Source organism: Mariprofundus aestuarium, assembly GCF_002795805.1.
Taxonomy (GTDB): Bacteria; Pseudomonadota; Zetaproteobacteria; order Mariprofundales; family Mariprofundaceae; genus Mariprofundus; species Mariprofundus aestuarium.
On sequence record NZ_CP018799.1, the window covers coordinates 2091838 to 2322523 of the forward strand.

General features: G+C 52.1%; 212 protein-coding genes, 2 tRNA genes, 1 other RNA gene and 1 pseudogene (2 of these 216 running past the window's edge). 82 read left to right on the forward strand and 134 right to left on the reverse strand.

Features of this window, described 5'->3' with window-relative positions; all coding sequences use genetic code 11:
* A protein-coding gene (gene mutS / locus Ga0123461_RS10110) for a DNA mismatch repair protein MutS (RefSeq protein WP_232710153.1) crosses the window boundary here: on the reverse strand, positions 1–2298 show its 5' portion. The gene continues 297 nt to the left of window position 1, outside the view; the window shows 2298 of its 2595 coding nt (coding positions 1–2298); its start codon is at positions 2296–2298; its stop codon lies beyond the left edge, outside the window.
* Between the two features lie 326 nt (positions 2299–2624).
* Between mutS and lspA the strand changes: the two genes are divergently transcribed.
* A complete protein-coding gene (gene lspA / locus Ga0123461_RS10115) occupies positions 2625–3101 on the forward strand; it encodes a signal peptidase II (RefSeq protein WP_100278223.1) in 477 nt (158 codons plus the stop codon).
* A 73-nt stretch (positions 3102–3174) separates the two neighbouring features.
* Here lspA and Ga0123461_RS10120 read toward each other — a convergent pair whose 3' ends face one another.
* From Ga0123461_RS10120 to lon, 4 genes are all read right to left on the reverse strand, one after another.
* A complete protein-coding gene (locus Ga0123461_RS10120; RefSeq protein WP_100278224.1) occupies positions 3175–3675 on the reverse strand; it encodes a hypothetical protein in 501 nt (166 codons plus the stop codon).
* 146 nt (positions 3676–3821) lie between these two features.
* Positions 3822–4463 (reverse strand): sensor histidine kinase, encoded by a 642-nt coding sequence (locus tag Ga0123461_RS10125; protein ID WP_100278225.1) that lies wholly within the window; start codon positions 4461–4463, stop codon positions 3822–3824.
* A gap of 69 nt (positions 4464–4532) precedes the next feature.
* Complete coding sequence (locus Ga0123461_RS10130; protein ID WP_100278226.1) at positions 4533–5195, reverse strand: response regulator; 663 nt, start codon at positions 5193–5195, stop codon at positions 4533–4535.
* Between the two features lie 279 nt (positions 5196–5474).
* Positions 5475–7970 (reverse strand): endopeptidase La, encoded by a 2496-nt coding sequence (gene lon, locus Ga0123461_RS10135; protein ID WP_100278227.1) that lies wholly within the window; start codon positions 7968–7970, stop codon positions 5475–5477.
* 95 nt (positions 7971–8065) lie between these two features.
* Between lon and htpX the strand changes: the two genes are divergently transcribed.
* The gene (gene htpX / locus Ga0123461_RS10140; RefSeq protein WP_100278228.1) at positions 8066–8968 is read left to right on the forward strand and encodes a protease HtpX; all 903 of its coding nucleotides are present in this window, start codon (positions 8066–8068) and stop codon (positions 8966–8968) included.
* A 90-nt stretch (positions 8969–9058) separates the two neighbouring features.
* Positions 9059–9781 carry a competence/damage-inducible protein A gene (locus tag Ga0123461_RS10145; RefSeq protein WP_100278229.1) on the forward strand — a complete coding sequence of 241 codons (723 nt, stop codon included), beginning with the start codon at positions 9059–9061 and terminating at the stop codon, positions 9779–9781.
* A gap of 8 nt (positions 9782–9789) precedes the next feature.
* Here the strand turns inward: Ga0123461_RS10145 and amrS are convergent, their stop codons facing one another.
* The 14 genes from amrS to murA form a co-directional block, all read right to left on the reverse strand.
* Positions 9790–10872: an AmmeMemoRadiSam system radical SAM enzyme gene (amrS, locus tag Ga0123461_RS10150; protein ID WP_100278230.1), complete on the reverse strand. Its 1083-nt coding sequence runs from the start codon at positions 10870–10872 to the stop codon at positions 9790–9792.
* Entirely contained in the window at positions 10869–11447 is a 579-nt protein-coding gene (gene amrA / locus Ga0123461_RS10155; RefSeq protein WP_100278231.1) for an AmmeMemoRadiSam system protein A, read from the reverse strand. The genes amrS and amrA overlap by 4 nt, the downstream gene beginning before the upstream one ends.
* Positions 11440–12246 carry an AmmeMemoRadiSam system protein B gene (gene amrB, locus Ga0123461_RS10160; RefSeq protein WP_100278232.1) on the reverse strand — a complete coding sequence of 269 codons (807 nt, stop codon included), beginning with the start codon at positions 12244–12246 and terminating at the stop codon, positions 11440–11442. The genes amrA and amrB overlap by 8 nt, the downstream gene beginning before the upstream one ends.
* Positions 12247–12343: 97 nt before the next feature.
* Positions 12344–14383, reverse strand: a complete 2040-nt coding sequence (locus tag Ga0123461_RS10165; protein WP_100278233.1) for a TonB-dependent receptor plug domain-containing protein — start codon at positions 14381–14383, stop codon at positions 12344–12346.
* 90 nt (positions 14384–14473) lie between these two features.
* Entirely contained in the window at positions 14474–17161 is a 2688-nt protein-coding gene (locus Ga0123461_RS10170) for a PAS domain S-box protein (RefSeq protein WP_100278234.1), read from the reverse strand.
* On the reverse strand, positions 17154–17684 hold the full coding sequence (locus Ga0123461_RS10175) for a YfiR family protein (RefSeq protein ID WP_100278789.1): 531 nt from the start codon (positions 17682–17684) through the stop codon (positions 17154–17156). The genes Ga0123461_RS10170 and Ga0123461_RS10175 overlap by 8 nt, the downstream gene beginning before the upstream one ends.
* Positions 17685–17950: 266 nt before the next feature.
* Positions 17951–18709: an imidazole glycerol phosphate synthase subunit HisF gene (gene hisF / locus Ga0123461_RS10180; RefSeq protein ID WP_100278235.1), complete on the reverse strand. Its 759-nt coding sequence runs from the start codon at positions 18707–18709 to the stop codon at positions 17951–17953.
* Entirely contained in the window at positions 18709–19449 is a 741-nt protein-coding gene (gene hisA, locus Ga0123461_RS10185) for a 1-(5-phosphoribosyl)-5-[(5-phosphoribosylamino)methylideneamino]imidazole-4-carboxamide isomerase (RefSeq protein ID WP_100278236.1), read from the reverse strand. The genes hisF and hisA overlap by 1 nt, the downstream gene beginning before the upstream one ends.
* Entirely contained in the window at positions 19437–20066 is a 630-nt protein-coding gene (gene hisH, locus Ga0123461_RS10190; protein WP_100278790.1) for an imidazole glycerol phosphate synthase subunit HisH, read from the reverse strand. The genes hisA and hisH overlap by 13 nt, the downstream gene beginning before the upstream one ends.
* 150 nt (positions 20067–20216) lie before the next feature.
* Positions 20217–20804: an imidazoleglycerol-phosphate dehydratase HisB gene (gene hisB / locus Ga0123461_RS10195; protein ID WP_100278237.1), complete on the reverse strand. Its 588-nt coding sequence runs from the start codon at positions 20802–20804 to the stop codon at positions 20217–20219.
* Positions 20801–21835 carry a histidinol-phosphate transaminase gene (hisC, locus tag Ga0123461_RS10200; RefSeq protein WP_100278238.1) on the reverse strand — a complete coding sequence of 345 codons (1035 nt, stop codon included), beginning with the start codon at positions 21833–21835 and terminating at the stop codon, positions 20801–20803. The genes hisB and hisC overlap by 4 nt, the downstream gene beginning before the upstream one ends.
* Positions 21832–23133 (reverse strand): histidinol dehydrogenase, encoded by a 1302-nt coding sequence (gene hisD / locus Ga0123461_RS10205; protein WP_100278239.1) that lies wholly within the window; start codon positions 23131–23133, stop codon positions 21832–21834. The genes hisC and hisD overlap by 4 nt, the downstream gene beginning before the upstream one ends.
* Before the next feature lie 10 nt (positions 23134–23143).
* Positions 23144–23812: an ATP phosphoribosyltransferase gene (gene hisG / locus Ga0123461_RS10210; RefSeq protein ID WP_100278240.1), complete on the reverse strand. Its 669-nt coding sequence runs from the start codon at positions 23810–23812 to the stop codon at positions 23144–23146.
* Entirely contained in the window at positions 23805–25100 is a 1296-nt protein-coding gene (murA, locus tag Ga0123461_RS10215; RefSeq protein WP_100278241.1) for a UDP-N-acetylglucosamine 1-carboxyvinyltransferase, read from the reverse strand. Before murA ends, hisG begins: the two co-directional genes overlap by 8 nt.
* A gap of 93 nt (positions 25101–25193) precedes the next feature.
* Between murA and Ga0123461_RS10220 the strand changes: the two genes are divergently transcribed.
* Positions 25194–26180, forward strand: a complete 987-nt coding sequence (locus tag Ga0123461_RS10220; RefSeq protein WP_232710157.1) for a homoserine kinase — start codon at positions 25194–25196, stop codon at positions 26178–26180.
* A 123-nt stretch (positions 26181–26303) separates the two neighbouring features.
* On the opposite strand, the gene ftsY is transcribed toward Ga0123461_RS10220, so the two are convergent.
* The 6 genes from ftsY to Ga0123461_RS10250 all read right to left on the reverse strand — a co-directional run bounded on the left by ftsY (position 26304) and on the right by Ga0123461_RS10250 (position 30728).
* Positions 26304–27200 carry a signal recognition particle-docking protein FtsY gene (gene ftsY / locus Ga0123461_RS10225; protein WP_100278242.1) on the reverse strand — a complete coding sequence of 299 codons (897 nt, stop codon included), beginning with the start codon at positions 27198–27200 and terminating at the stop codon, positions 26304–26306.
* Between the two features lie 117 nt (positions 27201–27317).
* Positions 27318–27959, reverse strand: a complete 642-nt coding sequence (locus Ga0123461_RS10230; RefSeq protein ID WP_100278243.1) for a hypothetical protein — start codon at positions 27957–27959, stop codon at positions 27318–27320.
* Positions 27960–28073: 114 nt separating this feature from the next.
* Entirely contained in the window at positions 28074–28556 is a 483-nt protein-coding gene (locus Ga0123461_RS10235; protein ID WP_157819311.1) for a copper chaperone PCu(A)C, read from the reverse strand.
* A 65-nt stretch (positions 28557–28621) separates the two neighbouring features.
* Positions 28622–29104, reverse strand: coding sequence for a Csp1 family four helix bundle copper storage protein (locus Ga0123461_RS10240; protein ID WP_100278245.1), 483 nt, complete (start codon positions 29102–29104; stop codon positions 28622–28624).
* A gap of 17 nt (positions 29105–29121) precedes the next feature.
* Positions 29122–30219 (reverse strand): hypothetical protein, encoded by a 1098-nt coding sequence (locus tag Ga0123461_RS10245; protein ID WP_100278246.1) that lies wholly within the window; start codon positions 30217–30219, stop codon positions 29122–29124.
* Between the two features lie 113 nt (positions 30220–30332).
* Complete coding sequence (locus tag Ga0123461_RS10250; protein WP_100278247.1) at positions 30333–30728, reverse strand: hypothetical protein; 396 nt, start codon at positions 30726–30728, stop codon at positions 30333–30335.
* A gap of 78 nt (positions 30729–30806) precedes the next feature.
* Here Ga0123461_RS10250 and Ga0123461_RS10255 point away from each other — a divergent pair, with 78 nt between their 5' ends.
* From Ga0123461_RS10255 to rdgB, 4 genes are read left to right on the forward strand one after another with little or no spacing between them, the layout of a single operon-like run.
* A complete protein-coding gene (locus tag Ga0123461_RS10255) occupies positions 30807–31298 on the forward strand; it encodes a TlpA family protein disulfide reductase (protein WP_100278248.1) in 492 nt (163 codons plus the stop codon).
* A gap of 39 nt (positions 31299–31337) precedes the next feature.
* Positions 31338–32054: a DsbC family protein gene (locus Ga0123461_RS10260; RefSeq protein ID WP_100278249.1), complete on the forward strand. Its 717-nt coding sequence runs from the start codon at positions 31338–31340 to the stop codon at positions 32052–32054.
* Between the two features lie 17 nt (positions 32055–32071).
* Positions 32072–32788: a ribonuclease PH gene (gene rph / locus Ga0123461_RS10265; protein ID WP_100278250.1), complete on the forward strand. Its 717-nt coding sequence runs from the start codon at positions 32072–32074 to the stop codon at positions 32786–32788.
* 15 nt (positions 32789–32803) lie between these two features.
* A complete protein-coding gene (rdgB, locus tag Ga0123461_RS10270) occupies positions 32804–33379 on the forward strand; it encodes an RdgB/HAM1 family non-canonical purine NTP pyrophosphatase (RefSeq protein WP_100278251.1) in 576 nt (191 codons plus the stop codon).
* Positions 33380–33398: 19 nt separating this feature from the next.
* Here the strand turns inward: rdgB and Ga0123461_RS10275 are convergent, their stop codons facing one another.
* The 14 genes and pseudogenes from Ga0123461_RS10275 to Ga0123461_RS10330 all read right to left on the reverse strand — a co-directional run bounded on the left by Ga0123461_RS10275 (position 33399) and on the right by Ga0123461_RS10330 (position 44940).
* Positions 33399–33986, reverse strand: a complete 588-nt coding sequence (locus tag Ga0123461_RS10275; protein WP_232710158.1) for a lytic transglycosylase domain-containing protein — start codon at positions 33984–33986, stop codon at positions 33399–33401.
* Between the two features lie 98 nt (positions 33987–34084).
* The gene (locus tag Ga0123461_RS10280) at positions 34085–35803 is read right to left on the reverse strand and encodes a proline--tRNA ligase (protein WP_100278253.1); all 1719 of its coding nucleotides are present in this window, start codon (positions 35801–35803) and stop codon (positions 34085–34087) included.
* Positions 35804–35945: 142 nt separating this feature from the next.
* On the reverse strand, positions 35946–36770 hold the full coding sequence (locus tag Ga0123461_RS10285) for an FTR1 family iron permease (protein WP_100278254.1): 825 nt from the start codon (positions 36768–36770) through the stop codon (positions 35946–35948).
* Complete coding sequence (locus tag Ga0123461_RS10290; RefSeq protein WP_100278792.1) at positions 36767–37156, reverse strand: Fur family transcriptional regulator; 390 nt, start codon at positions 37154–37156, stop codon at positions 36767–36769. The genes Ga0123461_RS10285 and Ga0123461_RS10290 overlap by 4 nt, the downstream gene beginning before the upstream one ends.
* Before the next feature lie 236 nt (positions 37157–37392).
* A complete protein-coding gene (gene csrA, locus Ga0123461_RS10295; RefSeq protein WP_100278255.1) occupies positions 37393–37575 on the reverse strand; it encodes a carbon storage regulator CsrA in 183 nt (60 codons plus the stop codon).
* Positions 37576–37637: 62 nt separating this feature from the next.
* Positions 37638–38864, reverse strand: coding sequence for an aspartate kinase (locus Ga0123461_RS10300; RefSeq protein ID WP_198507062.1), 1227 nt, complete (start codon positions 38862–38864; stop codon positions 37638–37640).
* Positions 38864–39283 carry an ExbD/TolR family protein gene (locus Ga0123461_RS10305; RefSeq protein WP_100278257.1) on the reverse strand — a complete coding sequence of 140 codons (420 nt, stop codon included), beginning with the start codon at positions 39281–39283 and terminating at the stop codon, positions 38864–38866. Before Ga0123461_RS10305 ends, Ga0123461_RS10300 begins: the two co-directional genes overlap by 1 nt.
* The gene (locus tag Ga0123461_RS10310) at positions 39280–39888 is read right to left on the reverse strand and encodes a MotA/TolQ/ExbB proton channel family protein (protein WP_100278258.1); all 609 of its coding nucleotides are present in this window, start codon (positions 39886–39888) and stop codon (positions 39280–39282) included. Before Ga0123461_RS10310 ends, Ga0123461_RS10305 begins: the two co-directional genes overlap by 4 nt.
* A gap of 233 nt (positions 39889–40121) precedes the next feature.
* Positions 40122–40679 carry a ComEC/Rec2 family competence protein gene (locus Ga0123461_RS10315; protein WP_100278259.1) on the reverse strand — a complete coding sequence of 186 codons (558 nt, stop codon included), beginning with the start codon at positions 40677–40679 and terminating at the stop codon, positions 40122–40124.
* 41 nt (positions 40680–40720) lie between these two features.
* On the reverse strand, positions 40721–40858 hold the full coding sequence (locus Ga0123461_RS12425) for a hypothetical protein (protein ID WP_157819312.1): 138 nt from the start codon (positions 40856–40858) through the stop codon (positions 40721–40723).
* Positions 40842–41061: pseudogene (locus Ga0123461_RS12640) on the reverse strand (IS30 family transposase); the annotation flags it as partial. The pseudogene Ga0123461_RS12640 and the gene Ga0123461_RS12425, both read right to left, overlap by 17 nt.
* 74 nt (positions 41062–41135) lie before the next feature.
* Positions 41136–41825 (reverse strand): DUF4126 domain-containing protein, encoded by a 690-nt coding sequence (locus Ga0123461_RS10320; RefSeq protein ID WP_100278260.1) that lies wholly within the window; start codon positions 41823–41825, stop codon positions 41136–41138.
* Positions 41826–41941: 116 nt separating this feature from the next.
* Complete coding sequence (gpmI, locus tag Ga0123461_RS10325) at positions 41942–43558, reverse strand: 2,3-bisphosphoglycerate-independent phosphoglycerate mutase (RefSeq protein ID WP_232710159.1); 1617 nt, start codon at positions 43556–43558, stop codon at positions 41942–41944.
* Positions 43559–43566: 8 nt separating this feature from the next.
* Positions 43567–44940, reverse strand: a complete 1374-nt coding sequence (locus tag Ga0123461_RS10330) for an MFS transporter (protein ID WP_100278262.1) — start codon at positions 44938–44940, stop codon at positions 43567–43569.
* 161 nt (positions 44941–45101) lie between these two features.
* Here Ga0123461_RS10330 and Ga0123461_RS10335 point away from each other — a divergent pair, with 161 nt between their 5' ends.
* From Ga0123461_RS10335 to Ga0123461_RS10350, 4 genes are all read left to right on the forward strand, one after another.
* Positions 45102–46955, forward strand: coding sequence for a cation:proton antiporter domain-containing protein (locus Ga0123461_RS10335; protein ID WP_100278263.1), 1854 nt, complete (start codon positions 45102–45104; stop codon positions 46953–46955).
* 6 nt (positions 46956–46961) lie between these two features.
* A complete protein-coding gene (gluQRS, locus tag Ga0123461_RS10340; RefSeq protein ID WP_100278264.1) occupies positions 46962–47876 on the forward strand; it encodes a tRNA glutamyl-Q(34) synthetase GluQRS in 915 nt (304 codons plus the stop codon).
* Positions 47877–47959: 83 nt separating this feature from the next.
* Positions 47960–48901, forward strand: a complete 942-nt coding sequence (locus tag Ga0123461_RS10345; protein ID WP_100278793.1) for a PLP-dependent cysteine synthase family protein — start codon at positions 47960–47962, stop codon at positions 48899–48901.
* A gap of 272 nt (positions 48902–49173) precedes the next feature.
* A complete protein-coding gene (locus Ga0123461_RS10350) occupies positions 49174–52017 on the forward strand; it encodes an EAL domain-containing protein (protein ID WP_100278265.1) in 2844 nt (947 codons plus the stop codon).
* A gap of 62 nt (positions 52018–52079) precedes the next feature.
* On the opposite strand, the gene Ga0123461_RS10355 is transcribed toward Ga0123461_RS10350, so the two are convergent.
* On the reverse strand, positions 52080–53999 hold the full coding sequence (locus Ga0123461_RS10355; RefSeq protein ID WP_198507063.1) for a hybrid sensor histidine kinase/response regulator: 1920 nt from the start codon (positions 53997–53999) through the stop codon (positions 52080–52082).
* Between the two features lie 455 nt (positions 54000–54454).
* Here Ga0123461_RS10355 and Ga0123461_RS10360 point away from each other — a divergent pair, with 455 nt between their 5' ends.
* Positions 54455–55096, forward strand: coding sequence for a LuxR C-terminal-related transcriptional regulator (locus Ga0123461_RS10360; RefSeq protein WP_100278267.1), 642 nt, complete (start codon positions 54455–54457; stop codon positions 55094–55096).
* A 114-nt stretch (positions 55097–55210) separates the two neighbouring features.
* On the opposite strand, the gene hisS is transcribed toward Ga0123461_RS10360, so the two are convergent.
* The 5 genes from hisS to Ga0123461_RS10385 all read right to left on the reverse strand — a co-directional run bounded on the left by hisS (position 55211) and on the right by Ga0123461_RS10385 (position 61160).
* Positions 55211–56452 carry a histidine--tRNA ligase gene (gene hisS, locus Ga0123461_RS10365; RefSeq protein ID WP_100278268.1) on the reverse strand — a complete coding sequence of 414 codons (1242 nt, stop codon included), beginning with the start codon at positions 56450–56452 and terminating at the stop codon, positions 55211–55213.
* 2 nt (positions 56453–56454) lie between these two features.
* Positions 56455–57555: a flavodoxin-dependent (E)-4-hydroxy-3-methylbut-2-enyl-diphosphate synthase gene (ispG, locus tag Ga0123461_RS10370; protein WP_100278269.1), complete on the reverse strand. Its 1101-nt coding sequence runs from the start codon at positions 57553–57555 to the stop codon at positions 56455–56457.
* Position 57556: 1 nt separating this feature from the next.
* Positions 57557–58540 carry a hypothetical protein gene (locus Ga0123461_RS10375; protein WP_157819313.1) on the reverse strand — a complete coding sequence of 328 codons (984 nt, stop codon included), beginning with the start codon at positions 58538–58540 and terminating at the stop codon, positions 57557–57559.
* A 148-nt stretch (positions 58541–58688) separates the two neighbouring features.
* Positions 58689–60188: an adenylate/guanylate cyclase domain-containing protein gene (locus tag Ga0123461_RS10380; RefSeq protein ID WP_232710160.1), complete on the reverse strand. Its 1500-nt coding sequence runs from the start codon at positions 60186–60188 to the stop codon at positions 58689–58691.
* Positions 60189–60251: 63 nt separating this feature from the next.
* Complete coding sequence (locus Ga0123461_RS10385; protein WP_232710161.1) at positions 60252–61160, reverse strand: GGDEF domain-containing protein; 909 nt, start codon at positions 61158–61160, stop codon at positions 60252–60254.
* Between the two features lie 208 nt (positions 61161–61368).
* Between Ga0123461_RS10385 and yhbY the strand changes: the two genes are divergently transcribed.
* Positions 61369–61647, forward strand: coding sequence for a ribosome assembly RNA-binding protein YhbY (yhbY, locus tag Ga0123461_RS10390; protein ID WP_100278271.1), 279 nt, complete (start codon positions 61369–61371; stop codon positions 61645–61647).
* Positions 61644–61922, forward strand: a complete 279-nt coding sequence (locus tag Ga0123461_RS10395; RefSeq protein WP_100278272.1) for a BolA family protein — start codon at positions 61644–61646, stop codon at positions 61920–61922. Before yhbY ends, Ga0123461_RS10395 begins: the two co-directional genes overlap by 4 nt.
* Positions 61923–61955: 33 nt before the next feature.
* Here the strand turns inward: Ga0123461_RS10395 and Ga0123461_RS10400 are convergent, their stop codons facing one another.
* Positions 61956–62858 (reverse strand): ketopantoate reductase family protein, encoded by a 903-nt coding sequence (locus Ga0123461_RS10400; protein WP_232710448.1) that lies wholly within the window; start codon positions 62856–62858, stop codon positions 61956–61958.
* An 84-nt stretch (positions 62859–62942) separates the two neighbouring features.
* On the opposite strand from Ga0123461_RS10400, the gene Ga0123461_RS10405 reads away from it, so the two are divergent.
* Positions 62943–65213, forward strand: a complete 2271-nt coding sequence (locus Ga0123461_RS10405; protein ID WP_100278796.1) for an NADP-dependent malic enzyme — start codon at positions 62943–62945, stop codon at positions 65211–65213.
* A gap of 230 nt (positions 65214–65443) precedes the next feature.
* Here the strand turns inward: Ga0123461_RS10405 and Ga0123461_RS10410 are convergent, their stop codons facing one another.
* The gene (locus Ga0123461_RS10410; protein WP_232710163.1) at positions 65444–66373 is read right to left on the reverse strand and encodes a M23 family metallopeptidase; all 930 of its coding nucleotides are present in this window, start codon (positions 66371–66373) and stop codon (positions 65444–65446) included.
* Between the two features lie 112 nt (positions 66374–66485).
* Here Ga0123461_RS10410 and Ga0123461_RS10415 point away from each other — a divergent pair, with 112 nt between their 5' ends.
* The 5 genes from Ga0123461_RS10415 (at position 66486) to Ga0123461_RS10435 (ending at position 72354) form a co-directional block, all read left to right on the forward strand.
* Positions 66486–66935 (forward strand): hypothetical protein, encoded by a 450-nt coding sequence (locus tag Ga0123461_RS10415; protein ID WP_100278274.1) that lies wholly within the window; start codon positions 66486–66488, stop codon positions 66933–66935.
* A gap of 11 nt (positions 66936–66946) precedes the next feature.
* Positions 66947–68263 carry a glutamyl-tRNA reductase gene (hemA, locus tag Ga0123461_RS10420; RefSeq protein ID WP_100278275.1) on the forward strand — a complete coding sequence of 439 codons (1317 nt, stop codon included), beginning with the start codon at positions 66947–66949 and terminating at the stop codon, positions 68261–68263.
* Positions 68244–69317 carry a peptide chain release factor 1 gene (gene prfA / locus Ga0123461_RS10425; protein WP_100278276.1) on the forward strand — a complete coding sequence of 358 codons (1074 nt, stop codon included), beginning with the start codon at positions 68244–68246 and terminating at the stop codon, positions 69315–69317. The genes hemA and prfA overlap by 20 nt, the downstream gene beginning before the upstream one ends.
* A gap of 4 nt (positions 69318–69321) precedes the next feature.
* Entirely contained in the window at positions 69322–70194 is an 873-nt protein-coding gene (prmC, locus tag Ga0123461_RS10430) for a peptide chain release factor N(5)-glutamine methyltransferase (protein ID WP_100278277.1), read from the forward strand.
* Between the two features lie 96 nt (positions 70195–70290).
* Entirely contained in the window at positions 70291–72354 is a 2064-nt protein-coding gene (locus Ga0123461_RS10435) for a transporter substrate-binding domain-containing protein (RefSeq protein WP_198507064.1), read from the forward strand.
* Between the two features lie 145 nt (positions 72355–72499).
* Here the strand turns inward: Ga0123461_RS10435 and Ga0123461_RS10440 are convergent, their stop codons facing one another.
* The 3 genes from Ga0123461_RS10440 to Ga0123461_RS12430 all read right to left on the reverse strand — a co-directional run bounded on the left by Ga0123461_RS10440 (position 72500) and on the right by Ga0123461_RS12430 (position 74309).
* The gene (locus Ga0123461_RS10440) at positions 72500–73786 is read right to left on the reverse strand and encodes a citrate synthase (RefSeq protein WP_100278279.1); all 1287 of its coding nucleotides are present in this window, start codon (positions 73784–73786) and stop codon (positions 72500–72502) included.
* Positions 73787–73897: 111 nt separating this feature from the next.
* On the reverse strand, positions 73898–74104 hold the full coding sequence (locus Ga0123461_RS10445) for a hypothetical protein (protein ID WP_157819314.1): 207 nt from the start codon (positions 74102–74104) through the stop codon (positions 73898–73900).
* Positions 74105–74135: 31 nt separating this feature from the next.
* The gene (locus Ga0123461_RS12430) at positions 74136–74309 is read right to left on the reverse strand and encodes a hypothetical protein (RefSeq protein ID WP_157819315.1); all 174 of its coding nucleotides are present in this window, start codon (positions 74307–74309) and stop codon (positions 74136–74138) included.
* A gap of 129 nt (positions 74310–74438) precedes the next feature.
* Between Ga0123461_RS12430 and Ga0123461_RS10450 the strand changes: the two genes are divergently transcribed.
* Positions 74439–75296 (forward strand): LysR family transcriptional regulator, encoded by an 858-nt coding sequence (locus Ga0123461_RS10450; protein WP_100278281.1) that lies wholly within the window; start codon positions 74439–74441, stop codon positions 75294–75296.
* A gap of 83 nt (positions 75297–75379) precedes the next feature.
* On the opposite strand, the gene Ga0123461_RS10455 is transcribed toward Ga0123461_RS10450, so the two are convergent.
* The 17 genes from Ga0123461_RS10455 to nagZ form a co-directional block, all read right to left on the reverse strand.
* Positions 75380–75745 carry a c-type cytochrome gene (locus Ga0123461_RS10455; protein ID WP_100278282.1) on the reverse strand — a complete coding sequence of 122 codons (366 nt, stop codon included), beginning with the start codon at positions 75743–75745 and terminating at the stop codon, positions 75380–75382.
* A 181-nt stretch (positions 75746–75926) separates the two neighbouring features.
* The gene (locus Ga0123461_RS10460; protein WP_100278283.1) at positions 75927–76409 is read right to left on the reverse strand and encodes an FKBP-type peptidyl-prolyl cis-trans isomerase; all 483 of its coding nucleotides are present in this window, start codon (positions 76407–76409) and stop codon (positions 75927–75929) included.
* Between the two features lie 88 nt (positions 76410–76497).
* The gene (locus tag Ga0123461_RS10465; protein WP_100278284.1) at positions 76498–77484 is read right to left on the reverse strand and encodes an aminoglycoside phosphotransferase family protein; all 987 of its coding nucleotides are present in this window, start codon (positions 77482–77484) and stop codon (positions 76498–76500) included.
* Complete coding sequence (locus Ga0123461_RS10470; protein ID WP_100278285.1) at positions 77477–78196, reverse strand: SPOR domain-containing protein; 720 nt, start codon at positions 78194–78196, stop codon at positions 77477–77479. Before Ga0123461_RS10470 ends, Ga0123461_RS10465 begins: the two co-directional genes overlap by 8 nt.
* A gap of 25 nt (positions 78197–78221) precedes the next feature.
* Entirely contained in the window at positions 78222–79928 is a 1707-nt protein-coding gene (gene argS / locus Ga0123461_RS10475) for an arginine--tRNA ligase (protein ID WP_100278798.1), read from the reverse strand.
* Between the two features lie 87 nt (positions 79929–80015).
* On the reverse strand, positions 80016–80831 hold the full coding sequence (mutM, locus tag Ga0123461_RS10480; protein WP_100278286.1) for a bifunctional DNA-formamidopyrimidine glycosylase/DNA-(apurinic or apyrimidinic site) lyase: 816 nt from the start codon (positions 80829–80831) through the stop codon (positions 80016–80018).
* Complete coding sequence (gene def / locus Ga0123461_RS10485; RefSeq protein WP_100278287.1) at positions 80831–81325, reverse strand: peptide deformylase; 495 nt, start codon at positions 81323–81325, stop codon at positions 80831–80833. Before def ends, mutM begins: the two co-directional genes overlap by 1 nt.
* Before the next feature lie 18 nt (positions 81326–81343).
* Positions 81344–81877 carry a glycine cleavage system transcriptional repressor gene (locus Ga0123461_RS10490; RefSeq protein ID WP_100278288.1) on the reverse strand — a complete coding sequence of 178 codons (534 nt, stop codon included), beginning with the start codon at positions 81875–81877 and terminating at the stop codon, positions 81344–81346.
* A 75-nt stretch (positions 81878–81952) separates the two neighbouring features.
* Entirely contained in the window at positions 81953–82276 is a 324-nt protein-coding gene (locus tag Ga0123461_RS10495) for a HesB/IscA family protein (protein WP_100278289.1), read from the reverse strand.
* 49 nt (positions 82277–82325) lie between these two features.
* A complete protein-coding gene (locus Ga0123461_RS10500) occupies positions 82326–83462 on the reverse strand; it encodes a cysteine desulfurase family protein (protein WP_100278290.1) in 1137 nt (378 codons plus the stop codon).
* Entirely contained in the window at positions 83446–83943 is a 498-nt protein-coding gene (locus tag Ga0123461_RS10505; protein WP_100278291.1) for an Rrf2 family transcriptional regulator, read from the reverse strand. The genes Ga0123461_RS10500 and Ga0123461_RS10505 overlap by 17 nt, the downstream gene beginning before the upstream one ends.
* A gap of 144 nt (positions 83944–84087) precedes the next feature.
* Positions 84088–84828, reverse strand: a complete 741-nt coding sequence (gene cysE, locus Ga0123461_RS10510; protein ID WP_100278292.1) for a serine O-acetyltransferase — start codon at positions 84826–84828, stop codon at positions 84088–84090.
* Positions 84822–86081, reverse strand: a complete 1260-nt coding sequence (locus Ga0123461_RS10515; protein WP_100278293.1) for a M16 family metallopeptidase — start codon at positions 86079–86081, stop codon at positions 84822–84824. The genes cysE and Ga0123461_RS10515 overlap by 7 nt, the downstream gene beginning before the upstream one ends.
* A gap of 64 nt (positions 86082–86145) precedes the next feature.
* Positions 86146–88251 carry a polyribonucleotide nucleotidyltransferase gene (gene pnp / locus Ga0123461_RS10520; protein WP_100278294.1) on the reverse strand — a complete coding sequence of 702 codons (2106 nt, stop codon included), beginning with the start codon at positions 88249–88251 and terminating at the stop codon, positions 86146–86148.
* 89 nt (positions 88252–88340) lie between these two features.
* Positions 88341–88613: a 30S ribosomal protein S15 gene (gene rpsO, locus Ga0123461_RS10525; protein WP_100278295.1), complete on the reverse strand. Its 273-nt coding sequence runs from the start codon at positions 88611–88613 to the stop codon at positions 88341–88343.
* A gap of 213 nt (positions 88614–88826) precedes the next feature.
* The gene (locus tag Ga0123461_RS10530) at positions 88827–90038 is read right to left on the reverse strand and encodes a dicarboxylate/amino acid:cation symporter (protein WP_100278296.1); all 1212 of its coding nucleotides are present in this window, start codon (positions 90036–90038) and stop codon (positions 88827–88829) included.
* Entirely contained in the window at positions 90035–90934 is a 900-nt protein-coding gene (gene nagZ, locus Ga0123461_RS10535; protein ID WP_100278297.1) for a beta-N-acetylhexosaminidase, read from the reverse strand. The genes Ga0123461_RS10530 and nagZ overlap by 4 nt, the downstream gene beginning before the upstream one ends.
* Before the next feature lie 498 nt (positions 90935–91432).
* Here nagZ and Ga0123461_RS10540 point away from each other — a divergent pair, with 498 nt between their 5' ends.
* Positions 91433–92236: an HDOD domain-containing protein gene (locus tag Ga0123461_RS10540; protein WP_100278298.1), complete on the forward strand. Its 804-nt coding sequence runs from the start codon at positions 91433–91435 to the stop codon at positions 92234–92236.
* Between the two features lie 231 nt (positions 92237–92467).
* Entirely contained in the window at positions 92468–95455 is a 2988-nt protein-coding gene (locus tag Ga0123461_RS10545) for a PAS domain S-box protein (protein WP_100278299.1), read from the forward strand.
* A 391-nt stretch (positions 95456–95846) separates the two neighbouring features.
* On the opposite strand, the gene Ga0123461_RS10555 is transcribed toward Ga0123461_RS10545, so the two are convergent.
* The gene (locus tag Ga0123461_RS10555; protein ID WP_232710164.1) at positions 95847–96653 is read right to left on the reverse strand and encodes an ABC transporter permease; all 807 of its coding nucleotides are present in this window, start codon (positions 96651–96653) and stop codon (positions 95847–95849) included.
* A 42-nt stretch (positions 96654–96695) separates the two neighbouring features.
* Positions 96696–97622 (reverse strand): ABC transporter permease, encoded by a 927-nt coding sequence (locus Ga0123461_RS10560; protein ID WP_100278302.1) that lies wholly within the window; start codon positions 97620–97622, stop codon positions 96696–96698.
* A gap of 105 nt (positions 97623–97727) precedes the next feature.
* Here Ga0123461_RS10560 and ubiG point away from each other — a divergent pair, with 105 nt between their 5' ends.
* The 5 genes from ubiG (at position 97728) to Ga0123461_RS10585 (ending at position 103746) form a co-directional block, all read left to right on the forward strand.
* Complete coding sequence (ubiG, locus tag Ga0123461_RS10565; protein ID WP_100278303.1) at positions 97728–98432, forward strand: bifunctional 2-polyprenyl-6-hydroxyphenol methylase/3-demethylubiquinol 3-O-methyltransferase UbiG; 705 nt, start codon at positions 97728–97730, stop codon at positions 98430–98432.
* Positions 98433–98512: 80 nt separating this feature from the next.
* Positions 98513–100609: an LPS-assembly protein LptD gene (locus Ga0123461_RS10570; RefSeq protein ID WP_100278304.1), complete on the forward strand. Its 2097-nt coding sequence runs from the start codon at positions 98513–98515 to the stop codon at positions 100607–100609.
* Between the two features lie 119 nt (positions 100610–100728).
* Positions 100729–102114 (forward strand): peptidylprolyl isomerase, encoded by a 1386-nt coding sequence (locus Ga0123461_RS10575; protein WP_100278305.1) that lies wholly within the window; start codon positions 100729–100731, stop codon positions 102112–102114.
* Positions 102115–102123: 9 nt separating this feature from the next.
* Complete coding sequence (gene pdxA / locus Ga0123461_RS10580; RefSeq protein ID WP_100278306.1) at positions 102124–103146, forward strand: 4-hydroxythreonine-4-phosphate dehydrogenase PdxA; 1023 nt, start codon at positions 102124–102126, stop codon at positions 103144–103146.
* 15 nt (positions 103147–103161) lie between these two features.
* Positions 103162–103746: a YqgE/AlgH family protein gene (locus tag Ga0123461_RS10585; RefSeq protein ID WP_100278307.1), complete on the forward strand. Its 585-nt coding sequence runs from the start codon at positions 103162–103164 to the stop codon at positions 103744–103746.
* 49 nt (positions 103747–103795) lie between these two features.
* On the opposite strand, the gene glmM is transcribed toward Ga0123461_RS10585, so the two are convergent.
* From glmM to Ga0123461_RS10620, 7 genes are all read right to left on the reverse strand, one after another.
* Positions 103796–105139, reverse strand: coding sequence for a phosphoglucosamine mutase (glmM, locus tag Ga0123461_RS10590; RefSeq protein WP_100278308.1), 1344 nt, complete (start codon positions 105137–105139; stop codon positions 103796–103798).
* A complete protein-coding gene (locus Ga0123461_RS10595; protein WP_232710165.1) occupies positions 105136–105780 on the reverse strand; it encodes a CdaR family protein in 645 nt (214 codons plus the stop codon). The genes glmM and Ga0123461_RS10595 overlap by 4 nt, the downstream gene beginning before the upstream one ends.
* 47 nt (positions 105781–105827) lie before the next feature.
* Complete coding sequence (locus Ga0123461_RS10600) at positions 105828–106628, reverse strand: diadenylate cyclase (protein ID WP_232710166.1); 801 nt, start codon at positions 106626–106628, stop codon at positions 105828–105830.
* Positions 106609–107496: a dihydropteroate synthase gene (gene folP, locus Ga0123461_RS10605; RefSeq protein ID WP_100278311.1), complete on the reverse strand. Its 888-nt coding sequence runs from the start codon at positions 107494–107496 to the stop codon at positions 106609–106611. Before folP ends, Ga0123461_RS10600 begins: the two co-directional genes overlap by 20 nt.
* Complete coding sequence (ftsH, locus tag Ga0123461_RS10610) at positions 107496–109430, reverse strand: ATP-dependent zinc metalloprotease FtsH (protein WP_100278312.1); 1935 nt, start codon at positions 109428–109430, stop codon at positions 107496–107498. Before ftsH ends, folP begins: the two co-directional genes overlap by 1 nt.
* 254 nt (positions 109431–109684) lie before the next feature.
* Positions 109685–110671: a tRNA lysidine(34) synthetase TilS gene (gene tilS, locus Ga0123461_RS10615; RefSeq protein WP_100278313.1), complete on the reverse strand. Its 987-nt coding sequence runs from the start codon at positions 110669–110671 to the stop codon at positions 109685–109687.
* A gap of 11 nt (positions 110672–110682) precedes the next feature.
* Positions 110683–112935, reverse strand: coding sequence for a hypothetical protein (locus Ga0123461_RS10620; RefSeq protein ID WP_232710167.1), 2253 nt, complete (start codon positions 112933–112935; stop codon positions 110683–110685).
* An 84-nt stretch (positions 112936–113019) separates the two neighbouring features.
* Between Ga0123461_RS10620 and Ga0123461_RS10625 the strand changes: the two genes are divergently transcribed.
* From Ga0123461_RS10625 to Ga0123461_RS10640, 4 genes are all read left to right on the forward strand, one after another.
* On the forward strand, positions 113020–113832 hold the full coding sequence (locus Ga0123461_RS10625; RefSeq protein WP_100278314.1) for a metal ABC transporter solute-binding protein, Zn/Mn family: 813 nt from the start codon (positions 113020–113022) through the stop codon (positions 113830–113832).
* Positions 113829–114626, forward strand: a complete 798-nt coding sequence (locus Ga0123461_RS10630) for a metal ABC transporter ATP-binding protein (RefSeq protein WP_100278315.1) — start codon at positions 113829–113831, stop codon at positions 114624–114626. The genes Ga0123461_RS10625 and Ga0123461_RS10630 overlap by 4 nt, the downstream gene beginning before the upstream one ends.
* The gene (locus Ga0123461_RS10635; protein ID WP_232710168.1) at positions 114568–115452 is read left to right on the forward strand and encodes a metal ABC transporter permease; all 885 of its coding nucleotides are present in this window, start codon (positions 114568–114570) and stop codon (positions 115450–115452) included. The genes Ga0123461_RS10630 and Ga0123461_RS10635 overlap by 59 nt, the downstream gene beginning before the upstream one ends.
* Positions 115453–115526: 74 nt before the next feature.
* A complete protein-coding gene (locus Ga0123461_RS10640) occupies positions 115527–116042 on the forward strand; it encodes an RDD family protein (RefSeq protein WP_157819316.1) in 516 nt (171 codons plus the stop codon).
* Between the two features lie 75 nt (positions 116043–116117).
* Here Ga0123461_RS10640 and Ga0123461_RS12645 read toward each other — a convergent pair whose 3' ends face one another.
* Positions 116118–116954, reverse strand: a complete 837-nt coding sequence (locus tag Ga0123461_RS12645) for a peptidylprolyl isomerase (RefSeq protein ID WP_100278316.1) — start codon at positions 116952–116954, stop codon at positions 116118–116120.
* A gap of 102 nt (positions 116955–117056) precedes the next feature.
* Here Ga0123461_RS12645 and Ga0123461_RS10650 point away from each other — a divergent pair, with 102 nt between their 5' ends.
* The 4 genes from Ga0123461_RS10650 to Ga0123461_RS10665 all read left to right on the forward strand — a co-directional run bounded on the left by Ga0123461_RS10650 (position 117057) and on the right by Ga0123461_RS10665 (position 124145).
* Positions 117057–118748 (forward strand): carbon starvation CstA family protein, encoded by a 1692-nt coding sequence (locus Ga0123461_RS10650; protein ID WP_100278317.1) that lies wholly within the window; start codon positions 117057–117059, stop codon positions 118746–118748.
* 70 nt (positions 118749–118818) lie between these two features.
* Positions 118819–122310, forward strand: a complete 3492-nt coding sequence (dnaE, locus tag Ga0123461_RS10655) for a DNA polymerase III subunit alpha (protein WP_100278318.1) — start codon at positions 118819–118821, stop codon at positions 122308–122310.
* Between the two features lie 11 nt (positions 122311–122321).
* Positions 122322–123278: an acetyl-CoA carboxylase carboxyltransferase subunit alpha gene (locus Ga0123461_RS10660; protein WP_100278319.1), complete on the forward strand. Its 957-nt coding sequence runs from the start codon at positions 122322–122324 to the stop codon at positions 123276–123278.
* Positions 123279–123455: 177 nt separating this feature from the next.
* On the forward strand, positions 123456–124145 hold the full coding sequence (locus Ga0123461_RS10665) for an HPP family protein (RefSeq protein WP_100278320.1): 690 nt from the start codon (positions 123456–123458) through the stop codon (positions 124143–124145).
* An 89-nt stretch (positions 124146–124234) separates the two neighbouring features.
* Here Ga0123461_RS10665 and cspE read toward each other — a convergent pair whose 3' ends face one another.
* From cspE to Ga0123461_RS10680, 3 genes are all read right to left on the reverse strand, one after another.
* Positions 124235–124438 (reverse strand): transcription antiterminator/RNA stability regulator CspE, encoded by a 204-nt coding sequence (gene cspE / locus Ga0123461_RS10670; protein ID WP_100278321.1) that lies wholly within the window; start codon positions 124436–124438, stop codon positions 124235–124237.
* 216 nt (positions 124439–124654) lie between these two features.
* Positions 124655–125611: an AsmA family protein gene (locus Ga0123461_RS10675; protein ID WP_100278322.1), complete on the reverse strand. Its 957-nt coding sequence runs from the start codon at positions 125609–125611 to the stop codon at positions 124655–124657.
* A gap of 65 nt (positions 125612–125676) precedes the next feature.
* Positions 125677–126357, reverse strand: coding sequence for a YiaD family glycine zipper/OmpA-like lipoprotein (locus tag Ga0123461_RS10680; protein WP_100278323.1), 681 nt, complete (start codon positions 126355–126357; stop codon positions 125677–125679).
* A gap of 302 nt (positions 126358–126659) precedes the next feature.
* On the opposite strand from Ga0123461_RS10680, the gene Ga0123461_RS10685 reads away from it, so the two are divergent.
* Genes Ga0123461_RS10685 through Ga0123461_RS10695 form a run of 3 tightly spaced genes read left to right on the forward strand, consistent with a single transcriptional unit; the run spans position 126660 to position 128724 of the window.
* Complete coding sequence (locus Ga0123461_RS10685; RefSeq protein WP_100278324.1) at positions 126660–127478, forward strand: sterol desaturase family protein; 819 nt, start codon at positions 126660–126662, stop codon at positions 127476–127478.
* Positions 127479–127482: 4 nt separating this feature from the next.
* Positions 127483–127686 (forward strand): hypothetical protein, encoded by a 204-nt coding sequence (locus tag Ga0123461_RS10690; RefSeq protein ID WP_100278325.1) that lies wholly within the window; start codon positions 127483–127485, stop codon positions 127684–127686.
* 3 nt (positions 127687–127689) lie between these two features.
* A complete protein-coding gene (locus tag Ga0123461_RS10695; RefSeq protein WP_100278326.1) occupies positions 127690–128724 on the forward strand; it encodes an AI-2E family transporter in 1035 nt (344 codons plus the stop codon).
* Between the two features lie 332 nt (positions 128725–129056).
* Here Ga0123461_RS10695 and Ga0123461_RS10700 read toward each other — a convergent pair whose 3' ends face one another.
* The 3 genes from Ga0123461_RS10700 to Ga0123461_RS10710 are packed head-to-tail and all read right to left on the reverse strand — an operon-like array spanning position 129057 to position 131616.
* Entirely contained in the window at positions 129057–129365 is a 309-nt protein-coding gene (locus Ga0123461_RS10700) for a YajD family HNH nuclease (RefSeq protein ID WP_100278327.1), read from the reverse strand.
* A 1-nt stretch (position 129366) separates the two neighbouring features.
* Positions 129367–129555, reverse strand: coding sequence for a hypothetical protein (locus tag Ga0123461_RS10705; protein WP_100278328.1), 189 nt, complete (start codon positions 129553–129555; stop codon positions 129367–129369).
* 3 nt (positions 129556–129558) lie between these two features.
* The gene (locus Ga0123461_RS10710) at positions 129559–131616 is read right to left on the reverse strand and encodes a M3 family metallopeptidase (RefSeq protein WP_100278329.1); all 2058 of its coding nucleotides are present in this window, start codon (positions 131614–131616) and stop codon (positions 129559–129561) included.
* Positions 131617–131716: 100 nt separating this feature from the next.
* Between Ga0123461_RS10710 and Ga0123461_RS10715 the strand changes: the two genes are divergently transcribed.
* The 6 genes from Ga0123461_RS10715 (at position 131717) to Ga0123461_RS10740 (ending at position 135680) form a co-directional block, all read left to right on the forward strand.
* Positions 131717–132376 (forward strand): hypothetical protein, encoded by a 660-nt coding sequence (locus Ga0123461_RS10715; protein WP_100278330.1) that lies wholly within the window; start codon positions 131717–131719, stop codon positions 132374–132376.
* A gap of 83 nt (positions 132377–132459) precedes the next feature.
* Positions 132460–132831, forward strand: an RNA gene (gene rnpB / locus Ga0123461_RS10720) — RNase P RNA component class A.
* A gap of 57 nt (positions 132832–132888) precedes the next feature.
* The gene (locus Ga0123461_RS10725; RefSeq protein WP_100278331.1) at positions 132889–133431 is read left to right on the forward strand and encodes a ClpXP protease specificity-enhancing factor SspB; all 543 of its coding nucleotides are present in this window, start codon (positions 132889–132891) and stop codon (positions 133429–133431) included.
* Positions 133428–134381, forward strand: coding sequence for a hypothetical protein (locus Ga0123461_RS10730; RefSeq protein WP_100278332.1), 954 nt, complete (start codon positions 133428–133430; stop codon positions 134379–134381). Before Ga0123461_RS10725 ends, Ga0123461_RS10730 begins: the two co-directional genes overlap by 4 nt.
* A 7-nt stretch (positions 134382–134388) precedes the next feature.
* On the forward strand, positions 134389–134955 hold the full coding sequence (locus Ga0123461_RS10735) for a CDP-alcohol phosphatidyltransferase family protein (RefSeq protein ID WP_100278333.1): 567 nt from the start codon (positions 134389–134391) through the stop codon (positions 134953–134955).
* Positions 134955–135680: a hypothetical protein gene (locus Ga0123461_RS10740; RefSeq protein ID WP_100278334.1), complete on the forward strand. Its 726-nt coding sequence runs from the start codon at positions 134955–134957 to the stop codon at positions 135678–135680. Before Ga0123461_RS10735 ends, Ga0123461_RS10740 begins: the two co-directional genes overlap by 1 nt.
* Positions 135681–135933: 253 nt before the next feature.
* Here the strand turns inward: Ga0123461_RS10740 and trmFO are convergent, their stop codons facing one another.
* The 5 genes from trmFO to Ga0123461_RS10765 form a co-directional block, all read right to left on the reverse strand.
* On the reverse strand, positions 135934–137277 hold the full coding sequence (gene trmFO / locus Ga0123461_RS10745) for a methylenetetrahydrofolate--tRNA-(uracil(54)-C(5))-methyltransferase (FADH(2)-oxidizing) TrmFO (RefSeq protein ID WP_100278335.1): 1344 nt from the start codon (positions 137275–137277) through the stop codon (positions 135934–135936).
* Positions 137278–137286: 9 nt separating this feature from the next.
* Entirely contained in the window at positions 137287–138132 is an 846-nt protein-coding gene (nfo, locus tag Ga0123461_RS10750; protein WP_100278336.1) for a deoxyribonuclease IV, read from the reverse strand.
* Between the two features lie 51 nt (positions 138133–138183).
* Entirely contained in the window at positions 138184–141516 is a 3333-nt protein-coding gene (locus tag Ga0123461_RS10755; RefSeq protein ID WP_198507065.1) for a bifunctional diguanylate cyclase/phosphodiesterase, read from the reverse strand.
* A gap of 134 nt (positions 141517–141650) precedes the next feature.
* Entirely contained in the window at positions 141651–142532 is an 882-nt protein-coding gene (locus tag Ga0123461_RS10760; RefSeq protein ID WP_198507066.1) for a pyridoxal-phosphate dependent enzyme, read from the reverse strand.
* A 16-nt stretch (positions 142533–142548) separates the two neighbouring features.
* Positions 142549–143046, reverse strand: coding sequence for a cupin domain-containing protein (locus Ga0123461_RS10765; protein ID WP_100278339.1), 498 nt, complete (start codon positions 143044–143046; stop codon positions 142549–142551).
* 75 nt (positions 143047–143121) lie between these two features.
* On the opposite strand from Ga0123461_RS10765, the gene Ga0123461_RS10770 reads away from it, so the two are divergent.
* Complete coding sequence (locus Ga0123461_RS10770; RefSeq protein WP_100278340.1) at positions 143122–143850, forward strand: SIMPL domain-containing protein; 729 nt, start codon at positions 143122–143124, stop codon at positions 143848–143850.
* Between the two features lie 87 nt (positions 143851–143937).
* On the forward strand, positions 143938–146082 hold the full coding sequence (locus tag Ga0123461_RS10775) for a two-component system response regulator (protein WP_100278341.1): 2145 nt from the start codon (positions 143938–143940) through the stop codon (positions 146080–146082).
* 79 nt (positions 146083–146161) lie between these two features.
* Here Ga0123461_RS10775 and Ga0123461_RS10780 read toward each other — a convergent pair whose 3' ends face one another.
* Positions 146162–146440, reverse strand: coding sequence for a peptidylprolyl isomerase (locus Ga0123461_RS10780; RefSeq protein ID WP_100278342.1), 279 nt, complete (start codon positions 146438–146440; stop codon positions 146162–146164).
* A gap of 38 nt (positions 146441–146478) precedes the next feature.
* Entirely contained in the window at positions 146479–146904 is a 426-nt protein-coding gene (locus Ga0123461_RS10785; protein WP_232710169.1) for a methylated-DNA--[protein]-cysteine S-methyltransferase, read from the reverse strand.
* 67 nt (positions 146905–146971) lie between these two features.
* On the opposite strand from Ga0123461_RS10785, the gene Ga0123461_RS10790 reads away from it, so the two are divergent.
* Positions 146972–147382 carry a YqaA family protein gene (locus Ga0123461_RS10790; RefSeq protein WP_100278344.1) on the forward strand — a complete coding sequence of 137 codons (411 nt, stop codon included), beginning with the start codon at positions 146972–146974 and terminating at the stop codon, positions 147380–147382.
* Positions 147383–147450: 68 nt separating this feature from the next.
* On the opposite strand, the gene Ga0123461_RS10795 is transcribed toward Ga0123461_RS10790, so the two are convergent.
* From Ga0123461_RS10795 to Ga0123461_RS10835, 9 genes are all read right to left on the reverse strand, one after another.
* The gene (locus tag Ga0123461_RS10795; protein ID WP_198507067.1) at positions 147451–148659 is read right to left on the reverse strand and encodes a hybrid sensor histidine kinase/response regulator; all 1209 of its coding nucleotides are present in this window, start codon (positions 148657–148659) and stop codon (positions 147451–147453) included.
* A 164-nt stretch (positions 148660–148823) separates the two neighbouring features.
* Positions 148824–151154, reverse strand: coding sequence for an ATP-binding response regulator (locus Ga0123461_RS10800; RefSeq protein WP_100278346.1), 2331 nt, complete (start codon positions 151152–151154; stop codon positions 148824–148826).
* On the reverse strand, positions 151142–152821 hold the full coding sequence (locus tag Ga0123461_RS10805; protein WP_100278347.1) for a CheR family methyltransferase: 1680 nt from the start codon (positions 152819–152821) through the stop codon (positions 151142–151144). Before Ga0123461_RS10805 ends, Ga0123461_RS10800 begins: the two co-directional genes overlap by 13 nt.
* The gene (locus Ga0123461_RS10810) at positions 152818–156876 is read right to left on the reverse strand and encodes a response regulator (protein ID WP_100278348.1); all 4059 of its coding nucleotides are present in this window, start codon (positions 156874–156876) and stop codon (positions 152818–152820) included. Before Ga0123461_RS10810 ends, Ga0123461_RS10805 begins: the two co-directional genes overlap by 4 nt.
* 9 nt (positions 156877–156885) lie before the next feature.
* Positions 156886–157821: a hypothetical protein gene (locus tag Ga0123461_RS10815; RefSeq protein WP_100278349.1), complete on the reverse strand. Its 936-nt coding sequence runs from the start codon at positions 157819–157821 to the stop codon at positions 156886–156888.
* The gene (locus Ga0123461_RS10820; protein ID WP_100278350.1) at positions 157818–158864 is read right to left on the reverse strand and encodes a CHASE3 domain-containing protein; all 1047 of its coding nucleotides are present in this window, start codon (positions 158862–158864) and stop codon (positions 157818–157820) included. The genes Ga0123461_RS10815 and Ga0123461_RS10820 overlap by 4 nt, the downstream gene beginning before the upstream one ends.
* A gap of 351 nt (positions 158865–159215) precedes the next feature.
* Positions 159216–160154 (reverse strand): AEC family transporter, encoded by a 939-nt coding sequence (locus Ga0123461_RS10825; RefSeq protein ID WP_100278351.1) that lies wholly within the window; start codon positions 160152–160154, stop codon positions 159216–159218.
* 83 nt (positions 160155–160237) lie between these two features.
* A complete protein-coding gene (smpB, locus tag Ga0123461_RS10830; RefSeq protein ID WP_100278352.1) occupies positions 160238–160678 on the reverse strand; it encodes an SsrA-binding protein SmpB in 441 nt (146 codons plus the stop codon).
* 49 nt (positions 160679–160727) lie between these two features.
* Positions 160728–161354 (reverse strand): TIGR04211 family SH3 domain-containing protein, encoded by a 627-nt coding sequence (locus tag Ga0123461_RS10835; RefSeq protein WP_100278353.1) that lies wholly within the window; start codon positions 161352–161354, stop codon positions 160728–160730.
* A gap of 209 nt (positions 161355–161563) precedes the next feature.
* Here Ga0123461_RS10835 and Ga0123461_RS10840 point away from each other — a divergent pair, with 209 nt between their 5' ends.
* The 3 genes from Ga0123461_RS10840 to Ga0123461_RS10850 all read left to right on the forward strand — a co-directional run bounded on the left by Ga0123461_RS10840 (position 161564) and on the right by Ga0123461_RS10850 (position 163754).
* Complete coding sequence (locus tag Ga0123461_RS10840; RefSeq protein ID WP_100278354.1) at positions 161564–161980, forward strand: CoA-binding protein; 417 nt, start codon at positions 161564–161566, stop codon at positions 161978–161980.
* 77 nt (positions 161981–162057) lie between these two features.
* Positions 162058–162609 (forward strand): BPSL1445 family SYLF domain-containing lipoprotein, encoded by a 552-nt coding sequence (locus Ga0123461_RS10845; protein ID WP_232710171.1) that lies wholly within the window; start codon positions 162058–162060, stop codon positions 162607–162609.
* A 59-nt stretch (positions 162610–162668) separates the two neighbouring features.
* A complete protein-coding gene (locus tag Ga0123461_RS10850; RefSeq protein WP_100278355.1) occupies positions 162669–163754 on the forward strand; it encodes a tRNA-queuosine alpha-mannosyltransferase domain-containing protein in 1086 nt (361 codons plus the stop codon).
* 3 nt (positions 163755–163757) lie between these two features.
* On the opposite strand, the gene Ga0123461_RS10855 is transcribed toward Ga0123461_RS10850, so the two are convergent.
* Complete coding sequence (locus tag Ga0123461_RS10855; RefSeq protein ID WP_100278356.1) at positions 163758–164315, reverse strand: NnrU family protein; 558 nt, start codon at positions 164313–164315, stop codon at positions 163758–163760.
* 92 nt (positions 164316–164407) lie between these two features.
* On the opposite strand from Ga0123461_RS10855, the gene Ga0123461_RS10860 reads away from it, so the two are divergent.
* The 6 genes from Ga0123461_RS10860 (at position 164408) to Ga0123461_RS10885 (ending at position 173083) form a co-directional block, all read left to right on the forward strand.
* Positions 164408–164821, forward strand: a complete 414-nt coding sequence (locus Ga0123461_RS10860; protein WP_100278357.1) for a rhodanese-like domain-containing protein — start codon at positions 164408–164410, stop codon at positions 164819–164821.
* Between the two features lie 78 nt (positions 164822–164899).
* Complete coding sequence (locus tag Ga0123461_RS10865) at positions 164900–166549, forward strand: NAD(P)-binding protein (RefSeq protein WP_100278358.1); 1650 nt, start codon at positions 164900–164902, stop codon at positions 166547–166549.
* A gap of 17 nt (positions 166550–166566) precedes the next feature.
* Positions 166567–170151, forward strand: coding sequence for a pyruvate:ferredoxin (flavodoxin) oxidoreductase (nifJ, locus tag Ga0123461_RS10870; protein WP_100278359.1), 3585 nt, complete (start codon positions 166567–166569; stop codon positions 170149–170151).
* A 77-nt stretch (positions 170152–170228) separates the two neighbouring features.
* Positions 170229–171617: a Si-specific NAD(P)(+) transhydrogenase gene (gene sthA / locus Ga0123461_RS10875; RefSeq protein WP_100278360.1), complete on the forward strand. Its 1389-nt coding sequence runs from the start codon at positions 170229–170231 to the stop codon at positions 171615–171617.
* Positions 171618–171659: 42 nt separating this feature from the next.
* Entirely contained in the window at positions 171660–172346 is a 687-nt protein-coding gene (locus tag Ga0123461_RS10880) for a rubrerythrin family protein (RefSeq protein ID WP_157819317.1), read from the forward strand.
* Positions 172347–172402: 56 nt separating this feature from the next.
* Complete coding sequence (locus Ga0123461_RS10885) at positions 172403–173083, forward strand: DUF1614 domain-containing protein (RefSeq protein WP_100278362.1); 681 nt, start codon at positions 172403–172405, stop codon at positions 173081–173083.
* 51 nt (positions 173084–173134) lie between these two features.
* Here the strand turns inward: Ga0123461_RS10885 and lpdA are convergent, their stop codons facing one another.
* Genes lpdA through pdhA form a run of 4 tightly spaced genes read right to left on the reverse strand, consistent with a single transcriptional unit; the run spans position 173135 to position 178350 of the window.
* Positions 173135–174976, reverse strand: coding sequence for a dihydrolipoyl dehydrogenase (gene lpdA, locus Ga0123461_RS10890; protein WP_100278363.1), 1842 nt, complete (start codon positions 174974–174976; stop codon positions 173135–173137).
* 45 nt (positions 174977–175021) lie between these two features.
* Entirely contained in the window at positions 175022–176308 is a 1287-nt protein-coding gene (locus Ga0123461_RS10895) for a pyruvate dehydrogenase complex dihydrolipoamide acetyltransferase (protein WP_100278364.1), read from the reverse strand.
* 9 nt (positions 176309–176317) lie between these two features.
* A complete protein-coding gene (locus Ga0123461_RS10900) occupies positions 176318–177298 on the reverse strand; it encodes a pyruvate dehydrogenase complex E1 component subunit beta (protein ID WP_100278365.1) in 981 nt (326 codons plus the stop codon).
* Between the two features lie 2 nt (positions 177299–177300).
* Complete coding sequence (pdhA, locus tag Ga0123461_RS10905) at positions 177301–178350, reverse strand: pyruvate dehydrogenase (acetyl-transferring) E1 component subunit alpha (RefSeq protein WP_100278366.1); 1050 nt, start codon at positions 178348–178350, stop codon at positions 177301–177303.
* A 176-nt stretch (positions 178351–178526) separates the two neighbouring features.
* Here pdhA and Ga0123461_RS10910 point away from each other — a divergent pair, with 176 nt between their 5' ends.
* Together Ga0123461_RS10910 and Ga0123461_RS10915 are read left to right on the forward strand one after the other, a co-directional pair.
* Entirely contained in the window at positions 178527–179285 is a 759-nt protein-coding gene (locus Ga0123461_RS10910; protein WP_100278367.1) for a cyclic nucleotide-binding domain-containing protein, read from the forward strand.
* A gap of 39 nt (positions 179286–179324) precedes the next feature.
* Positions 179325–179690: a translation initiation factor gene (locus tag Ga0123461_RS10915; RefSeq protein WP_100278368.1), complete on the forward strand. Its 366-nt coding sequence runs from the start codon at positions 179325–179327 to the stop codon at positions 179688–179690.
* 191 nt (positions 179691–179881) lie between these two features.
* On the opposite strand, the gene Ga0123461_RS10920 is transcribed toward Ga0123461_RS10915, so the two are convergent.
* Together Ga0123461_RS10920 and Ga0123461_RS10925 are read right to left on the reverse strand one after the other, a co-directional pair.
* Positions 179882–180100: a hypothetical protein gene (locus Ga0123461_RS10920; RefSeq protein ID WP_100278369.1), complete on the reverse strand. Its 219-nt coding sequence runs from the start codon at positions 180098–180100 to the stop codon at positions 179882–179884.
* 28 nt (positions 180101–180128) lie between these two features.
* Complete coding sequence (locus Ga0123461_RS10925; RefSeq protein WP_232710173.1) at positions 180129–180806, reverse strand: DUF481 domain-containing protein; 678 nt, start codon at positions 180804–180806, stop codon at positions 180129–180131.
* A gap of 215 nt (positions 180807–181021) precedes the next feature.
* Between Ga0123461_RS10925 and Ga0123461_RS10930 the strand changes: the two genes are divergently transcribed.
* Positions 181022–181435 carry a hypothetical protein gene (locus tag Ga0123461_RS10930; RefSeq protein ID WP_157819318.1) on the forward strand — a complete coding sequence of 138 codons (414 nt, stop codon included), beginning with the start codon at positions 181022–181024 and terminating at the stop codon, positions 181433–181435.
* A gap of 67 nt (positions 181436–181502) precedes the next feature.
* Positions 181503–182174 carry an LOG family protein gene (locus Ga0123461_RS10935; protein WP_100278372.1) on the forward strand — a complete coding sequence of 224 codons (672 nt, stop codon included), beginning with the start codon at positions 181503–181505 and terminating at the stop codon, positions 182172–182174.
* Positions 182175–182177: 3 nt separating this feature from the next.
* Here Ga0123461_RS10935 and Ga0123461_RS10940 read toward each other — a convergent pair whose 3' ends face one another.
* The 5 genes from Ga0123461_RS10940 to trxA form a co-directional block, all read right to left on the reverse strand.
* Positions 182178–182483 (reverse strand): peptidylprolyl isomerase, encoded by a 306-nt coding sequence (locus tag Ga0123461_RS10940; protein WP_100278373.1) that lies wholly within the window; start codon positions 182481–182483, stop codon positions 182178–182180.
* 9 nt (positions 182484–182492) lie between these two features.
* Positions 182493–183230: a tRNA threonylcarbamoyladenosine dehydratase gene (locus Ga0123461_RS10945; protein WP_100278374.1), complete on the reverse strand. Its 738-nt coding sequence runs from the start codon at positions 183228–183230 to the stop codon at positions 182493–182495.
* The gene (locus Ga0123461_RS10950) at positions 183227–183982 is read right to left on the reverse strand and encodes a TatD family hydrolase (RefSeq protein WP_100278375.1); all 756 of its coding nucleotides are present in this window, start codon (positions 183980–183982) and stop codon (positions 183227–183229) included. Before Ga0123461_RS10950 ends, Ga0123461_RS10945 begins: the two co-directional genes overlap by 4 nt.
* 18 nt (positions 183983–184000) lie before the next feature.
* The gene (locus Ga0123461_RS12650; RefSeq protein WP_157819319.1) at positions 184001–184720 is read right to left on the reverse strand and encodes a calcium-binding protein; all 720 of its coding nucleotides are present in this window, start codon (positions 184718–184720) and stop codon (positions 184001–184003) included.
* A gap of 125 nt (positions 184721–184845) precedes the next feature.
* Positions 184846–185217, reverse strand: a complete 372-nt coding sequence (gene trxA / locus Ga0123461_RS10960; protein ID WP_100278377.1) for a thioredoxin — start codon at positions 185215–185217, stop codon at positions 184846–184848.
* 325 nt (positions 185218–185542) lie between these two features.
* On the opposite strand from trxA, the gene Ga0123461_RS10965 reads away from it, so the two are divergent.
* Together Ga0123461_RS10965 and Ga0123461_RS10970 are read left to right on the forward strand one after the other, a co-directional pair.
* Positions 185543–185962 (forward strand): bacteriohemerythrin, encoded by a 420-nt coding sequence (locus tag Ga0123461_RS10965; RefSeq protein WP_100278378.1) that lies wholly within the window; start codon positions 185543–185545, stop codon positions 185960–185962.
* A 20-nt stretch (positions 185963–185982) separates the two neighbouring features.
* The gene (locus tag Ga0123461_RS10970; protein WP_100278803.1) at positions 185983–187578 is read left to right on the forward strand and encodes a protein adenylyltransferase SelO; all 1596 of its coding nucleotides are present in this window, start codon (positions 185983–185985) and stop codon (positions 187576–187578) included.
* Between the two features lie 5 nt (positions 187579–187583).
* Here the strand turns inward: Ga0123461_RS10970 and ung are convergent, their stop codons facing one another.
* The 4 genes from ung to Ga0123461_RS10990 are packed head-to-tail and all read right to left on the reverse strand — an operon-like array spanning position 187584 to position 194031.
* Positions 187584–188291 carry a uracil-DNA glycosylase gene (ung, locus tag Ga0123461_RS10975; RefSeq protein ID WP_100278379.1) on the reverse strand — a complete coding sequence of 236 codons (708 nt, stop codon included), beginning with the start codon at positions 188289–188291 and terminating at the stop codon, positions 187584–187586.
* Positions 188288–189754: an efflux transporter outer membrane subunit gene (locus Ga0123461_RS10980; RefSeq protein ID WP_100278380.1), complete on the reverse strand. Its 1467-nt coding sequence runs from the start codon at positions 189752–189754 to the stop codon at positions 188288–188290. The genes ung and Ga0123461_RS10980 overlap by 4 nt, the downstream gene beginning before the upstream one ends.
* Positions 189751–192861, reverse strand: a complete 3111-nt coding sequence (locus tag Ga0123461_RS10985) for an efflux RND transporter permease subunit (protein WP_100278381.1) — start codon at positions 192859–192861, stop codon at positions 189751–189753. Before Ga0123461_RS10985 ends, Ga0123461_RS10980 begins: the two co-directional genes overlap by 4 nt.
* Positions 192862–192912: 51 nt before the next feature.
* A complete protein-coding gene (locus Ga0123461_RS10990; RefSeq protein WP_100278382.1) occupies positions 192913–194031 on the reverse strand; it encodes an efflux RND transporter periplasmic adaptor subunit in 1119 nt (372 codons plus the stop codon).
* A gap of 146 nt (positions 194032–194177) precedes the next feature.
* Here Ga0123461_RS10990 and hpf point away from each other — a divergent pair, with 146 nt between their 5' ends.
* From hpf to Ga0123461_RS11010, 4 genes are all read left to right on the forward strand, one after another.
* Positions 194178–194516, forward strand: coding sequence for a ribosome hibernation-promoting factor, HPF/YfiA family (gene hpf, locus Ga0123461_RS10995; RefSeq protein ID WP_100278383.1), 339 nt, complete (start codon positions 194178–194180; stop codon positions 194514–194516).
* A 47-nt stretch (positions 194517–194563) separates the two neighbouring features.
* Complete coding sequence (locus Ga0123461_RS11000; RefSeq protein WP_100278384.1) at positions 194564–195202, forward strand: protein-L-isoaspartate(D-aspartate) O-methyltransferase; 639 nt, start codon at positions 194564–194566, stop codon at positions 195200–195202.
* A 90-nt stretch (positions 195203–195292) separates the two neighbouring features.
* Positions 195293–196081, forward strand: coding sequence for a restriction endonuclease (locus Ga0123461_RS11005; RefSeq protein WP_157819320.1), 789 nt, complete (start codon positions 195293–195295; stop codon positions 196079–196081).
* 62 nt (positions 196082–196143) lie between these two features.
* The gene (locus Ga0123461_RS11010; protein WP_100278386.1) at positions 196144–196617 is read left to right on the forward strand and encodes an anaphase-promoting complex subunit 10 family protein; all 474 of its coding nucleotides are present in this window, start codon (positions 196144–196146) and stop codon (positions 196615–196617) included.
* Positions 196618–196862: 245 nt separating this feature from the next.
* On the opposite strand, the gene Ga0123461_RS11015 is transcribed toward Ga0123461_RS11010, so the two are convergent.
* From Ga0123461_RS11015 to leuC, 3 genes are all read right to left on the reverse strand, one after another.
* Positions 196863–197246 (reverse strand): hypothetical protein, encoded by a 384-nt coding sequence (locus Ga0123461_RS11015; RefSeq protein ID WP_157819321.1) that lies wholly within the window; start codon positions 197244–197246, stop codon positions 196863–196865.
* A 140-nt stretch (positions 197247–197386) separates the two neighbouring features.
* Entirely contained in the window at positions 197387–198022 is a 636-nt protein-coding gene (gene leuD / locus Ga0123461_RS11020; RefSeq protein ID WP_100278388.1) for a 3-isopropylmalate dehydratase small subunit, read from the reverse strand.
* An 11-nt stretch (positions 198023–198033) separates the two neighbouring features.
* On the reverse strand, positions 198034–199437 hold the full coding sequence (gene leuC / locus Ga0123461_RS11025) for a 3-isopropylmalate dehydratase large subunit (RefSeq protein WP_100278389.1): 1404 nt from the start codon (positions 199435–199437) through the stop codon (positions 198034–198036).
* 112 nt (positions 199438–199549) lie between these two features.
* Between leuC and gcvA the strand changes: the two genes are divergently transcribed.
* Genes gcvA through Ga0123461_RS11045 form a run of 4 tightly spaced genes read left to right on the forward strand, consistent with a single transcriptional unit; the run spans position 199550 to position 202354 of the window.
* Entirely contained in the window at positions 199550–200425 is an 876-nt protein-coding gene (gene gcvA, locus Ga0123461_RS11030; RefSeq protein WP_100278390.1) for a transcriptional regulator GcvA, read from the forward strand.
* 59 nt (positions 200426–200484) lie between these two features.
* The gene (gene dcd / locus Ga0123461_RS11035) at positions 200485–201054 is read left to right on the forward strand and encodes a dCTP deaminase (protein WP_100278391.1); all 570 of its coding nucleotides are present in this window, start codon (positions 200485–200487) and stop codon (positions 201052–201054) included.
* Position 201055: 1 nt separating this feature from the next.
* A complete protein-coding gene (metF, locus tag Ga0123461_RS11040) occupies positions 201056–201931 on the forward strand; it encodes a methylenetetrahydrofolate reductase [NAD(P)H] (RefSeq protein WP_100278392.1) in 876 nt (291 codons plus the stop codon).
* Positions 201932–202354, forward strand: coding sequence for a hypothetical protein (locus tag Ga0123461_RS11045; protein WP_232710175.1), 423 nt, complete (start codon positions 201932–201934; stop codon positions 202352–202354).
* Here Ga0123461_RS11045 and Ga0123461_RS11050 read toward each other — a convergent pair.
* Positions 202304–203242, reverse strand: coding sequence for a bile acid:sodium symporter family protein (locus tag Ga0123461_RS11050; RefSeq protein WP_100278393.1), 939 nt, complete (start codon positions 203240–203242; stop codon positions 202304–202306). The genes Ga0123461_RS11045 and Ga0123461_RS11050 overlap by 51 nt on opposite strands.
* Before the next feature lie 346 nt (positions 203243–203588).
* Between Ga0123461_RS11050 and Ga0123461_RS11060 the strand changes: the two genes are divergently transcribed.
* Genes Ga0123461_RS11060 through Ga0123461_RS11070 form a run of 3 tightly spaced genes read left to right on the forward strand, consistent with a single transcriptional unit; the run spans position 203589 to position 204793 of the window.
* A complete protein-coding gene (locus tag Ga0123461_RS11060) occupies positions 203589–204014 on the forward strand; it encodes a type II toxin-antitoxin system RelE/ParE family toxin (protein WP_100278395.1) in 426 nt (141 codons plus the stop codon).
* The gene (locus Ga0123461_RS11065) at positions 204007–204396 is read left to right on the forward strand and encodes a helix-turn-helix domain-containing protein (protein ID WP_157819322.1); all 390 of its coding nucleotides are present in this window, start codon (positions 204007–204009) and stop codon (positions 204394–204396) included. Before Ga0123461_RS11060 ends, Ga0123461_RS11065 begins: the two co-directional genes overlap by 8 nt.
* Positions 204386–204793, forward strand: coding sequence for a hypothetical protein (locus Ga0123461_RS11070; protein ID WP_100278397.1), 408 nt, complete (start codon positions 204386–204388; stop codon positions 204791–204793). The genes Ga0123461_RS11065 and Ga0123461_RS11070 overlap by 11 nt, the downstream gene beginning before the upstream one ends.
* A 29-nt stretch (positions 204794–204822) precedes the next feature.
* Here the strand turns inward: Ga0123461_RS11070 and Ga0123461_RS11075 are convergent, their stop codons facing one another.
* The 8 genes from Ga0123461_RS11075 to Ga0123461_RS11110 form a co-directional block, all read right to left on the reverse strand.
* Positions 204823–207684, reverse strand: a complete 2862-nt coding sequence (locus Ga0123461_RS11075; RefSeq protein ID WP_100278398.1) for a type I restriction endonuclease subunit R — start codon at positions 207682–207684, stop codon at positions 204823–204825.
* A 9-nt stretch (positions 207685–207693) separates the two neighbouring features.
* Complete coding sequence (locus Ga0123461_RS11080; protein WP_100278399.1) at positions 207694–208899, reverse strand: restriction endonuclease subunit S; 1206 nt, start codon at positions 208897–208899, stop codon at positions 207694–207696.
* 2 nt (positions 208900–208901) lie between these two features.
* A complete protein-coding gene (locus Ga0123461_RS11085; RefSeq protein ID WP_100278400.1) occupies positions 208902–210482 on the reverse strand; it encodes a type I restriction-modification system subunit M in 1581 nt (526 codons plus the stop codon).
* A gap of 73 nt (positions 210483–210555) precedes the next feature.
* A complete protein-coding gene (locus Ga0123461_RS11090) occupies positions 210556–210897 on the reverse strand; it encodes a hypothetical protein (RefSeq protein WP_100278401.1) in 342 nt (113 codons plus the stop codon).
* A gap of 74 nt (positions 210898–210971) precedes the next feature.
* Positions 210972–211796, reverse strand: a complete 825-nt coding sequence (locus Ga0123461_RS11095) for a DUF4116 domain-containing protein (RefSeq protein ID WP_100278402.1) — start codon at positions 211794–211796, stop codon at positions 210972–210974.
* Positions 211797–211908: 112 nt separating this feature from the next.
* Positions 211909–214302: a MobF family relaxase gene (mobF, locus tag Ga0123461_RS11100; protein WP_198507069.1), complete on the reverse strand. Its 2394-nt coding sequence runs from the start codon at positions 214300–214302 to the stop codon at positions 211909–211911.
* A 26-nt stretch (positions 214303–214328) separates the two neighbouring features.
* The gene (locus tag Ga0123461_RS11105; RefSeq protein WP_232710177.1) at positions 214329–216191 is read right to left on the reverse strand and encodes a type IV secretion system DNA-binding domain-containing protein; all 1863 of its coding nucleotides are present in this window, start codon (positions 216189–216191) and stop codon (positions 214329–214331) included.
* Entirely contained in the window at positions 216184–216417 is a 234-nt protein-coding gene (locus Ga0123461_RS11110) for a hypothetical protein (protein ID WP_100278405.1), read from the reverse strand. Before Ga0123461_RS11110 ends, Ga0123461_RS11105 begins: the two co-directional genes overlap by 8 nt.
* Positions 216418–216848: 431 nt before the next feature.
* Between Ga0123461_RS11110 and Ga0123461_RS11115 the strand changes: the two genes are divergently transcribed.
* A complete protein-coding gene (locus Ga0123461_RS11115) occupies positions 216849–217550 on the forward strand; it encodes a hypothetical protein (RefSeq protein ID WP_100278406.1) in 702 nt (233 codons plus the stop codon).
* A gap of 201 nt (positions 217551–217751) precedes the next feature.
* On the opposite strand, the gene Ga0123461_RS11120 is transcribed toward Ga0123461_RS11115, so the two are convergent.
* Positions 217752–219455: a recombinase family protein gene (locus Ga0123461_RS11120; RefSeq protein ID WP_100278407.1), complete on the reverse strand. Its 1704-nt coding sequence runs from the start codon at positions 219453–219455 to the stop codon at positions 217752–217754.
* A 41-nt stretch (positions 219456–219496) separates the two neighbouring features.
* Here Ga0123461_RS11120 and Ga0123461_RS11125 point away from each other — a divergent pair, with 41 nt between their 5' ends.
* Entirely contained in the window at positions 219497–220108 is a 612-nt protein-coding gene (locus tag Ga0123461_RS11125) for a bile acid:sodium symporter family protein (RefSeq protein WP_232710178.1), read from the forward strand.
* An 18-nt stretch (positions 220109–220126) separates the two neighbouring features.
* Here the strand turns inward: Ga0123461_RS11125 and Ga0123461_RS11130 are convergent, their stop codons facing one another.
* The 4 genes from Ga0123461_RS11130 to Ga0123461_RS11145 form a co-directional block, all read right to left on the reverse strand.
* Positions 220127–221587 (reverse strand): HD domain-containing phosphohydrolase, encoded by a 1461-nt coding sequence (locus Ga0123461_RS11130; RefSeq protein ID WP_100278408.1) that lies wholly within the window; start codon positions 221585–221587, stop codon positions 220127–220129.
* Between the two features lie 37 nt (positions 221588–221624).
* Positions 221625–222797, reverse strand: coding sequence for a citrate synthase (locus Ga0123461_RS11135; protein WP_100278409.1), 1173 nt, complete (start codon positions 222795–222797; stop codon positions 221625–221627).
* A gap of 118 nt (positions 222798–222915) precedes the next feature.
* On the reverse strand, positions 222916–223815 hold the full coding sequence (locus Ga0123461_RS11140; protein WP_100278410.1) for a site-specific tyrosine recombinase XerD: 900 nt from the start codon (positions 223813–223815) through the stop codon (positions 222916–222918).
* 263 nt (positions 223816–224078) lie between these two features.
* Positions 224079–224165, reverse strand: a tRNA-Leu gene (locus Ga0123461_RS11145).
* Positions 224166–224224: 59 nt separating this feature from the next.
* Between Ga0123461_RS11145 and rnr the strand changes: the two genes are divergently transcribed.
* The 3 genes from rnr to Ga0123461_RS11160 all read left to right on the forward strand — a co-directional run bounded on the left by rnr (position 224225) and on the right by Ga0123461_RS11160 (position 226990).
* Positions 224225–226441: a ribonuclease R gene (gene rnr, locus Ga0123461_RS11150; RefSeq protein ID WP_232710180.1), complete on the forward strand. Its 2217-nt coding sequence runs from the start codon at positions 224225–224227 to the stop codon at positions 226439–226441.
* 101 nt (positions 226442–226542) lie between these two features.
* A tRNA-Leu gene (locus Ga0123461_RS11155) sits at positions 226543–226629 on the forward strand.
* A gap of 181 nt (positions 226630–226810) precedes the next feature.
* Positions 226811–226990, forward strand: coding sequence for an N-carbamoyl-L-amino acid amidohydrolase (locus Ga0123461_RS11160; RefSeq protein WP_100278411.1), 180 nt, complete (start codon positions 226811–226813; stop codon positions 226988–226990).
* Positions 226991–227005: 15 nt separating this feature from the next.
* Here Ga0123461_RS11160 and Ga0123461_RS11165 read toward each other — a convergent pair whose 3' ends face one another.
* Together Ga0123461_RS11165 and Ga0123461_RS11170 are read right to left on the reverse strand one after the other, a co-directional pair.
* Entirely contained in the window at positions 227006–228259 is a 1254-nt protein-coding gene (locus tag Ga0123461_RS11165; protein ID WP_232710182.1) for a diguanylate cyclase domain-containing protein, read from the reverse strand.
* Between the two features lie 74 nt (positions 228260–228333).
* Positions 228334–229824, reverse strand: coding sequence for a sensor domain-containing diguanylate cyclase (locus Ga0123461_RS11170; protein ID WP_100278413.1), 1491 nt, complete (start codon positions 229822–229824; stop codon positions 228334–228336).
* A gap of 258 nt (positions 229825–230082) precedes the next feature.
* Between Ga0123461_RS11170 and Ga0123461_RS11175 the strand changes: the two genes are divergently transcribed.
* Together Ga0123461_RS11175 and Ga0123461_RS11180 are read left to right on the forward strand one after the other, a co-directional pair.
* Positions 230083–230415 (forward strand): DUF190 domain-containing protein, encoded by a 333-nt coding sequence (locus tag Ga0123461_RS11175; RefSeq protein WP_100278414.1) that lies wholly within the window; start codon positions 230083–230085, stop codon positions 230413–230415.
* Positions 230402–230686, forward strand: partial view of a Crp/Fnr family transcriptional regulator gene (locus Ga0123461_RS11180; RefSeq protein WP_232710184.1) — the 5' portion only. 405 nt of this gene lie beyond the right edge of the window; 285 of the gene's 690 nt are visible here — the first part of the coding sequence; it begins with the start codon at positions 230402–230404; its stop codon lies beyond the right edge, outside the window. The genes Ga0123461_RS11175 and Ga0123461_RS11180 overlap by 14 nt, the downstream gene beginning before the upstream one ends.

Here is a 230686-nt window from a genome sequence, read left to right on the forward strand (position 1 = left end):
ATCCTCGATCACCTGATGCATGAATATCACCGATCCGTTCCATTCGCGCACAGTGACTGATGCATTAAATGCTGTATCAAAATCATCCGGCAGCTCAGTAAGCTCATGATAGTGCGTGGCAAACAGCGTCAGCACATCGGGTGAAGCAATCAGCCTTTCCGCCACCGACCATGCAATCGCCAATCCATCCCAGGTACTGGTGCCGCGACCAATCTCATCGACAATCACCAGCGAACGCGACTCCAGCTGATTGAGGATTGTCGCCGTCTCCATCATCTCGACCATGAATGTAGAACGGCCACTAGCCAGCTCATCACCAGCGCCCACGCGGGTGAAGATGCGCCGGGTCAACGGAATACGCGCCTCATCAGCGGGCACAAAACAGCCGGTATGCGCAAGCCATACAATCCACGCCACCTGACGCATATAGGTCGACTTGCCACCCATGTTAGGACCGGTCAGCAGCATAAACCGGCGATTCTTCAAATCCATATGCGTATCGTTGGCTACAAATGGATCGCTGCTACTGAGGAAACGCTCAACTACTGGGTGGCGACCGCCGACAAGCTTCATGCTGCGCCCACTGTGTACCTCGGGGCGCACATAACGGTAGCTCTTGGCCAGATATGCGAAACAGCTCAAGACATCGAGCCTTGCCACGGCATGAGCGGCCTTCTGAATCGCAGCTGCCGCACTACACAGCTTCCTGCGCAGCACCTCAACCAGCCCCTCTTCGCGATTTAGCGCAGCATCGCGAGCGCCGAGAATCTCCGACTCAAAGCTGTGCAGTTCATCGGTAATAAAACGCTCCGCATTCACCAGCGTCTGTTTGCGGACGAAATCAACCGGAGCATCTTTTGCCTGCGCCTTCGATATCTCAATAAAGTAGCCGAACACCTTGTTGTACTTCACTCGCAGGTTGGCAAGCCCTGTACGCTCTCGCTCCCGCGCCTCATATTCCCGCAGCCACGCATTGGCATCGCGAGCCAGCCCGCGCAGACGATCCAGCTCACTATCGAAGCCCTCGCGAATCACGCCACCATCACGGAATACCTGCGGTGGTGATTCGATGATGGCACCATCCAGCTCTTCCGCCAGTGACTCCAACCCCTGCATGGCAAACGCCATTTCAGCGAACAGGCCACTACGATCCCCGATCAGGGTATAGAGCTCGGGCAGTGCCGATATCGCCTCTGCAATACCACGGTAATCGCGCGGCGAGGCCCGATTCAACACGATGCGGGTCAACATCCGCTCCATATCGCGAACTCCGTTCAGTCTTTGGCGCAATGCAGTCTGCGTTTCCTGATCATCGAGCAGACTCTGCACGGCATTCTGGCGATCATTCAAAAGTGTAATATCCGTCAACGGCCTGTCGATCCATTCGCGCAAAAGTCTCGCCCCCATCGGGGTCTTCGTCTCATCGAGCACATGAATCAGACCACCCTTGGGGTCACCCGCCAGCGAGCAGTAGAGCTCCAGATTTCGTCTGGAACGCATATCGATACGCATCCCATTTCCCTGCTCAACAAACACAGGCAGTGAAAGGTGTTCAAGTGCACATTTCTGGGTCTGTCCGAGATAGACCAGCACAGCAGCAACTGCCGCCGCAGCCATGGCATGCTTTTCCAGATTCAGCGACTGCCAGTCACTGACGCCAAAATGCTGCTCCACCTGCTCACGCGCTACTGCTTCACTGAAACTCCAGTCCCCCGGGCGGTTAACCGGCGTGCTGTGCTGGGACTCATCATAAGTAGGCAGAAGCAGTTCCGCCGGTGCCATCACAGCCAGCTGCTCCTCCAGCAGAAGATCTCCGCTGCCTTCGAGCAGCCGCCAGTGACCACATGAAAGGTCGACTGCCGCCAGCCCCCACTTCTCGCCCTTTCGGTAGCAGGCAACAAGTGGTGCGGAGCGCGACTGATCCAGTAGCTCCGCTTCGGTAAGCGTGCCGGAGGTGACAACACGAACCACCTCGCGCCGAACCGGCCCTTTGCTGCCGTCCGGCAGCTCCATCTGTTCACACACCGCAACCCGTTTACCTGCAGCAACCAGTCGTGCCAGATAAACTTCGGCCTGATGCCACGGCACGCCCGCCATCGGGATGTCTTCGCCACCCGATTTTCCGCGTTTTGTCAGTGTGATATCGAGAATCTTTGACGCCTCTACAGCATCTTCGAAGAACATCTCGTAAAAATCGCCCATGCGATAAAAGAGAAGACAGTCCGAATGTTCGGATTTTATTTTCAGATACTGCTGCATCATGGGGGTGTGAGCCGTCTGACCCGTCGTCTTTGCCATGCCGCAATGTAGCACGCGATTTCACGATGCATAAGCTGTTTATAACTCTATTTGACAGATTTTATCAGGAAGTGCGTAAGCCCGGGAAATATGCGTTGAGAAGGGGAAGGGGGGGGATGCACATTTACCCGGGCCGTTTATCTTAAGCACTGCTGCTCTGGTATCTTTCAACGCCGCAACAGGGCAAAGCCTAGCCAGCCTCCGCATGTCAGAATGTGATCTGCATCATCATTTTCTGCGCCGCTTGCAAAGAAGCGCTTAAATGCTCCGGGCGTTGACTTCACAGTGCTTGCACCGGAGCGTTCTGGCATCTAAAAGGAAGGCCGATGAAGAGAACCCGAAACCAGATCCTGCTTTTTACCCTGCTAGTTGCCGCTGATCAGATCACCAAATGGTGGATCCAGCTGCCCGACTTTAAACCCTTTGTCGTTATCGACGGTTATTTCAACATCATTCGCGCCTACAATCCGGGCGTAGCCTTCTCAATGTTTTCTGATCTTCCTGACTCTCTGCGCATCTGGCTGCTGCTCGGTGTTACTATCGGCATTGCCGTGGCGGTTGTCTTCTGGTGGTGGCAGGAGCGCCGTCGCGCCGGCATCACCTCCTGGCTTCTGGTTCTGATTCTGGCAGGTGCAGTTGGTAACATCTGGGATCGCATGCAGCTGGGTTATGTTGTCGATTTTATTGACTGGTATGTGCGCAGCGGCGGCCAAGAGTATCACTGGCCTGCCTTCAACGTAGCAGATGCCTGCATCTTTATCTCTGTCGCCCTGCTTCTGATTACCAGTTTCAGGAAACACTGAACTTTTTTTTAACACCTCTGCTGAACAAAAGCTCTAGTCAGTCACTCCATGCCCCTTTATCAGGCAGCAGTAATTATAGCCTGATCAATAGTCGAGCGTGATTAATCACACCTCTTGTTTTTTCATCCGCATGTCCCTTCAAGTCTGACAAAACCATATCAAAGAATGTAATCGCTGCCTTCATCTCCTCTAACTCAAACTCATCGACACTATCGAATTTAGAGAGGTTCTTGACGATATAGAGCTTTTTAAACAGTGCAAAAGAGACAAACTGTTTCAGGAAGTGACTCTTATCCACACTCTCAGAAAAATGATGAATATCACTCTCATTAATACCCTCTTTTCCTTCCATCACCAGTTTCATCGCCACGGGGTACCTGCCACTTTTTACATAGCCATCCAGCAGTGCTTGAAACCCTCTGGCGTGCTTGATTCTTTCCAAATATTTATAAGCAAATGCGATGATTCCTGTAGAAAGGATCAATTTCATCTCTGTTTTTTCATCGATATGAAAAACCCTTAACGCATTGATCTCTTCCACTATCTCTCTGGCCAGATGTTCATTGTTTTCCATTGTAACAACCCCTGCATGTCCCATGTGATCACCTCAGCCGCCGTAACTTCTCAGCTATCCATATAGTAGATGAAGGTTTCACAGAGCCGATATAACACGATTGTGCTATGTGGTTAGAAATACTGGGCGGATTCACAGAGGTCTGGTCACTCTTTTTGGCATGGAAGCACAAGAGAGAGCAGTGTTCCACCACCCGGATTGTAGTCAAGTTTGAACGTCCCCAACAGCGTCTCACAACGCTGCCTCATGTTTTCAATACCTCTGCCCTGACGCACATCAGGGCTCATTCCCTGGCCATTATCTGCAACCTCAATGCGAACCATGCGGTTGCCATTGTCCCTGAAACCGGTGGTTCTTATCTCCACCCAGTCGGCGTCAGCATGGCGGATAATATTGGTAATCGCCTCCTGCAGGATGCGAACAAGATGAATGGAACAGCCTTTCTGCAATGACCAGCCGACAGGCAGTGTTTGCATATTCCACGATACAAATAGTGCGGAGGCTTTTAACTGATACTCCATGCGTGAACGAAGCATTCCCATGGTCAAACCGACATCATCACTCTCATCACCGACCGAATCGATCAGCAGGCGCATATCCAGTATCGCCTGATTCACCAGTTCGAGACAGAGTGAATTTTTGTCCGGATTGCCAGCAAGTATAGATTTAAGCGCAACCAGATGCCCCCCCATCCCATCATGCAGTTCGCGGGTGAATCGCTTTCGCTCATCAGCCAGAAGCTGAGCTCGTTCAAGTTGCCGCAGACGCTCCTTTTCCGCTTTCAACACGATGGGCTCCTCTGCCGCCTGCTCGTGCCATCATCAGCAGAGCAACGAAAAACAGTGGAGAACCATGGCCTACTCATTAAGTTTAATCAGCCCCAACTGGCAGGCTTCAAATACCGCCTCATTGCGGCTATGCACTTCCAGCTTCTGGTAGATATGGCGAATATGTGAAACAATGGTATGAGCGCTGAGATCCATGAGTGCTGCGATTTCCTCCCGCTTGAATCCGCGTGAAACCAGCTGCAACACCTCCAGTTCTCTGGGGCTTAACAGATCATTTTCGAGGCTTTCTGGAACCGTCGCCTGCAGGGGTTTTAGCGCGTTTAATATGAAACGCGCTATGGATGAACTGATCGGCGCATCACCGGCAAGCATCTCTATAATTAGGTCGCCAATATCATCCGGCATGGAGTCCTTGAGAAGGTATCCGGTTGCACCTGCCCTGATCGCTTCGATAACCCGGAATTCATCGGCAAACACAGTGATGACAATCGCCTCACTTTGCGGAAAACTATCCTTGAGGTGCCTGATCAGGTCAGCACCGTTCCCATCAGGAAGCCCGAGATCGACCAGCATAACATCAGGAGCTGCCTTAATATGCTCCAGCGCATCCCTGTAACATCCTACCGAACCACATAGAGACAGTTGATTATGCTTATGAATGGACCTCTCGAAATGAAGGCGCACATATTCATCGTCCTCAACAATCAGAACCCTTGGATGAATATTGTCCATCGAATTCACTGCTAGTTCACCCCTATGAAACCAAAGCACTGTTTATCAGTTATAGCAGAAAAAACGGTTTTTTCGAGGTTTCACAGTTTCTGAAGGGGTTTACATACGCGGTAGCTGGCGCTTTTTGATTATCTTGCGCTGCCGCACTGCTTCCAGTTACCCGCGTCAATCAGATTCAAAAGTTAGCCAGTCATGAATAGGAAATGGCATGGGCGAAAGAGTCCGGCAGGGGCATACCAAGTATATGATTAAACCACCCTGCTTCCTCACATGAAAGGCTTATTCTGTCTCCGTCTCAGGATCCACGTCAGCTTTAGATTTCGGCTTCCATCTCTTTTTACTAACCGGCCGCATGCGGATGCCGAACATCACCCGTGCCACATCCTTGAAGTGGCGGGCATAGTGAATAACCATCTCTTCGCGCACGCTCTCTGGAAGCTCATTCACATCCACCTCATTGGCAGCGGGTAAAATCACCTCTGAAATTCCCAGTCGCTTGGCAGCCAGCAGTTTTTCGCGCTCGCCACCAATCGGCAGCACATCTCCAGTCAGCGTCAACTCGCCGGTCATGGCAATCCGTTCCGGCGCTCTTCCAAGGGCCAACGACAACAGTGCGGTTGCTATCGCAACACCTGCTGATGGCCCGTCTTTAGGCACGGCACCCTCCGGCACATGCAGGTGGATAAAGGCACTGTCATAGAACTCTTCTGGTGCACCAAAACGTTTCAGGTTGGCCGTCACATAGGAGTAGGCAATCTCAACCGACTCCTGCATCACCTTGCCCAGCTGACCGGTTATCTTCATACCTCGGCGATCATGATGGGCGATGGTCACCTCCAGCGTCAGGGTAGTGCCACCCATCGCTGTCCAGGCAAGACCCGTAGCGAGGCCGACACCCTGTTTGATCGCCTGCTCACGGAAGCGCGGCTTGCCAACATAACCGGCAATATCGGCAACGCCGATTCGCACCGGAAACTCCATGTCGCCTTCGGTCACCTTTCGCGCCACCTTACGCAGAATCTTCTTCAGCAACCGCTCCAGAAGACGCACACCCGGCTCACGGGCATAATCCTCAACTAGATGTTTGAACACGCCTTTGGTCAGGGTCATCTCGCTGGACTTGATACCATGCTCACGCAACTGCTTGGGCCAGAGGTGTTTGCGTGCGATCTCGACTTTCTCGCTCGGCATATAACCGGCCAGATGAATGATCTCTGCACGATCAAGCAGCGGTCTGGGTACCGTATCGAGCTGGTTGGCAGTGAGTAGAAAGAGTATCTGCGACAGATCAAAGCGCACATCAAGGTAGTGATCCATGAAGTCGGAGTTTTGCTCCGGATCGAGCACCTCAAGCAGTGCTGAAGATGGATCACCGCGGAAATCGTTACCGATCTTGTCCACCTCGTCGATCATAATGACCGGATTGGCCACCTCGACACGTTTCAGCGCCTGCACAAGCTTGCCCGGCATGGCTCCGATGTAGGTGCGCCGATGCCCCTTGATCTCAGCCTCGTCACGCATACCACCCACCGAGAAACGGAAGAAGGGACGGCCGACTGCCTCGGCGATTGCCTTGCCGATCGAGGTCTTGCCTACGCCCGGAGGTCCAACAAAAAGGATGATCGAGCCGCCCACCTGTTTTTTACGCGCACCGACAGCGATAAACTCGAGGATACGGTCCTTCACATCGTCGAGACCGGAGTGATCCTTATTCAGTGCCCGGCTCGCCGCCTTCAGGTTATAGCGGTCACGGCAGGTGCGCCCCCACGGCAGGCAGGTCAACCACTCCAGATAGTTGCGGGTGACGGTGTACTCAGGCGATGCAGTCTCCAGCAGGGCCAACTTGTTCAGCTCCTCTTCAAAGGCATTGCCCGCCTCTTTGCTGAACTTCAGTTTTTTTGCCTTCTCCCTGAAATCATTGACCTCCTTCTCGCGCGGATCCTCATTCATTCCCAGTTCGCGCTGAATCTCATGCAGCTGCTCCTGCAGGAAAAAACGCCGTTGCTGGTCGGAAACGTGCTCATCGATTTTATCACGAATCTTACGTTGCACCTTGCTGACATTGAGCTCACGGTTGAGCAGCGTCACCACCTTCTTCAGCCGGTCGTAAATCTGATAGGTTTCAAGAATATCCTGCAGGTCTTCACGGCTGGCCGTGGTCAGGCTGGCAGCAAAATCGGCCAGCCGGTTGGGCTCATTGACATCAAAACGGGAGGCGAACAGGCGCAACTCCTCCTCATGCAGCGGGTTATGCTTAAGCAGCTCCTTGATCGTATTGATCACTGCAACGGTGTAAGCGCGCAGCTCGATATTATCCTCATAGGAAGTCTCTTCGCGGTAGACTGCCTTCACCCGGATTGGATGTTCATCGGAAACAAAGCTCTCGATACTGAATCGACTCAGGCACTCGACCACCAGGTGCAGACCATGCCCCTCAATCTCCACGGCCTTGGCAATACGAGCCACCACGCCGACCCCATAGAGGTTTTCCGGTTCATAAGGCTCATTCTCATCCCGAACCAGCACGAGTCCTACATACTGCTGGTGGCTTGATGCCAGCTCACGCACCACGTTGCCCATCTCCTCATTCTCGTAAACCAGCGGCACCACCAGGCCCGGGAAAAGCGGGCGGTTAGAGAGTGGTAATAGCGTCAACTGATCCGGAAACGCCTCATCGGTGCGGACCAGCGTTGTCTCGGTGGCTTCAACCTCATCAGTATCGAGGCTGTCGATTTCATCTAGAATTTCGGGGTCGTGGATATCGTCTGCTATCATAATAATTATTTAAGGTTATCCTCATCCTTTTTCAAGACTTGAATTCATACGCTAGCACCCCCACATTTAACCTGACAATAAAAAAAGGAGATTTCATGCGCGGCTTTAAAGGTATTTTCCTGCTCATCATCACCAATATTCTGATCTTTCTCACACTGGCGATCACCGGCACCATTCTCATTGACGTGGTTTTGCCGAACTTCGGCATCGACCTGCGCGGCAGTGTGACCACACTCGATTTCGCATGGGCGATGGTATTCGGCTTCGGCGGCGCCTTCATTTCGCTGTTCATGTCCAAGTTCCTGGCCAAGCGCGGCATGCGTATGCAGCAGATCACTGACCCTTCCACCCCCAAGGAAAAAGTCGTCTACAACACCGTCGCCGAACTGGCACAGCGTGAAGGCATCAAAATGCCGGAGGTCTGGGTTTACTGGGATGATGTTCCCAACGCCTTTGCCACCGGGCCGACCCGCAACAATGCCATGGTCGCCGTATCCTCAGGCCTTGCCATGAACCTCACTGATGAGGAGCTCAAGGCTGTGGTGGCGCATGAAGTCGGTCACATCAACAATGGTGATATGATGGCCACCACCCTGCTACAGGGGCTGATGAACACCTTTGTCTATTTCCTCGCCCGCATGATCTCCCGACCGTTGATGGAGCGTAATTACTGGCTCGGTTTCGCCGTATATATGGCACTGCAGTTCATGCTCTCGATTCTGGCCATGATCCCGATCTGTTGGTTCTCCCGCCGCCGCGAATTTCGCGCTGATGCCTATGCCGCAGATGCTGTCGGTGCCGCGTCCATGGCTTCCGCCCTGCAGAAAATCGAGGTTTTGGCTCAGCGAACGCTCAGCTCTGAACACCGGGAAGAGGGCATGAGTGAAGATGCACTGGCGACAATGAAAATTCACGGCCAGTCCAAAGGATTCTCACATCTGTTTGCCACGCATCCGCCAACAGAAGCACGCATTGCAGCACTGAGAAACCGGAAGTAATCAACCCTGCAACACGCCCAAAGGCGCGCCTGCCCGGCGCGCCTTTTTCTTGTACTGGCGATCTTTCAACTCTCTATCTATGATATGACCATGCAACATCAAACCGCAGCAATACTGGTCATTGGTAATGAGGTTCTCTCCGGGCGCACCCGTGAAGCCAATGCTTATTATGCTGCTGGTAGGTTTTTTGAATGCGGCTGCAAACTTGGTGAAGTGGCTATTATTCCTGATGAGCACGCAGCAATTATCTCGACACTCAACCGTCTGAGGGAGCAGTTCGATGCAGTCATCACCTCCGGTGGTATTGGTCCCACCCATGATGACATCACCATGGAGTCGATCGCAGCAGCGTTTAACGTCGAACTTATCGAACACAGCTTTATTGTTCAGGCCATGACTGAGCACTTTGGTGAAGAGGGCCTTAATGAGGGTCGGCGCCGCATGACCCGCGTTCCGCAAGGTTCCAAGCTAATCCGCTGTGAAAAGACGATCGCACCAGGTGCCCGCATCGGCAATGTCTACATTCTTGCCGGAGTTCCATATATCTTTGAATCACAGCTGGATTCAATTCTGGATCAGTTTGGTGATAGTCCCTTCCAGCGCATTGAGATTGAAGTGGAGCTTCCCGAAAGCCTCTTTGCCAAGCCACTCTCTTCCATTCAGGCACAGTTTGATGATGTCGAGATCGGCTCCTACCCAGGCCGCTGCGGCCCTAATCCCTGCGGAAAAATCTGTTTAAGCAGTCAGAATCCAGGCCGGCTGAAAGAGGCCGCCGATGCAGTTACATTGATGATAGAGGGCATTACGGATTAACAACCTGTTCACTCCTCCGAATGGATCTGAACTGGGATCCGGCGGGCACCGAAACAGTCGTGGAAAGCATCAAAGCACCCGGGGATTTTCATATCACACATAATGCAGTGTCCCTCATCTGTGAGCCTGTGCTCTGAAATTTCGTACCAGTCACGCACAATCAATCGGCTTCCACAACTTGGACAGAACGTCGTACCGCCCCTCTTATCGTGGGTATTACCGGTGTAAACATAGGTCAGACCTGCATCCATGCCGATCTTGCGGGCACGCGTCAGGGTAGCCTGAGGGGTCGGTTCAACATCATTCATTTTCCACGCGGGATAAAATGCGGAGAAATGGAGTGGCACATCCGGACCCAGGTTTTCTGCAACCCAGTCGGCAAGAGCGCGCAACTCCGCATCGCTGTCGTTATGCCCCTGAATCAACAGTGTTGTGATTTCAAACCAGACATCCGTCTCATGTTTAAGATATTTCAACGTATCTAGCACCGGTTTCAGATGGCCAACGCAGAGCTTGTGATAAAAGTCCTCTGTAAATGCTTTCAGATCAATATTGGCCGCATCGATATGGCTGAAGAACTCCCTTCTTGCTTCCGCGTGAATATATCCCGCCGTCACCGCTACGGTTTTGACATTGAGGTCATGGCAGGCTTTGGCTGCATCGACCGCATACTCAAGGAAGATCACCGGGTCGTTATAGGTAAAGGCGACACTCTTGCAGCCATACTCAACAGCAGTTCTGGCAATCGCTTCAGGACTGGCCTGATCACAAAGCCTGTCGAACTCGCGCGACTTGGAGATATCCCAGTTCTGGCAGAATTTACAGGCCAGATTACAACCTGCCGTGCCGAAGGAGAGAACGCTTGATCCGGGATAGAAATGGTTGAGCGGCTTCTTCTCGATCGGATCGATACAGAAGCCGGATGAACGCCCGTAGGTCGTCAAAACGATCTTCTCGTCTTCGCACTTACGTACGAAACAGAGTCCTCGCTGACCATCGTGAAGCTTGCAGTCGCGCGGACAGATATCGCACTGAATGCGGCCATCCTCAAGCTTGTGCCAGTAACGTCCGGGGAAGTGCGTGGTGATCATTGCCTTTCCGAAGATAGATCCTTTTCGCAGTATCGCTTCACCTGATATTTGAACAGCAGTACCTCAGGATGCCAGAATTCAGCTGAAAGCCCTGCCTTCGCCTTCAGGTGGCCCAGAAAATCAACCGGATCAGGCAACTGATCCCACACCTGCGGCAGGAAGGTCGCCTTGTACATACCGAACTTGAATACCACCCCGTCGATGCCGGGGCGCAGCTTGGAGATAGCAATATTCTCAGTGTAGGCATGCATCGCTTCCAACTCCGTAAGCACGGACACCTCAACCATCACATTGGAGAATTCTTCCATACTCAACGGCGGAAAGCGGGGATCCTCAAATGCAGCTGCACGGGCATTGGAGCGCACATCATCGATCATTGAACGGCGAGCCTCCAGCGAGCCGATACAGCCACGCAAAGCACCGTTTATCGTAAGCGTTACAAAGGCAGCAGCTGGCTCTTCCAGCCAGTCCTGACCAGAAGCAGCTGGCTCATCAAAGGGAACAGCCAGTTTTTTTGCAATCTCGGCGCGGGCAATGCCAATCAGGACTCTTCCCTTGTTTACCGATTCACTCATTCAATACCTCCTGCTCAAACCATACGATAGAAGCATAGCCGACCACGCGCATTTTATCTCCCGCCGTATCGCCCGAGTTTCGGCAATCGAGCAGACGGGGCAGCAGCCCATATTTTTCAGCCAGAATCAACAGAGCATTAATGCCGGTCGCGCCACAAGCCTGCTCATGATCAAGTGGCCCATTGAGCGCCAGAATCGCATCAACAGTAACACCGTCGATCGCATTGGCACTCTGGTAGTCGTGAAAATGGGAGAGGTCAGAGCTGATCACTATCAGCGTCTCCTCTTCATGCAGGAACGGCTCCATCACCTCGGAGACAGCCTGCGGCTCAACCATGCCGACACAGATCGGAAGCAGTTCGAAATCATCCAGCACCGTCTGCAGAAATGGCAGCTGCACCTCCAGCGAGTGCTCCTCTGCATGAGCCACATCGAAGGCTTGAACCTGGGTATGACCCAATGCGCGCCGAACAGCGTCCTGATCGACGGGAATATCCCCCAGAGGCGTCCGGTATCTATCGACCTCCGGAACTGCCATACCGTAAAAGCCAACCCGATGTGCAGGGCCGAGCAACACAACACGCTTGAACTGGGCTCCACGGATAGATTGGTAGGCAAAAGCTGCGGTCAGCCCCGAATAAACATATCCAGCATGGGGAACAATGATCGCTCGGGGAAGAGGCAGTCCGGTAGGCAACTCACGTTCGGCAATCGCCAACGATTGGAAAATCTGGGCAGTGAGTTCTTCCACTTCGAGCGGATAGAACAGACCTGCAACTGCGGCGGGACGAACGCTCATCTTCACCTCCGTAACCAACTCTAGTTTAGAAGCTAAAGCCGCAACTGTGAAGGCACCTTAGAGAGGTTTAAGTTTTACCGCCCCAAGTAGCATTCAGTTATTTGTACAGGTATGTAGTCTGAACGTACCAGCGTTGCTGAATCAAGGATGAGTACTGCATCGAGTTATCTTCGTTCTCCCGATGCTTCAGATTCATTAAGTCCTGCCCGACAAAACTGATTTCAAGTTCATCTGACGGCTTCCAGCCTGCACGCAGATCCAAACGGTGATGGCCGGTAACGTTGTTGTCTCGGAAAGGACCGTAAAAATAAAGGTTTGCATCAAGTTCCAGACTTCTCACAGGATTCCAACTTACCCCTGCATGGAATCTACTCTTAGGATCCTGCTCCCTATTTGAAATTACCGTCCACCGTGTTTCACCATCAGCAATCGGATAATCAACATAGTTCTGATGCAGATAGGTATAGGAGCCTTTGAAGGTCAAGTTAGGATTCGCTTCAATTCGAAAGCTTGCCTCGAACCCATCACCCTTGCCATTCAACACATTGGTCAGGTACTCCGGCACAATCGCCTGTGGTATAAGGGGGTTGGCCAGATTTCTGTCCTGCCAGGTATCTGGAACACCCTTATAGATCGTCTTGAAGGCTGCTACCTCAATCAGGCTTTTCTCGGTTGGACGTACGCGGGCACCAATTTCATATGTCTTCACATGCTCAGTCTGCGCCCTTCCATCGCCAATCTGCCTAACCAGGCAGGCCACTCTTGTCACTGGTGAAGTCCAGCAGCCGGAAGCTTTGCGATTCCACACCAAGCCATTCTCCATATCATTTGGCGTACGTGCTGATTTCGATGCAGAGGCCCAAACAGCCCAGTTATCATCAGAGGCAATGGCTCGAATACTCGGTTGAGGCTCCCACTTGGTGTAGGAGTTTTTCTCCATTTTTACGCCACCAATAATACGAAAATGACCATCGAAAAGAGAAAGTTCATCATTGATGAAAAAGGAGGTCAGGCCAGTGGTGCGTGATGGCATCTGAAACTGTGGCGTATTATCAAAATGGGAACGCAGCTTGCGCAGGTTCGTGCCTAAAGAGATATTTTGATTCAGCACATCGCTGAAATCGACCTGAAAATCGGCATCAAACGTCTCTTTTTTCTCGCGAATGATTCTCGTATGCACTTTATACTGGTCGTAAAACAGCTGCCCCTTGAGGCTGACATGTGGAACAAGTTCCTTCTCCATGCGGAGCACAAGGTTCTTACCACTGTATCCATTATCGCTGTTAGATAGATCAATAAAATTCAGAGGTGTCGGATTCGGCATCCAGTAACCAAGCTGCCCACTATGAATCTGATAGGCATCGCCATGCAGTGAAATATTGGTTGCTGCATCAGCCTGCCAGTCAAGGCGGAATCCATGCTGCTTCATGCGTCTAAAGTCATATGCATCAGTGGTCCCATTTAAAGACAAACCGCCATCGCGGGTCTCACGCATAGTATATAATCTGTAATCAAGGTTGCCGGTCTTGGCACCGTAGCTGATATTACCAAAGCCGGTTTCTTCAGTGCCTGTACCGGCAGTAACACGCAGCCCCTGAGCAGCTCCGGCGTGTTTAGTAATGATATTGATCACGCCATTCACGGCATTGGAACCCCAGATTGCGCCTCCAGGGCCACGCACCACTTCAATGCGTTCTATCTCTTCAAGAGGGTAGTTCTGAGCCACCCACCAGACACCTGAGAATGTAGTGTTATAGATAGGACGGCCATCGACCATTACCAATAGAAGGTCGGTCCAGAAATCGGTCTGGCCGCGAATTCCAATCTGAAACTGATTGGCGTTGGTCTGTGAAACCTGCAGACCCGGAGCCAGCCGTAGTGCATCTGGAATACTGCGCACACCAGACCGCCGTATATCATCGTTAGAGATAACAAACACGGCTCCGGCCGTCGACATATATCTCTCTTCACGCTTGGACAGTGTTGTTACTTTTACATTAACAAGCTCTTCAATGTTCATGGAGAGAAGGTCGTCGGTAGTATAGCGCTCTGCCGCCGCGGGCAGTGAGCAGGAAACTGCCACCAACAATAACAGCGATCCAAGCAGCCGCTTCCAGCAATACATATTGAGATCCATTTCCCCTCCCCACAAGGTGCCTTAAGCATTAGCCAAATCAATCAGTTTGACAAGTTCTTATTGCCCTACCATTCCGATAACAAAACAGCACTACCCCTTTTGAGTCCAGCTGCTCATCGCCTTATTTAAGGCCTTCATTGTAAACGGCTTCTGTAGAACACCGTTCGGCTGAACCGTCTCAAACTGTCCTGAAATACTCTCATTGCTATAACCGCTGCATATAAATACCGGCAGCGCTGCATCTACCCCTCGCAGCCGCTCCAGTGTTTCCTTGCCCCCCATTCTGGGCATGGTCATATCCAGAAGAACTAGGTCAATCTCTTCTCTGTGGCACATGTAGGTATTAAAGCCCTGTTCCCCATCAGGTGCCAGAAGCACCTTGCAGCCCAACTTATTCAACAATCGTTCGACAACGCTTCTAACCATAACTTCATCATCAACCACGAGAACCGTGATTCCGCTTTCCGGAAGATTTGCTCCCTCCGCATTTTCATTTAAATGCGTAGTTGCTGCATGATCACTTACTGGCAGCAACACCCTGAAACGTGACCCTTTTCCTTTTTCACTGTCCACCTGAATAACCCCATCATGCGAACGAACAATTCCCAGCACAGCACTCATTCCCAAACCCCGCCCGGTAAACTTAGTGGTAAAGAATGGATCAAACATTTTATCCATCGTCTCTTCATCCATACCACATCCGTTATCAACCACTTCAAACAGGATATAGGCGCCGGGCTCTCGCCTCTCTTCAATAAACCCACTTCGCAGATCTTCGCTACCAGCCTGAATCAGGTCAGCAACAATGGTTATACTGCCCTGTCTATCTTTACCTATGCTTTCAGCTGCATTGGTCACCAGGTTCATTACAACTTGCTGCATCTGTGTTTTGTCCGCATATACCTCGGGCAATGTGTTGGGCAACTCAAGTTTCAAAGAGATGTTTTTAGAAACCGACACATCAATCAGCTGAATGGTCTCCTCAACAAGCGCTGTCATATTCACATCGCTTCGCAGGCATGCCCCCTGGCCGGAATAGGCCAGCATCTGCGTGCACAGGTCAGCAGCCCGAAGGCTACTGGTTACAATGTTTTTCAACTCCTTATCTACCGGAAGATTCTCCAAAACATTCAACTCGGCCAACTCGGCATTACCCATTATCCCGGCCAGAATATTATTAAAATCGTGAGCGATACCACCAGCCAGTACACCGAGTGACTCAAGCCGTTGCACGTGAGCCATAGTCTCCTCCAAAGCCTGCTTCCGCTCCTCAGCCTGAACCAGCAAGGTGATATCACGAATCACACCCTCTATCCCAACCACCTTCTGCTGTTGATCCATGATCAGATGAGCAGATATAGAGGTCCACAGTTCAAAGCCATCCTTATGCTTCAGCTGAACCTTATGATTCATCAACACACCATCAGTTTCTGCCAAAGCAGCTGCGGCCAGAGAAAAGTCACAGCCATCAACCCAAAGCGCTTCCAATGGCATGCCGGTCACCTGTTCAGCTGAATAGCCGAGCAGAGAGTGGACAGAGTTCGAAGCCCAGACAACTACTCCATCTGAGGATAGGCGGTAGTAGGTATCAAGCATGTTATCCAGTGTTGATTGCAACTCATCCCGGGTCTGCCTGAGTTCCTGCGTCCTTTCAGAAACCTGCTCTTCCAATCTCTTCTCGATTCTCTTCTGATCTGTAATATCAACAAAAGCACTAAACAGCGCAGCTTCTCCTTCAAATGTTATCTGGCTCATAGAGAGCGAAATCCACAACGGTGCACCGTCCCTTCTTACAGCCGCCATCTCCAAGCCAACAAATGAACCTGTATCCATCAGTTTCTTAAGCAGTTTCGGCCGGTCTTCCGGATGTCGGTAAAAGTCCAGCGTATGAACGTCTTCTGTTGCATGAATATCAATACCTAGTAATTGGGCTGCCGCACCGTTATAGAACAGCACCTGACCGTCACTTTGCCGGCTGATCACGACAGGCATCGGAGCAAGCTCGACAATATTGCGAAAGCGCTGCTCGCTCTCTTTCAGCTGTTTGTGCTTCTCTTCAATGGTATTGAAACTATTCTGAACCTCTTCGGCCATCTGGTTAAAGCCAACCAGAAGATCTTCGGTCTCCCTGTTATATGACCTGCTATCAACCCTTAGCGAATAATCACGACCTTCCCCCATCTCTCGCATTAGCTGCGCCAGTGAACTGATAGGGGTAGCGATTTTTTTCTGTAGTCTGGATGCCAGCATAAGCCCCAGCATGAGACAGCCTGCCATCACCACAACCACTGTGATCAAGCCGGCATACTGGCTCTCTTTCAGGTGATTGAGCCGGGACTCCAGGTAGATCACACCTACGGGCTCGCCTTTATGCGCAATAACCCTGAACAGACGTAGTCTGCCATCAGAAAAAGAACTACTCTGGCTAGCCTGGAAAGCAACCTCTTCTCCTCTGACTGCAGTGTCGTCTTCTGCAGCGTAGGTGAACAGACTATTGCCATCATTAGTGAACAATTTCACCAGAGAGACGTCCGGGTCGAATCGCATGGTTCGCAACAGCTCACCTGCCATGCGCTGATCGTTGAACATCAAAGCGGGCCTGGCTGCAGCACCGATGATGTCACTCTCAACAATCAGCACCCGTTCAGCCTCCTTCTCGAGCAACACCTGGTTATAACCGATCCACACGCCACCCATAATCAGAACGGTGAATCCAAGCGTTAATACGAAAAAGAGCTGGAGCTGATGTTGGATAGAAGTAGAAGACTTTCTATTCATTATCCCTCCCAACAATCTCACCCAATTGCAGAAGTTGCGCGCTGATATAGAGCCCAGCGTGCTTTACGGCCTGCACGTTGACGACAAAGGTAAGTTTTTTGTTGTGATATTTAATTTCGATCATTCCGCCCTGCTTGGCAAAGCCGGGAATGTCTGAAATGGTGAGAACAGGGCGGCCAGCTGCTAACTTGAGTAGCCGTTGATAATCACCACTATCTGATTTTCCGATAAACAGTGCTGAAGCACCCTGAACACAGGAATCTTTTGAACACGATTCAACACTTAAGCCAATCTGTTTGGCTACCGCTTTGTTCGCGATTGACTGCATGATGGAATGAACCTCAGAGTCATTGAGAACATTAAGCCTGACAGCTGACCCTCGCGATCGCGATGCATTGGCTAACTCAGGCCACTCTGTAAAACGGATAAAGTTAAAGATATAGGCTGACTTCAGGTCACTTGCACCTGCCCTGACTCGCTCAGCGGAGAAAGATGAATGCGCAGCGCAAACAGAAAGCAGCACAAGTCCCAGAAGACCGTAGACAAGCCGGGGAAAAGTTATGTTGCGCAGATCAAACAATCAGCGAGCCTTTTAACGCGGCCTGAGTCAGGTCACTAAAAAGCATTGGAGTTGCGAAGTACAATGCTTAATCTGATTTTAGATATAGCCACCGTGAGCTCCTTCAACGTAACATCGCTGTGCATCACAGAGCACTAAATCTATCCGTATCCAGAGGCTCTCTGCCTCGTTACTATAGTTGAAAGAAAATAAAACCCAAACTCAGAAAACTATGCCTGCCGAACCGGTATGCCCTGACTGGCGAGATAGCCCTTGGCTTCGGCAATGGTATAGGTGCCGAAATGGAATATCGAAGCGGCAAGCACCGCATCGGCATGCCCCTCTTTCAACCCTTCAGCCAAATGCTCCAGCGAGCCTACGCCACCGGATGCCACGACATTGGCACTGATCGCATCGGAAACCGCACGCGTCAGCGGAATGTCGTAACCGTTTTTGGTGCCATCGGCATCCATGCTGGTCAGCAGGATTTCACCCGCACCATAATCGGACATGCGTTTGGCCCACTCTACGGCATTAATGCCCGTTGGTTTTCTGCCGCCATGGGTGAAACACTCCCAGTGGTCATCCACGCTCTTGGCATCAACCGCCACAACAATCGTTGAAGAACCGAAACGCTCTGCAGCCTCTTTCACCAGTTCGGGTGTAAATATCGCCGCAGTATTGATCGAGACCTTATCGGCACCGGCATGCAGCAGGTTTTCAATATCGGAGAGCGCCTTCACGCCACCGCCAACGGTAAGCGGCATAAACACGTGCTCCGCCACCTCGGTAACCATGTGGTAAAGCGTATCGCGGCTTTCGTGACTGGCACGGATATCGAGAAAGGTCAGCTCATCAGCACCCTGCTGATCGTATTTTATTGCAGCCTCAACCGGGTCTCCAGCATCAATGATATCAACAAACTGAACACCTTTGACCACACGCCCGTGCGCCACATCAAGGCAGGGAATAATGCGTTTACTTAGCATCAGCCAAGCACTCGCATCGCTTCAGCGAAATCAATGCTGTTTTCGTAGATGGCACGACCGGTGATTGCACCGCAGATACCATCGTTTACAAACTTAGCACAGGCAGTTACGTCATCCATTTTTGACACGCCTCCGGAGACAATCACCGGAATTGAGATCGCACGCGCCAGATTCACCGTCTCCTCAATATTGGGGCCCGTCATCATGCCATCGCGGGCAATATCGGTATAAATAATCGATGCCACACCGGCATCTTCAAACTTGCGAGCCAGATCTATGGCCGTAACATCAGTAACATCGTCCCAACCGTGCACAGCTACCATGCCACCCTTGGCATCGATTCCGACACAGATCTGGCCGGGAAATGCCTTGCACGCCGCCTCCACCAGTGACGGGTTGGCCACGGCAATAGAACCCAGAATCACCCGGTTCACGCCGAGATTCAGCGTTCCTTCAATCATAGCAAGGTCACGCAGGCCACCGCCGAGCTGCACAGGAATGTGCAGCTCGGAACAGATCGCACGGATCGCTTCACGGTTGGCTGGTTTGCCAGCAAAAGCACCGTCAAGATCAACCACGTGCAAGCGCTTGGCACCGAGAGACTGCCAGTGAGCGGCCATTGCGCCTGGATCATCACCGTAGACGGTTGCGTCATCCATACGCCCCTGCTTTAGGCGCACACAGTGCCCCCCTTTCAGGTCTATTGCGGGAATTAATTCAAAACTATTTACGGATTCCATTGCAGGAATGCCTCCATCAGTGCCAGGCCTGCGCTCTGGCTTTTTTCCGGGTGAAACTGCACGGCCACAATATTGTCGCGACCGACTGCTGCTGCAAACGGGTAATTACCATAGGAACAGGCAGCCAGCAGATGATCGGGATTTTCAGGCATGCAGCAGTAGGAGTGAACATAGTAGACCTGTTTACCTGCCAGCGGTGACAGTACCGGGTGCTGTGGTTTCTCAGATGAAAAGATCACATCGTTCCAGCCCATATGCGGAATCTTAAAACCGCGTGCCGCATGATCCTCAGGAAAATGGGTGACAATCCCGGGAATCAACCCGAGACCCTTGTGGCGGCCAAACTCAAGCGACTGGTCCATCAACACCTGCATACCAAGACAGATCCCAAGAAACGGTTTACCGGCTGCAATTTCAGCCTTGATTGCAGCATCCATACCGCTCTCTTTCAGTGCCCCGATGCAGTCGCGGAATGCACCCACGCCTGGCAGTACAATGCGATCATAGTTTTTCAGTGATTCAGCATCAGAAACCAGCTCGACGTCACCGCCGGCTTTCTCCAGCGCTTTGGCCACCGAATGCAGGTTACCCATGCCATAATTTACTAAACCGATCATGTTCTGTTCCATACCTACTTTAAGAAGCTATTTCAAACGCCACACGACGTGGGGCGGGAGAGCCTTGCGAGCCCGTAAGCGAAGCAAGACCACGCTCTTGCAGAGCGATTTAAGGCCGAAGCCATGGATGGCAAAGGCCGGGTAAACAAATCACAGGGCGCCCTTAGTGCTAGGGATGCCTGACTGGCGAGGATCCGACTCTACAGCCATACGCAGAGCGCGACCGAATGCCTTGAATACGGTCTCAATGATGTGGTGGTTATTATCACCACGAATGGCATCGATGTGCAGCGTAATACGGCCATGATTACTCACAGCCTGAAAAAACTCCTTGAACAGGTCGATATCAAAGCCACCGACCGTCTCTTTCGGGAAGTCGATATTATACTCAAGCCCTGGGCGGCCAGAAAAATCGAGCACAACACGGGAAAGCGCCTCATCCAGCGGCACATAAGCATGACCATAGCGCACAATACCGGCCTTACTGCCTATTGCATCACGCAATGCCTCACCCAAACAGATGCCGATATCTTCAACTGTGTGGTGATCATCAATCTCGCGATCACCTTTGGCATCCACGGTTAAGTCGATCAGGCCATGACGGGCGATCTGCTCCAACATGTGATCAAGAAATGGAATTGAAGAGTTAAGTTCCGCACTGCCTGTTCCATCCAGATCAAGACTCAACTTGATCGATGTCTCTTTAGTTGCGCGTTCAATCGATGCATTTCGACTCATAACTGAATCTCCCGAAGTGCGGCCAGTAGCGCACTGTTTTCATCTCTGCTGCCAATGGTAATACGCAGGCAATTGACAAGAAGCCTATCAGAAGCATGCATATTCTTAATTAAAATCCCTGCCTTCTTGAGCGATTCGAACACACGAGTCGCATCAGACACCCTAACCAGAAGGAAATTAGCCTGTGAAGGGAAGACCTGAATTCCATCAAACTCAGCCAACGCTTCAGCCATGCGTTCGCGCTCATCACGAAGCTCTGCAACCTGAGCTTCAAACACATCAAAGTGGTCAAGCAGGAACTCAGCTGAAGCCTGTGTCAGGGCATTGATATTATAGGGCATGCGCACCTTATTCAGCTGCGCAATCACCTCGGCATCACCGAGCAGATAACCCATGCGCAAACCGGCCCAACCCACCTTGGAGAAGGTTTTCAGAACCATCACATTCGGAGCGATAAGGTAGTTATGCGTGCGCTCAGAGAATGGGCCATAAGCCTCATCAATCACCAGCATGCCACTCATACCTCTGGCAATTTTCTCAACCCTCTCCTGCCGCCACAGATTGCCGGTCGGGTTGTTCGGACAGGCCAGAAAAGCAACTTCAGCCTTTTCACGCGCACACACCTGCAGAAAATGCTCCTCATTCATGGTGAAATCTTCAGCCAGAGGCACGGTGGCAACAGGGCGCTTCAACCACTGCGACACCAGATTATACATCACGAACGTCGGCCCCGGCACCACACAGGTTCCAGGCACAGTGGCAATCAGTATCATCTGAATGATTTCATCCGAGCCGTTACCGAGTAGCACCTGCTCAGGCTCTACACCCTCATGCTTGGCAATCTTTTTACGAAGATTGAGCATCTCGGCGTCCGGATAGCGGTTAATATTCACTTCAGCCAGGCGTTTAGCCCACTCTTTACGCAGGTTGTCCGCCATGGAAAACGGGTTTTCCATGGCATCGAGTTTGATCATGCCGCTGCTATCAGGCACGTGATATGCCGACAGGGCTTTGATGTCGCCTCTAATCATGATTTATCTTTCAAGCGCAATTCGAGTGTCAGGGCGTGCGCCTGCAGCCCTTCGCGGTGGGCTAGGTGTGCGGCGGCAGGGCCAATCGCTTCCACAGCTGCACGGGTAGCGCGAATAACACTACTGCGCTTCTGGAAATCATAGAGACCCAGCGGAGAAGAGAAGCGTGCCGTACGGTTAGTTGGCAGCACATGGTTCGGCCCGGCGATGTAATCACCCAAAGCTTCGGGCACAAAGTGGCCGATAAAAATTGCGCCTGCATGCCTGATCTTCGGTAGTATCTCGTCCGGGTTTTCCAGTGCCAGCTCAAGATGCTCAGGCGCAATCGTGTTGACCACGTCCGCAGCTTCATCCCAGTTCTGCACAAGGATCAGGGCTCCATGGGTCTCAACAGAAGCACGTGCAATCTTGGCACGCGGCAACACCTGCAGGTGCGCCTCAATCGCGCTGGCCACCTGAGTCAACAGGTGTGCATCAGTGGAGACCAGAATGCTTTGGGCTGCCTCGTCATGCTCTGCCTGAGAGAGGAAATCAGCCGCAATCCATGCCGGGTTACCACCATCGGCAACAACCACGATCTCGGATGGACCTGCAATCATATCGATACCACAAGTGCCAAACACCTGTCGCTTGGCTGCTGCCACAAACTTATTGCCCGGACCGACGATTTTATCGACGGCAGGAATAGTCTCTGTGCCGTAGGCCAATGCGGCCACAGCCTGTGCACCACCAACGGCAAACCCGCGCTGTACGCCGGAAACATATGCCGCCGCCAGAACCAGTTCATTGATCTCACCACCGGGTGTCGGAACCACCATGACAATCTCTTTCACACCTGCAACTACGGCAGGCACGGCATTCATCAGCACCGACGATGGGTAAGCAGCCTTGCCACCGGGCACATAGAGGCCAACACGATCCAGCGGGGTAATGCGCTGGCCAAGTGTCATGCCAACCTCATCGGTATACTCCCAGTCATCCTGGTGCTGACGTTCGTGGTAGGCGCGGATACGGTCGGTTGCCATCTGCAGTGATTCACGATCCATATCGGAGACACTGTTCCACGCCTCTTGCATGCGCTCGCGGCTGATCTCAATGGTTTCACCCGTACAGGCCCAGCCATCAAAGCGTTCGGTGTAGTCACACAGTGCAGCATTACCGCGCTTTTTAACGTCGGCGAGAATGCCCGCCACAAGGTCCTGTACGTCAGCGCCGGTATCGGCCTCGCGACAAAGCAGTGCATCCAGTTTTTCTGCAAAACCTTCCTGCTGCGAATCAAGTCGAAGAATGTTACTCATATCTGTTCCCTTATCCCTTATCTCTGACTTCCACTGCCGAACGCAGTTTCTCGATAATTGGTTGAATCTGTGCCTTGCGCGTAGCAAAACTTGCCGGATTGACGATCAGGCGGCTGGAGATATCACATAGCGTCAACTCTTCCACCAGACCATTGGCCCTGAGTGTACTTCCGGTCTCAACCAGATCGACAATGCGCTCAGCCATACCAACCAGCGGCGCCAGCTCCATCGAACCGTAAAGATGAATAATTTCAGCCTGCACACCCTGTGAAAGGAAATAGTCGGCGGCCAGATGATCGTATTTAGTTGCTACGCGGATACGGCTTCCACGCTCGGGAGGTCCGGCCTCCACCAGCTCTTTGGGTCCGCAAACACAGAGGCGGCAACGTCCAATCCCCAGGTCAAGCGGCTCAAATACATGTGGCTGATACTCCAGCAGAGAATCACGTCCGGCCACACCGATATCGGCAGCACCCTGCTCAACATAAGTGCAGACATCTGCAGCGCGGATAATCAGGAAACGGACAGCCCTGCCATCAACATCGCCGTCAACCATCAGCTTACGGGTTTTCTGCACATCCTCGTAAGGCGTCAGGCCTGCCGCCTCAAGTAACGGCAGCGTCTGTTCCAAAATCCGCCCCTTGGACAAGGCAATCGTTAATGGTCGTGTATCAGGCATCCAGTCGTGCTCCCTGCATCCAGTTCTCACTGGCGCTGTGTCGCTCGATTCGGGCTCCGAGCTTGCTCAATTTCTCTTCAATTCGTTCATATCCGCGGTCGATGTGGTAAACACGTGATATAGTGGTTTCGCCTTCGGCCGCCAATCCTGCCAGCACCAGCGAAGCCGAAGCGCGCAGATCGGTAGCCATCACCGGTGCGCCGGATATTTTTTCGCACCCGGTCACGATAGCCGTGTTGCCGTCGAGCCTGATCTTCGCTCCCATACGGGCCAGCTCCTGCACATGCATGAAGCGATTCTCAAAGATCGTTTCACGGATCACGCTGGTACCTTCAGCCAGTGTCATCAACGCCAGAAACTGCGCTTGCAGGTCGGTCGGGAAGCCCGGATGCGGTAACGTATGGATATCCACTGCCTTCATGCGTCCCTGCGCCTTGCAGCGAATCCAGTCCTCGCCAGTCTCGACAAGGGCTCCGGTTTCGCGAACTCTGGCAAGAAATGCCTCAAGCATTAAAGGGTCGACATCGCTAACCGTTACATCACCGCCGGTAATCAGGCCTGCGGCCAGATAGGTTGCAGCCTCGATACGGTCGGCAACAGTGATCATCTCACCACCTTCAAGCCGTTCCACGCCTTCAACCGTAATGCGGTTGCTGCCATCACCCTCTATTTTCGCACCAAGGCCACGCAGGGAGTCAGCCAGGTTAACGATCTCCGGCTCTCTGGCTGCGTTATCAAGAATGGTAACGCCCTTCGCCAGCACAGCGGCCATCATCAGATTCTCAGTACCTGTAACCGTCACCTGATCAAATACGATATGCGCGCCACTAAGGCCATTCGGTGCACGGGCTATAATGTCACCCTGCTCCACCTCGATCACAGCCCCCATCGCCTCCAGCCCTTTCAGGTGCATATCGATAGGGCGAGCACCGATGGCACAGCCACCGGGCAGACTCACCTTAGCCTCACCGAAACGGGCCAGCAGAGGGCCGAGCACCAGGGATGAAGCCCGCATGGTCTTCACCAGCTCATACGGCGCCTCGGATTTGGTCGCAGGCCGGGTGTCAACATGCAGACAGTACTGGTCGTCATACGTGACGTCCGCACCCTGCCATGCCAGCAGTGTCATCATCGTCGAGATATCCTTCAAATGAGGAATACGGTGATAGACAACCGGGCCGTCAACCAGAATCGAGGCGGCGAGAAGCGGCAGCGCCGCATTTTTTGCGCCACTGGCTTCGATAGTTCCAGACAGCACATTGCCGCCCTGAATGATGATTTTATCCATATAATACCTGCAACCTAAGAGGGCTGAACGCTAGCGGCTGGACGCTGGAGGAACAATGGTTGTCACATCCCTATAGAACGTTTGATGCATCCAATGGCTGACACTGTCTCGATAGCAGCTATGATTCCGCGCATGTCCGTCTATACCGAACTCTCCGAATCCGATATCTCCATCATTCTCGCCGATTACAATCTCGGTGTACTGACCTCATTCGAAGGCATTGCCGCCGGCATCGAAAACAGCAATTTCTTTATTAATACAGAGGGTCATGAAAACTCCGCGCGCTTTGTGCTGACCATCTTTGAGCGCATGGATGAGACTGAGCTCCCCTACTTCATGCGCCTGATGCGCCACCTGGCACATAACGGGCTGGCATGCCCTGATGTCATGCGGCGCAACGACGGCTCCCTGCTGTTCGAGGTCCACGGCAAACAGGGTTGCATTGTTTCATGCCTTTCAGGAAAAACACTGGACGAACTGAATGAGGCACAACTCTTCTCCTCAGGGCGCGCATTGGCACAGCTGCATCTGGCCGGGGCCGATTTCGATGAGCATCGCAACAACCCGACCGGCATGGCATGGCTGGAAGAGAATATCGCTGCAGTTATGGATAAGACGAGCGCACACTATGGCAGCGATGCAGTGCAACTTTTGAAGAGTGAGCTCGAATTCCAGCGTTCCTGCAACTGGGAGTCTCTACCGACTGGCGTGATTCACGGGGATCTATTTGTCGACAACATCCTCTTTGAAGGTGATGTGGCCTCCGGCATTATCGACTTCTATTATGCTCATAGCGCACCCTACGCGATGGACATCGCCATCACGCTCAATGCGCAGGCCGTCCTGCTCTCTGAAGATGACGACGCGCGGATTGAGGCATTCCTGAACGGCTACCAGTCACTGCGCTTGCTGGATGAAGAGGAGCAGAAAGCACTCCCCCTGCTGCTAAGGCTCGGCGCACTGCGCTTCTGGGTATCCCGCCTCTACGATGCGCTGTTCCCGCGCGGTGGTGCAATGACCCAGACCAAGGACCCTGAAGAGTACCGAAACAAGTTAATGCTCCATCGCCATATTGGCTAAGAGCTAAGACAAGGTATTAGACATAGCAAATGTCCGAGAGCGCGAAGTCAGCAAGCATCATTTCTTAATTTCAATTCAGAAATCTTGGGGAATAAGGTGCTTCCATGCTCAGGTGAACAATAACTAATCAGCAGACTGGTCGGGGAGCAGACTGCTGATGAACTCCTCGGCATTGAACTCCATCAGATCCTCAAGCGTTTCGCCAACACCAACATAGCGAACCGGAAGACCGAACTTGTGTGATAGCTGCAACACAATGCCTCCCTTACCCGAGCCATCGAGCTTGGTGACAATCAGGCCTGAAGTGCCAGCCACCTCGCGGAACTTCTCCACCTGCATCACGGCATTCTGACCAGTGCCGCCGTCCACCACCTGCCACACCTCGTGTGGTGCCTCGGGATAAGCCTTGGTGATGACACGGCGGACCTTGGCCAACTCATCCATCAGGCCACGATCGGTCTGCACTCGCCCGGCGGTATCCACGATTACTACATCGTAGTTGCGTGCCACACCGCGTTTGATCGTATCAAATGCAACAGCAGCAGGATCGGCTCCTTCATGCTGGCGCACCATATCGGCACCTGCACGCTCCACCCAGACTGCCAACTGCTCAACCGCTGCAGCGCGGAAGGTGTCAGCCGCTCCAACCAGTACTGATTTACCCTGCTGGCGAAACATTGTTGCTATCTTGCCTATTGTGGTCGTTTTACCTGTGCCGTTCACGCCGACCACAAGCAGCACAAACGGGCCGCCAGCAGGCTCGTTCACCGGAGCAACCTCGGGCAACATTGATATCATCGACTCCTTCAGTGCAGCAATCGAACCACCACGGCGCTTCCTTGCTTTGTGCACAAGCGCACCGGATAACTCAGCGCCGCAATCGGCCATAATTAAACCGTCCTCTATATCGATCCACTCCTCTTCCGAGAGCGCATCAACAGACCCACCCGGCACCATCTGGGCAAGTGCATCGCGGCTGCGTGAAAGACCGTTTTTCAGTCTGGAAAAGAACGAGGACATGGCTTACTCCCTGAACATATTAACTAGGGCCTGATAGCACTAATTTTTCGTAACAGCGCCACCGTACTGAGGCACCGCACCATTTTCGCTGTCGCCAGCAGAGCTATGGATGCTGCTCTAGCCTGCTTGCTCATTGCTATCGGCGGGCATGTCCGGAATACCGATCAACATATCAACCACGTCACTGACCAGAATCCGGTACTCCCCGCCTCCAGTTGTATCGTGCAATAGACCCGAGGCTTCACCCAGCATCATCTGCCCGTGATTCACCATTACCGCATCGATATCGCCCGCCATACCCTGCTGGCCCAGCATGATCAGACTACTGCCAGTTGCGGCCACTTCCACAGCATGATTAAGCATGCGAATCGCATCCTTCTTCTGGCTCTTGGCAGAGAGTTTTTTCATCGCCTCGATCAGCAGGGAGGCCTTATCAGCCAGATCATGGGTCATCTTCATTAGCGGTTTGTTGGCCGCGCCGATCTTATGCATGCGTGCCATCTCAGGCCCGGTCATCGCACGCTCAATCAGCCCTGAAGCTTTCACCAGCATCTCGGGACCATGCTCGACACCCTGAATGTTCATGTCAGCGCCCTGTGTCGCCATCTGCAGGGCGTGGTTAATCAGCATATGCAGGTGGTGCATCTTCAGGGTGGAAGAGATGTTCTGGCGTGCCTCATGCATCTCATGACGATCAAATTCGCAGGCGCTCAAAGTGAGCAGAGAGAGGCATACGATCAGCCGAAAAAACAGTCTCATATTGCCCCTCCATATTCAAAAAGATGTGTAAAAACAGATATGGCGCAGATTACATCAAATCGTAACCTGCGCCATCTATCCGTGCCTCATGCATACGGATTGAAACAGGGTAAATCAGTGGCCGTGGTGACCACCGTGCTCATCGCCATGGCCTTCATGCCCGCCATTCTCCTGCATGCGCACATCACGCACCTCGGCATGGACCATCACAGAGGCCCCATCTGCGGTTTTAATCGTAAGCATCACGTGATCGCCAGCATTCAGCACATTCGTAAGACCTGTAAGCATCAGGTGGTTGCCTCCGGACTCAAAACGAAGTTCGCCATGGGCGGGAACAACAACCTTCTCCATTTTCATCATATGCATCATGCCATCATGCATCGACATACTATGAAACTCAGGCTTGGTCGCAGCAGCAGATTCAACTGCGACAACCTCGACATCGGTGTCTCCACTGTTGTGAAGTGTGAGATAGCCTGCTGCCGTATCGGCAACCGGAGGTGGCATACGCACCCATGCATCTTCAACCGTAATTTCGGCAGCGGCCAATGAAGGCATCAGCATCAGCGCGGCAAACATCATTGTTTTAATTTTCATGGCTTTTTCCTCTTCAATAAAATTGAATTGCGGGGCAGCAGCAACGCTGCCCCGCCCATCCATACTCAGGCAGTGAAAGCTTTACACGCCTTGATGCACTCTGCACACGCATCCGCACACTCTTTACACTCAGCATGCTTCTCATGCTTCATGCACTGCTGACGACAATCCTCGCATACCCTGATGCCAAGTTCAGACATTGCCTTCAGATATTTAGAGTTGTACGACGCGAGCTTGGCATGTGCCGCACAAAAAGCCATCGTCTCCTGCACACTGATCGCACAGTCAGCAAGGGAGGTATCCCCTGCCTTGAACATATCGAGGCAGTGATCGATACAGGCCTCTGCTGTTGCCACACAGTGATGCAGTGATTTGGCCAGTGCACTATTTTTCGCAGATGTTGCTGCATGGTGATGGTGACCCTCCATGCCTGCCGCAATAGCAGTACCTCCAAGCGCAGTTGCCGCCAGCGCACCGGCACCAAGAAGTCCCGCGCCTTTCAGCATACGGCGACGCTCTTCGGAAATTTGATCCAGTTCAGCTTTCATATTCACCCTCCTAGAGTTTAAAATGCAGTGGTAACACGTGCAAAGAACCAGTTATCAGTCACCTGCTGAGTACCCCTTACGTCCTGATAAACCGGAATACGATACTCACCACTTACAGTCCAGCCATCGGCAACTATCCACTGAAACCCAGGCGAGATAAAGACGGAGGCCAGACCTGTATTATTTACATTGTCGAGCACATTTACTGTTCTCTGATAAGCAGCAGGCACCATCATGCTATTGAGGAAATTCGGATCTTTAGTACCATCGGTACTATCCTTCTGGGAGTAGACGCCATTCAGGTCCAGCTTGACGTTGAACTTAGAGGTAACGCGGTAACGGGCAGAAAGGTCAACGTTAAGTCGATCCCCAACCTTGTATCCCAGCGAGTTACGTGTGGTCATATGGTAAGTAGCAGATGGAGAAAGCATCCACTGGGCACCGCCATCTTCATGCTCGCCAAAAGCCATTGTACCATTAGCGATAAAGAGACCATCCCAAGAACCAGTACCCGCCTGCATCATCATATGCACCAGATGCCCACTTGCAGTGCGTGCCTTTGATGCACCTGTTGGTGCTTTTATACCTACGCCGACAGAGAAACGCTGACGGGTACGAATATCTGCATCCTTATAAATATCGCGCAGATAAAGCAAGGATACATCACCCAGACCCTGAATGGTTTCCATCTGGTTGGTCGAGTACATAACTGGAGACATCGGCATCATCTTCATGCCCATCATCATCTCCATATCGTTGATGACATAAGGCACGGTCAACACGAAAGCATTGTCCTCATCCATACGATAGGCGAAGTTGGCAGCAATCTTCTGCATCGTCATGCTGTTCGATACGGCATACATGCCTGCAGTGCCAGCCAATTGATTACTGATAATCTGCTGAGGAGTAATCTCACTCCTTCTCTGCTTGTTGGTTTTCATCAGCATCGTGTCGTACTGCAGTGAAACGGTAAGCCCTGTTGCGGAACCAACTCCGTCTACTCCCGCAGCGATACAGCATGAGAGGCCGCATTCACTGGCAGAAGCCTGTTGAACCATAGAAATGGTTGATAAGGCCAGTGCGCTCGTGACGGCCAAAGATTTAACGAATTTCATTTTTCTCTCCAAAAAAATATTAATGATTTTAAGGCGCATGCAAACGGGCATGTAATACCCGGGATCACACGCAAACGGACCATCCTTAAGGACAGCATCCGGAATTTAGAAAATCAGGAGATACTTTGTGGAGGTGGTAAAGAAACCCGGGCAACACTGAACACCAGCGCAGACTCGGATTGAAGAACTGCGACATCAGAGCCACCCTCTACATGGAAACTAGCTGTAGTGATGTTATGCGGTGCCAGCAGATGCGGCAGCGAGTCGATATTGCGATGACAGCCGCAACCGCACTCAATGCGCTCCTTCTGCCAGTCGCCTTGCAAACCGGCCACATGATCATGCCCTAGATGAGCATCTTCAATGCCATCATCGTGGTGTTCGGCATGCTCATTATCCATAGCAACCGCGGACTCAGGCCCAGCACAACTTGCTGCTTCCGCAAAGGCGGGAACAGAGCTGACACACAACAGTGTTGCAGCAAGGAAAACAGCAAGTACTTTTCGCATGACGCGGAATGATGGCGCAGCGTGCCATGATCTGCAAGATTCCTGCACTTTAGGCAGAATGCCGGAAAGGAGAGTAATATGATTCGCTGGATCGCAGCACTAATGCTGGCGCTGTTCACATGGGCTCCAGCTCATGCCGCTGATTTCAAATGGATGGATGAGAGCGGCACCACCTATTCTCTGGATACTTTGAAAGGGCAACCTCTGCTTATTCACTTCTGGGCCTCGTGGTGTCCGTCATGCAGGGCGGAAATGCCCGCCTTTGCAGCATGGGTGGAAAAACACCCAGAGGTAAAAACGCTTTCCATCTCCCTCGACCAGAGCGCTGCACATGCCACGGCCTTCCTGAAAGAGACCAATATCAACATCCCGCTTCTGCTCAGCGATGAAAACCAGGCGCGAAACCTTGGGGCGCAGGCCCTGCCGACCACACTCATCATAGCTGCCGATGGATCAATTAGCCAGCTGCACAGAGGGCCGAGAGACTGGAGCAGCGAAGCCTTTTCTGATCAACTGCTCAAGAGCCTCCTCCCAGAGGTGGAAAGCATGCACCTTCACACCCAGCGTTAATCAAATATCATCCCAAACAGTTCTATCTTCGGAGGCTTTATGCGTTTATTTCTCTTACTACTCTCATTCATGATTTCTACTGTGGCTTTAGCTGCCGGTGGCAAAGCCGATGTGCATGCCATCAGCAAAAAAGCGACCGAACTGCAGCTGCCGTTCGGAGAGATCGATGAGGTGCGCGAAACCCCGATTCCGGGTCTGTTTGAGGTGCGCAGCGGCAGGAACCTCTATTACTCTGACGCCAAAGGTGATTACTTCCTCTTTGGTGCCGATATCGTCGACACAAACGCCAAAAAGAGCCTGACCCGCGAGAGCAAGGAGGAGCTCAACCGAATCGACTGGAGATCCTTGCCACTGGACAAGGCGATCATCTCCGGAGACAAACATGCGAAACTTGAACTGGCTGTATTCACCGACCCGGACTGCCCCTACTGCCGGAAACTGGAGAATATCTTGAAGGAACTTAAGGGCGTGAAAGTCTACACATTCCTCTATCCGCTTGAGAAACTGCATCCCAATGCACGCGCTAAGTCTGCTGCCATCTGGTGCAGCAAGGATCAGCACAAGATGCTGCAGAAGGTGATGCTGGAAAGGTTCGTGCCTGAGAAAGCCACTTGCGAAACTCCGCTGGATGCAATCGGAGCGCTGGCACAGAAACTGAATATCAACGGCACACCGACCATGATTGCCGGTGATGGCCGCATTGCTGCAGGCGGAAAATCGGCTGCAGACCTGAAAGTATGGCTTGAAAACAAATAAACGAATCAGGACTCAATATGCGCGAAACCCGCAAAGCGGATGAACTCCGACCCATCTCCATAGACACATCATTCAACCGCTATGCCGAAGGATGCGCGCTGATCACATTCGGCCATACCCGCGTGCTATGTACGGCAAGCATGGAGGAGAAGCAGGCACCGTTTCTCAGGGGAACCGACAAAGGGTGGGTAACTGCCGAATACGGCATGCTGCCGCGCGCCACCCACACCCGTGGAGGGCGTGAAGCTGCACGCGGCAAACAGGGTGGACGCACGGTTGAGATCCAGCGCCTGATTGGCCGAAGCCTGCGCGCCGTAGTTGATCTGGACCTGCTCGGCCCCCGTTCGATCAGCATTGATTGTGATGTACTGCAGGCTGATGGCGGCACCCGCACTGCAGCCATTACCGGTTCATGGGTCGCCATGCGTATTGCCGTTAACAAACTACTCGCCGATGGCATCATCGAAAATGATCCGATTCACGATCAGCTTGCCGCTGTTAGTTGCGGTTTTGTTAATGACACTGCCCTGCTCGACCTTCAGTACAGCGAAGACTCCCAGGCTGCGATGGATGCCAACTTCATCATGACACCCAGCGGCGGTGTCATCGAGGTGCAGGCCACTGCTGAAGACAAACCCCTGCACTGGGATCAATTTATGGCCCTGAAGAAGCTTGCCGACAAAGGGGTTCAGGAGCTCGCCAATCTGCAGATGCAGGCCGTTGCAGACGCCTGAAGAGAACCGGTAAACATGGAGATCGTCGTTGCCAGCAGCAACAAAAAGAAACGCGCTGAAATTCAGTCCATTCTGGGAAATTTAGGCATCGAACTCGTTCCGGCTGAGGAGACAATCTCTGTCGATGTCATCGAAGATGCAGACTCCTTCTCCGGCAATGCAAAAAAGAAAGCTGAGGCCTTTGCCAAAGCCAATAACAAACCTGCACTGGCTGATGACTCAGGGCTCTGTGTTGATGCCTTAAGCAGTGCGCCGGGCGTCTTTTCGGCACGCTTTGCAGGCCCGGACGCCTCCGATAGCGACAACAACATTAAGCTCTTGCGAGAACTGAGTGGCCTTCAGAATAGAAGCGCCCACTTCATCTGCGCCCTTCATCTTGCCTTTCCCGATTCCACGCCTCCCTTAACAGCAAAAGGGAAGGTGGATGGCTCAATTCTTCCGGAAATAGTGGGTAACGGTGGCTTTGGTTATGACCCGCTCTTCTTCTGTCCGGAGCTTGGCAAAGCATTTGCCGAGGCAACGCCTGAGGAGAAGGCATCGGTTTCCCATCGAGGGCGCGCCCTCCGAGCGCTAGCGGAAGCACTGGAGTAACGCTTTCAGATAAAGGTGACTAAATTCCGAAATCGGTCGCCTTAAACCGCTTCATATGACTATAAATCTTGTTCGGGTACTTCATCCGCCCCAGTGAACCATTATAAGCTCCCAGTGCGCGATCAAGTTTCTTATAGCGGTCGATGTAGTGGCGCAGAATCGCGCAGCCGTAGCGGATATTGGTTTCAATCTCTAGCAGGTTATCTTCTGGCTGGCCCAACTCTTTTTTCCAGAATGGCATGACCTGCATCAGGCCAATGGCTCCGACATTACTGACGGCAAAATGGTCGAAGCGAGACTCCACAGAAATCACCCCGAGGATAAGTTCAGGCGAAAGATTGAAGTGTTTGCCGTAAACATAGACCCAGCGGGCAATCGCCTCCGCCTCGTTCTGATCAGGAACCCATGGCTGAATGGTCTGCACGATATCCTTCATCCAGACGGTCTGTTCAAAATCAACCTTCTGCCCTGCGAGCTCCGGCTTGAGCATCTTGCGCAGCTCTTCTTTCTCCTCCGGCTTTAAGTCGAGAAGGCCCACATTCTTCTCCACCATCTTTGTCGCGGCAGACTGCGCCAGATGCTGTTTATCCTCCGAAGTACTCGTCAACCAGATAGGAATCGACACCAGAAAGCCCGCAACCAGCACACCCGCAAGCAGGGCCTTAGGGGAAACCCCGCCCAGTAAGCGCCTCAGTTCGGTAGCGTTCAGCCAGCTGCTCCCATAGCTGCTTGTAGCATAGAGGCAGCTTCACTAACTGTATCGGCAAGAGGCACCGACTTACGCTCACCCTTACGCAGACCGATTTCAGCAACTCCGTCTGCCAGGCCACGATCTCCGATTACAATCTGTAGCGGCAAACCGATCAGCTCCGCATCCTTGAACTTCACACCCGGGCGCTCATTGCGGTCATCCCATAGTACATCGATACCGGAATCCTGAAGCTGTCGATAGATCATCTCAGACGCCTCATTCACCTCATCGGATTTACCCATGGTAACCAGACTGACCTGGAACGGCGCGAGATCTGCAGGCCATGCGATTCCCGCATCATCATTACACTGCTCAACAATCGCTGCCATCAACCTTGATACGCCGATTCCGTAGCAACCCATCGTCGCCACCGCACGTTTGCCATTGTGGTCCTGGAACATGACTTCCATCGGCTCGGCATAGCGCGTTCCCAGCTCGAACACATGCCCCACTTCAATACCACGCGAAAGCTCCATGGTTCCGTCACAACGTTTGCACTTATCCCCTGCCCTGGTTTCTCGTAGGTCGCAAAATTCAACAGCATCCAGGTCGCGCTCCACATCCATGCCGGTAAGGTGTGTATCTCGACGGTTGGCACCTGCTACCAGCCCCAAAGCCCCAGTCAGGCTCTGATCCATAAGCACCTTGCAGCCCAATCCCTTCGGACCTACAAATCCGGTCACACCACCAATGGCTTCAATCTCCGCATCGGTTGCCATCTCAACACTGTCGGCACCGATGGCGTGGGCAAGCTTGATCTCCTGTAGCTGATCATCACCGCGCACACAGGCGGCAACAACCTCGCCATCCCTCTCACCACCAACAGCACGATAGATCAGCGTTTTCACCAGCAGTGCTATATCGACGGAAAGGAATGCCGACACATCCTCAGCAGAGGACACGTTCGGCGTCTTAACCTCGGTAATATCTGCCACAACGCACTGCGGTAGGTTTCGACCGGACTCCGCCTTCTCAACATTGGCCGCATACTCACAGGCTGTGCAGTGGGCGATCAGGTCTTCACCCGATTCAGCCAGCACATGGAACTCGTGCGAATTATTGCCACCAATCGAACCGGTATCAGCCTCTACTGGGCGAAACTTAAGCCCCAGCCTCGTGAATATTCGGCAGTAGGTATCAAACATATTCTTATATTCTGCCGTCAGAGACGCCCCATCAGCATGGAAGGAGTATGCATCCTTCATGACAAACTCGCGCCCCCGCATCAGCCCAAAACGAGGTCTGATTTCATCGCGGAATTTCCCCTGGATCTGATAAAGATTCATTGGCAACTGCTTGTAGGAGCGCAACTCGCGACTAACCAGATCGCAGATCACCTCTTCGTGCGTTGGGCCCAGGCAGGATTCATGCCCGTGCCTGTCTTTAAACCTCAACAGCTCCGGGCCATATTTTTCCATGCGCCCTGATTTTTCCCACAGCTCACTCGGCTGCACCATGGGCATCAGAAGCTCCTGGGCTCCGGCGCGATCCATCTCTTCACGCACAACAGCCTCAATCTTACGCAACACACGCAGACCTGTCGGTAGATAGTCATAAACGCCCGATGTTACACGGCGGATGAAACCCGCCCGCAGCAGCAGTTTATGGGAGACGACCTCAGCATCGGCGGGATCATCTCTAAGGGTAGGAACAAACAATCTAGAATAACGCATGGGGTGAAGGATAGCGGCGCTTCCCCTGTTCAGATAGCCCCTGCTTCAGCTTATTTTGCAATCTGGCTTAAACCAGTCAGCCTACCCGCTGCGAGCTGGTATTCTCCCCTTTGATTCGATCATAAGGTGGTCGAATTGGAGATTAAGCCCTCACTGTTTCCATTTTTTGTGGCTGTAGACGTTGCTTCAGAGTCACCATAACCATAAGAGACACAGCAAACACAATCACCTGCAGGGCACTTGGCTGGTCATCATAACCAACCAGCACATGCAGCAACTCACCATACATGCTGCTTGATGACAGAATGGATGAACTGTTCCACAGTGGATCCACCAGCGCAGGCAACCACCCGATCACAACCAGATTCCAGGTCGCCTGCGATGCCATACCGGCAGCCAGAAGCATCAACAGCCAGCCGGCAACACTAAAGAGCTGTTTCACCGGGATTCGAACCAGCCCCAGATAGACCAGGCTGCCAATCACCAATGCGGAACCCGCTCCCATCAACCCGCCGATGAGCATGCTCCAACCATCTTCATGGATACTCTGGGCTGCTCCAAACAGAAAAAATACAGCTTCTGAGCCTTCTCGCATGACCGCTGATAGTGCCACGACCGCCAGTGCAGCATAGGGCAGCTCACCGCCTTTCACCGATACCCCCGCCAGCCTCATACGCTGGCTCATTTCACGCCCATGGCTGCTCATCCAGAACACCGTCCATGCAATCAGAAGTGAGGCCAGCAGTAGTATGACCGCATTAAAAATGAATTCCCCCTCACCCTCGAAGGATGCCTCCATCTGCTCCATAAACAGGCCGAAAAAACCAGCGCCCATCAAACCGCCGAACACACCGATCCCGATCCACTTCCTGGAACCCGGCACCCCCTGTGTTGCAGCCATCAGAACGCCAACAACAAGCACCATCTCCAGCATCTCCCTGAATACAATCACCAGTGATGCAATCATCTATCCAACTCCTTTGCACACCTGCTGCAAAAACCGAACATCACCAGCTGATGGCCTGTCAGTTTGAAGCCTCTTTCAGATGCGGCAACTTGCTGTAACTCTTCGATGGTTTCGTGAGAAAACTCTTCGATATGTCCACATCGCGTGCAGATCATATGATCATGATGGGCCTTATCTGCCCTTTCATATCTTTTTTTGTCGGCCAACTGGATGGAATCGATAAACCCCTGCGACTCCAGTGCTGCCAGGCCGCGGTATACGGTTGCGATACCCACAGAGCCCCCTGAATCTGCAAGGGCTCGCGCCACCTCATCCGCATCCCAATGGCGGTTGGAAGCATTAATCAAATCAAGAATGGCTTGCCTCTGTACTGTTAACTTCAACATGAAGGTAATGATAATCATTATCATTATCGTTGCAAGCAGTGGTATTTTCAGGAGAAAAAAAACTTGCTTTTATCTTTGAATAGCGACTATTGATCAGTGAAAACGGGCTGAGTAATAAGCGTGTAGAGGAACCTGTTACTTCACCTCTGGCCTGTCTCTACTTGAAAGCAGGCATATCACCTTCCGAAACTTAAGGTGTTTCGGAAGGGGATATGCCTGGCTGTTTGTATGATTGATTATAAAGGAGCCACGAGACTGTCGCTTCCAGAGACTTCAACGCGCTCCTCGCGATTAACTCTGACTTCACGCGGGGCCTCGATACCGATACGCACCTGCCCGCCTTTTACATTGAGCACCTGAATCTGAATGTTATCCCCGATAGCAATCGATTCACCTTTTTTCCGTGTTAATATAAGCATGGATTCTCCTCTGCCCATGTTAATAGACCACTATTCCGGAAAGCGCAAGGTAAAGAGGTGAATCAGATTGTGTTAGACTCCTTGTCTAGGCCAAAAGCAGCGTGCAGTGCGCGCACTGCCAGTTCGACATACTTCTCTTCGATAACAACGGTGATCTTGATTTCACTGGTGGTGATCATCTGGATATTCACACCCTCAGTCGCCAGCACCTGGAACATCTTCTGTGCTACACCTGCATGCGAGCGCATACCCACACCGATAACTGAAACCTTGGCAACCGTATCATCACCCTTGAAGTTGCTGGCACCAAGCTCTTCAGTGAGTCCGGCCATGATCTTCATCGTCGGCGCATAATCGCTACGGGGGACGGTAAAGGTAATATCGGTATGCCCCTCTTCACTGACGTTCTGAACAATCACATCTACATTGATGCCCGCCTCCGCTACCGGACCGAACACATTGCTGGCAATACCCGGATGATCAGGGATTTCCATTATAGTGATTTTTGCTTCGTCGCGGTTATAGGCAACACCTGAAATTGTAGCTCTTTCCATCTTCTCATCCTCTATTGTCACCATGGTTCCTGGCACCAGATCAAAACTGGAGCGCAAATGAATCGGCATATTATAACGCATCGCCAGCTCTACAGAGCGGGTCTGCAACACCTTGGCCCCAAGCGATGCAAACTCCAGCATCTCCTCAAAGGAGATCTGATCCATCTTCTGTGCCTTGGGAACGATCCGCGGGTCAGTCGTATAAATGCCATCCACATCGGTATAGATGTCACACACATCGGCCTTCACGGCAATTGCCAGTGCTACTGCAGAGGTATCTGAACCACCGCGCCCCAGCGTGGTGATGTTTCCCAGCTCATCGACACCCTGAAATCCAGTCACAACCGGCACCTCAAAGCGCTCCAGGTGTTCAATCAGGTGATCGCTCTTCACATCGGTAATACGCGCTCGCACAAAACGACCATCGGTCTTCATGCCAGCCTGTGCACCGTTAAACGAATAGGCCTTGATACCGAGATTCTGAAGCTCCATCGCCAGCAGTGCCGCACTCACCTGTTCGCCGGTCGCAACCAGTGCATCCAGCTCACGCGAGGTTGGGCTTTCAGATATCTCATTCGCCAGTGCCAGCAGGCGATTGGTTTCGCCACTCATTGCCGAAACGACAACAGCAACCTGATTGCCCCGCTCAAGCTCTCCCTGAATGATCTTAGCAGTCTTGCGGATGCGCTCCACTGATCCAACCGAGGTTCCGCCATATTTCTGTACAATACGCATCAACGCGTCTCCACATCATCGGCTGCAACCGTTGCAATACCGATCTTTGTCATTTCAAGCTGCCGAAGCATATCGAGCACGAAAACCACCCGTTTATGCCTTGCATCCGAATCGGCACGAAGTACCACTCGCATGCTCGGATCACCCTTGGATACATTCAAAATCCGTTTGCGCAGATCGGCATCTTCCACCGCCTCGTCCTGCACATAGAACTGGCCCTTCGCATTGATCGAGATAGTCACCTGCTTGGACTCCTGGTCTGCCGCCGTCGCCTTGCTGGTCGGAAGATCGAGCTTGATGCTCGAGGAGAGGTTAAAGCTGGTGGAGACCATGAAAAAGATCAGCATCAGAAACACGACGTCCACCAGTGGCGTGATATCCACCAGGTAGTCCGCGCGTTTTTTCTGGCGAAGTTTCATGCACGCTCGCCCTTAAGCAGCTCAACAAAGCGCAGGGCATGCTGCTCAATCTCAAGTACGAACCGGTCCACGCGGGATTCATAGTAACGGTAAGCCACCAGCGTCGGGATTGCCACGGAGAGACCGAATGCGGTCGTATTCAGCGCTTTGGAGATACCACCAGCCAGCACATCAGCTTTACCTACACCTACCAGTGAAATCTGCTGGAACACCTCAATCATACCAATCACTGTACCAAGCAAACCGAGCAGCGGTGCAATAGCAGCAATCACGCCCAGCACGCCGATAAAGCGGTCCATATGAGCCACCTCCTGACGTCCTGACTCTTCGAGAATCTCTTTCATCACCGAACGGCTTACGCCGCGGTTGGCCAGTGCCACCCAGAGGATGCGGCTCATCGCAGTGTTATGGTCCTGGCAGGTCTGCATCGCGGACTTTACATCACCGCTGCGAACCGCAGTTTCGATCTTACTCACCTCGCCAAGAGGAATGACCACGGAGCGACGAAGGCTCCAGCCACGCTCAAAAATAATGGTCAATGACAGAACGGATGCCGCAAGCAGGATATACATCACCATGCCGCCCTGTTGGATAAATTCAATCACTCAAGCCTCCACACACAGCGTTGCAGCTTAATTGCACAACCCTGTTCTCTGTTTATGTGCTGACTATTACCGGAAAGAAGCCACCGCCGCATCAATATCAAGCGGGCACACATTACCAGTCCATCTACAGAATGGCGGCAATTATGGTGAGGGCTGAGGCAGAAGTCACCAAGCGTGCGAGAAAAACTCCCATTCAGCCTGTAAATGCTCAAGAAAACGGAAAACAGAGCAACTCATCTGCTTTCCTGCCACCACTTCAAGGCCATATCCCGACGACTACGTTTGTCGGAGGGCCACGTCTCCGGGTGGAACTTATCCTTCAGGCGGACCACAACAGCCCCATCGGATGAATTAGCAAGTTCGGAACCGCTCGCCCGATAACGTGACGTCACCACGGCATGCGGAAAACCGAAGTGATTATCCTTCCCTGTCTGTGCAATAGCCAGGCCAGGCTGCATTCGCTTTACAAACGCAGGCAAACTTGAAGATCGACTGCCGTGAGGCGGCATCAGCATGGCGTCTACAGGATTTACCCCATCAGCCAGCAACGCTCTCTCCACCTTGGCCTCGATATCATCTGGAAACAGAAGCATTTTACCGTTCTTTAACCTGACACTTAACACCAGCGAACTATTATTGTGATTGGCTGGCGAATGCCCTCGCTGCGGCCATAGCACCTCCACCTCATAGCCCTTGCCGATAACTTTATCACCGCGTGCAAGCCACCTGACTGGTGGAGCATCTTGCTCGCTTATACTACGGGCCGTTCGATGCTCGTGTGCAGATGGCACATCGGGCAGCCATACCTCACCGATCCGATTCAGGCTCCTGATCAGTGAAAGCGCCCCCCTATATAATCAGACTGGGCATGACTTAATACCAGCACATCGGCATGTAGGAAGCCCAGTGCGCGCAGCCCTGCAGCCACCGTAGTGCCGCCATTAAAGCGGCTGCCTAGCTGCCTCTTCACGCTCGGAAGGGGTGAGAGGACAAGCTTGATCGTCGTCGCAGTGCAGGACGAATGCCTCCCGTCGGCGCAAGCTGGACAAAGGTTGAAGAGGAAGGCCGGTCAAAGACCCGACCTATCGCGCGAAGCGACTCACCTCGCTTCCAGCGATCCCATATCTCGGCTTTCTGTTCATCTGTGTATTTGATTCGAGTTCTGTATGCCATTTCCAACACTCCACCTAGTTATTCTAGATTAAGTGTTGCATCCCCCCCTTGAGACCACCGCCGGAAGCAGTCACTCAAGGCTCTCGTATTTGAGGATCTTCCTTGCCTAGATCTGGTTCTGAAACCTGCAAAGGCTTAGCTGGTTCAGGCTCCGGCCCTTTGCCGCCGAAAAATGTACGCAACTTCTTCACCACCAGTTTTATGCCGCGCCATAGCTTCGGCAGCAGCCAGATCATCAGCAGGATGAAGATCAGCATCAGCACAAGGAACAGTGTCGGGTGATTGAGTGCTGTCCAGAGCCCAGCAACCACAGCGACATCCTCCAGCACCGATGCAGTCCAGTTGCTAAAGGGTTCAGGGGATGTGTTGATAAGGGCGCGCGATCCTGACTTGGCTGCATGTGTCGTTGCTGCAAGCCCGCCACCGAGTATGCCTGCAGCCAGACCCACAACAGGGTCTACTTCACCAACTGCACCCACTGCCATCATCGCGCCTGCCGGAATACGCACGAAGGTGTGCATCATATCCCAGCCGGTATCGATACCGGGAATCTTGTCGGCAAAGAATTCAACAAGGTACATGGCACCAGCTGCAAATATCACCAGCGGATCGGAGAGTATCTCCAGCCCTGGCGGCAAATCGATATTGCCAGTGGAACCCATCAGGCCAAGCACAAGAATCGCGGCATATAGATTGATGCCGCTGGCCCAGGCCGCACCCATTGTCAGCGCGAGTATTGCTACAACCTGATCAAGCTGTTCCATGGCTCACTCCTATGAATATCCAGCGTTACAGAGCCATGATTCACGTAATCGCAGCGTGCCGCAACGGTTTATTATTCAAATCTGGCGAAATAATTCCCCCGCCAGACACAATCAGATCAGGAGCGCTGGATTAGAGAGGGGAGAAGATCATCGGGAACAGGTTGTCCCATGGCCTCAAACAGTGTCGCGGCCAGATGGGCAAGGCCGGGCTGAGTCTGCGTACTCTGCTCGTCATCGGGCTGGCGGAGCGTGTAGGAGCCATCATAAGCCGGATCAAACAAGATGCAGGGCACAGGGTTGATCGAATGTTTGGTAGAGGCCTCTTCAGCACCTCCCTTGGCATACACCATCATCTCTTCCGCATTGCCGTGATCAGCTGTAATCAGTGCGGCACCGCCCACCTTTGCCAGCGCCTCAACAATACGTCCAACAGCACCATCCACCGTTTCAATAGCCGCAATGGCAGGTTCCATGCGCCCGCAGTGTCCAACCATATCTGCATTGGCGAAATTGATCAGACCGAAGCCGTATTCGCCCGATTCGATCAACTCAACCGCCCTATCTGCAATCTCATTGGCCTTCATAGCTGGAGCCTCGGAAAAGGAGACCCCTTTATCCGACGGGATCAGGATATAATCCTCCATCGTGTCATCGAGTGGCTTGCGGTAACCGCCGTTAAAGAAGAAGGTCACGTGAGGATATTTCTGCGTCTCGGTCAAGCGGAACTGCTTGATACCAAGCTCTAGAATACGCCTTCCAAACGGGTTATCGACCTTGGTCGGCCCCATCAACTGCAGGGCAGGAAGGTTACGGTCTTCGTCGTAAACCATCATGCCGGCAAACACCACATCCGGGCGATTACCGCGATCAAAGCCGTCGAATTCATCAAGTTCGAAGGCCTCGGTAATCTCAATGGCACGATCACCACGGAAATTGACCATGACCACCGCATCACCATCACAGATCGGACCCACAGGCCGGTCTGCCTCATCAACAACAACAAAACCAGGCATGTCCTGGTCAATAAGGCCAGGCTTCTCTGCACGCATATGTTCAATAGCTGATATCATCGAAGGGAACCGATGGGCTCCGGTGCCATGCACCATCAGGTTCCACCCCTCTTCCACCTTCGACCAGTCGCGATCCCGGTCCATCACAATGCGCTCCCTGCCACCACCGCTGGCAAAGCGGTAGTCAAACCCATCGCGGCTATTGATAAAGACAAAGTCCTCTTCCAGTTCGCAGACATATTTCTGTGCGGTATGGATACCGACATCGCGACCATCGAGAAGCGCATGCACGCGCAGTGATTTGACGCCGGAGTCGAAGGCGAAGTTGATCAATTTCTTGAAGTGATCCAGATGGGAGTGGATATTACCATCGGAGAGCAGCCCCATCAGATGCAGAGTGCCTCCGGATTCCACAGCTGCCATGACCTTCGTCAGCGCCTTGGATTTCAGAAAGGAGCCATCAGCAAACGCCTTGTTGATGCGCGTAGGTCCCTGATCAAGAATCATTCCTGCACCCATGGTCAGGTGCCCCACCTCCGAGCCTCCCATATCATTCTTTGCAGGCAGCCCGACATAAGGGCCGTGGGTCATCAGCGTGGTATGCGCATAGTCGGACCAGAGGCGGTCGAATACAGGTGTGTTGGCGCGTGCAATCGCATCCTCAGGACCACCGGAGCCCATGCCCCAGCCATCCATCACAATCAGCAATACAGGTTTTGTCATTCTGTCACTCATCCCTCTACCGCCTGCCCAGTCATCTCCGGCTTTAACAGCGCGGCCAATGCATCGGCATTATACAGTTTTTTATCCACCCTCAAGAAGATTGCATTCTCTTCCGGAACCACCTTGGCCTCAAAGACGCCAGCCAGCTTCAGAATGTCCATCTCCAGTGCCAGAGCATCCACATCAGAATCGACATGGGCCATCACGCTAGAGCGCATTACCGGCATCTTCATGCCGTAAGCTACGATCAGCCAGAGAAGCGCCAGCGAGCCGGCACCGAAGAAAACCCCCTGCACATCAAACTGACCATAACACCAGCCGCCCACAGCACCTCCAATAAAGGCCCCGAAAAACTGGGAGGTGGAGTAGACCCCCATCGCAGTACCTTTGGCATCGATCGGGGCCATGCGGGAGATCAGCGACGGCAGTGTCGCCTCAAGCACATTGTAGGCGATAAAGAAAAGCAACAGAGCGGCCATCACGGGGACCATGGAGTCATGCCAGAGGCCAAGCAGCAGGCAGGAGAGTGCGATCATGCTGATAGAAAGCAGGAAAACCTGTTTCATCTTCTCCTTCTTCTCAGCCACGATGATCAGCGGCACCATAAAGGCAATGGCCACCAACAGCACAGGCAGATAGACCCAAGGATGATCGACTGCGGGTATATCAAGATGGTCACGCAGCACGAATGGCAGCGCGATAAACAGCGACATGATAATGCCATGAAGAATCATAATTCCGAAATCAAGCCGCAGAAGCTGGCCATCTTTCAATATTCGTCCGAATTCACCCGGCACCGCTTCAACATCCCGGTGCATACTCAGGTGATCTGGGTCAGGAACCAGAAGATAGAGCACCGCAATACTGAGCAGTGCAAACAGGGCCGTGAACCAGAAGATGCCGTCCACCCCTACCCATGTGCTGAGCATAGGGCCTGCTATAAGCGCCACAGTAAAAGACATGCCGATCGTCATACCGACAACGGCCATCGCCTTGGTGCGCACCTCTTCGCGTGTGAGATCGGCCAGCAATGCCATCATGGCTGCGGCAATGGCACCGGACCCCTGCAAAGCACGACCGATGATGACCATCCAGATCGAGTCGGCCATGGCGGCCACCACGCTGCCGACAGCGAAAATAAGCAGGCCTGCTGCAATCACTGGTTTCCTGCCGATGCGATCGGAGAGCCAACCAAACGGGATCTGCAGCATTGCCATCGTAAAGCCGTAAATGCCGAGGGCTAGGCCGATCAAGGTCGGCGTTACTCCCTCCAACCCTTCGGCGTAGAGCGCGAATACAGGCAGGATAAGAAACAGCCCCAGCATGCGCAGGCCGTAAATACCGGCAATGGAAAATACACTACTTCTCTCAGCTGAATTCATTTAAAGATGACACCTCACATAACTGCTGCAAAACAGCAGCGCGGCATGATAACACCAGAGCGGGCTGGAAGCATGCAGGATAAACAATTCATCGCCCTAGATAGCGTAAGGGTAAAAACTTAACTTGCCCGCCCGAGCACACAACGGCAGCATTTTTGGCGATGTTTCCTGAAACTGCTACGCCTACCACCACATTTGTTATTGCCGTACTGATCGCTACGGCAGCCCAGATGCTGGCCAACCGCTTCCGCTTCCCGCCGATCCTGCTCTGGCTGCTTGCCGGCATGGCGCTGGGCCCCTTTGGCCTGCATGCCATGCATGTGGAGTCCATGGAAGGTGCCTTGCACACGCTGATTGAACTGGGTCTTGCCATTATCCTCTTTGAGGGAGGGTTAAGCCTCAACCTGAAGGAGTTGCGCGCCAACGGCTGGGTAGTCGGGCGCATGGTTATCTTCGGCCCGCTACTGACCATTTCAATCGGATCTACAATCGCACATATGGTTACCGGTATCGACTGGCCGCTGGCGCTGCTGTTCGGCGCACTGGTTTCGGTGGGCGGACCAACTGTAATCCTGCCGATTATCCGCCAGATGCGACTGGGGCGAAATATAAGTCACGTTTTGACAGCAGAAGCGATGTTGATCGACGTGGTCGGCGCGATTCTGGCCATCGTATTCCTGCAGGTGGCGCTGACACCCGACATGTCCGGCGCACTCATTGCAGAGGATATCCTGCTTAAAATCGCTGTTGGCTTTTTCATCGGCCTGGCGGGCGGCCGCCTGCTGGCTATGTTGCTCTCCAGCAGCTGGTCCAAGGATGTCGAAGTACGAACCATCCTGACCCTCTCTTCGGCGTGGGGCGTTTTCCTGCTTTCCGACAGCATCAGTTCGCAGGCGGGCCTTCTGGCCGTACTGATGATGGGAGCCACCCTGCAACGCATGGAGGTCCATGACATCCAGCGGCTCAAACACTTCAAGGGCAGCCTGTCGATGCTTTTGATTTCGGTGCTGTTTGTACTGTTGGCCGCCAACATGAATCTGGGTGTAATGAGGGAATATCTCTATCCGGGACTGCTGATCTTCGCGATCCTCGCCTGTTATGCGCGCCCTCTGGCAGTACTGTTCTCAACCTTTGGCAGTCACCTCACCCTAAACGAAAGCCTTTATCTCTCTGGCATGGCACCGCGAGGCGTAGTGGCTGCAGGTATTACATCACTGTTTGCCCTGATCCTGAAGGAGAACGGCAATACACAGAGTGAAATGCTGGTGGCGCTGGTCTATATCATTATTATCATCTCAGTTATGGGGTATAGCCTGCTGGCCAGACCCTTAAAGACAATGCTCTCCATTGACGGGGGCGATGACCGCTCGGTGCTGATTATTGGTGGCGGTCAGATCGGTGCTGAACTCGGGCGTGCCCTGGGTGAGGATCGGGAAGTCCGCTTCCTCGACCTCAATGCAGAGGTGATCACCAGCCTGAAGCACTCCGGTTATAACGCCATATGCGGCAATGCACTGGATCCGCTTTACTGGGAGATCATTCATGCCGAAGAGATCGGTGTTGTCATCGTTTTGACCGGCTCATCCGATCACAACCTGCTGATTGCACGACTGGCCAGTGAAACCTTCCATACCCCGGAGATCTATGTCGCGTTGCAGGAGGATGGGGCAGAGAAACATGCCAATCTGATTCATCAACTGCAGGCTCGAAGGATCTTTGCCAAGCCCTACAACTTTACCTACTGGAATGATCAGGCCTACCGAAAACGGCTGCTTTACGAATCACGCTACATTGAACCGGACTCACTGCTAATCAATGAGAGGATGGCTGACGTGCGCATCCCACATGGCGTACAGCCAATAGCTATCGTACGCGATGGCAAAACCATGATCCCTTACGATGACCTAAAATTTACCGAAGGCGATGAGATCAAAATGCTGCTGCGCCCCGAACGCATGGAAGAGGGGCAGGCGCTGATCCTTCCACCTTCATCGATCAAGATCACAGAAAGCTGATTTCTAATGCTATGCCGCACAAGGTTTGCCCCCAGCCCGACCGGGCTGCTACATGTCGGCAACGCATATTCCGCCCTGTTGTGCGAACAGTGGGCAAAACAGCACGACGCTGAACTGCTGCTCAGAATCGAGGATATCGATCACACCCGCTGCAAGCCGCAATTTATCGACTCCATGATAGAGGACCTGCAGTGGCTGGGACTGAAGTGGCCGGAACCGGTGCGCGTGCAGAGCAGGCACCTTGACGACTATCGAGCCGCCATCCACCGGCTGAGAGGCCTAGGAGTGATCTACCCCTGTTTCTGCACCCGCAAAAGCATACAGCGGGAGATGGAGCACATAGCTTTAGCTCCGCATGCTGAGGATGGCTCCAGCCTGTATCCTGGCATCTGCCGCGATCTCTCCAGTGGAGAGCAGGCCCGACGCATGGAGAGGTACCCGTTTGCATGGCGCCTGGACATTCAAAAGGCCCTGTTAAAGACCAATTCACCTCTCCACTGGCGCGATGATGATGGGGGCATGCACTCTGCCGATATCGATCACGATGTAGTGATCGGGCGCAAGGACATCTCCTTCAGCTACCACCTCTCGGTTGTTGTTGATGATGCCATTCAGGGCATCAGCCACATCATTCGCGGCCAGGATCTTGAGCCCAGCACAGGCATTCATCGCCTGCTTCAAGTGCTGCTTGGCCTGCCCGAACCGACCTACATCCATCATAAGCTTCTTAAAACAACAGAGGGCGAACGGCTTGCCAAGCGCAATAGTGCAACCACACTTTCCAGCCTGCGTCAGATTGGTCTCTGCCCTGAAAAACTGGGCGCCTTTCTGCTTAATCTGCCAGAGCCGATCTGGCCATTTGAACAGGAGAGCGACTCGACTCAGGACAGTGAAATCCTGCGCCTGCTTGGCAACAGCTGATTCCATGCCATCATTGGCCGCTATTGAAGGCGACGGATCAACCCTTTCATAACCAGCTCATAACAGATGACCAAGGTGATATTTTGAACTCAATATTAGATTTGATTGGCAATACGCCCATGGCAACGATACAGCATATCACCAGCCATCTGCCCGGTAATATTCGCATCCATGCCAAGCTTGAGCGTTTCAACCCCGGCGGTTCGGTCAAGGATCGCCCCGCCTTGTGGATGATCCGGGAAGGGTTGAAAACCGGCCAACTGGACAAGACCAAGGTGATTCTCGACTCAACCAGCGGCAATACCGGCATCGCACTAGCGATGATCGGTGCGAGCATGGGCTTTAAAGTACGCCTGGTGATGCCGGGCAATGTATCGGATGAACGCAAACGCATCTGCCGCGCCTTTGGTGCCGAGTTGATCTTCTCTGACCCGCTTGAAGGTTCGGATGGCTCCATCCTCGATGCACGTAAAATTTATGAAGAGAATCCCGACCACTATTTCAAACCGGATCAGTACAACAATCCATCCAATCCTCGCGCCCACGAAGAGTCGACGGGCCCGGAGATCTGGCGCGACACCGAAGGCAAAGTCACCCACTTCGTCGCCTCGATGGGAACCTCGGGCACACTGGTCGGCACTGGCCGTCACCTGAAACGGATGAACAACAACATCCAGATTATCGCCGCCGAACCAGACTCCCCGTTCCACGGCATCGAGGGCTTGAAACATATCGAGTCGAGCATCGTACCAGGCGTTTACGATCCAACGGTTTATGATCAGAAGATCGGCATCGACACCGACGTGGCCTATAGCTTCACCCAGCGACTGGCCTCTGAAGAGGGCATACTCTGTGGCCAGTCGTGTGGCTGCGCGCTCGCTGCTGCCCTGAAGGTTGCGGAAAATCTTGCTGAGCAGAACCAGCCGGGCGAGATCGTCGCCATCTTCCCAGACGGTGGTGAGAAATACCTCTCCACGCCGGTCTTTGCCGGTAGCGACCGCGTCACCTACGCCGAGGGAATCTAATCCTCAAATAACAACAGGCTTTCGGCCCCTCATTTAGCTCTGCCATTTGTCCCCAAGGGCAATGCATCGCAATCCGCTTGCTTATATTTACTTGTTTGTTAAAACTCCCATATATCTAGAACTTGGACTACACTAAAGAACATCATCTGGTTTTATTCCATGTCGATATGAAACCGCCAAGACAGGATAAGGTGAAAAGCATGGCGCAGCCCCATTCAAAGTAATGGGCAAACTGTCTGGAAACCAAATTGCGAACGCTCAAGAGGGAAAGTGTGAGTCAGGGTAAACTTCTTATCGTCGATGATGAACAGACCATGCGGAGCACTTCCCGGATCATGCTGGAAGATGCGGGCTTTCAGATTATCGAGGCAGAGAGCTACGACCAAGCCATCAACCTTATGGATAGCTCCATTGATGTTGCCCTGCTGGATGTTGTGCTCAAGGAGAAATCCGGCCTCGATATTCTGAAATATATTCGCCATCACTTCCCTACCTGCCCGGCCATCATGATCTCAGCTCACGCCAATAAAGAGAATGCCATCGCCGCTCTGCATGAGGGTGCTGCAGATTATCTTGAAAAGCCGGTGAATCCGCCCCAGCTGATCCATACCATCAAGCACTGGGCCTCCTATCGCACCATGCAACAGGACAATGCGCGCCTGCAAGATTACATGGCAACGACTGAAGCTTTGCGGGAGAGAGAAGCACACTTTGCCGGCGTTCTGGACATCACGCGTGATGCGATCATCTCTGTAAGCCAGGATCAATCTATCCAGATATTCAATAAGGGGGCAGAGAGGGCTTTCGGATACAGGGCCGATGAGGTACTCGGCAAGCCTTTGGATATACTTCTTCCCGAAACAGCCACCAAGACTCACCAGAATCACATTCGCGAATTTATAGCAGGGGAGGACACGCGGCGCCCCATGCACGGTTGCCGTGAGGTTCAGGCCCGGCGTAAAGACGGCACACTTTTTTCTGCTGATGCCACCATATCAAAGCTAAGCACAGAACATGGAATAACATGCACCGCAATGTTGCGCGACATCACCGAGCGTAAACGCACGGAGTCCGAATTATTGGAAAGCGAAGCGCGTTTTAGCCAGTTATTCGAACGGCACAATGACATCATGCTACTGATTGATCATCAATCCGGCAGCATCGTTGATGCAAACCCTTCCGCAGCCGAGTTTTATGGCTACCCACTGAAAACTTTGCGTGGCATGAACGTAAGCCAGATCAATGCGCAACCTGAGTCATTAATCCATCCACTTAGACAGCTAGCCATTGCTGGAGAGAAGAGCGAGTTTGTCTTAGAGCATCGTCTGGCTGATGGTAGCGTGCGCACGGTAGAAGCGCGCATTTCAACGGTAAACCACAACGGAAAGAGTTTGTTTTTTTCGATCATTCATGACATCACCGAACGCAAAGAAACCGAGACTGAACTTCATATCGCCGCCACTGCTTTCGAGTCGCAGGAAAGCCTGATGATCACCGATGCCAATGGTATGGTCCTGAGGGTCAATAATGCATTTACCGAGTGCACCGGCTATACGGCCGAGGAGATAGTGGGGCAGACACCGAAAATACTTAAGTCTGGCCGCCACGATGCGGCCTTTTATGCCGCAATGTGGGACTCCATCAACCGCACGGGCTCATGGCAGGGTGAAATCTGGGACCGTCGAAAAAATGGTGATATATACCCCAAGTGGCTCAGCATCTCGGCCGTTACGGGTGAAAATGGCAACGTCACCCACTATGTCGGATCACACATCGACATCACTGAGCGCAAGGCGGCAGAGGAGGAGATTAAAAATCTGGCGCTCTATGACCCCCTCACCAACCTCCTCAACCGACGCTCCCTGCGTGAGAGGCTCAGGCAGGCATTGGCTTCAAGTAGGCGTAGCACCAAGGAAGGTGCACTGCTGTTCATCGACCTGGATAATTTTAAGAACCTCAACGACACCCTCGGCCATAATATCGGTGACCTGCTGCTGCAACAGGTTGCCCTGCGTCTACTCTCCTGCGTGCGTGAAAATGATACTGTAGCCCGCTTGGGCGGTGATGAGTTTGTAGTGTTGCTGGAGGATCTGAGCAGTCAACCCATGGAAGCCGCAGCGCAAACGGAAGCCGTTGGCGAGAAAATTCTCGCCACGCTCAGCCAGCCTTACCAGCTTGCATCGAAGGAGTGTCGCAGCACCCCCAGTATCGGTGCAGCCCTATTCGACTCCAGCACACTGGAAATGGATGAGCTCTTCAAACATGCCGATATTGCCATGTATCAGGCCAAGAAAGCCGGCCGCAATACCATGCGCTTCTTCGACCCTGAGATGCAGAGGGAGATCAACACCCGTGCAGCTATCGAAAGCGAATTGCACACCGCACTTGAGAAGCAGCAATTCCAGCTACATTACCAAATCCAGGTGGATAATTATAGCCGACCACTTGGAGCAGAGGTATTGATTCGCTGGATGCACCCGGAGCGTGGCTTAGTCTCCCCCCTGCAGTTCATTCCGCTGGCGGAAGAGACCGGACTGATTCTACCCATAGGGCAATGGGTACTGGATACTGCTTGTGCCCAGATCAAGAGATGGGAGCAAGATACCCGCAGAAGCAACCTTGTTCTGGCGGTGAATGTGAGCGCTAAGCAATTCCACCAGGCTGATTTCGTGGCTCAAGTGCAGGAAGCCATGCAACGCCATGCTATTAAACCGACGCGACTCAAGCTGGAGCTGACCGAAAGCATGTTGCATGAGAACATTGAAGAAACCATTGCCAAAATGAATGAGTTGAATGAGATCGGCATCCACTTCTCACTGGATGACTTCGGCACCGGTTATTCATCCCTGCAATATCTCAAGAAGTTGCCGCTTGATCAGCTCAAGATCGACCAGTCTTTTGTACGCGACCTCGCAACAGATCAGAGCGACAAAGCGATTGTAGGCACCATCATTGCCATGGCACATAGCATGGAGCTGGATGCCATTGCCGAAGGGGTGGAGACCGAAGAGCAACGACAACTCCTCATGAGCTGTGGTTGCACTCACTATCAGGGATATCTGTTCGGCAGGCCGGTACCGATTGAGCAGTTCGAGGCACAACTGCCACAAAGCTGATCACTGTTGAAATCGTCACATCACAAATAAAGGGCCTCGAATGCGGCCCGCTGTTTTTTGTGTTATGCGTTAAATCGAATGATCCGCTTCTTGACCTGCTCATGGATTAGCTGACTCATGATCGCAGGTTTGTATGGTTTATAAATGACAGGTGCATTGATCGTATTGGTATCACCATCCAGAGCCTCTTGCATATCATAACCAGTAGAGAGAATAATCTTTGCGTCGGATCTCTTTTTCAGAATCTGCCTTGCTGCCTTCATGCCTGTTAAGCCCGGCATCACCAAATCCAGAATCACGACGCTGATTTCATCGGCGTGCCTATCAAACATCTCCACAGCTTCCAGACCATCATTGGCAATAAGAACATTGTAGCCAAAAGAGCCGATAATCTCGCTATGCGGTAGCAGCAGATGCTTTTCATCATCTGCAATAAGTATGGTTTCTCCATTACCTGCACATATCTCTTCAGCTTCAATCACCATTTCAGTTTGTGTCTTAAAATCAATGGGGAGGCAAATCTTAAACTCTGATCCCTTCCCGACTTCGCTGCTTACAGACAGTAAGCCTCCGACTTGTTTAATGGCACCATAAGCCATGGAAAGGCCAAGTCCGGTTCCTTCATCGGCAATCTTTGTGGTAAAGAAAGGTTCAAAAATCTTGTCCATCACCTCTTTTGGCATGCCACTGCCATTATCTTTAATGGAAAGACAGATATATTTTTCATCTGTCATCTGGTGATTTAAACGCATGATAGACTCACTGTTATCAATTATCCTGACTTCCAGCGTAATTCTCGGGCTCTCAACACCTTTTAGTGCATGACGGGCATTGTTGATAAGATTGATCAAAATCTGCTCAACCTGTGTTTCATTCCAATACACATACAGCTCTTTCTCATAAGAGATGCATTCGAGTGTTATTGTGGCAGGAATCATTGAGCTGGCCATATTACATGCATTTTGAATACAGTGGTTCAGCTCTACAGAATTCATCAACACCGCATCATTACGAGCATAACTCAATATTTGCCGTATATGGGAAGCAGCCTTATCGCAAACCTCCTGAATTACCGATGTGCGCTTAAGCACCTTTTGCTGATCATCAGGTGACTGCTGCAACAGATATATGTTCCCAGAAATTGCCGTGAGAGCATTATTGAAATCATGGGCCATACCGCCGGCAAGTGTTCCAACTGCCTCCAACTTTTGTGCCTGAAAGAGGTGTTTTTCCAGCTCCTTGTATTCACTCATATCGCGCTGATTCGCTACAAAGTGCGTAATCACGCCTGCGGAATCAAAGATTGGCGCTATCGTCATGAGTGCCGGATACAGTGAACCATCTTTTTTTCGGTTAATTAGTTCACCACTCCAAACCTCTCCACGGGTAATCGTGCCCCACAGGTTTTCATAAAATGGTCTGTTCTGCTTACCGCTACTTATCATGGATGGTTTGTTGCCAAGCGTCTCCTGCGCTGAGTACCCCGTCATCCGGCAGAAGGCATCATTTACAAACTCTATAACACCACCCCTATTGGCGATAATTGCAGCCTCTCCGGAACGCTCCAGTGCCTGCGCAAGCTTCGTGGCCTGCTGCAGCGCCAAAGCCTGTGATTGATTGCTTCGTCTTAGCAGTAAAAGCAGAGCTCCAAATCCAAATCCGCTCATCCCAAACAACACAATAAAAATATCGCGCTGTTGCTCTATACTAATGGAAACACCTTCATGCACTTGTTCATCAATGCGGTTGGCAATAGCTTCTACACTCGAAAACAGATGATCATGCGCGAAGTCTTCATCGGCATCCCGATTTAAAATGGCATGGTTCTTATCAAGGTAACCGGACAGATCTGCAAGACTCAGCTTCAGCCTGTTAATGGAGTCATGTGACAGAGGGCTCTCAGAGACATATCCGGAAACTCGCCCCATATGTGCCTTCTCACCATACAAAAAAGAAGCACTCTCATTAATTTTACCTACCAATGAGGCTACAAAATCTCTATCTAAAGGTGACTGGGATACCTCTGTCTCTTCATGAATCAGGTAGTGGGATTGCGACAGCACCAACCTGAGCTGCATGATCTTATCAACCAGCAGTGTTTTACTCTCTAAGAGTTGCTGCCCCGAGTGATGGGTCCACGCCATCACCAGCAAAACGCCAGCCACGAGTAACCCCAACATCATAGCCGGCTTGTTATTGGCTAGCCCTTCTGCACTCATGTTTTCACGCAGAAATATTAGTTAAATCAAGTATATAGCACACATTTCCTCTCCAACGACTTCGTTATTAATAGACCATCCTGCCCTCTAATAATATAGGAGAAACTCCTCTTCTCCTTTGAATGACTTCATATAGTTATTTGAATTACGCATAATGTTCGTTTAATTCATATTATTTTTAGGTGGTTGCAATCAAATCGGGGGGGGGGGGGGGTCAAATGGAGAGGTATCATATTCAGCTTATCAGTGAATCAAGCCTGATTCGTCATGGTTTGCTTTGCCTGCTGAATAAAGAACAGGGCTTCAGCCTGATGCCTCAAGTAAAATGCTCACCGCCAAGCTGCTATAAGGCTTGTAGCACCCGCGAAACCGATTTGATTATCATGGACATCACTTCTGGTACACACAGCTGTATTGATTGCATCCGTCAGATTGCCAAACGTCATCCAAAGGTAAATATTCTGGTTCTTATTTGGCAGGAGCACTATTCGTTTGTTAATGAAGCGATTAATAATGGTGCCAAAGGGGTGCTTTCGATGGAAGCAGACCCGCCATTGTTCATAGAGGCCATACAAACAGTTGCAGCAGGCAGGCAGTTCATTGAACCCAGCCTGACACAGGCTATCGCAGAGGTGCCTTATCGTAATGTCTCCAATCCATTTGATCTGCTTTCGCCAAGGGAAAAAACGGTGCTGCTATTGATACTAAAAGGTCAAGACACCGTCAGCTGTGCTAGCAGGTTGCTCATCAGCAAAAAGACAGTTGCCAATCATTATACCCGAATCAAGAAAAAACTGGCTGTTAATGATTTGGGCCAACTTACACTCTTGGCGATCCGCCACAAATTCATACTCCCTTAGCAGGGCTCGCTTATCATTAGAGCTGATCCGGAGAGCATGCTGAGAAGCACATGAACAATCACTAAAAAAGGCCGCATTTGCGGCCTTTTTCCTATTTTCCCCTTCCCGGGAAACTCAGGCGGAAACTACCCGCACAACCTCATCGAGTGCCAGCAACTGCTGTTCGCCACTGGCCATATCCTTCAGTGCAATCTTACCTGCTTGCATCTCGTCACCACCAATCACAGCAACAAAACGGACCGATTCACGATCAGCCATCTTAAACTGGCGTTTAGCCGCTCCGCCTCCGCAATGCACAACAGAGAGCCCTGCAGCCCGTAGACCTGCAGCCTGCATAAGCGAGTAGTTCACCACCTCTGAACCGAGCGCAACGACAGCAACATCTGGACCACCCTCTTCACGATCATCCAGCAGCATCGCCAACCGCTCCAGTCCTGCCGCGAAACCGATGGCAGGGGTGGCCGGGCCACCAAGGCTCTCAACCAGACCGTCATAACGGCCTCCGGCCAGAACCGTGCCCTGCGCGCCCAACTTGTCGGTAACAAACTCAAAAGCGGTGCGATTATAGTAATCCAAACCGCGTACAATGCGGGCATTGATCTGATACGGCACACCCAATGCAGCCAACCCCTGCTTCAGGCCATCGAAGTGAGACTCGCACCCTTCGCAAAGGTGATGCACCATCTCCGGTGCATCGGTCAGCGCCGCCTGACAGGAGGCCACCTTACAATCAAGAACACGCATCGGGTTCTTGGCTATACGCTCATTACAGGTTACACAAAGCTGCTCTTTTTTTGCTTTCAGATACTCAACCAGTCTGTTGCGGTAACCCGGCCTGCACTCCTGACAACCCAGCGAATTGATCTCAAGCCTAAGGCCTGCAATCCCCAGCTCGGACAAGAATGAGTGGGCCATCGCCAGCACTTCAATATCCTCAAGCGGCCCCTGCACTCCAAACATCTCCATGCCGATCTGCTGAAACTGCCTTAAACGCCCCTTCTGCGGCCGCTCACGACGAAACATAGGGCCGATATAATACCAGCGCTGAGCACCCGCACGGGTCAAACCACCCTGTAGATAGGCACGCACCGCACCGGCAGTTCCTTCCGGACGCAGACAGATATTATCTCCGCCCTGATCTTCAAAGCTGTACATCTCTTTGGATACAATATCGGTCGCCTCACCAATAGAGCGTTTAAACAGCTCGGTCGGCTCCAATATTGGCATGCGCACCTCGGAACAGGCGTAGGTTGCAAACGTTTCATGTGCTGCAGCCTCTACTCGCTGCCAAAGCCGCACCTCAGCTGGCAGGCCATCGTGGATGCCGCGAATACTCTGTAAACTTTTTCCACTCATTGTTATTCCTTTTCCTGCTCGGCCCTTTTTTCCGCAGCCCGCCTCTCGATATCTTCAACCAGAATATCGAGGATCTGATCCTGTTTAATCTTTTCTGATTTCTCGCCATCACGGTAGAGCATGTGCACCGGATAACCTCCGGTAATACCAACCTCGGCCTCTTTCGCTTCACCCGGCCCGTTCACCACGCAGCCGATCACAGCGACATCAATATTCTCATGGATATGCGCCACCCGCTTCTCCAGTTCCGCCACAGTCTGGATCACATTAAATTTCTGGCGAGCGCAACTTGGGCAGGCGATCAGGTTGACGCCGCGATGGCGAAGGCCGAGTGATTTGAGAATCTCAAAACCGACGCGAACCTCCTCTTCAGGTTCAGCCGCCAGTGAGACGCGAATGGTATCACCGATGCCATCAGCCAGCAGCAGGCCCAACCCCACGGATGATTTAACCGTACCGCCAAACAGGCTACCTGACTCCGTGATTCCCAGGTGCAGCGGATAATCGACCTGCGCAGCCAGCTTTCTATAGGCGGCCACTGTCATGGGAATGTTACTCGCTTTAAGTGACACTTTAATATCAGAGAAATTCATCTCTTCGAGAATATGGATATGACGCAGTGCCGACTCAACCATCGCATCAGCACACGGCTCGCCATACTTCTCATTCAGCTCTTTCTCGAGCGATCCGGCGTTCACCCCGATACGGATTGAGATGCCGCGCTCAGCTGCTGCCTTTACAACACGCTCGACGCGGTCGCGTGAACCAATGTTACCGGGATTCAGGCGCAATCCATGCACACCCGCATCAAGTGAAGCCAGCGCCATTTTATAACTGAAGTGGATATCGGCGATGATCGGCACTGATGTCTGTGCAATAATCTCGGGCATCGCTGCGGCTGACTCAGGATCAGGAACCGAAATTCGCACGATATCGGCACCGGCCTGCTCTAGGCGGTGAACCTGGGCTACCGTGGCATCAATATCGGTGGTCAGCGTATTGGTCATCGACTGCACGGCAATCGGCGCATCACCGCCTACCTGCACACTGCCAACATGAACTGCCCTAGTTTTTCTTCTGGATTGTACGATCTGATCCCGCATCTTACTCCTCTTCAGGTACTGGATCGCTGTCCTTCTGCTTGCGCAGAAGATTCAGCCGCTCTTTAAGCTGGCGGGCACGATGCAGCGCGTCGGCATAGTCCGACCTGCCCGGCATCAACGCCACGGCCTCACTCCAGTATTTGATTGCTTCATCCAGCTGCTCATGGCGGAAGGCGTAACTACCGCTGCCAAAAAGATTGCCTGCGCGAGTCGAAATTCGTTTGTTAAGCTGGGCTGAAAGGCGGCTGGCTCCTGCACCTCCGCTACGGCGGTAACTGTTCAGCATCTGCCTGGCTTCAAGCAACCGGTCTTTGCGAATCGCCTCCTTGATCTGTTCAGCAGTGACCGGCTGATGCGGAGAAACACCCTTGATCTCGGGCTGGCTTGATTTACTTTTTGGAGAATCAAGCTTGGAAAGCTCCAGCTCCTTCGGCAACTGCTCCCTGATTTCGGCAAGCAGCTTCATGCCGCTTTCGGAATCGGGCTGAAGGCGCAGATGGGACTCGATCTCAATATAAGCGATCTCCGGCTGCTTATTGCGCAGGTAACGCTTGGCTTCATCGAAGGCAGTGTCTGCACGCTCAGCGAGAAAATCATTGAAACCTTTCTGCTGATGGAGAAAAGCTTCATCTTGCGGATCCACCCCTTTGGGCGGATTATAGGCCGTAAGGTGCTGCATCCACACCGCATCCTCACTGCGTCGCTGGGCCAGCAGGCGATCGAGCCTCAGCTGCCGCATTTTCAGTTCCATCTCGGCCCGCTTCATCTCCATGAGATCAGGCTTGATGGTGACAGCTTTCGCGTCCGCATAAGCCTCCATCGCTTTATACCACACCTCCTGTTTCTCATACGCCTTGGCGACGCGAAGGTAGTGAACATAAATACGGCGGCGTGCCGGCTCGATCTTCTGCTTCAGAAGCTTGTAAGCTGCAGCGTAATCACGGTGACCCCTCTTCAGCTCAAGCACACCCGCTCTAGCCTTCATGATCCTTCCAGCTTCAAAATCCCGCTTAATTCCAGCATACGAGCTGATCATGGGGAAACTGACACTGGTGTCGAATGACTTTCCGTTTGTCGTACAGGAAGCTAGAGGGAGAAGCAGTAGTCCAGCGATCAGAATGCGCAATAACAATTCAGATATCTCCTTCCATAGTTCGTATTTCTTCTGGAAGATTCAGGTTAAATGCCAGATCGACCACATGTTCAATGTTTCGCTTAACCTGCTCACTCTCCACAGTCACCACACCCAGCTCAAGCTCCAGGCTCACACCCTTGATGTCCTTCTCCCCGATACTGTCGAACATAAAACCATCACCAAGGAACTCATAGGTTGAGCGTGACATGACCAGTTCCCCACCGAGACCCACCCCGCTCATACGCGATGCGACGTTCACTGCATCACCAATCACGGTGTACTCCAGACGCCTGGCTGCGCCAATATTTCCGGCAATTGCCTGGCCACAGTTCAGCCCGATCCTGAATGCGATAGGTTCACCATCCGAACGTATCACGCCAAGTTCCTTGCAGACGATCGCAATAGCAAGTCCTGCCTTGGCAGCATGCCTAGCGTGATCTTTGTCGGCAAACGGATGATTAAACACGGCCATTACGGCATCGCCGATATATTTATCCACATGGCCGCCATAATAGGCGATAATCCTGTGAAACACCTCAAAGTGGGTATTGAGGATATTAACCACCTCTTCGGTTTCGGTAGATTCGGAAAATGAGGTGAAGTGCACCATGTCGGCAAACAGGACGGAGACCTCCTGGCGGTGGTTCTCCATTTTAACCGAGCCTCCCTCAAACACATCTGTCACCAGTTTCGGATTAAGGTAGCGCTCAAACACCCTGCGCATCTCTTCCTTGTGCGCCAGTTCTCGGGCCATCTCATTAAACTGCGAAATGGCATCAGAGATCTCATCATTGCCGCGCACCCGCATCTTCACATGGTAATCGCCGGAGGCAACTTGCCGGGCAGCATTGGCCAGCATCTCTAGTCGCTGACTCATTTTTCCAGCCAGCCAGTAGACCCAGAGGGCCGACAGCAGCACAACCGCCAGAGCTGCCATGAGAATCTGTTTGACCAGCTGACTGGCAATATCCGCCCACGCCTGTTCAGAAAAACGCACTGCAATATTTCCTAGAGCTGTATCGGCATAAACCACGCGCTTGGCATACCAGAGTGCAACAACCGGAAGCCGAACAACCTTATTGTCCGCAGCCATTGCTGCTGCCAGAGCCTTTGCGTCGCCAACATCACCGTAGCCGCGCGTAATTCCATCCGCTTTTTTAAGCAGCACCCCCATCACGGTCGGTACCTTTTCCAGGAATCCCTGCACCACAAGATCGGTCTCCGCACTGCTGCCTGAGAGCATCGGTAGCTTCAACTCATCGGCCAGACGGTCAACCTGCAACTCCGCCTGCGCCGCCTGGCTTTCAAGCCATGCATCGCGCTCAATATCAAGGATAACAAAAAAAAGAACGACGACTGCCAACGCCACGGTAAATCCGACAAGCATGGTCCAGCGCCAGCGAATCGGAATGCGCGGTGCAAACTTTACGGTTGGCTCAGCTTGAGAATCAGCTTGATCCTGATGGTTTTCCTGCGCGATCAACTCTTCCTTTTTCACTGCTCTACTCTATCCAAACCGCTTTCTGGAGCAACGCTGAAAAACAGGACGATCAACTGCATCTCAACCACTGCCGGCCAACACATCATCGGGCACCGAACCTTCCACAATCACCCGGTTTCGACCCTGACTCTTGGCCATATACATTCGCCCATCCGCAACATGAAGAAGGCGTTTAACAGCGTCATTTACATCAACCTTCTCATCCCCATCAAGCATGGCTATGCCCGCCGAGAAGGTGACAGAAACAACATCCCCACCCTCCAGTTGAACAGGGTCTGAATTCAAGTGACAAAGCCATTGATCCGCCGCTTTTTTGGCACCTTCCAAACTGGTATGTGGAAGCAGAACAATAAACTCCTCTCCTCCCCACCTGCCGGGAACATCAGCATCACGCACTCGCTCCCTGAGCTTTTCGGCCATGTGGACCAGCACCTGATCGCCCGCAGCATGCCCATACACATCATTGACCTGCTTAAAGTGATCCAAGTCAATCATCACAAGTGCTAAAGGATGCTGGTAGCGGATGGCCAGAGAAACACCCTGGTGCAGCTGATCCATCATATATCGTCGATTGTAGAGGCCAGTCAAAAGGTCGCGGCTGGCCTGGAAATGGAGCTCCTCTTTTGCCTTCCTCATGTTGTTAATGATGCGAAGAATAATCTTCGCCTCAAAGCCACCGATAACGCCGCCGACCCCCAGGACTTGCGATGCCTTTGTCTGGACCACATCACTACCCGTCACATTGAATGCCAACTCAGGCTTGACCGTAAGCAACGCCAATTCAATTTCACTAAAAGTAGAAACACCGTACTCTCTGGCTGCAACCAGCCCTGGAGCCATCTCATCGGTATCCACAATGCCATCCACAGAGACCAGATCCTCTTCCATCAGCATCTCGAGCATAGCCAAGCCGCCAGAACCACCGCCAAGGATGACTACGCTATGGGGTTTCTCCGCGCCGTCGTTCATGCTTTTCTCCTCCGTATAGCCAAATCAACAGCAGCGACCCTAACCAGAATACGAAGAAATAGAAGCGTGCCTCACAACATTTCCAGACCCCTTCTCGACACCATTGGCAACACATTTCTTGAGCTTGCAATTGCTTCAGCTAGCGGTTTCAATACATTGACTTTCATATCTGAAAACAAACCATAGTATCCGCCGTCGGAGATTATACATGGCACTAACCAACAAAGAGATCAAAGCACTGAAAAGTGAAGCCCACCACCTGAAACCAGTCATCAGAATCGGTCAGAAAGGTGTTACTGAGAACCTGATTCAGGAGACAGAACTTGCGCTTGAGATACATGAGCTGATTAAGGTTCATATCGCAATAGATGACCGCGATGCCCGCAAGGAGGCAGGCCAAGCAGTTGCTGCCAAAACAGGGTCGGAAATTGTCACCGCTATCGGTAAAACCTGCACCCTTTATCGCAAACGGAAAGGCGATTCTTGAGTCAAGCCAGCGAAGCCATCCGCCAACTTCTCGAGGACAAATTTCACCCTGAATTCATCCAAATTGAAGATGAATCGTGGAAACATGCCGGCCATGCCGGCGTCAGGGAGAGTGGGGGCGGGCACTTCCTGATCCAGATCAAAGCCAGTGAACTCAATGGCTTGTCGCGAATACTTCGGCACAGGAAGGTAATGCAGGCTTTAAAACCGCTGTTTCCCACCACCATTCATGCTGCAAGCATCAAAGCTGAAGGAACCGAATCCACACAGCTATAAACGACTCACCCGAGCCCAACAAGCCGTCAGACGCTATGACTGCACCTCTATTGCATGCACAAGCGAGACAAGCATTCGGTTCACCGGCGTACCAATACCATGTTTCTCGCCCCTGCTCACAACCAGACCATTGAGATAGTCCACCTCAGTTCGATGGCCCGCCTCGATATCCTGCCACATGCTTGTTTTGACGGGACCCATCCGGCGTGTCACATCAATATGGGAATAAATATCCGACTCTCCAATAGCAATGCCTTCTGCCTGCGCCACGGCGACGGTCTCCTGCATGGCATCAGAGACAATGGCCAGCGTCTCATCAAACTCACACATCTGGCTTGCAAAGCGCCTCGTGATCGCAGTGATTGCATTAAACCCTGTATTCCAGAGCAGTTTCCGCCACAGCATGGCCGCGGGATCTCCATCCATTCGAGCCGGCACCCCGCCTGCATTGAACTGTTCAACCAGCGCCCGCAGATGCTTCGATCCAGCTCCTACCTGCCACAAGCCCAGCCTGACTCCTCCGGCCGCTGAGTGAACGACATGCCCGGACCCTTCAAGCCTTGCCCCAATAAAAGCCGTCGCTGCGGCAACTGCATGCTCAGGAAATGCAGATGCAACCCACTCCGGTGCCTCTACGCCATTCTGCATCGTGATAAGCAGACTGTCCGGGCTGACTTTTCCATCCATGCTTTGAATCATTTTCCTGAGCGATGTCATTTTACAGCTGAAAATCACTACATCCGCATCACAAACGACAGCCGGATCATCTGTAGCCTGAACAGTCAGGCACAGCACTTCACCTTCGGACTCATGCAGCAGGCCATGCTGCTGCATGGCACTCAGGTGCTTGCCCCGCGCCAGAAAGAGAACCTCATCGCCAGCCTGTTGCAACCTGCTGCCATAGTGACAGCCGACTGCCCCTGCACCTGCAAACACAACTTTCAAACTCCCTCCATGACCACGGCCTTTTCAAACGCTATGATTGCGGCCCGCGATGAGATTACACCACAGGAGCCCACCATGCCAAAAGAAGCGATGAAAAAAGAAGCGTTAGAGTATCATCGCTCGCCGACTCCCGGAAAAATCTGTGTCAAACCGACCAAGCCGTGCCTGACCCAGCGCGACCTGGCTCTGGCATACAGCCCCGGCGTGGCCGAACCCTGCCTGGCTATTGCGGAGAACCCTGAACTGGCAGACGAATACACATCACGCGCCAATCTTGTCGGCGTCATCAGCAACGGCACTGCGGTGCTCGGGCTGGGCAATATCGGTGCACTGGCCGGCAAACCTGTAATGGAAGGCAAGGGTGTACTATTCAAACGTTTTGCCGACATTGATGTCTTCGATATCGAACTGGATGAACTGGATCCGCAGAAATTTATCGATACCGTGGCACGCATGGAGCCCACCTTCGGCGGCATCAACCTTGAAGACATCAAGGCTCCTGAGTGCTTCATCATTGAGGAAGAGCTCAAGAAGCGGATGAACATTCCGGTCCTGCATGATGACCAGCACGGCACAGCCGTGATCACGGCAGCAGCATTCATCAATGCGCTTATCCTGCAGGGCAAGGCCATTGAAGATGTGAAAATCGTCTGCCTCGGCGCCGGCGCTGCAGGTTTCGCCTGCATGAAGCTGATCGAGCAACTGGGTGCCAAACGCGAAAACATCCTCTTCCTCGACCGTAAAGGCGTCATTTTCAAAGGCAGCGATGAAAACATGCCGCCGCATAAGGCATATTTTGCCAGTGAAAGGGCTGAACGTACGCTGGAAGAAGCCATGAACGGTGCGGATGCATTTGTCGGCCTCTCACAAGGCAATATGGTGACAGTGGAGATGCTGCAGTCGATGGCGGACAAACCGATCGTCTTTGCCATGGCCAACCCCGACCCGGAGATTGATTACGATCTTGCCATGAGTGCCCGCAAGGATTTGATCATGGCCACAGGCCGCTCCGATCACCCGAATCAGGTCAACAATGTTCTGGGATTCCCGTTCCTCTTCCGCGGCGCTCTCGATGCCAGAGCCACCGCATTCAATGAGGAGATGAAACTTGCCGCTGTATATGCGCTGGCTGAACTTGCCCGTCAGGATGTGCCCGCTTCGGTGCTCAGGGCTTATGGCGTCAAAGAGCTGCGTTTCGGCCCTGAATACATCCTGCCAAAACCGTTTGACCCACGTCTGATCGAGGTGGTTCCCGTAGCTGTCGCCAAGGCAGCCACCGAAACAGGTGTGGCGCGCAAACCACTGCTGGACCCTGCAGCCTATGCTCAGGAGCTGGCCTGCCGCATCGACAGCTCGCGGCTGTTTATGCGCATGATCATGGATAAGGCCAAAGCCAATCCGATTCGTCTGGTACTACCAGAAGGGGAGGATGAAACCATCGTACGTGCTGCAATCGAAATGAAAGAGCTCGGCATCGCCACCCCGATCCTGATCGGCCGCAAGGCGCAGATGGCTGAACTATGCAAATCAGCACTACTGGATATCGATGGCATTGAGATCATTGATCCGCTGGTTGAGGACTCACGATTCTCCAGCCTTGCCGATGCCTACTACTTCGACCGTAAACGCAACGGCATTCTGCGTGAGGATGCCGCCAAAACGCTGCGCGGGGACATCAACATCTTCGGCTCCATGCTGGTGCGCCAGGGCTTTGCTGAGGGCATGCTCTCCGGCCGCACCGCCCACTACCCAACAGTACTGCGTCCGCTGTTGAAGGTTCTCGGACACGACACCGGCGGCAAACATCACCACGTATATGGCATGTATATCATGATCATGGAGAACGGCGCCTACTTCATGGCCGACTGTACCGTGAATGTGGAGATGAACGCAGAAGAGCTGGCTCGACTGGCAGAGCTGGCAGCTGAAACAGCAGTCTCTCTTGGCTGTGAAGCGCGCGTAGGCATGCTCTCGTTCTCAAACTTCGGCAGTGTGGATCATCCGGAGACACGCAAGGTCGCGGAGGCAACACGCATCCTGCATGAGTCCCGCCCTGATCTGACCATCGATGGTGAAATGCAGGCCGATACGGCTGTAAATGATGTCATCATGAAACAGTATCCATTCAGCAAACTGAAAGAGCCGGCCAATGTACTGGTCTTCCCGACCATGCAGGCAGGCAACATCTCCTACAAATTGCTGCGTGAACTCGGAGGCGGAACGGCTATCGGTCCGATCCTGCTGGGCCTGCCCTACCAGGCACATGTACTGCAAACCGGCGCCAGCGTTGATGACATCGTCCATATGGCTGCGATTGCAGCAGCTCGCGAAGCTGATGGATCCTAAGCTTCAGCATCCTTGATACAAACAAAAAGGCGACCCACCCGGAAGATATGGTCGCCTTTTTTTATTTACTGAAAAAGCGTAACGAGTGTCTTCTTTTGGCCTTCGAAAGCAGCCATTCAGTTTAAGTGAGTGTAGGGCACTTTTGCTAATCCGCCATTCTCGCCTGAAACAAAAAAAACGACCACACCTTGCGATGAGCCGCTTTTTTTTTATGAATGCTTAGTAAGTATTCAGCCGCGAGGCAGGAAAGAACGAGGATTAACCACTTTATCGTAGCGGCGAACCTCATAATGCAGGTGCGGACCTGTGGAGTGGCCGGTTGAACCGATACGCCCGAGCAGCTGGTTGTGCTTCACAATATCACCGATATTGACCGCCGTGCTGCCCATGTGGCCATAACGCGTTTTGAACCCATGGCCATGCTCAATATCTACGACATAACCGTAGTCCGGCATTTTACCAGCAAAGATCACAACACCACGGCTTGCGGCGAGAACGGGAGCACCATACCTGTTGGCGATATCCACACCATTATGCTGGGCAGGGTTGCCTGTGAACGGGTCGATGCGCGCGCCGAAACGCGAGCTTATCCAGCCGCCCTCGGTCGGCCATGCATGCGGCCTGGCACTTTTGGCGCTGCTTTTTTTCTCAAGTATATAATCGACTGCGGTAAGCTGAGCGCCCAGCTGATGCAGGCGACCGTCCAGATGCTGCATCGTCTCATGCAGGCCAGCTTCAACATTCATCAGATCAGAGTTCTGTTCGCGAGGGCCACCGAATGCGGGCTCAAGTCCGAAATCAAATGCGGATCTATCCAGTGAAGCCACGTCCACAAGCTTGCTGCCCAACTGGTCGAGACGGGAGATACGAGCCTGCATCTGACCCAGCGTGCGTGCATAGAGAGCCATCTTCTGCTGGTCGGCATCCAGCTTCCGCTGCAGATCAGCCAGTGCCTGAGTCTTGTTCAACTGGGCATAATCCAGTGCAACCTGCGTCTGCTTAAGGGCCAGCGTCAGCTGACTTGTCTGCAGCACACTGTAAACACCCCAGCCACCAAACAGCAGTGCGGCAGAGGCCAGGACCATGCCGCCAATGGCAATATTCCGGCTGGCCACAAGACCAAATATCCGTCCTGTCGTTGATTTCTTAAGCTTCAGCAAAAAGCCTCCATGCCTTTCAAGATCACCTTTTCTGCACCTGCTCACTAACGTCGCACTGGCCAATGAGAAGCATCTCAATTGACTGCATGCTCGAAGCTTTTATCCTTACCCGATGAATCCTTCGATTACACCCGAACAAGAGCTCTTTATTCAACGCCACTGTATGCAACAGCTTCTTCACGAAGCCCTGATTTCAGACCCGGATTCTTGCAGCGGCTTGCTTGCAGGCGCCGGGAATATGATAGAATCAGCCATTCCTGTCACGGAATTTGTCAATAGTGACACTGTCGAATTGACACACTCCGATAATGTCGGTCCCAAATTGATCGGCATTTATCTCTCCGCCAGCCAGAGTGAACAGCCGAACCCTCAACTGATCAGCAAGCTCAGCAGCCTTTATGAAACACGCACAGGTGCTGCTCCCGGTTGCTGCCTTGTGCTTGATCTCGGCCATCTGGGCAGAATTGATGCCCTGCTCTATTCGGATACAGGACTTACACAGCCACAGCCGCTTGAGATGCTGGAAAACGGCGACCTGTACCCTGATTCTTCAAACCGCTAAGCTTTCGCCCCATGCGCATCTGTCATATCGGACTGAATCATAAAACTGCCCCTGTAGAGCTGCGGGAGCGTCTGGCTGTTCAGGAGACGGATATCCCCGAGATCCTGCAGCAGCGCATCAATCACCCTGCCATTCGGGAGGCGGCACTGCTCTCCACCTGTAACCGCGTTGAGATGACTGTCGTCACCCACGACCCCGATGCGGCTATTGCCGCCGTGCACGAGTGGTTTGCCGAAAAGGCCGCGATGGGTCTGGAGCAGGTGCGTGAACATCTCTACTCCTACACAACAGATGAAGCGATCCGCCATCTTTTCAGCGTGGCTTCAGGCCTGGACTCTCTTGTGCTCGGTGAGCCTCAGATTCTCGGACAGGTTAAAACCTCCTATGAACATGCCCTTACTTCCGGCTCGGCAGGACATGTGCTGCACAGGCTTTACCAATCCACCTTTGCTGCTGCCAAACGGGCACGCAGCGAGACAGGGATCGGTAAACAGGCGGTAAATATCTCCTCCTGCGCCGTAGAGCTTGCCCGTCACATATTCGGCGATCTGGCCGGAAAAACAGTGCTTCTCATGGGCGCAGGTGAAATGGCCGAGCTTGCAGCTCGCCATCTCAGGGGCAACGGCTGCACCGACATCTTGGTTGCCAACCGTACCCTGGAGCGGGCACAGAATCTTGCCATCGAGTTTGAAGGGCATGCACTTACACTCGATCAGCTGCCTGACTATCTTGATGCTGCCGACATTGTGCTCTCAAGTACCGGTGCCAGCACCTTCGTCCTCCTGCCTGAGACTGTTCAGGCTGCAATGAAAAAACGCAAAGGACGCCCGATGTTTCTTGTCGACATCGCTGTACCTCGCGACATCGACCCGCGCATTGGCGATATCGATGGCGCCTACCTCTATGATATTGATGACCTGCAACAGGTTGTGCAGGGCAATGTACAGCACCGCGAGCACGAAGCGGAGCAGGCACGTGACATACTCGAAGAGGAAGCAATCTCCTTCCTCTCATGGCTGAAATCGCTCGAGTCGGTACCTCTTATTCGCAGTATTCAGCAACAGATGGAGTTGCGCCGCATTGAAGAGATGGAGAAAGCGCAGCGTTACCTGAAAGATTTTGATCAAGCCCAGATTGAGGCAGTGGAGCGCTTCAGCAAGGCACTGATGAAGCGCTATATGCATCCAACCATGCAGGCGCTGAAAAGCCTGCCTGATGATATTGAGGGGGACCTGCTGATGGGAGCGGCCACGCGCCTGTTTGACCTGGAATCGACACCATCCACCCTCACCCGCACGAAGGGGAAGAATGAACAATCGTCTGGATAATATCCTTCACCGCCGCGAAGAGATTGGCATCCTGCTCTCTGACCCCGACGTTTCATCCGACAACCAGCGCTTCATCAAACTCTCTCGCGAGTATTCCGAAATCATGCCTGTTGCAGATGAGGCGGAACGCTACCTGAAACTAAAGCAGCAGCTGGCGGATAACCGGGAGATGATCGCAGATGCCGATTGCGACCCCGAGCTTAAAGAGCTGGCCCAGGCTGAAATCCTCGAGTTGAAGCAAGCCATGAAAGAGAGCGATGAGAAGCTCTCCATTCTGCTTCTACCCAAAGACCCGAACGATGCCCGCGATATCATCCTAGAGATCAGGGCAGGCACAGGCGGTGATGAGGCAGCGCTGTTTGCTGCAAGTCTGTTCCGCATGTACAGCCGTTATGCTGAAACACAGGGGTTTAAGGTAGAGGTTCTCTCAGCTAACGATACAGAGATCGGCGGCTACAAGGAGATCGTCGCGCAAATTACCGGCGACGGTGTTTTCTCCCGCTTTAAATTTGAATCCGGCGTCCATCGTGTTCAGCGCGTGCCGGAAACCGAATCCGGCGGACGCATCCATACCTCAGCCTGCACTGTTGCCATCCTACCTGTTGCTGAAGAGGTAGAGGTCAATATCCGTCCAGAGGATATCCGCATTGATGTCTACCGCGCTTCCGGCGCAGGTGGCCAGCATGTGAATAAAACCGAATCAGCTGTTCGCATCACCCATGATCCGACCGGCATCGTGGTCACCTGCCAGGATCAGGCCAGCCAGCATAAAAACAAGGCGCAGGCGATGAAGGTGCTGCAGGCACGCATCTATGACAAAGAGCAGTCCGAAGTAAATGCTGTAAGGGCTGAGGCTCGCAAGGGCATGGTCGGCTCCGGCGATCGTTCCGAACGCATTCGCACCTACAACTTCCCGCAGGGGCGCATTACCGACCACCGCATCAATCTCACCCTGTATAAACTGGATCAGATACTGGGGGGGGATATGGGCGAGTTAATTGATGCGATTATCACCTATCACCAGGCGGAACTGCTCGCAGCCCAGAGCACATAACACCATGAACATCCGCGATCTGATTCGTCAGGCTACCGCCCTCCTTGAATCCGCAGGCTGCGATTCGGCAAGAGTGGATGCAGAGCTGCTTCTGATGCACATCTGGAAAATTAGCCGCACTGATCTGATTATACGTGCTTTTGATGAAGTTCCTGAAGATGTCCAGCAGGCTTTTCAAAGAGTGATCAAACGCCGTGAGGCACGTGAGCCGGTAGCCTATCTCACAGGTGAAAAAGAGTTCTGGTCGCGCCCGTTCCGTGTCACCCCGGATGTGTTGATTCCCCGTCCGGAGACCGAACACCTGGTCGAAGAGATGCTGGAACGATTTCCGGATACCGATGGCACTTACCTTTTTTGTGACATCGGCACAGGCTCAGGATGCATAGCCATCACACTGGCCTGCGAATATACGCAGGCACGAATTGTAGCCACTGACATATCCGAAGCAGCCCTGGCCATTGCCCGTAGCAACGCAGAACAACTTGGCGTTAGCGAGCGTGTCAGCTTCCACCATGGCGATATGCTGCAGGCGTTAACCAGTGATGACGGCCCGTTTGATGCCATTATCTCCAACCCACCCTATGTGGCACATCATGAGATGGACGATCTTGAAGCGGAACTGGGTCATGAACCGCGAGGTGCACTGACCGACGAATCAGATGGTTTGCAATTTCTCGCCACCATCCTCAATGAAGGCTCAGAACGGTTGAATCCCAAAGGGCTGATTATCGTAGAAACAGGCACTTGCGGACTACCTGAAACACCTCCCCAGCTTGAAATGAAAAAGGAGATCTTTGATCTTGCAGGCCGCCTGCGTGGCGGGGTTTATCAAGCCAAAGGACTCATGAGTGATGCTTTCGGCAGGCATTCAAAGTAGATAATAAAACCGCTTTTCTCTACGCTCTGCTATAATACCAAAAGGGTGTCCTGTTATGGATCAGCAGTAATGAAAGGCTCAGGTATAATGTTGCAATTGCTCGGCAGAGTGCCAGGCAGAGCCTTCAACGCCACACTGCTGGCATTTGCACTTCTCTTCATGCTTCTTCCCCCACACCTCTCCTTCAGCACGGAACCACAGAAGCTTACCCAGGAAGAGCTTCAATGGATTGAGGATCACCCGGTCATTCGACTGGCACCGGACCCGACATTCCATCCGTTTGAATTTTTTGACGACACTGGTTCGTTTCAGGGGATCGCGGCGGACTATATGAAACTACTGGAAGGGAAGCTTGGTCTTCGTTTTGAACCGGCACAACTAAAGGACTGGCTTGAGGTGATCTCACAGATCAAGGATAGCAGGGTCGACATGATCAGTGCTGTGATGAAAACTGCGGAACGATCGGAATTCCTGAACTTTACTGAACCCTATCTGAAATACCCTTACGTGATCGTTTCCAGACAGGATGCCCAGCAGGTGGTCGACCTTCATCAGCTTAAGGGTAAGAAGCTTGCCGTAGTAAACAAATATGCCATTCACGAGTTTCTCGAGAGAGACCACCCCGAACTGACCCTGGTTCCGGTTGCTGATTTCAATGAAGGCCTGCGAGGTGTTTCTTTTGGCAAGTATGACGCCTTTGTCGCCAACTTGGCATCGCTCTCTTACTTCATTGATAAGGAGGGGATCACGAATCTCCGCGTCATTGGCGAAAGCGGCTATTTCATCAACCTCTCCATTGTTGTCCGCAAAAACATGCCTGAACTGATCCCTATTTTGAATAAGGGGCTTGCCATGGTCAGCGATAAGGAGAGGTCGGCAATTTTCAATAAGTGGATCAAGCTTGCAGAGCCACCCAGGCAGTGGTGGCAGCTGAGCCGGGAGCAGCTCATGGTCCTGTTCGGCATGCTGGCCGCCATGATCATGCTGGGTGTTTTGGCCTGGAACTACCAGCTGCGGAAAACAGTAGCTCACCGTACACATGCACTTGATGTGAATATAGAGCGGTTGAATAAAGCTGAAAGCATCTCCCACCTGGGCAGTTGGGAGTGGAATATTGTCACGAATGAGCTTCACTGGTCGGATGAAATTTACCGGATATTTGGCGTGCCTCCCCAGGAGTTTGCAGCCACGTATGAGGGGTTCGTAAAATATATTCACCCGGATGACAGGGCTAAGGTACAACAGGCAGTCGATAACGCGTTGGCAAACAAAAAGCCATACGGTGTAGAGCACAGGATCATCAGGGATGATGGGATTGAAAGAACGGTCTATGAGATGGGTGAGATTGAGTTGGACGCACAAGGAACGCCACTACGCATGCTGGGAACTGTTCATGATTTGACCGAACAGAAGCACCTAGAGAGGCAGCTACATCATTCGAGGAAGATGGAAGCGCTGGGAACATTGATTGGAGGGATTGCCCACGACTTTAACAACAAAATGGGGGGAATTACCGGAAATATTTATCTGGCACGAAAAGAGGCGGCAGCTCTGCCCAGGTTGTCAGAGAGGCTGAAGACTGCAGAGGCTCTCTCCTTTGAAGTATCGGCGGTGATTAAGCAGCTGATCACATTTACCCAGAGGGAGCATATTGAGAAAGAGGTGATTAATCTGAATCCATGCATTGAGGAGGCCTTGGCATCGTACAGACATGAGGTGCCTGCAAGAATCACGCTCCATGCTGACCTGCCCGAAAGGACTTTTATGATCAGTGGCGATGACCTTCAACTTCAGCAGGCAATCATTAAAATAGTGGATAATGCAGTTGATGCTGTGGCTGATATTCCACACCCAATGATCCAGGTCAGCTGTGACTTGTTTGAAGCCGATGAAGCGTTCAGCAATAGCCACACTGACCTGAACGGGAAGCGTTTTGCTCATCTGGAGATTAAAGACAACGGCTCAGGAATCCCGGCTGAAAACATGGAACACATTTTTGAACCATTTTTCACGACAAAGAATGCAATCAAAGGGCAAGGACTGGGCCTGTCCGTTGCCTATGGTATGATTCAAAATCACCATGGCACAGTCGAGATTAACAGCTCCCCCGGGATTGGAACCTCTGTGCATGTTTACCTGCCCCTCTTGGAAAAGGCGTAAGCCAACCTTTCCCCAGTGCCTGCACCCATCTGAAATAACATGCGGACGAATGGCCCGCCACCATCCATTGAACAGGCTCCTGCTTCTACTTGGTAGCCATAGTATTCAAAAAAAGTTATCCGGATGGATAATATGCTGGCTGAGGCTACCGCCTCTCCACATGACGAAGGCTTGAGCCCACATAGAGCTGGCGAGGACGGTCGATACCGTGGGTAGTGTCATTTTTCAACTCCAGCCAGTGACTTACCCAGCCTGAGGTGCGGGCTACGGCAAACAGTGCGGTAAACATACGGCGCGGAAAACCCATCGCGCTTAACAGAATGCCTGAGTAAAAATCGACATTGGGATAGAGCTTCTTTTCAATGAAATATGCATCACTCAGAGCCACGCGCTCCAACTCCAGCGCTATGGCCAGCAGCGGGTCATCTTCCATGTTCAGGTGCTTCAGAACCGATTTGGTCATATCTCGGATAATAGCCGAGCGGGGATCATGGTTTTTATAAACCCGGTGGCCAAAGCCCATCAGACGGAAAGGATCATTACGGTCTTTGGCGCGGCGAATGGCGTTGGGGATATTCTCAATCGAACCAATCTCCTCGAGCATATTCAAAACAGCCTCATTGGCGCCGCCATGTGCAGGCCCCCACAGGGTTGCGATACCTGAGGCGATGCAGGCAAAGGGGTTGGCCCCTGAGGAAGCGGCCATGCGCACGGTCGAGGTCGAGGCATTCTGCTCATGATCGGCATGCAGAATTAGAATAAGGTCGAGCGCCTTGGCAATCACAGGATCGACCTCATACGCCTCATTGGGCTTGCCAAACATCATCTGCAGAAGGTTACTCGCGTAGTCGAGACGATTATCGGGATAGCGGGCGGGGCGGCCGATGCTGTATGTGTAAGAGGCCGCTGCAATAGTCGGCATCTTTGCAAACAGCCGGATAGCCGCCTTCATCTGCTGATCGGGCTGACTGTAATCCTGAAGATCCTGATAAAAGGCCGACAAGGCGCCAACCACACCCACCATCACCGCCATAGGGTGCGCATCGCGCCGAAAGCCTCGGTAAAAACTGATCACCTGCTCATGCAACAGGTTATGTTCATGGATGGTATGGTTAAAAGAAGTCAGCCCTGCGCTGTCGGGCAACTCACCATAGATCAAAAGGTGTGTGACCTCGGTAAAGCTGCATGTTCTGCCAAGCTCTTCGATCGGGTAACCCCGGTACCTTAATATGCCCTGATCACCATCGATATAGGTAATTGAACTTTTGCAGGATGCAGTGGATTTGAAGCCGGGGTCAAATGTGAGCAGACCATGATTCTGATAGAGCTGGCGGATATCAATTGCCGCAGGTCCTTCAGTCCCCTCAAGAAGAGGGAGCTGGCCTGAAACAGGTTTGCCATCAAGGCTGAATTCAACATCATGTTTAATCATAACAGATTGTAACACCCTGAAAAAAAAGATGAAAGCCGCCAGCCATTCCAAAGTTCGAGAGGAATCGTTCCCTTCAAAGCAAGGCGGCTTCCATCAACGAAGAGTGACACCTTAGTTAGGCAAATTCTCTTCGTAACTCTCCTGCTCGGCTGCAGGCTCTTCTACTGTTGCCTCATCAGCTGCGCTGGTGTCCACAGCCTGATCTTCGACACTACTCTCTTGTGCATACTCGTATGCATCTTCGGCATTCGCCATCAGCGGCTGAATTGCCAGCGCCATACCTGCAACGATCATTGTGGTTAATACTAATTTGTTCATGGATACTCCTGTAGATATGGAAAGCTTCCGCTCACCTGTCGATTGAAAATGAAAACTGTTCTGCAATATCACTTAGGTCGTCTGCATCCCAGCTTTCCCAACTATCAAAATCATCACTCTGACTGCTCTCTTTACTTTTCCTGCTTCTTTTAGACTCATTCAGATTATCTTTTTGATTGTCTAGGCGGCGTTTTTTAGTTCTCATGTGACCTCCTAATTCATATTGCTTAGAATTTCTCTCATCATTCGAGGCTTGTCGGTGGCAGAATAATCTTCAGTTGCAGGTGGCAGTAAATCAAATAATCTTGATCACCGTGATCAAGGGCAGGTGCTTATGGATGTTGATCTGATCCGAACATTTATTCAGGTAGCAAAAACTCGGCATTTTCGCAAAGCGGCCGAACAGCTATTTCTGACGCAATCGGCTGTCAGCGCCCGCATCAAACTTCTGGAAGAACGTTTAGGCGCAAAGCTTTTCGAACGCAGCAAACATCAGGTTTCCCTGACCACCGCAGGTGTACGCTTCATGACCCACGCTGAGAACCTAATGGCCTCATGGGCTCTCGCTTGTCAGGAGGTTCGTCTGCCCGAATCTGCCACCTCTGCCCTTGTGGTAGGGGCTACCGACACCCTGTGGAATATATTCCTTACAGACTGGATCATAGAGAACAGCGCTATCTTCCCACAGATGATGATCCACTCAGAGCTGCATACCGCTGACTCGCTGATGCCTTCCCTGCTCGATGGCTCGCTTGATATAGCTGTCATGTTCGATGCCCCCGCCCTGCCACGCCTTCATGTTGAAGAACTGGGAGACATCCCGCTCATCATGGTGGCCAACAGGGAGGGCCTGAGCCCTGAGGAGGCACTTGCATCCCGCTTTGTAGATGTGGATTGGGGAGAGACCTTTGCTGTCGCCATGCAGCAGCATTACGGTGGCGAGGTTCCAGCGCTACTGCATACCAGCGTTGGCAAGGTAGCGCTTGAGGTAATCCTTAAATCAGGTGGTGCTGCCTACCTGCCCCAGCCAATGGTCGCCAGCCACCTTTCAGGTCGCACCCTTTTTCCAGTTGCTGGCAGCCCTGTGATTGTCAGGCCTGTTTATGCGGCACGGCTATCAGGCAAGGAGAACGATGAAACACTTAATAGTACGGTTGCACTGATGCGCAGCTGCCTGAATAGCCGGCTATAGTTTTTATCAGCACTTCTTCTCACGCTGCACAAAAAAAACGGCCCGTGATAAACACGGGCCGCCTTAAACAGTACTAAACCTTCTTACAGAGCTTTCAGCTCAGCAACAGCTGCCTTGGCAGCATCGCCACATACTTTCTGGTTAGGCATCTTGGACTTGCCGTGTGCAGCTTTGGCTACACCTTTGGAATCGCAAATCCATGCTTCCAGAGCTGCGTCATCCCATACTGCGCCAGCAGCGTTCTGCGCTGCCAGGTATGAACCATACTTGAAGCCTTCAGCAGAACCCTGCTTAGCTCCAGCAATACCTTTCAGGCCTGGACCAACCTTCTTGTCTGCAGAATCCAGGTTATGACAAGCTTTACACTTGCCCAGTTCGCTAGCTTCGGCGGTCATCACACCACCCATGACAAATGCAGCCGCGGCTGCGATAAACAGTGCTTTTTTCATACTTATCTCCTAACTCAATTTAACGGAACGGAGTGCCTCCCCGCCGACGCTTCACTCTACTACTACCCCATATCGGCTTAAAAGGCGGAAAAATTCCACCTGTTTGCAAAAGCTAAGCACTTCATAAAAAAAGGCTGCCCGGATGGGCAGCCCTTTCAGAATTTAGCGTTTGTCTGGGAGATTAAGCGCAGCACTCTTCGCCGCTGTGGATGTGACCGTGCTCCAACTCTTCTGCACTTGCCTCACGAATCTCTGCGATTTCAACATCGAAGTTCAGGCGCTGGCCAGCCAGTGGGTGGTTGCCATCAACTGTGATATTGTCGCCATCAACTTCAGCAATGCGTACAACCTGAACACCCTCGGATGTCTCAGCACGGAACTCCATGCCGGCCTCAATCTTATCAACACCTTCAAACATTGAGCTCGGCACAACCTCTGTCAGTGCCGGATTGTACTCACCATAGGCATCGGCAGCCTCAAGGGATACATTCAACTTATCGCCAACAGCTTTGCCTTCCAGCGCATTCTCAAGTCCAGGAATGATATTCTCTTCACCATGTAGGTAGGCAAGCGGATCACCGCCAACGGATGAGTCGATAGTCTCTCCGGCATCATTGGTCAGGGTATAGTGAAATGATACGACTTTATGGTTGCTGATCTGCATGATTCTCTCCTTGAAAAACGGTGCCCTTGCACCGAATTGCGTCGGCAATCTACGCAAAGCCCCATCACATTCAAGGCTGACTACAAGGTCAACACTCTCCCGGCTTTATAAAAAGAAGGGGGAAATGGTCGCGATCCATACCTAGAGCACGCATCTCATCCAGCAGGTGTTTCCGGGTCAATGGTATCTCATCGAGGAACTGTTTCTTGCCATCCCGATGCGCCAGACGCCCGAAAATACCGATCGCCTTAATATGGCGCTGCAGTGCGGTCAGCCGCAATATATGATGCCACTGCTCAAAATTCTCAAAACTACCTGCCAACGGTTGCGGCAACCTTTCAAAGAATAAGCGACTCCACTGCTGACGATGTTCTTCAGGATAATCCTGATAGCAGTCGTAAAGCAGTGATGCCAGATCGTAAGTAACAGGCCCCATCACGGCATCCTGATAGTCGATCATACCCAGCGGCAATTTACCGCCCGGAAGCATCAGGTTGCGACTGTGGTAGTCCAAGTGTACCGGCACCTGTGGAAGAGCCAGCAGCGAATTCAGTGTTTCAGTAAGCGCATTATGAAACTGCTCGCGCTGCCCGGCCGTTGCTTCAAGGCCAGCAACCTTCGGCAGGTACCAGTCGAGATAGAGATCACATTCGCGCCGCATTCTTGCCATATCAAAGGAAGGCAAAACCATTCCGGGATCAGAGCCCTGCAGCAGATGCAACTGATGTAGGGCATCCTCGAACAGTGGAATCAGGTCGCCCCCAGCTTCGCGACAGCTTGCCCAGGTAATATCACCGAAATCCTCCAGCAGCAGGAACCCCTGTTCCCTCTCCTCGGCAAACAGCCTGGAGACACGGATGCCGGCACGCTCAAACCAGCTGAGCACAGCCAGAAAAGGGGCCACGTCTTCATGCGGAGGTGGTGCGTCCATCAACACATAACAGTTCTCTGCATCAGTCACCCTAAAATAGCGGCGAAATGAAGCATCTCCGGCAAGTGGAATACACTCATAACTGTCACCCAGAACCCGGTTCAGCCAGTCACTTCGCTGCTTGCCCCGCTCCAGATCAGCCATCGTTCACCAGCAGTCCTCTGATTTTCATCCTGTCCAGAATATCGCGCACGCCATCTCTGGCCTGCTCCTTGTCCGGGTAGGGGCCTGCATAAACCCTGAACCACTGACCTCGATCCGGAAGGTCGACGGTATGAACAAAACCGGAAAACCCCGACTTCATAAGCTTCGACTGCAGTCCGACTGCATCAGCACGGGCTTTAAAGGAGCCAACCTGAATACGGTAGCTGACAACCGCGGTTTCTTTTTCTTTTGTATCTGAAATAGGCTGGTGTGCAGATACCTGCTTCGGGGCAGCAACCTCCAGCGACCTGTCCATCGCCCTTGCCTCTGCCGGCTTCGAATCGGCAACAGGGGCCGGCATCACCGACTGCTTGGGAAGCTCCTGATAAAACTTCAGATCCCCCACCTTGGTATGGGCATCAGCACCGGCCTTCTGCTTCCACTGCTCTACCTGCTCCTGCAACATCTCTATCTTTGCCTGAAGCACTTCGGTCGCAGCGTTCTTTTTGTCCAGTTCTGAGCGGAAGCTATCGAGATCGGCGCGAGAGACACTGCCAGCAGCCGGACTATTCTGGTTACCACCCACCCAGAAACCTGTCGCAAAACAGAGTCCTGCAATAACAACAATCCCCAGAACCGGCAGGCTGCCGCCGCTCTCCCTCTTCTTATCCGAACGGGATGGTGACTGGGCTTTTGCAAAGTCCCGCGCCATCAAAAACCTCTCATATCAGGCATACTTACATACGCTCCGGAGAGGAGACGCCGAGGACAGCCAAGCCATTACGAATAACCTGAGCAACGGCCTTGGCCAACAGCAGGCGTGCCGCAGTCAGTTTGGCATCCTCTGTCACAACACGGTGTTTGTGATAGAAACTGTGGAAATCGGCAGCCAAGCGCATCGTATAGGTTGCCACCCGGTAAGGTTCAAGCTTATCCGCCGCCTTTATCAGCAGTTCTGGATAAGCCAGCATGTGCGCAATCAGACGTTGTTCTTCATGTGCAATCAACACGGAAACATCAACATCTTCCACATCGGCAAGAACAACACCCTCCTCCTCAGCCTTGCGCAGGATCGCGCAAACGCGGGCATAGGCGTACTGCACATAATAGACCGGGTTTTCATCATTCTTCTTCTTGGCAACCTCAAGATCGAAATCGAGCTGGCTCTCAACCCTGCGGGTCATGAAGTTAAAACGGACAGCATCTGCCCCCACCTCATCAACCACCTCGCGCAGGGTAACAAAGGTGCCTGCCCGCTTGGACATACGTACCGGTTTACCATCGCGGGTCAGGTTCACCATCTGCACGAGCAGCACATCCGGCTGTGCCTCAAGCCCTGTCAGCGCTTTCATTGCCGCATGGACACGGGTGACATAACCACCATGATCAGCGCCCCAGACATCAATCATGCGGCCAAAACCGCGCTGGAATTTATCGACATGGTATGCGATATCTGCAGCAAAGTAGGTAGGCGTACCATCCTGCTTGGCCAATGGACGGTCCACATCATCACCAAAGTCAGTGGTGCGGAAAAGCAGCTGCTCCACCGGTTCATAATCATCAACCTCTTTACCCTTCGGAGGTGGCAGGGTGCCTGAATAGACAATGCCATCGGCCTTAAGCTTTTCAATCAGCTCAAGTACACGGCCGGACTCATGCAGGCCGCTTTCTGAGAAGTAGAGATCGAAGGCGATATTCAGCGCTCCGAGATCATCGCGGATCAGCGCCATGTTAGCCGCAACCGCCTCGCGACCAATCAGCTTCGCCCGTTCATCTTCATTCATGGCGATTAGGGTCTGGAAGTCAACCCGTTCAAGCAGTGCTCTGGCGATATCGATCACATATGCACCCGGATATGCAGATTCAGGAAGCTCGATGCTTTCGCCCTCCAGTTCGCGCATACGAAGCCAGACAGATTCAGCTAGCACACCGATCTGGGCACCGGCATCATTGATATAGTATTCGCGGTGTACATCACGACCGCAGACAGCCAGCAGGCGTCCCAGCACATCGCCGACAACCGCACCACGGGCATGACCAACATGCATCGGACCTGTCGGATTGGCAGAGACAAACTCGAGATTCACCTTCTCCGCATTTGCAACAAGCGGTGCATGACCGTACTTATCACCGGCCAGCAGAATGGTCTTCAGTACGCCAGCTTCACTCGCCTGCTTCAGGCGGATATTGATAAAGCCCGGACCGGCAATTTCCGCAGAGTCAACCGCATCCGGCCACTGCACAAGATCAAGAATGTTGGCTGCAATCTGTTGCGGGCTTTTTTTAAGCAGGCGCGCCAGCGGCATCGCTGCATTTGTAGCATAGTCACCATGCTCCCTGCTTTTGGTGCGCGTCAGCTGCACACCTGGTGCCTCTGCACCCTCGATATCCTTGAGCAACAGTTCCAATGCCTGCTGCAGTGCCTGTTCTAAAGCCTGTTTCACCATGCCTCCGGTGTTTCAGAGAGTAGTCACTCTGAAAGTCGGCGCATCTTAACCGCCCCAACGATCTTTTTCACGTGATCAGGCGAATCAATGCTGGCACCCGGGACAGTAAAAGGTACTTCGACCCGCCTGTACCATACGTTTAATCTTTTTTGTGCAACGCGAGCAGGCGGCTCCTTCCCGCCCATAAACCTGAAATGCGTGAGAAAAGTATCCGGGTTTACCCTCTGTATTCACAAAATCACTGATACTACTGCCGCCAGCCTCAATCGCCTCTTGCAACACCTGTTGGATCACATGAATGAGCAGCAGCAGCCTCTTTTTTGATATCTTTCCCGCCGCTCTGGCTGGGTGAATACCCGCTCTGAACAGCGATTCAGCGGCATAGATATTGCCCACACCAACCACATTGGTCGCATTCATGATAACTGTTTTAATGGGTGCCTTCCTGCCCTGACAGACAGCTATAAGGTGGTCACAGTTGAACAGCGGGCCCAGAGGCTCCGGCCCCAGCGTGGCAAACCATGGGTGTGAAAGCAGCTCTGCTGGACTCAGCAGCCCCGCATAGCCAAATCGTCGTGCATCGCGATAACGCAGGCTATGCCCGTCGGAGAGATCAATAGAAACATGTTCATGGGCTCCCTTTTCACTCTGTTGTGACAGTAGATGAAACTGGCCGGTCATACCCAGATGCCAGACCAGTGTTTGCCCGCCACTTAGTTGAAACAGAAGATATTTCGATCGTCTTGCGACCGCTTCAATGCGTTGCCCTACCAGCCCTGTCAGATCAGGAAGCGGATAACGAAGCTGCTTACGAAAACAGGTTACACCACTGATTTCACGCCCCACAAGCAACGGCTCCAGCCCGGTTCGAACGGTCTCGACCTCAGGCAATTCGGGCATTAACTGGCCATCCTTCTCACAAGCCCCTTGCTTGAAATAACGCGGTCAGTAAACAGAACCCCGTCGAGGTGGTCGATCTCATGCTGGATCACCCGCGCCTCAAAACCGATCGCTTCGATACTTTGCCGCCTGCCATGGATATCATCATAACTGACACGAATGGTTTTTGCCCTCGGAACCATGCCCACCCAGTCAGGCACCGAAAGGCAACCCTCCCTTCCCAGCGACTCCCCTTCTACAGATTCAATCTGCGGATTGGCCAGATAGAGCAGGCCATGATTTTTACACGGGCGTAAACTTTCGCTGCAATCAACCACCACAAGCCGGCGGTTTTCCCCCACCTGCGGCGCTGCAATACCGACGCCGCCAGGTCCTGCCCGCATCGTCACCTCCAGCCGCTTAAACAGATGGCCAAGATCATCATCAAAGGACTCGACAACCAGCGCCTTGCGGCGCAGCCGCTCATCCGGGTGTTTCAGGATTTCGAACTGCATGATTGTTACAGGTTATGATCAGAGAACAGCGTCATCCAGTTGATGCACATCGATATCGATATCGAGGTCACCAGCAACATTCTTCAGGGCAGCCTGCATCGCCTCGCTTTGATCGGAAGCCGCCACTTCAAGCACCATCAGGTAGACATCACCCTCATCAGATTCACGCGACTGGGTCGACACATCAACAATAGCGACATTCAATGATGCCAGCGCATTGGTCACCGCATGTACGATGCCTACTGTATCTGCGCCATGTACAGTAATGACATGATCCGGCTCCTGTGCCTGACAGGAGGCCTCCTCGTCACTGATCACCTGCGACTGCACGGTCAGGCGTGTGCGCTGCTCAAGCTCCGCCAGTGCCGCTTTAAGCTCACCGATACTTCTGTCTTCAGGTAGCTTCACAATCAACATCATCGTGAAACGGCCACGCAGGGCAGTCATCGATGAATCCTCGATGTTGGCCTTCAGATGCAGCATCGATTCGGCCACATCACGAACAATGCCCGGACGGTCGTGCCCGGAGATAGATAAAAGTACATTCGACATAGATGCCCCCTGAATCTTTGGCACTCAGGCTATGAGGCCTATCAATTTATTTCAATTTGAATTGTTATGATGAAATCAGACTGTGAATGAAACACCGCAGCCGCAGCTGCCTTTCTTGTTCGGATTGAGATAAACGAATGCAGATGAAAGCACATCCTTCTGGAAATCAAGCTTAAGGCCGGCCAGAGCCCTAGTATAGGAGTCACCATCGACATAGAGAACAAAGCCATTAAAGGCCTGCTCAAGGTCACCGCTTTGCGGTCCGTCCACCGTATCCATGACATATTCAAGGCCTGAACAACCAGCCTCCTTCACAGAAAGTCTTAGCCCTTTTTTTCCTGCAGCGGCGACAATCTCGCTGATACGTGTCACAGCCGATGTAGTCAGTTCAATATCCATTGTTCCACCTTTTCATATGCTTAAAAGTTGTTGTGCAGAGCTTTCAGGTTTACGCGGTGATTCCGGCCATGCCTTTGAGTCGCTTATCGGCACTCACCAGCGCCTCAACCAGTGCCAGTGCATCATCGCTGCTATTATCCGGGCCAAAGCTGACACGCAGTGAACTCCTCGCCTTAAGCTCGGAAACCCCCATCGCCAGCAGCACATGCGATGGCTCGCGTTTCCCCGATGAGCAGGCTGAACCCGAAGCCACGGCAAACCCAGCCAGATCCAGTTGCATCAACAGTGTCTCACCATCGAGTCCCGGTAGAATAACCAGGCTGGTATTCGGTGTACGTGAGGCTTGCAGTGAAACCACTTCAGCACGAGGCAGGCGCTTGCCCAGCTCTGCCTCGAACAGGTTTCGCACCGCTTCGCAGGTTGAAAAGTCTACTTTGCCAAGTGCCGCAGAAAACCCTGCAATGCCCGGTACGTTCTCGGTTCCGGAACGACGTCCGCGCTCCTGGCCACCGCCGGGTGCCAACTCTGTGAGCTTCACACCCCTGCGAACCAGCAGAGCACCGACACCTTTGGGGCCACCGATCTTGTGCGCGGAGAGACTCATGAAATCGATGCCCAGGTCATTAAATCGAACTGCTTTTTTGCCCAGCATCTGCACAGCATCAACCAGCATGGGAATAGAGGCTTTGCGGCAGAGCGCTGCCACCGCTTCAACAGGTTGCACCGCACCACTTTCGTTGTTGGCATACATCAGACAGACAAGCCGCGTCTCTTCATTGATAGCTGCCGCCATACTTTCGGCTGTAACGACACCGTCACCATTCGGACGAAGCTTTATCAGTTCCCACTCCGGGTTAGCAGATGCAAACGTCTCCAGAGGTTTCAGGATAGCTGGGTGCTCAATAGCCGTTGTGACAATCCGGCCCGGCTTGCTTGTGGAAAGCACGCTGTGAATGGCAATGTTATTTGCCTCAGTTCCGCCCGATGTATAAACGATGCCGCCCGCCTCTGCGCCAATAAAGGCGGCAAGCTTGTCTCTTGCATCGTCAACGATCCGGCGTGCAGCCCTTCCGGCCCAGTGAAGACTGGAGGGATTGCCAGGCGCAGCATTTGCAGCTTCAACCATGGCCTCCAGACTTACCTTCAGCTGCGGATATGTGGCGTTACAGTCAAGATATCGATGCAATATTCACCTTCGCTTCATGGGTTGCAGGCTTGAGGAGGTAGTTCTCAACATCGCCAAGCTCCACATTGTCAAGGGCTACCTCCTGGTTGCAGACCTGCTCGAGGCTTACCGCATCAAGAAAACGGTAGATATGCTGCCCCAGCGACTCCCACAACTCATGTGTATCGCAACGGTTGCCACGATGGCAGCCGCGCACTCCATTTTCACACATGGTGGTTCGAACCGGTTCGTTCACTGCACGAATAATATCGGCAACAGAGATCTCGGTCGATTCCTTGGCAAGCAGATAACCGCCTCCGGGACCGCGTACAGAGCGCACCAACCCTGACTCACGCAAGCGACGAAACAGCTGCTCAAGGTATGAGAGTGAAATAAACTGACGCTCGGAAATCGCAGCAAGTGTCACAGGACCCTCTGTCTGCTGTTTGTTAAGGTCGACCATTGCCGACACGGCATAACGCCCTTTACTTGTTAATCGCATATGAACCTCCAGATACAATAACCGCGTAAAAAACTCGGATATTATAAAGCAGACCATTTTAGTCAAGTATTATCCAACTACATGAGTCGAAGGATACAGCGGAATTCCCGTTGTGCTGAAGCTTAAAGGTCAGCCGGACAGGGTTTAAATGCCGCCACCGAGGAAGCGCTCCAGCTTCTCCTGCTCGCTCAAACGATCTTTATCAAGCTCATCTGAAGCTTTCGCCTTCGCACCTTTGGCATCGGGATGGAAGGTGTCAACGCGGGCATTCACATCATCGATCATCTTCAACACATGACCGAGCGCTTCAGCGACAGGGTTAGCCAGAAGATGGTGATCGAGATTGATTCTTCCATCCTCGATCAGCGACTCGGTTGTCGCCACCACTGTGCCGGGGATACCTACAACCGTAGAATGCTCAGGAACATCGCGAAACACCACGGAGTTGGCACCAATTCGTGACTGCTTACCAATTGTAATTGCCCCCAGCACCTTCGCACCCGCACCTACAATCACACCATCATGAAGTGTGGGATGACGTTTAATCTTCTCCCATGTTGTGCCACCAAGGGTAACGCCATGATAGAGCGTGACATCGTCGCCAATTTCGGTTGTCTCACCAATCACGATACCCATGCCGTGATCGATAAAAAAGCGTCGACCTATCGTGGCTCCAGGATGAATCTCAATGCCGGTAAGAAAGCGGGCCATATGCGAGATAAAGCGGGCCAGCCAGAAAAAATGACGACGCCACAGGGCATTGCCCATACGATACATCCAGATGGCATGCAGCCCCGGATAGCAGGTCAAAACCTCCAGAGCCGAACGAACGGCTGGGTCACGGTCATATGCGGTGCGTATATCTTCTTTGATAGCGGTTAACATGTGCGAATTCTATCACAAATTTTATCAAGTGCCTGCTCAGGAGCAGCAACAGTCCAGAGTTTGCCGGCAGAAAGGTACTTCGCCGCCCAGCCGGAAACTTCAGAAACCTCAACCGCTCTGATTTGATCCAACCACTGTAGTGGTGAAATCAACACAGGTTCATCAAGCCGACCACCAAGATAGAGCATCTGCCCCTCTACCGAATCAAGGCCCATACGCAGCTGCACCTCCAGCTGTTTACGTGCCCTCTCCACCTCATCCGGAGTGATGCTGTCGGAAAAATCGTTTAAAAGGGAGGAGAGCAACGAAACGCACTCCGCAGCCCGCTCTGGCTCTGAACCACAGGTGACGCTCCAGGTTCCGACATCACTGAGCGCATTCAGATGTGAACCGATACTGTAGGCAAGGCCGCGCTTCTCACGCACCTCGCGAAACAGCCTTGAACTCAAACCGCCACCGAGCACCTGATTGGCCAGCCATGCCACCGGACGCTGTTCCGATGAAGCATTGATACCCGCAACTGAAACAACAAGCTGCGCCTGTCCCCCTTCCCGTTTCAATGGCTGCAAGCCTGTCGCCATAGCTGGAGGCTGCTTGCGCAAGAGAGGTTCGCCAGCCTTTCGCCAGTTGGCCTCTCCCACCGCATCAACCAGATCCTGATGTTTAATATTACCTGCCGCCGTAACCAGCATGCGCGGCGGCCGATACCAGTGCATCAGAAAACCGGAAAGGTCCTCAATCCCTATTGATGCCAGAGAGTCATGCGAGCCGAGTACCGGCTTACCGATGACATCACCCGGAAAAAGACCCTCCACATGCTGATCGGTGACCCACTCCTCCGGCGTATCTTCCACCATGGCCATCTCAGCAAAGATCACCTCACGCTCTCGCACCCACTCATCAGCCGGAAGGGCTGGCTCCTGCACCATCGCAATCAGGATATCCAGCGCCTCACGCCAATGCTCATGCAGCACATGCAGATGGAAACAGGTACGCTCCCTTGAGGTATAGGCATTGGCATTACCACCCAGTTCATCGAGTTTCTCAGCGAGTCTGTCGACATCCAAATCTTTGGTACCCTTAAACAGCATATGTTCAAGGGCATGGGTAATACCCGCCTCATTGGGAGACTCATCACGACTGCCAACATCGATAAAGATGCCAAGTGCTACACTCTGGGATTCCGGCATCTCGTGACTCAGCACCAGCGGGCCATCCGCAAGATCCGTCTCCTGATAATAATCTAAACTCATCATTGGCCTCAAATAGAAAGAGGCAGGCACAAGGCCCGCCTCTTTGCAGCTTGCAAGTGGAGCATTAGCTCTCGGATTTTTCGTCGAGAAGCTCTTTCATGGAGAGGCGGATACGACCATTACGATCTACGTCCAGCACTTTCACACGAACTTCCTGACCTTCTGAAAGCTCATCAGCCACTTTCTCAACACGATGGTTGGCAATCTGAGAGATGTGAACCAGACCATCAGTGCCACCAACAACACGAACAAAAGCACCGAAGTCCATCAGCTTCACAACCTTACCAGTGTAAATAGCGCCAACTTCAACCTCAGATACGATATCTTCGATCATCTTCTTGGCAGCTTCACCTGCTTCACCTGTTACAGCAAAGATCTTCACTGTGCCGTCATCTTCGAGATCAACCTTGGCACCGGTTGCTTCAACGATGCCGCGAATCACCTTACCGCCAGCTCCGATCACTTCGCGAATCTTGTCCGCTTTGATCTTCATGGTGATCATACGAGGTGCATGGTCAGCAATAGAACCGCGTGGTGCCTCGATGCACTTGGCCATCTCATCAAGAATGTGGATACGACCAGCATGTGCCTGACCCAGCGCTTCCCTCATGATCTCACGGGTCAGGCCGCCGATCTTGATATCCAGCTGCAGCGTGGTCACACCATCACGGGTACCAGCCACTTTAAAGTCCATATCGCCGAGATGATCTTCATCACCTAGGATATCAGTCAGTACGGCATAACCGTCAGACTCAAGGATCAGGCCCATGGCCACACCTGCAACAGCTGCCTTGGTAGGTACGCCAGCGTCCATCAATGCCAGGGAGGTACCACAAACAGAAGCCATCGATGATGAACCGTTGGACTCAGTAATTTCAGATACGGAGCGGATCGCATAACCGAAATCATCCATTGCAGGCAGAACAGCTTCAATACCACGACGGGCGAGACGGCCGTGGCCGATCTCACGACGTCCCGGAGGGCCGAAGCGACGTGCTTCACCTACAGAGTATGGCGGGAAGTTGTAATGCAGCATGAAACGCTGTTTGGCTACGCCTTCCAGAGATTCGGTCATCTGCATGTCAGATTCGGTACCGAGTGTAATGGTAACCAGCGCCTGTGTTTCACCACGGGTGAACAGCGCGGAACCATGGGTGCGAGGCAGAACGCCGATCTGGCAATCAATGGCGCGAACCTGATCGGTCGAGCGACCGTCAATACGCGGGTTACCGGCAATGATAGAGCGACGAACAACGCTCTTCTCAAGGTTCTTCATTGCAGAGCTCACATCGTTAGATGAGAACTGGCCCGGATTCTCTTCAGTTCCAGCTAACTTCTCCTGTGCCGCAGCACGGAAGGCGTCGATCTTGGCTGCACGCGCAGACTTGTCGACAATGGCATAGGCCTCACGAACGTCAGCTTCGAATGCTGCATTCACAGCGTCCTTCACCGCATCGTTACCAGCCAGCTCTACAACAAGCTTCTCTTTACCGGCAATCTTCACCAGCTCTTCAATCGCATCCAGTACAGGCTGATAGCCTTCCTGACCAAAGATGATCGCATCGATCATCTGCTCTTCAGAGAGCTCTTTGGCTTCTGATTCAATCATCAGTACCGCATCGCGTGTGCCGGCAACAATCAGGTCGAGATCGGACTCTGCAATCTGTTCATAGGTCGGGTTGAGTACGAACTCACCATTGATCAGGCCAACGCGGGAAGCCGCAATCGGCTCAGCAAATGGTACGTCTGAAATCGAGAGTGCAGCAGACACACCGTTAATGGCGATGATATCAGGGTTAGTGCTTTCATCGGCAGAGATGACAGTCGCGATAACCTGAGTCTCGTGGAAATAACCTTTAGGGAACAGCGGGCGGATTGGACGGTCAATCAGACGGGAGGTCAGCGTCTCCTTCTCCGATGGTCGACCTTCACGCTTGAAGAAACCGCCAAGGAAACGGCCTGCTGCATATGTTTTTTCCTGATAGTGAACAGTCAGCGGCATGAAATCCACGCCCTGCAGTGGCTGCTTGGCAGCGGTTGCAGCAACGTGAACAACCACGTCTCCAACCTGAGCCAGAACCGAACCACCGGCCTGTCGGGCTACACGCCCTGTTTCGAATGAGATTGTTTGGCCAGCTACTTCGGCCTTGCTAGTTTTTACATCAAACATGAATTACTTCCTTATTAACGCGCTGTCTTTGGCGTGGATAAAACCGGTATAAAGAAAAAAGGCGGCCCGAAGGGGCCGCCTGAAACTGTTTACTTACGCAGACCCAAGGCTTCGATAAGGGTGCGATAGCGCCCGAAGTCTTTACCTTTGAGGTAACCGAGCAAGCTGCGACGCTGGCCGACCATCTTAAGCAGGCCGCGACGTGAATGGTGATCTTTATGGTTCTCTTTAAAGTGGTTCTGAGAGAGCTGGTTAATACGCTCAGTTAGCAGAGCAACCTGTACTTCTGGTGAACCTGTGTCGCCTTCACTGCGACGAAATTTCTCAATAATTGTGTTTTTTTCTTCCAGCGCCAAAGACATGAACGTTCTTACCTCTTATTTTCTTTCCTTTTCATTAGGGCGGCGAACCATAGCGACAGGATTCAAGGCATGCAATTATTTATTACACCAAGTGTAAATCCGCCACATCCCTAATGAACCAACAGCAAATGGCCAAGCACTATATTATATAGATGGGCAAACCTGTTCTTATCAAGACCCGCTGTTACAACAACGGCTGCGAAAGAGACCGCATTACTCCTTTGGTGCAAGTCTTCCAACCACAGCCGCACCGACGGAGTCGCCGAATACATTGACGGTTGTGCGGCAGCGATCAAGGAACCAGTCGATAGCGAGAATCAGGCCGATCCCCTCCAGTGGCAACCCAACCGCCTCCAGCACGATCACCATGGTCACCAGCCCCGCCTCAGGGATACCTGCAGCACCAATGGCTGCCATTGTTGCCGTTACCAGCACCAGCATCTGCTGGCCGAAACTCAGGTCCATACCATAAGCCTGCGCGATAAACAGTACGGCTACTGCCTCATACAGGGCTGTACCATCCATATTGATCGTAGCCCCCAGCGGCAAAACGAAGCGGCGCGCCTTCTTATCCACGCCGGCCATTTTCACCCCCTCCATGGTCAGTGGCAGTGTGGCGCTTGATGAAGCGGTCGAAAATGCAGTCATCAGTGCTGTGCCCATATGCCTGAGGTATTCGCCTAGCGGGCGGCGCGCCAGTACTATTAATATAATCGATAACACCGCTGCATGTGTGAGCAGGCCGGATATCACAGCCATGGCATATTTGGCCAGCCCTGCCAGCTGGGCAAAAAAGGCCTCGCCGCCTCCCGCTGAGCCCAGCTTGGAGGAGATCAATGCAAATACGCCAATCGGTGCAAACACCATAAGCCACTCGACAATCTGCATCATCGCCTCATTCACCCCTTCAAAAAAGGCAACCACAGGCTTACCGCGTTTGCCCAGTGTGGAGAGGGCCGCCGCAAGTAAAATGCAGAATACGATGATGGGCAGCAGCTTCATGTTGGCTGCCGCATCTACAATGTTGGGATTCACCAGAGAAAGAATCAGATCGGTAACGCCAACATCCCCAACTGCAGGTTTCGGAGCTTCACCCGCTCCAGCCAGATCGACTCCGACACCCGGCTGCCAGAGATTAGCCATCACCAGACCGATGGATACTGCAATCAGCGTTGTTACAGCATAGTAAGCGATGGAGAGGCCGCCCATGCGCCCCAGCTTGCGCACATCACCAAGGCCGGCCACGCCGGTAATGATGCTTGCCGCCACCAGCGGAATGATCAGCATTTTCAGACTGGTTAGAAACAGCTCCCCCAGCCATGCCACCGAGACCATCGCCTCGCCCCAGATGTAACCGGAAAAACCGCCGGCCACAATGGCAACCAGCATCGCAAGCAGAAGCCTGTTCTCAACGACACGTTTCATACCAGGGCTCCCGTTTCCATGCTGCGATAAACCTCTGCCACCCCTTCCGGCTGGCAGACCAGCAAAATGTCACATCCTGCCCTCTTCGCCTCGCGAACCGCATGCGGCACATCCTCGCCCACCCCTTTCATGCAGAGGTCATCGCTCCAGATTTTGCCTTTAAAACCGAGCCTGCCGCGCAACACCTCCTGCAGCCAGTAGGGTGAAAGGGTTGCCACGCAGTTCTCCACATCGGAGTAGATCACATGCGCTGTCATCACATGCTCCAGGTCGCAGGCGATCAGGCGCGCGAACGTGTCGGCCTCTTTCAGGATCGTATCCCGCGGAGCCGTCACCTCAGGCACCGCCACATGCGAATCGGCATTGGCGCGCCCATGGCCTGGAAAATGTTTGCCCACCCCTTCGATGCCGGCATCGATCAGGCCGCGCAGGCAGGCATCACCAAGGGCTGCGACGATTTCGACACGATTCGAATAGGCACGTTTACCGATAATGGCGTGGCCTTCGGCATGGAACAGATCGAGATCCGGTGCGCAGTTATGGGTGAAACCCAATGCTTTCAGCGCTAGGCCTGTTTTCAGGTTGTCCTCATACACAGCCTGAATGGCTGCACCTGCATCCTCCAGGCACATTGCTCCATATTCAGCTGGATGGAGGCGGCAGTTAAACGGGGTCCACGGAATACGGTTGACCCTGCCCCCCTCTTCATCGATGGCGGCCCATGTATCAGCCCCGGTGCATACCCGAACATCGTCCAGCAAAGCCTTTACCTGTTCAGGGCTATCGATGTTGCGGGCAAACAGAATCACACCCAGTGGTGGCCTCTCCTTCAGCCAGAGACGCTCCTGCTCTGTGAGCTGTAAACCCTGCAATCCGATAATCAGCTGTTTATTCATAAAATAAGATGCTCCCCAAACCACGGTCTGAAACCTGCACTTCAGATACCCCTCAATACAACCTGCCTGTGCACTGCACTACAAGTGCGGATAAGCAGACACTCGCTTGCATCCAAAACAAGGTGTTCACGCTTATAATATTAAAGAGCCTTTGATTTTGGCCGATATATTTATCATGTGGAGTCATTTTATAAGGCCCATCATGGGTGGTTTCTGAGAGCGACAAGGAAATCAATATCATGGAAATGCATAACCAACATATTTGAATGATTGTGGGATGTTAGAGGAAGCATGGTTCATATACCCGTAGCCCCCGCCGGGAGACGGCACACTGCAAACCGGTGGCATGTAGGCACTGAAGAGGAGTGACAGCTATCAGGTGCCCAAATTGAACGCTTCTGAAATTAAACTCACCCTTTTAAAGCATACGAGGGAACAACACATGGAAAATCAGTTTCGCGCACTCTTTCCTGAAAAGGCGACAACCTGGGTTTACCCATGATTGAATCAGGTTTTGACCGCGAATCAACGCTCGCGTTACTCTCTTTATGCAGTGAACTACCTTCACTGCCCGACCGCTTTTTGAAAATTCAGAAGGTCATCCAAGACTCGGACTCAGATGTGCAAGATCTGGCTGAGATCATTCGCAGCGACCAGGCAACCTCAACCATGATCCTTAAAGTTGCCAATTCAGTTGCTTTCAATCCAGCCAACATCCCTGTCGGCGAACTCAGCAAGGCTATTACCCGGCTAGGCTCACGTGAGACCGCACATATCGCCACCACGATGTCGCTGATGTATGGCATCTGTCTGCCCACAGGCATGGCTAATATCCGTGCATTCTGGACCCATGCTTTTGGTGTAGCCATGCTCTCCGAACACTTAGCCAAACAGTTCGACCCGAATCAGGAAAACTGCAGCCATGAACTCGCATTTATGACGGGTCTTTTGCACGATATTGGCCGGGTCGCCCTAGGCTTGCGCGTGGACCTCTCTTACTTTGAAAGGGAAACGGGACACCTTTATGGCGATGACTTGATTCAAGCGGAAGAAGATTACTATGGCATCAACCATAACGAAGCAGGCATGCATCTGTTACGCATGTGGAATTTACCTGAGGATATGTGTCTGGCTATCGGAGAAAGCCACAAGCCTGAATCTTTGTTTCTGGCCAAGCTTTGCAACACAGCAAAAAAATATGTACAAACACACCTTTCTGAATGCGCTGCACTTGAATGCATGTATGAAAAAGTCACCGAGTCGCTGGTGGAGAACCCTATAGACCTAGAGCCATTACCATAGTCTGGAGAAGGGGCTGCAACGAGCAACCTCCACACAGGTAATTGGGCTATCTGACCCCGACTGAGGTGACAGAAACTTGGAAACTCCACTGTAATAAAAGAAGTCCCCTCCAGTTATACTGTATTGCCTCCAGTAATGCTGTAGTATTGACGCCAGCCTTGCTGTAATGCCTGCCCCGCAACCAGAATGCGCCAAACAATGTGATGTTAAAAATGCCATGGAGATAAAGAGATGTTCCGAAAGTATTCGCTTTGTTTTTTAGCCGCGGCACTCTGTTTTCTTCCAACGCTTTCTCTGGCTGCCAATGACTCAGTCTCTTTACACTTAAGGTGGAAACACCAGTTTCAGTTTGCCGGTTTCTACATGGCTTTGGAGAAAGGTTATTATCGCGATGTTGGCCTTGAAGTAACACTGATTGAAGGCGGTCCGGATAAGTCATCTGTACAACATGTGCTGAACTCAAGGGGCGGTGCGTATGGCGTGACCGGTACCGGTGCAATGATAGAGCGCGCCGACGGAAAGCCAATTAAAGCTCTAGCTGTAATATTTCAACACTCCCCCTTGGCACTGCTTGTGACGAAAGATTCAGGTATTCGTACATTTTCAGATCTGCGCGGTAGGCGGGTCATGCTCCAGGAAGGTCAACAGAACTCAGATGTTATAGCAGCCCTGAAAGCCATAGGCATGACTGAAAAAGATATCATCCGGCAGAATATAAGTTATGACATTAATGATCTAATTACAGGTAATACAGATGCCTTCAGCTCGTATGTGACCGACCAGCCCCATCAACTGGATTTACTCGGCGTTTCCTATCACACGTTATCCCCAAGAACCCATGGCATAGATTTCTATGGCGATATTTTAATCACTTCGGATGAAGAGGTTCAAAAGCATCCGGAGCGAACAAGAACCTTCATACAGGCAAGTATACTTGGATGGAATTATGCCCTAGAGCATATGGATGAAACAATCGACCTGATCCTGGAGAAATACAACACTCAGAATTTCCCAAGAAGCCAACTTGTTTTTGAGGCAAAAGAGTCTGCCAAACTGATCATGCAGGATGTGGTCAAAATCGGTTACATGAACAGTCACCGGTGGGATCGGATTGCTGCTACTTATATAGACCAAGGTTTCATATCGCCTGACTATCAGGTTGCTGACTTCATATATCAGCCCGAAATTACATTTGCAGACTTATTAGGCAAAGACATGTGGAAATTTGCCGTGTTTTGCATGCTCCTCATACTTTTAATTGTGGGCTTGCATTCATTGCGCTTGCGAAGAGCCGTTCACAGCAGGGCCGTGGAACTACATAAAGAAAGAGAGCAGCTGCAGGAAAATGAGGCGAAACTGCGCGGCCTCTACGAACTGTCACCACTGGGGATTGCATTGACCGATATGAAAGGGTGTTACCTCGAGTTCAATCAAGCCTTCCAAGACATATGCGGTTACTGCCATGAGGAGCTTCAGACTCTTGATTACTGGACCCTGACACCAAAAAAATATGCTGAAGATGAGGCAAGGCAATTAGAGTCACTCCAGCAAACCGGTCGTTATGGCCCCTATGAGAAAGAGTATCTCCGTAAAGACGGCTCTTTGATTCCTATTCGACTCAACGGCCTGTTGATCAAGGACCATGAAGGCAGGGACTGCATCTGGTCCATTGTTGAGGACATCACTGAGCGCAAGCTTGCTGATGAACGGTTGCGTAAGCTGTCTCAGGCTGTCGAGCAAGCAGGCGAATCTGTCATCATTACCGATAAGCATGGGACGATTGAATATGTGAACAGTTCTTTTACAAGAATAACAGGCTATTTACCTAAAGACGTCTTGGGCAATAATCCAAGGGTCCTGAAAAGCGGAAATCAAAACCCGGAATTTTATAAGCTTCTATGGAACACCATCTCAAGCGGCAACATCTGGCATAGTGCAATCATTGACCGACGAAAGGATGGGAGCCAATACCCGGCATTGATGACTATCTCTCCCATCTTGAATGAGGGTGAAGAGATTACTCACTATGTAGGCATTCAACAGGACATGACGAACCATGAGGCCCTTGAAGAAAAGTTTCGCCAGGCTCAAAAGATGGAAGCGCTTGGAACTTTGGTTGGCGGTATCGCCCACGACTTTAACAACATGCTGGCAGGCATGACCGGCAATCTTTATCTGGCCAAGAAAAAAGTCGCGGATTCTCCTGATGTGATAGAGAAACTGGAAAATGTGGAAGCACTTAGCTTTCGAGCCGCCGAAATGATCAAGCAGCTGTTGGTCTTTGCCAGAAAAGGCAATGTTAAGATGACCCCTTTCGGTTTAACCTCTTTTCTTAAACAGGCATCCAAGTTGAGCGAGGCAAGTATTCCTGAAAGCATTAATATTCACTTTGATTATTGTCATGAAGAGCTTGTAATAAAGGGTGATGGCACCCAACTTCAACAAGCGCTCATGAATCTACTAAACAACTCCCGTGACGCATTAGAGGATGTACAGAATCCTACGATTACCGTGACGCTTGAAGAGTTTGAAGCTGACGAGAGCTTTATAAATAAACACCCTGACACCTGCGGCAGCCTATTTGCACATCTGACAGTTCGTGATAACGGCTCTGGGATAAGCGACACCGAAAAAGAACATATTTTTGAGCCCTTTTACACAAGCAAGGAGGTTGGAAGTGGAACGGGACTAGGGCTCCCCATGGTCTATGGGGCGATTCAAAGCCATGGTGGAATACTTGAAGTAGAAAGCGGTGTCGGAAGCGGAACTTCTATTCATATCTACCTCCCACTATTGGAGGAACATAAGATTGAGGTTATTTCTGAAGAGTATACTGAAGTGGTTCCAGGTAGTGGTGAGTTAATACTGATCGTTGATGACAATGCTGATATTCGAAAGACCAGCAAAGAGGTATTGGAAAAGCTGGGTTACCAGGTAATGGAAGCTTCAGATGGCCTTGAGGCAATCGAACAATTCACCACGAATCAGGACAGCATATCGCTGATCATCATGGACGTAGTGATGCCAAACTTGGGGGGGGTGAAGGCTTCAGAACGCATTAAAAAACTCCGTCCCGATGTGAAGGTGATTTTCGCTACCGGCTATGATAAAGATGAAACCCTGAAGGATGAAATGCCTGTAGATAAACACATGATTCTTTCCAAGCCTTATAACATTGTAAAACTCAGCCAATTAATTAGAGAACAGTTTAATTCGTAAGCAGATGATATGCGAAACCCAAGCCTCTTCTTCTGGCCGAAAGCGCTTATTCAGAAATTAATTAGAGCCGCCTCATTCCAATGGCACCCTGTTTTTTTTTGCCGCAAACCATATTCGGGTAACAAGCATATGAAGCTACCTACTAGGCCTAACTGAGTAGCTTCGAAATAGGGTCGGGAGAACTCATCAATAGAACAGCCCCGGTTACAACTGTGAGAAGCACGCCCACCCATATTACTTTCCACATGGGAGAAGCATTTTTAAACGCTCCGATAGCAACCGACAGAAGCGTGAGTCCAAGAATCGCCAATATTGCCAGCACCAAATAACTAACTAAATCCATACACCCTAACTTAACCCCTCATCATGCGATTGCAATCCCAATCCACTCTCACCTGATATCCATACGCACATCCAGTTTGTCGCGCAGGGCATCCCCCAGCAGGTTGACCGCCATCACCAGCGAAAAAAGCACCAGACCAGGCCAGACCACCAGAGAGGGAGAGACCAGCATCAGGCGGGTGCCTTCACGAATCATTGTACCCAACGATGCATCGGGGGGCTGCACACCAACACCAAGAAAGGAGAGCCCCGCCTCACCGATTATCACGGCGGCCAGTCCGAAACTCGCCTCGACCAGCAGGGGGGCAGCAATGTTCGGCAACAGATGGCGCACAGCGATATAGCCAACACCCGAACCGTTGGCGATGGCCGCTTCAACAAAAGGAGCCGACCTGAAGGAGAGAACCTGCGCCCGGCTAAGGCGGGCAAATCCAACCCAGCCGACAGCGACCAGTGCTATCACCAGATTCTCGATGCCGGGGCCGAGCATCGCAGCCAGTGCAATAGCCAGCAGTATACCTGGGAAGGAGAGTACAATATCTGCAAAGCGCATCAGCAGCGCATCGGTCCAGCCGCCCATCCATCCGGCAAGCATGCCCAACAAGATTCCGACCAGACTGCAGAACAGTACAACAACAACGCCAACCATCAGGGAGAGCTGCAGCCCCTCCGACAAACGGGCCAGCAGGTCACGGCCAAGCGCATCGGTACCGAGCAGGTGACCTGATCCCATAGAACCGAGCACGATATCAAGGTCAATGGCATGTCCATCCAGGCCACTGACTGCGGCTACAAGCAGAATCAGCAGCGGAAAGGCAAGGCAGAGCCCCGCCAGTCTCAATGCAACTTTAGACAAGTGCATCTCCCTGCAGCCAAGAATATTCCATTTGCGAATCTTCTAACCAACATTGCGCTGCCTCGGATCGAGCCATAAACCCAGCAGATCAGCCAGCAGATTGGCCAGCACGTAGAAACTGGCAATGACCAGCACACAACCCTGTACCAGTGGATAATCACGGCTCTGTATCGCCTCAATGGTCAGAAGCCCCAGTCCCGGCCAGTCAAAAACAGTTTCGGTAATCACCGCGCCACCCAGCACCGCCCCCATCTGCAGGGCAAACATCGTGACCACAGGAACTGCAGCAAGGCGTGCAGCATGCCGCCACCAGATTATCCGCTCGGAGAGACCAAAGGCGCGCGCCGTACGCGTGGCATCCATGCTCATCGCCTCAAGCCACGAGGAGCGGGCCATGCGCGACAACACAGCAGCAAGCGCAGTACCTAAAGTGATGGCAGGAAGCACAATCGACCCCGGCTGATCCATCCCTGATACCGGCAACCAGCCAAGGCCAACAGCGAAGAGCAGCATCAGTAGTGGCCCGAGCCAGAAATTGGGGATCGAAACACCGATCAGGGAAAAACCCATTGCCGCCACATCCTGGCTTTTGCCTGCATGCCTAGCCGCCCAGTACCCCAGAGGCAGCGCCAGCAGCACAGCCAGCAACAAACTCACAGAGGCCAGGTATGCCGTAGCTGGAATGCGCTCAACAATTCGGTCAAGTACCGGGCGATGATCGAGCAGACTATTGCCCCAGTCACCACCGACCAGGCCGACCAGGTAGTGGCTGTATTGGTAGAGCATCGGCTGATCAAGGCCAAGGGCGATACGTAACGCCTCGCGGTCGGCCTGCATGGCAGCTTCCCCCAGCAGGGCATCGACCGGGTCACCCGGCACAAGATGCAGAAGGAAGAAGACCAGTGTCGCCACACCCAGCAGCGTGGGGATGGCCTGAAATAGTCTGGTAAGCATGATTCGCCCGAACACACGGCCAGACTACCCCGGATTGCTTGTCTGACCAGCCCCTCTAAACAGCAGTTTAAGGCAGAAAGAGCCTTGCCTTCATTCGCCTCTGGAGACAGCTTGTCGCTTATGCAGACACAGCACTTTGACAGCGATGAGATTGCCAAGTTCGAAGCGATGGCCGAGGAGTGGTGGGATCCCACCGGCAAGTTCAAGCCGTTGCACAAAATCAATCCGATTCGACTCGATTATATCGACCAGCAGGTGAAACTCTCCAGCGCCACGGTGCTGGATGTCGGCTGCGGTGGCGGCCTACTGGCCGAAAACATGGCCGCACGCGGCGCAACCGTCACCGGCATCGACCGCTCCCCCAAGGCGCTTGGTATTGCACGCCTGCATAGCGAGAAGTCCAGCGTAGCTGTTGAATATGTGGAAAACGATGCTGAAACCTGGGCCAAAAGCCATGCCGAATTCTATGATGCCGTCACCTGCCTTGAGGTACTGGAGCATGTGCCCGACGTACCGCGCACCGTGGCTGCATGTGCCTCAATGATCAAACCGGGCGGCCACTTCTTTTTCGCCACCCTGAACCGCAATCCCACCTCCTACATCAAGGCGATTCTGGGTGCAGAATACATTCTCGGCTGGCTGCCCAAAGGGACGCACGAGTATGCCAAGTTCATCAAACCTTCGGAGATGAACAGCGCACTTCGCGGAGCCGGGCTTGAGATCAAGGAGCTGAAGGGTCTCTCCTATGCCATGCTGAGCGACCACTTCTCGCTATCGGATGACCTGTCGGTTAACTACCTCGGCTTCGCCATAAAACCGGCCTGACCACGCATTAACCGCCCCCCCCCAGCCAACTCGCCACTGCAGAGTGGACGGTTAGAAAATGTCAGATAGCTTGCCTCCCCATGCCACTGCTGCCCCGCCTGCTCCATATCGCCATCGCTCTCTCCCTGTCTCTTCTGGCAAGCAACGCTTTTGCCGCGCCCGTAGATATTGCTGCTGATGAGATTTCCCGTACTGCAGATGGTGTGATCGTTGCCAAAGGCAATGTAGTCATTAAAAGGGGAAGTGAAACCCTGAGTGCAGATGAGGTGCTCTACCGCAGCCAGCAGCAGATTCTGGAGGCGCGTGGCCATGTGGTGATCGAATCACCTCAGGCGACAATCCACGCTGAAGATGCCGTGATGCAGACCAACAGTAAAACCGGCAACCTGAACAAGGCAACGATCATACTTCCCGGGGGTGAACGACTGGTTGCCGAACGGGTCAGGCGCATTGATGACCAGCGATTTGAGGCCGAGGAGCTTACCTTCTCGGCATGTCCGATTGATGAGGAGTCGTGGCGGATCGCAGCCAGCAAAGCACTGCTGGACCAGGAAGATGGCAGCCTGACTACGCACCACGGAACCTTTGAGGTCTGGGAAGTTCCCGTGTTTTACACACCATGGTGGCAACAACCGCAACGCCGCAAATCGGGACTTCTCATGCCCACTGTCGCTTCTGGAAAAAGGCGCGGCACGGAAGTCGCCGTGCCACTCTATCTGGCAATGGACCCGAACTGGGACCTCACGTTAACCCCCCACTGGATGAGTGCGCGCGGTGTAATGAGCGATGCCGAGTGGCGACATATTTCAGGATGGGGGCACGAGAAAATCCATGGCGCTATCATTGATGACACTTTTGTGAATAAACAGCGCTATCATTATGATGGAGAGGTTCACTGGAAACTGCCCGCAAACCTCGCTTTCGATGCTGAGGGTAATTATGTAAGTGACCCCGATTACCTGGCTGATTATGCCACAGAGGAAAGTATCAGCGCCCGTTACCTGAGCAGCCACGCCACCCTATCGCAGGGGATCGCCTTAGATGGCCTCACAGGCAACTGGCTACTGCAGGCCCGCCACCAGCAGAATCTGCTTCTGGCAAACAACAAAACCACACTGCAGATCCTGCCAAGAGCAGCAAGTAACATGCAGTGGGAAGTGACCCCGAACCTTCTTTTTCACCTTGATCAGCAGACCACGCGTTTTGACAGAAAAATAGGTGTAGATGGCTGGCGCATGGATCTGCACCCCTACATTGAGATCCCATGGCAGCTTGCAGGGGGCGGTATTTCTGCGAACCTGCAGTTCGGCAGTCATCACACCCGTTACTGGCTGCAGCAAACTAACCTCGCCGACAGACTTCCTACCCGTTCAACAAAAGAGGCCAGTCTGGAGATTCGCAGTGATTTCGAGCGCATCAGTAGCGAGCGCACCTGGCGGCACACCCTTTCCCCGATTCTGCGTTATGACTATATCGATGCCCCTGACCAGAGCACACTGCCCAATTTTGATTCGGGCTTCGGACAACTGACATGGAGCAGTCTGCTCTCAGGCAATCGTTTTGCCGGTTTCGACCGCATTGAGAAGAGCAATCGCATCAGCATGGTACTGGAGAGTCGCCTGCAACATAAATCCGATGCGGAACAGGCAGCCCGGGACCTTCTCATTCTCCGCGGTGGTGCCTCTTACGATCAGCGTAGGGTAAGTGTCGACCCCGCCCTGCAGGCAGCACCAACGCGCCCCTTCTCCAACCTTCTCGCAGAGGCCATCTGGCATCCTGCAGCTGGATTCCATCTATCCGCCAGAGGCCAGTACAACCCGGCTGACCGCTACTGGGCTACAGGCCATGCCAATGCAGGCCTCTACAGCTCCAGCGGCAACGCTCTGAATATTGGTTATGCTTATACCGATTCAAGGTACACCACCAGAGCACAAACAATCAGCGCAAACGGCAGCCTTCGCATAACCGATCGCTGGCATGTTGCTGCCAACTGGCAGTACGACACCCTGTTGAAACTCTCCCAGCAGACCTCAGTCGAACTGAAATATCAGCACCCATGCTGGACTATGGGCGTTGAGGGATATCGCACCAACCGCCCCACAGGAACAAATGCTGCAGCCAGCTATGGCTTCCGAATCTTGCTTGAATTCAAGGGACTCGGTAGCGTCGGTTCGTGATAGTTCCCCTTACTTCCCAGCACTGGAAGTAAGGCTTCATAAAGCCCATCAACCGGAAAATTCAGCACTCTCATTCCGCTGATTTAAGCCGTTCGCAACAAACACCCAGTGGAGGTTCCATGCGTTTCACCATTTTGCTGACAGCGATACTGATGACAGTCTCAGCCGCCAGGGCGGAAACCTTTGACTCGATCGCAGCAGTCATCAATCACGAAGCGATCTCCTGTTACGATATTCAGCGTGAGACCAACGATGCGCTTAAACAGCTGAAAGCCAGCGGTGCTGAGCAACAGGCCTCACGCGCAGAGATAGGCCGCCGCATTCTGGAGAGCAAAATCGTCAATACCCTCCAGCAGCAGGAAGCAGCCAAGCTTGAACTCACTGTAAGCCATGAAGAGGTTGAGCAGGCCGTTCAGAATACAGAGCGCCAGAACAATCTGATGCCGGGCCAGCTTGAACAAGCACTCGCCATGCAGGGCATGGATTTTGACGAATACAAAAACAAACTTCGGGATCAGATTCTGGTCGGTAAGCTGATTAATGTTGCTGTGCGAAGTAAAGTAAACATCAGTGAAGAAGCACTACGCGAATACCACCGTAAACACCTGGCCAATCCAAAACCACGTAGGGAAGTGCAGCTGGCCCAGATATTCATCCCTCTATCCAGTGAGCCATCTCCTGCAGAGGTCACCCTTGCTCGCAACAAAGCACACGACATCCATGCTCAGCTATCCGCCGGAAAGGCGTTCAGGCAGCTGGTGGCACTTTACTCCGAGTCTCCAGAGCGCCAGCAGGACGGCATCATGGGCTGGTTCATGGAAGGCGGTATTTCTCAGCGTTTCACCCCTGCACTGGAGCTGCCTATTGGTGCTGTTACTCACCCCATAAGGTCCCCTTCTGGCTTCCATATTCTTAAAGCAGTGCAAGAGCGCTGGAAGGAGCCCGAAGCTACAGGCGAAAGCTATGACGAGGTCCATGCCAGGCACATTCTGCTTCAGATCCCCTCCTTCAGTGATGACAAAACACGTTTAAAGATTCGCCAGCGTGCGGAGAGAATTGCCGTTGCGATGAACGGTGCCAGCGACGAGGAGTTCATCGCTCGTGCCAAGGAGTCCTCACAAGGCCCCAGCGCCAGCCAGGGTGGTGATCTCGGCTGGTTCCGACGTGGTATGATGGTTCCTGTCTTTGAGGAGAGTGCCTTTGCGCTTAATGCAGGAGAAACCAGTGGTGTTGTCGAGTCCAGCTTTGGACTTCACATTATACGCACCGTTGCCAAAAGACATGTTGACCCGAACTCACTGGAGGCTCACCGGGATAATATCACGCAGATTTTGACCAATGTTGATATGCAGGAGAGGCTTCCCCGCTGGATTGAAGGACTGAAGTCCAGCGCCAATATCGAAATCCGGGACTGCAGCAGCCTTGACGCCCTGCCGCTGCCAGCCGAGCCAAAATCTCCAACTCAGAAATCTGCGCAGGATGCTCCTGGCACCACTGAAAAATAGCGCACGCCGATGAAGCCTTATTTAATTACTGTCGGAGAACCTGCCGGCATTGGCCCGGACTGCATCATCCGCGCCCTGTCAGACACCCCTTCGGCTTTTCAGGACTGTATTGTTGTCTCCCCATCCTGCTGGTTGGAGGAGCGCGCTAAAAGTATCAATATAAAGCTAAGCTTCAAAGAGTTTTTCTCTTTAAGTGAAGCTGAGAAATATGAAACTGAGCAACACCAAATACGATGCTGGAACCCTCTTGCCAGCACCCCATGCGGCCCAGTCACTGCTGGAGCACCTTCGCCATCCACAGCTCTGGCGGTCATTCAATGTATAGAGAGTGCGACAATAGCGTGCCTGAATGACCGGGCCGCTGCGCTGGTGACCGGCCCGATCGAGAAGGCAATCCTGAAAGCCCAAGGGTTTCAATTCCCTGGCCACACCGAATTCCTCGCCCACCTCTCCCGTCCGCAAGAGTTACACGAAACAGACCCAATAGATTTTGTCATGATGCTGGCATCAGAAACGTTGCGTGTTGCGCTGCTCACCACCCACATGGCACTCAGCAAGGTCCCGGGCTCACTCTCCATTCAGGCGACCCTCGACTGCCTGCGCATTGTCCACCATGACCTGAAAGAACGCTTCGGCATTACTGAGCCCAGGATTGGGTTATGCGGACTTAACCCTCATGCTGGCGAGCAGGGTCACTTTGGCAGTGAGGAGCTGGAGATTCTCGGGCCAGCAGCATCTATTGCCACCTCAGAAGGGATCAATGTCTCCGGCCCTTTTCCTGCTGATACCCTTTTCTCTGCAACCAACAGGAAAAACTTCGATGCCATTGTATGCTGCTACCATGATCAAGCTCTGATTCCGATCAAAGCCTTAAGCTTTGGCGATGCAGTTAATATCACGCTCGGCCTGCCATTTGTACGAACCAGTGTCGATCACGGCACTGCGCTTGACCTTGTCGGCAAGGAGAACGTATCTTCATCAAGTCTTCTCGCCGCCATTGCCATGGCCAAGAGAATGACTCGTCACGCATAAACGCAGGAGGTGGATATGCAGATCAATGAACTTGCAGGCCAGCTGCTACTAGCCACCCCATCCCTGCATGATCCCAGCTTTGCCGATACAGTCGTGCTCGTATGCCATCATGATGGTGAAGGCGGCATGGGATTGATTATCAATCGCCCGCAGCAGATCACTGTTCCCGATGTCCTTGAAGACCTCGGCATTGAAATTGAAGGGGAAACTCCGTCGAATGCAGCAGAAGAGGCAGGGATTCAGCATGTTTTTGAAGGAGGGCCTGTAGATTCATTTCGTGGCTTTGTGCTGCATGACAGCTGGCATATTTACGAATCGACCATGCAGATATCTGAAGAGCTGAACCTGACCTCATCCCGTGATGTACTGGAAGAGCTGGCACGCGGCGAAGGCCCCGAACACTACATGCTTATCCTCGGCTATGCGGGCTGGGGAGCAGGGCAACTCGAACAGGAGCTGACTGACAATGACTGGCTTATTGCACCTTCCAGCCGCCATATTGTTTTTCAGGAGCCTCCGGAGCAGCGATGGGCATTTGGCGCACGTTGCATGGGCATTGATCGCCGGGAGCAACTCTCAGATCAGATCGGCCACGCCTAGATTCTGCCCCTATTCTGAAACTCAGCCCGCCTTTTCTATAATCGAGTCGTCAGCAAACCCTCGTATTTATCGCCTGCACCAATGCATTACCAACACTCTGCATCAACTCCTCATCGGAGGCCTCAACCATGATACGCAATTTCGGCTCAGTGCCTGACATGCGAACATTTACTCGCCCCTCACTGCCAAGACTCTCTTCAGCATCACGGATGAGTGCCTGAACCTGGGTATCAGCCAGCACATCCCGGCGTTCAGGCATGACAATATTCCACAGCTTCTGGGGGAATAGCTCCATGCCCGCAGCCATCTCCGAGAGCTGTTTCTGCTGTTCGGTCATCGCCGTAAGCAGCTGCAGCGCTGTCATCAGGCCATCACCGGTCGTATTGTGGTCAAGCAGGATCATATGGCCGGACTGTTCACCACCAAGATTGCATCCTTTATCGCGCATCATCTCCAGCACATAGCGGTCACCCACATCGGCCCGGAACATCTCCAGCCCCATGGAACCAAGATATCTCTCAAGCCCCATATTGCTCATGAGGGTGGTTACAACCCCGCCGCCACTCAGCTGTCCGTGACGATGTTCGTGCTCGGCAAGGATTGCTATCACACGGTCACCGTCGATAATCTGCCCATTCTGATCACAGGCGATCAGGCGGTCCGCATCACCATCAAGAGCCAGCCCCACATCTGCCCCGCTCTCTACCACACGGCGTATCATGTGCTCTGGATAGGTTGATCCGCACTCCCGATTGATATTATAACCATCCGGCTCGACGTGCATGCTGATCACATTGCACCCCAGTTCATGCAATATCCGGGGTGCAACGTCATAGGCTGCGCCATTGGCGCAGTCGACAACGACCTTCAAGCCATCAAGGCGCAGCCCTTTAGGCAAGGAGCCTTTGAGGAACTCTATGTAACGGCCACGTGCATCATCGACACGCGCAGCCTTACCGATCTCCAATGCAGGCGGCAGTGGTGGCAGTGCATCCAGACACGCCTCAATCTCAAGCTCCACCTCATCAGGCAGCTTGAAGCCATCTGCGGCAAAGAACTTTATGCCATTATCGCCAGCGGGATTATGCGATGCGGAGAGCATCACACCCGCATCAGCCCTGAGGCTGCGGGTCAGGTAGGCCACTGCAGGGGTCGGAACCGGCCCAACCAGCAACACATTCATTCCCTGAGCAGTCAATCCGGCACAAAGTGCTGATTCAATCATATAACCGGAAAGGCGCGTGTCCTTACCGATAAGAATATGCGGCTTATGATCCAGATGACGGGTAAGCACATGACCCGCAGCACGACCCAAAGAGAGGGAAAATTCAGCAGTCATCGGCGTCTTGTTTACGGTTCCCCGCACACCGTCGGTTCCAAAGTAACGCCTCATTTCTTTCCTCCAGTTAAGTCATTGGGAATCACAGGTGCCTCTATTTGAAGAAGCTCACCCTTCACTTCAATCTCTACCTTGCTGTCCACCAGCCGAATAGCTTTACCGGACGGGCTCTCAACACCCGTTTTCACTCTGAACAATCCGTTCTTTAACTCTGGCCTGATCGGAGTGGTTTCAACCTTACTCAAGCTGTCCAGCCACACTTCCGGCCCTGCCAACTCAACCTCAATGGGCACAATTGAGACCAGCCTCACCTTCCAGCCTTCAGGCAGCTCAAAGTGGGCATGCAGTGGCATTGAGCGCGTGATGACCCTGTCCACCTGCAGCTCAATCCGGTCAGGCTGCACCTTCTCAATACGCACACCTGCAGGCACCGCCAGTGCTGTCAGCTGAAGAGACCTAGCCACAACACCCGGCGTTGTAATATCGGAGACATCCAGTGGCATGGTTAACGCCTTCTGGCGCAGATCCTTCAACCGGCTCTGTAGCCCTTTAACCGTCACGCGGACATGATCAGGCAGGTCGTTTACAATCACCATGTCAGCAGGCAGTCCCTCAACCTGCAACGGAACTTCAAGGCTTGCAGAGCCTTCACCCTGGCCATGCACCTGCAGCCATAGCGCAACAGAAATAATCATTGCCCAGAGATGCAGCTTATAACTGCGCAAGAACCCCATTAAGACCATCAGGCTTTACCCACACTCTGGCCAGGAGCAGCCGCTACAGAGGAGAGCTTCATGTTAAGTGCCTGGCGCATCTCAAGGCTGCTCATTGCAGCACCGATCTGCCCCCCTTCAACCAGATGCACCTGTCCTCTCTCCTCGGAGACAACGACAACAAGAGCATCTGTCTCCTCGGAAAGCCCAACTGCTGCGCGGTGGCGTGTGCCATAATCACCAGGCACGGCATTGGCCTGGGCCAGTGGCAACAGAACACGTGCAGCTACAATGCGACCGCCATGTGCATCCCTGCAGACAATCACGGCACCATCATGCATCGGCGCATCAGGACAGAACAGCGCCTGAACAATGTCGGGACGAAGCGGCGCATCCAGCTCCACACCCGACTCAAAAAGGTGCCGCAACCCGGTCTCACGCTCAATCACTATCAAGCCACCCCAGCCACGATGCACCAGAGAAAAGGCAGACTCAACAAGTGCCTCAAGTACCTCATCTGTTGCCAGGCTTGTCGAGGCAAGCGGATTTGCCGCCACACGCATCAGTGCACGACGAATCTCTTGCTGAAACAGAACGACAAGAATCACCATAAATGCTGAGAAAAAGTGGCCGAACATCCACTCGACGGTAAACAGACCAAAGGCACGAGCCAGCTGATAGGTCAGCGCCACAATGGCAATGCCGATCAGCATCTGGACGGCGCGCGTCCCCCGAATCAGGCGCAGGAAAAAGTAGACGACGACGGCAACCACTGAAACATCCAGCAGGTCTACAAGTCCAAATTGCCAGCTATCCATTTGTTCGAACATCCATCGCTTCCATATCCCTCAGAATAGATGCATCAGGGCCGGTTGCAAGCGTGGAAAGCGCAGATGCCATCCTGATTGCTCTTGCCTGCAGAGAAACATCATGTACTCGCACAATGTCAGTGCCCTGCAGGATACCAATGGCTCCGGCCACTGCAGTTTCGATCTCCCGATCTTCGACAGGACTACCGGTTAGCTGCCCTATAAACGATTTGCGCGACACACCGAGAAGAACAGGCATAGAGAAGCGCCTTTTGAACTCGGAGATCCCCCGAATCAAAGCCAGATTATCTTCCAGACGCTTGCCAAACCCGATCCCCGGATCAAGCAGGATCGATGATTCAGCAACACCTGCCTTCAGACAGGATTCAATCCGCTGCTCAAAAAAAAGAGCAACCTCATCAAGCACACCACTGTATTTGGGGTTCTGCTGCATTGTTTCAGGGGCTCCCTGCATATGCATCAGACATACATCCACACCGCTCTCAGCAACCACCCGCAAGCTATCTGCATCATGGATCAGGGCGGAAACATCGTTGACCATCCCAGCGCCCGCCTCAACGGCCTGAGACATCACCTCAGCCTTCATGGTATCGATAGAGACAAGACAGCCGGCCGCTACCAGCCCCTTTACAACCGGAATCACCCGCTGCAGCTCATCCTCAAGCGCCACCGGCCTGGAGCCCGGCCGGGTCGATTCGCCACCGACATCAACAATGGCAGCACCAGAGGCCTTCATAGTCAGACCATGCGTTACAGCCTTTTCCACATCAACGAAGCTACCTCCGTCCGAAAACGAATCGGGGGTGCAATTAAGCACCCCCATAATCCAAACATCACCATTGGCAGGACGTTGCCAGCGCGAAGTCATTAGCTCGCCTGTCCAGCCTCACCGTCGGACGGCTTGCTCTCTTTGCTATCCTCACCAATATCCACCTTGGCAGATGGCTCATGTGGTGGCGCCTTCGGAGATGAGGGTTTCTGCTCAAACTCCTTGATCAGCAAAGGCTCTTTGCCCTCCATGATGCGATCAATGTCGGTCGTATCAAGGGTCTCATATTTGATCAACCCCTTAGCCAGCAGGTGCAGCTGATCCATATGATCTTCGAGAATCTTCTTGGCACGGTTGTAGTTCTCTTCAATCAACTGGCGCACCACGATATCGATCTTGCGCGCAGTCTCTTCCGAGATATTGGTCTGACGGGTGATTTCACGCCCCAGGAACGGCTCATGTTCACGCTCACCGTAGACCATCGGCCCCATTTCATCCGACATGCCCCACTGGGTCACCATGTTGCGAGCCAGCTGTGTTGCTCGCTCGAAATCATTGGATGCGCCGGTAGTCATCTGCCCCAATACCAGCTCTTCACCAAGGCGCCCACCCATCATAATGGAGATCTGGTCACGCAGGTACTCCCTATCATGGTTGAACTTATCCTCCTCCGGCATCTGCATGGTAATACCCAATGCCTGACCACGAGGAATAATGCTCACCTTATGCACCGGGTCTGCATGTTTCAGGTACTTGGCCACCAGCGTGTGCCCAGCCTCATGGTATGCCGTCGTTTCCTTCTGATCATCGGAGATCAACATGGAGCGACGTTCAGTTCCCATCATTACCTTATCTTTTGCCGTTTCAAAATCGGCACGAGTCACCTTATCACGATCAAAGCGGGCAGCATTCAACGCCGCCTCATTGACCAAGTTGGCCAGATCCGCACCCGAGAAGCCAGGCGTACCACGCGCCAGCTCTTTGGTATCAACATCACTGGAGAGTGGAACCTTGCGCATATGAACCTTCAGGATCTGGTCGCGACCCAGCAGATCCGGACGCGGCACAACAACCTGACGGTCGAAACGACCCGGGCGCAGCAGTGCTGGATCGAGTACATCAGGACGGTTGGTAGCAGCTACCAGAATAACTCCTTCATTGGATTCAAAGCCATCCATCTCAACCAGCATCTGATTCAATGTCTGCTCGCGCTCATCATTACCACCACCGATACCAGCGCCGCGATGACGGCCCATGGCATCAATCTCATCCACAAAGATAATACATGGAGCACTTTTCTTGGCCTGCTCGAACATATCACGCACACGTGAGGCGCCCACACCAACAAACATCTCCACAAAGTCTGAGCCTGAGATTGAGTAAAATGGCACCTCTGCTTCACCGGCAATAGCGCGCGCCAGCAAGGTTTTACCTGTACCCGGAGGGCCCACCAGCAATACGCCTTTAGGAATCTTTCCACCCAGCCTGGTGAATTTGGAAGGATCGCGCAGGAATTCGATCACCTCTGTGACCTCCTGCTTGGCTTCATCACAACCAGCAACATCTTCAAAGGTTACCCGGGCAGTATTCTCATTGAGCAGCTTGGCCTTGCTCTTGCCGAAACCCATAGCGCCGCCTTTGCCGCCACCCTGCATCTGGCGCATAAAGAAGACCCAGACAGCAATCAGCAGCAGCATAGGGAACCAGGAGATAAGCACCGAAAGAATAAATGGCACCTCATCCTCAGCTTTCACATTTACCACAACATGCTGATCGATCAGGCGCTGGGTAAGCGCTGGATCGTTTGCGGGAATGGTTACATCGTAATTTTTCAACTCACCAGAGTTGTCACGATACTGGCCGATAGCCTGATTTTCTCTAAGGTTGGCCGACTCGACCATGCCCTTATCCACCTTTTCGATAAAGGTAGAGTAAGCCATTTTGTTTGCCTTCGTCATTGGCGCCGAAAACATGTTGAACAGGCTCATCATCGTCACACCAATAACCAGCCACAGTATTAAATTCTTACTCATTCAATCTATCCTTTTTATCCCATATGGGGGATGAGTTTCAAACCATTTTCCCTTATCAGCGGGATGAATTCCAAACTATTTATCCCTTAGCCGTGGGATGAATTTCAAACCATTTCACGCAAGCGTCATTAAATTGCATGAAAAGAAGATTAAAAACCATAATATTATCTTCGTCTGTTCAATAGGGGCGCAAGATCCCGGATTCAACCTCTGACAGGCATCAGCACGAAGGGTACCCTGAAAAAAAAGCCCGATCATCCATGATGACATGCGCAAACTGACGTTGTCGGCAGCAGATGCAAGTCTCCTTTCCTCCGCTGCAGTCGGCAGCCGGAGAGGTCGAGCCCACCGCGTCCATTGCGAGAAGTCCACTGCTCCACCAGCACAATATGCCTGCGCCCTGGCGTCACCCCATCGCCAAGTGCAGTGGCCATCATCCGCTGCAGCACTCTGGCACGAACCGCTGCCGGACAGTCAACCCACTGTCTCCATGAGAGCCTCACCACACCATCATTATTTTTTGCCGGGCTGCTACTGTTTTTCAGAACCACATCCGCGCCTGCGTCCAGATGCACTGCAACTCGCTCAGCCTGCTTCTGCCAGCGCATAAACAGCAGTTCAGGAGCCACGCCAGCAGCAGCCATGCGTGGGAAAAGGCCGTGCCGAATGCGGTTGCGCCAGATACTCATGTCGCTATTACTGGGGTCTTCGAACCACTCTGCCCCCGCCAGCCTCAGAGCTTCACGCAGCTCTGCCCCTGAAACATGCAGCAGCGGGCGCACAATTCGCAGTCCATGATGCATCCGCTCCTGCTGCATGCCGCGACAACCTCCGGCCCCCGCCCCCTGCAGCAATCGCATACATACCGTTTCAGCCTGATCGTCGAGCTGATGGGCAAGGCAGAGCGTTGTTACATCAAGCTCACTACTCCACCGCAAAAACTGCTCTAACCTTCCGCGCCGCGCCTCTGCCTCGCGATTCGCTTCTCCCGCGGCGGAAAGTCTGGCGCTATAAAAAGGAATGCCCCATCGACTTGCCCGCCCTGCAAGGATCGCACTCTCATGCCGGGAGGAATCGCGCCAACCATGGTCAACGTGCCAGGCAACAACGTCATGGCCGGAGACCTTCAGGGCTAGCAACAGGGCTGTTGAATCGGCACCGCCTGACCAGCCAACGGCAACCTTGTGCGGTAGAACAGAGCGATTGGAGCCGCCTAACCATCCTGCAAACCTTGTGGACATTCTCTCCAGGTTCATTGCCAGCGCGCCATACCTTTTTCAACGATCAGTCGGGCCGCATCTGTGCACCCATCGAGAAGTTCGTAAAGTTCGACATCCACACCTCCCAGATTTGGCCTGCCCACCTTCATCAGCAGCAGTGGAGGCCCACCCTTTTCAGCAGACCTTTGAATCGCCAGCAACTCCAACCCACACAGCGGCAAACGGAAACCGTCAAGCACCCCCTCCACCTGAGAGGCAGTGGGTCGATACTCATAAATCTTCGCTTTATGGCGCAGTGCGCCGGTCAACTCTTTCATCGCCGATGCGGTCAAAGCAATGCCTGCGTTATAGAAAATCTGTACAGCTTCCCCCGAGCCGATGTTGATCGACTCGACATTCACACTGCCAATCGGTCGCTGATTCAGCATCTCGTCACGAGCCCGAATCATGTGCGCCACGCCTGCATCCCTGGCAATGCCCGCCTCAACCTGAGACACCGCCAACGAGAAGACGATGCGATGCGCGCCTGATTTAGAATGTTTTATTTCACTGAAAGCCCACTCGCCAGTCATATCCATGCACATTGTCACTTTTGGAAGGCTGTCTGTTCCGCCCCCTGCATCCGCCCCTCCGACAAGATCCAGGTGGAGCAGGCGCAACTGTTCACGTAGCTGCAGTGCTGCATCTATAAGGGACAGAATCGAGCCGCGCAGCATACATCCAGAGCCAGAGCACTCATCGAGGAACAGGTCATCCCTGCCCTCAACTATCGCAAAGAAACCGGGCATAAAGCGATCATCAAGGAAACGGGAGGTCTTGAAACCAGTCAGCGTACATACTCGCGCCAGATAGTCCGACCACTCCACCCGCATGCAGCCATGTCGCAGAGAAAGCGTCCGGCCACTGTGCAGCGCCTTGGTGACATCGGACTGGATCAGCACCAACTCTCCCTCCAGCCACGCCTCTATCAGTCGTTTTTCACCATCGGCATTCCGGCCGCCACGCAACCCTGCCTGCGCCCTCACCTCGCTGATGCCGACTAACCCTGTACGCTGTTTTCCTGGAGATACCAGATCTGCCTTGCAATCCATCCACGAGCTTTCCGCCTTGCGGCGAGCAACCTCAACCCGGACATCCTCTTCGAACACCCTGAATGCCATCAGCGTGATCTTATCTCGCAGCCATGGCTCATCACCATTTTTGGCTGCCCTGCCTCCCTGCAGCTGCGTCAACAGCCATACAGCTACCGGCTCATCGCTGTTGGCTTGCAGGTTGGCAAGCGCAGCCGCATCCAGCTTCACCTGCCCGCCCAGCAGTTGATCCAACCGCTTGGCATCAAGCACCCAACGCATCCATCCACCATGCCCGCTTTTCATCGCCAGCTTCCAGAGCGACAGTCGCGCCCAGGTACGCCGCAACAGATGCGCTCCCATCTTATCCCTGGCCAGCAGTGATAAAATGCCACCGTCATTCCTAGCTCCGACTTTATCGCTCAGATAGCGCATCTGAGGCACTATTTCCGGCTCCAGGCCGTAGATTCTGATCAATCGACTATCGTCCGCCAGAAGCGTTGAAGCGGGCTGATGGCGCAAGAACACCATTGGCGTCACAGGCAGCATCATCGCTTCATAGTTTGATATTCGCGCCACCTCCACAACACCTTCGAGATAGCGTTTGAGAAACTCCTGTAGCGCCCAGACATAGAGTCCGCCAACCACGCAGAGCATGACATGGTTGGTGGTCGCGCCCTCCTCGTCTGGAAGCGCGGCAATGGCCGTCCTGATCAACCGCAGAAGCAACACGTTCACGGCAGGAACCCATGGGGCCGCATCGGCTTGATCCTGCTTCCAACCCTGCTCCCAGAGCACCTCGCAAACATTCAGAAGAGCAGCAGCCCCCTGCTGCTCGGCACACCAGTGGTGCAGCAGGTCGCGCGAGAGGTGCGGATTCTGCTTGCGCAGATAGGCCACCATCGCACGAACCTTGGCATCCATCGGTGGCAGCGTATGCGCTGAGACCTTTTCACCGCGAACCATGTACCGGACAGCATAATCCTGAAGCCTGCGCAGCGAAATCTTGAGCGCATTCTCGACATCAGCCTGAACAGCAAAGGGAATATATTCTCCGGCATCCCGTCCGGCCATGTGGATCGGCAGACGCCGCACCTCCACAGCACAGTGATCAGCAGGCCTCTCCTGCCTGTTCAGAACAGGTGTATACCAGCTCCAGCGGAAGTCAAAGTAGTCAGGTGAAATCATAGGCTTGGCAGTTTCCTTATATTTCATTAGATAATCAAGGCGCGATAGCCTTTCACATGGGGCAGACAAATCCATAGATGGACTTTTCCGGTAACATGCTAGCATTGCCCCATGCCAGCTGCTTTACACACCATTGCCAAGCTCACTTTACCCCTGATGCTTCTTTTGACAGCGCCATTCATGGTTTCTGCTGCAGAGATCGCAGCCACACTACCGCCATTGGCTGGCCTGGTAAAAATGCTGGATAATAAGGCTGAGGTCATGTGCCTGCTGCCAACCGGCGCTGATCCACACCATTTCCAGATGCAACCGCGCACCATTGAAAAACTGGCCAAAAGCCGACTGTTGATTCGCAGTTCATTCGATGATGGCGGCTGGCCACTACCGCCCAACCATGAAAATGTGCTCGATATCTGGCCGGACAAGGATCACGGATGGGTGAGCCCGAAAGAGGTGCGCCTGATCCTGCCCCACATTGCCAATGCCCTGATCAAACTGGATCCGCAACAAGAAGTTTCGCTTAACAGCAACTTGAACAAGGCTATCGCCATCACCTTTGCGATTGAAAAGCAGTGGCAAAAGGCATTGGAGCAGGTCAGGTCATCAGGTGTGATTATGCAGCACCCCTCATGGAGACGACTGATGGTTGATATGCAGGTACCTGTTTTGAATGTACTTGAGTCCGGACATCACGGTCATGAACATGGCCCGCATGCACTTGATGACTCACTGCATCAACTTGAGGAGCATCCAGGAGCCTGGCTGATCAGCGATGCAGGGCACACCAATCGTGCGCTGGACTGGCTGAGACAACATAGCTACCAAGCCCCCCATCATATCACACTTGATGCATTGGCTGACTGCAACACAAGCTGGGATCAGCTGATGCTGCAAAACCTGCAGCAGGTTTCTGAGCAGCAATGAGCACAAGCATCGTTAAAGTCAGCCACCTTCGTTTCGGTCCAACAAGCAAGCCTATCCTTGATAATATCAGCCTGGATGTAGAGGCGGGTCACTTCATGGGCATCGTTGGTCCTAATGGTGCTGGCAAAAGCACGCTAATCAACATCATTGCCGGACTCACGCATCCAGATGGCGGCCATATCGACCTGATGGGCGAATGCCTGACGCGTTACAGCCGCCACCGCCTGCTTAAACAGATCGGATTCCTGCACCAACTTCATGATCATCAACCAAGGCTACCGATGCGTGTATCCGACGTGGTCGCCATGGGACTGCCCAATTATGCCATGCCATGGAGCTGGGGTAACAATCAGCGCGCGGTCATGGAGGCGCTTGCCCTTGTCGATATGGAATCACTGGCAGGCAACGATTTCCGTCAACTCTCCGGCGGCCAGAGACAACGCGTGCGCCTTGCTCGCGCACTGGTCAGAAAACCAAAACTGCTACTGCTTGATGAACCATCTGCAGCGCTGGACAGTGTGAGTCAGGATCGGCTGTTCCGCCTGCTGCGCAGGCTTTGCGATGAGACTGGCATGTGTGCGATCATGGTGGAGCATGATATTGCTGCCATCAGCTCCCATGTCGACTCGGTAGCCTGCCTGAATCGCCAGATTCACCACCACGCCATGAAGGGAGAGAACATTCCCGATGATATCTGGCGTGCGATGTATGGTGAACATATTCAGATTGTTGCCCATGATGCCGGCTGTATCGGCTGCTCCCCCGACGCGGATGGCGACCATCACCATGATTGATCTGCTAAGCGACTTCCTCAGCAGCCCGGTGATGGCTGCCAGTCTGCTGCCAGCACTGCTGATTGCCGTGGTCACCGCCTCCATGTCGGTGATGGTGATGGCGCATCGATTGTCATTTCTCACCGTCGGCGTTTCGCACGCTTCACTGGCAGGCCTTGGTATCGCTGTATCGCTATCCCTACCACTGCTTCCCATCGCCACTGTATTTTCCGTTGCTATCGCCCTGCTGCTGGCGCTGATGCCAAAACGTCAGGGAATCTCAGAGGATGCGGGCACAGGCATTCTGTTTGCAGGTGCCATGGCACTCGGCATCGTGCTGATCTCCACCGCCACCACCACGCGCGTGGATCTGTTCGGACTGCTATTCGGTAATATTCTGACTGTATCTGCGAATGAGAGGCACTGGCTCTATTTTCTCGGCAGCCTGATTCTTATTGTCATGCTGCTGGCATCGCGCGCCTGGTGGAGTATCGCATTTGATGCGGTCACAGCTGAGGCCTCGGGGCTTCCGGTCGGCGCGCTGCGCCTGCTGCTTTACGGTCTGGTCGGATTGACCGTCATCCTCTGCGTCAAACTTGCCGGCATTGTTTTAACGGCAGGGCTGATGGTACTGCCCGCCGCCTGTGCCTGGCTATGGGGCAGATCACTGTCCGGTCTGTGGTTACTGTCGGTTGGATTCTCGGTTGCGGGCACATGCGCAGGACTGATCTGGTCCTATGCATATGAATGGCCTTCCGGCGCATCGGTTGTACTGGCACTATGCGGCCTCTTCGTGGGCAGCTGGACCATCAAGGGAATAACGACAGCTACCAGAACACAAAAGTAATTCGGATGGCAGCCTATGGCTGCGTGGAAGCAGTGTGCAGATCACTGCTTCCTTCACATTGGGAGGGGGAACACATGACAGAGAACAGACGCGATCAAGGGATACGAGCAGGCATTATTGTCCGCATTCTGGCCAGCGCCTACGACCTCACCATCCTGTTCGGTGTTACCATGCTGCTGGTCGGCATTCCGATCACCATCAGCGTTGAAATGTTCGGCATGACGCCGCCGAAATGGCTGCAAGGGTTGCTGTTTCTGACAGTCGTCGCTGCTTACTTCATCGGCTTCTGGGTTAAAGGTGGCGCCACCACAGGCATGCGCCCGTGGAAGCTCAGGCTCGCCATGCTGGAGACCGGCGACCCGCTGACGCCGTTTACTGCCAGCATCCGCTTTGCCGGCCTGCTAATCACCTGGCTGGCACTGGCCATGACGCTCTGGTACATCGCCACCAAAGATACCGGCCACTTCCTCTTCTTTGTTGCCGCATCCATTCCCGCGCTAAGCCTGCTGGTGATGACACTCAGCAAGGAGAAGCTGGCGCTGCATGACCTGCTATCCGGCTCCACCGTCTACCGTCTCAGGCTTAAATAACCGCTATTGACCGTTTGAATCGGATTGGACAGGTAGATTCTTATGGGTAATGCACAGGACACGTAAGAAAGCATCTTACCGGTATGCCGGATCGATCACCTTGATCCGGGCCTCTTTCTCAATGCTTGCGTACCAGCGGTCGAGTTGCTCACGCTCCAGAATGCCAACAACCTCTTCACGCACCTCATCCAGCGGCTTCTGCATCGCGGCTCGGCGCCCCAGCACCTGAATAACATGCCAGCCGAAACTGGTTTTCACAGGCTTGCTGATCCCTGTCACCTTCAGCCCGAAGACTACATCATCAAAGGCTTTAACCATCACACCACGCTGGAACCAGTTCAGATCACCACCACGGGACTTGTTGCTGTCATCGAGCGACTGGCTGGCAGCCAGCCCTGTAAAATCGACTCCGCTGCGCAACTTCTTGATAATCGCCGCTGCCTGCTTTTCAGACGCGACAAGGATGTGACGGGCATGCGCCTGCTCCGGCACAGCAAAATCTGAGAGATGCTGCTTGTAATAAGCGGAGATATCACTCTCCTTAATCTTCTCCATGTGTGCCAGTTGCCACTGCCTCGCTGCCTCAATCAGAATCTGGCGACTGGCATTTTCAATCCGCTGACGCGTACCCGGATCGAGCTCCAAACCCAGCTGCTTCGCCTTCTGGCTGATCGCGTGACTGCGAATCAGATTGCGCATGACATGGGCCCGCGCCTGAGGATCACTTCTGTATTGCCCCATCTCATCGGGCAGCGATGCCAGTTCAAAATCGATGTCGGATTCATGGATACTCTCACCATTTACCGTGGCCACTACAGGGCTTGGATTAAGTGGCCCGTTAAGCGTCAAGCCATCCTGCTGCTGACAGGAAGCCAGGAACAGCAGTAATCCAATGGTGACTGGAAGTCGCATAGACTCTCCCTTTAGTGGCGCGAGGGCGCTGCACTATTTGTGAATAATCCGAGCCATAGTAGCGTCGCCCTCTGCTGCGACCAAGCATCGGGAGGATCACCAATGACACCTGTTGTCATGACAATCATAGTACTCAGCCTCTACCTGCTCTTTTACCGTTTCTATGCCAAAAGAATTCTAGCCAGGAAAATATTTGAGCTGGATGATGCCAACGAGACACCTGCACATGCACTGCGTGATGATGTCGATTACGTCCCCTCCAATAAATACATCCTCTTCGGCCACCACTTCGCCTCTATCGCAGGGCTTGCGCCTATGCTCGGCCCCGCCATTGCAGTGATCTGGGGCTGGATACCCGCTCTCTGCTGGGTGGTGTTCGGCACCCTGCTGGTCGGCGCAGTGCATGACTTTTCAGCCCTCGTGCTCTCCATTCGCCATAAAGGACAGAGTGTTGGCAGCATCGCACGCGATGTGATCAGCCCGCGCACACGCCTGCTCTTCCTGCTGGTCATCTTCTTCCTGGTAGCTCTCGCCATGGGTGTATTCGTGCTTGTTATCTCCGGTCTGTTCGCCGCGCCGGATCTCGCCAATATCCCTGCTACATCACACCCTGAAGCCATATTCCCGACCTACTCGCTAATGCTCATTGCCATGGTGATCGGCTTTCTTGTTTATAAAAAGAATATGCCGTTATGGCCAATGATTGCCGCAGGCTTTGTGCTGATGCTGCTCACCACATGGATCGGCTTGGATATGCCGATTACCGGATTCACTGCCAGTGACTGGACCTGGTCCCTGCTGGTCTACGCCTTTATCGCCAGCGTACTGCCGGTCTGGCTGCTGCTGCAGCCGCGTGACTTCCTTAACTCACTGCTGCTTTATCTGGCGCTGTTTGCAATGCTGGCAGGCTTCTTCCTGCTATCTCCCGACTGGGCCGCCCCGGCTATTAACCCGAATCCGGTCGGTGCACCGCCACTGATGCCATTCCTGTTTATCGTCATTGCCTGCGGTGCAGTCTCCGGCTTCCACGGGCTGGTTGCCTCCGGCACCACCTCCAAGCAGCTGAACCGGGAGAGCGATGCGCCGTTTGTCGGTTATGTCGGCATGATCGGTGAATCTCTGCTGGCGCTGCTGGCCGTGCTTGCCACCACCGCCGGTGCCTTCTCATCGCGTGCCGACTGGGAGTCATTTTACGGTTCATGGGATAAGGCTGCTGGCCTGCACCAGAAACTCGGCATCTTCATTCAGGGCAATGCCAACTTCATCCATCAACTCGGTGTACCGCTCGATTATGCAGCGGCCTTTATCTCTGTAGTGGTTGTCGGCTTTGCCATGACCTCGGTTGATACAGGCGCCCGCCTCCTGCGCTTCAATCTTGAAGAGATCGGCCAGACCATCGGTGTGAAGGCACTGGGCAATCGCTATATCGCCACTTTCCTGGCCGTCGCAGCCATCGGCTTCTTCGCCTTTTTCAAGGTCGATGGAAAACCGGCAGGCCTGTTTCTCTGGACGCTGTTTGGCACTACCAACCAGATCCTTGCAGGGCTGACCCTGCTCACCGTTACCATCTACCTCTATCGTAAAAAGAAACCGATCCTCTACACCATGCTACCGATGCTGCTGGTGTTGGGCGCCACCATTGCCGGCATGGTGATGGGCATCTTCGGCGCCCTCGAAAAAGAGCAGTGGACCGTTGCTATAGTGGGCGCAGTTATCTTCCTGCTAGCCGGATGGGTACTTGTCGAAGCCATGCTGGTCATCAAAAAAGTCAGGCGGGAAAGAGGCGCCAGCTAGCAGCTGAATCTTTGCCCGGCCGGCCAATTAGACGGGTGCAAAATGGAGATTCTGAAGCTATGCTCGGCAGATGCGCTTTGCTCCATTTGCTCACCTTCATAACCACTCCGACTTCTCCCTTCTGGGGGCAACCACGCGGGTAGGCCCTATGCTGAAGAGGGTAGCCGAGCTTAAGCAGCCTGCCGTTGCCCTGACCGATTACGGCAATCTTTTTGGTGCCATTGAGTTCTACTCCAAGGCGATGCAGATGGGCATCAAGCCAATCCTCGGGTGTGAGGTCTTCCTCTGCGAGGATCACACCAAGCGCGTTTCTGAAGGTCCACGCGGCCCCCGCTTCCCGCAGATGGTGCTGCTGGCACGAAACAACCAGGGCTGGAAAAACCTGCTGAAGCTAATCTCTATCTCCTATATTGATGGCTTCTACTACAAACCGCGTGTCGGCAAGCCGATGCTGGCTGAATACAGTGATGGATTGATAGCCCTCTCCTCCGGCTGGAATGGCGAGGTGGAGCAACTTCTGCAGAAGGGTGACAGGCAGGGTGCAAAAGCTGCGGCCCGCTTTTATAAGGAGATGTTTCACGAGAACTGCTTCTTTCTCGAAATTCAGCGTCACGGCAGTTCAGGCCAGGAGGAGATCAACCGTCAGGTGATCGAAATTGCCCATGAACTGGATATTCCGCTGGTCGCCAGTAACAACACACACTTTCTGGAGCGCGATGACTTCAACTCCTTTGAGGCGATGCTGGCGCTGCAGCAGAACCGCACCCTCAATGATGATGTCACCGGCATCTTCACCCCTGAACACTATTTAAAATCCTATGAAGAGATGCAGGAGCTCTTCTCCGATATTCCGGAGGCGCTTGAAAACAGCATACACATCGCCAACCGCTGCAATGTTGACCTACGCTTTGGCAATTATCAGCTGCCCGATTTCCAGCCACCTGTGGATATGGAGATCAATGCCTATATGCGCATGCAGTCACGCGAAGGGCTCGACCTGCGCTGGCCGACAATCCTTGCAGGCTCACCAGATGCAGAGCGCCAACTCTACGACAAAAGGCTTGAATTCGAGCTCGATGTTATCGAAAAGATGGGCTTCCCCGGCTACTTCCTGATCGTATCGGACTTCATACTCTGGGCTAAAAACCATGGTATCCCGGTCGGTCCTGGCCGTGGTTCCGGTGCAGGTTCACTGGTCGCCTACGTACTGAAGATCACCGACCTTGATCCGATTAAATATGGCCTTCTATTCGAGCGATTCCTCAATCCCGAACGAGTATCGATGCCCGATTTCGATATCGACTTCTGCATGAGTCGCCGTGAAGAGGTGATCCGCTATGTGACTGAGAAATATGGCGAAGAGAAGGTTTCACAGATCATCACCTTCGGCTCGATGAAGGCCAAAGCGGTGGTGCGAGATGTCGGGCGAGTGCTCGCCATGGAGCTCTCCAAGGTAAACCTGATCGCCAAACTGATCCCCAACGACATGAAGATGACGCTGGAGAAGGCACTGGTTGAAGAGCCGAAACTGGCCAAGCTGGTTGATGAGGACACCGAGGTGGCACGCCTGTTCGAGCTGGCGCTGCGGCTTGAGGGGTGCCACCGCAATGCCGGCAAACATGCCGCCGGTGTCATCATTGGCCGCCAGAACCTCGATGAGACTGCCCCGCTGTTCAAGGTAGCTGGTGAAGAGGGCAAAGTGGTCCAGTGGGACATGGGCAGCAGCGAAAAGATGGGGCTGATCAAGTTCGACTTTCTGGGACTTAAAACACTGACCGTCATTGATATCGCCTGCAAACTGATCAAGGAGTATGACCCGCGCCCCGAAGCGCAGGCCTTTAATATCGAAACCATCCCCATGGATGATGCCGCCACCTTCAGGTTGATGCAGCGTGGCCAGACCGGAGCTGTATTCCAAGTGGAGTCTTCGGGCATGCGCGATCTCTTGACCCGCCTGCGCCCCGACTGTTTTGAAGACATCATCGCACTGGTCGCACTCTATCGTCCCGGTCCACTTGAATCGGGCATGGTGGACACATTTATCGAATGCAAACACGGGCGTCAGGAGATTGTTTATCTTGTGCCGCAGCTGAAAAATATCTTGCAGGAGACCAACGGTGTGATTCTCTATCAGGAGCAGGTGATGCAGATCGCTCAGGTTCTGGCCGGATATTCACTCGGCCAGGCAGATATGCTGCGCCGTGCGATGGGTAAGAAGAAAGCTTCAGAGATGGCCGAACAGCGCCAGATCTTTATGGAGGGCGCAGAGAAGCAGAAGGTGCCACTGGATCGGGCCGAGCAGATCTTCGACCTGATGGAAAAATTCGCTGGCTACGGTTTCAACAAGTCACACTCCGCTGCTTATGCCCTGATCTCCTACCAGACCGCCTACCTCAAGGCCCATTACCCGCAGGCATTCATGGCTGCCACCTTCTCCTGCGATATGGGCAACACCGATAAAATCGCAGCGCTGGTCACCGACTGCCGTAATATGGACATTGAAATATTGCCACCACACATCAACGAATCGGATTGGGAGTTTCGGCCGGAGAACAGTGCGATCCGCTACGGTCTTGGCGCCATCAAAGGGGTGGGCGAAGCAGCTGTCCGCGAGGTGGTTGCCGTACGCAAGTCAGATGGAAAATTTGAAACCTTTGAAGACATGATGATGCGTTCTCCGGTGCGCACACTCAACAAGCGCATTCTCGAGGCGCTGATCAAGGCTGGCGCACTGAAGGGGCTGATTCCGAACCAGAGGGCAGCCCTGGAAGGGCTTGCAGAGGTCGTTGAGAAGCTGTCTCGCAAACGTAAGGAGTACGCCTCCAACCAGTCGACCCTGTTTGAGGTTGCCGAGCCACAATCTGGGGAGGGTGGCTTCCCACTCATGGAGTCGTGGAATGCCGGAGAACAGCTGCAGGCTGAGCGCGAGGTGCTCGGTTTTTACCTTACCGGCCACCCGCTGGAAGCCTATCTCAAACGATTCCAGGGGCTTGGCGACTGCAACCTTTCTGAACTTGGACAGCGTGAACATGAGAGCCAAATTGTGATTCCGATCGGCATCTCAAGTATCCGCCCCTATAACGGACGCAGTGGCACCATGGCCTTCATACAGGTCGAAGACCTGCATGGGCAGGCGGAGATGATCTGTTTCGCCAAGCTCTACGCCGAAGTCTCGGAACTGCTGGCGTCAGATGAGCCCCTGCTTGTTGCCGCCAAGGTGGATACCTCCAAGGATGACCCGGTACTCATTGCCGAGGCAATCACCACTATTGATACGATCCTGCCTGAACTGGTGCATGAAATTCAGATCAGCACAGCCAGCATCGCATGGGATGAAGTGACCCTCGCACGTTTGAAATCGATGGCCACGGGCGGTTCGGCAAGGCTTGCATTCCATGTACGGCTTCCAGACGCTAGTCTTGCGCAATTGATCACAGGTCCGTGCATCAACTGGAGCGATGCAGTTCGGGCCCAACTGGATGCCCGCTTCGGCGTGGAATCCATTCGCGTACGCTGTAAACCGTGGCAACCGCCTCGCAAGCAGCAGGCACGCAGAGGATAAGAGAGGGTTTTATGGCTTACAGCTATCTTGAATTTGAACGTCCGATTGCAGAACTGACATCGAAGATCGAAGATCTCTCAGGCATGGGTAAAGACTCCGGTGTAAATATCGCCGAAGAGGTGGAGCGCCTGAACAGCAAAAAGGATAAGCTGGTTGAGCAGATCTACAGCAAAGCGACCCGCGCCCAGATCTGCCAGCTCTCCCGCCATCCCGATCGCCCCTACATCCTCGATTATATCCCGCATATGTTCGATGATTTTCAGGAGCTGCACGGTGACCGCGCATTTGCCGACGATGGCGCCATTGTCGGTGGCCTTGCCAACTTCCGCGGCAAGAGCGTTATGGTCGTCGGCCACCAGAAAGGGCGTGACACCAAAGAGAAACTGCGACGCAACTTTGGCATGCCAAGACCAGAGGGCTACCGTAAGGCTCTGCGACTGTTTAAACTCGCAGAGCGTTTTGAGATTCCCGTACTTACCTTTATCGATACCGCTGGCGCATGGCCCGGCATTGATGCTGAAGAGCGTGGCCAGAGTGAAGCGATTGCACGCAACCTTCTGGAACTTGCTGCACTGAAAACACCAATCATCTGCACCGTTATCGGTGAAGGTGGCTCCGGTGGTGCATTGGCTATCGGTGTTGGTGACCGCATGTATATGCAGCAGTTCTCAACCTACTCGGTGATTTCACCTGAAGGTTGTGCGGCGATCCTCTGGCGCGACCGCGCCCATGCAGCTGAGGCTGCCGAAGCACTCAAACCAACTGCTATCGACCTGCAGAAACTGGGGCTGATTGATGCGATCATCCCTGAGCCAAAAGAGGGTGCGCATCGCAATATCGAAGAAGCAGCCGAGCTGATGTCTGATCTACTGGAAAAATCGATTAACGAGCTGCTTAAGACACCACTGGATCAACTTCTTGCCAACCGTACCAAGCGCCTGCGCAATATAGGTTCATTCAGCAGCTGATCTTGCCATAGCCTGGCATACAAGGAACGCCGCAAACGGCGAGCCTCAAGGGGGATTTCTCTGCCCCCTCCAGCGCAGAGTGGGCAGGTAGAGGCGCGCCCAACAGAAGCCAGAAAAACATCAGGGTTGAGTATTCCCGCCTTATGATGAAGCCTCTCCTTGTAGAGGAGGGCTGTTATGGCTAAAAAAAGCTTATCCGACCTCATCGGCATCGAACTCAATCCATCCAGTCATGCCGAAAAATTAATCTCCGGCCTTGGTGGGTTCATCGCCATTTTCATGATTATCGTGATCAGCTACTCAGTTCTGGGGGCCGATGCCTATCTTATTGTCGCCTCTATGGGGGCTGCCACTGTTCTACTCTTTGCCATACCACACGGCCCTCTTTCACAGCCTTGGCCACTTTTCGGCGGCAATCTCATCTCTGCCTTGATTGGAGTGACCTGCGCCCAACTGGTTCCCGATACTTATATCGCCGCCGCATTAGCCGTTGGAATTTCGGTTACGGCCATGCATTACCTCAGGTGCATCCATCCACCGGGCGGTGCTACCGCCCTTTCCGCTGTGATCGGCGGTGCTGCTGTTGAAGAACTGGGCTATATGTATGTCATTACACCGGTGCTGCTCAATATCGCTTTGATCTTCGCCGTCGCAGTAAGCTTCAACTTTCTATTCAAATGGCGTCGCTATCCAGCTCAATTGGCCGCCGATAAAGTTACACTCTCGCCAAAGCTTACACATGAGAGCATAAAGCATGCGCTGAAACAGATCGATTCATTTGTTGATGCCAGCGAAGATGACCTTAACCGCATCTATGAACTGGCCCTTGAGTTTGACAAGAATCATGAAAAACAGTTCTCCAAATAGGTCATTAGGCCAAGTAAGGGACAAAAAAAAGCACCCCGCCGAGGCGAGGTGCTAATTATGCTTTAGTTAAAAACTAAAGTATGAAACTCTTACTGAGGATAAACGTTACGAGCCTGTGGGCCCTTCTGTCCGTCTTCTACTTCATACTCAACCTTCTGGCCTTCAACGAGTGACTTGAAGCCATCGCCCTGAATTGCGGAGAAGTGTACGAACACATCGTCGCCACCATCATCCTGTGCGATGAAGCCGAAACCTTTAGAGTCATTGAACCACTTAACTGTACCTGTTGCCATTTTAAAAATCCTCGATTAATCTATTAATCTAATTATTATATAGTGCAAAACTGTTCATTTGAGATGTTTCAGTGAAGATAAATCAAGAAGAAACTTCTGAATCTGCCTAGAAAAACCACCAACAATCATGTTCTGCGGAACGCACTGTATGTCAGCCGCAACCATTAAGCTAGCAAAAGATCAATACCGAAGTGTGGCAACATGCCGCTACGGCGATCAATCACCCGCAGAACTTGCCTGAGGCACCGCAACAGGAGTCAGTTGCGGGTGGTCAATTGTTCCTCCCACAAGCATCTCGCCGGAGAGCAGCCCTGCCGTACGAATCGTCCCATGAAGATTGCGGTTAGAGACTACGCTGACATCACCTGCAGCATTGATCAGCGGGGAAAATATCTCAAGGTTATTCAGATGCTGGTCCACCCCGCGCGCCTGCAGCGAAAAGCGGATCAGATCGTAGCCAATGGTCAGGCCTCCCAGCATAAGCTGGCCTGAGCGGATACGCACCGGTCCATCTGCCTTCAGGCCATTTTGTATTGCAGCAGGCCATCTCCCCTCTGTAGAGATATCGAGCTCCGCACTTAAAGTACCATTCAATGACTGGTGGGCCCCAACATCCAGAATCAGTGGCTGAAGCTGAATCGTATGTAGCGTGGCCCTGCCGACCATCGAGAGTTGCCCGCGTTCTGCAGGCGAAACAACAGCATCAAGTTTTACCTCACCGTCATAGAGGATGGCTTGCCATTCATCCAATTTTACCTGATCCCGGCTTATCCGAACCTTTCCATTCACGCTGTCGATATGCAAAACAGGCTTAGCAGCCCCACCTGCCCGCTTAGGGAATTTCATCTCGATACCAATCAGCTCAAACCCGCTTAACTCCAGAGAACCACGAATCAGTGGTAACAGGGCAAGTAAAACCGCTCCGGATTCCGCATGCATCTCAGATACAGCGCCTTCCCCCTCTCCGGCAACAATATTCACTGCCCTCAGTTCCACTACTGGAAAAAGGCGGAGTGATACCCCACCGACACTCACCGCCATCCCGGATGTTCGGCTTGCATGCTCCTCAACCAGATCCTTGAGCACATCGGAGGGCAGCAGCACGGGTGCTGCAAACAGCAGCAACACGACTGTTGCAATAGAGAGCAGCGTATAGCGGATAACCTTGCCCATAATTTTCCTCCTGAAACAAAAAAAAACCCGGCCGCTAAGCCGGGTTTTTCTTACTGTTGAGTGGCTTACTGAATATCCCTGTCTGGAACAATCAGCATCTCCACACGACGATTCAGCTGCCTGCCCGCTTCGGTATCGTTGGTCGCTCGTGGCTGCAGTTCACCACGTCCGTCAGCAATGACCCTTCTCGAGTCCACACCACGGTCGGCCAGGTACCAACCTACAGCATTCGCCCGCTGCTCGGAGAGGTTCTGATTATAGGCTGTAGATCCACGGCTGTCGGTATGGCCGGTGATTTTGATGGTTGTGCGCGGATAGCGATTTAGAATATCAGCAACCTTATCCAGCGTATTGTTGAAAGCAGGCTTCAGCTGTGCCGAGTTATAATCAAATGAAACCTCGGAATTCATGGTGATCTTCAGGTTCTCATTCTGCAGTCGCTCAACCTCAATCTGATTGGCACGACGCTCCTCCTCCAGCACACGCTTGAATTCAGCCTCCTGATTGTCCATATAACGACCAACACCTGCACCAAGCAGCCCGCCCGCAGCACCTCCAATCAGCGCCCCGCGCAGTGCGCCGCCGGAACGATCCTGCTGATGGCCGATCACAGCACCAGCAATGGCTCCAATGGTTGCACCCACTGCCGCTTTCTCTTTCGTATGTCTGTTCGGGTCATCCGGAGTGGTTGCACATCCGGTAAAGGTGAGACCTGCTGCCACCATCAATAACATTACTCGTTTCATCTTTCTGTCCTCCGTAACACGTTACCTGTTTGATTCAACGGCAGATCCCGCTGTCATCCGGAAAGCGTCGCAGGCTTTCCGATTCTCAATCTCGTTCGTTCTGCGCAAGCATACCGATTTCACAATCAACTGAAAGCAGGCATAGCACAAATACGTTTAGATATTGAGCCAATCATAGCATCTACCCTCAGGCTAGAGCCTATGACGATGATCACCAAGCGTAATTTACGCACCTTCAGGGCCTTCAAACCCGGCATCATGCCCTGCTTTGCCTCTTTCCGGTTTTCATACAGACTCCTGGCATGGATGAACCCACCCTCAGGCTTGCTGCATTTCTTATAATATTTGGCTGCATGGCACTGGCACAGGCAGTCGTACCCCGCCGCAATCTCCATTTCGGCTATCGCCGCTGGCCTGCCAATCTCGGCATTGTTTTGCTCGACATCCTGGTCATACGCCTTCTCTTTCCTGCAGGGGCAGTCGGCGCCTCAATATGGGCCGAAGCAAATGGTATCGGTCTGTTTCATATGATCGAGCTGCCGGCAGCCATGGAAATGGCTCTCTCCATCATCCTTCTCGATCTGGTTATTTACACCCAGCATCTGATTTTTCACGCCGTACCACTGTTGTGGCGACTGCACAGTGTCCATCACGCCGACCGCGACATCGATGTGACAACTGGGCTACGCTTTCACCCTATCGAAATTATTCTCTCCATGCTGGTCAAACTCACCTTCGTAATCCTGCTCGGTGTTCCGGCCATAGCCGTAGTGCTATTCGAGGTCATTCTCAATGGTATGGCGATGTTCAACCATGCCAACTTCCACCTTCCTAAAAAGGTCGATGCGGTAATACGTCTGCTGCTCGTTACCCCGGATGTGCATCGCATTCACCACTCTGTAATCCAGCAGGAGACCGACAGCAACTTCGGTTTCAACCTCAGCATTTGGGATCGCATCTTCGGCACATGGCGGGAACAGCCGGAGCGGGGACATGAGGCGATGACCATAGGGCTGGAGCGGCTGCAATCTGCTCCCACCCACAACCTGATCTTCATGCTGCGCTTGCCGTTTCAGCGTGATTTGGGCCAGTATCCGAACTCCAATCAAGAACAGGAGTAGAACCATGTGTGATGAGAAGGTCAATCGTTGCGAATGCATTAATAAAACATTCGAGCAGTTGAAGGGTTTTGAAAACCTTGCCGCCGCGCAAAAAGCGACCGGATGTGGAATCGAGTGTGAGGGCTGCCTCCCCTACCTGAAGCTGATGTTTGCCAGCGGTGAAACGGCATTTGACCTTGAAGACCCGCGATTGGCGGACTATCAGTAAGCGATGGAGTCGCGCTATAGTAGCAACCTCCTGATTCTGACCGCTGCATTTGTGGTTGTCGTGGCTGGCATGCAGGCGGCAACTACCATACTGGTGCCATTCCTGCTGGCGGCATTTATCGCCATCATCTGCCTGCCACCATTGAAATGGTTTACCTCCAAAGGTTTCTCTCCTGCTATCTCCGTACTGATTATCACGCTGACCCTGGTTCTTCTCGGCAGCCTGCTCGGCGCGTTTGTAGGCGCCTCTGTTGCCGAGTTCACCAACAATCTGCCGACCTACCAGTCCAGGTTAAACCAGCAGACCAGTGACCTTATCGCATGGCTCTCGGGGCTTGGCATCAACCTGAATACGCAGCTGCTACGCGATAACCTTGATCCATCCATCGCCATGGGCATGGCAGGCAACCTTCTCTCGGGACTTGGCAACGTACTGGCCAACACCTTCCTCATCGTTCTGACGGTCATCTTTATGCTGATAGAGATGACCGCCCTGCCACACAAGTGGCATGCGATGGGAGGTCGCGCCCCCTCAACCGGCGGCTTTGAAAAATTCACCACCACTGTCAGCTCCTACTTCGCCATTAAAACCTGGATCAGCCTTGCTACTGGCGCATGCATCACCATCTGGCTCTCGTTTCTTGGCGTTGATCACGCGGTTCTCTGGGGGTTGGTGGCATTCCTGTTTAACTTTGTACCCAATATCGGTTCGATTATTGCCGCCGTACCCGCCGTGCTGCTGGCGCTGGTACAGCTGGGGGTCGGTGACGCCGTGTTAACCGGGCTCGGCTTTGTCGCCGTGAATATTGTCATGGGCAATGTGGTAGAACCGCGTTTCATGGGCAGAGGCGTTGGCCTCTCCACGCTGGTTGTATTTCTCTCTCTGGTCTTCTGGGGTTGGGTTCTGGGGCCGGTCGGCATGTTGCTCTCGGTGCCACTGACGATGATTGTAAAACTGGCGCTGGAAGCACGACAGGATACAGAGTGGCTGGCCATCCTGATCGGCCCGGATATTGAACCGGAAGAAACAATAAAATAGCCCTCACCGGCACTTACAAAGGAACATAAAAAAAGCCCCGCCGAAGCGGGGCTTTTTTTATCAATTTGTAATGGCTTTTTTTAAAGCAGAACAATCGCTGCCCAAAACGCTAGCGCTGTACCGCCCAAAACACCTGCCAAACCAGTAGCTTCTGTACCATCATGGGTTTCATTCATATCTCGGCCTCCTTTTGACCATTAAGCCAAACGTTGTAAGCAAGATACAATACCCTATCAAATAAGTCAAGTATTATTTAATATGGATGACCATCATGATTCTATACAAATCCGGACTGTTAATCGCGACACAGCATAGGACGTGGCAACGAATATTTAATCCTCCCCCTTCTCTTTTAACAACTCAGCCAAAGCGGCCAGCCCCTTAAAGCTCGAACCCTTCGACTCGTCTCGCTTTATATCCCCGTGTGCATCGGCCTCCATATAACGCTGATGCTCATTATCATGGCAGTAGATGCAGAGCAGCTCCCAGTTGCTGCCGTCGGGCGGGTTGTTGCTGTGGTTGTGGTCCCGATGGTGAACCGTCAGTTCACGCAACTGCTTGCCTGCGAAGTCCCGGCCACAACGGCCGCAGACCCATGGATAAAGCTTCAGCGCCTGCTCTCTGTAACTTTCGTTACCCATGTTAGAACTGTGCCGGCCCGAAGTAGGTCTCAACCGACCCTAAGGAGGCCCCCAACAGGGCAAATGTAATCGAGCCGATAATGGAGAGGATAATAAAGGCCGGAATCGAAGCGATTGCCGCCTTCACCATAAATACGACCATCGACATAAATGGCATTTTGATATCAACAATAGTTACCTGATCACTCATCTCTTATTCTCCTAAATCAACGGCAAAGCCGGAATGGCGCAGTAACGCATCAACTGTCGGCTTGCGCCCACGAAATGCAACGAATGCATCCATAATCTCCCTGCTGCCACCGATCGAGAGCAGCTCTTCACGCAGACGAGCTGCCGTACCGGCATTCAACACGCCCTCCTCTTCAAAGGTGGCGTAAACATCGGCTGAGAGCACTTCGGCCCACTTGTAAGAGTAGTAACCCGCCGCATAACCACCGGCAAAGATATGCGAAAAGCTGTTCTGGAAACGGTTAAAGGCCGGCGGCGTGATTACTGAGACCTCATCACGCACCCGGTCAAGAAGCTGCTGAACTGATTCGTCACCTGCTGGGTCATATTCGCTGTGCAGCAGCACATCAAACAGTGCGAACTCGATCTGGCGCAACATGATCATCGCCGACTGGAAGTTCTTTGCTGCCAGCATCTTATCAAACAGAGCATCGGGCAGCGCTTCACCTGTCTCGTAGTGCCGGGCAAAGAGATCAACCACCTGCCGCTCCCAGCAGAAGTTCTCCATAAACTGGCTTGGCAACTCCACCGCATCCCACGGCACGCCGCGGATACCGGAAACGCCAAGTTCACAGACCGTGGTCAGCATATGGTGCAGGCCGTGGCCAAACTCGTGGAAGAGCGTGGTCACCTCATCATGCGTCCACAGTGCCGGTTTATTTCCGACGGGCGCATCGAAGTTGCAGACCAGATAGGCCACCGGCAGCTGCAGGGCGCCATCAGGCTTCTGCCAGCGGACGATGCACTCATCCATCCAGGCGCCACCACGCTTATGCGCCCGCGCATAGGGATCGAGATAGAAGGCAGCGATCTTCACGCCGCTGCTATCGAACAGTTCGAAGAAGCGGACACTCTCGTGCCATTTCGGCACGTTCTCGTTTTCCCGGATGGAGATCCCATAAAGCTTTTCAACCAGCCCGAACATGCCTGCTGTAACACTCTTCTCAGGGAAGTAGGGTTTCAGCTCCTCCTGTGAAATCGCATAGGTTTTCAGCCGCAGCTTCTCAGCCGCAAAGGCCACATCCCACGCCTGCAGATCGCTTAAACCCAGCTCATCAGCGGCATAGGCCTGCAGCTCGGCAAACTCCTTTTCGGCAACCGGCTTGCTCCTGGCTGCCAGTTCACGCAGGAATCCAGTCACCTCATCCACGTCACTTGCCATCTTGCTGGCAAGAGAGGAGGCGGCGTAATGCTCAAAGCCAAGCAAGGAGGCAGCCTCCGCACGCAGGGCAAGGATCTCAACAATCACCGGCGTGTTATCCAGCTCTCCGCTTGATGCCCGTGTGACATATTCGCGATACATCGTCTCGCGCAGCCCCCGATTCTCGGCAAACTGCATGAAGGGGACATAGGAGGGGGCATCGAGTGTAATCAGCCAGCCGCCCTCTTTACCAGACTGTGTGGCGCGTTGTGCAGCAGACGCCAGAATAGATTCCGGCAGACCGGCAACATCGTTCTCATCTGTGATGTGCAGTTCAAACGCCTGCGTAGCATCGAGCACATGCTGCCCGAACGCAGTAGTAAGCTCGGAGAGGGACATCTGGATCTCTTTGAAGCGCGCCTTGGCATCGCCTTCAAGCTCGGCACCGGAGAGTTTGAAATCACGCAGTGCATGTTCAATCACCTGCCGCCGCTCCTGTGATAATCCGGCGAAATCATCCCGATCAGCCACCTTCCTGATCGCAGCATAAAGGGCCTCATTCTGCGCCAGTTCACTCGACCACTCGGTCATCTTCGCCACGCCCTGCTGATAGATCGGTCGAAGCTCTTCTGAATCACAGACCGAATTAAGATGCCCGACAGGCCCCCAGACACGACCCAAAGATTCCTCGATCTGCTCAAGTGGCAGCATCAGTGAATCCCAGTCGGGATCGGCGATCTCAACCAGCCCGGTCACGATCTGCCGCGCACGGCCAATCTCTTCATCAATCGCTGGCAGCACATGCTCAGGTTTGATCTGGTCAAAAGGTGGGAGTTCAGTGGTGATCCCTTTCAGGATCGGATTGGTAGCAGTCTCATTCATGACCGGAACGATATGACTCCCTCAAACCATTGCAACTGAAAGAGGGCGCTTGCTCAAGGAGGCCACATCTACTTTATTCTCTATCCAATCAGGAGGAAGCATGAAAAGGGTGATTCTATTCAGCATGGCCATTTCCAGCCTGCTCATTATTGGATGTGATAAGAGTCAAAACAGTAAAAGCACCCAGGCACTCATTCCGGAAATCGTTGGCACGTGGCAACAGTCAGGTGCGGCCAAACCAACATTCCGTATTGATCAGAGTGGCAACTATTATGGCTTTGATATGGGCGGGGCAACTTGGGACATAAATAATGAAGACCGGCTTCGCCTAGGTGTCTATCCAGATGGTCACCCTAGCGCATACAGGTATAACCGTGTTTATGGAAACCCCGGTGAGCTTGTCGGTGTATGGAAATATGCATTTCCTGCACCGGATAAAGAGATTGAGGAAATCCACTTTCGTGCTGACGGAACATACTCATCCACCATCATCACCTCTCCTGATTACCCACCCCAGCGGGCAGAGAGCTACTTTGGCAATTACTGGCTGGATGGCAGCAACTATTCATCAGAGGACTTTACTCGCGTTGTGCTCACCTCCAACGTCAGTGGTGACATCAATACTGTGATTTCGGGTCAAATCACCCATGACATGCCTTATTCGCCTAATAATACGGGCACACTTGAGATCCTGGATATGGGGAAAACACTGCGCATCAACTGGGATGGGGACGTTTTTCAATACAGCAAGGTACCATAAATATTCTTTTTCAGGCATATCATCGGAAACCAATTCGATGATCAAGTGCGCATCTTCGCATAAAACTCTACACTGCGGCGCACGGAGTGGCCTGGACGGTCGCGTCGGGTGCTTGCACCCGCCGAGGAAAGTCCGGGCTGCACAGGGCAAGGCGCCGGTTAACGGCCGGTGAGGGTGACCTCGAGGAAAGTGCCACAGAAAACAGACCGCCTTCTGCCTCTTCGGGGGCCGTCGGTAAGGGTGAAAAGGTGCGGTAAGAGCGCACCGCCCGAGCTGGTAACAGATCGGGGCACGGTAAACCCCGCCTGCAGCAAGGCCAAATAGGAGAGCGCTAAGCGTGGCCCACGTTTGCTCTCGGGTAGGCTGCTCGAGCCTGCCGGTAACGGCAGGCCTAGATGAATGACCGTCTCCTCCCTCGGGAGAGACAGAACCCGGCTTACAGGGCCACTCCGTATTTAATCCTGTCCGCTTTACCGCTAGCGTTGGCAAACGATGACAATCGAGGATCTGATATGAGTTTAAGCTTCGCAGATGCAGCCAAAGCAAAACAGCTACGGGAATATTTTGCTGCGCACGGCCGCATTTACATTGTTATTGATGCCACCAGCGATGACGTGGACATCCCCGACTCGCTCAAGGGCGACCCTGCCCTGCGCCTTATTCTCAACTCCCGCATGCCCCAGATGATTCATATCCGCGAGGACAGTCTCGAATCCAACTTCTCATTTTCCGGTGTTGCTTACCCCTGCAAGGTGCCGATGCATACGATCTGGGCGGCCTACCTGCCCGAAGGTGACCTTGACCAAGGCATTATCTGGGATGACAGCGTGCCGGAGATGATCAAGGCGATCGTTCAGGCGGTTAGCAGCCACATGCCCGGAGATGCAGAAGAGCAGGATGAGTCCACCACAGCATCGGCAACGGCCAAAGGATCTGCAGGTGAACCTGCGGCTTCACCAATCAAATTGATTGAAGGCGGCGGCGCTAAAAAAGAGGAAACTGCGGATGAGAAGCCTAAAGATCGTAAAACCAGCCATCTACGGGTCGTCAAATGATTAAACGCTTTCTGCTGCTTCTCCTGCTTCTCCTGCCCCAGCTTGCGCTGGCCGCAGATGACCCTCGCATGCAAGTCGATGTTTTCGCAGACAGTAACGACAACATCACGACAGAATACCTGCATGCCAATATCCGCAAGGCCGCCGACATGGCACTGCCCCAGCTGTGGAGACGGGTTGTTCTGCAGAGCGCTCAGAGGCAGATCCCGAAAGATGTGAAGGCGGTTCAGTTCCTTCAGCGCGTCTCGCCTACAGCCAACGGGGTGAGTGTCGAATTCAACCAGCGACGCGTGATAGCCTTTCTTAAGAAACACAACATACCGCACCTCGCCGACCTGCCAGCATGGAACCTTTCGCTGCAAATCTCCAACGCCGCCGGGCGCTCCATGCCGGAATCCGCCGCCATGTTGAAGCGCCGTGCAGGTTCAGAGGGTCAAACATGGGGTTATGCTATTGATGGCGCACATGAGTCGCTGGTACTGCACTGGCGCTGGCTGGATAGCCGGAAAATTACCCTGAGCGTACGCGGCACCTCAAGGCTTGGTGAGTATTCCGAAACCCGCACAGTCGGCTCGGGTGACCCGTTCAGGCAGCTGAACCCCTGGCTCTCAGAGGTGCTTCTGAAAGCACGGGGTGCCTACGCCTCCAATGCCATTGCTTCCAAGCCAGCCCCGGAAACTCCAATAGTGACTGCAACAGGCATGACCGCCCAGAAAGAGCCTGTGATTCTCAGCATTGAGCGCCACGCATCTCTGCCCGAACAGGTACTGTTCGAGGAGGAACTTCGCCGGGACCCACGCGTTGTTGACCTCTCCCTCAGGCAGGTGAACCGTGATGGGCAGCAGTACCGACTGCTTCTGAAAGGGAGCGATGAGCAGTGGTTAACGCAGTGGTTCAAACGCAGGGGATTAACCCTCACACCTACCGTCGAAGGGTGGGTGGCGCGCTGAGTAAGCAGTGAAGGTACATGACCGTATTCTGAGTATCCCCAACATATTGACGCTGGCCCGCATCGTCATCACCCCTTTTATTGTCTTTGCAATCATGGAGGGAGAGGCGGCCTTTGCATTGATATTGATGGGCATTGCCGGCATCACCGACATGCTCGACGGTGCCATCGCCCGTTACCTCGACCAGCGCAGCATCGTTGGCGCATTCATGGATCCTCTTGCCGACAAACTGATGCTGATCAGCACCATCGTAACCCTCTTTTTTATTGATGAGATCCCGCTCTTCCTCTTCCTTGCCGTGGTGTTCCGTGATCTGGTGATCATGGTTGGCGCGATCGCCTATGAGGTGGTAACCGGCAAACTGGAGATGCAGCCCACGATGAGCTCCAAGATCACCACCGTATTACAGATCACACTGGTGCTGACTGTACTCGCCGATATGGCTTGGTCATTCCCGACTGAACTTTTCTACCAGACCGTGATCTGGACAACCTTTGCCTTCACCTGCATTTCCGGGGTGCAGTACATGGTGGTCTGGATGCGCAAAGCGGTCACTGACGAAGACACCAACTGATGCCAGCAGAGAAAAACCAGTTACGCCTGCAGCTGCCGCTGCCGGTCTCCTACGACTATCACAGCTGGTTACGCCACCCCGGTGTTGAAGATGCCTGCAATCGACTTGCGCTCTGGACGATACATGGCGGTCGCATCTGGCTGAACTCCGAATCGGCCGCTGGCAAAAGCCACCTCTTACGCACCATCTCCGGGGATCACCCCAATATTGGCCTGCTCGATATCAGCAGTGATGAAGCGCAGGAAGCAAGCTGGCATCTGGTGCAGCAGTGGATGCAGGCACTGGAAGAGAAGAGCTTCTGGATGCTTGATGTGAAGGCCGGAGCTATGCCACAGACGGTTGCACATGCCATCTTTCACTGCCTTGAGCGGGCTCGCGACCTTCAACGCCCTGTTGTCGTCGCCTGGTCTGGTGACAACGAATCCCTGCCACCGGAGCTCTCATCACGGCTGCTGGCCATGGAGAGCATTACACTGACACCTCCGCTGGATGATGCAGGGCTATTGCAGATCCTCGGCAACAGTGCCGGCAAACTGCAGTGGGATATTCGCGAACAGGTACTGCAGTCTATGCTCACCTATCTACCGCGCCAGCTCGACATCCTCGTGCCGGCACTGAGGGAACTTGAACGACTCTCATTTGAGCAGAAGCATAAACCCGGTCCCGCCTGGGTGAAGCAGCAACTTACCCGCATCGCCGGAGAACTACATCCGCGCCTGCTGTAAACGGCTTATCGCAAAAGCACGAAACGCACTTATGCCACAGCAAATCACCATCATAATATAAGAAATATTATTGTCCTTTCTTTGATGGCAAAGAAAGAACGAAAGAAAGCCACCCCGGAACCAGCCTGCCCTTCGGGTTCCCGATCCTGCATATCCAAATTCGGCCACGGCCGCCGCTTATTCCGGTTTTTGACATTTGTCTCGGCAGCCTGCTAGCGGGGGATTTGAATACCTTTTAGAGGCATCAGCTCCATCAGGGTTTCGTGCTTAACCATTCATCCAGAGCAGCCAGCGCAAGATCGGAAACTGAACGCCTGCGCTCAGCCCTTGAGAAACGGCGTTTACCCTCGCGCTTTTTACCCGGAGGCAACAAGCCGAAGTTGATATTCATCGGCTGAAAGTCTGCCGTTCTTGTCTGTGAGATGTGCGCCAGCAGTGCGCCATGTGCCGTGTTCTCCGGCGGCGCATTGGGCTCCTCACCCTGGGCAAGCGCAGCAAGGAATCGCCCTGCCATCAACCCCATGGAGGCTGATTCCACGTAACCTTCCACACCGGTAATCTGACCGGCAAAGAGAACCCGCGGATCAGACTTCAGGCGCAGGGTACCATCGAGCAGATCAGGCGATTTGATAAAGGTGTTGCGATGCAGGCTACCGAGCCGGAAGAACTCCGCATTCTCAAGCCCGGGAATCATGGTAAATACGCGTTTCTGTTCGCCATAGGTCATCTTGGTCTGGAAACCGACCATATTCAGCAGTGACCCCATGCGGTTATCTCGCCTGAGCTGAACAACGGCATATGCCTTCTCGCCGGTTTCGGGATGATCCAGCCCCACTGGCTTCATCGGCCCAAAACGGGGCGTATCCTCACCGCGTTCGGCCATCTCCTCGATCGGCATACAGCCCTCGAAAAAGGGAATATCCTCGAAATCCTTAAAGGCCACCTTCTCGGCATTGACCAGCTCTTTGATAAAGGCCTTATACTGCTCCGCATCCATCGGGCAGTTCAGGTAGTCACCCGTCTCACCCTCTTCGACATTCTTGTCATAGCGGTTTTTCCAGTAGCAGATATCCATATTGATCGATTCGGCATCAAGTACCGGTGCAATCGCATCAAAGAAGCAGAGCCGATCCACACCCGTTAGCTTCTGAATTTCATCGTAGAGGCCATCAGAGGTGAGCGGGCCTGAGGCGATCAGCACCAGTCCATCGGCAGGGATCTCTGTAACCTCGCCCTCGATAAGCTCAATCAGCGGTTCCGCGCGCAGAGCGGCGGTGACCATCTCGGAGAACTGTTCGCGATCCACAGCCAGTGCGGTTCCGGCTGGAATACGCGCCTTATCACCGCACGCCATAATCAGCGAATCCATGCGGCGCATCTCTTCGTGCAGAAGACCTACTGCATTCTCAAGGTGATCGGCTCTAAAGGTGTTGGAGCAGACAAGCTCGGCACAGTTTCCGGTGTTGTGCGCTGGCGTCATTTTCACCGGCCGCATCTCATGCAGCCTTACCGGCACACCGCGTTTGGCCAGCTGCCAAGCAGCTTCTGAGCCGGCAAGGCCGGCTCCAATAATCGTTACAGTTTGAATATCACTCATGGCGCAAACCTAGCCTTCAATCAGAGAGTACAACAACTGAATCTCTTCAGGCCAGATGGTCTCATCAATAGTTTCCAGCACCATTGGAATATCGTTGAAGTGGTCGCTGTTCATGATATGGCGGAACACATCCAGCCCCAGCTCTCCCTGTGTGAGCGAATGGTGGCGATCCACACGTGATGCAAAGGCGGCCTTGGAACCGTTGAGATGCATGCCGCGCAGGTAATTGAATCCAACAATGGCATCAAACTCACCGAATGTTTTCTCACAATCCTCTGGTCTGCGCATATCGTAACCGGCGGTGAAGGTGTGGCAGGTATCGAGGCAGACACCAACGCGCGATTTGTCTTCTACCTCTTCGATAATCGCAGCAAGATGCTCGAAACGGAAGCCCATGTTGCTGCCCTGCCCACTGGTATTTTCAATCACCGCGGTAACGCCTTCAGTCTGATCCAGCGCCCAGTTAATCGATTCGGCAATGCGACTCAGGCAATCTTCCTCTGAGATTTTCTTCAGGTGTGATCCCGGATGGAAGTTGAGAAGGGGAAGCTCCAACTGTTCACAGCGCTGCAGCTCATCAAGAAAGGCATTTCGCGATTTTGCCAAGGGTTCGGCCTCGGGATGACCGAGGTTGATCAGGTAGCTGTCGTGCGGCAGAACATGCTTTGGTTCAATCTCCGCCTTTTTCAGGTTGGCCTTGAATGCTGCGATACTCTCATCCGTCAGCGGCTTAGCAGCCCACTGACGCTGATTTTTGGTAAACAGGGCAAAGGCCTTCGCTCCGATATCAATGGCCCGGCCAGGCGTATTCTCGACACCGCCAGCCGCGCTTACATGTGCACCTACATATTTCAAAATAGAACTCCGAATCTGGGATCGGGAGACACTATCGGATCAACATGATGATCACACCCCAGATCCTTCAAGAATAGGCGACTCGAAAAGAAACTCCTGTTCAAATTCCTCAGCAGGCACAGGCCGGCCGAAATAGTAACCCTGAAACTTTCTGCAGCCATACTGCTTAAGAAGCTTAAACTGTTCTTCAGACTCCACCCCTTCGGCAATCACCTCCAAGCCCAGGGTCTCCCCAACCTTGATAATGGCCTGCACGATTGATTCATCGCTGATATCTACGCCAAGGTCACGAACAAAGCTCTGGTCAATCTTGAGCACATCAAGAGGAAGTTTTTTCAGGTATGAGAGTGAAGAGTAACCTGTTCCAAAGTCATCCATCGCGAGCTTGAGGTCTGCCAAGCGCAACAGGTGAAGCTTCTCGATCAGCTCCTCTGGATTGGAGTGCCCGATACTTTCGGTGATTTCAAGCTCGAGACTGGCGGAATCCACGCCAGAGGCTTCTATAGTCTGATGAACCTGCCGGACAAAGCCATCCTCCATAAACTCCTTCATGCTTATATTCACAGAGAGCTTCAAATGACTCATGCTCTCATGCTGCTGCCACTGGCTGAGTTTATGGCAGGCCTCTTTCATGAGCCACTGCCCCACAGGCACAATCAGGCCACTCTCCTCGCAAACATGGATAAACTCGAATGGTGGAACCATGCCTCGCTGCGGATGTTTCCATCTGATCAATGCCTCAGCACCTGTAGGCTTGCCCTCATCATCCACCTGTTTCTGGTAGTGGAGCTCGAACTGCCCCAGCTCCAGGGCATCACGAAGGTCTGATTCCAGTTGACTGCGTTTCTCCAGTGTTGCCTGCATTGCCGGATCGAAGAAACGCAGACCGTTGCGGCCCTGCTTCTTGGCCTCGTACATGGCTATATCTGAATTGCGGAATATCTCGTCCACGCTCACGTCCATACCCTGGAAAAGAGTGGCGCCAACACTGCCTGTGCAACTGAAACTCTTTCCTTTCAACCGATACGGCTCAGCTAGGATAGCCACAAGCTTTTCACCGACATGCCTGGCGCCCTCAATGGCCTGCTCTTTATCGTCTCCCAACTCGTGCAGGATGATAACGAATTCATCCCCACCAAGCCTTGCAACAGTATCAACCTCGCGAAGAACCGCCTCTAGCCTCTGTGCAACCTCCTTGAGCAAAGCATCCCCCTGATCATGGCCAAGCGTATCGTTAATGATCTTGAAGTTATCCAGGTCAATAAACAGCAGGCCACCAAAGAGCTTGTTACGCGCACTCTCCTTCAGGTTCTGCTGCAACTGCTCAATAAGTCGACGCCGATTCGGAAGTCCGGTCAGCGGATCGTAGTAGGCGAGTTTCAACGCCTCCTCCTGCGCCTCTTTGACCGCAGTAATATCCGAGAACATAGAGACATAATTGACGACTCGACCACGACTGTCTTCAACGCTGCTGATCGTCGCCCACTTCGGAAATATCTCCCCATTCTTGCGTCGATCCCATATCTCGCCCTGCCAGACTCCATACTCGGTAATGTGCCGCCACATCTCATTGTAGAACTCTTTGGAGTGGCGGCCTGACTTCAAGATTCGGGGGTTCTGCCCAACCACCTCTTCACGGCTGTAGCCTGTGATCTTCAGGAAGGCATCATTCACCCTGAGAATATTGGCCGCTGGATCAGTAATAAACATTGCCTCATGGGCGTTAAATACGGTTGCAGCAATTTGAAGCTCCCGCTCGGCGAGCTTGCGCTGGGTAACATCGGAAACCGTAGCAATGACATGGTGCTCGCCGTTCAAATGCAGAGGGCAAAGTTCCACCTCAACAAAAAACTCTTCCCCATCCTTACGCTTAGCAACATGGTCGCCCCCCTCTCCCATGTGTCGGCTATCTTCCGGTTCTCCCTGCTGGTATTCAGTGCGTTCAGAGCGATGGATGTCGATAAGCTCCTTGGGCATGAGAAATTCGACCGGCTGCCCCAGCATCTCCTGCAGCGAATATCCAAACAAATCGATGGCGATCTTGTTGACTCGAATAATTCGACCATCCGCATCAACCACGATGATACCCTGGGGAACCGTTTCAATAATGCGGCTGGCATAGGCCTCGCTTAGTTTCAGTTCTTGATTTAGCGCCCCGACCTTCTGCTCCTGAAACGCAATGCCCTCCAGCATCTGCTGAAAAGCATCAACAAGGGTTCCGAGCTCACCGGGGGCCTGAACTGGCAGATCAATCGTTCGGGCACCTTTGGCTACCGCCATCGCTCCATCGCTCAACTGCTCAAGTGGTGAAAACATCCGCCTTAACATGACAGACATGATCAAGCCAAGCAGCAGCAAAATCCCCAGGAAGCCCAACGCCAGCATATTTCGAAGCGATGCTGTCCTCTCATCAATCAGGGCATCAGGAAAACCATAGATCAATGTCAGGTATCTCTCCGGATTACTCAGGTCGTAATAGATCTTGGCTGCAGCCATGTGCATGGTCTGGCCGGCAATATTCAGCGACTGCGTAGTAATGCCCCCTGAATCAGCCCCAAACTTGGAAAATTCACTCAACTGCTGTTCAGGCTCCTGCAGGTTGAGCTCAGGCATTTCCTGCTGCCAGCGGTAGCGCTGGCCCAGATCAAATCCGAACACCTTTTCGGAGTCGGGGTGGTAAAGGAAATCGCCCTGCTGGTTACTTAAATAACCCTGGATGCCGGGACGCACCGGCTTCATGATTTCGGCAATGCTGGAACCGAGATCCAGGTTAGCCACGAGCATGCCGAACAGCTCCCCATCCCCTGCAAAGACTAACACTGAGGCTCTGATCGTCTGCACATGAGGCAGCTGAATCTTGCCATGATCACGATTGAGAGTGATTTCAGAGATATATGCAGCTCCAACAGTTCCGTCAGCCAGCTTCAGCGTTTCTAAGAAGTAGTCGCGGTCACCCTTTGCTTGCAGCCGTGCATCTGTCGCTACTACCAGCTCGTCTTCAAGTCGTTCAACGCGTACCAGCTCCATGCCGTTGTCGGCCAGGCCAATAAAGCGCAGCTGAAAATAGTGGGGATTCGCCAGAAGGAATGATTTGAATATCTCTTCAAGCCGCGCCCTCCATACCGCTAGCGAGTCACCCTCAACCGGATCGACTCCGCCGTTCCTGACGGCGCGGGCAATGGCCCGCACTGGCGGAGTCTGGACAAGAAACCGTGTCTGCTTACTCAGTTCATTAATGTATACCTGCAGGTGTACACCACGGTTGCTAACTGCACTTTCTACAGCAGAAGCATAGCCCTCGCGCAGTGACTTCCGCTGATCATCCTGGATTTTGAAGAAAAGCAATGCCGCGCCAGCCAGAAGAATTGCCAGAACAATGAACATTACCCTGCTCCGCAGGCTCATACCTTTAGCTCTAGCCATCTCTGTTCAGTCCACCCATGCGATTTTCGTCCTCCCTGGAGATTATTTCACCAGACAGTGATGCAGCAAGCAATGTGCCACATATCAATTTCATGTCACGCTAAAAGCCCTTTATGGAAATAGCGGTTCAGCATCGTCTCGTTGCCAATTAAGCCGCCACTGTGAACGTAAAGGATCGCACCATCGATCAACTCAACATGTTGCAGCAGTGTATGCCACATATTAGTCCCATAGATCAGGTCAAATTCTATACCAGCAGCCTTCAGCTCCCGGTATATGGCGAGAAACTCCGGATAGGGCCTGGCAAAGTGATGTTTCTTTTCGTTTTCGAGAATCCGCAGGTTTGGCGGCAGGGCTCCCAGCATTTCCATTTGATGGATCAGGTAATCTCTGTCGCCGACAGTAGGCGTGGTCAGAATCTTGGCATCGGGAAGCGCATAGGCGAGATAACACGCTGTGGTACCGGTGCCTGAAGGGGTAACCACATGAAGTTCATCAAGACCCTGCTCCTGCTGCCATCCACTTATCTCCCGAGCCAACAGTGTGATGCCCTCCTCTGCAATTGGATCTGCTCCGCCCTGAGGCACAAACAGTGTTGATGTTTTTCGCTGCAGCCTCAGCTGCCGGACCGTTTCCTCGTAGGCCTCATGCGCCACCTCGTGCAGCTGCATGCCAAGCTCCAGTGCCAACTTTAAATTGCCGCTCGGATAGGCCTTGAGGTGTTCAGGCAGAAGTTTGCATGTGTAGTGAAAGTCCCACCCTTTTTGATGGCAGAGCGCGGCAATGGAGAGCATGGCATTGGACTGTGTGCCGCCATAGGAGATGATGTCGTCATAGGTTTCAGCAGGCGTTTTTATCAGGCTATAGAGCTTGCGATATTTATTGCCACTAAGTAGTGGATCAATGAGATCATCCCGTTTAACGAAGAATTCCCTACCTCGTAAAACAAAATGTTCAATCCCGGAAAGCGGCTTCATGCGCATCTCTTGCAAACTACCGTGTCAGCTTCTCGATCACAGTGCTGTGTTGCGGATAAAGCGACAGAAGCTCCTGGCGCGATGGCATTTCAAAATCGGCAAAATCGAATCCAGGAGCAACCGTACACCCAACCAGTGCAAAGCCGCCGGAAGGTACGCTTGCCCCGAACCAGTCGCCCGCTTCCACCACCTGCTGGAAACACTCATCCTTTTCAGCATTGCGCCCCAGCTTCTTTTCTAGGCAGGAACCTGCCTTGTCAATTACATGCACCGTCAAGCCATCTCCATCATAGAAGTGCCACAACTCATCCTGTTTGATGCGGTGAAAGGCGGAGAACTCATCGCCACTCAGCAGAAAGTAGATGCTGGTGCAAAAGGAACGCTCGCCATCAAACCGCGCCGGCAGTCCATGCAGTGGAACCGTCTCGGAAGAGCGGTAGCTCTCTCTATACCATCCTCCTTCCGGATGCTGTTTGAGCCCCAGCTGTTCAATTATTTCATTTATCGTTCTCATAATCCTTGCCTTCCAAGTATACAATCTCGGCAACCCTAGCTTGCAGATTGAAAAAATCAGTTCCATACTGGCTTTATGCGATACCTACTTATGCTCTCCCTTCTACTCTTCACCCCTGCATTGGCGCAGGCCGAAAGTGATCAGCCGGCCGGCACACGCATCAACATCTCAGCCAGTGCGGAAACCGAAATTCCCAATGACGAGATGGTGATCACCTTTCGGGTTGAAAAAGAGGGCAAACATGCCAACGAAATCCGCCAGCATGTCAATCGGGTGAGTGCTGCGATCCAGAAGCGGATGAAAAGTGAAAGGGGTGTGAAGATGAAAACCACCGATCGCACCATGCAGCCGGTGTGGCACCATCCGAAGAACATGACACGCATCCGCACCGCATGGCGCATGACCCAGACCGAGCAGATCACCAGCAGCAACCTTGATGCCGTGCCAGAGTGGCTGGATGCAATCGAAGCTGAAGGGGCAAACCTCGCCAACCTGCAGTTCAGGGTTAGCCGAAACAGCTCTCTGGAAACACAGGCGCTGTTACGCCTTCAGGCCATCAAGGCGTTTCGGGCCAAGGCTGCAACCATCGCCAGGGGCGTAGATGCCAGAAGCTTTCGCATCATTCGCCTGAACAGCAGCAGCCACACACCTCAGCCCGTCATGTATCGGGCTGAGATGGCGATGATGGCCAAGGCTGCCGAGGCCTCTGCCCCGCCGGCCCTCTCTGCCGGAGAAGGCTTGGTTCGCGTCACAGTCAATGGTGAAATCGAGGTTCCATTCACAGATTTTCCTGTCGCCAGATAAACCCCTGCTTTACACTATCTAACAGTTTTCATAATTTATGCTATGGTTAGATATTGGGACGTTTTATAAACCAACGGGGAGGCTGGCTTGAAACAATCCAAAATCCTTATTGTTGACGATCAGGAGTCCCTCAGAGAGGCATATAGTCAGGTGCTGGAGCATGCGGGTTTTCTGGCCTGTACGGCTGAAGATTACGATCAGGCCATCACTCTGATCGACGACTCCATTGACCTTGCCCTGCTCGATATCCAGCTCAGTGGGAAATCAGGCCTCGACATTCTCACCTATATCCGCGGACACCGCCCGGATTGCCCGGCAATTATGATGTCCGGCTATGCCGACAAACAAAACACCATCGATGCGCTGCGACAGGGTGCTGCCGACTACCTTGAAAAACCGATCGCGCCGCTTGAACTGGTTCATAGTGTCAAACACTGCCTAGATTTTCGCGCCCTGAAAGATGAGAACCGGCAACTGCAGGATTTCCAGGTTATGCACCAGCAGCTTCAGGAGAGCGAGGCAGAAGCTCGCATGGCCAATGAGCGTTTGAACTTCCTGCTGACATCAACTGCAGCTGTCATCTATGCAGCAGAAACGACTGCCCCTTATGCCACCCTGTTTATCAGCGAAAACATCCAGCGCATGTGTGGCCATAAGAATGAAGAGTGCACCAGCGAAGCGGATCTGAGAATGAAGCAGATTCACCCTGATGATCTTGAGCACGTACAGGCTGAGCTGGTGCGCGGGCTTAAGCGTGGAAGCAGCCGAATTGAGTACCGTTTGCGACATAAGGATGGCCACTACTTCTGGGTAGCTGACGAGTTCAGGGTGGAAAAAAACAGGGATGGAGAACCTGAGTTTCTGGGCTTCATAACGGACATCACCGACCAGAAACTCAGCGCAGAGAAGATCAGGGAGATGGCCTATTCGGACCCGCTCACAGGGCTGCCGAACCGAAGCCTCTATTATGACCGCCTGCAGCAGACCCTGGCACAGTCGCACCGCAACAAGACCAATATGGCGGTGCTGTTCATGGATCTGGACTACTTCAAACCCATCAATGATGAGCTTGGCCATGAGTGGGGTGATCAAGCACTCATAGAGGTCAGCAAAAGATTACAGGAGTGTATCCGTGAAACCGATACGGTCGCCAGGATCGGCGGCGATGAATTCAGTATCATCCTTGCAGATATCGCTTCAGAAAAGGCCGCCTGCCTAGTCGCAGACAAGGTTATTGCCAGCATTCAGGAGCCCATGCTGCTTAAGGACACCCACTATGTACTTGGCATCAGCATCGGCATCTGCATGAAATCTCAGGAACATGGCGATGTAGAGACCTGCATGCGACTGGCAGACGACGCCATGTATCAGGCCAAGGAGATGGGGCGCAACCGCTACTGCATCTATCGCAATTCCGGACAAGGCTTATCGACTGAGCTAAGTGAGGAGCTGCTTGTTGAAAAGGCCCTGCGCCAGGCCATCGCAAATGATGAGCTGGTGATTCACTACCAGCCCAAGGTTGGTGTGAAGGACGGCCTGATCACCGGCACCCATGCACTGCTGCGCTGGAACAGGGGCGGCGAATCAGGCATGTTCTATCCCAACCAGTTCCTTCCCATCGCCAACAAGACAGGCCTTATCGTGCCGATTGGGGAGTGGGTACTGCGTCGAGCCTGCACCCAGAACAGGACATGGCAGGATGCAGGGCTTCCCATCGTACCTGTATCGGTCAATGTTACAGCCGAGCAGTTAAGGCATCCTGATTTCAGCAAGCTGGTGGCACGCATTCTGGATGAGTGCAATCTGGACTCCAGCATGCTGCAGCTGGAGATCAGTGAAAATGATTTGATGCAGCATAGCACCTCTGTCATCAAAACCATGAATGAACTCAATGATCTGAACATAAAAATGACCATTGATAACTTTGGCGCAGGCTTCTTCTCACTGCAGTCCCTGAAGGACATGCCTGTGCATGAGCTGAAGATGAACCGGTCACTGGTCAACCAGATCGGCGAGGGTGGAGACAGCGGCCAGATCGCCAATGCCATCATTGCGATGGGGCACATTCTAAATCATCAGGTGGTTGCGGAGGGCGTGGAAACCAACGACCAGTTGCAGTTTTTACGCGCGCATGACTCCGACGGCATGCTTGGCTACCTCTCCAGTCCACCGGTTCCGGCAGATAAGATCGTTGAACAGCTGAAAAACAGAAAATCAATGCTGGACAGCTAACCCATGGATCGCACTGACTCATAACAGCTCATAAAAAAGGCGGGGATATCCCCGCCTTTTTAGTCATGCATCAAACAGCTTAACTGCGGCTGGTAACTTCCAGAAGGTGATAGCCGAACTGAGTCTTAACCGGCCCCTGTACGGTTCCAACCTCGGCGGAGAAGACCACTTTGTCGAATTCCGGTACCATCATACCCGGACCGAACTCACCCAGATCACCACCATTGCGGCCGGATGGGCAGCTGGAGTTCTGGCATGCGACCTCGGCAAAGTCGGCACCGGCTTCGATAGCCGCTTTCAGTTCGTTACACTTCTCTTCACTTTCCACCAGGATATGGCGGGCGCTTGCTACTGTCATAATACACCTCTTTAATAAATTTCGAGCACACTAACAGCTCAAAAGCTGCGTTCAAATTTCAACAGCTTCTTCTTCCACTCGATGCCGCAGGAGAAACCACCCAAACCATCGGCTGCAATGATGCGATGACAGGGAATCAGGATGGGCAGTGGGTTGCCGCCGAGCGCCTGCCCCATCGCCCGTGGGGCGGTATGCAGTGTTGCTGCAATTTCGCCGTAGGTGCGCACCTCACCGAACGGAATCGCCAGCAATCCTTGCCGCATTCTCTCCTGAAAAGGTGTTGCAGCTTCAGCCAGAAGCGGCAAAGGAGCCTGCTGATTACTGAAGTAGGCATTCAACCATTCAGAAACCGGATCAACCGATTCAGGCATCCCAATCTGTGCAGAGAGGCTGACTTCTTGGCACGCCTCTCCATCCCAGCGGTAAGAGATCGGCCCTAATGGCGAGTTGAACAGGTAGAGCATGACCATATTCTAGCAGATCATCTCAGGAACAGTGGTCGAAATTCCGCCAGCCACCTAGTGTGCAGCGATGGACTGGGCACTCTTCTTTTCGGCGCTGATCTCTTCCACCCTCTTTCCGGGAGGGTCGGAGGCACTGCTGCTCTATCGTCTCAATGAAGGCGGCAGTGTGATGTCGCTCCTGTTGATTGCCACCATCGGCAACGTGCTCGGTAGCCTGATTACCTACGGCATGGGGCGGCTCGGCAACGAGGCCCTGCACAAAAAATGGTTGCGCATCTCCGAGGCACAGACCGAAAGGGCAGAAAAGTGGTTTGAGAAATATGGCAAGCCATCACTGCTGTTTGCCTGGCTGCCCATTGTCGGTGATCCGCTCTGTCTCGTGGCAGGGCTGTTGCGCTGCCATCTGATTACCTTTCTGGTGCTTGTATCGATAGGGAAGCTGGCCCGCTATGCCCTTCTGGTATCGCCATTTATTTGAAACATCCGGAGCTGAAGAAACAGCCAAAGACAGCTTTACCCAGCCAGACTGGCGCATTTCACGCCACATTAAGATGTTTTGGGAATGGTGAAGCTAAACCTGCTGCCCTTACCAGAGGTGCTCTCTAAGGCATGCTCTCCCTTCAATAGATTATGGATAATGAGCCTGGTCAAATAGAGGCCAAGGCCTGTTCCACCCGCCACGGCAGAGAGGGGGGTATCCAGCCTCTCAAATGCGAGAAACACACGCTCCTGATCCTCTTTCTTGATACCAATACCCTCATCCATCACATCTACCTGTATGTTTTCACCATCTTCGCTGGCGCATACCGTTATTGTTCCCCCTGTGCTGTATTTCACAGCATTACTAAGATAGTTGAGCAGGCACTTGATCAGCCACTCCCTGTCCGAGCGAATGGAGGTGTCGCCATTTTTTTTAACACATACCCTGATTCCTTTCCTCTCGGCATCCGGTTTAACCTTTGCAACCGCCTCATTGATAACCTCAATCATCGAGAATGTCTCTGCTTTGGCCTTTACACTTCCTGACTCAAGCATGGATATCTCGAACACCTCGGTTATAAGCTCCAGCAGCTGCTGCCCTGCAGCCTCAATGCGAGTCACGCGGTCCAGCTGGGTATCGGTGAGCTCTCCCTCCATGCCCCGCCTCAACATGGAGGCGAAGCCGATAATGGCATTCAAAGGGTTGTGGAGTTCGTTCGACATCGTGGAGAGAAACGTGGATTTAAGCTTATCCACCTCTTTGAGTTGGTTGTAGGCGATGGTCAATTCGCGAGTGCGCTCACGCACCCTCTTCTCAAGCATCTGATGTGCATGCAGCAGACTTTCCTCAGCACGCTTACGCCCGATGATATTGGTGTAAAGAGAGAGGCGACTGATGAGCAGGTTGTCATCAATAGGTTTGGTCAGGTAGTCAATGGCCCCCACCTCGTAGCCATGTTTAATGAACTCTTCGGCTTTAAACACAGCGGTGATAAAAACAATGGGTATCTCCCTGGTTCGGCTTGTCATCTTCAGGTGTTTGGCAGTCTCAAAGCCATCCATTTCCGGCATCTGCACATCCATGAGTATCAGGTCGACCGGCTGTTCGATGACGATTTTCAAGGCTTTTTCACCCGAGTCAGCCTCTATGACATGAATGTTTTTCACCCGTTTAAGCAGTGAGTGCAGCGTAAACAGGTTGCTCTGGTTGTCATCGACAATGAGAATATTGTAGGGGCTGTCATCAACAGCATTGAACTCTTTTAACCCAGCCATCAGTAAAGCCTCCTTTATCCACTTCATGCCCTGACTATCGACTACCGTCTCACATATTTATCGCCTTTTTACCCACTGGTAAAAACGTCACGATCCAGAGAGCACCAGAAAGCGCCACATCTCCTCGCTACACGCAAAACCATGGCTCAAAATAGCGGCGAATCCTATGCGTCTAACGCCCTTCTGATGGTTCTGCCAAGCTCATCAACTTCGTAGGGCTTATATAGAACGATAACATCGCTCGAATGAACATCACCAAGCCGCTCCTCTTCTTTGTTATATCCTGTGGTAAAAACAACTTTAATCTCAGGACGAATCTTCTTCATAAGTCCAACTGCTTCAACACCTCCAAGCTTTGGCATCATGATGTCGGTCACAACGATGGAAATTTCATCTTTATTGGCCTTGAAAACATCAACGGCCTCTGAACCATCCGAAGCTACCAACACCCGATAACCAATCGATTCCAGCACCTCTTTGCTTGTCTCGAGAATATTTTCTTCATCATCGACCAGCAGTATTAGCTCACCAACCCCACTCTCAATCACCTCACGCTGCCGGGGAGAAAACTCAATCTCTTCTGTCTCCTGTAAGGGCAGATAAAACAGGAACAGCGCCCCTTCGCCTTCAACGCTCTCAATCTCCATACAAGCCTGGTGGGCATGCATCGCCCCGCTTACCATTGAGAGACCGAGCCCTGTCCCCTTGCCGATTTTCTTGGTTGTATAAAAGGGCTCGAGAATATGAGGCAGGTCATCCGGGCTGATACCCGCTCCATTATCTCTTATGGAGAGACAAGCGAAGTTGTCAGCGTCGGTTTCAGGGTGCCTAGCAAGAAAATCACCATCAGCAGAAAACTCGCTTAATTTGATAGATATCAAGGGCTCTTCAACCGTCATTAACGCATCACAGGCATTGTTGATGAGATTGATCAATGCCTGCTGAAGAAGGTTCGCATCCCAGTTGACTGTCATGGGGAGGGCTCCAACATCCAAATCCAGCCGGATATTTTCCGGTAGCGAAACCCGATGTACTTTTATGACCTCTTTCAGAAAGAGGGGCAAGTTGATCGGTGTTTTCTGGACCACCCCTTTACGTGCGAAAGAGAGCAGGTTTTTAATCAACTCAGAACTTTTGAACGAAAGCTTCTCAATAATATCCAGTTTTTCAATCACCTCTGGAAGCTGCGATGCTCGTTTTTTTGCCAAATATAGGTTGCCGGTAATTCCGGCCAATGAATTATTAAATTCGTGGGCAATACCTCCCACCAGTGTTCCAAGCGCCTCCATCTTCTGAGCCTGATAGAATCGATTCTCAAGCTCCTCATTCTCGCTCAAATCCTGCTGAAGGCAGACAAAACCGGTCGTTTCACCCAACTCACTCTTGATGGGTGAAATCGTCACCATGGCCGGATAGAAACTGCCATCCTTTTTCCTGTCGATCATTTTACCATGCCAGACCTGACCAGAAAGTATGGTATTCCACATCTTTTCATAAAAAAGCGCTTGTTGCTTGCCGCTCTTAAGAACCTTCGGATTCTGCCCGGCAACTTCATCACTGCTATATCCGGTAAGCTCAGAGAAGGCAGGGTTCACATATTCGATGATACCGCTGCTGTCTGTGATCATGATGGATTCACCAGCATGCTCAACAGCCTGAGACAACCTACGCAGTACGGCTTCCGCTTCCTTGGTTTTGCTGACATCCACTATCATTGCAGTCAGATAATCAATACCGCCCTGCTCTTTGTGTACGCTGCGCACTGCGAAATGTGTGTGAACAACTTTACCGTCTTTGTGAACAAACCGTAGCTCAATTGTATAGTCATCAGTCTCGCCGCTTAATAATGAGTTGATACAACCCTCATCAAGCTTTTGATCATCAGGGCAAACCAACTCAGGCCAGGACATGTGCATCAATTCATCACGGCTGTAGCCCAGCATGAGGCACAGGGCATCGTTCACCTCTTGCCAGCTCCTGTCGGGGTTAACAATCGCCATACCGACAGTAGAGCGTTCGAAATAAGAGCGGAAACGCTCCTGACTTTCAAATTCGAGTGTTTTTAATGCCTTTCGAAGTGCCGTTTCACGTTCGAATATTTTACGGTGAAGCCTTATACGGTTAAGCAACTGATTCTCATCCAGTGGCTTTGTCAGGTAGTCAATTGCACCCACTTCATAGCCACGTTTGATAAACTCAGCGCTCTTGAATACCGCTGTTATAAAAATGATTGGAATATCCCTCGTGCGCCTGGTCATTTTCAAATGTTCTGCAGTTGAATAGCCATCCATCCCGGGCATTTGGACATCCAGAAGAATCAGGTCGATGGAGTTCTCAATAGTGGTTGCAAGCGCAGCTTCACCGGAAGAGGCCTGCACTACTTCACAATGCTCCAGTCGCCGAAGCAGAGACTCAAGCGTGAACAGGTTACTTGGATTGTCATCTACAATCAGGATTTTGAAGGGAATATCATTGCCCGCTGTTAGCTCAACCATCGATAAACCTTCTTTTCTTTGTTTTCAGCTTTAAAATAACGATTACCGTCACCCAAGCTCAGTGACTCTTTATCCCCGAGAGTCAGGAAACCGTCGCGATGCAGGGAGCGTGAGAAGAGCTGCATTACATGATTTTGCAGCTTATTAGAGAAATAGATAATGACATTACGGCAGAGGATAAGTTGAAATTCATTAAAGACAGCCTCATTAACCAGTGAATGGCGAAAGAAGAGCACCCTCTCCCGAAGCTCCGGGGCGATTGAGAAGATGTCACCCTGCTTTTCAATATAGTCCGCAAACCTCCGAGCACCGCCACTTAATCGATAATTATCCTGGTACTCATCCATCTTCTGGCATGAATAGATGCCGTTTTTTGCCTCATAGAGAATGGATGAATTGATATCCGTTGCGTAGATGGTAGTTCTCTGCAGCAGCCCCGCCTCCTTGAGCAGAATAGCCAGCGAATACGCCTCCTCACCGCTTGAGCAACCGGCCACCCATATCTTGGTATGCGGAAAACTTTCCAGAAACGGGAACACCTTCTGGCGCAGGTAGTCGAGCTGCTCAGGAGACCTGAAGAATGTAGTCACATTGATGGAGAGTGAACTGAAGAGCAGATCAAAGGCTTCCGGATTTGTCAGAACATCCCGCTGTAGCGAAAAGAAATCGGCAGCGCCACAGCTTTTGAGCATCACTTCGATACGCCGTTGCAGGGTGCCTGATTGATACTCGGTGAAGTCATAACCGTACTGCTCCCTGACAGCTTCGAGAAAGGAGCTGATCGTGTGCAGGTCGGGTAAGCTGTTCTTGATCGCAGCACTGGAAAAAAAACTCTGAATTCCCTTTCTGCTAAGAACATGGTCGTAATGGCCGCTGTCGATGCCATTTTGTGGCAGATTCTTTGCCTCGCACTCTTCAGGGGACTCGATCAATACGGTTGCGCCTTTATCACGTAGAACCTTCAATGCTTCCACACCATCATCGCCATAACCGCAGAGCAGGGCGACCATCAGGCTGGATTCATATTCGTATGCCAGTGACTCAAACAACACCTGAATCGATGGTCGTGCAAAGCGGACTTTACGGTCGCGCGTCAGGTAGACCTGTTGTTCATGAATGCGAAGCTGATGGCCGGGGGGCGCAATATAAATTGTGCCAGGCTCAACCGGCATCATGTGATGCGGCATGAGCACGCTGTAATCAGTACGCATTTTCAACAGTTTATCCAGAAGGTTGGTCTGATCCTCGGAGACATGTTGAACAATAAAAACAGTCAACTCAGATAATTGCAGCGATTCGATGATATGAAGAATTTTCGCAAGGCTGTCTGCCGAGCCACCTAGAGCTAGAGCCTTGAATGTTGGATGCCTTTTGTTCTCACTTATTGCCAGATCATTTCTGGAGTTGATTTTTAGTTTATTCAGATAATGAGAAAGGCTCGGGTGATGGGTTCGTATGCGTAGAGGCTTCACGCCCGAGGAGTGAGATGCCAGCACTTTGATCAGCTTCCCCGGAAGCAGTCGGGCATCAAAAAAGGCAACTTCAGTCGCCATGCCTGCTGAGTCGTTGATGGCATTGATAAGCTCATTCTGCTCTTCGGGTATTGAAAGCTCGCCCATAACCAGCAGGCGTCTTTTTCCTCCACCATCATGGACAGATAGGCTCATCTCCCCTTCTCAATCCAGGCATGGCTCAGTTTAATCAGCCTTTCGTACTCGACAGGTTTGGAGAGATAGTCATTGGCACCGATCTGCAGGCATTTTTCACGATCTTCCTTCAGCGCCTTGGCAGTTAACACGATAATGGGAATATCTTTCAATGCATCATCTGCCCTGATCTTGCTGATCGCCTCATAGCCATCCATCTCCGGCATCATGATATCCATCAGGATCAAGTCGAACTGCTCCTCCTTCAGTTTCTTAAGCGCACTATTACCATTGACTGCATCAACAACCCTCGCTCCGTGTTCCTCAAGCGCCGATGTGATCACAAAGAGGTTTCTGGCATCGTCATCGGCAACAAGAATGTTACTTCCCTTGAGCACCTTCTGATCAGCATGAACAGGGTTCGGCCGGGCCGGGTCCAGTTGCTGATTAGAAGCCGTGCGAAGGAAGTGTTCAATATTTTCAATCAACCGGCTTTGCGCCCCGGAAGACTTGACGATGACCGTATCTGTAAACTTGGCAATAGCTGCCTCATCATCGGCATCTGGGGCTGAGGCGGCGCCGATAACGATAGAGATATCGGGCCACCGACTCCTCAACTCGGCACAGATATCCAGCATTGCTCCTTTAGAGGGGGCTGCATCAACGATGGCAAGCAACTTCTCCTGTTCACCTATCAATTCAAGGGATGCTTCCGAATCACTCATGTCGATGACCTGAGTATCCATCGCTTTCGCCAACTCTAATATTTCTGCATAAGAGATCGTTTCACCTGCATAAACAAGGATAGATTTCACACCGCTGCTGATCGTCTGAAGAATGGCATGGGTCATATCGGTGATGTCATCACTTGTTACCGGCTTCTGCAGGTACTCCAGAGCACCTTGCTTCAGCAGGGCCTCGTCTTTATCCCGGCCGGATACGACATAGACGGGAATAGCCTTGGTCTGAGCGTTCTTCTTTAGGCGGGCAAGCAGGTCAACGCCATCCATGTCCGGCAGCCCAAGGTCAAGGATAATCCCGGCCGGATGGTATTTGGTGGCCATCTTCAACCCCTCTTTGCCACTATGCGCAGTCACCGTTTTGCAGCCATTCTGACGGTTGATGTCGATAACAGCTTTACAAAAATCGCTGTCATCATCGATAAGAAGAATTGGGCGACCTTCATCACGGAGCTCTGCACGATCATCGTCTTCTGCCTCTGCATAATCCCGCGCATCTACTGAGGTAGGAGCCTTCTCCTGCTCCATTTCCCCGGGCAGGTGAACGGTGAATGTGCTCCCCTCGCCCTCTTTACTCTCCACGCTCACCTTTCCGTTGATCAGCTCTGCAAATTTCTTGCTGATGGAGAGTCCAAGGCCTGTGCCTCCGAACTCTCTGGAGATGGAGCCATCCACCTGCTGGAACTCATTGAAAATAAGCTCAAGTTTATCTTCAGGGATGCCAATGCCGGTATCGCTGACCGAAATTCTGATCGGCAGCACTTCATCCTCGATCATTGCAGCAGTAAGGGTAACAGATCCCTGTTTGGTGAATTTCATGGCGTTGGAGAGAAGGTTGCGCAGGATCTGCAGAAGTTTGTTTTTATCGGTGTTTAGTGATGCATGCAGCCGATCGTCAACAATAAGGCTCAGCCCTTTATTTTTTGCGCTATCCTCAAACTGGCTCCTCAGCTCATCCAGCAGCTGAGTGGAGTCAAAGCTCTCCTGAATCAGTTCGAACTTACCGGCCTCCACCTTCGAGAGGTCGAGGATGTCATTGATCAGGCGCAGCAGCTCATTGCCCGAGTGGTGGATAACATTGGCCCGTTTGACATCCTCATCATCGAGATGCCCGTTCTCATTGCGCATCATCATTTTGGAGAGAAGAATGACCGAGTTGAGCGGGGTGCGCAGCTCATGCGACATATTGGCCAGGAACTCCGATTTATACTTATTGGAGAGCTCCAACTGCTCAGCCCTTAGGGTGAGTGCCTCTTTTGACTCCTGCAGCTCTTCTGTCTGCATCTGCAGTTGCTGCTGCTGCTCCTCCATCTGGGCATTGGTCTGCTGCAGCTCCTCTGTCTGTTGCTGCAGTTGCTGCTGCTGCTCCTCCATCTGGGCATTGGTCTGCTGCAGCTCCTCTGTCTGTTGCTGCAGTTGCTGCTGCTGCTCCTCCATCTGGGTGTTACTCTGCTGAAGGGCACGGCTCTTCTCTTCAGAAACCTTCAGAAGGGTCGAGATTTTACCACTCTGGATGGCCATGTAGATCAGCGATGCAATGATACTGGCTGATTCGTCAAAGAATTGCTGTTTAAGCTCGGTGAATGGCTCAAATGAGGCGAACTCAACAACGCCACACAGCCCACCCTCATAGATCAGCGGGAAGGTAAAGGTATTCAGCGGGGTCTCACTGGTGGTGCCTGTACTGATCTTTCTCTCTTTGGGGATATCCTTGAGCAGGATCGCTTTGCGCTCACGTGCAACCTGGCCAATAGCCCCCTCTCCCAGCTTGTAGTGGGAGGAGAGGCTGGCTCGCTCGGTAAACATATAGGAGCCTAGAAGATCAAGCGTCTCCCCTTCATCTGATTCACTGTAGAGATAGATTACACCATGGCCGGCATCGACATAGCGGCCGATAAAGGAGACAGCCTTTTCCGCCAGTTGCTGCAGGTTATTCTCACCTGAGAGCTCACGGGTAAGCTGTGTAAGCCCGTCGGAGAGCCACTCCCGGGTCTCATTCTCCTCCCTGTTTTTCTTCAGGGTGGCAGTCATATTATTGATAGCCATGCTCAACTTGTCCTTGTCGGAGAGAACGTGCACCTGCTGTGAATAATCACCTGAGGAGATCGTGTCGACCTGTGTGGTCAGCGCCTCCAGGTTGGCAATTACGCTGTCACTCGATTTAAGCATGGCACTGATCTCATCATCCGCCCTGTAGTCAATCTCCTCACGTCGCAGTTCACCCTGACTCAGGCGCTGCATCTGGCGGGTAAGGGTTATCAACGGGCTCAGCAGGCTGTTGATGGTGAGGCGGCCGGAGATAAACACGAGCAGAAGCGTCATAACAAAGATGATGGCTGATATGGTGACGAACTGGTTGAGCTGGGCCAGCACCACATCTTCATCAATCATACCTACCAGATACCAGTAGTTGGTTTTGTCCTGGGGGTTGGGGTAGATCTTGGTAAAGCTGATAACCTTATTATCCAGTTCAATAAGGCCGCCCTCCTTTCCGGAGATGGAGGCAAATATTTCGGGGTAATCGCTGGCAAAGCTGACATGGTGACCCAGAAGGTGGCCCCATGACTTCTCCGCATCGGGGTTGTAATAATAGAAGCCATCTTCCGAGATCAGGAGGTAGTTGCCATCACTGCCTTCATCGATACTTCTGACAAACGAGAGAAAGTAATCGGCATATATATTGATCACCGCCACACCGTACTTCACATGGTTGGCACCATATACCGGACGGGCATACCTCAGCACCGGGATGTGGGGCTTCTCGATTTTGCCATACTCCCTGTTCAGGTCCAGCGGCGAGGTGTAGAGCCCGTCTTCTTCCATCATATAGGTTTCACTGAAGTAGGCCTCATGGCGCCTGTCCTGAAGGTTGCGCCCTTTCTCGACATGCACTTCCCCTGTTGCCCTGTCACTACGGATACTGATGACCTCAGTCCCGTTGTTATCCAGGAACCGGATCTTGTAGAGATAATCGTAGTTACGCATAAACGCTTCGAATGCGTCTGTCGTGGAACTTTTCCAGATGGCGGCATTGCCGGGAACCTTCAGATCCTGCCAGTAGAGGTATCGTGTCAGCCCGTAATAGCTGGATATAAAGTTCATGTCATTGGCAACCAGAGACAAGAGATCCATGGTGCTGCGGGAGGCATCGTCTGTCTTCTCCACCACCTGCGCCAATGCATGCTGGCGATAGGCATCTCTGGCTGACTGATAGCCGTAATAGCCGACAACCGCGACAGCGATCGTTACAACCAGATAGAAGAGGGTGAACATTTTCCTGCGGATAGCCAGCTTCTCAATGCCGGTTTTGCGCAATATTGCCTCACTCCATCTCATCTCAGGCTCCTATCTTAGCTGTTCGATCAAGCGCAGCTTTCTGGTCACCCAGCTTATGAGCTGCTGCGAATCGGCCGGTACCTTTCCTTCAAAACGCTCTGCCGGTGGGGCAATTGTAGTGATATCAAGGCTTGCCTTGAGCGTCTGCAGCTCGGCAAAGGCCATACCCACCATATTGAAAACATCGGATGGCTTTACATCTTCACTCTGCTCAAATGCTGAAAAGTCGGTGCGCCCGATACCAGCCTGCCCCTGCAGCCGCTGAATCTCACCCATTAGTGCAAACACGGAGGCCAATACATCGACAGGCTTGGCACCTTCGACCTTTGCTGGAGGGAAGGTCTGATCATCGACAAAGAGGTGGCGAAGAATGTCATCAACATCATGATCAATCTTCATGACAACAGCGAACACATGGTTGGGTAAAATCGGCGCTTGATTAAGCAGTTCAATATTCAGCGATATCTGGTGAAGCTTGTTGAAAACATCAATCGGCCTTTTTCCTGAATAGCTTTTTGCGGCAGAAACCTGAGCTGAGATGCCCAGGCGGGTCTTGATAATTCTAAGTTCTGTGAGGATTCTCTGGGTCTGTTCATAAACCAGCTCTGAGTCCACAGACATCTTCGGTTCCAGAGAAACTATGCTGAAACGGGAGAAGCCGTTCTTTTCCCGCAAAATCTGGACTTTGGTCAGTACAACATAGGCCATCTCAAAAACGTGGCGCGGTTTCAACTCAGCCTTGTAGGGCTTCGGATGAATTCTTTCGGAGATCTTGAAGTGCCTGAGCAGCAGCTCCACCTCTTTCTCAATCTGAACCGCCTCTGCATAGGCCTGGGATGGGCTGATAAATACCGACACGTCCTGAGCAACAGTCGTACCTGCATACAGGAATAACAGCCCCACCAGACAAATGAGGTGCTTCAAAACAACTCGGAAACAGATCATCGATCACCTCCAAGCCAATTTTTCCTCTGCAGAAACCAGTAACCGAGCAGAGCCGCCACAATGGCACTAATGAGGGTGTATAACAGTCCGAAGTAAGTAATCGCTGAGACTTCCTGAATACGCCCTACTCTCAAGCGGCGCTCCACATCTTCAAAGGCAGCCAACTCGACGCGGATCTGATCCATGATTGACTTCCCGGTATCCGCCTTCACCATGTTAATTACTTCACCCAATTCCACCAACTTCTCATTCATCTTTTTGCGCGCATTGATCTCGGGAGTGCCTGCCATGATCTGCCATTGACTGGCATCCTGAAACATCGCCTCAACATGAGGCAGAGCCTCCTGTGATTGCCTGCGGCAATAGCTGGTTAATTGATCAAAATACTTAACAAGCATTTCGCGGCCACTGTCATATGGCTCGAGAAACTCATCCTGACCAGTGATCAGAAAGCCGCGTTCGCCTGTCTCCATATCAACCATGGCCTTGGTGACCTGAAGCAGCAATAGGCGCCCTTCAGTCAGACCATCCCGTTTGAAAACCTGATCAAGCAGGTCTGCCCGAACTCGAATGCGGTCTAAAATCTTCTTACCTGTGCGCTCAACCAGCATAGCCTGCAGCCTTGCCATGCTGCCGCCTGTTACATCCACCTCGCGACGCTTATTTATCTCGGGTATGGCGGCCTGTTCCTTCCATTGATTGATTAGCCGTCCAATCTTCTGGGCCTGCTCTACCTGAGGTGGATTGTCCGCCACCAACTCTGAAAGATAGCCAATGGCATTATCGATCTTGTTATCAGCCAGATTGTAGGGTTCGAGAAAACGCTCCTCACCGGTCAGCAGGAAGCCGCGCTCTGAAGTTTCCATATCGACTATCAATTTTGCAATTAAACCGGCCTGCTCTATCACCTGATCAGTATGATGAACCCACTCATTTTTTTCTTTTATGAGTATCATTGAAACCGAACTAACCAACCCAATAGCAAGAACCAGTAAAAAGGGGGCGGATGCCTTGAGCCAAGGTCTTCTTGTGTCTGGAATCATGTCGTCTTATTGACAGCCACGGTCAATAAAGGGAGGGGCACGCCATTAAGAAAAACCAAGCATCGGCAAGAACCCAAGCGAAACATTAGCACCCCCAAGACAACCAGACCGAACCGGCCCTTAGGCCATTTATGCATCTACTGACAATACATACTGATTATAGATGAATAACCCCTCTATTTCTAGAAGGTTCCATTATTAGCCATGAGTCGGCCCCTCGTTAATGGCCAACTTTTCTGGTTTTGCATGCAAAGAGGGAGTAGCTACACAGAAGCGACATTGAGTTACATGAATACGGGAAACAACAAGAGAGGCAATTCCTGTTCATGCTTCAAACCCCTGAATCATCTATCACAACACGACCTGCAACCAGAGTGGCAGTGTCAGCAGGGAGAGCACTGTTGTCACCGTAACTGCCTCTGCATAGAGCGTCGTATCGAGCTTGAATCGGTCACAGATCACCAGCCCCAACACCATGGTCGGCATCGCCCCCTCGATAATAGCCGGAGCCAGCAGCTTCTCCGGCATTCCGACACCGATCGAGGCACCCCAGGCAATCAGTGGCATCAGGGTCAACTGGATCAGAATCACAGGCAGCAGCACCGGAATACGCCCCAACCAGCCCGACTGCCAGCGAAGCGCCATACCAACAGAGAGCAGCATCAACGGCACGACAGCCGCACCCAATATCGATAGAGAATTGCCCAGCCAGATCGGCATGGGAGCATGCGTTATACTCAGTGCAAGCCCGGCAACGGCTGCCCAGAGGGCAGGCACCTGCAACAGCGCAAGCGCCGGGTGCAGCCCTTTGGCCGCCGAGCCGTAATAGCGTGCTACCATAATGCCGACAGTAAACAGGATTGGCGTACTGGCCAGCAGATCGAACTGGATCGCCACTTTCTGGGACCATTCGCCAAATGTCTGGCTGAGGACTGGCAGTCCGAGATAGGAGAAATTACCGAATGCGGAGGCCAGAAGCAGTGCGCCAACCGCTTTGTTGGGCGATGCAACCTTCATAAACCCTTTGACCAAGTGTCCACTTGAGTAGATCAGAAATGCCGCCAGCAGTGACAGAAGCACACTGATTGCGGAAACCAAGGGTACTCGCACCGTATTCATATCAACCGGCACCTGCCAGAGCACATGCAACACGAGGGCAGGCAGAAACACTTGGTAAACGGCCTTCGCCAGATGTGAACGGATCGTCTCCGCACTGTCATTGCCGAGAATCAGTCTCCAGCCGATTCCGACAACAATGATGACAGCCATACCAAGCAAAACATTAAACATAGACGGACTCTACATACTCAAGGGCAGTATCACTATGAGATGCAGACCATTGCTGATTTACGGTGTTAGGAAAGGGGGCGCAGTTACACCTTGTACTGGCGCTGCAGGTCACGCCTGATATCCCGCTCTTTCACATCCTGGCGCTTATCGTGCATCTTCTTACCACGGGCCAGTCCAATCTCCAGCTTGGCGAAGTTATGCGCATTAAAATAGAGCTTTAACGGCACTAGCGTTAAACCTTTCTCTTTCAGCTTACCCAACAGCCGCTCCACCTCTTTTTTGTGCAGCAGCAGTTGCCGTGAACGGGTGGGATCACTTGGATTATTCATCGCCGCGGGCTTGTAGGGGCTGATATGACAGCCGATCAGCAGCACGCGATCTTTGCGGATAATGCAGTGCGCCTCGGCTAGGTTAGCCAGGCCTGCACGGATGGATTTCACCTCGGGGCCGGTCAGTATCATGCCGGTCTCAAAGGTTTCCAGGATGTGATATTCGTGCCGAGCACGGCGATTTACGATAGCCATGGGCGGATGCTAACCCGAATTCGCCAACTGACCAGCAAAGGTGTCGTGATTAATAACCACCCCAGCGTTTCTTTTTACGCAGACGCACATACGGCAACAGCAGTCCAAGCAGTACACCAGCCAGAATTGCACCGCCACCGAGCATAAACCAGCGCTGATAAGCTGCATTGGTAATACTTTCAGTATCACTGCGAAATTCTTCCAGAGCCCGTTTCGCCTCTTCCGACCCAGCTTTCAGAGACTTATTCTCCTCCAACATCTCGGATGCGCTGGCAGCAGTCTTACGCAGCAGTGCCAGATCGGCCTCGAGCCTGCTGTTTTCAGCCTTCAGCTTCTCGCTCTCTGCTTCAACAGCCAGCTTCTGTTTTTTCAGCTCTCCGAGCTGGCTTAACTCTTTCTCAAACAGTTGCAGACGATCCCTGGCTGCTGGTGTATTCATCAGGTAGCGACTGAGAATCCACCCCTCCTTGCCACCGGCCTTGATATGCGAGTAGCCGTCTGCAGATTGGCCAAGCAGCTCTACGGCCGTACCGCTGGAGAGCATGCGCACAATCTTATGGCCGGTGCTCTGGCCTGCACGCATAGGAAATTGGGCCTGATCAACGATATAACGTGTTTCAGCAACAGCGGTGCCCGAAAAGACAAACAGCAAGACAAGTGCGACAAGAATCCTCATTAAACCCAACCCCTTGATAGGAAATCCGCCGATTATTATAGATAACAATGGGAAAATCCAAGTTTTTAGAAACGTGAGTCATACTACGCCAATATAAGTACAAAACACGCCATATTAGAGATCATTGCCAATATCAGCTCCCTTGGCCACACTATTTGTTCTGATTCTGTCCGGGCTGTTTTAAGCCAGCCACAGGGGGAGCTGCCGCTATGAACTGGTCAAATCCTGATGATGCAACCATCGCCCGCCTGCTGAAGGAGGCGAAAACAATCGCAGTTTACGGCTGCTCGCCGAAAGAGCATCGAACCAGCCACCAGATTGCCAGCTTCCTGATCAGCCGCGGTTATCGCGTCTACCCTGTACACCCAAAAGCGGTGACCACCCTCGGACAGAAAGCCTACCCGGACCTCGCCTCAATCCCTGAGCACATTGATATCGTCAATGTCTTTCGCCGAGCTGAGTTTACACCGGAAGTTGCTAGACAGGCTGTAGCGATCGGAGCGGGGGCCTTGTGGCTGCAACAGGGCATCATCAACCCGGAGAGCTGGAAGATCGCCACCGATGCAGGGCTGCCCTGTCTGATGGATAGCTGCATTGCCGTGATGCACCAGCTACTGGTGAGATAACCACCCACGGTAACAACCACGACAATATTGGCCTGTATATGCTATAGTTGGAACGGTGATTCACAAAGGAGGCCCGTATGAAAACAACAACTATTCGATTTGGCATGCTCTGCCTAGCGTTAAGCCTGCTATGCCTGCCTGCTGCAGCCAGTGCAGCAAGCAAGCAGGAGATTAATGCCAAGGTCACATCAACCATGACCACATTCTACTCCCAGGTGAAGTCGGGCAAAGAGCTGGCCAATAAGGCCGTTGCCATCCTGGTCTTCCCTGAGGTATTCAAGGCCGGCATCGGCATCGGCGGTGAATATGGGGAGGGCGCCATGCTTGAGGGTGGAAAAACCACCGGTTACTACAACACAGCCGCCGCTTCGATCGGCTTCCAGCTGGGCGCCCAGATGAAATCGCAGGTCATCATGTTTATGACCCGGGATGCGCTGAAGGGCTTCAAATCCAGCGATGGCTGGAAAGCGGGAGTAGATGGCAGCGTTGCCCTAGTCACCATCGGTGCCGGCGGCGATATCGATACCAATACGATCAAGGACCCGATTATCGGCTTCATCTTTTCCAATAAAGGGCTGATGTACAACCTCACCTTTGAAGGCTCAAAGATCACCAAACTCGATAAGTAGGATCCTTTCACAGGGGTCGTGCCCCTGTTGCTTTACCCGGCGACCGCTACAATCGGCACATGCGAATCCTGCTTCTTTCCGCCTACGATGCAGCCAGCCACCGTCAATGGCGGCAAGGCCTTACCCAACACCTGCCCGAATACAAATGGAGTGTCCTGACACTGCCGCCCCGTTTTTATTCATGGCGAGTCCGCGGCAACACCTTCTCATGGCTGGCCGAACAGCAGCAGGTGCTGGATGCGCCATACGACCTGATCCTCGCCACATCAATGGTGGATCTCGCCACCCTTCGCGGCATCGTTCCCAAACTGGCTGCAACACCTGCCATCCTCTATTTCCATGAGAACCAGTTCGCCTATCCGGAGTCAGGCCATGCCCACCCGAGTGTGGAGGCGCAGATCACCTCCATCTATTCAGGGCTTGCCGCAGACCGGATCGCCTTCAACTCAGCATATAATCGCGACAGCTTTCTCGCCGGCGCTAGGGCACTGATAAAGAAGATGCCCGATCATGCCCCACTCGCCCTGCTCGATCAGCTTGGCGAAAAGAGCCGGATTCTACCGGTGCCTCTAGATGAGTCCTGCTTTGAGACCCGCAAAAAAGAAGAGGGCGCGCCACTAACCCTGCTGTGGAACCATCGCTGGGAGTATGACAAAGGCCCTGACCGGCTTCATCTGCTGCTGCAGAAACTTGAAACTGCGCAACTGGAGTTCCGCATTCACATCATCGGCCAGCAGTTCAGAATATACCCGGAGATATTCGATGCCATACGTTCGCAATTCCCGCACAGAATCGGCGCGTGGGGTTTTATCGAGGATCGCATCGCCTATCTCGATATCCTGCGAAATTCTGATATCGCAATGTCAACCGCGCTGCACGATTTTCAGGGCGTGGCACTGCTTGAGGCAACCGCCTGCGGTGCATCCCCGGTTGCCCCGAACCGGCTCGCTTATCCTGAATTCATCCCGGCCAGCCATCTGGTCGCATCGTTCAACGATGACCCCGATCGGGAGGCTGCGGCAATGGCGACGAGAATTATCTCCCTCGCCGACCAGAGAGAAGAGAAGGCTATCGATATATCTCATCTGGCATGGCTCCAAATGGTGAAGCCATACCGCAATATGATTGAATCAATTCTGGCCTGAGCCCTATGCCATCAGAGAAATGCCGGTGAAGTGGGCATGCATCATCATCAGGGCGACATAGATGAGCGAGCTCACCACCAGGGCGATACCATCTTGCATCAGCGAGATCTTATTGCCGGCTGGCCTCGCACCTCGCTGGTTGGCTGAGGCCATAGCAAACAGTGCATAGGTCAGGAAAGAGCCAAAAAGCAGTAGCGATGCAGCATCGCCATTGGCGAACAGGTGACCCACCGACCAGAAGGTAATCCCCCAGAGCATGGGATGGGCAGTGACCCGCCTGAAGCTCGTTTCCAGCTTGAATGAAACCATTGATACAATCGCAAACAGCATCAGCAGCCCGGTCACATGCATACCCCATGACGGCGGCTCATAGAACTCGATGAACTCAGCACTGCCCTTTCCGGTGACAATCAGCGCAAGGCCAGCCATTGAAATCAGGGCAAAGCCCACCTTGTAACCGTTCTCCCCGATCCTGCCGACCAGCAACTCTCGCAGTGACACCTTTGCTGGAATCAGGTGTATGCCAATAAAGACAATCAGACCGGCAATTAACAATTCCATATGACAGTTACCCCTTCCCTTGTATTCATCAGCTTGGAAACGTTATGGTTTCCGCGTTAATGTAATATGAAAACAGGAAAAAGGTACCCCATATGATGCAACGCCCTCGATCCCTGCTGATCATGGTATTCGCCCTGCTTGCAGCCTGCTCGCTGGAGAGTGGCGCCCCTGCCATCTCACAGCAGCAGCTTCTGGATACGATCAATGGCGGGGAAGACATCCTCATCCTCGACGTACGCACTGCTGGAGAATATTCGGAGGGCTTTATTCCCGGAGCTAAACATTTTGACCACCGGGAGATAGCAGCGCGACTGCATGAGATTTCCGATTATAAGCAGCGCCCCGTTGTCGTTTACTGCCTCTCCGGCATGCGGGCGGTAATGGTAGAATCGACTCTGATGGAAAACGGTTTTGATCGCTTATTGCATCTGCAGGGCGACTGGTCCGCGTGGCAAAAAGGCAACCTGCCTATCACAAAACCCGGCGAAAATAGCGCTCAACTGTGAGTACTCTTCCTCAACAATTTAGATTATAGTTTCGGCCTTTATAGCTGGACGAATATATCTGACTAAGAGAGCAGCCCTATGAGTTCTAATAAATACATGACAGGCAGTCTTGACCTGACCAAACACGATACCGGCACCGGTGCCCACCGCTCACGCAAACCGGTATATATGGATTTCCTGCCACCATGTAATCATGCATGTCCTGCTGGCGAGGATATCCAGGCCTGGCTGGCTCTGGCTCAGGCCGGCGAGTATGAAGCTGCCTGGCAGAAACTATTGGAGAACAACCCCTTCCCCGCCATCCACGGTCGTGTCTGTTACCACCCGTGCGAAACCGCGTGTAATCGTAACTATACAGATGACACAGTAAGTATTCATGCCGTCGAGCGCTTCCTTGGCGATCTGGCGATGGAGAAGGGGTGGAAGCCTGAGTTCACTGCACCTCCGGGAGGCAAGCGCGTACTGATTATCGGCGCGGGCCCATCCGGACTCTCTGCAGCCTACCACCTGATTCGCCTTGGTCATGAAGTAGAGATCCGTGAAGCTGGCCCGTTTGCCGGTGGCATGATCCATTTCGGCATTCCGGCCTACCGCATGCCACGCAAGGAGCTCAACCAGGAGATTCAGCGTGTCGTGGATATGGGTGCCAAGATCGTTCTCGATTGCCGTGTTGATGATATCGAAGCAGCCAAGGCTGAAGGCGGTTTTGATGCCGTATTCGTTGCTGTGGGTGCCCACCTGAGCAAGAACATTGAGATTCCAAGCCGGGATGCGCGCAAGATGATGGATGCGGTCAGCTTCCTTAAAAGCGTCGAACACGGCGAAGACCTGCAGCTGGGTCGCAGGGTGGCGGTTTACGGCGGCGGTAACACAGCCATGGATGCTGCACGTACTGCCAAGCGCCTCGGTGCGGAAGAGGCGGTGATCATCTATCGCCGTGACCGTGCCAGCATGCCAGCGCATGATTTTGAGGCCGATGAGGCGATCGAAGAGGGTGTGAAGATCAACTGGCTGCGCACCATCAAAGAGATCGACTGCACCACCATGACCGTTGAGGTGATGGAACTGGATGAGAATGGTCGTCCGCAACCTACAGGCAAAACAGAAACGCTGGAGACCGACGCACTGATTATGGCCGTGGGTCAGGATACCGATACCGGTTTCCTGAAAAAGGTTGAAGGCATTGAATTTAACTGGGACGGCACGGTAGTCGTCGGCCCGAATATGATGACAGGAGCCGATGGTGTATTCGCCGGCGGCGACATGGTGCCATCTGAACGCTCGGTCACCATTGCAACTGGCCACGGCAAGAAGGCTGCCCGCTACATCAATGCATGGTTGCGTGGCGATATCTACGAACCTGCTGCCAAACACCCGATTGTTGAGCACGACAAACTGCAGCTCTGGTACAGCACCGAAGCATCCAAGCGTTCACAGGGCGAACTCTCGCCGGAAGATCGCCTTGGTGGCTTCCAGGAGATTCTGCAGGGATACAGTGAAAAAGAGGCGCTGTTTGAGGCCAAACGATGCCTATCATGCGGCAACTGCTTTGAATGCGACGGCTGCTACGGATCCTGCCCGGAAGATGCGATCATTAAGCTGGGCAAGGGTAAACGCTACGAATACGACTACGACAAATGCACCGGTTGCGCCTCCTGTTTTGAGCAGTGCCCGTGCCACGCCATTGAGATGGTCAAGGAAGATGTTGTAAGTGCAGGTCAGGAATAAGGGTGGGTAACGACACGATGACTGAGAAGAATAAAGCCAAACAGATTACTTGTGACGGCGGCACCGCCGTTGCCCATATCGCCTACCGGGTAAACGAGGTCTGCTCGATCTATCCGATTACCCCCTCTTCCGACATGTCCGAGCTATGCGACGAGTGGGCTGCTCAGGGTAAACCGAACATCTGGGGACAGGTTCCCGAAGTCATCGAGCTGCAGTCCGAGGGTGGCGCTGCCGGCACCGCACATGGTGCGCTACAGACCGGCGCGCTGACCACCACCTTCACTGCATCCCAGGGCTTACTGTTGATGATCCCGAACATGTACAAGATCGCCGGTGAGTTGACCTCAACCGTATTCCATATCGCTGCCCGTTCACTGGCTACGCAGGCGCTATCGATCTTCGGCGACCATCAGGATGTGATGGCAGCCCGCTCCACCGGTTTTGCTGTACTCTCCTCTGCTTCTGTTCAGGAAGCGCATGATGCAGCTCTGATCGCACATGCCGCCACACTCAAAGCACGCGTGCCATTCATGAACTTCTTCGATGGTTTCCGCACCTCGCACGAGATCAACAAAATCAGCCTGATCTCCGATGATCAGATCAGGGCAATGATTGATGATGAGCTGGTTTTCGCCCATCGCCGCCGCGCTCTAAATCCGGACAACCCGTTTATTCGCGGCACTGCGCAGAACCCGGATGTTTACTTTCAGGGCCGTGAAAGCTCCAACTCGTTTTACAATGCGGTGCCTGGCATTGTACAGGATACGATGGATCAGCTCGCCGGGCTGACCGGTCGCCAGTATCACCTGTTTGACTACTTCGGTGCAGATGATGCCGAGCATGTAATTATCATCATGGGTTCCGGCACAGAAACGGTTGAAGAGACTATCAAGGTTCTCAACGCCCAGGGCGCCAAGCTTGGCGTCATCAATGTGCGGCTCTTCCGTCCATTTTCCCGACAGCACCTGATTGCAGCGCTGCCTGCAACAGTGAAAAAGATCGCCGTACTTGACCGCACCAAAGAGCCGGGCGCCTATGGTGAACCGCTCTATCAGGATGTAATGGCATCACTCTCCGAATCGGTAATGATCGGTGAACTGGCTGCACTGCCAAGGGTAGTTGGTGGCCGCTACGGCCTCTCCTCCAAGGAGTTTACACCGGCCATGGTCAAGGCTGTGTTCGAGGAGCTGACCAGTGAGACCCCGAAAAACGGCTTCACTATCGGTATCAACGATGATGTGACCCATACCAGCCTTACCTACGATCGCAGCTTCAACATTGAACCTGAAAATGTAACCCGCGCCCTCTTCTTTGGGCTGGGTTCTGACGGCACCGTTTCAGCCAACAAGAACAGCATCAAGATTATTGGTGAGAACACCCCATTGAACTGCCAGGGTTATTTCGTTTACGACTCCAAGAAGGCGGGGTCACAGACCGTTTCACATCTGCGCTTCGGTTCCGATCCGATCCGTGCGCCCTACCTTGTGGATTCAGCCAACTTTATCGCATGTCACAAGGCCACCTTCATCACGCAGGTAGATATGCTGGATAAAGCAGCGCAAAATGGCGTATTCCTTCTTAACAGCCCGACAGCAGCTGATCAGATATGGGATGAACTTCCGAAGCCTGTACAGCAGACCATTATCGACAAAAATATCGATTTCTATGTGATTGATGCCTCGACCGTAGCCCGAAATGCAGGCATGGGCCGCCGCATCAATACCATCATGCAGACCTGTTTCTTCGCCCTATCCGGTGTACTGCCGCGTGATGAAGCGATTGCCCAGATTAAAGTTGCCATTGAGAAGACCTATGCCCGCAAAGGCATGAATGTGGTTGAACAGAACTTCAAGGCGGTCGATGCCGCCCTTGATCACCTGCACAAGGTGGAGACGCCAGCCACAGCATCCAGCCAGCGTCTCATGGACCTGATGGTGCCGCCACAGGCGCCTGAGTTCATCCAGAATGTGATTGCACCGATGCTGGCGGGCAAGGGTGATGATCTGCCTGTCTCCATGATTCCGGTGGATGGCACCTACCCTTCAGGTTCTGCGCAGTGGGAGAAGCGCAACATCTCCGACTTCGTGCCCAAGTGGGAGCCTGATGTCTGCATCCAGTGCGGCAACTGCAGTTTCGTTTGCCCGCATAGTGTGATCCGAGCCAAATTCTACCATGAGGATCACCTTGAAAATGCCCATGAGGGCTTCCCTTCCGCACCAGTATCAGCACGCGGCTTCCCTGAAACCCGCTATACGCTGGAGATCTATCAGGAAGACTGTACCGGCTGTGAAATGTGCGTACATGCATGCCCGGCATTTGATTTGACCGATGAAACCAAAACACGTAAAGCGATCAACATGACGCCAAAAGCGCCAATGTTGGAGCAGGGCATCAAGGATGTTGAGTTCTTTGAAACCATCCCCTACAACGATCGCGGCACCATTGACTACTCATCCGTTCGCGGCGCCCAGTTCCTTGAGCCACTGTTTGAGTTCTCCGGTGCATGTTCAGGCTGTGGTGAAACGCCTTATGTACGCCTGCTGACCCAGCTCTTCGGACCACGTCTGCTGGTTGCCAATGCCACCGGCTGCTCCTCGATCTATGGCGGCAACCTGCCTGCCACACCGTGGACAAAGAACAAAGACGGACGCGGCCCGGCTTGGTCGAACTCACTATTCGAGGACAATGCCGAGTTCGGCCTGGGCATGCGTATTGCCGCTGACCAGCACACGCACATGGCCATGCAGCAACTGCAGGGGTTGAGTGAGTATTTCGATGCTTCTTTCATTGATGAGATCATCAATGCGGACCAGAGCATCGGCTCCGGGATTACCCAGCAGCGTGAACGCGTTGAAAAACTGAAGCTGGTCCTTGAAGGGATCGACGATCCGCGTGCCAAGAACCTGTTGACCGTGGTCAACCATCTGGTTCGTCGCAGCGTCTGGCTGGTCGGTGGTGATGGTTGGGCGTATGATATTGGCTCCGCAGGACTGGATCATGCACTGGCATCAGGTCGCAACATCAATGTGCTCGTACTCGACACTGAGGTCTACTCCAATACCGGCGGCCAAGCTTCCAAATCGACACCTATCGGTGCCACTGCGAAGTTCGCATCGGCGGGTAAACCGGTTGGCAAGAAGGATCTGGCGCTGCAGGCAATCTCCTACGGCAATGTTTACGTTGCCCGAGTCGCTATGGGTGGCAATCCGCAGCAGACACTGCTGGCGATGCGTGAGGCAGAGGATTACCCAGGCCCATCCATCATTCTCGCCTACAGCCACTGTATTGCACACGGCATTGATATGACTCAGGGACTGCATCAGCAGGATATGGCGGTTGCTTCCGGTTACTGGCCATTGATTCGTTACAATCCAATGTTGCGCCAGGCTGGTAAGAGACCGTTTGTATTAGACTCGCCAACACCAACGATGAAAGTAAGGGATTACGCCTACACCGAGATGCGCTACAAGCTGCTGCAGCGCAGTCACCCTGAAGAGGCTGAACGCCTGATGGGACTGGCTCAGGAGTCAGCTGATCTGCGCTGGGCCACCTACGAACATATGGCCCAACAGGACCCATCGGAATTCCAACCTATGGAGTAAATCAGGAACATGTCCCCGGCATGCCGGGGATACTGTTTTGCATTTCGCGCTGAAACACGGCTAAACAGGAGAACACCATGGACTATGATATCCTGATCGTCGGATCCGGCCCTGCCGGACAGCATGCAGCATGGCAGGCAGCACGCATGGGCAAGAAGGCAGCGATTATTGAGCGCAAGCCGAGCATCGGCGGTGCGGGCCTGCAAACCGGTACAATCCCAAGCAAGGCACTGCGTGAGGCAGCGTATCTCGCCTCAAGAACCGGCACACAGGGCATGCGTGAAGCGTCACGCACTGCGCGTTACGGTGTTATGGCTGAGGCTGTACGGCGCAAGGACATGGTCATCACCCAGCAGGAGTCGGTGATTGTTAAACGGCTTCTTAAATCGGGCGTAACCCTGATTCCGGGCGAGGCCTCGCTTGTGGATGCGCACACACTGGAGATTATCGACAGCAAAGGGGTATCAAAGAAGCTCTCCGCCGAAATCATATTACTGGCTACAGGCTCTAGGCCACGACGACCGTCGCATATTCCGTTCGACAAGAAGACCGTGCTTGATTCCACCTCGATTCTCAACCTGAAAAAACTGCCTGGAAGCCTGCTGGTGGTCGGCGGTGGCGTTATCGCCTGTGAATTCGTATCGATCTTTGCAGCCCTCGGTGTAGAGGTCACCGTCGTCGATTCGCATGAACAGCTGCTGGCATATCTGAGTGAGGATGTGGTTGGCGTGCTTGCCGAGTCTTTTGAAAACATGGGTGTTGAATTTCACATGCAGGAGCGCGTGGCTGCGGTCAGCATTGAGGAGGGGCGCACCCTCACATTGCTGGAATCGGGCAAAAGGCTCTATTCAGAGGCTGTACTTTATGCCCTTGGCCGCGAACCGAACTCGCAGAGTCTGAATACCCCGATGGCAGGCATCGAACTGGATCAGGGGTGGATTACTGTTAATGACGATTTCCAAACCAGTGTTCCGAATATCTATGCCGTTGGTGATCTTATCGGCTGGCCCGCACTGGCATCAACCGGCATGGAGCAGGGACGTGCCGCCGTGCTGCACGCCTTCGCCGGTAAAACCCACGCTATGCCTGAACATCTTCCGATGGCGATCTACGCCATTCCCGAGATCTCCTGGGTAGGCAAGACAGAGAAGGAAGCGAAGAAGGAGAAGATCAATTACGTGGTTGGACGCGGCCATTTCAAAGAGAGCGCCCGCGGCCAGATTATTGGCGACATCAACGGACTGGTAAAACTGATTGTTGATGCAACATCACACAAGCTGATCGGAGTACATATTGTCGGCGAGCATGCCAGCGAACTGATTCATACCGGTCAGATGTTGATGCACTTTGGCGGCACAGTGCACGACTTGGTCGGCAACGTATTCAACTACCCTACACTGGCTGAGTGCTACAAACTTGCTGCTCTGGACTGCATGGAAGCATTGAATAAATCAGCGCTTCCCTAGAGGGCTGCCATTGTCTAATTCATGGTGTATGATAGTGCTTCTATGGAAGATACCATGCACCGCACCGCTGCATGTACATTATTCATTGCGGCTCTCCTGTTTGCCATAACCGGCAACACTCACCTTTTACAGGCCGCAGAAAACCCCGCCAAGCAGTACCGTGAAACCCTTGCTGTGATGCAGATGCTCTACGGCATCGAGGTGCGTGCCGCACATCGTTTCCAGATATTTTCAGACAGGGCTGTCGAAGAGGGCCATGGCAACATTGCCCATCTATTCAAGGCCATCTCAATCTCCGAGCATATCCATGCGTCCCATTTTAAGGAATTGATCGAAAGCGTTGGTGAGCGGACGGCAACCATTGATCTCTCATCGATCAGGGCAGGTAGTACTGATGAAAATCTGAGATATTCAGCAACTACAGAGCTCTCCGAGATCAACAGTCAGTACCCCAGATATATCGAGCGCATCAGCCCGGAGGGGCACGCGAGGGCTCTGGAGTATCTTCGGTTTGCATGGGAGGCTGAAAAGCATCACCGCAGGCTGATTGATGAGATGCCGAACGGAGCGGCTCGTTTCTTCGACAGGTTACTGGCACCATTCGAGGCAGGCGAGAGCCGCTATTATGTAAACCAGAACTGCGGAACCACTGTCACCAAGCTACCGAAACAGGAGTGTCCGGTCTGCCGCATGCCGGTTGAAACATACATCGAAGTTCCCCGTCCCTGAAGCCAATTCATTTACTATTCGACTCCGGTTGACGCCATTTCTGTTACAATAAGATTATGAGTCTTCCCCCCTCACCCGTTCGCCTGTTTGTACTGATCGTGTTATCCATACTGGTTGGAACCCTTCTGCTGTCGCTGGTTCAGCTTGGACTTATATCACTGATCGTTGAAAAACTGGGTCTGTCGCCAGCACAGGGCGTGATGTTTCTGGTGTTTTCACTGATAGGCAGCACGCTGAACCTGCCTGTCATCTCGATTAAAGCGGAGCATCCGGAAGGCGGCCTCAAACCCGATAATGTGCAGGAGATACTCGGCGTCCCAATACCACAGTTTCAGGGGAAGACGCTAATTGCTGTTAACGTCGGTGGCTGCCTGATCCCACTGGTCTTCTCAGCAAGTCTGATCTACCGATTTCCACTGGAACTATCGCTGCTTCTGCTATCGGTGGGGCTCTGCTCTATCATCTGCTTTCTGGCCAGCCGTCCGATTCCCGGCATCGGTATCGGCATGATGCCGCTTGTCGCTCCGGTTACCGCCGCCATCATCGCCATCACCTTCGGCGGCGAATATGCTGCACCACTGGCCTACATCACCGGCACATTCGGTGTGATCATCGGAGCAGACCTGATGCACATGAGGGATATCTCCAGGCTCGGCGCCCCCATCGCTTCCATCGGCGGTGCAGGAACCTTCGACGGCATCTTCCTCACCGGCATTGTCGCTGTTTTACTCACCTAGAACTGCAAACAAAAAGGCTCCCGAAAGAGCTTTCAAATAGCCATTTGCCGCTTAGATGTGAATGGCGCGATCGTCGGAATCCAGTACTGATTCGTGGATCATCTCCGAGAGTGTTGGATGCGGGAACATGTGGTGTGCAAGCTCCGCCTCTGTGGTCTCCAATGTTTTGGCTACACCGAGTGAGACAATCATCTCAGTGGCTTCAGCACCTACGATGTGTGCTCCCAGCAGCTCACCTGTCTCAGCATGGAATATCGTTTTGACCATGCCATCAGTCTCTGCCAGCCCCATCGCTTTACCGTTGGTACCGTAGGACATACGACCCACTTTGTAGGGAATGCCCTCTTCCTTGCACTGGTTCTCTGTCTTGCCGCATGAACCCACCTGCGGCTGGCAATAGGTGCAACCCGGGACATTACCGTAATCAACAGGATGGGGATGTTTCTCGGCAATAGCCTCGACACAGACAATACCTTCATGGCTGGCAACATGTGCCAGCGCAGGAGCGCCGACCACATCGCCGATAGCATAAATACCCGGATGATCGGTACGGTACCAGTCATCCACCGCAATAGTGTTGCGATCCACCTTCATCGAGGTGTTCTCAGCACCGATTGCATCAGTATTGCCGATCACGCCAACGGCAACCAGACAGACATCGCCTTCAATGCTCAGCTTCTTGCCCTTGGATTCATATTCAACCACAGCCTTGCCATCAATGTTTTTGGCTGATGATACCATTGCGCCGGTGATGATATTGATCTTCTGTTTCTTGAATGATCGCGCGACAACTTTAGAAATCTCGTGATCTTCCAGTGGCAGGATCTGATCGGCCGCCTCAATCACGGTCACATCGGAACCCATCGCTTTGTAGAAATAGGCGAACTCCATGCCGATCGCACCGGACCCGATAACCACCAGTTTCTCTGGTAGTGCCTTAGGCGCCAGCGCCTGTTTGTAGGTGATCACCACGTCATTATCGACATCCATGCCCGGGAATGCGCGGGCGCGGGCACCAGTCGCTACGATCACATGTTTTGCGGTGACCTGCCTGACGTTACCCTCGGCATCCTTCACCATCAGCTGGTTGCCGGCCTCGAATGTTGCATAGCCTTCGATATGTTCGATCTTGTTCTTCTTGAAGAGGAAACCGATGCCCCCATTAAGCTTGGTCGAGATGGCACGTGAGCGGGCAACTGCCTTTTCCAGGTCAGGGTTGGCCTCGGTAACGCCCAGCCCCAGCACATCACCACTATGCTTGATGATGTTAATCACCTCAGCCGTGCGCAGCAGTGCCTTGGTCGGGATACAACCCCAGTTCAGGCAGATGCCGCCAAGGTGGGTGGATTCGATGCAGGCTACCTTCATACCCAGCTGTGCAGCACGAATGGCCGCCACATAACCGCCCGGGCCCGCGCCAATCACCACTACATCATATTCGCCATCAGCATTGAACAAACCAGCAGGCTTGAGATGCAGTGCCTCCGCCTCTTCGGCATCGTGTGCCTCATGAGCAGCCACATAGGCAGGGTGCATATCGGGAGCAGCCTCGGAACCCAGCTCCACAGCCTCTTCAGACGAATCATTGTTGACGATCTCAATCGCATGAGCCGCATCTAAACCGGCCGCCGTGTAATCGTCAGCAACCTCTTCATCCTCTTCGCGAATCACAGCAATCGGAGCACCTACGGTAACAATGGAGCCCTCTGGAGCGAGGATTTTGTGCAGAACACCCTCATCCACGACCTCCATTTCCATGGTCGCCTTGTCGGTCTCGATCTCGGCCATAACCTCACCGGAGACAAGCTCATCACCCTCTTTTTTCAACCAGCGGGCGATACGCCCTTCGGTCATGGTCGGGGATAGCTGAGTCATAAACAGATCAATCGGCATTATAAAACCTCATAAATAATTAACTGGAAAGCATTGGATGAGACATTAAATGAGTGTTCCCGCTGGGCACTCTATGTGCCTCTTCAGTGCAGCCAGGAATTCAGCACCTACTGCGCCATCCACGACGCGATGGTCGCAGGAGAGGGTCAAGGTCATCATCTTCTTCACACTGACTTCCCCATTCACAACTACAGCCCGCTCTTCGGTCGCACCAACAGCGAGAATTGCCCCCTCCGGCGGATTCACAATCGCAGAGAACTGCTTGATGCCATACATGCCGAGGTTGGAGATCGAGAAGGTGCCTCCGGAATACTCTTCCGGCTGCAGTTGACCGGCACGCGCACGCCCGGCCAGCTCTTTCACTTCAGCTGAGATGTCGGTGATGCCCTTCTGCTCGGCAAAACGAACCACCGGGGTAATCAAACCGCCCTCAATGGCAACCGCCACCGAGATATGGGCATGTTTGTGCATCAAGGTGTCACTCTCCGTCCAGCTTGCATTGGCAGCAGGAACATCCACCAGCGCCTTGGCCACAGCTTTGATAATAAAATCATTCACACTGAGCTTGAATTCGCCATCTGCCGCTTCATTCAGCTGAGCCCTGAGATCCATTAAACGATCCATGACCACATCCAGACTCAAGTAGAAATGCGGAACCTGCTGTTTGGACTCAGTCAGGCGGCGGGATATAGCCTTGCGCATCATAGAGTTCTCAACGCGCACAAACTCATCTTCATGGTATGGCAGAGGACCAGCTGGCATCGGCCGTGCAGGCGGTGCGACTACGGCTGCAGTAGCACCACCGAGATTGATGCCACGCCTTACAGCATTTTCCACATCCGACCTGGTAATACGGCCATTGGGGCCAGAACCTGTTATGGCAGCCAGATTAATGCCCTTCTGCTTGGCTAACCTGCGTGCCAGAGGACTCGCCTTGATACGTCCGCCCTTCCTGGCGACAGGAGCAGGAGCTGAAACAGCGGCTGCAGGGGCTGGCTTGGCTGCAACTGCTGCTGGTTGCTCAACCTCTGGAGTGGTCACCGGAGCTTCTGCTGCAGGGGCAGCCGATTTGTAATCAGCAGGCACCTCTTCGCCCTCTTCAGCAATGATGGCAATGACACTGCCGACAGGGACAATTGAACCTGCCGGTGAAAGGATTTTATGCAGTACCCCTTCATCGACAACTTCCATCTCCATCGTCGCCTTATCTGTCTCTACTTCGGCCAGGATTTCTCCTGATTCAAGTGCGTCGCCCTCTTTCTTCAACCAGCGGGCAATCTTACCCTCGGTCATCGTCGGCGAGAGCTGAGTCATAAAAAGATCAATCGGCATGGTTTCCCCTTAACCCCTTCCACACGCCACACGGGCGGCTTCGACGATATCAAGTACGCTCGGCAGAGCCAGTGATTCGAGATTAGCAGCATACGGCATAGGAACATCCTTGCCTGTTACACGGATCACCGGCGAATCAAGGTCATCGAAACCGCGCTCCATAATGCGGGCAGAGATTTCGGCACCGATACCGGCAAAACGCCAGCCCTCTTCAACGACAACAGCACAGTTGGTTTTCGCAACTGAAGCCAAAATCGTATTCTCATCCAGTGGTCGAATCGTACGCGGATCAATCACTTCGGCCTCAATGCCCTGTTCGGCAAGAATTTTTGCCGCCTCAAGTGCAAAACCGGTCATGCGTGAGTGCGCCACGATGGTGACATCAGAGCCCACACGCTTCACATCGGCAACACCGAGCGGGATGATATATTCACCATCCGGAACCTCACCGACATCACCGTAGTTGATCTCATTTTCGATAAATACCACGGTATCGTTATCACGGATCGCAGCCTTCAGAAGCCCCTTGGCATCTGCAGGGTTGGATGGCATGACCACCTTCAGCCCCGGCACGTTGGCCAGCCAGTTTTCCAGACTCTGCGAATGCTGTGCACCCACACGGGCAGCCGAACCACCTGCGCCACGGAACACCATCGGACAGCTGTACTGACCACCGGACATATATTTCATCTTGGCTGCTGCATTGACGATCTGATCCAGTGCCAGGATGGCAAAGTTCCAGGTCATAAACTCAATGACTGGACGCAGGCCCGCCATCGAAGCTCCCACACCAAGGCCGGCAAATCCCAGCTCGGTGATCGGTGTATCAATCACACGCTTGGGGCCGAACTTCTCCAGCATGCCCTGCGAAATTTTGTAGGCGCCATTATATTCGGCAACCTCTTCACCCATCAGGAAAACGCGATCATCACGCTTCATCTCTTCGCACATGGCCTGATTCAGTGCTTCTCGATAAGTAATCTTGCTCATCTTCAGTTCACCTTGCCCGGATAAGGGTATGCATTCTCGATCGGATCGGTATAGATGTCGGTCCACAGTTCGGCCGCATCCGGTTCCGGCTGCGCTTCCGCTGCCTTGGCAATGGCTGCAACCTCTTTCTTGATATCTTTGTCTTTCTGTTTGAAGTGCTCTTCGGTCGCCAGTCCCGCTTCAATCATCTGGGCCTGCAGTCGTGCTATCGGATCGCGACCAGAGCGCCACTCATCCACCTCGGCACGCGTGCGGTAGGTGGCAGGATCGGACATGGAGTGACCACGGTAGCGGTAGGTCATTGCTTCAACCAACATTGGCCCCTTGCCTGAGCGGGCATGTTCCATCGCTTCACCCATCTTCTTTTCGAATTCGAGCACATCCATACCATCGATCTTCATGCCCGGAATCTTAAATGAGATGCCTCGTTTGAAAAGCTGAGTTTCAGCTGATGCGCGTTCAAGAGAGGTGCCCATGGCGTACTGGTTATTCTCGACAAGAAATACAATCGGCAACTTCCACAGCGCGGCCATATTGAAGGATTCATACACTGCGCCCTGATTGATACCGCCATCACCCATGATACAGATGGTTACACGGCCATCATCCTTATACCAACTGGAGAAACCAAAGCCGAGTCCAATTGGCACCTGCTCACCCACAATACCGTTACCGCCAGCAAAGTTCTTCTCGATATCAAACATATGCATCGAGCCTCCCTTGCCTTTGACGATACCGCCGGCACGACCCAACAGTTCGGCCATTACAGCAGTTGGATCGGAGCCGCGCGCCAGAATATGGCCGTGGTCACGGTAACTGGTCATCATGTAGTCAGCAGGCTCGGAAGCATGCTCCAGCCCCACACACACAGCTTCCTGCCCATTACAGAGATGGCAGAAGCCTCCGATTTTTTTCAGACCATAGAGCTGACCCGCTTTCTCTTCAAAACGGCGGATAAAAAGCATCTTATCATGCATCTCATGCAGACTCTCTTCGGAAAAGAAAAGTCCATCATGCGTGATACCAGCTTTCGATTTCTGCTTTGCAGACATGGTGCCTCCGACAAATAATAGTCAGCGAATGCTACCCCAGCTTAAAATGGCAGCAACCACTTCTATTTTATAGATTTTTTTGCGACCGGCATCACAGATGCACAAAGCACCAGAATCCATCCTGTGCAATCGGGAACCCCCCTTCCCATGTCTATATAAACAGGAAGGAAGCCGTCATGTCAAAAATTGTCTCTTTCAGCACAGGCGAATCACTGATCAATCAGGGAGATGAAGATACCATCGCCTACCTGATCCAGAGCGGCTGGGTACAAATCAACCAGAAGAAAGAGGATGGTACCTCATTCGAGGTCAAAATCGGGCCCGGTGAGATTGTTGGTGAACTGGCACTTGTAGGTCTGGTCACTCAGCGTAGTGCTTCGGCAACTGCAATCACCGCGGTTGAAGCCGAGGAGATAGACCGCGGAGCGCTGATCAGACTGGTCAATGGCCCCGCAAGCAAGTTGACCCCGGTTCTGGCCGCCCTTCTCTCCCGCCTGAAAAATGCGATGGTCGATGAAAAACAGGCTAACGTATTTGCCCCCGATGACACGATCCACGCCAGAGTCGTTGGATTAAACGACATATCTAAACAGGCACTCTGCAATCAACCATGCGAAATCTCACGCCTGCCATGGGTGTTCGGTTCGCATGTGCCTCCGCAGAGCGTCACAGACCTGCTCCGCCATCAGCAGATGGCGGACACCCTTTTGGCCAATGCCAGCAAACGCGTCCGGGAACAGCACCTCTGCATCGAAACAGATGGAAAAAACGGCTTGCAACTGCAACTGATGCAACATGGCGATTATTGCGAAGTGAATGATAAACGTGTGGGATATGGTGCATCCAGCACCACAGTGCCACTGCAGAAAGGAGATCACACCGTAAGCTTCGGTGACCCTGTTGACCCTTATGCATTCGGTATCGAGATACTGTGACCTAAGGGGTTAGCTGCCCCTATATGCAAGGGGCAAGTAATGACTAACGACCGACGACTCGTCTATTCAACAGAGAGCGGACAACTCGACAAAGCGATGAGCAGTAAGAAACAGGGGCGCAAAAAAACAGCTCAGAAGCCCACGCCTGCCATCACAAATCCGGCCAAGCAGGGAATTCGAATTCGCCGAGAGTCAAAGGGGCGAGGTGGAAAAACCGTCTCCGTTATTGATGGCTTGCCACTGGATGATACCAACCTGAAGATTCTCATGAAAAAACTGAAAGCGGCGCTCGGAACGGGTGGCGCAGTTAAAAGTGGCAGTCTCGAGATTCAGGGTGAGCATCGGGATAAACTTCTGCTCCTGCTGGAGAAAGAGGGGTATAAAGCCAAGTTATCCGGCGGGTAAGGCAACCTCCGAACAGGTCTGCAATTTCTGGAGAACAAAGTGACTAAGCATAGTCATGCAGCGTGAAGCCGGGGCAAAATAAAAGGCGGAGTTTGCACGCTCCGCCTTTTGTTTATTCGAGGATAGTTGCATACTGCTGCTGACAGCATGGCCGAGCTTAAAGCATGACCATGGCAAAAAAGTGATCCTGCTCACAAAAAAGAACCCAGCTCAGTTTTTTTGAAAGCACTCTCAAAAAGAGGGAAATCTTCAAAGACCTCGTGCCCGTTACCCTTCGCTTCCGCATTGGCTTTCACTATCTGATCCAGAGGCACTGCTGCATATGATTTACAGTTTTTACGGCGCCTACAAACACTGGCAACACAGGCGGCGAGTTCATTATTAATTATTAAAGCCCCTGCCTTGGCCATGCTTGAAGCACCAGATTCAACTCATCCCTTAGAAGTTCACCACCAGCGTAATCGCGGTCTCGACATCCAGCTTCTTGATCCCGGCCGGCACCTTGCTGTTATGGTTCAGCTTGAGCGAAATTTTGCTTGCTATATGTGAATTCAGCGCATGCTGCAGGGCTGTGACCGATTCAGTTGCCCAGCCATTTTTTCCGCCCTCGGTCGAGATATCCTGCGTAAAGGTGGCAGAGTCATTCACCTTCCAGTTCACACCCGTTGCAGAACGCATGATAGGCTCACTCTTTTTGCTACGGTCAGTATACTGGGTCTGTCGAAGACCGCCGCCCAACTCAAACTTCCAGAGCAGATCATCTGTTTTAATCAGATCGCGACCGTAACCGGCCGTTTCACTGAAACGGCGACTATACCCTGCAAAGCGATCACTCTCGAAGCTGCCACGGGCGAAGAGATAGCCTCGCTCAGAGAACTTCCAATCCTCCTGCAGACTGGCTTTGTACGACTCAGCAGTCGTTGTGTTGCTGTCAGTGGAGTTATTGGCACTGCCGGTAACCGTCTCACGCAGGGTATCACCTTCGTGAACAGACTTGAGCTTGGCATTAACAGTCAACGTCTTGGTATTGCCGGAGGTCTGCACCGCGCCAAGTTCAACATTGTTTTTCCAATTGCTTGGCTCCTCCTCGGCGTAAGCGGCCAGAGGAGTGATCATAACAAGGGACAGGAGGGGTAAATAAAGCTTTTTCATAGTGGCGCGCAGACTAGAGGCACAGTGGTGAAATTCCAGTGGAAATGAGTATATACGTTGTAACTACTTCATTAGTTGGAGAACATCGTGCTATCGTTGCCCTATACAGCAAGAAAAGAGAGTCGCCATTGGCCTGTTTATTCAGGCTATTTGGGGGGAGTTATTCTGGGGAGTCCTGATTGAACAGCGTTATGATATCGGTCACGCTATATTTGGTCTCAGTAAATATTCTGGCCGGAGTGATCTATATGTTCGGTCAGAAAAAGGCAGGGCTTCTCTGGATAGAGTACCCGTTTGTTTATGCCCCTCTTATTATTTTCCAGTTCCTGATGCCACAGTTCATGTCCATCCCCGGCCTCGCCGAGACTGAAAACTCGCTGAAATATTTTCTCTTTATGCTGCAGGGATTCAGCTGTGGTGCCATCGGAGCCATGATCCTGTTGCCCCGCTTTTTTGTGCCTGCTATCACAACGATCGAGAAGCTGAAGGTAACAGCTGTCAGTTGCCTCGCCATGTCGACGATGTACCTGATTACCCGCTGGCTTTTTTTTGAGGCACTGCGCTTCCTGATTCCCCAGATGCACGGGGTTTAGGAGCCCCAGTCCCACAGCTCGATTCCCAGGACAGAGTGTTCTATAATAGTGAGTATCGGAGGCACCCATGGAAGATCTCAAAGGCTCGGAATCGTGGCGCATATTCAGAATCATCAGTGAGTTCACCGAAGGCATCGATACGCTGAACGACCTCCCCTACTCGGTGACCGTCTTCGGAGCAGCCAGAGCCAGCCCAGGCGACAGCCATTACGAAGCCACTGTCGAAATCGCCCGGAAACTGGCCCACGAGGGGTTCGGTGTCATATCCGGCGGTGGGCCCGGCATCATGGAGGCCGCCAACAAGGGTGCTAGCGAAGGGGGAGGAAAATCAATTGGCCTGAACATCACCCTGCCAGAGGAGCAGACCCCCAACCCCTACCAGAACATCTCCATCAACTTCCGCTACTTCTTCGTTCGCAAGGTAATGTTCGTCAAATACTCCATGGGTTACATCTGCATGCCCGGTGGCTTCGGCACGCTGGACGAATTTTTCGAGTCGTTAACGCTCATGCAGACGCAGAAGGCGTTTCCTCTGCCGCTGGTGCTTTACGGCACCGAGTTCTGGAAGGACCTGCTCGACTGGATTCGACACACCGTACTGGAAGCGGGATATATCAGTGAAGATGACCTAAAGCTGGTGACCGTCACCGATGACATCAATGAAGCGGTAGAAATCATGTGCAGACACCGCACATGGAAGCTGCAGCAGGTTCAGATCGCAAAGACTAGCGGCCTGTAAGGTTTAGCCCTCAGAGCGCGATGTAATCTCGATCAGGTGATAACCGAACTGGGTTTTCACCGGCCCGTGCACCTTGTGCAGCTCAGCAGAAAAAACCACTTCATTGAACTCCTTCACCATCTGCCGTTCGCGGAAGCTGCCCAGATCGCCACCATTTTTTCCCGAAGGACAGCTGGAGTACTGTTTTGCCACCTCGGCAAAATCGGCCCCGGCTTCAATCTCCGCCTTCAGCGCTTCGCACTGATCAAGATCCTTGACCAGAATGTGGCGTGCTGATGCCGTTTTTTTCTTTTTATTCCAACCGAACATAATAACTCCTTACTTCTCTTGCTTATCAAGTAACTGTTTAATTACGAAGCCGGCGAGCATAAAACCAAATAGGTTCGGCATATAGGAGATTGTGCCATTAACTGCTCGCGGCAGCCTGTTTGGATCGCTGCCAACAGGTTCCTGTGGCAGCGGCTTGATAGGGAACTCACCAGAAAACACCACGGGGTAATCCAGCGAGGCACCAGCCCGACGCAGTTTACGGCGAAGATTGACCGCCAGACCGCAGTTGTAGGTTTTATCCAGCGTAGTGATTTCGGCTTTTGTGACATCCAGCCGGCCACCTGCTCCCAGGCTGGATGCCACAGGGATCCCCAGCTTTTGGCATGTGGCTACCAGTAAAGATTTACAGGCAACTGAATCGATGCAGTCGATCACATAATCAAAATCACCGGCTGCAAGAAAGCTTTCCATATTCTCATAACCGAGAAATCCAACATGGGCATTGAGCTCTACATCGGGGTTAATATCGACAACTCTGGCGCCCATTGCAGCAGCTTTATCCTGGCCTATGGTTGAGTGGGTGCAGACCAGCTGACGATTCATATTGGAGAGCCCGACACTATCATGATCAACAATCGTCAGTCGGCCGACACCAGCACGCGCCACAGCCTCAACCACCGCGCCGCCTACACCGCCTAACCCCACAACCAGCAAATGCAGCCCGGCGAGGTAATCCAGCCCTGTTTCACCAATAAGAATTCCGGTACGTTCCTGTGCTTGACTCATAACCTGAACAGCTCCTTCGCATTGCGGTTGCAGATGCGGGCCAGTGACTCCGCATCAATGGCGCGAAGCGTAGCGATCCGCGCGAGGATTTCGATCAGAAAAGCGGGTTCATTACGCTTCCCCCGGTGATCGCTGGGGGACTGGTCCGGTGCGTCGGTCTCGATCAACAGCTTTTCGACAGGAATCGCCTGAACAACTGCTGCATTTTTGCGGGCCCGCTCATCTGTTATCGAGCCGCCGAATCCCAGATAGAAACCCAGAGCGATCAGTTGATCCGCCTGCTGCTGTGAACCGGAAAAGCTGTGAACCACCCCGCGCAGCTCGGGATAGCATTTGATCTCCCGAATCACACTATCGAGAGCCTTGTAGCCATGCACGATCACCGGAAGGTCATGTTCTGCGGCAATGCGAAGCTGCCCCCGGAACCAGTGCAGCTGCCTCTCCATATCAAAACGGCAGAGCCCTGTATCGAGTCCGCACTCACCGATAGCCACCGCCCCCTCTAACAACTTGGGCAGCAGTTTCAAATCAGATTCATCATGTTCATCACAAAACCAGGGATGCAGGCCAAAGGCCGGATAGATGGACACCTCTTCCGCTGCAATCGTTTGCAACTTTCCCCAGCCTCTGCGACTGACTGCAGGCACTACAAATCGATCCACACCCGCCTCACTTGCGCGCTGTATCACCTCTGCCCTGTCGTGGTCGAAGCGGACATCATCGAGATGGCAGTGGCTATCAGTCAGCTGCATAAACAGTAACCGGGCCCCTTACTTGAACAGGGTTTCGCAACCAGACCATAAATCCGACTCCTGACTTGGCCTGATATCGCTCTGCCACTCACCCGATGCATTCTGCGATCCGAAATCCTGCAGACCCTGGCACTCATCATTGCCACTGCCGCCATCAAAACTGTCCTGGCCTTCGCGGTCGAACAGCCGGTCATCACCCTCACCGCCATCAAGCATATCGTTACCATACCAGCCATAGAGCCTGTCATTGCCGCGATTTCCATAAAGTCGGTCATCACCATGTTCACCGTAGAGGGTGTCATCACCATCGCCGCCCTCGAGCTGGTCATCACCAGCTCCGGCGCTCAGTTTATCCTCGCCACTTCCGCCTTTGAGAAGGTCATTTCCCTTATCGCCAAAAAGTTTGTCATTGCCCGCACCACCTTCGATGATGTCATCGTCAAAGCCGCCGAGAATTTTATCGTTGCCGGCATCACCGAACAGCTTGTCACTGCCGCTGCCACCTTTGATAGTATCGTCACCGTCGCCACCACAAATCAGATCGTTACCGCCTTTGCCGTCGATCTTGTCATTGCCCCCCAAGCCGACAATCACATCATCGCCTGATGTACCGCTGATTTTATCGGCTTTCTCCGTTCCAGCGATCGTGGCAGGCAGTCCCGCACACTCGTATGCCGAAGCGATGCATGGCATCAGCATCGCCAAAGCCATAGAATGAATAGCGACCTTTGTTTTCAATCTCTCCTCCTGTAGTCCAGCCAGAAGCATAAACGTCCGGCAGTAGGAATGCATGCCGGGGCAGAGGTGACGGTGGAGAGTCAGTTTATCAAATAGGGGCGCAGCTGCAGAGGGAGAAGAGCCAGTTATGCGCCAGCAGCCTGCTGGTTGGCGACCCGCGCATGGACCTCTTTCATATCAATCGCTCTGATCTGGCCAATAAGTGCCTCCAGATCCTTCTTTGAAAGCGCACCGGATTCAGAGTAGAGCATCACATTTTCGCGAATGACCATCAAGGTCGGAATGGAGCGTATATTGAAATGTGCTCCGAGCTCCTGCTGCTCTTGCGTATTCACCTTACCAAACAGGAGATCCGGGTGATTTTCCGATATGGCTTCAAAGACAGGCCCGAACATTTTGCAGGGGCCACACCATGGGGCCCAGAAGTCGAGCACGGCAATATCACTGCCTGCCACCTCAGCCTGAAAATTTTCTTTAGTCAGTTCAACCGTAGCCATAGAGGCCTCCCCTGGGGTTAGTGATGGGTATCTATCAATTTATCCTGCGTAGTTAAAATCTTTGACGCTGATGTAAAAAAAAGCGCCGGTGTACAGGGTGATAAACAGTGCTGCAAATGAAAACAGATATGCCATTGCGTTCTCCTTTTCTAATGTGATAGCCACACTTTAGCGGTGCGAATTAAGCATATGATGAGAAAAACCTTAATATATGTTAATATCCTAATATTTAAGGAGTGACTTAATTGGACTTGGATACTGCGAACATTGCGGCAAACAAAAGTGCTGATTGCAATAATGGCTCCCCATCAGGCAAGATGGCCGTATGAAATTATGCGCATCAGATTTTCCCGAAGTTCCATTCCAGCTCATGCACAATGTTCACCTGGAAGAGGTGGAGATGATCAATGCCATCTACGACCTGATCGTTGAAATCGAGGCGGGCGCGAATAAGAGTCCTGTTCTCACAGAGAAGCTGGATGGGCTTCTCACCCATACGAAAGAGCACTTCGCCAACGAAGAGCGACTGATGCAGGAGGCTCACTTCCCGCCCTACGCCATGCATAAAGGCGCCCATGATCTTTTCCTTTCCGAGTTTGAAGCTGCACTAGCTGACTGGCGGGAGAGTCAGACCGTCGGTCCGATCGCCATGTTTTTGCGCCTTAAACTTCCACGCTGGATGAAGGATCATATCGGCAGCATGGATTATGTGACTGCTGGTTTTCTCGCTATGCACGCAAAGTGAATAAGCCCTCTGGACCAATCATGAACAAACTTGAAGAACTGATGTTCGATAATGCCTATGTGAGCGAACTGCCGAGCGACCCCGAGCCGGAAAATTTCACGCGTCAGGTGACGGGCGCCTGCTACTCGCGCGTGAAGCCGACCCCGGTAAGCGACCCGCAGACCTTAGCCTGCGCCAAGGAGGTAGCAGAACTGCTGGGCATCTCAGAGCAGGCGTGTAAATCACCGCACTTCGCTGAAGTTTTCGCTGGCAACCGGTTGCTGCCCGGCATGGACCCTTATGCCAGTTGTTACGGCGGCCATCAGTTCGGCCATTGGGCCGGTCAACTGGGTGATGGCCGCGCCATCAACATCGGCGAAGTCATCAATCATCAGGGGGAGCGCTGGATGCTACAGCTTAAAGGCGCTGGCCTTACCCCCTACTCCCGCAATGCCGATGGGCTTGCGGTACTGCGCTCTTCGCTTCGCGAGTTCCTCTGCAGTGAGGCAATGTTTCACCTTGGTGTACCGACCACCCGTGCATTGAGCCTTGTCACCACAGGAGAAATGGTAAAGCGCGATATCCTTTATAACGGCAATGCGGCCTTTGAACCAGGTGCTGTCCTCTGCCGCATCGCCCCCTCCTTTACCCGCTTCGGCAATTTCCAGCTCTTTGCCGCGCGCGGTGAGATCGCAGTGCTGAAGCAGCTGCTCGATTACACCATCCGCACCGATTTTCCGCACCTTGGCGAGCCATCGCCTGCGGTCTATATCACATGGTTCAAGGAGGTGTGCATCTCTACCGCTGAACTGATGGCACACTGGATGCGGGTCGGTTTTGTGCACGGCGTCATGAATACGGACAACATGTCTGTGCTGGGGCTGACCATCGATTACGGACCGTACGGCTGGCTTGAAGGGTATGATCCTGGGTGGACCCCCAATATCACCGATGCCGAGATGAAGCGATACCGCTTCGGCAATCAGCCGCAGATTGCAGGATGGAACCTTGCCCGGCTGGCAGATGCACTGGTGCCACTAGTCGAATCGGTGGAGCCACTGCAAGAGGCCATCAAGGTCTATGCAGCCACCTATGAAAAACGGTGGCGCTCGATGATAGGCGCCAAGCTGGGCTTTTCAGAGACCCTCCCTGATGATGCTATACTGATCCAGGAGTTGCTGGCTATCCTGCCGCTGGTTGAAACCGACATGACAATCTTCTACCGCAAACTTGCTGGTATCGAAACCGACAGCGATACGACCCGTCTCTCCGACGATCTCCTGATCGCCCCGCTGCTCGATGCCTACTACGACCTTGGCTCACTCAATGCGGCCTACCGGAACCGCCTGGCCTCATGGCTGCGCAGCTACATCAATCGCACCCAACAACAGGGTATTTCCGATACTGAACGGCGTGCCCGGATGAATGCGGTGAACCCTAAATATGTACTGCGCAACTACCTTGCCCAGCAGGCGATCGACAAGACTGAGGCCGGAGACAGCTCGATGATTGATGAACTGCTGGAGCTGCTGCGCCGCCCCTATGATGAACAGCCGGAAAACGAGCATTTTGCTGCCAAACGACCGGAGTGGGCACGCCATCGCGCTGGCTGCTCAATGCTCTCCTGCAGCTCCTGAGAGCCTCAATCAAGCCCGAGTTGAAGCTGTGGCTGCGTGCAAGCCGGCGACCAGTCAACGGGGTCATAGCCGTTGGCAATGAGATATGCATTAGCTTTGGAAAAGTGAGCAGAGCCCAGAAAGCCACGATGCGCTGAAAAAGGCGACGGGTGTGTCGACTTCAGTACAAGGTGGCGATCGACATCAATCAGATCAGCTTTGGAGTGAGCGAAGTTACCCCACAGCATAAACACGAGGTGCTCGCGTTTCTCGCTCAAAATCCTGATCGCAGCATCGGTGAACCGCTCCCAGCCTCTCCCCTGATGTGAACCCGGAGCTCTCTCCTCTACCGTCAGCGTAGCGTTGAGCAGCAGCACACCCGCCTTCGCCCAGCTTGAGAGGCAACCGTGTTCGGGTGCTGCAATCCCGAGATCGGCATTCAGCTCCTTGTAAATGTTACGTAGCGACGGCGGAATTTTCTGGCCCGGCAACACCGAAAAACTAAGGCCGTGTGCCTGATTCGCTCCGTGGTAGGGATCCTGCCCGATGATCACCACCTTCACGGACTCAAATGGTGTCTCATTAAATGCAGCGAACCGGTTCTCCTCTGCAGGGTAGATAATTTTCCCTTCCGCTTTCTGCTCATCCAGAAATGCAACCAGCTCGGACATATAGACCTGTTCGAACTCACCCGCCAGATATCTGCCCCACGACTCACTCAGCACAAGACTCACTCATCTGCCCCCTGTTGACTCATGGCACCATCCTGCTGCGGCTCGCCGTTGACCGGTTCCACCAGCTGCCAGCCGCCGCCAAGCGCCTTATATAACTGTGTCAGGCCGGTGAGGATTCGCATTTCGCTGCTTACGATATCGTTACGCGTGGTAATCAGCATCCGTTCGGCATCGAGCATGGTCATAAACCCCTCTTCACCCGCCTCATAACGCAGCTGTGCAATCTCAAATGCCTGCAGATGCGAACGTTCTGCGGCCTGCAAAAGCTTCAGTGTCTGCCACTCTCTGGCGTAAGCCATCAACGCCGACTCGGCATCCTCCAGCGCCAGCAGTACGCTCTGCTCATAACGAGCTAGGGCTGCTTTAGCATCGGCTTCGGCAACATCAATGCGGGCCGTGATCGCACCACCGGCAAACAGCGGCCAGCCCAGTGCTGCTCCCAGCGAACTGGTCAGGGTTCCCGGCATGAAAAGATCACTGAACAGGCGTGCACTGCTGCCGATAGCACCGGTTAACGAAAAATCGGGGAAGAGGTCAGCGCGAGCGATACCGATAGCAGCTGTAGCCGCGGCCAGTTCGCGCTCCGCCTGCCGCACATCCGGGCGCCGTTTAAGTATCTGGGAGCGCAGCCCCACCGGCACCCGATCCAATGCCACAGGTAGCGGCTGACTCAGCTTAAGTTTTTCTTCATAAAACTCAGGCGTCTCACCCGTCAGCACGGAGATGCGGTAGATGCGCGCCATAACCTGAGCTTCAAGGTTCGGTGCTTTTGCTGCCATGTTTCCCCGTTCACCCTGAGCACGAGCCAAATCCAGCCCACTTGTCACACCGAGCTCAGCCTGCGCCCCGGCAACAGCCTCCACCTCTTTGAGCAGGTCGATATCGCGCCGATTCATCTCAAGCTGCTCTTGCAAGCCGCGCAACTCGAAATAGCTGGCAGCGATTTCGGCAGCGACCGACAGCATCACACCCTGATGTGCAGCCTCACTCGCCCCGATCTGTGCCTCGGCCGCCTCCACACTGCGCCGCGTACGGCCAAAGAGATCCAGCTCCCAGCTGGCATCAAGAGACCCTGTGAAGGTATTGCGCGTTCCCGTATTGGCACCAAAACCGGTCTGCCTGCTGTAGCGACTGCGAGTGGCTGAACCGCCGGCATCGATGCTCGGGAGATAACCTGCCCCCGCCTCGCGCCTCAACCCTCTGGCCCGCTCGACATTGGCAAGGGCCACGGCTAGGTCGCGATTGTTCAGGGCACTCTTTTCGATCAATTCGGTGAGCACGGGGTCATTGAATTGCCCCCACCAGCCAGCAGCATCGACAGGCGTTGCCGAAGTATTGACAGCGGATTCGCTCTGCCAGCTGTCACCCTGTTCAAATGCAGGCGCCTCATAGTCCGGCCCTACAGCGCAGCCACCAAGCCCGACAATCAGCATGGCAACAACTGCTGCCAAATGGCACCTCATATCTTCTCCTCAAACTGCTTGAGCTCAGATTCAAGCTTGCGTCCCGTGGCTTTCGGAGAGGAGGTATGGCTGGACCATACCCTGTACATCGCCGGTACGACAAAGAGGGTGAAGAAGGTGGTGACAATCACACCGGTGAGAATTACCGTGCCAATCACCAGCCGTGTTTCGGCTCCCGCGCCAGATGAGAGGATCAACGGCAGCGCCCCCATTGCCGTGGTCAGCGCAGTCATAATGATCGGACGCAACCGTTTGCCTGTTGCTTCCATAATAGCGGCGCGGAATTCAACGCCCTCATCGCGAAGTTGATTGATAAACTCCACAATCAGGATGCCGTTTTTAGCAGCAATACCGATCAGGATAATCAGCCCTATCTGGCTGTAGATGTTCAGGCTCATGCCGAAGATCCACAGCGCGGCAAGTGCACCGGTGATCGCCAGCGGTACGGTCAGCATGATAATCAGCGGGTGAATAAAACTTTCGAACTGGGCCGCCAACACCAGAAAAACCACCAGCAGCGCCAGTCCAAAGACCAGGTAGAGCGATGAGCCACTGTCGATAAAATCCTGTGACGGCCCCTTATAATCGATGGTTGCACCGGGTGGCAGGTTATCGCGCACCAGCCCCTCCAGATATTCCAGCGCATCTCCCAGAGCATAGCCATCAGCGAGATTGGCTTCCAGCGTAATAGCACGCTGACGATTATATCGGTTGAGCGTGCTGCTGTCGGCGAACTCACGAATCTCGAGCAGGCTGGAGAGCGGGATCAGCTCTCCGCTGAGGGATGAACGCACCCATGTGCTGGCAATATCTGATGGGGTCTGCTTGAGTGCTTTCTCGCTCTCCAGCAGCACATCATACTCCTTGCCACGGTCAATGAAGGTGGTGACCCGTCGGCTTCCCATCAACGTTTCGAGGGTATGGTTGATCTCGGCAACGGATACGCCAAGCGTGTCGGCCCGGTCACGCAGGACGGTAAGCCCGACCTGAGGCTTGGTTTCATCGTAGTCATGATCCAGACCAACCAGCCCCGGATTCTCTGCTGCCTTGGCGATAATGATATCGCGCCAGTTGGCCAGCTCCTCGTAGGTCGGACCACCGAGTACAAACTGCACCGGCTTTACTTCGCCGCCGCCGAAAGCCTGGCGCACCACCACGGAGACGCGCACCCCGGGAATATCGGCCATCAGCTTCTTGACCTGATTCAGGTAGTCCCAGATTGGCTTGCGGCCTGTATTCCAGTGGCTGAGCACGACAATGCCACGGGCATCGCTGTAATTCGATGTGGCGCCGAAGCTGCCGGGGGCACGCATCAGAAGCCGCTGAAACTCTCCTGTTTCGGTAAACGGCATCAGGCGCCGCTCAACCTCATCCATGTGTTCGCGCAGATACTGATAGGAGGCCCCCTCCGGCCCCTTGATCATGATGTAAAAGACACCGCGGTCCTCTTTCGGTGAATACTCCTGTGGAATCTCTCGAACCAGCAGCAGCACAGCGACCAGCATCAAAGCGACCACTGCAAAAGCCTGCCACGGTCTTTCCAGCATACGCTCCAGATGTCTGAGGTAGCTACTTCGCAAGGCCTCGAAGTGGCGGTCCATGGAGAGGGCAAAAGAGCTGCTATCTCCAGATTTCTCAAGCAGCTTTGACGCGATCATCGGCCCAACAGTCAGAGCGGCAAAGGTGGAGAAAACCACCGCTGCGGCAATGGTGATGGCAAACTCGCTAAACAGGCGGCCGGTATCACCCTCCATGAAGGTGATCGGCACGAAGACGGCAACCAGTACGGCAGTCGTCGCAACCACTGCGAAACCGACCTGCCGTGTGCCACGAAAGGCGGCAACGAGCTTCGGTTCGCCCATCTCGATACGGCGGTGGATATTTTCAACCACCACGATGGCATCATCCACGATCAGGCCAATCGCCAGCACCAGCGCCAGCAGGGTAAGCAGATTGATCGTATAGCCGAAGGCATAGAGCACGGTGAAGGTGGCAATCAGTGATATCGGCACGGTTACCGCCGGCACCAGCATGGCCCGCACATTGCCGAGGAAGATGTAGATCACCAGCACCACCAGCAATATGGCAATCAACAGCGTTTTGAATACCTCATCAATAGCACTGTCAATAAAGACACTGGAATCGTAGCTCTGCTCCATGTGCATAGCAGGCGGTAGCACCTCGTTGACACGGGCCATTTCTGCTCTGGCCAGCCGCGCCACCTCAAGCGTGTTGGCCTTGGACTGCTTGACGATACCAACACCAACCATGGCAATGCCATTGCCACGCAGCACACTGCGCTCTTCAGTGGCAGCGATCTCGACCCGGGCTATATCGCCGAGCCGCACCAGATAGCCATCACCTCCGGCCTTGAGCACAAGGCCGCGAAAATCATCCGCTGTGTGATAACTGCGCAGCATACGGACGGTGAAATCACGCTTTTTCGACTCCAGCGTGCCGGCAGGCAGTTCAACATTCTCCTGACGCAGTACCTGTTCGACATCAGTGACGGTCAACCCGAAGGCGGCCAACTTGTTGCGATCCAGCCAGATGCGCAGCGCCTGCTCCCTGCCACCGCCAATGCGCACACGCGCCACGCCATCAAGGACGGCAAAGCGATCCTCGATATAACGTTTGGCGTAATCGGTCACCTCCATGGCCGCCATATCTCTGGCCGTCAGGTGCAACCACATAATCACCCGCTCATCGGCATCGGATTTACGAATATCAGGGGGATCGGCACCGTCCGGAAGGTCATCCATGATCCGCGAAACGCGGTCACGGATATCGTTGGCGGCGGCATCAATATCGCGACTGATGTTAAAGCGAATAGCGACATCTGAGCGCCCATCGCGGCTTTTTGAGGTAATTGAACGGACACCTTCAACACCGGCAATGCGCCCTTCTATCACCTCAGTAATACGTGTCTCGACCACACTGGAAGCAGCCCCCTGATAAGTGGTGGTAATGGAGACGATCGGCGGATCGATATCCGGGTACTCGCGCAACGGCAGATAGGTGAAGGAGAGGATGCCAAACACCACCAGCAGCAGATTCAGCACCAGAGCTAGGACAGGACGACGAACGCTGGTGTCAGAGAGCCACATCAACGGACTCCATAAGAGATTCAATCATGCTGGTTGGTTCACGCAACAAGCTTACCGGGACTCTTCTTGAGCAGGATACTGGCTATCGCGAATACGATTCCAGCTTTCACTGATCTCCACCCTTTGCCCCGCCTTGATAAAGCCCATGCCGCGCACCACCACCTGCTCACCGGCAGCCAGCCCCTGGCGGATCTCTACAAGCCCGTCCCTGCGCAGCCCGGTCTGTACAGCTCTGAGCTCTGCAACACCATTGGCATTCACCAGCGTAATGAAGTGTTTATCCTGCTTCTGGGTGATACTCTCCTCAGGCAGAACCAGCGCCTCCCGCTTTTCCTTTAGCAGGGTCACCCGCATCAGCATACCGGGAATCAGCAGACCATCAGAATTATCGACCACTGCCCGCAACAGGATCGAACGACTCACCGGGTCGATGCGCGAATCAATGGCTGCGACCTGGCCAGCAAAGATCTGGCCCGGCAGCGAATCGCTTCTCGCCTCGATGCGGAGACCTGCTTTCAGCCCCTGTAGCTGGGTGGAGGGAATCGTAAAATCGAGTTTAATCACACCGGAAGCATCCAGCGTGGTGATCACCGTACCGGGCTGGATCAGGGCGCCGGGACTGACGCGACGAATGCCTAACCTGCCGTCAAATGGTGCTGTCAAGGTAAGTTCACCGATCCGGGCTCTGATCTGTTTGATGCTGCTGGCAGTAAGAGCGGCCAGCGTTTTACGTTCATCGAGATCGCGGCTGGCGGCAGCCTTGCGGGCCAGCAGTGCTTCAAGCCGGCTGATTTCGCGCTGATGTTCGGCCAACTGGGCGCTAGCCGCAACCAGTTGCGCCTGCTCCTCATCCTGATCCATGCGGACAATCACCTGACCTTTGCGCACCAGCTCCCCATCTCTGAAATTCACCTCTTCAAGCTTGCCCGCCACCCCGGCCGTGATGGTGATCGACTCACTAGCCTGCGCAGTACCAAGCGCTTCAACCCGGTCATGCAGGGGGAGCATATAGGCTTTCAGTACGACTACAGGTTTCGCTGCAACCGGCTTTGGACCATCGCCCTGATCACTGCAACCGCCTGCCAGCAGGGCAAGCAGCGCGAACATCCGCAGGAAGCTAAAAGATTGAGGTGATTTCATAACGTGGTTATCGCAGATTCTGTATGACATGCAAGCGTATTCTAGGGCCAATCACCATGCATGCAAAACTACTTGCATCATATCTGACAGAACATGCGTCATGTTGCCGCGCAACAACCCGTCACGGTGCCCCCTTATGCCAGTATGGTCTATAATGGTACTACAGGAGGTGACCTATGCAGCAACCTTTGCAAATCACCACTCACAACCTCTCCCTCTCCGATGTCGCCGAGGAGCGAATCCGCAGCCGGGCGGAAAAACTGGAACGCTTCTGCGACCAGATCATCAGCTGCCATGTGACCGTGGATGCCCCCCATCATCACAAGCAGAAGGGCGAATCCTACGATGTGAACATCGCCATCACCGTGCCCGGTGAAGAGCTGGTGGTAAAACATGAGCCCGATGAAGATGTTTATGTCGCCATCCGCGACAGCTTTGATGCAGCTGAGCGCAGGCTTAAGGAGCACAGTGAGCGGCGCTCCGGTGAAGCAAGGCGTCATGCCGGCAAAAGCTAGGAGACGGCTCCCTTTCCAACATATCACATCTGACCGGACAAGTTGAGATGAAGAACATGAATCTGCATGAGATGGTTACCGAGCAGATTGCACATCGCGGTGTGGCCGATGAACGCGTGCTTGCCGCAATGAGCACGGTCCCCCGCCAGCGCTTCGTGTTGCCGGAGGATATCAACGATGCCTGCGGCGATTTCCCACTACCCATCGGCTACCATCAAACCATCTCACAGCCCTATATCGTCGCCTATATGTGCGAGCTGGCCCGCCTCTCCGAGCACGACCGGGTGCTTGAGGTGGGAACCGGCTCAGGCTACAACGCCGCCGTTATCGCCCAGCTTGTTGGAAAGGTCTACAGCATCGAGATTGTGCCGGAGCTTGCACAGCGCGCAGCAGCCACCCTCAAAGCACTGCATTACGACAATATCAACATTCGTCACAGTGACGGCTATGACGGCTGGCAGGATAAAGCGCCGTTTGATGCCATCATCGTCACCGCAGCGACAGAGCAGATTCCACAGCCACTGCTTGACCAGTTGACCGAGGGCGGGCGTCTGGTGATTCCGCTGGGGAACCCCTATTCGAGTCAGGAGCTGATACTGGTGGAGAAGCGAAAAGGGCAGATCGCGGCAACGGCAAAGCTGCCGGTCCGTTTTGTGCCGCTGACCGGCAAGCATGTGGGGAGGTAGCAGATTTTTTTATTCGCTGCTATGCTAAGAGCTGGCTATGGAAGCTGTGGAGGGGGCAGGAGCAAAGCATCCCCTGTTTGTGAAGTAGTAATGAAAAGAAAAAAAGAATCTGCAATTATTGCCCTGCTTGCCAAACCCTGGTGGGTAAGTGGCCTGCTTGCAGCTGGCGCACTCCTTATCCCTTATATCGTGAAATTTATTTTTCCGTCTGGCTCGACCCAGTCGGGTATCGCCTTCAAAAATAATATCGTCACTGGGGCCGAACTGCTCTCACTCCTCCTCGCAGGGGGGCTGCTGATCATTGCGCTCTATGTACTTGCAAAAGAGCTGTTTGCGAAAAAACCACAAACCAGCGCGACTTCACGGCGTCAATCGGTAACCGCAAAAGAAGCTGCTGCCAATGAGACTCCTGTGCAGGTAGCCCCGGCTGCCGATATTCCGGAAAAACCACCTCTAAGCTGGAGCCGTGAATTGCTGCAGTCGCTTAACAAAAATCAATTCAAGACACTATGCGAAGCGCTGTTCAACGATCTGGGACTGCTTGCCCGAAGCAGCGACTGCGGCGCAGATTTCGACCTCTATCCCGGGAGTTCTCCCGAAGATCCTGTTGCCATCGCCAAGTGCAAATCCAGTACATATCCGGTTAATGCAAGGGATGTACTTGAATTTTGCGGCATCGTGGATCAGACAGGAATCGGCAAAGCATATTTTGTGACCGCATCATCATTCACCGCTGATGCCCGAAATTTCGCCACTACGTGTGATCTCTCCCTGATCAGCGGCAAGCAGCTACTCAAGTTGATTTCTTCCCGTTCACAGGAGAAGTCTGCAGAACTTCTCAAGCTTGCAACCGCTGATGAGCAGCTGCCTGTGGACTGAAAAAGGTTACAGGAACAGCATCAGGTTTTGACAGGCTCGAGGTTAAAGAGAGGAAGAAGCAGATGCGCAAACGGATTATAACGCAGGGTATTCAGGAAACCTCGGAGACAGCGTTCAACTGGCTGAATCTGGAAGAGATCGCAGAGGTAGAGATCTCCTCAGAGCAAGAGGGCTTTCCAATCGAAGCCGCACTGATTGCTGATTCCGGCTCCTGCTGGCAGGCGGCAGATTCCGGAGAGCAGACAATTCGCCTGCTGTTTGATCAGCCGCAGAGCATCCGGGTAATTCGCCTGCTGTTTCAGGAGCAGCATCAGGAACGTACGCAGGAGTTTGTATTGCGCTGGTCTCCTGATCAGGGAGACAATTTCCATGACATATCCCGCCAGCAGTACAACTTCAGCTCGCCAGATTCCACGCGTCAGCTTGAAATCTATCATGTTGATCTTGATGGCGTGACCGCCCTTGAGCTGTGCATTATTCCAAACATCAGTGGCGGCGATACCCGCGCCTCGCTAACCGAGTGGCGCATCGCCTGAGGTTAGCCCACAGGCCAAGGCGTTCACATTGACTTGCCAGCCTGGGTCATAGCGGATCATCTTTTCTCTGCTATGATAAGATATTGCAATGGATGCACGGAGGAGCAGAAGGAAAAGCGATTAGTGCTGGTTAAAAGCAGCTTCTCCCTTCTAGTTCGAGTCGAAGCCTGCTCGGAGTACAGCTGAAACTAGGACTCAACAAAGGTGACTGTCTGCCAGTTGAGGTCACTGCCTAAAGTGGTTATTCAATAACCACCGGATCTTTTTAACATTCGCAGCTGCTCTTTCAGTGCAACGATCTCAGCCATCATACCAAACAACTCAGACGATAGCTCTTGCCTTATTTTCGTCATGGCCTCATTTGCCTGTTGCGTAACGGCTTCAACATCCTTGGGTGTTGCCGCAGGAGACAGAGTAAGATTCATCTCCAAATTGATACCCTTAATATATTTATCCAGCACTTTCTCAGCTTCGGCACGCATAAACCTGAACGATTCAGCACCATCTGCGCCGATCTCCTTGGCAAGATCCTGAATATAAGCATCAACAATTGTTGCTGTTCGTTGTTTGCTTGTTGGAAACTGAATTACTTGCCCCACGCCAATTCTCCTGCTGCCTTGGATAAACATCACCTTAAGGAAATTCTACATATTTATATCGCAGTAGATCGTTTCAGCTTTAGAGACTTTCAGCAGCAAACGGACATCTGGCCAAAAAAAACGCCCGGAGGCAGAGCCATCCGGGCGTTTTTATCAGCAGCGTTACTGCCTCAGAAGAGCCAGGGGGCTTCCTGGGCGCGTTTAGCTTCGTATGAGCGAATCGCATCTGACTCCTGCAACGTCAGTCCGATATCATCCAGACCATTAAGCAGGCAATGCTTGCGGAAATCATCCACATCAAAGGCAAAACGCTGGCCCGATGGTGTTGTTACCGTCTGCGCCTGCAAATCAACAGTCAGGGCATACCCCTCGCTGGCGTAGGTCTCCTTGAACAACTGGTCGACAATCGCATCATCGAACACGATCGGCAGGATACCGTTCTTGAAACAGTTGTTGTAAAAGATATCGGCAAAGCTCGGCGCAATCACACAGGTGAAACCACAATCAAGAATTGCCCACGGTGCATGCTCGCGTGAGGAGCCGCAGCCGAAGTTCTCGCGTGCCAGCAGAACCTGTGCGCCCTGATAGCGTGGCAGGTTCAGTACGAAATTGGCGCGTTTCGGACGATTCGTGCAATCCATCTCAGGCTCGCCGCGGTCTTCATAACGCCACTCATCAAAAAGGAACGGGCCGTAACCGGTTCTCTTGATGCTTTTAAGGAACTGCTTGGGAATGATCGCATCGGTATCGACATTGGCGCGATCCATCGGAGCGACCAGACCGTTCAGAGTAGTAAATGCCTGCATAGTAATCTCCTTTATGACCAGTCACGAATATCGACGAAATGCCCGGCAATGCCGGCTGCTGCTGCCATGGCAGGGCTGACCAGATGGGTACGCCCACCCATGCCCTGACGGCCTTCAAAGTTGCGGTTGGAGGTGGAAGCACAACGCTCTCCCGGCTCCAGCCGGTCGGCATTCATCGCCAGGCACATCGAACAGCCCGGCTCACGCCACTCAAATCCCGCCTCGCGGAAGATGATATCCAGTCCTTCCGCTTCTGCCTGCTGTTTTACCAGCCCCGATCCCGGAACGGCTAGTGCCAGCTTCACATTCGCAGCCACCTTTCTGCCCTTCACGACAGCTGCTGCGGCACGGAAATCCTCAATGCGCCCATTGGTGCAGGAGCCGATGAACACCTTATCAATAGTGATCGCTGTAATCGGCGTATTCTCTTTCAACCCCATATACTCCAGCGCCCGGCTCCAGCCTTCGCGCTGTACCTCATCCTTCGCTGTTGCAAGGGATGGTACAGATGCGGTGACCGGCAACACCATCTCAGGGCTCGTACCCCAGCTTACCTGCGGCACGATCTCTGATGTATCGTAAACAAGCTCGGCATCAAACTGGGCATCATCATCAGAGTAGAGCTCTCGCCACATCGCCTCAGCTTTGCCCCAATCAATGCCATTTGGCGAGTAAGGGCGACCCTTCACATATTCAATCGTGGCATCATCCACCGCCACCATGCCGCAACGCGCGCCAGCTTCAATCGCCATGTTGCAGAGGCTCATACGCCCCTCCATGGAGAGCGCACGTATCGCCTCACCGGCAAATTCCAGTGCGTAACCGGTACCACCGGCCGTGCCGATCTTGCCGATAATAAACAGCGCCACATCTTTGCCTGTAATACCCGCTGGCAGTGCACCATTCACGCTGATACGCATCACCTTCGGCTTCTTCTGAATCAGGCACTGGGTAGCCAGAACATGCTCCACCTCGGAGGTCCCGATACCCATGGCAATGGAACCAAATGCGCCATGCGTGGAGGTGTGGGAGTCACCACAGACCACTGTCATGCCCGGCAGAATAAGCCCCTGCTCCGGCCCCATTACATGCACCACGCCCTGACGGATATCATTCATGCCAAACTCAGTGATGCCGAACTCTTCACAGTTGGCATCCAGTGCTTCAACCTGTGTACGCGACACAATATCGGTAATACCCAGCGCCCGATCTGTAGTCGGCACATTGTGGTCCGGTGTCGCCACTGTAGCACTGATCTTCCACGGTTTGCGATTGGTCAGGCGCAGCCCCTCAAAGGCCTGCGGACTGGTTACTTCATGTACCAGATGACGATCAATATAGAGCAGCATGGAACCATCGTCGTTCTGTTTTACGACGTGTTGCTGCCAGACTTTATCGAATAAGGTTCTACCCATAGCGTACTCCATTAAACCAACTAGACGAGTTTATCTCAACCCGAGCTCGACTATAACGTTGACTTCAATCATTTTAAAAGGAAATATTCTCTCACCATACTGAGGTTTTCTCATGCCTGAAAGAAAGACACCTTCCCTCAATGCACTGCGCGCCTTTGCCGCGGCGGGCAAATGCCTGAATCTGAAAAAGGCCGCCGATGAGCTGTTTGTCACCCCTTCCGCACTAAGTCACCAGGTTCGCGGACTGGAAGAGACATTGGGCATCAGCCTCTTTCATCGCACCCGGCATGGGTTGGAACTCACTGAATCAGGGCGCTCCATCCTACCCGGCATTCGCGCCGCCTTTGACAGCATCGAAGAGACACTCTCCCTGCTTCAACCGAATCACGAACAGCACATCCTCACCGTCAGTATGCTCTCAACATTTGCCATGCGCTGGTTTATTCCGCGCCTGCCCCGCTTCCAGAAACAGCACCCTGACATCGAGGTGCGCATTTCCACCTCAGTCGATCTCGTCGATTTCAGACGTGAGGATATTGATTGCGCCATCCGCTCAGGACAGGGCAACTGGCCCGGGCTGGTTATCGAGCACCTCTTCTCCGAGCAGCTTACTCCGGTATGCAGCCCGGCCATTAGATTACATTCGCCAGGCGAACTGAAGCAGCAGACTCTGCTGCATGCCCGGCTACGCCCTGATGACTGGCAGGTCTGGCTTCATTCAGCGGGCATAAGCAAGCTCCAGGCTGTTCATGAGCAGACCTTCGAAACCCGCAACTTTGCCATCGCTGCCGCAATTGAGGGAATAGGTGTCGCTGTAGTCGATCCCGCACTGGTCTCTGAAGAGATCCTATCGGGCCGCCTGATTCAGCCCTTCGCCCAGTCAATCCCCGGTGAAAACGGCTACCATCTGGTCTACCCTGAAAAGCACCGCCCCAACCCGGCCCTCAAGGCTTTCAGGGTCTGGCTGCTTGATGAGGCGCGCAAGTGACTGGCTGATTCGGACTACTCTCGCTATCCTGCGGGACTCAATGTTTTTGGAGGGGTGTAATGTCCATCAAATCGGATAAGTGGATTCGCCGAATGGCACAGGAACACGGCATGATTGAGCCGTTTGTCGACGGCCAGGTTAAACGCAATGAGAGTGGTGAAGGCATCGTCTCCTACGGCCTCTCCTCCTACGGCTATGACGTGCGCTGCTCCGATGAATTCAAGATATTCACCAATATTAACTCGGCAATCGTCGATCCAAAGAATTTCGATGCCAATAGCTTTGTCGATGTGAAATCCGATGTCTGCATCATCCCGCCCAACTCATTCGCGCTGGCGCGCACAATGGAATATATGCGTATCCCGCGCTCGGTACTGACCATCTGCCTCGGAAAATCGACCTACGCCCGCTGCGGCATCATCGTCAACGTCACTCCGCTGGAGCCTGAGTGGGAGGGCCATGTCACCCTTGAGTTCTCCAACACCACACCGCTTCCCGCCAAGATCTATGCCGGAGAAGGGGTAGCGCAGTTCCTCTTCCTAGAGTCCGATGAAGAGTGCGAGACCTCCTATAAAGATAAAGCAGGTAAATATCAGGGGCAAACCGGCGTAACCGTACCAAGGCTATAATATGAAACTTTCTAAAATCCTCAGCTCGGCCACAAGGCCGCTTTTCTCATGCGAATTTTTCCCACCCAAGACTGATAAGGGTGAGGAGAACCTCTGGAACTGCCTGCGTGAACTGCAGACTATCAATCCAGCCTACGCCTCTGTCACCTATGGTGCCGGCGGCACCACCCAAGATCGAACCAAAGGCATCGTCACCCGCATCAAGGATCAAACAGGCCTCTCTCCTGTCGCTCACCTGACCTGCGTAGGTGCCAGCAAAGACCAACTGGCCGAACTGCTTGCTGACTACCGTGCTGCGGGCATCGAAAACATCCTGGCACTCAGGGGCGATGCTCCTGAGGGAATGGACCGGTTCAAGGCGGTTGCAGGCGGATTCAGTCATGCCACCGATCTAATTGCCTTCCTGCGCGAGCAGGGAGACTTCTCCATCGCCTGCGCCACCTATCCAGAGGGACACCCTGAATCGGCTGGCGGCGTAGCTGATGACATCCGCTACTTGAAGATAAAACAGGATAACGGTGCGGATTGCGCTATCACACAGTACTTTTTCGATAACGATGCATTTTTCCGTTTCCGCGACGCGTGCAGCAAAGCCGGCGTTACCATGCCAATCATCCCGGGCATCATGCCGATCGGAAACTTCGATCAGATCGTCCGATTCTCATCCATGTGCGGCACATCCATTCCCACCTGGCTGCATGAGAAGATGGATCCGATTCGTGGGGACCTTGATGCAGTCGCAGCGCTTGGCATCGAACTAGCCGCCAGTCAGTGCAAGCAACTTCTGGAGAATGACACACCGGGGCTGCACTTCTACACACTGAATAAGTCGGCAGCGACGATCGCCATCCACGAACAGATCAGCCATTACCTGTAAATGATCATCTGGCGGCTACTGTCAGAGAAGATGGCGCTCTTTACGGTCATCTTCGCCTTGGTCGCCTACCTCTATCCTCCTGCCTTCCTGATCTTCAAGGGAGTTTTCCTCTGGTGCTTTGGTGCCACGATGTTTGCTCTCGGCCTGGTCCTGAAACCGGAAGAGGCACGAGCCGCCCTCGCCAGACCAGCCAGTATTGCACTGGGCGTTTCAACACAGTTTCTGATCATGCCGGTACTGGGCTTCACTGCAGCCACGATCGCCGTATGGCAGGGGGCGACACCGGCCATGGCGCTCGGCTTCATCATTGTCGGCTGCGCGCCCGGAGCCATGGCCAGCAATGTCATAACATTCCCATACATTTGTAAATGGCTAAATGGCAGGGATAGGTTCACTTTCTTTAATTTTCTTCCAACGGCTTAGACCTGCTGCTGTAAGTATGCACCAGACCGCAAACAAGGCTCCTGCCAACGCTGTTTCAGGTTCGAAATGTTTAAGAGCAAGTGCCACTCCAAGCCCTGCATTCTGCATTCCTATCTCTATGGCAAGGGTGATTTGATAGCGCCGTTCAAACTTACAGAGTCCTGCAATTATCCACCCTGCCAGATAACCACCAGCATTAAGGATGACTACAAGCAGGAAGATAATCCAAGGTGTTTGTTCGATGCGTTCCTGATTGGCTGCTACGGCATAACTACAGATGATGATTATTGCTAACGCAGCGAGGTCTGGAGCAATGCGCTCATAGTGAACTTGATATTGAGGCAGGCGGTGATGGATAATCATTCCTACTGTAAGCGGCAAGACAACAACAGTCACAATGGTTTGCATCATCGGCCAGAATGGAATGTCCATAAACACACCACCTAAAAACTCAACCAGCAAAGGGGTCAGAAGCGGGGATAGTGTTGTGGCAAGCATTGTCATAGCAATAGAGAAGGCAACAGCACCGCCCAACAGGTAACAAATTACATTGCTTGCCATCGCTCCTGGCGCGCAGCCGACAATGATGAAGCCCAGCGCCATGGCAGGTGATACGCCTTGCCAGACGCAGATAGAAGCTGCAGCAAATCCAAGCGCAGGCATAACAGTGAATTGCGCTCCAACACCGATGAAAATTGTTAGTGGTCTTGATAGTGCTTCTTTGGCTTCCTCTGGTTTCATCACCAGTCCAAGGGCAAACATTGTTGCCCCAAAAAACCAGAGGAAATAATCTTTGAATATCAGAAAGGCTGGCGGGTAGAAATAGGCTGCGCATGCAGCCACTAAGGTTAATGGTGCAAGATTACGGGAAAGGAGTTGCCAAGGCATATGGATATGCTGCACACGAATGCAGCAAGTGCAAATGAACCGTCAGGAATTGCAGCACATTATTCATTACATCATACCGCCCCATGTGCCATATATGCCGAGACTTGGCTGTACTACCGTGGGCAACTTTATGCTTATTGTATCCTTTATTAAGATTAGTCTGAATTGCAACCTTAAGCTGAAATCAGAACTCAAGCAGCATACCGAATTAAGAGTATTTATTGAGAAAGCTGGTCTATTAACGCCATGGACATACCCTTCAAAATAGCCAGACTATTGAAATGAGTTTCACATTTAGACTAAAGCCGTCTATAATTCTGACGATATTTAACCTAGAGGTTAAATCGTGAAGCTTCTTGTTGTCGAAAAAGACAACCGAGAAGTCCTCGCCATACTTGAGGATGGAGAACCAACAACGTGTCCAGTTATAGAGTTTTTAATGTCTCAACCAAAAGATATGGCAAAAAGTGCGAAAGGGTTCAAGGCTCTTTTCGAGAGGTATGCTGCGCATGGTAGGCAAGGTTTAACTACTCACCTATTTCATGAAGTCGATAAGAATGAAAAGATTTTGGAATTCATTAAAGGTCGTTTACGGATATTTTGTTTTGAAGATGCTGGCGGGATAGTCATTTTATCGCATGGAGCCGTTAAGAAAGGACAAAAGGTTGACCGCGCCGAAGTAAGCAAGGCAATCAGAAACAAAGCGCTATATCTTGAAGCAAAGAGTAGTGGCCAGTTAATTAGAGTGAGTGATGGAGAAAAAAATGAGTGATGTATTGGGCTGGTATGATTCGCTTGATGATGACATTGAGTACAAAGCTGAAGCCAAGAAAATTGATTTTGCATGTGATATCTCTCGGAGAATGAATCAGCTGGGAATGTCTAAATCTGACCTAGCCCACGCTGCATCCACAAGTAACGCATACATCACAAAGGTTCTCAGAGGTGAGAGTAATCTTACCATCGAAAGCCTCGTCAAGTTTACTGAAGCCGTGGATGGCGATTTGCATATCCACATCTCACCAAAAAATGCACATGTTCGTTGGAGTGAGGTTATTACTGGAGGTGCTTATGATAAGAGTGTGGCATCCGTTGCATCTGTTTGGGTTAATAAGACATTAACAAATAGCCATGAAGGGCGCTATGAAGCTTGAGAACATATTCTTTCCGCATCAGGAGGTTCGCGCACTTCCTACTCATGACATGGAAGGTAACAGGCATGGAAGCCGAGTCACTTTGACCAATACCCTTTCAGCCATGCAAGGGCGTGAAGATGCTTTCGGTATTGAAGTAACACTGAGTTTGGATGAAGATAACAGCGAAAATCCACCTTATATTTTCACCATTTCAGCCTTTGGTATTTTTGTGACCGATAAGAATGTTTCAGAAGTTGAGCAAGAGCTCAAGGCTCAGATGGAACTAGCCGCAACTCAAATTGTTGTCGGTTCAATTAGAGAAAGGCTATCTAGTATCACATCCCGTGCCCCGTGGGGAGCCTTTACGCTGGGAATTATTCCATTAGTTGCCCAGCAGCAAGAACAAGAGCAATAAAGCCCTCAAAAACCCTATTTCAAATCCTGCTAGTCAGGCGCATCAATAATAAAAGTTTCAACAAAGCCCATGATTTTATCCAAGGCACGTTGAGCCAGTGTCTTACGTTGCAGCAATTTTGGCTTGTTCACCATGGCTGCAACCACTTCATCTCTAAGAGGAGTGATTTCGGTAAATAGATGCTGATTGATAAGAGTCTCTACTCTTTCGGGATTGAGGTTCTCTTCCTCACAGATAGTGGCAAGAGCAGCCTGTTTTTCTTCATCCCAGTATTCACTGAAAGCTTCTGGTACTGCATCGGCATGCGTAACTTTAGGTAAATTCTCAAGTATAAATTTCTCAATAAGCTTACGTTTGCTGCGCAAGTGGGCATCACCAGCAACCAAATCAAGGATGACTTTACGCTGCTTCGTCGCTGTATCGTCATCCTGTCCTTTCAGCTGAGCCAGTAGCTTCATGATATAAGCCACATTGATTTCATCACGATGGATGAGCTCCAGCTCAAAATCTACATCTTCAAGGATAGAGACTTTTTCCTTCTGGGTATTGCTCTTTACCTTGTCATATAAGTCGAGGTACTTGCTACGGTAATCATTGAATGATTGCTCATTCATAGCCAAATCAGCAAAGCTAAAATCAGCAAAGGTAGTTAGCACATTGCGAAGGCGTAGCAACTCGCGGAATGCTTTAATAAATAACAACTCATCATCTTCTGTAACCAATGCATCCACACTATCAACAGTCGGAGCTATACCGAGTAGTGTAGAAAATGCCTTGTTAAAATGTGTTACATAGTCCTCATACGGAGCCACGATGATGGTCTCTTTGGCATCTTTATTGGAAAACAGGGCAATCGCATCATCCGTAGCCTTTTTCAGGTTACGAAAACAGACGATATTTCCTTGAGATTTTTTCTCGTTAAGAATGCGGTTGGTTCGTGAATAGGCTTGAAGCAGGCCGTGATGTTTAAGGTTTTTATCTACATACATGGTGTTGAGTGGAGGGCTATCAAACCCTGTGAGGAACATATTCACCACTAACAGTATATCGACCTCTCTCGCTCTAACTCTCTTACCAATATCATTGTAATAATTATAGAATGACTGGCTATCTTTAGTGGAGAACTTGGTGCCATACATTTTGTTATAGTCTGCAATGTAAGACTCTAGCTTATCACGGGTATGCTTGTTGACTGTCCTGCCTTCACTCAACCCATCCAGCGGGTCAATCTCTTCAATTAGTCCATCAGCATCTTTATCATCTTCATTGGCGGTGTAGCTGAATATAGTGGCAACTCTCAGCTTATGTTCACCAGCCTCTTTCTTGGCTTGAAATAGGTCATAATACTTGGTCAGCACATCTACGCCACTCACACAGAACATACCCGTGAAATCGCGGCTGTGCGTTTTGCGAGCGTGATTGGCAATGATGTAATCGGTGATTTTTTCCAGTCGATAAGGTGATTCCATCAGCTCTCTGGTATCCACACCTTCCACTTCGATGTCTATACTATTCTGGCTTCCATCCTTCTGCTTATATCTTCCCACGTATTCGATGGAGAACTTGAGCACATTCTCATCACGGATGGCATCGGTAATCACATACTTATGCAGCTGGTCACCAAACAGGTCTTTGGTTGTACGTTTACCATGTTGATTCTTGGCTACGTTATCGGCAAATATGGGAGTTCCCGTAAAGCCAAACATCTGGGGCTTATTAAAGAATGCATTGATGCGTTTATGTGTATCACCAAACTGACTACGATGGCACTCATCAAATATGAAGATGATGCGCTTATCTTTTAGAGGCTCCATAGCCTTCTGATAACGGCTTTTGCTTATCGCAGTATTTAACTTCTGCAAAGTCGTCACTATGAGCTTTGTATCGCCACTGAGCTGGTTTACCAATGCCTTGGTATTGTTTGTTCCATCTACACTGCCTTTAGAAAAGGAGTTAAACTCTTTATTGGTCTGATAATCGAGGTCTTTGCGGTCAACCACAAACATCACCTTATGCACCTTTGGCAAGTCCATCAGGATTTGAGCAGTCTTAAATGAAGTCAGTGTTTTTCCAGAACCTGTAGTATGCCAGATATAGCCATTCTTTCGGCTGTGCTTCACCTTCTCAACAATCGCTTCCACCGCATAATATTGATAAGGGCGCAGCACCATTAGAATTTTATCAGTCTCGTTGAGCACAATGTATTTGCTCATCATCTTAGAGACTTGGCACTTCTCCAAAAATATTTTGGCAAAGACATCTAAACGTTTGATTGGGTGGTTATCTTCATCTGCCCAGTAGAATGTCTGCTTAAACGATTGCTTGCGGTTGTTAGCGTAGTATTTGGTATTCACACCATTACTGATGACAAAGAGTTGTACGTACTGGAATAGTCCATGGCTCGCGCCAAATGAGTGCCGTTGATAGCGGTTGATTTGGTTAAATGCTTCTTTGAGCTCCAGTCCTCGCCGCTTCAATTCAATTTGCACTAGTGGTAAGCCATTCACCAGTAGTGTTACGTCATAGCGATTTTTGTAGCTGCCCTCGATGGTGACTTGGTTGGTAACCTGATATTCATTTTGGCACCACTCATCCTGTTCCATAAAGTTCAGGTAAAAGCTCTCTCCATTGTCACGGGTGAGGCACATCTTGTCCCTGAGGGTTTTCGCCCTCTCGAACACATTACCCTTATCCAAATGATGTAGGATTTGTTGAAACTCAGCATCGGAAAAAGTTATTTCGTTGTGCTTCTCAAGTTGTGTCTTCAGATTCGATTTTAGGGCTGCCTCATCAGGGATGGAAACATAGCTGTAGCCCAGTGTCTCAAGCTGCTCAATTAAGGCATTCTCTAATGCCTGTTCGCTTTGAGGTACTTTACCAGCTTGGCTCATGCACTCTCCTCATACAAACATCTGCTGGAGCAGACCTTTTTTAAAGCTTTTGGCATGCTCAAGCTGAGAAGCAGCTTGCTCAATTTTATCATCAATGGAAGTGAGAAAGTCAGCTATTTTTTGTTGTTCAGAAATTGATGCAGGCAATTCAAATCTTATGCCTTTCAAGTCTTTTGTGTATAAGTGTTTAACTGTTGTACCTGTCACCAGCCTGATAAATCTATTGGAATAGTGATTAAACATATAACTCAAGCAAATTGAGTTATATCTGTTTGCTGGCCTAATAATATTTATATCCCCACTTAAGAGCACGTCGCTTTTAACTAGCGCACAAGCTTTACCCAAGCCTTGAGGAGTCACATCTGAACTGGGCATTAAAATATCACCTTTCTGACCAACAGTTGCATTATTATCATCGGTCCTAGAGGCAACAGTTTTAATTACTGGTCCATAGATAGTGAAAAGCTGCCCATACAATATACAGCTAAATTCACCGTTTTCTTTTATTGCAGACTTTGATAGCCCTTTCCCTCTATGGAATGAGGCCATATCTCCCAGTCGTTTTTCTTCCCAATCTGGGTATGGACTGCCGTTGTCATCTTTAAAGCGGATTTGTTGGGAAAATATTTGCTGCATCGCGCCTTTTTTGTATTTAGTGAGATATCGCCTCTTTTCTTCAAGCTGTTCAACGCGCTTATCCACTACAGTTAAAAAATCAGAAATTTTTTGTTGCTCTTCAAATGTAGGAATGAGCAGTTTAATCCTTTTCAACTCATTAAATGATAGCACTGTTTGAGATGTACCCACACTGAATTTTCCAATGTAGTGCCTTTTCTTGCGAAAGAGTTCGACAAAAAATTTATTTGCACCACCATCAAAGCGGAAAACAGGGTAATAGGTGCTGATAATGCCAGTTATACCAAGCATGTTTTCATTAAAATAAAATCTTCTGTCATCACTTCTTGACCGATAAGTAACGTAGTTTGGAGGAATGACATTGAAACCTAAATTATCTCGCTCAGTAAGTCGGCTATTCTCATAATACTCTTTTTGTCTGATTAACCCTGCTCTTGCTGATGTAAGCACTTCATACTGGTTATTTACACTGGATTTTTCTCGATACTCATCAATGACAGCTCCAATCCGCTTAATTAACCACTCCCCATTGAACTCAGGAAACCTAAGGCTTGGCACTTTGCTCACTTGCTCAGTCATATTCAAAACGGAGCCTTTATGCCCAGCTGCCCACAAAAATCGGCAATGGTTGTATCAGTGCCTTTCATATCCTGCTCAAGTTGCTGTAATTGGGTTGCAATGGCATCCAAGTTCACTGGTTCTTCTTCTTCAAAGGTGTCCACATACCTTGGGATATTTAGGTTGTAATCATTCTCGGCCACTTCTTCGAGACTGGCTACATAGCTGTATTTATCATCAAACTCACGTTTATCATAAGCAGTAATCAGCTTGTCTACATCTTCCTGTCTTAGATTGTTCTGATTCTTGCCCTTCTCGAAATGGGCTGATGCATCAATAAAAAGAATGTCTTTAGGGCTAGTGCGGCATTTCTTTAACACTAAAATACAAGTGGGGATAGATGTGCCATAAAAGACATTGGAAGGCAGGCCAATCACAGCGTCTATCAGGTTACGTTCTTCAATCAGATAACGGCGTATATGTCCCTCAGCCGCACCACGAAACAGCACACCATGTGGCATTACCACTGCCAGCGTACCATTGTCTGCTAAGTGATGAACCATGTGCTGCACAAAAGCAAAGTCGGCCTTGGTTTTGGGAGCCAGCTTGCCGTACTGACTAAATCGGTCATCACTCATGTGCAGAGGATTGGCGCTCCAGTGGGAGGAAAAAGGAGGATTAGCAACAATCGCTTCAAAACGCGCATCCATACCGTGCTGAGGATGCTCTAGTGTGTCTTCTTGACGAATATCAAACTGCTTATAGTTCACATCGTGCAAAATCATATTCATGCGTGCCAAGTTGTAGGTAGTGCGATTTAGTTCCTGCCCGTAAAAATGAGCAACCTCTTTCACTTCCTTGGCTACACGCAGTAGCAGTGAGCCTGAGCCACAGGCAGGGTCATACACTGATTTGAGATAACCTTTAGCATGTCCGTTGTCGCGAGTCACCAGCTTGGCGAGAATGGTTGAAACAGTTTGCGGCGTATAAAACTCGCCTGCTTTTTTGCCTGCGCCGCTGGCAAACTGGCCAATCAGATACTCATAGGCATCGCCCAGCACATCAGCCTTCTTATCGCTAAGATTGAAGTTAATCTTAGCCAGATGTCCCAGCACCTTGGCAATGAGTTCATTCTTCTGCTTCTCAGTTTTTCCCAGCTTATTGGAGGTGAGGTCCATATCTGAAAACAAATCATCAAAGTCATCCTGACTTTCTGTACCCATCGTACTTTTTTCGATGTTGTTCAGGGTGGTTTCTAAATCGCCAAGGATAAAGCTGCTGGCACCTTCTTCATTAGCATTGCCACGCTTGGCGACATTGCTGAATAACTCTGATGGTTTGAGTGTATAACCCAAGGCCGCAACAGCCTCTTCGGCAACAGCCTCTACAATTGCCAATCCTTCTTCTGTGTTGTCATCAACCGTTGCATATTCAAGGCCGTCTTCTAAAGAGTTGGCATATATTTCCATCTTTTCAGAGAGGTATTTGTAAAAGATAAAGCCCAAAATGTAATCACGGAACTCATCCGCTCCCATCTTACCACGCAATGTGTTAGCAATATTCCATAGCTGCTGTTGCAGCATCCGCTTTTCTTCTTCAGACATGAACTCTCCCCAACTTATTCAAGACAAGACTGTTTCAGATGTCTATCTATAGCAAAGGAAAAAACCATCTCGATTAAGGTATCATATCCATTTCATCATCTTGTTGGTTTTCATGCTCTTGTTGTAGCTCGTATAATTTTTCATACAGCTCTTCTTGAACAAGCTCATATATCGCAGTTGCAATCTGATTTGTAACTGTAGGGCTACCATCAAAGGCTGGCGGCAGTTCATTTTCATGAAGCATCACATCCATGGATGATTGTGCTACTTGGGCTAGTTCATATGTATAAATAGGCACGCTTCCATCAGCTATCTCACTCACTAAATCTTCTGGGTAACGCATATCAGGTTCAGCCTTGAAGCGCTCTTCCAGCTCTTCTAAAGCATCTGCCTTTATCTGTTCAATTGTTGTCATTGCACTTCTCCAACAAGTCTAAGCTTGTCAGTAGATATACAATGCTGTGGCGACTATGCAGAAGCCTGATTAAATCAGTCCTGCATTATCTGGGTGCGTATTGCATTGGGTACATATTGAAGTGCCCAACCTCTACGTCCTACTGCCTCTTCACACATCTCAATTGTTTTTAAATTGTCGGGGACATGCTTGAGAAGCATAGCATTCTGAGAAACTGCTTCTTTACAGATAGCAGCCGTTTTGTCTGAGCTTTCCAATTCACAAAATAAGTCAGCCCATTTATTAACTGATTCTTTGATATAAAGTTCTCTCCAACCTTCGGGGAAATACTCAATGTGGTCATGGGAATCTAAGAAGAACTCCCCCTTAGAATTCCTGATTCTTTTAATGTTGGCTTTCACCTCTTTCTCAAAAGCAGCATTCAACACTAGGTCAGTTCTCATATTCTCAGGAACATTATATAGTCGCCCTCTACCCCTCACATAAGCCGCCCAGACTCTTTCAGTCAACCTATCCTCTGGCACCTCATCAATATAAGTCGCACGTTCACGTATGACAGTCTCATAAATTTCGTCTGTTTTCTGACTTTCTGGAATATATCGGATATTGAATGGGAATTCCTCGACAGCAGTTAGGCACATGTTTGGTGTCTTTACCTGATTAGGTAGCTCAGAAAAAATATGCCTACCTTTCCAAATAGCTTCAATGCATATGTTCTCTGTATAGACATCGCTTGGTATATCCAAAGCACTCTTCGGGTCGAAAACTACAGCTGCTATACATAAGCGTTGAGCCCAGTCTTTATTTTCCCATATGATTTCAGGCAACTCAGAAAGCTTTAGCTCTCCTTCTTTAATCTGTCTTTCTAAATATTCAAATTCTTCTATTGATAATGTCATATTATCCTCCTTGATAATACCCCATACCAAATTCAAAACCCAAAAATCAACCCCTAGAGCAACTTTTTTTGCAGGTTTATTACAAGTGACTAATAAATAAGGGTGATTATTTTCATTGGGTAAAGTCTATAGTTGTTTTTTTCTCCTGACTTTGGCTCATAAGCTTACTTAGCTCTTCAATTGCCAAGTCACCAAGTGTTTCTTTATCAGCATAGATTCGTGTCTGCTCTTTTGCCCTCGTTAATTGCACGTACCCCAAGTTCTGTGAGATGAGTTTTCCAGAAGAAAAAATATAGGCGCGAGTTACCGATTGACCTTGGGCTTTGTGTGTTGAAATAGCATAAGCATGTTTAAAATACGCATACTCATCTGCATTGACTGAAATCATTTCGCCCGACTCTAACCTTGCCTCGAACTGACTTTCTCTCACATTCATCACAGTAGCTTGCAGGCCGTTTTTCACACCAAGGCGAATATCATTCTTAGTGAACATTACTCTGTCACCTTCAGCAATGTTTATATCACCATACTCACTATAAAAACTATGCTCAACACCTAGAATACCCGCCTCACTCAATTTTATACGTGCTAGTTCGTTGAGTTCTCTACATTCCTGATTGGTACTCGCTAAAATAATGCCAGCATCAGTATTCAGTTTCCTATCTCTATCCCAATCCGCAATCAGCATATCTTGGCTATCTACAGGGTCATCTAAAATGGCCAACAAACCTCGCTCAGCGTAACTCATCAATGCCTTGGATATTTGACCACCTCGGAAATCAGCAACAGCTAACTTGTCTTCGCTACCTTGTTGCCGTCTATTCTCGGACAGCTCAATACAACCAATGTTTTGTTGAAGGTTCCGAAAAAAACTTAGTCCAATTGCTTCAAGTTGCTGTGTATCACCAACTAGAATTAGCTTTGCGCCATTGGCTTGCTGCATAAGCTTATGGATTAGCCGCGCATCTGCCGTTCCAGCTTCATCAACAATTAGAACCGTATGCTCATTGAGCTCTTTGAACCCAGCCTCTATATCAATTAGCAACCGATGAATAGTGCCGGATTTAATGTTAGAGCCGTCCTGTAGGTTTTGTGCAGCCACCGCAGATAAGGCACAGCCCATAACAGTGTATCCGCTTTTCTGGTATGCCTCTTGCACTGCTCCAAGGGAGTAACTTTTACCTGAGCCTGCACTCCCCTGAACAGCGATTACACCATCACTTCCACAACAATAATGGAGCATCTGTTCTTGTTCTTTTGATAATGAGCGCGAAGCAACTGCTTGCTCTAAAGCTTCGGGACTTACTGGATGATGACGATGGCCTTTACGTTCACTAGCATAAGTTTGAATGCCTTGTTCAATCCTCAAAACTTCATTTGTTGTAAACCGTTGCTCGCCTTTTTCATCAATGCCAAGGTTTACTAGCTCGGCTGACTGCCTTACCTGCCCAACTCGCTGTTCAATAATCTCAGCATTACCATCAACAATAGAAGAGAGCGCAATGGATTTGTATAGCTCAATATCATCAAACGTTGATTGCTGCTCTGTGAGTAGCTCCAATGCTTTTTCGACAGTCCACTTCGGCACTCTGGTTTGAGCCTTAGATTTTCGGATATCCTCTAAAGATACCCCCATATCATTGGCTTCCTTTTGCCATATCTTGAACAAGTCATCACGATTGTTTTCAGTTTTATCGCATCGTGTTCCCATCGCTGCCAATTCACGGCGCTTGTGCTGATTAACAGCTCCTTTCAATTTCAGGTTTTTCTCAGCCTTCAATAGCTCTGAACGCCTAGCTGACCAAGACCGCTTTAGATTCTCCGGCGTTCCAGCGACTTGGAAACCGTTTTTGTCAGGCTCAATAGAGAAGCCTAATGATTTCAGTGCATGGGCAAGCTCAGCAGAGTGGATAGCTGATGCTGCCAATTGATGCCTGTAGAAATCACATTGGAGCGTCCGCACCACACCATCATCACATTTGACCATGTTGGGGATAACAGCATGAGTATGAAGGTGAACTGAAGGTCGGTTCTCATTTTTTGCCTGTCGTGCTGTTGAATGTTCAAACGTTGCAGCCACCAGTCTTTTAACTTGAACTCGCTCTTTACCACCACTTCCTGCTCTTGAGTAAGTAGCATGGCTTTGAATGTACTCAATAGCCTTTTCAACAGCTTGCTGTTGAGCCTGCTGGATAAGCTTGCGTTCCTTTTCATCGGCCAAGGCAAAGAGAATAGAAACATCTTTTCCGCAGTTGAAGGTTAGGTCATACGCATGCTTACGCTTAGTAGAGCTACCTTTGACCAGCTTCTTACCACCTTGGTCTTCGCCATTGAACAAGTGATTGAGTGATTTTAGGTCTGGTATTTTACCCTCAAGTCCAAAGTCAGACACTCCAGTACCAATGAACTTACCTTGTGGTTCACCTTGCTCTGATTCATCCGCTAGATATTTGGCATAATACATTGCCCCAGTCATTTCTTGCTTGCCTGCTTTTGTACGCTTCATTCCACCAATTTGAGTGATACACAACATTAGCTATCACCATCAAGTTCAGGGAAATCATCAATATCATCCAAATTCTCGAACTCATCGACTTCACTTACTGGATTGCTGAGCTTTCCTTGCTTTGGAAAGGGCTTTGCTTTGAATGCTCTGGCTTCAATTTCCTGCTCCATTTCACGTTGTATTGCTGCTGCTTCATTGAGCCATTCAACAGGCTCATCAATTGAGGCCGTGGCCTTAATATCTAAGAAACTCCATTCCAGCTTTGCGATTGGAAAGCCTGAGATATAGAGCCATGCAGGAACTCTTCCGACTTCTGTTGGGTCAGGTAGATTCATTATTGAGCTATTCATCATTGTCGGCTCAACTCGTTCATTCCACACAACACTCCAATCCTGTGTTGTGCTCCCATCATCGCTTACAACTTTGGCTCGTTTAATATCAGCACGCACCACTCGGCGGTCTCCGCCCATATCATTTGCCAATGAAGATGCAGTATCAGCATCTGTTACTCGGCAAATAATTCGAGTCGAAAATTGTGAGAAGATAGTTTGAGCGATGTTTGCCCCATATCTCTCACGCATCGAACAAAAGTTCTGAATACCACACATGAAGCGGAAGCCTTTTGAGCGTGAAGCAACCAAGCACTCTTCAAACCTTGGTATCTTGGGCAAGGTTGCCAACTCATCAATGATTGCCCATATCCTGCGTTCCTTGCTGTCTTTAAGGCTTAGAACTTCACCGAATAGCTGATTGAATATGATACACAGAAGCCAATTCGATACGGCTGAAATCTCAGGGTAATTCCTAAGAATAATAATTCTCTTATCTGGGTTCTCATCTTTCAGCCACTCCCGAACTGAAAAGCCAGATGATGGATTACCCCAAGCTTTGGCTAGAATATCGAATATCCATGCGCCAGAACGCACAGTGCTCATAACTGAATTTGCACCCTTATCGTCCTTAGGTTTATCAATTGTATTTGCTGCGCCATGCCCAATAGTTTTCAGTTTCTTTGCGATGGCCTGTCTATCCTGATAGAGCAACTCTGATACATCTTGAAAGCCCCATTGGTTGGGTTTAGTTGCTATCAAGTATTCCAGTGCACCAGATAATACATCTCTGGCATTATCACCCCATACTGGCTCGGAGGTTTCCTTGATGATTGTTTGGGCAAGCTCTCTTGCAAGCAGTGGGTTATGGATGTCCTTAGCGATGTGCCATGCCTCTGAGCGTGAATCAGCAAAGGCAATCAAGGAAGCATCATCTCGACCAGCCAGCCATTGAGTCATATCACCCTTATAATCATATATCACAGCCTTATCGCCACGTTCAACAATAGATTGGATAGCATGCAGCATTGAGGCTGTTTTTCCTGAACCAATTGAACCAAGGTAAAGGAACCCTTTGCTCTCCAACTCATACGGAAGGCGAAATGAGCCACCCTTGCCCTGATAAACTTTAATGCCCCGTTTCTTCCAAATGCCTACTTTCTGTTTTAAAGCCTTCACGCCATCGCGTGCTTTCTCAAACACATGAACGCCATCCTTGATATAAAGCCACGTCATTCTGTCAGGTCGCTTGCCCCACGGCATGATGCTGAAGATTCCCGTCATCAACCCCAGTAGAGAAGCGATAGTGATGTTTACTAGCATTGGATGAACTAGCTCTTTTGACTTTAAGATTTGAAGGTAATCAGAAAACGTCTTTTTACCTGATATGATGAGTTCAAAGAAATGAAGGTGCTTTCCTATTGAGTAAAACACAGCCTCATTCCAAAGCAGATAAAATGCTGCCACCGTTACTAGGCTGAAAACCAATATGAATATCTTTGGTAGGTGGTTGTTTCTGATATTGATATATCGACGTAGCTTTAGCTCTGGGTCATTCATTTTCATCACCCACAATCTTTTGGATGATAAGGCCATGTGATTTTTTGATGACTTTCTCAAGGTGATTTAGACGCTCAAGCGTAGCATCATCTCTTTTTGCTAAGGTGACTTTGTCTCGAACAATTTGTGCCAAGGATTGACCACGTCCATCGGCTTCTGCCTTTAACCAGTCAAAAGTATTTTCACTGAACATTGTATTTATACGTGTATTTCTTCGTTTTGCCATGATTCTTCTCCCACAATACACCAGATAAGGTGATGTATATGGGTATAGGCATTAGAATATGTTCAATGAGGATTATTTTGCATGTATTGCAGTATGTTCACGCAAAGCATCCGATGGGGAGCTACTTTTTTGGCTATTTAATGATTTATATGACACAACCTTGGTGCGAGGGGTGTTTCAGCATTCATTATACGTGCACATAATATAAAAGCATTCGGGTCCAGTTTCTCGAACTGGTTGGATATAGAAGGCATCCAGTAAGTTGAAGAACTCATAAATTCTCAGAGAGGAAATCAGAAAGCTTCGACCAAATAGTAAAAGCTATGGATGATTCAATTGAATTCGTTCAGATTCTGTTTCTTTGCTGTCCTGAAACAAGAGGCCTACCTGTTTAGAGTCAGCATCCAGTATATCTTTAAGAGGTTTTGAGAATGAAAGAAAGTGCTATTGAAAAGAGAAATCGACTAAGAGACAAAAAAGAGTTTGCAGCTTTAGAAAAAAAGTTAGAAGAAGCTGAAAAGAGTAAAACTAAAATAGCCCAACTTTATGTAAATGAGGGCGCGCTTCGGCTTGAGCAAACAATAAATCTTAAGAATGAAAAAAGAGCTTTAGAAAGAGAAGTGGATGCACTTCGGGAGAAACTAAAACCTCATGGGGCAAAAGTTATTGGAGAAAATAGGCTAAAGAATTTAGAAGGGTTTGTAGCAGAAGAAATTCCTACATCGGAAGAATTAGCCGATATTTTGTTTCATGCCTACGAAGGGTTGGATGGAAGAAATCGCATAGCGGTATTTGGTGTGATTGAACAATGCCCAGTGACTTTTGAAATTGATTTAGATGATTACAGAGAGGAACTAACTATTACTCCATTTTGGAGTGATTCAGATATTTTCAGAACACAAGACAGTGCTAAAAAACTTGTTACTGAAGCAATTAAAATCGCTCTCGATAAATGTTTTATGGATGCATTCAATCGGCCTATAGATTGCTCGAAACTTTTAGAGACTCCCGAAGGTAGGATTGAATATTGGAAATTTTTAAACGAAACTAATAACAGGGAATTGTGGAACGCTTCTTTAAAGAAGCTCGAAGAAGCTTGTGAAAGTGATGAGGAGTTTCAAAAAATAACCTAGGTTGAAATGTGCAAAATAAATCTCTACCGATTTAGCCAATTCGCTTTCCAACTCAGACACCGATTCGCCGTAAGTAGTTAACCTCAGAACAACTGTACATTGGATGTGTGGGAGCTCAACTGCAAAGTTGAATTCCATTGAGCACACTGTGCGAAAAGGACTTATATCAAGCCAAGAATAAGTCCCATAGGACGTTTCCACTCAAGTCCAATGCTTCCATTCATTTTCATCATCCTCTTCAGGATTAAACCAAAGGTCTAAACCCTCACCTCTCTCCTTCATAGCTAGAGCTCGCGCCTTCACTTTCTCCAATCGAGCAGCGCTTTCTTCCTCGCTGCTAAACCGCTGGCTACTGATTCCTTCGAATATGTTGGTCATGATGGTTCTTGATAAGCCCTCAGACTCTTTGCGTACTAAGCTAAATTCTTGGTCGCCAATAATCATTTTGATGTCGTCGCATCCAAACGTAAATCTCAAATCATTATCTCTAGCCCATTTGTTAATCTTTGTACGAATTAAATATAACTGCTGACCTTCATAATCTCTTAGCTTTCTGAAGGATTCAGATATATTCCTTATCGCCTCTTCCTTTGCCCCAAAATTTCCAAGACGTGTTTTAAGAGACTCAATTTCTTCATTGGTTGATTTCTGTTGCTTGAGTGCTTTCACATACCTTTCTTTAGCGTCTGGTAATAAGTCATTATCTACCGAGGTAAATAGCTCTGCATACCTGCTAACTGATTGGTTGATTTCGCTTAGCTTGGCTTCACAAGCTGCAATAGTGCCCTCAATTTTTGTCTTATCTTTATTATCACTGAGAGGTTCAAACCAATTTGATTTCTTACTAAGTTCTACGAGAGCTGCAATTTCAAACGTCTTGTAATCATATCTAGTAGCATTATTACAATCTGCTCCCATATAATTTTTGTTGCACATTAATTGGGGAGTCCACAGGGAGCTTATATAACGATAAGTGTCACCACAGTTGGTGCATTTGCACATGCCTGTGAACAAATTCGAGAAAGTCTTCCCCTTTCTGCCTGAACTTCCACTTAACCTTTTTTTTGTTTCAGCCTGTGCCCTATAAAATGTCCCCTCATCCATCACCCTAGGGTAGTAGTCCTGAATTGGTTTCCCAATTGGTTCACCTTTATGCTTTGGCTGGTACTCACCTAATAGCGCTCTGTTCTTAATTAAATCTCTGATGTATGTCGCGTGCCATATATTTCCAGATGTAAAAGGTTGTATGCCGTCTTCATTAAAAGTCTTGGCAATTTTTCTTTGTCCTATGCCATCGATACTTAGCTCAAATATCTTTTTAATTATCTCGGCTCTTTCTTCTATGAGAATAAACCCTGACATCTCATCGTTAACAATTAACCAATTGGGACACTTTCTTGTCATTGGTTTTTTCTGCTCAAGTGCCAACTTTCTTTTATTATCCCAAGCAGCTTTACCACGGATTGATTTTATCTCTGATTCTTGGTGTGAACGACTCATTGTCATCAGGCTGAACATCAGTTGCCCAATGTCGTTAATACTTTTATCAGTATAGTGTTGACCATCAGTCAGGGTGACAATTTCAACACCGCTAGAAAGAATGTCTGTAAATAACGAGAGCGTCTTTAAAACAGCCTGCCTCGATAATCGGTCTAGGCTTTCAATGATTAAGATTGAACCTTTTTCAACCTGCTTGGATTTAACAAGTTCAATGAATTTCTTTAATGCGCCTTCTGTAGCATTTTCTCCGGTGTAGGCGGAAACTCCAATATCTTGTAAACTCTCATCAAGCTCAAGATTATGCTGCTTGGCGTATGCTCTGGAGGCTTCTAGCTGTCTTCTAAGTGAATCACCTTTAAGCTGAACGGCACTTGAAAACCGTATATATGAATATGCTTTCTTCATTAACAACTCCCGACAAGTGTGAAAGCTTAACAAGCTTACCAATGTATGGGAATGTTATCACCTACCTTGCCGGCGGTGCCGTCGCCTTCTCCATTGCCATGACCATGGTCGCCACCACGCTATCACCACTGCTCACACCGACACTCGTCGAACTGCTTGGCAGCGCCTACATGGAGATCCCGTTCTGGCCGATGATGCAGACCATCCTGCTCACTGTCGTGCTGCCACTGGCGCTGGGCATGATGCTGCGCACACAACTGGGCAGCAGAATCAAACAGGCTGAGGCCATCGCCCCGGGCATTGCATCGATCGCCATTATTATCATCTGTGGATATGCCGTGGCAGGCAACCACGATCGCATCAGCGACACGCCTGTTATCGTAGTGTTGCTGGTAATACTTCTGAATGGGCTCGGTTACCTTCTCGGCTGGCTGGCCGCCAGGCTGTTTCGCTTTGAACGCAGCTACCGCATCACGCTCAGCATCGAGATCGGCATGCAGAATGCAGGACTGGGTGTCGCTCTGGCACTAAAACACTTTGAGGCCGAGACTGCGCTTCCCGGCGCACTTTTCGCCGTCTGGTGCATTGTTACCGCAGCCGGCATGACACGCTGGTTGCACAGAAGCAGAGCAGAGATACCCGCTGCCATCTGAATTCAGAAGCGCTGTTATTTATGTGAAATCGAAGTCAGGTGTAACCTCAAGGCAGGCATCGACAATAGCCGGATCGTAGCGCTTGCCCCGCCCCTCCCTGATCTCGGTCTGTGCCTCTTCGAGCCCCAGTGCAGGACGGTAAGGACGGTGCGAGGTGATCGCCTCCACCACATCAGCCACAGCAATAATCTTCGCCTCAATCAGAATATCATCGCCGACAAGCCCATTCGGATAACCAGTGCCATCGAGTCGTTCATGATGCTGGTGCACCATCTCGGCTATCGGCCATGGGAAGTCGATCTCCTTGAGAATATCGAATCCGAGTGAGGAGTGGGCCTTGATGATCTCATACTCGGCAGCTGTCAGCCTTGATGGCTTGGAAAGAATCTCCGCAGGCACGGATATCTTGCCGATATCATGAATCATCGCTCCGAAATGGACGCCATCAATCGTCGCCTGCTCTAAATCGAGCTTCTCCGCAATCGCAACCGCAAGCTTTGAAACCCGGCGCTGATGACCGGCTGTGTAGGGATCACGTGCCTCCACAAACTTTGCAACCGCCCCGATAAAGCTTTCAAGGTTCTTGCGCAGCTGATTCTCCAGCCCCTTGCGCTGAGTGACATCACGGATGATGATGCTGTGAAAGACCTCATCCTTCTCCTTCCAGCTTGAGTGGGAGAGCTCTGCAGGAAACAGCGAGCCATCTTTACGCCGAAGCCCCAACTCCACATATTGCCCCATCACCTTTGCCGCATCAGACTCAAAAAAGCCCAGCAGCCCCCTCTCGTCAATCAGCTGCATATGTTCCGGCAAGATGATCGAAATAGATTTTTTGAGCACCTCATCCTGGCTGTATTGAAAACAGGATTCTGCTGCCCGGTTCCAGTAACAGACCTCATCCTTCGCATTGGCAATGATAATAGCATCGGTTGCCGAGTCGGTCAGGGAGTTGAAGCGCAGCAGAAGATCCTTAAAGGTCTGGCGCTCCTCATGCAGCATATCGACCATGCCGGTGAGTTTCTCCAGCATCGTCGTGTTATAGATCCCCTGCAGATCGGGGTGTGGCTCTTCTTCAGCAGACCGAACAGGTGCAGCAGCCCCCTTCGGCATCTCCTCCCCCAGAACTGAACTGACAAGCTCCAGAACCTCATCAAAACCGACCGGCTTGCGAATAAAGCGGGCAACCTCCAGCGCATCCTCGAGCCTCTTCTGGTCCTTTTCATGGAAGTAGCCGCTGCAGAAAATCACCGGAACATGCTGCAGCTTAGGATTGGATCGCAGCTTATTGCAAAGTGTAAAACCATCCATCTCGGGCATCAGAAGGTCGGTGAAGATTATATCAGGGGTATTCTTCTGCGCAGCCTCCAGCGCCTCGAAGCCATTTTTCGCTGCATCAGCCTCATAACCCTCTTCGGTAAACACATCTACCAGAGAGTTGAGCCATTCGACATTATCATCGACAACCAGAATACGGGACATGATCTAATTATAGGTGCTAAAAGGGACTTCAGCCACCCTAACGTTCCTCGACCGGAACGTAGGACTGGCCATATTTACCGGTATAGATCTGGGATGGACGATAGATACGTCCTTGGCCAAGCTGCTCCTTCCAGTGAGCCAGCCAGCCGGAGACACGGGCAATCGCAAAGATCGGGGTAAACAGGTCGGTCGGGATGCCCATCTTGCGATAGACAATGCCGGAATAGAAGTCGACATTCGGGCAGACACCCTTCGCCCCCAATGTACTTCTGGAGAGCTTCTCAATCTGACGGGCTATCTCGTAGGTAGTATCGACACCGACCTTCTCGGTTAGTTCAACATAGAGTTTCTGCAGCAATGTGGCACGGGGATCCTTGGTTTTATAAACCCGGTGGCCCAGCCCCGCAAATTTCTCTCGCTTGGCCAGCTTCCTGTTAAAGTAGTCCTCAACATTGTCGACCGAACCGATCTCATCAAGCATATGCAGCACATCTTCATTGGCGCCACCATGCAGAGGGCCGGAGAGAGCACCGATAGCGGCACTGATTGAGGTGTAGGGGTCGGCATGGGTGGAGGCGGTTACCAGCGCGGAAAAGGTACTGGCATTCATCTCATGTTCAGCATGCACAATAAAGGCCACATCAAGAATGCGTTCTGTCAGCGGGTAGGGCTCATCACCTGTTAGCATGTAATAAAAGTTAGCTGCATGTGAAAGGTCGTCACGTGGCGCAATCGGATCATCACCGTGACGCATACGAGCATGGGCAGCCACCAGCGTAGGCATCTTGGAGATCAGGTTGACGCAGACACTATCGATAGTCTCTTTGTCCAACTCACCCTCAAGGTTTGTCGGGAACGGATAGAACATACCCAGAGCCGCCACGGTCGCCTGCAGGCTATCCATCGGGTGCGCCGACTCGGGGAAACATTTCATCATATCGCGGATACGGAATTTAATACGCCGATGATGTTTCAGTTTTTCATCAAATGCCTTCAGCTCTTTAGCGGTCGGAAGCTCGCCGTAGAGCAGCAGATAGGAGCTCTCTTCAAAGGAGGATTTTTCAGCCAGCTGCTCAATATCGATACCGCGATACTCAAGATAACCTTTCTTCCCATCCACGTATGAAACGGCTGACTCGGCCACTGGAATGCCTGCAAGACCTGGCGAAAAACATGCGATTGAATCTTCTGCGTTCTGACTGTCTACCATCACTCAAATCACTCCAACGATGCAAATAAATCCGGATAAATTTTTCTCCGGCGAATAAAGAGTCAGAAAGATAACAAAATGAACAGATAATTTCTCGCCCTCATTTTCTTGCGCGGCTTCAGCCGCGACCCAGAGGGTGACTGTGATTGACCACATCATGCAAACGGGCGCGTGTCACATGGGTGTAGATCTCTGTTGTCGTCACATTGGCATGCCCCAGCAGCATCTGCACCGCACGCAGATCAGCCCCGTGATTAAGCAGGTGGGTGGCAAATGCATGGCGTATGGTGTGCGGTGACGGCAACGGTGCTATCCCCGCCTGAGCTGCATACAATTTCAGGCGAAGCCAGAAATTCTGGCGTGTCATCGCCTTGCCGCCACGCCCGGCGAACAGATAGGGACCAGAGCTCTCTCTGGGGCGAACTGCCAGCCATGCCTGCAGCCAGCTGGCTGCCTCGGCGCCGAATGGCACCAACCGCTCCTTATCTCCCTTGCCGATGACCCGCACCAGCCCTCCAGCCAGATCGACCTGAGAGAGGCGCAACGCCACCAGCTCACTGACCCGCAGTCCCGTGGCATAGAGTATCTCCAGCATGGTGCGATCACGCAGACCTGTAGGTGTGTCTGTGTCCGGCGCATTGATCAGCGCCTCCACACTTTGCTCGCTGATCAGCTTCGGCAAAGGTCGGCTTTTACGCACCTTAGGCAGATGGCGAGCCGGATGATCTTCCCTCAGCCCCTGGTCCTGCAGGTAGGCATACCAGGTGGAAAGCGCACTGCGACGGCGCTGAATGGTGCTCTCCTTCAGCCCGTTTTGGCGCAGGGATGCAAGGTAGTGCAGGACCTCCTGCTGATCAGCATCGGTCAGTGAGCTTTTTGCAGTCTGAAAAAAGAGCTCGGCATGCAACAGGTCGGAGCGGTAGGACTCAGTCGTTTTCGGAGACCAGCCACGCAGCATCGCCAGTCGCTGCAGCAGGCCGGTAATCTTCTCTTCATTCTTCAGTTGCGCATCGGACATGTGCATACCCTAAAGAGTGAGAGGTCGATTGGCGATTCAGACAGTGGCAATAGCTGGTGGCCCATCATCTATTCGCATCATACAGGGAGTCATCGCAGAGACGGCTAACTTCTGTTAGCCTCCGCGGGTCGAACGGTGGAAATGAAAAAAGGCCCATTGCTAACGCAACGGGCCTTTTCTATTATCTGTCAGGTTCTTTCTCATATATTGAGAGAAGACCTAACGCGCTGATTTGAATATTATCAATATTCAAATCAGCTTGTTGGTACCGAGGACTGGAATCGAACCAGCACTTCCATAAGGAAACTAGCACCTGAAGCTAGCGCGTCTACCAATTCCGCCACCTCGGCTTAAAGCCCTCTTGCAGCACAGCTGCGAGAGGCGCGCAATCATAGGATGGAGCAACATAGTGTCAAGAAAGAAAAACAGTTCGCTGGAAAGTTTTAAATGGCCGGGTACACCTGCCAAGCGCAGTAACGATGAGCGCAGCAGTGCAAAGGGCAGCGACAACAAACGCCCTTCGCGCAACAGTAGTGAAGAGAGCAGAGGCGACAGACGCCCTGCCCGCAGCGGTTCAAAGAAGCCTACCAGTAAACCTTCACCGTACGGCAAACCCAGTAGTGGCGATGAGACCCGTAGTAATAAGCGTTCGCCGCACAACAAACGCCGTGATGAACGACCCGCAGGAAAAGGCAGCGCCCGCTCCAAACCCTCACACAAAGATTCGAAGACCTACACAGGCAAGGTATCCGCTCACCCGGATGGCTTCGGCTTTGTAGATGTCGCAGGACTTGAGAAGGGGCTGTTCCTGCCGCGCGAAGAGATGCGCGAGCTGATGCATGGCGACACAGTCGAAGTCCGCACCGTATTCAGTCGAGGTCGTGAATCGGCAGAACTGGTTCGTATTATCGAACATGCGCCGACCACACTGGCCGGCCAGTTTGTGATCAAGGGTGGTGTTGGCATAGTACAACCCCGCTCCCGCAAAATGCCGCAGACCATTCTGATCAAACGCGGTGACGCCAATGGCGCACGCGATGGTGACTGGGTTCGCATCGAGATCACCCGCGGTCCCGGCCACCTGACCGGCAGGGTGCTGGAAATACTGGGTAACAACCTCGCACCTTCTGCCCTGATCGATCTGATTGTCGCTGAACAGCAGCTTTCAGAAACATTCCCGGCTGAAGTTACGGCTGCGGCAGATAAGTTCTCCGATAGTGTCAGCAAAGAAGGTATCAAAGGCCGAAAAGACCTCAGGAAGCTTCCGTTTGTCACTATTGATGGCGAAGATGCCCGCGATTTTGATGATGCCATCTGTGTATTGCCACGTGGTGAAGGGTTCGAGGCATGGGTTGCGATTGCAGATGTGGCCCAATATGTACTGCCTAACTCTCCACTTGATGTGGAGGCACTTGCGCGCGGCAACTCCTTCTACTTCCCCGATCGCGTTATTCCGATGCTACCGGAGAAGCTCTCCAACGGCCTCTGTTCGCTCAACCCGAATGTTGCCCGCCTGGCGATGACGGCACGCATGCGCTTTGATGCCAACGGCACACGCCGTTCCACGCATGTGTATGAATCGGTAATACACTCCCAGGCCCGTCTCACCTACACTCAGGCCGCCCGGTGGCTCGAAGATAAGGATGAAGCAGCTATCGAATGTGAGATCGCCCGCAATATGCTCGATGATGCGGCACGACTGTTTCACAAGCTGGAGAAGAAACGGGCCCAGCGCGGCGCGCTCGATCTCGACATGCCTGAGGTACGCGCCACACTTGAAAATGACGTGGTTACAGATTTGCGGGAAACACCTCGCAATATCGCCCATCGCCTGATCGAGGAGATGATGCTGGCCGCCAATACCGCCATTGCCGAATATATGGAGGCGCACAACTGCGACCTGCTCTACCGCGTGCATGCGCCACCTGAGCGTCAGGCTATCGAAACACTCAATGAGTTCCTCGATCCATTCGGCATGTTCGTTAATCTGCCCAAGGTCAAGGCAGAAGATGCCAATGTCCGCCCGGGAAGCGTGCAGCGGGTACTGGAACAGTCCGAAGGAAAACCCTTCGCACATGTACTTCACCGCCTTGTGCTGCGCTCACTGCAGCGGGCCGAGTATACACCGAACAATGTGGGCCACTTCGGCCTGGCTTACAAATCCTACACCCACTTCACCAGCCCAATCCGCCGCTATGCAGACCTGATTGTGCATCGCCGCCTTAAAGCACTGATTCGTGGCATTGATCCTAACAAGGTGCAGCACAAGAATACGCTGGTTGCCATCGGTGAGCACACATCGATACAGGAGCGCATTCAGCAGCGTGCCGAGTGGGATACGCGGGCGATGCTGGCAGCACTGTTCCATAAGAAGGATGAAGGTAAAACCATGCCGGCCCGTATTGCCGGGCTGACTTCACGACGCATTTTTTTCGAACTGGAGCCAACCATGGCCGAAGGCGGACTCTCTGTGGATGATCTTCCGGGATCATTTGTGCTTGATGAGACAGGCCACCGTCTTGTTGCCCGTCGCGGTGGCGCTTCCTACCACCTTGGTGATCAGCTTGAAGTGGTGATTGATACCGTCGATCCGGTACGCGGCGTGATCAACGTACGCCTGGCATAACAGCAATGCATATGAGCCCTGTAAATTAGAGGGCTCATATGCGAATCCTGCTGTTGCGCAATCGTCATTCTTAGGCAGGATTCCTGCCGCTTGATTCCAATGCCGGGATGGTGGAACTGGTAGACACAAGGGACTTAAAATCCCTCGGTAGAAATACTGTACGGGTTCGACTCCCGTTCCCGGTACCAGTAAGCACTTTAGAATTAATAATTCTAAAAGTGCTCGTTAGGAAGAGGCGATTCATCGCCTCTATCTTCACCAGACTCCAGCATTGATGCGTTAGGCAGAGATGATTAATCATCTCTATCTTGCCTCCCCCGACATCCTATCCAGCACCCATTATTCCTGATCCCTGCAAAGGAGCGCCAGATGTTCATCAAAACAGATAAAAAGACCCTTGAAGAAGAGGTCATCAGCAGCGAAGAGATGGTCAGCGTATTGGAAGACGACCTGCGCAACTCCGATGATGTCGATGAAGTATTAACTGAGATTGTGATAGGCGTGTATGAACACAGCAACGCATTCGCCACCTATAAATACAGAGCGTAAAGCCCGCTCTCTGGCCTAATAGGGTTCCATGCTCTTATCATAAAAGCGGAAGTGGTTTTTACCGCCTTTTTTAGCTGAATACATCGCGGTATCCGCCTGATTGATAAGAGGCTCCATATCCGTATGGTCATCAGGGAACATTGAAACGCCAATGCTTCCTCCGATGTTGCATTGCTCACCATTGAGCGTGAACGGCAGCGAAAGCGATGCGATGATCTTATTGGCAATCACGGCTACATTGTCCTGGTTTTTCACATCACAGAGAACCAAGGCATATTCATCACCACCAAAACGGGCGACAGTATCGCCTTCGCGCACAGCTTCCAGCAACCGGACACCCACCTCTTTAAGCAGGATATCCCCGGCAACATGGCCAAGCGTATCATTAACCCCTTTAAAGCCATCCAGATCAAGAAACAGCACTGCCAGCCTGTTGTCGCGCCTTTTGGCATGGGCCAGGGCATTTTTAACGCGATCGAAAAAGAGTGTCCTGTTCGGCAACCCCGTCACAACATCGAAATGAGCCAGCTTCTGGATCGCCGCTTCGTTCTTTTTGCGCTCGGAGATATCACTCACAATGCCAACGAAGAAATGTTCCTCTCCGGCAATCATATCATTCACAGAAAGGGAGATGGGAAAGGTGCGTCCGCTCTTGTGCATGGCCGTGACTTCCCTTTCAATGCCAACAACACGGGCCACTTTGCTACTCATATAGCGCTGCATATAACCATCATGCGCACCCCTATCCGGCTCGGGCATCAGCATGCTGATATTTTTCTCAACAACCTCTGCATGCGTGAAACCAAAAATCGTCTCCGCAGCCGGATTGAATGTTTTGATTATCCCCTGTGTATCGATAAGAATAATCCCTTCCATCGCATGCTTGACAATGGACTCCGTCAGCACCTGACTTTTTTGAAGCGCATCACGCGCATCGTTCACCTGATCGATCATTTTCCATATCAAGTGCGCTTCAAAACCGCCGATGATGCTACTTGGGCCAATGATGCCTGCAGCCAGCTCCGAAACAGCTTCATCATGCGTCAAGTTGAATGCCGTACATGGCTTGCAGGTGTTTAAAGCATATTCGGGATCAGAAAAAACGGGGATATTTAATGTTTCGGCCCACCTTAAAGCCGGAGCGTCAGGATTTGAATCCACGACACCAACGACATGGAACAGCTCTTCGTTCTTAAGCAGCTCAACAAATGCCAGGCCACCACGGCCACCACCAATAATTAAGACCGGTTGCGATTCAGAACTTTTCATCCCCATGTACCCTCCCAGATCAAATAGCGGGCACCTAAAGTAGGAGTCTTTCCAGTTTCGTCAAGTCTCGCGGCTCAGGCAGATTCAGTCATGGCCGGCGTGTAGTAATGGAAACAACTCTCTTTTGTCTGCTTGGAAACATACATGGCAGCGTCCGCATGCTGGATCAAACCTTCAAAGTCATCTGAATCATCAGGGTAAATACTGATCCCAATGCTACAGCCAACACTATATTCAGCTCCATTTAATTCGATAGGCTGCTGCAATTCGTCCATGATCTTGTTGGCAACAAGCTCAATACCTTCGGCATCAACTACATCCATCAGGGTGATGGTAAATTCATCCCCCCCGTAACGGGCAACCAGGTCAATCTCCCGTAAACAGCCCCTCATGCGCCTTGCAACTTCGCGCAGCACTTCATCGCCGGCCGCATGGCCCTGAGTATCATTAATGTTTTTGAAGCGATCCAGGTCAACAAACATGACGGCAAGCTTTGTATTGTGTCGCTGCGCCTGGGCAACAGCCACTTCCAGCCGGTCAATAAACATATAACGATTGGAAAGGCCGGTAAGCGTGTCTCTGTGGGCAAGGTGCTCAAGCTCTTTTTCAGCAAGCTTTCGACGGCGAATTTCTTCCCTCAGCACAACGGCTTGCTGCTCAAGGCGTTCGGCATGGCCTTTGATTTCGGAATGGATGCGCGCATTCTCAAGCGCAAAGCCAACCTCCTGAATCAGGATGGTGGCCAGGTCGACATCCACCTGCTGAAAGTGTTCACCGTTTTCCTTGTCAGCCAGATTGAGGACGGCGATCAATTTTTCGCCGGCACGTACAGGCAGCGACAAAAATGATGGGGAACCATATCTCGGATTATTCTTTTTCCTGATGCGCATGTCTGTTTCGATATCATTGACCAGCAGCGGTTCTGTTTCAGCCTCTATGACATGGCGGGCCACAGAGTCCTTTATCGAGATCGTCGCTCCGGCAATGGTGTCATTGCCGACGCCTCTGGAGCCAACAATATAAAAGTTTTCACCGTCCTCTTGAAGGAGAAAAACGGAGCCTATCCTGGCTTTATTGATCTGCATGGCTTTATCAAGCAGCACGTTGAGCAGCACATTCATATCCAGGTTGGAGCTCGCCTCCTCAGCAAGCTCCTTGATAAGCAGCAGCTCAAGCGCCCTGCGCTGCAGGTCGTTGCCATTTTTCTGATATTTCTCCAGCAATGTTCCAAAGCTGTCCGCAATGCCGCGTAGCTCATAAACGCCCTGAATCTCTTTCAACTCTTCCGACAGATGCTCTGACCCTTTCATCATCGCTGATGAAAGGGTGGATAGATGCGAAAAGACACTTTGCATCAGGGCCAGGACACCCAGAATAACAATAAACGAGAAGAGATACGGAACAATGTATTTAGCTTGCAGAAGCTCGGTAAAAGAGGAGAGGCTGCTTAATATATAGAGAAAGACCGCGGTTGGGGTAAGCAGAAGCAACAAGGAAAAAACACGGAACTGATAATTTAGCCGCTTGTCTCCGATGCTGTATCTCTTCGTCCACCTATCGACCAACCAGTTTCTCCTCTTCTTATTCCATTACAACGTTTATACTTATGGTTCTTTCAGACATATCAAGTGATAAAAATCACATGAAATAGAAAAGAGGCTAAGCTCCTCTCTTCAGTCCAGCAGGTATTGATAGGGACACAGACTCAATCACCCCCATGCAATAGCCAGCTACTGAGGCAGTGGTAAAGATACCCACTGACCTCCCTCTTGTAAGCCGAAAGAACATCCTACAGACTACTTCGCGGAAGAGGAGGCAATCACGTGACTGAAGGCCTGTGCCTACGTATCTATCTAACTGAATCGTCCAGAATTGACGGTAAGCCGGCTACGGTAGCCATCCTAGAGCTGTGCAAGCAGTCAGGGCTTTGCGGCGTTTCAGTACTGCGCGGCATTGAGGGCATGGGCGAACATGGCGTTCACTCGGTCTCGTTTCTCTCACTATCCAGTGACCTCCCTATTCTTGTTGAAGCCATTGATACTACTGAACGGATCAGCCAGGCACTTGAACAGATGAAGCCACACCTAGGACAGTGTCTGGTCGCAACCTGGCCGGTATCACTGATGCGCTATGGAGATGATGATGGAAATGATTGATATGCTAAAAAAGGTACCGCTCTTTTCCGAGCTTGATGGGAATGAACTGAAGGCAATCGCCTCACTCGCAAACAGCCTCGATATCCCGAAGAAAAACATCGTCTTCCAGGAGTTTGATCTTGGCGATTCGATGTATGTAATACTAAATGGTGAGGTCAAGGTATCCACCTACTCAGCTGATGGCCGTGAGGTGGTTCTGGCCCTGCTCGGTGTCGGCTCCTTCTTCGGAGAGCTCTCCCTGCTGGATGCAGAGCCGCGTTCTGCCACGGTC

Excerpts from the sequence above, each read along its gene's own strand:
- lspA (WP_100278223.1), top strand. The coding sequence starts at position 2,625 with ATGAAGAGAACCCGAAACCAGATCCTGCTTTTTACCCTGCTAGTTGCC.
- Ga0123461_RS10120 (WP_100278224.1), bottom strand. The coding sequence starts at position 3,675 with ATGGAAAACAATGAACATCTGGCCAGAGAGATAGTGGAAGAGATCAAT.
- Ga0123461_RS10130 (WP_100278226.1), bottom strand. The coding sequence starts at position 5,195 with ATGGACAATATTCATCCAAGGGTTCTGATTGTTGAGGACGATGAATAT.
- lon (WP_100278227.1), bottom strand. The coding sequence starts at position 7,970 with ATGATAGCAGACGATATCCACGACCCCGAAATTCTAGATGAAATCGAC.
- htpX (WP_100278228.1), top strand. The coding sequence starts at position 8,066 with ATGCGCGGCTTTAAAGGTATTTTCCTGCTCATCATCACCAATATTCTG.
- Ga0123461_RS10145 (WP_100278229.1), top strand. The coding sequence starts at position 9,059 with ATGCAACATCAAACCGCAGCAATACTGGTCATTGGTAATGAGGTTCTC.
- amrS (WP_100278230.1), bottom strand. The coding sequence starts at position 10,872 with ATGATCACCACGCACTTCCCCGGACGTTACTGGCACAAGCTTGAGGAT.
- amrA (WP_100278231.1), bottom strand. The coding sequence starts at position 11,447 with ATGAGTGAATCGGTAAACAAGGGAAGAGTCCTGATTGGCATTGCCCGC.
- amrB (WP_100278232.1), bottom strand. The coding sequence starts at position 12,246 with ATGAGCGTTCGTCCCGCCGCAGTTGCAGGTCTGTTCTATCCGCTCGAA.
- Ga0123461_RS10165 (WP_100278233.1), bottom strand. The coding sequence starts at position 14,383 with ATGGATCTCAATATGTATTGCTGGAAGCGGCTGCTTGGATCGCTGTTA.
- Ga0123461_RS10170 (WP_100278234.1), bottom strand. The coding sequence starts at position 17,161 with ATGAATAGAAAGTCTTCTACTTCTATCCAACATCAGCTCCAGCTCTTT.
- hisF (WP_100278235.1), bottom strand. The coding sequence starts at position 18,709 with ATGCTAAGTAAACGCATTATTCCCTGCCTTGATGTGGCGCACGGGCGT.
- hisA (WP_100278236.1), bottom strand. The coding sequence starts at position 19,449 with ATGGAATCCGTAAATAGTTTTGAATTAATTCCCGCAATAGACCTGAAA.
- hisH (WP_100278790.1), bottom strand. The coding sequence starts at position 20,066 with ATGATCGGTTTAGTAAATTATGGCATGGGTAACCTGCATTCGGTGGCC.
- hisB (WP_100278237.1), bottom strand. The coding sequence starts at position 20,804 with ATGAGTCGAAATGCATCGATTGAACGCGCAACTAAAGAGACATCGATC.
- hisC (WP_100278238.1), bottom strand. The coding sequence starts at position 21,835 with ATGATTAGAGGCGACATCAAAGCCCTGTCGGCATATCACGTGCCTGAT.
- hisD (WP_100278239.1), bottom strand. The coding sequence starts at position 23,133 with ATGAGTAACATTCTTCGACTTGATTCGCAGCAGGAAGGTTTTGCAGAA.
- hisG (WP_100278240.1), bottom strand. The coding sequence starts at position 23,812 with ATGCCTGATACACGACCATTAACGATTGCCTTGTCCAAGGGGCGGATT.
- murA (WP_100278241.1), bottom strand. The coding sequence starts at position 25,100 with ATGGATAAAATCATCATTCAGGGCGGCAATGTGCTGTCTGGAACTATC.
- Ga0123461_RS10220 (WP_232710157.1), top strand. The coding sequence starts at position 25,194 with ATGGCTGACACTGTCTCGATAGCAGCTATGATTCCGCGCATGTCCGTC.
- ftsY (WP_100278242.1), bottom strand. The coding sequence starts at position 27,200 with ATGTCCTCGTTCTTTTCCAGACTGAAAAACGGTCTTTCACGCAGCCGC.
- Ga0123461_RS10230 (WP_100278243.1), bottom strand. The coding sequence starts at position 27,959 with ATGAGACTGTTTTTTCGGCTGATCGTATGCCTCTCTCTGCTCACTTTG.
- Ga0123461_RS10235 (WP_157819311.1), bottom strand. The coding sequence starts at position 28,556 with ATGAAAATTAAAACAATGATGTTTGCCGCGCTGATGCTGATGCCTTCA.
- Ga0123461_RS10240 (WP_100278245.1), bottom strand. The coding sequence starts at position 29,104 with ATGAAAGCTGAACTGGATCAAATTTCCGAAGAGCGTCGCCGTATGCTG.
- Ga0123461_RS10245 (WP_100278246.1), bottom strand. The coding sequence starts at position 30,219 with ATGAAATTCGTTAAATCTTTGGCCGTCACGAGCGCACTGGCCTTATCA.
- Ga0123461_RS10250 (WP_100278247.1), bottom strand. The coding sequence starts at position 30,728 with ATGCGAAAAGTACTTGCTGTTTTCCTTGCTGCAACACTGTTGTGTGTC.
- Ga0123461_RS10255 (WP_100278248.1), top strand. The coding sequence starts at position 30,807 with ATGATTCGCTGGATCGCAGCACTAATGCTGGCGCTGTTCACATGGGCT.
- Ga0123461_RS10260 (WP_100278249.1), top strand. The coding sequence starts at position 31,338 with ATGCGTTTATTTCTCTTACTACTCTCATTCATGATTTCTACTGTGGCT.
- rph (WP_100278250.1), top strand. The coding sequence starts at position 32,072 with ATGCGCGAAACCCGCAAAGCGGATGAACTCCGACCCATCTCCATAGAC.
- rdgB (WP_100278251.1), top strand. The coding sequence starts at position 32,804 with ATGGAGATCGTCGTTGCCAGCAGCAACAAAAAGAAACGCGCTGAAATT.
- Ga0123461_RS10280 (WP_100278253.1), bottom strand. The coding sequence starts at position 35,803 with ATGCGTTATTCTAGATTGTTTGTTCCTACCCTTAGAGATGATCCCGCC.
- Ga0123461_RS10285 (WP_100278254.1), bottom strand. The coding sequence starts at position 36,770 with ATGATTGCATCACTGGTGATTGTATTCAGGGAGATGCTGGAGATGGTG.
- Ga0123461_RS10290 (WP_100278792.1), bottom strand. The coding sequence starts at position 37,156 with ATGTTGAAGTTAACAGTACAGAGGCAAGCCATTCTTGATTTGATTAAT.
- csrA (WP_100278255.1), bottom strand. The coding sequence starts at position 37,575 with ATGCTTATATTAACACGGAAAAAAGGTGAATCGATTGCTATCGGGGAT.
- Ga0123461_RS10300 (WP_198507062.1), bottom strand. The coding sequence starts at position 38,864 with ATGCGTATTGTACAGAAATATGGCGGAACCTCGGTTGGATCAGTGGAG.
- Ga0123461_RS10305 (WP_100278257.1), bottom strand. The coding sequence starts at position 39,283 with ATGAAACTTCGCCAGAAAAAACGCGCGGACTACCTGGTGGATATCACG.
- Ga0123461_RS10320 (WP_100278260.1), bottom strand. The coding sequence starts at position 41,825 with ATGGAACAGCTTGATCAGGTTGTAGCAATACTCGCGCTGACAATGGGT.
- gpmI (WP_232710159.1), bottom strand. The coding sequence starts at position 43,558 with ATGACAAAACCTGTATTGCTGATTGTGATGGATGGCTGGGGCATGGGC.
- Ga0123461_RS10330 (WP_100278262.1), bottom strand. The coding sequence starts at position 44,940 with ATGAATTCAGCTGAGAGAAGTAGTGTATTTTCCATTGCCGGTATTTAC.
- Ga0123461_RS10335 (WP_100278263.1), top strand. The coding sequence starts at position 45,102 with ATGTTTCCTGAAACTGCTACGCCTACCACCACATTTGTTATTGCCGTA.
- gluQRS (WP_100278264.1), top strand. The coding sequence starts at position 46,962 with ATGCTATGCCGCACAAGGTTTGCCCCCAGCCCGACCGGGCTGCTACAT.
- Ga0123461_RS10360 (WP_100278267.1), top strand. The coding sequence starts at position 54,455 with ATGGAGAGGTATCATATTCAGCTTATCAGTGAATCAAGCCTGATTCGT.
- hisS (WP_100278268.1), bottom strand. The coding sequence starts at position 56,452 with ATGAGTGGAAAAAGTTTACAGAGTATTCGCGGCATCCACGATGGCCTG.
- ispG (WP_100278269.1), bottom strand. The coding sequence starts at position 57,555 with ATGCGGGATCAGATCGTACAATCCAGAAGAAAAACTAGGGCAGTTCAT.
- Ga0123461_RS10375 (WP_157819313.1), bottom strand. The coding sequence starts at position 58,540 with ATGAAGGCTAGAGCGGGTGTGCTTGAGCTGAAGAGGGGTCACCGTGAT.
- Ga0123461_RS10385 (WP_232710161.1), bottom strand. The coding sequence starts at position 61,160 with ATGAACGACGGCGCGGAGAAACCCCATAGCGTAGTCATCCTTGGCGGT.
- yhbY (WP_100278271.1), top strand. The coding sequence starts at position 61,369 with ATGGCACTAACCAACAAAGAGATCAAAGCACTGAAAAGTGAAGCCCAC.
- Ga0123461_RS10405 (WP_100278796.1), top strand. The coding sequence starts at position 62,943 with ATGCCAAAAGAAGCGATGAAAAAAGAAGCGTTAGAGTATCATCGCTCG.
- Ga0123461_RS10415 (WP_100278274.1), top strand. The coding sequence starts at position 66,486 with ATGAATCCTTCGATTACACCCGAACAAGAGCTCTTTATTCAACGCCAC.
- hemA (WP_100278275.1), top strand. The coding sequence starts at position 66,947 with ATGCGCATCTGTCATATCGGACTGAATCATAAAACTGCCCCTGTAGAG.
- prfA (WP_100278276.1), top strand. The coding sequence starts at position 68,244 with ATGAACAATCGTCTGGATAATATCCTTCACCGCCGCGAAGAGATTGGC.
- prmC (WP_100278277.1), top strand. The coding sequence starts at position 69,322 with ATGAACATCCGCGATCTGATTCGTCAGGCTACCGCCCTCCTTGAATCC.
- Ga0123461_RS10440 (WP_100278279.1), bottom strand. The coding sequence starts at position 73,786 with ATGATTAAACATGATGTTGAATTCAGCCTTGATGGCAAACCTGTTTCA.
- Ga0123461_RS10445 (WP_157819314.1), bottom strand. The coding sequence starts at position 74,104 with ATGAACAAATTAGTATTAACCACAATGATCGTTGCAGGTATGGCGCTG.
- Ga0123461_RS12430 (WP_157819315.1), bottom strand. The coding sequence starts at position 74,309 with ATGAGAACTAAAAAACGCCGCCTAGACAATCAAAAAGATAATCTGAAT.
- Ga0123461_RS10450 (WP_100278281.1), top strand. The coding sequence starts at position 74,439 with ATGGATGTTGATCTGATCCGAACATTTATTCAGGTAGCAAAAACTCGG.
- Ga0123461_RS10455 (WP_100278282.1), bottom strand. The coding sequence starts at position 75,745 with ATGAAAAAAGCACTGTTTATCGCAGCCGCGGCTGCATTTGTCATGGGT.
- Ga0123461_RS10460 (WP_100278283.1), bottom strand. The coding sequence starts at position 76,409 with ATGCAGATCAGCAACCATAAAGTCGTATCATTTCACTATACCCTGACC.
- Ga0123461_RS10465 (WP_100278284.1), bottom strand. The coding sequence starts at position 77,484 with ATGGCTGATCTGGAGCGGGGCAAGCAGCGAAGTGACTGGCTGAACCGG.
- Ga0123461_RS10470 (WP_100278285.1), bottom strand. The coding sequence starts at position 78,196 with ATGGCGCGGGACTTTGCAAAAGCCCAGTCACCATCCCGTTCGGATAAG.
- mutM (WP_100278286.1), bottom strand. The coding sequence starts at position 80,831 with ATGCCCGAATTGCCTGAGGTCGAGACCGTTCGAACCGGGCTGGAGCCG.
- def (WP_100278287.1), bottom strand. The coding sequence starts at position 81,325 with ATGCAGTTCGAAATCCTGAAACACCCGGATGAGCGGCTGCGCCGCAAG.
- Ga0123461_RS10490 (WP_100278288.1), bottom strand. The coding sequence starts at position 81,877 with ATGTCGAATGTACTTTTATCTATCTCCGGGCACGACCGTCCGGGCATT.
- Ga0123461_RS10495 (WP_100278289.1), bottom strand. The coding sequence starts at position 82,276 with ATGGATATTGAACTGACTACATCGGCTGTGACACGTATCAGCGAGATT.
- Ga0123461_RS10505 (WP_100278291.1), bottom strand. The coding sequence starts at position 83,943 with ATGCGATTAACAAGTAAAGGGCGTTATGCCGTGTCGGCAATGGTCGAC.
- cysE (WP_100278292.1), bottom strand. The coding sequence starts at position 84,828 with ATGTTAACCGCTATCAAAGAAGATATACGCACCGCATATGACCGTGAC.
- Ga0123461_RS10515 (WP_100278293.1), bottom strand. The coding sequence starts at position 86,081 with ATGAGTTTAGATTATTATCAGGAGACGGATCTTGCGGATGGCCCGCTG.
- pnp (WP_100278294.1), bottom strand. The coding sequence starts at position 88,251 with ATGTTTGATGTAAAAACTAGCAAGGCCGAAGTAGCTGGCCAAACAATC.
- rpsO (WP_100278295.1), bottom strand. The coding sequence starts at position 88,613 with ATGTCTTTGGCGCTGGAAGAAAAAAACACAATTATTGAGAAATTTCGT.
- Ga0123461_RS10530 (WP_100278296.1), bottom strand. The coding sequence starts at position 90,038 with ATGAAACGTGTCGTTGAGAACAGGCTTCTGCTTGCGATGCTGGTTGCC.
- nagZ (WP_100278297.1), bottom strand. The coding sequence starts at position 90,934 with ATGAATAAACAGCTGATTATCGGATTGCAGGGTTTACAGCTCACAGAG.
- Ga0123461_RS10540 (WP_100278298.1), top strand. The coding sequence starts at position 91,433 with ATGATTGAATCAGGTTTTGACCGCGAATCAACGCTCGCGTTACTCTCT.
- Ga0123461_RS10545 (WP_100278299.1), top strand. The coding sequence starts at position 92,468 with ATGTTCCGAAAGTATTCGCTTTGTTTTTTAGCCGCGGCACTCTGTTTT.
- ubiG (WP_100278303.1), top strand. The coding sequence starts at position 97,728 with ATGCAGACACAGCACTTTGACAGCGATGAGATTGCCAAGTTCGAAGCG.
- Ga0123461_RS10570 (WP_100278304.1), top strand. The coding sequence starts at position 98,513 with ATGCCACTGCTGCCCCGCCTGCTCCATATCGCCATCGCTCTCTCCCTG.
- Ga0123461_RS10575 (WP_100278305.1), top strand. The coding sequence starts at position 100,729 with ATGCGTTTCACCATTTTGCTGACAGCGATACTGATGACAGTCTCAGCC.
- pdxA (WP_100278306.1), top strand. The coding sequence starts at position 102,124 with ATGAAGCCTTATTTAATTACTGTCGGAGAACCTGCCGGCATTGGCCCG.
- Ga0123461_RS10585 (WP_100278307.1), top strand. The coding sequence starts at position 103,162 with ATGCAGATCAATGAACTTGCAGGCCAGCTGCTACTAGCCACCCCATCC.
- glmM (WP_100278308.1), bottom strand. The coding sequence starts at position 105,139 with ATGAGGCGTTACTTTGGAACCGACGGTGTGCGGGGAACCGTAAACAAG.
- Ga0123461_RS10595 (WP_232710165.1), bottom strand. The coding sequence starts at position 105,780 with ATGATTATTTCTGTTGCGCTATGGCTGCAGGTGCATGGCCAGGGTGAA.
- Ga0123461_RS10600 (WP_232710166.1), bottom strand. The coding sequence starts at position 106,628 with ATGTTCGAACAAATGGATAGCTGGCAATTTGGACTTGTAGACCTGCTG.
- folP (WP_100278311.1), bottom strand. The coding sequence starts at position 107,496 with ATGACTTCGCGCTGGCAACGTCCTGCCAATGGTGATGTTTGGATTATG.
- ftsH (WP_100278312.1), bottom strand. The coding sequence starts at position 109,430 with ATGAGTAAGAATTTAATACTGTGGCTGGTTATTGGTGTGACGATGATG.
- tilS (WP_100278313.1), bottom strand. The coding sequence starts at position 110,671 with ATGTCCACAAGGTTTGCAGGATGGTTAGGCGGCTCCAATCGCTCTGTT.
- Ga0123461_RS10620 (WP_232710167.1), bottom strand. The coding sequence starts at position 112,935 with ATGAAATATAAGGAAACTGCCAAGCCTATGATTTCACCTGACTACTTT.
- Ga0123461_RS10625 (WP_100278314.1), top strand. The coding sequence starts at position 113,020 with ATGCCAGCTGCTTTACACACCATTGCCAAGCTCACTTTACCCCTGATG.
- Ga0123461_RS10630 (WP_100278315.1), top strand. The coding sequence starts at position 113,829 with ATGAGCACAAGCATCGTTAAAGTCAGCCACCTTCGTTTCGGTCCAACA.
- Ga0123461_RS10635 (WP_232710168.1), top strand. The coding sequence starts at position 114,568 with ATGATGCCGGCTGTATCGGCTGCTCCCCCGACGCGGATGGCGACCATC.
- Ga0123461_RS10640 (WP_157819316.1), top strand. The coding sequence starts at position 115,527 with ATGACAGAGAACAGACGCGATCAAGGGATACGAGCAGGCATTATTGTC.
- Ga0123461_RS12645 (WP_100278316.1), bottom strand. The coding sequence starts at position 116,954 with ATGCGACTTCCAGTCACCATTGGATTACTGCTGTTCCTGGCTTCCTGT.
- Ga0123461_RS10650 (WP_100278317.1), top strand. The coding sequence starts at position 117,057 with ATGACACCTGTTGTCATGACAATCATAGTACTCAGCCTCTACCTGCTC.
- dnaE (WP_100278318.1), top strand. The coding sequence starts at position 118,819 with ATGCGCTTTGCTCCATTTGCTCACCTTCATAACCACTCCGACTTCTCC.
- Ga0123461_RS10660 (WP_100278319.1), top strand. The coding sequence starts at position 122,322 with ATGGCTTACAGCTATCTTGAATTTGAACGTCCGATTGCAGAACTGACA.
- Ga0123461_RS10665 (WP_100278320.1), top strand. The coding sequence starts at position 123,456 with ATGGCTAAAAAAAGCTTATCCGACCTCATCGGCATCGAACTCAATCCA.
- cspE (WP_100278321.1), bottom strand. The coding sequence starts at position 124,438 with ATGGCAACAGGTACAGTTAAGTGGTTCAATGACTCTAAAGGTTTCGGC.
- Ga0123461_RS10675 (WP_100278322.1), bottom strand. The coding sequence starts at position 125,611 with ATGGGCAAGGTTATCCGCTATACGCTGCTCTCTATTGCAACAGTCGTG.
- Ga0123461_RS10680 (WP_100278323.1), bottom strand. The coding sequence starts at position 126,357 with ATGAAACGAGTAATGTTATTGATGGTGGCAGCAGGTCTCACCTTTACC.
- Ga0123461_RS10685 (WP_100278324.1), top strand. The coding sequence starts at position 126,660 with ATGGATGAACCCACCCTCAGGCTTGCTGCATTTCTTATAATATTTGGC.
- Ga0123461_RS10690 (WP_100278325.1), top strand. The coding sequence starts at position 127,483 with ATGTGTGATGAGAAGGTCAATCGTTGCGAATGCATTAATAAAACATTC.
- Ga0123461_RS10695 (WP_100278326.1), top strand. The coding sequence starts at position 127,690 with ATGGAGTCGCGCTATAGTAGCAACCTCCTGATTCTGACCGCTGCATTT.
- Ga0123461_RS10700 (WP_100278327.1), bottom strand. The coding sequence starts at position 129,365 with ATGGGTAACGAAAGTTACAGAGAGCAGGCGCTGAAGCTTTATCCATGG.
- Ga0123461_RS10705 (WP_100278328.1), bottom strand. The coding sequence starts at position 129,555 with ATGAGTGATCAGGTAACTATTGTTGATATCAAAATGCCATTTATGTCG.
- Ga0123461_RS10710 (WP_100278329.1), bottom strand. The coding sequence starts at position 131,616 with ATGAATGAGACTGCTACCAATCCGATCCTGAAAGGGATCACCACTGAA.
- Ga0123461_RS10715 (WP_100278330.1), top strand. The coding sequence starts at position 131,717 with ATGAAAAGGGTGATTCTATTCAGCATGGCCATTTCCAGCCTGCTCATT.
- Ga0123461_RS10725 (WP_100278331.1), top strand. The coding sequence starts at position 132,889 with ATGAGTTTAAGCTTCGCAGATGCAGCCAAAGCAAAACAGCTACGGGAA.
- Ga0123461_RS10730 (WP_100278332.1), top strand. The coding sequence starts at position 133,428 with ATGATTAAACGCTTTCTGCTGCTTCTCCTGCTTCTCCTGCCCCAGCTT.
- Ga0123461_RS10740 (WP_100278334.1), top strand. The coding sequence starts at position 134,955 with ATGCCAGCAGAGAAAAACCAGTTACGCCTGCAGCTGCCGCTGCCGGTC.
- trmFO (WP_100278335.1), bottom strand. The coding sequence starts at position 137,277 with ATGAGTGATATTCAAACTGTAACGATTATTGGAGCCGGCCTTGCCGGC.
- Ga0123461_RS10755 (WP_198507065.1), bottom strand. The coding sequence starts at position 141,516 with ATGTTCATTGTTCTGGCAATTCTTCTGGCTGGCGCGGCATTGCTTTTC.
- Ga0123461_RS10760 (WP_198507066.1), bottom strand. The coding sequence starts at position 142,532 with ATGAAGCCGCTTTCCGGGATTGAACATTTTGTTTTACGAGGTAGGGAA.
- Ga0123461_RS10765 (WP_100278339.1), bottom strand. The coding sequence starts at position 143,046 with ATGAGAACGATAAATGAAATAATTGAACAGCTGGGGCTCAAACAGCAT.
- Ga0123461_RS10770 (WP_100278340.1), top strand. The coding sequence starts at position 143,122 with ATGCGATACCTACTTATGCTCTCCCTTCTACTCTTCACCCCTGCATTG.
- Ga0123461_RS10780 (WP_100278342.1), bottom strand. The coding sequence starts at position 146,440 with ATGACAGTAGCAAGCGCCCGCCATATCCTGGTGGAAAGTGAAGAGAAG.
- Ga0123461_RS10785 (WP_232710169.1), bottom strand. The coding sequence starts at position 146,904 with ATGCTCTACCTGTTCAACTCGCCATTAGGGCCGATCTCTTACCGCTGG.
- Ga0123461_RS10790 (WP_100278344.1), top strand. The coding sequence starts at position 146,972 with ATGGACTGGGCACTCTTCTTTTCGGCGCTGATCTCTTCCACCCTCTTT.
- Ga0123461_RS10795 (WP_198507067.1), bottom strand. The coding sequence starts at position 148,659 with ATGGCTGGGTTAAAAGAGTTCAATGCTGTTGATGACAGCCCCTACAAT.
- Ga0123461_RS10800 (WP_100278346.1), bottom strand. The coding sequence starts at position 151,154 with ATGGTTGAGCTAACAGCGGGCAATGATATTCCCTTCAAAATCCTGATT.
- Ga0123461_RS10805 (WP_100278347.1), bottom strand. The coding sequence starts at position 152,821 with ATGAGCCTATCTGTCCATGATGGTGGAGGAAAAAGACGCCTGCTGGTT.
- Ga0123461_RS10810 (WP_100278348.1), bottom strand. The coding sequence starts at position 156,876 with ATGAGATGGAGTGAGGCAATATTGCGCAAAACCGGCATTGAGAAGCTG.
- Ga0123461_RS10815 (WP_100278349.1), bottom strand. The coding sequence starts at position 157,821 with ATGATCTGTTTCCGAGTTGTTTTGAAGCACCTCATTTGTCTGGTGGGG.
- Ga0123461_RS10820 (WP_100278350.1), bottom strand. The coding sequence starts at position 158,864 with ATGATTCCAGACACAAGAAGACCTTGGCTCAAGGCATCCGCCCCCTTT.
- Ga0123461_RS10825 (WP_100278351.1), bottom strand. The coding sequence starts at position 160,154 with ATGTTTAATGTTTTGCTTGGTATGGCTGTCATCATTGTTGTCGGAATC.
- smpB (WP_100278352.1), bottom strand. The coding sequence starts at position 160,678 with ATGGCTATCGTAAATCGCCGTGCTCGGCACGAATATCACATCCTGGAA.
- Ga0123461_RS10835 (WP_100278353.1), bottom strand. The coding sequence starts at position 161,354 with ATGAGGATTCTTGTCGCACTTGTCTTGCTGTTTGTCTTTTCGGGCACC.
- Ga0123461_RS10840 (WP_100278354.1), top strand. The coding sequence starts at position 161,564 with ATGAACTGGTCAAATCCTGATGATGCAACCATCGCCCGCCTGCTGAAG.
- Ga0123461_RS10845 (WP_232710171.1), top strand. The coding sequence starts at position 162,058 with ATGAAAACAACAACTATTCGATTTGGCATGCTCTGCCTAGCGTTAAGC.
- Ga0123461_RS10850 (WP_100278355.1), top strand. The coding sequence starts at position 162,669 with ATGCGAATCCTGCTTCTTTCCGCCTACGATGCAGCCAGCCACCGTCAA.
- Ga0123461_RS10855 (WP_100278356.1), bottom strand. The coding sequence starts at position 164,315 with ATGGAATTGTTAATTGCCGGTCTGATTGTCTTTATTGGCATACACCTG.
- Ga0123461_RS10860 (WP_100278357.1), top strand. The coding sequence starts at position 164,408 with ATGATGCAACGCCCTCGATCCCTGCTGATCATGGTATTCGCCCTGCTT.
- Ga0123461_RS10865 (WP_100278358.1), top strand. The coding sequence starts at position 164,900 with ATGAGTTCTAATAAATACATGACAGGCAGTCTTGACCTGACCAAACAC.
- nifJ (WP_100278359.1), top strand. The coding sequence starts at position 166,567 with ATGACTGAGAAGAATAAAGCCAAACAGATTACTTGTGACGGCGGCACC.
- sthA (WP_100278360.1), top strand. The coding sequence starts at position 170,229 with ATGGACTATGATATCCTGATCGTCGGATCCGGCCCTGCCGGACAGCAT.
- Ga0123461_RS10880 (WP_157819317.1), top strand. The coding sequence starts at position 171,660 with ATGGAAGATACCATGCACCGCACCGCTGCATGTACATTATTCATTGCG.
- Ga0123461_RS10885 (WP_100278362.1), top strand. The coding sequence starts at position 172,403 with ATGAGTCTTCCCCCCTCACCCGTTCGCCTGTTTGTACTGATCGTGTTA.
- lpdA (WP_100278363.1), bottom strand. The coding sequence starts at position 174,976 with ATGCCGATTGATCTGTTTATGACTCAGCTATCCCCGACCATGACCGAA.
- Ga0123461_RS10895 (WP_100278364.1), bottom strand. The coding sequence starts at position 176,308 with ATGCCGATTGATCTTTTTATGACTCAGCTCTCGCCGACGATGACCGAG.
- Ga0123461_RS10900 (WP_100278365.1), bottom strand. The coding sequence starts at position 177,298 with ATGAGCAAGATTACTTATCGAGAAGCACTGAATCAGGCCATGTGCGAA.
- pdhA (WP_100278366.1), bottom strand. The coding sequence starts at position 178,350 with ATGTCTGCAAAGCAGAAATCGAAAGCTGGTATCACGCATGATGGACTT.
- Ga0123461_RS10910 (WP_100278367.1), top strand. The coding sequence starts at position 178,527 with ATGTCAAAAATTGTCTCTTTCAGCACAGGCGAATCACTGATCAATCAG.
- Ga0123461_RS10915 (WP_100278368.1), top strand. The coding sequence starts at position 179,325 with ATGACTAACGACCGACGACTCGTCTATTCAACAGAGAGCGGACAACTC.
- Ga0123461_RS10920 (WP_100278369.1), bottom strand. The coding sequence starts at position 180,100 with ATGGCCAAGGCAGGGGCTTTAATAATTAATAATGAACTCGCCGCCTGT.
- Ga0123461_RS10925 (WP_232710173.1), bottom strand. The coding sequence starts at position 180,806 with ATGATCACTCCTCTGGCCGCTTACGCCGAGGAGGAGCCAAGCAATTGG.
- Ga0123461_RS10935 (WP_100278372.1), top strand. The coding sequence starts at position 181,503 with ATGGAAGATCTCAAAGGCTCGGAATCGTGGCGCATATTCAGAATCATC.
- Ga0123461_RS10940 (WP_100278373.1), bottom strand. The coding sequence starts at position 182,483 with ATGTTCGGTTGGAATAAAAAGAAAAAAACGGCATCAGCACGCCACATT.
- Ga0123461_RS10945 (WP_100278374.1), bottom strand. The coding sequence starts at position 183,230 with ATGAGTCAAGCACAGGAACGTACCGGAATTCTTATTGGTGAAACAGGG.
- Ga0123461_RS10950 (WP_100278375.1), bottom strand. The coding sequence starts at position 183,982 with ATGCAGCTGACTGATAGCCACTGCCATCTCGATGATGTCCGCTTCGAC.
- trxA (WP_100278377.1), bottom strand. The coding sequence starts at position 185,217 with ATGGCTACGGTTGAACTGACTAAAGAAAATTTTCAGGCTGAGGTGGCA.
- Ga0123461_RS10965 (WP_100278378.1), top strand. The coding sequence starts at position 185,543 with ATGAAATTATGCGCATCAGATTTTCCCGAAGTTCCATTCCAGCTCATG.
- Ga0123461_RS10970 (WP_100278803.1), top strand. The coding sequence starts at position 185,983 with ATGAACAAACTTGAAGAACTGATGTTCGATAATGCCTATGTGAGCGAA.
- Ga0123461_RS10980 (WP_100278380.1), bottom strand. The coding sequence starts at position 189,754 with ATGAGGTGCCATTTGGCAGCAGTTGTTGCCATGCTGATTGTCGGGCTT.
- Ga0123461_RS10985 (WP_100278381.1), bottom strand. The coding sequence starts at position 192,861 with ATGTGGCTCTCTGACACCAGCGTTCGTCGTCCTGTCCTAGCTCTGGTG.
- Ga0123461_RS10990 (WP_100278382.1), bottom strand. The coding sequence starts at position 194,031 with ATGTCATACAGAATCTGCGATAACCACGTTATGAAATCACCTCAATCT.
- hpf (WP_100278383.1), top strand. The coding sequence starts at position 194,178 with ATGCAGCAACCTTTGCAAATCACCACTCACAACCTCTCCCTCTCCGAT.
- Ga0123461_RS11000 (WP_100278384.1), top strand. The coding sequence starts at position 194,564 with ATGAAGAACATGAATCTGCATGAGATGGTTACCGAGCAGATTGCACAT.
- Ga0123461_RS11005 (WP_157819320.1), top strand. The coding sequence starts at position 195,293 with ATGAAAAGAAAAAAAGAATCTGCAATTATTGCCCTGCTTGCCAAACCC.
- Ga0123461_RS11010 (WP_100278386.1), top strand. The coding sequence starts at position 196,144 with ATGCGCAAACGGATTATAACGCAGGGTATTCAGGAAACCTCGGAGACA.
- Ga0123461_RS11015 (WP_157819321.1), bottom strand. The coding sequence starts at position 197,246 with ATGTTTATCCAAGGCAGCAGGAGAATTGGCGTGGGGCAAGTAATTCAG.
- leuD (WP_100278388.1), bottom strand. The coding sequence starts at position 198,022 with ATGCAGGCATTTACTACTCTGAACGGTCTGGTCGCTCCGATGGATCGC.
- leuC (WP_100278389.1), bottom strand. The coding sequence starts at position 199,437 with ATGGGTAGAACCTTATTCGATAAAGTCTGGCAGCAACACGTCGTAAAA.
- gcvA (WP_100278390.1), top strand. The coding sequence starts at position 199,550 with ATGCCTGAAAGAAAGACACCTTCCCTCAATGCACTGCGCGCCTTTGCC.
- dcd (WP_100278391.1), top strand. The coding sequence starts at position 200,485 with ATGTCCATCAAATCGGATAAGTGGATTCGCCGAATGGCACAGGAACAC.
- metF (WP_100278392.1), top strand. The coding sequence starts at position 201,056 with ATGAAACTTTCTAAAATCCTCAGCTCGGCCACAAGGCCGCTTTTCTCA.
- Ga0123461_RS11045 (WP_232710175.1), top strand. The coding sequence starts at position 201,932 with ATGATCATCTGGCGGCTACTGTCAGAGAAGATGGCGCTCTTTACGGTC.
- Ga0123461_RS11050 (WP_100278393.1), bottom strand. The coding sequence starts at position 203,242 with ATGCCTTGGCAACTCCTTTCCCGTAATCTTGCACCATTAACCTTAGTG.
- Ga0123461_RS11065 (WP_157819322.1), top strand. The coding sequence starts at position 204,007 with ATGAGTGATGTATTGGGCTGGTATGATTCGCTTGATGATGACATTGAG.
- Ga0123461_RS11070 (WP_100278397.1), top strand. The coding sequence starts at position 204,386 with ATGAAGCTTGAGAACATATTCTTTCCGCATCAGGAGGTTCGCGCACTT.
- Ga0123461_RS11075 (WP_100278398.1), bottom strand. The coding sequence starts at position 207,684 with ATGAGCCAAGCTGGTAAAGTACCTCAAAGCGAACAGGCATTAGAGAAT.
- Ga0123461_RS11080 (WP_100278399.1), bottom strand. The coding sequence starts at position 208,899 with ATGACTGAGCAAGTGAGCAAAGTGCCAAGCCTTAGGTTTCCTGAGTTC.
- Ga0123461_RS11085 (WP_100278400.1), bottom strand. The coding sequence starts at position 210,482 with ATGTCTGAAGAAGAAAAGCGGATGCTGCAACAGCAGCTATGGAATATT.
- Ga0123461_RS11090 (WP_100278401.1), bottom strand. The coding sequence starts at position 210,897 with ATGACAACAATTGAACAGATAAAGGCAGATGCTTTAGAAGAGCTGGAA.
- Ga0123461_RS11095 (WP_100278402.1), bottom strand. The coding sequence starts at position 211,796 with ATGACATTATCAATAGAAGAATTTGAATATTTAGAAAGACAGATTAAA.
- mobF (WP_198507069.1), bottom strand. The coding sequence starts at position 214,302 with ATGAAGCGTACAAAAGCAGGCAAGCAAGAAATGACTGGGGCAATGTAT.
- Ga0123461_RS11105 (WP_232710177.1), bottom strand. The coding sequence starts at position 216,191 with ATGAATGACCCAGAGCTAAAGCTACGTCGATATATCAATATCAGAAAC.
- Ga0123461_RS11110 (WP_100278405.1), bottom strand. The coding sequence starts at position 216,417 with ATGGCAAAACGAAGAAATACACGTATAAATACAATGTTCAGTGAAAAT.
- Ga0123461_RS11115 (WP_100278406.1), top strand. The coding sequence starts at position 216,849 with ATGAAAGAAAGTGCTATTGAAAAGAGAAATCGACTAAGAGACAAAAAA.
- Ga0123461_RS11120 (WP_100278407.1), bottom strand. The coding sequence starts at position 219,455 with ATGAAGAAAGCATATTCATATATACGGTTTTCAAGTGCCGTTCAGCTT.
- Ga0123461_RS11125 (WP_232710178.1), top strand. The coding sequence starts at position 219,497 with ATGTATGGGAATGTTATCACCTACCTTGCCGGCGGTGCCGTCGCCTTC.
- Ga0123461_RS11130 (WP_100278408.1), bottom strand. The coding sequence starts at position 221,587 with ATGTCCCGTATTCTGGTTGTCGATGATAATGTCGAATGGCTCAACTCT.
- Ga0123461_RS11135 (WP_100278409.1), bottom strand. The coding sequence starts at position 222,797 with ATGGTAGACAGTCAGAACGCAGAAGATTCAATCGCATGTTTTTCGCCA.
- Ga0123461_RS11140 (WP_100278410.1), bottom strand. The coding sequence starts at position 223,815 with ATGTCCGATGCGCAACTGAAGAATGAAGAGAAGATTACCGGCCTGCTG.
- Ga0123461_RS11160 (WP_100278411.1), top strand. The coding sequence starts at position 226,811 with ATGTTCATCAAAACAGATAAAAAGACCCTTGAAGAAGAGGTCATCAGC.
- Ga0123461_RS11165 (WP_232710182.1), bottom strand. The coding sequence starts at position 228,259 with ATGAAAAGTTCTGAATCGCAACCGGTCTTAATTATTGGTGGTGGCCGT.